General features: G+C 53.8%; 215 protein-coding genes, 1 tRNA gene and 1 riboswitch (2 of these 217 running past the window's edge). Of the genes, 122 read left to right on the top strand and 94 right to left on the bottom strand.

What is annotated here, in order from left to right:
* The 5 genes from IPM31_02190 to IPM31_02170 all read right to left on the bottom strand — a co-directional run.
* Positions 1 to 44: the 5' end (the start) of a hypothetical protein gene (locus tag IPM31_02190; GenBank protein MBK9005782.1), read on the bottom strand. The gene continues 685 nt to the left of window position 1, outside the view; the window shows 44 of its 729 coding nt (coding positions 1-44); it begins with the start codon at positions 42 to 44; its stop codon lies beyond the left edge, outside the window.
* Between the two features lie 69 nt (positions 45 to 113).
* Positions 114 to 1,268 (bottom strand): FIST C-terminal domain-containing protein, encoded by a 1,155-nt coding sequence (locus IPM31_02185; protein MBK9005781.1) that lies wholly within the window; start codon positions 1,266 to 1,268, stop codon positions 114 to 116.
* Positions 1,265 to 5,269, bottom strand: a complete 4,005-nt coding sequence (locus tag IPM31_02180; protein ID MBK9005780.1) for a GAF domain-containing protein — start codon at positions 5,267 to 5,269, stop codon at positions 1,265 to 1,267. Before IPM31_02180 ends, IPM31_02185 begins: the two co-directional genes overlap by 4 nt.
* 138 nt (positions 5,270 to 5,407) lie before the next feature.
* Positions 5,408 to 7,336: a DNA topoisomerase (ATP-hydrolyzing) subunit B gene (gene gyrB, locus IPM31_02175; GenBank protein ID MBK9005779.1), complete on the bottom strand. Its 1,929-nt coding sequence runs from the start codon at positions 7,334 to 7,336 to the stop codon at positions 5,408 to 5,410.
* Positions 7,337 to 7,615: 279 nt separating this feature from the next.
* Entirely contained in the window at positions 7,616 to 8,623 is a 1,008-nt protein-coding gene (locus tag IPM31_02170; GenBank protein ID MBK9005778.1) for a hypothetical protein, read from the bottom strand.
* 69 nt (positions 8,624 to 8,692) lie between these two features.
* Here IPM31_02170 and IPM31_02165 point away from each other — a divergent pair, with 69 nt between their 5' ends.
* Positions 8,693 to 9,505, top strand: coding sequence for a hypothetical protein (locus IPM31_02165; protein ID MBK9005777.1), 813 nt, complete (start codon positions 8,693 to 8,695; stop codon positions 9,503 to 9,505).
* On the opposite strand, the gene IPM31_02160 is transcribed toward IPM31_02165, so the two are convergent.
* Entirely contained in the window at positions 9,495 to 9,641 is a 147-nt protein-coding gene (locus IPM31_02160; protein MBK9005776.1) for a hypothetical protein, read from the bottom strand. The two genes, IPM31_02165 and IPM31_02160, sit on opposite strands and share 11 nt — an antisense overlap.
* Positions 9,642 to 9,687: 46 nt before the next feature.
* On the opposite strand from IPM31_02160, the gene IPM31_02155 reads away from it, so the two are divergent.
* Together IPM31_02155 and IPM31_02150 are read left to right on the top strand one after the other, a co-directional pair.
* On the top strand, positions 9,688 to 10,386 hold the full coding sequence (locus tag IPM31_02155) for a glycerol-3-phosphate acyltransferase (protein MBK9005775.1): 699 nt from the start codon (positions 9,688 to 9,690) through the stop codon (positions 10,384 to 10,386).
* 146 nt (positions 10,387 to 10,532) lie between these two features.
* The gene (locus IPM31_02150; protein MBK9005774.1) at positions 10,533 to 11,672 is read left to right on the top strand and encodes a CoA transferase; all 1,140 of its coding nucleotides are present in this window, start codon (positions 10,533 to 10,535) and stop codon (positions 11,670 to 11,672) included.
* Between the two features lie 479 nt (positions 11,673 to 12,151).
* Here IPM31_02150 and IPM31_02145 read toward each other — a convergent pair whose 3' ends face one another.
* Entirely contained in the window at positions 12,152 to 12,976 is an 825-nt protein-coding gene (locus IPM31_02145) for an MBL fold metallo-hydrolase (GenBank protein ID MBK9005773.1), read from the bottom strand.
* Positions 12,977 to 13,585: 609 nt separating this feature from the next.
* On the opposite strand from IPM31_02145, the gene IPM31_02140 reads away from it, so the two are divergent.
* Positions 13,586 to 18,715, top strand: coding sequence for a VCBS repeat-containing protein (locus tag IPM31_02140; GenBank protein ID MBK9005772.1), 5,130 nt, complete (start codon positions 13,586 to 13,588; stop codon positions 18,713 to 18,715).
* A gap of 138 nt (positions 18,716 to 18,853) precedes the next feature.
* Here the strand turns inward: IPM31_02140 and IPM31_02135 are convergent, their stop codons facing one another.
* The 5 genes from IPM31_02135 to surE all read right to left on the bottom strand — a co-directional run bounded on the left by IPM31_02135 (position 18,854) and on the right by surE (position 22,061).
* On the bottom strand, positions 18,854 to 19,285 hold the full coding sequence (locus IPM31_02135) for a SufE family protein (GenBank protein ID MBK9005771.1): 432 nt from the start codon (positions 19,283 to 19,285) through the stop codon (positions 18,854 to 18,856).
* Between the two features lie 70 nt (positions 19,286 to 19,355).
* Positions 19,356 to 20,195, bottom strand: a complete 840-nt coding sequence (locus IPM31_02130; GenBank protein MBK9005770.1) for a sulfurtransferase — start codon at positions 20,193 to 20,195, stop codon at positions 19,356 to 19,358.
* Positions 20,196 to 20,537: 342 nt separating this feature from the next.
* Positions 20,538 to 20,921 carry an MGMT family protein gene (locus IPM31_02125; protein ID MBK9005769.1) on the bottom strand — a complete coding sequence of 128 codons (384 nt, stop codon included), beginning with the start codon at positions 20,919 to 20,921 and terminating at the stop codon, positions 20,538 to 20,540.
* A gap of 49 nt (positions 20,922 to 20,970) precedes the next feature.
* Positions 20,971 to 21,252: a hypothetical protein gene (locus IPM31_02120; GenBank protein ID MBK9005768.1), complete on the bottom strand. Its 282-nt coding sequence runs from the start codon at positions 21,250 to 21,252 to the stop codon at positions 20,971 to 20,973.
* Positions 21,253 to 21,293: 41 nt separating this feature from the next.
* Positions 21,294 to 22,061 (bottom strand): 5'/3'-nucleotidase SurE, encoded by a 768-nt coding sequence (surE, locus tag IPM31_02115; protein MBK9005767.1) that lies wholly within the window; start codon positions 22,059 to 22,061, stop codon positions 21,294 to 21,296.
* A 201-nt stretch (positions 22,062 to 22,262) separates the two neighbouring features.
* Here surE and IPM31_02110 point away from each other — a divergent pair, with 201 nt between their 5' ends.
* Positions 22,263 to 22,832, top strand: coding sequence for a hypothetical protein (locus IPM31_02110; GenBank protein MBK9005766.1), 570 nt, complete (start codon positions 22,263 to 22,265; stop codon positions 22,830 to 22,832).
* A 77-nt stretch (positions 22,833 to 22,909) separates the two neighbouring features.
* Here the strand turns inward: IPM31_02110 and IPM31_02105 are convergent, their stop codons facing one another.
* Entirely contained in the window at positions 22,910 to 24,067 is a 1,158-nt protein-coding gene (locus tag IPM31_02105) for an exo-alpha-sialidase (protein ID MBK9005765.1), read from the bottom strand.
* A 122-nt stretch (positions 24,068 to 24,189) separates the two neighbouring features.
* On the opposite strand from IPM31_02105, the gene IPM31_02100 reads away from it, so the two are divergent.
* The 6 genes from IPM31_02100 (at position 24,190) to IPM31_02075 (ending at position 30,878) form a co-directional block, all read left to right on the top strand.
* Positions 24,190 to 24,942 (top strand): hypothetical protein, encoded by a 753-nt coding sequence (locus tag IPM31_02100; protein MBK9005764.1) that lies wholly within the window; start codon positions 24,190 to 24,192, stop codon positions 24,940 to 24,942.
* A 79-nt stretch (positions 24,943 to 25,021) separates the two neighbouring features.
* The gene (locus IPM31_02095; protein MBK9005763.1) at positions 25,022 to 25,327 is read left to right on the top strand and encodes a hypothetical protein; all 306 of its coding nucleotides are present in this window, start codon (positions 25,022 to 25,024) and stop codon (positions 25,325 to 25,327) included.
* Positions 25,272 to 28,424: a GAF domain-containing protein gene (locus IPM31_02090; protein ID MBK9005762.1), complete on the top strand. Its 3,153-nt coding sequence runs from the start codon at positions 25,272 to 25,274 to the stop codon at positions 28,422 to 28,424. Before IPM31_02095 ends, IPM31_02090 begins: the two co-directional genes overlap by 56 nt.
* A complete protein-coding gene (locus IPM31_02085; protein MBK9005761.1) occupies positions 28,421 to 29,320 on the top strand; it encodes a quinate 5-dehydrogenase in 900 nt (299 codons plus the stop codon). Before IPM31_02090 ends, IPM31_02085 begins: the two co-directional genes overlap by 4 nt.
* Before the next feature lie 107 nt (positions 29,321 to 29,427).
* Positions 29,428 to 30,321: a nucleotidyltransferase family protein gene (locus IPM31_02080; GenBank protein MBK9005760.1), complete on the top strand. Its 894-nt coding sequence runs from the start codon at positions 29,428 to 29,430 to the stop codon at positions 30,319 to 30,321.
* Positions 30,318 to 30,878: a phosphatase PAP2 family protein gene (locus tag IPM31_02075; GenBank protein ID MBK9005759.1), complete on the top strand. Its 561-nt coding sequence runs from the start codon at positions 30,318 to 30,320 to the stop codon at positions 30,876 to 30,878. Before IPM31_02080 ends, IPM31_02075 begins: the two co-directional genes overlap by 4 nt.
* Positions 30,879 to 30,881: 3 nt before the next feature.
* On the opposite strand, the gene IPM31_02070 is transcribed toward IPM31_02075, so the two are convergent.
* From IPM31_02070 to IPM31_02060, 3 genes are all read right to left on the bottom strand, one after another.
* Positions 30,882 to 31,349 (bottom strand): hypothetical protein, encoded by a 468-nt coding sequence (locus IPM31_02070; protein ID MBK9005758.1) that lies wholly within the window; start codon positions 31,347 to 31,349, stop codon positions 30,882 to 30,884.
* A 181-nt stretch (positions 31,350 to 31,530) separates the two neighbouring features.
* On the bottom strand, positions 31,531 to 32,232 hold the full coding sequence (locus IPM31_02065; protein MBK9005757.1) for a hypothetical protein: 702 nt from the start codon (positions 32,230 to 32,232) through the stop codon (positions 31,531 to 31,533).
* Positions 32,233 to 32,256: 24 nt separating this feature from the next.
* Entirely contained in the window at positions 32,257 to 33,003 is a 747-nt protein-coding gene (locus IPM31_02060) for a hypothetical protein (GenBank protein ID MBK9005756.1), read from the bottom strand.
* 410 nt (positions 33,004 to 33,413) lie between these two features.
* Positions 33,414 to 33,508, top strand: a riboswitch (cyclic di-GMP riboswitch).
* Between the two features lie 106 nt (positions 33,509 to 33,614).
* Here IPM31_02060 and IPM31_02055 point away from each other — a divergent pair.
* Positions 33,615 to 35,924 carry an immune inhibitor A gene (locus IPM31_02055; protein ID MBK9005755.1) on the top strand — a complete coding sequence of 770 codons (2,310 nt, stop codon included), beginning with the start codon at positions 33,615 to 33,617 and terminating at the stop codon, positions 35,922 to 35,924.
* A gap of 80 nt (positions 35,925 to 36,004) precedes the next feature.
* Here the strand turns inward: IPM31_02055 and IPM31_02050 are convergent, their stop codons facing one another.
* Positions 36,005 to 36,514, bottom strand: coding sequence for a hypothetical protein (locus tag IPM31_02050; protein MBK9005754.1), 510 nt, complete (start codon positions 36,512 to 36,514; stop codon positions 36,005 to 36,007).
* A gap of 213 nt (positions 36,515 to 36,727) precedes the next feature.
* Between IPM31_02050 and IPM31_02045 the strand changes: the two genes are divergently transcribed.
* Positions 36,728 to 37,765: a hypothetical protein gene (locus tag IPM31_02045; GenBank protein MBK9005753.1), complete on the top strand. Its 1,038-nt coding sequence runs from the start codon at positions 36,728 to 36,730 to the stop codon at positions 37,763 to 37,765.
* Positions 37,766 to 37,853: 88 nt separating this feature from the next.
* On the opposite strand, the gene IPM31_02040 is transcribed toward IPM31_02045, so the two are convergent.
* Positions 37,854 to 38,252 (bottom strand): response regulator, encoded by a 399-nt coding sequence (locus tag IPM31_02040; protein MBK9005752.1) that lies wholly within the window; start codon positions 38,250 to 38,252, stop codon positions 37,854 to 37,856.
* A gap of 264 nt (positions 38,253 to 38,516) precedes the next feature.
* Between IPM31_02040 and IPM31_02035 the strand changes: the two genes are divergently transcribed.
* The 9 genes from IPM31_02035 (at position 38,517) to IPM31_01995 (ending at position 44,832) form a co-directional block, all read left to right on the top strand.
* Positions 38,517 to 39,095 (top strand): GNAT family N-acetyltransferase, encoded by a 579-nt coding sequence (locus tag IPM31_02035; protein ID MBK9005751.1) that lies wholly within the window; start codon positions 38,517 to 38,519, stop codon positions 39,093 to 39,095.
* 21 nt (positions 39,096 to 39,116) lie between these two features.
* Positions 39,117 to 39,683: a GNAT family N-acetyltransferase gene (locus IPM31_02030; protein MBK9005750.1), complete on the top strand. Its 567-nt coding sequence runs from the start codon at positions 39,117 to 39,119 to the stop codon at positions 39,681 to 39,683.
* The gene (locus IPM31_02025; GenBank protein MBK9005749.1) at positions 39,680 to 40,234 is read left to right on the top strand and encodes a GNAT family N-acetyltransferase; all 555 of its coding nucleotides are present in this window, start codon (positions 39,680 to 39,682) and stop codon (positions 40,232 to 40,234) included. The genes IPM31_02030 and IPM31_02025 overlap by 4 nt, the downstream gene beginning before the upstream one ends.
* 99 nt (positions 40,235 to 40,333) lie before the next feature.
* Positions 40,334 to 41,371 (top strand): GNAT family N-acetyltransferase, encoded by a 1,038-nt coding sequence (locus IPM31_02020; protein MBK9005748.1) that lies wholly within the window; start codon positions 40,334 to 40,336, stop codon positions 41,369 to 41,371.
* 64 nt (positions 41,372 to 41,435) lie between these two features.
* Complete coding sequence (locus IPM31_02015; GenBank protein MBK9005747.1) at positions 41,436 to 42,437, top strand: GNAT family N-acetyltransferase; 1,002 nt, start codon at positions 41,436 to 41,438, stop codon at positions 42,435 to 42,437.
* 136 nt (positions 42,438 to 42,573) lie between these two features.
* Positions 42,574 to 42,933, top strand: coding sequence for a hypothetical protein (locus tag IPM31_02010; protein ID MBK9005746.1), 360 nt, complete (start codon positions 42,574 to 42,576; stop codon positions 42,931 to 42,933).
* A complete protein-coding gene (locus tag IPM31_02005; GenBank protein ID MBK9005745.1) occupies positions 42,930 to 43,535 on the top strand; it encodes an HAD family phosphatase in 606 nt (201 codons plus the stop codon). Before IPM31_02010 ends, IPM31_02005 begins: the two co-directional genes overlap by 4 nt.
* A gap of 39 nt (positions 43,536 to 43,574) precedes the next feature.
* Positions 43,575 to 43,937 carry a hypothetical protein gene (locus IPM31_02000; GenBank protein ID MBK9005744.1) on the top strand — a complete coding sequence of 121 codons (363 nt, stop codon included), beginning with the start codon at positions 43,575 to 43,577 and terminating at the stop codon, positions 43,935 to 43,937.
* Positions 43,891 to 44,832, top strand: coding sequence for an MFS transporter (locus IPM31_01995; protein MBK9005743.1), 942 nt, complete (start codon positions 43,891 to 43,893; stop codon positions 44,830 to 44,832). The genes IPM31_02000 and IPM31_01995 overlap by 47 nt, the downstream gene beginning before the upstream one ends.
* 20 nt (positions 44,833 to 44,852) lie before the next feature.
* Here the strand turns inward: IPM31_01995 and IPM31_01990 are convergent, their stop codons facing one another.
* The 10 genes from IPM31_01990 to IPM31_01945 all read right to left on the bottom strand — a co-directional run bounded on the left by IPM31_01990 (position 44,853) and on the right by IPM31_01945 (position 51,510).
* Positions 44,853 to 45,263 carry a hypothetical protein gene (locus IPM31_01990; protein ID MBK9005742.1) on the bottom strand — a complete coding sequence of 137 codons (411 nt, stop codon included), beginning with the start codon at positions 45,261 to 45,263 and terminating at the stop codon, positions 44,853 to 44,855.
* Positions 45,260 to 45,754 (bottom strand): RNA polymerase sigma factor, encoded by a 495-nt coding sequence (locus tag IPM31_01985; GenBank protein ID MBK9005741.1) that lies wholly within the window; start codon positions 45,752 to 45,754, stop codon positions 45,260 to 45,262. Before IPM31_01985 ends, IPM31_01990 begins: the two co-directional genes overlap by 4 nt.
* 116 nt (positions 45,755 to 45,870) lie before the next feature.
* Positions 45,871 to 46,542 carry a Type 1 glutamine amidotransferase-like domain-containing protein gene (locus IPM31_01980; protein MBK9005740.1) on the bottom strand — a complete coding sequence of 224 codons (672 nt, stop codon included), beginning with the start codon at positions 46,540 to 46,542 and terminating at the stop codon, positions 45,871 to 45,873.
* Positions 46,543 to 46,559: 17 nt separating this feature from the next.
* Positions 46,560 to 47,129 carry a DUF4287 domain-containing protein gene (locus tag IPM31_01975; protein MBK9005739.1) on the bottom strand — a complete coding sequence of 190 codons (570 nt, stop codon included), beginning with the start codon at positions 47,127 to 47,129 and terminating at the stop codon, positions 46,560 to 46,562.
* 179 nt (positions 47,130 to 47,308) lie between these two features.
* On the bottom strand, positions 47,309 to 47,977 hold the full coding sequence (locus IPM31_01970; GenBank protein ID MBK9005738.1) for a polysaccharide deacetylase family protein: 669 nt from the start codon (positions 47,975 to 47,977) through the stop codon (positions 47,309 to 47,311).
* A gap of 83 nt (positions 47,978 to 48,060) precedes the next feature.
* Positions 48,061 to 48,726 (bottom strand): HD domain-containing protein, encoded by a 666-nt coding sequence (locus IPM31_01965; GenBank protein MBK9005737.1) that lies wholly within the window; start codon positions 48,724 to 48,726, stop codon positions 48,061 to 48,063.
* Positions 48,723 to 49,061 (bottom strand): hypothetical protein, encoded by a 339-nt coding sequence (locus tag IPM31_01960; GenBank protein ID MBK9005736.1) that lies wholly within the window; start codon positions 49,059 to 49,061, stop codon positions 48,723 to 48,725. Before IPM31_01960 ends, IPM31_01965 begins: the two co-directional genes overlap by 4 nt.
* 374 nt (positions 49,062 to 49,435) lie before the next feature.
* Positions 49,436 to 49,588 (bottom strand): hypothetical protein, encoded by a 153-nt coding sequence (locus IPM31_01955; protein ID MBK9005735.1) that lies wholly within the window; start codon positions 49,586 to 49,588, stop codon positions 49,436 to 49,438.
* A 50-nt stretch (positions 49,589 to 49,638) separates the two neighbouring features.
* On the bottom strand, positions 49,639 to 50,586 hold the full coding sequence (locus IPM31_01950) for a hypothetical protein (protein ID MBK9005734.1): 948 nt from the start codon (positions 50,584 to 50,586) through the stop codon (positions 49,639 to 49,641).
* 240 nt (positions 50,587 to 50,826) lie between these two features.
* Positions 50,827 to 51,510, bottom strand: coding sequence for a DUF4145 domain-containing protein (locus IPM31_01945; GenBank protein ID MBK9005733.1), 684 nt, complete (start codon positions 51,508 to 51,510; stop codon positions 50,827 to 50,829).
* A gap of 194 nt (positions 51,511 to 51,704) precedes the next feature.
* Between IPM31_01945 and IPM31_01940 the strand changes: the two genes are divergently transcribed.
* Positions 51,705 to 52,418, top strand: coding sequence for a hypothetical protein (locus IPM31_01940; protein MBK9005732.1), 714 nt, complete (start codon positions 51,705 to 51,707; stop codon positions 52,416 to 52,418).
* 17 nt (positions 52,419 to 52,435) lie between these two features.
* Here IPM31_01940 and IPM31_01935 read toward each other — a convergent pair whose 3' ends face one another.
* A complete protein-coding gene (locus IPM31_01935) occupies positions 52,436 to 53,032 on the bottom strand; it encodes a hypothetical protein (protein MBK9005731.1) in 597 nt (198 codons plus the stop codon).
* A gap of 296 nt (positions 53,033 to 53,328) precedes the next feature.
* Between IPM31_01935 and IPM31_01930 the strand changes: the two genes are divergently transcribed.
* Positions 53,329 to 55,302 (top strand): ABC transporter ATP-binding protein, encoded by a 1,974-nt coding sequence (locus IPM31_01930; GenBank protein MBK9005730.1) that lies wholly within the window; start codon positions 53,329 to 53,331, stop codon positions 55,300 to 55,302.
* Positions 55,303 to 55,368: 66 nt separating this feature from the next.
* On the opposite strand, the gene IPM31_01925 is transcribed toward IPM31_01930, so the two are convergent.
* From IPM31_01925 to IPM31_01890, 8 genes are all read right to left on the bottom strand, one after another.
* A complete protein-coding gene (locus tag IPM31_01925; GenBank protein MBK9005729.1) occupies positions 55,369 to 55,740 on the bottom strand; it encodes a hypothetical protein in 372 nt (123 codons plus the stop codon).
* 184 nt (positions 55,741 to 55,924) lie between these two features.
* A complete protein-coding gene (locus IPM31_01920) occupies positions 55,925 to 56,479 on the bottom strand; it encodes a hypothetical protein (protein ID MBK9005728.1) in 555 nt (184 codons plus the stop codon).
* A gap of 45 nt (positions 56,480 to 56,524) precedes the next feature.
* Positions 56,525 to 57,634 (bottom strand): recombinase RecA, encoded by a 1,110-nt coding sequence (gene recA / locus IPM31_01915; GenBank protein ID MBK9005727.1) that lies wholly within the window; start codon positions 57,632 to 57,634, stop codon positions 56,525 to 56,527.
* Between the two features lie 73 nt (positions 57,635 to 57,707).
* Entirely contained in the window at positions 57,708 to 58,847 is a 1,140-nt protein-coding gene (locus IPM31_01910) for a M23 family metallopeptidase (GenBank protein MBK9005726.1), read from the bottom strand.
* The gene (locus IPM31_01905) at positions 58,844 to 60,694 is read right to left on the bottom strand and encodes a PD40 domain-containing protein (GenBank protein ID MBK9005725.1); all 1,851 of its coding nucleotides are present in this window, start codon (positions 60,692 to 60,694) and stop codon (positions 58,844 to 58,846) included. Before IPM31_01905 ends, IPM31_01910 begins: the two co-directional genes overlap by 4 nt.
* Before the next feature lie 12 nt (positions 60,695 to 60,706).
* Complete coding sequence (locus IPM31_01900) at positions 60,707 to 61,069, bottom strand: hypothetical protein (GenBank protein ID MBK9005724.1); 363 nt, start codon at positions 61,067 to 61,069, stop codon at positions 60,707 to 60,709.
* Between the two features lie 358 nt (positions 61,070 to 61,427).
* On the bottom strand, positions 61,428 to 62,282 hold the full coding sequence (locus tag IPM31_01895; protein ID MBK9005723.1) for a hypothetical protein: 855 nt from the start codon (positions 62,280 to 62,282) through the stop codon (positions 61,428 to 61,430).
* Positions 62,283 to 62,320: 38 nt separating this feature from the next.
* The gene (locus IPM31_01890) at positions 62,321 to 62,962 is read right to left on the bottom strand and encodes an RluA family pseudouridine synthase (protein ID MBK9005722.1); all 642 of its coding nucleotides are present in this window, start codon (positions 62,960 to 62,962) and stop codon (positions 62,321 to 62,323) included.
* An 87-nt stretch (positions 62,963 to 63,049) separates the two neighbouring features.
* On the opposite strand from IPM31_01890, the gene IPM31_01885 reads away from it, so the two are divergent.
* The 6 genes from IPM31_01885 to IPM31_01860 all read left to right on the top strand — a co-directional run bounded on the left by IPM31_01885 (position 63,050) and on the right by IPM31_01860 (position 66,585).
* Positions 63,050 to 64,213, top strand: a complete 1,164-nt coding sequence (locus IPM31_01885; GenBank protein ID MBK9005721.1) for a hypothetical protein — start codon at positions 63,050 to 63,052, stop codon at positions 64,211 to 64,213.
* A 59-nt stretch (positions 64,214 to 64,272) separates the two neighbouring features.
* Positions 64,273 to 64,512 carry a DUF433 domain-containing protein gene (locus tag IPM31_01880; protein ID MBK9005720.1) on the top strand — a complete coding sequence of 80 codons (240 nt, stop codon included), beginning with the start codon at positions 64,273 to 64,275 and terminating at the stop codon, positions 64,510 to 64,512.
* Between the two features lie 233 nt (positions 64,513 to 64,745).
* On the top strand, positions 64,746 to 64,919 hold the full coding sequence (locus IPM31_01875; protein MBK9005719.1) for an AAA family ATPase: 174 nt from the start codon (positions 64,746 to 64,748) through the stop codon (positions 64,917 to 64,919).
* Between the two features lie 48 nt (positions 64,920 to 64,967).
* The gene (locus IPM31_01870) at positions 64,968 to 65,204 is read left to right on the top strand and encodes an AAA family ATPase (GenBank protein MBK9005718.1); all 237 of its coding nucleotides are present in this window, start codon (positions 64,968 to 64,970) and stop codon (positions 65,202 to 65,204) included.
* 32 nt (positions 65,205 to 65,236) lie between these two features.
* Positions 65,237 to 66,058 carry a hypothetical protein gene (locus tag IPM31_01865; GenBank protein ID MBK9005717.1) on the top strand — a complete coding sequence of 274 codons (822 nt, stop codon included), beginning with the start codon at positions 65,237 to 65,239 and terminating at the stop codon, positions 66,056 to 66,058.
* Positions 66,059 to 66,174: 116 nt separating this feature from the next.
* Complete coding sequence (locus IPM31_01860; GenBank protein MBK9005716.1) at positions 66,175 to 66,585, top strand: META domain-containing protein; 411 nt, start codon at positions 66,175 to 66,177, stop codon at positions 66,583 to 66,585.
* A gap of 86 nt (positions 66,586 to 66,671) precedes the next feature.
* Here the strand turns inward: IPM31_01860 and IPM31_01855 are convergent, their stop codons facing one another.
* The 5 genes from IPM31_01855 to IPM31_01835 form a co-directional block, all read right to left on the bottom strand.
* Positions 66,672 to 67,457: an ABC-2 family transporter protein gene (locus IPM31_01855; GenBank protein ID MBK9005715.1), complete on the bottom strand. Its 786-nt coding sequence runs from the start codon at positions 67,455 to 67,457 to the stop codon at positions 66,672 to 66,674.
* Between the two features lies 1 nt (position 67,458).
* Positions 67,459 to 68,256 (bottom strand): ABC-2 family transporter protein, encoded by a 798-nt coding sequence (locus tag IPM31_01850; protein MBK9005714.1) that lies wholly within the window; start codon positions 68,254 to 68,256, stop codon positions 67,459 to 67,461.
* Between the two features lie 111 nt (positions 68,257 to 68,367).
* The gene (locus IPM31_01845) at positions 68,368 to 69,372 is read right to left on the bottom strand and encodes an ATP-binding cassette domain-containing protein (GenBank protein ID MBK9005713.1); all 1,005 of its coding nucleotides are present in this window, start codon (positions 69,370 to 69,372) and stop codon (positions 68,368 to 68,370) included.
* Positions 69,373 to 69,533: 161 nt separating this feature from the next.
* Positions 69,534 to 70,283 carry a transposase gene (locus IPM31_01840; protein MBK9005712.1) on the bottom strand — a complete coding sequence of 250 codons (750 nt, stop codon included), beginning with the start codon at positions 70,281 to 70,283 and terminating at the stop codon, positions 69,534 to 69,536.
* Between the two features lie 265 nt (positions 70,284 to 70,548).
* On the bottom strand, positions 70,549 to 71,097 hold the full coding sequence (locus IPM31_01835) for a transposase (GenBank protein ID MBK9005711.1): 549 nt from the start codon (positions 71,095 to 71,097) through the stop codon (positions 70,549 to 70,551).
* 322 nt (positions 71,098 to 71,419) lie between these two features.
* Here IPM31_01835 and IPM31_01830 point away from each other — a divergent pair, with 322 nt between their 5' ends.
* The gene (locus IPM31_01830) at positions 71,420 to 71,824 is read left to right on the top strand and encodes an META domain-containing protein (protein ID MBK9005710.1); all 405 of its coding nucleotides are present in this window, start codon (positions 71,420 to 71,422) and stop codon (positions 71,822 to 71,824) included.
* 139 nt (positions 71,825 to 71,963) lie between these two features.
* Here IPM31_01830 and IPM31_01825 read toward each other — a convergent pair whose 3' ends face one another.
* The 8 genes from IPM31_01825 to IPM31_01790 form a co-directional block, all read right to left on the bottom strand.
* Positions 71,964 to 72,611 carry an SIMPL domain-containing protein gene (locus IPM31_01825; GenBank protein ID MBK9005709.1) on the bottom strand — a complete coding sequence of 216 codons (648 nt, stop codon included), beginning with the start codon at positions 72,609 to 72,611 and terminating at the stop codon, positions 71,964 to 71,966.
* A gap of 7 nt (positions 72,612 to 72,618) precedes the next feature.
* Entirely contained in the window at positions 72,619 to 72,849 is a 231-nt protein-coding gene (locus IPM31_01820; protein ID MBK9005708.1) for a type II toxin-antitoxin system HicA family toxin, read from the bottom strand.
* A complete protein-coding gene (locus IPM31_01815) occupies positions 72,842 to 73,051 on the bottom strand; it encodes a type II toxin-antitoxin system HicB family antitoxin (GenBank protein ID MBK9005707.1) in 210 nt (69 codons plus the stop codon). Before IPM31_01815 ends, IPM31_01820 begins: the two co-directional genes overlap by 8 nt.
* Positions 73,052 to 73,132: 81 nt before the next feature.
* Entirely contained in the window at positions 73,133 to 74,104 is a 972-nt protein-coding gene (locus IPM31_01810) for a dual specificity protein phosphatase family protein (GenBank protein MBK9005706.1), read from the bottom strand.
* On the bottom strand, positions 74,104 to 75,411 hold the full coding sequence (kynU, locus tag IPM31_01805; GenBank protein ID MBK9005705.1) for a kynureninase: 1,308 nt from the start codon (positions 75,409 to 75,411) through the stop codon (positions 74,104 to 74,106). Before kynU ends, IPM31_01810 begins: the two co-directional genes overlap by 1 nt.
* Positions 75,412 to 75,486: 75 nt before the next feature.
* A complete protein-coding gene (locus tag IPM31_01800) occupies positions 75,487 to 77,109 on the bottom strand; it encodes a GMC family oxidoreductase (GenBank protein MBK9005704.1) in 1,623 nt (540 codons plus the stop codon).
* A gap of 144 nt (positions 77,110 to 77,253) precedes the next feature.
* A complete protein-coding gene (locus tag IPM31_01795) occupies positions 77,254 to 77,643 on the bottom strand; it encodes a type II toxin-antitoxin system VapC family toxin (protein MBK9005703.1) in 390 nt (129 codons plus the stop codon).
* Positions 77,633 to 77,860, bottom strand: a complete 228-nt coding sequence (locus IPM31_01790; protein ID MBK9005702.1) for a hypothetical protein — start codon at positions 77,858 to 77,860, stop codon at positions 77,633 to 77,635. Before IPM31_01790 ends, IPM31_01795 begins: the two co-directional genes overlap by 11 nt.
* A 614-nt stretch (positions 77,861 to 78,474) precedes the next feature.
* On the opposite strand from IPM31_01790, the gene tgt reads away from it, so the two are divergent.
* The 10 genes from tgt (at position 78,475) to IPM31_01740 (ending at position 89,549) form a co-directional block, all read left to right on the top strand.
* The gene (gene tgt / locus IPM31_01785; protein ID MBK9005701.1) at positions 78,475 to 79,599 is read left to right on the top strand and encodes a tRNA guanosine(34) transglycosylase Tgt; all 1,125 of its coding nucleotides are present in this window, start codon (positions 78,475 to 78,477) and stop codon (positions 79,597 to 79,599) included.
* Positions 79,592 to 79,816: a hypothetical protein gene (locus IPM31_01780; protein MBK9005700.1), complete on the top strand. Its 225-nt coding sequence runs from the start codon at positions 79,592 to 79,594 to the stop codon at positions 79,814 to 79,816. Before tgt ends, IPM31_01780 begins: the two co-directional genes overlap by 8 nt.
* 2 nt (positions 79,817 to 79,818) lie before the next feature.
* Positions 79,819 to 80,649 (top strand): undecaprenyl-diphosphatase UppP, encoded by an 831-nt coding sequence (gene uppP, locus IPM31_01775; protein ID MBK9005699.1) that lies wholly within the window; start codon positions 79,819 to 79,821, stop codon positions 80,647 to 80,649.
* A gap of 55 nt (positions 80,650 to 80,704) precedes the next feature.
* Positions 80,705 to 81,811, top strand: coding sequence for a M20 family metallopeptidase (locus IPM31_01770; protein MBK9005698.1), 1,107 nt, complete (start codon positions 80,705 to 80,707; stop codon positions 81,809 to 81,811).
* Between the two features lie 350 nt (positions 81,812 to 82,161).
* Positions 82,162 to 82,674: a hypothetical protein gene (locus IPM31_01765; GenBank protein MBK9005697.1), complete on the top strand. Its 513-nt coding sequence runs from the start codon at positions 82,162 to 82,164 to the stop codon at positions 82,672 to 82,674.
* Positions 82,675 to 82,701: 27 nt separating this feature from the next.
* A complete protein-coding gene (locus IPM31_01760; GenBank protein MBK9005696.1) occupies positions 82,702 to 84,654 on the top strand; it encodes an acetoacetate--CoA ligase in 1,953 nt (650 codons plus the stop codon).
* Positions 84,655 to 85,195: 541 nt separating this feature from the next.
* The gene (locus IPM31_01755) at positions 85,196 to 86,278 is read left to right on the top strand and encodes a sulfatase-like hydrolase/transferase (GenBank protein ID MBK9005695.1); all 1,083 of its coding nucleotides are present in this window, start codon (positions 85,196 to 85,198) and stop codon (positions 86,276 to 86,278) included.
* Between the two features lie 17 nt (positions 86,279 to 86,295).
* Positions 86,296 to 86,934 (top strand): methyltransferase domain-containing protein, encoded by a 639-nt coding sequence (locus IPM31_01750; protein ID MBK9005694.1) that lies wholly within the window; start codon positions 86,296 to 86,298, stop codon positions 86,932 to 86,934.
* 134 nt (positions 86,935 to 87,068) lie between these two features.
* Positions 87,069 to 88,676, top strand: coding sequence for an SUMF1/EgtB/PvdO family nonheme iron enzyme (locus IPM31_01745; protein MBK9005693.1), 1,608 nt, complete (start codon positions 87,069 to 87,071; stop codon positions 88,674 to 88,676).
* Positions 88,677 to 88,967: 291 nt separating this feature from the next.
* Complete coding sequence (locus IPM31_01740; protein MBK9005692.1) at positions 88,968 to 89,549, top strand: hypothetical protein; 582 nt, start codon at positions 88,968 to 88,970, stop codon at positions 89,547 to 89,549.
* A 65-nt stretch (positions 89,550 to 89,614) separates the two neighbouring features.
* Here IPM31_01740 and gatA read toward each other — a convergent pair whose 3' ends face one another.
* Complete coding sequence (gene gatA, locus IPM31_01735; GenBank protein MBK9005691.1) at positions 89,615 to 91,009, bottom strand: Asp-tRNA(Asn)/Glu-tRNA(Gln) amidotransferase subunit GatA; 1,395 nt, start codon at positions 91,007 to 91,009, stop codon at positions 89,615 to 89,617.
* 21 nt (positions 91,010 to 91,030) lie between these two features.
* Here gatA and IPM31_01730 point away from each other — a divergent pair, with 21 nt between their 5' ends.
* Positions 91,031 to 92,599 carry a hypothetical protein gene (locus IPM31_01730; GenBank protein MBK9005690.1) on the top strand — a complete coding sequence of 523 codons (1,569 nt, stop codon included), beginning with the start codon at positions 91,031 to 91,033 and terminating at the stop codon, positions 92,597 to 92,599.
* 65 nt (positions 92,600 to 92,664) lie between these two features.
* Here the strand turns inward: IPM31_01730 and IPM31_01725 are convergent, their stop codons facing one another.
* Positions 92,665 to 94,644 carry a formate--tetrahydrofolate ligase gene (locus IPM31_01725; GenBank protein ID MBK9005689.1) on the bottom strand — a complete coding sequence of 660 codons (1,980 nt, stop codon included), beginning with the start codon at positions 94,642 to 94,644 and terminating at the stop codon, positions 92,665 to 92,667.
* Between the two features lie 257 nt (positions 94,645 to 94,901).
* Positions 94,902 to 95,741, bottom strand: a complete 840-nt coding sequence (locus tag IPM31_01720; GenBank protein ID MBK9005688.1) for an isopentenyl phosphate kinase family protein — start codon at positions 95,739 to 95,741, stop codon at positions 94,902 to 94,904.
* A gap of 79 nt (positions 95,742 to 95,820) precedes the next feature.
* On the opposite strand from IPM31_01720, the gene IPM31_01715 reads away from it, so the two are divergent.
* Positions 95,821 to 96,897: a hypothetical protein gene (locus IPM31_01715; protein ID MBK9005687.1), complete on the top strand. Its 1,077-nt coding sequence runs from the start codon at positions 95,821 to 95,823 to the stop codon at positions 96,895 to 96,897.
* Between the two features lie 5 nt (positions 96,898 to 96,902).
* Positions 96,903 to 97,070 carry a hypothetical protein gene (locus IPM31_01710; protein MBK9005686.1) on the top strand — a complete coding sequence of 56 codons (168 nt, stop codon included), beginning with the start codon at positions 96,903 to 96,905 and terminating at the stop codon, positions 97,068 to 97,070.
* Between the two features lie 245 nt (positions 97,071 to 97,315).
* Here IPM31_01710 and IPM31_01705 read toward each other — a convergent pair whose 3' ends face one another.
* A complete protein-coding gene (locus IPM31_01705) occupies positions 97,316 to 97,618 on the bottom strand; it encodes a hypothetical protein (protein MBK9005685.1) in 303 nt (100 codons plus the stop codon).
* On the opposite strand from IPM31_01705, the gene IPM31_01700 reads away from it, so the two are divergent.
* The 3 genes from IPM31_01700 to IPM31_01690 all read left to right on the top strand — a co-directional run bounded on the left by IPM31_01700 (position 97,611) and on the right by IPM31_01690 (position 98,879).
* On the top strand, positions 97,611 to 98,066 hold the full coding sequence (locus IPM31_01700) for a hypothetical protein (GenBank protein MBK9005684.1): 456 nt from the start codon (positions 97,611 to 97,613) through the stop codon (positions 98,064 to 98,066). The genes IPM31_01705 and IPM31_01700 overlap by 8 nt on opposite strands.
* Positions 98,067 to 98,081: 15 nt before the next feature.
* Entirely contained in the window at positions 98,082 to 98,576 is a 495-nt protein-coding gene (locus IPM31_01695) for a PaaI family thioesterase (protein ID MBK9005683.1), read from the top strand.
* Positions 98,577 to 98,708: 132 nt separating this feature from the next.
* A complete protein-coding gene (locus tag IPM31_01690; protein MBK9005682.1) occupies positions 98,709 to 98,879 on the top strand; it encodes a hypothetical protein in 171 nt (56 codons plus the stop codon).
* Positions 98,880 to 98,969: 90 nt separating this feature from the next.
* Here the strand turns inward: IPM31_01690 and IPM31_01685 are convergent, their stop codons facing one another.
* Both IPM31_01685 and IPM31_01680 read right to left on the bottom strand, forming a co-directional pair.
* A complete protein-coding gene (locus IPM31_01685) occupies positions 98,970 to 99,878 on the bottom strand; it encodes a VWA domain-containing protein (protein ID MBK9005681.1) in 909 nt (302 codons plus the stop codon).
* Between the two features lie 50 nt (positions 99,879 to 99,928).
* Positions 99,929 to 101,029, bottom strand: a complete 1,101-nt coding sequence (locus IPM31_01680; protein ID MBK9005680.1) for an ATP-binding protein — start codon at positions 101,027 to 101,029, stop codon at positions 99,929 to 99,931.
* Positions 101,030 to 101,302: 273 nt separating this feature from the next.
* Between IPM31_01680 and IPM31_01675 the strand changes: the two genes are divergently transcribed.
* Genes IPM31_01675 through IPM31_01665 form a run of 3 tightly spaced genes read left to right on the top strand, consistent with a single transcriptional unit; the run spans position 101,303 to position 104,072 of the window.
* On the top strand, positions 101,303 to 102,493 hold the full coding sequence (locus IPM31_01675; protein ID MBK9005679.1) for a S1 RNA-binding domain-containing protein: 1,191 nt from the start codon (positions 101,303 to 101,305) through the stop codon (positions 102,491 to 102,493).
* A 41-nt stretch (positions 102,494 to 102,534) separates the two neighbouring features.
* Complete coding sequence (locus IPM31_01670) at positions 102,535 to 103,626, top strand: membrane dipeptidase (GenBank protein MBK9005678.1); 1,092 nt, start codon at positions 102,535 to 102,537, stop codon at positions 103,624 to 103,626.
* On the top strand, positions 103,623 to 104,072 hold the full coding sequence (locus tag IPM31_01665; GenBank protein MBK9005677.1) for a hypothetical protein: 450 nt from the start codon (positions 103,623 to 103,625) through the stop codon (positions 104,070 to 104,072). The genes IPM31_01670 and IPM31_01665 overlap by 4 nt, the downstream gene beginning before the upstream one ends.
* A 232-nt stretch (positions 104,073 to 104,304) precedes the next feature.
* Here IPM31_01665 and IPM31_01660 read toward each other — a convergent pair whose 3' ends face one another.
* On the bottom strand, positions 104,305 to 107,001 hold the full coding sequence (locus IPM31_01660) for a class F sortase (protein ID MBK9005676.1): 2,697 nt from the start codon (positions 106,999 to 107,001) through the stop codon (positions 104,305 to 104,307).
* A complete protein-coding gene (locus IPM31_01655; GenBank protein MBK9005675.1) occupies positions 106,938 to 109,484 on the bottom strand; it encodes a hypothetical protein in 2,547 nt (848 codons plus the stop codon). The genes IPM31_01660 and IPM31_01655 overlap by 64 nt, the downstream gene beginning before the upstream one ends.
* A 142-nt stretch (positions 109,485 to 109,626) precedes the next feature.
* Between IPM31_01655 and IPM31_01650 the strand changes: the two genes are divergently transcribed.
* The 5 genes from IPM31_01650 to IPM31_01630 all read left to right on the top strand — a co-directional run bounded on the left by IPM31_01650 (position 109,627) and on the right by IPM31_01630 (position 114,355).
* Positions 109,627 to 110,139 (top strand): hypothetical protein, encoded by a 513-nt coding sequence (locus IPM31_01650; protein MBK9005674.1) that lies wholly within the window; start codon positions 109,627 to 109,629, stop codon positions 110,137 to 110,139.
* A 177-nt stretch (positions 110,140 to 110,316) separates the two neighbouring features.
* Complete coding sequence (locus IPM31_01645; protein MBK9005673.1) at positions 110,317 to 111,831, top strand: sugar transferase; 1,515 nt, start codon at positions 110,317 to 110,319, stop codon at positions 111,829 to 111,831.
* A 21-nt stretch (positions 111,832 to 111,852) separates the two neighbouring features.
* On the top strand, positions 111,853 to 112,788 hold the full coding sequence (locus tag IPM31_01640) for an NAD-dependent epimerase/dehydratase family protein (protein ID MBK9005672.1): 936 nt from the start codon (positions 111,853 to 111,855) through the stop codon (positions 112,786 to 112,788).
* A complete protein-coding gene (locus tag IPM31_01635) occupies positions 112,785 to 113,762 on the top strand; it encodes a GHMP kinase (protein ID MBK9005671.1) in 978 nt (325 codons plus the stop codon). Before IPM31_01640 ends, IPM31_01635 begins: the two co-directional genes overlap by 4 nt.
* 14 nt (positions 113,763 to 113,776) lie before the next feature.
* A complete protein-coding gene (locus IPM31_01630; GenBank protein ID MBK9005670.1) occupies positions 113,777 to 114,355 on the top strand; it encodes an SIS domain-containing protein in 579 nt (192 codons plus the stop codon).
* Here the strand turns inward: IPM31_01630 and IPM31_01625 are convergent.
* Positions 114,352 to 114,915, bottom strand: a complete 564-nt coding sequence (locus IPM31_01625) for an HAD family hydrolase (GenBank protein MBK9005669.1) — start codon at positions 114,913 to 114,915, stop codon at positions 114,352 to 114,354. The genes IPM31_01630 and IPM31_01625 overlap by 4 nt on opposite strands.
* A 99-nt stretch (positions 114,916 to 115,014) precedes the next feature.
* Between IPM31_01625 and IPM31_01620 the strand changes: the two genes are divergently transcribed.
* From IPM31_01620 to IPM31_01400, 45 genes are all read left to right on the top strand, one after another.
* The gene (locus tag IPM31_01620; GenBank protein MBK9005668.1) at positions 115,015 to 115,743 is read left to right on the top strand and encodes an acyltransferase; all 729 of its coding nucleotides are present in this window, start codon (positions 115,015 to 115,017) and stop codon (positions 115,741 to 115,743) included.
* Between the two features lie 16 nt (positions 115,744 to 115,759).
* The gene (locus IPM31_01615; protein ID MBK9005667.1) at positions 115,760 to 116,953 is read left to right on the top strand and encodes a glycosyltransferase family 2 protein; all 1,194 of its coding nucleotides are present in this window, start codon (positions 115,760 to 115,762) and stop codon (positions 116,951 to 116,953) included.
* A 23-nt stretch (positions 116,954 to 116,976) separates the two neighbouring features.
* Positions 116,977 to 118,647 carry a radical SAM protein gene (locus tag IPM31_01610; GenBank protein MBK9005666.1) on the top strand — a complete coding sequence of 557 codons (1,671 nt, stop codon included), beginning with the start codon at positions 116,977 to 116,979 and terminating at the stop codon, positions 118,645 to 118,647.
* Positions 118,648 to 118,666: 19 nt separating this feature from the next.
* Positions 118,667 to 120,487 (top strand): O-antigen ligase family protein, encoded by a 1,821-nt coding sequence (locus tag IPM31_01605; GenBank protein MBK9005665.1) that lies wholly within the window; start codon positions 118,667 to 118,669, stop codon positions 120,485 to 120,487.
* 17 nt (positions 120,488 to 120,504) lie between these two features.
* Entirely contained in the window at positions 120,505 to 123,162 is a 2,658-nt protein-coding gene (locus IPM31_01600; GenBank protein MBK9005664.1) for an exo-alpha-sialidase, read from the top strand.
* Between the two features lie 5 nt (positions 123,163 to 123,167).
* The gene (locus IPM31_01595; GenBank protein MBK9005663.1) at positions 123,168 to 124,715 is read left to right on the top strand and encodes an exo-alpha-sialidase; all 1,548 of its coding nucleotides are present in this window, start codon (positions 123,168 to 123,170) and stop codon (positions 124,713 to 124,715) included.
* A gap of 55 nt (positions 124,716 to 124,770) precedes the next feature.
* A complete protein-coding gene (locus tag IPM31_01590; protein ID MBK9005662.1) occupies positions 124,771 to 126,036 on the top strand; it encodes an ABC transporter ATP-binding protein in 1,266 nt (421 codons plus the stop codon).
* A 37-nt stretch (positions 126,037 to 126,073) separates the two neighbouring features.
* Positions 126,074 to 126,826 carry an ABC transporter permease gene (locus tag IPM31_01585; GenBank protein ID MBK9005661.1) on the top strand — a complete coding sequence of 251 codons (753 nt, stop codon included), beginning with the start codon at positions 126,074 to 126,076 and terminating at the stop codon, positions 126,824 to 126,826.
* Positions 126,827 to 126,839: 13 nt separating this feature from the next.
* Positions 126,840 to 128,255 carry a glycosyltransferase family 2 protein gene (locus IPM31_01580; GenBank protein ID MBK9005660.1) on the top strand — a complete coding sequence of 472 codons (1,416 nt, stop codon included), beginning with the start codon at positions 126,840 to 126,842 and terminating at the stop codon, positions 128,253 to 128,255.
* A gap of 68 nt (positions 128,256 to 128,323) precedes the next feature.
* On the top strand, positions 128,324 to 130,099 hold the full coding sequence (locus tag IPM31_01575) for a hypothetical protein (protein MBK9005659.1): 1,776 nt from the start codon (positions 128,324 to 128,326) through the stop codon (positions 130,097 to 130,099).
* A gap of 267 nt (positions 130,100 to 130,366) precedes the next feature.
* On the top strand, positions 130,367 to 131,551 hold the full coding sequence (locus IPM31_01570) for an ATP-grasp domain-containing protein (protein MBK9005658.1): 1,185 nt from the start codon (positions 130,367 to 130,369) through the stop codon (positions 131,549 to 131,551).
* A gap of 274 nt (positions 131,552 to 131,825) precedes the next feature.
* Positions 131,826 to 133,112: a glycosyltransferase family 4 protein gene (locus tag IPM31_01565; GenBank protein MBK9005657.1), complete on the top strand. Its 1,287-nt coding sequence runs from the start codon at positions 131,826 to 131,828 to the stop codon at positions 133,110 to 133,112.
* 126 nt (positions 133,113 to 133,238) lie between these two features.
* Positions 133,239 to 133,775: a serine acetyltransferase gene (locus IPM31_01560; protein MBK9005656.1), complete on the top strand. Its 537-nt coding sequence runs from the start codon at positions 133,239 to 133,241 to the stop codon at positions 133,773 to 133,775.
* Between the two features lie 47 nt (positions 133,776 to 133,822).
* Positions 133,823 to 134,470, top strand: coding sequence for a serine acetyltransferase (locus tag IPM31_01555; protein MBK9005655.1), 648 nt, complete (start codon positions 133,823 to 133,825; stop codon positions 134,468 to 134,470).
* A gap of 48 nt (positions 134,471 to 134,518) precedes the next feature.
* Positions 134,519 to 135,817, top strand: a complete 1,299-nt coding sequence (locus IPM31_01550; GenBank protein ID MBK9005654.1) for a glycosyltransferase family 4 protein — start codon at positions 134,519 to 134,521, stop codon at positions 135,815 to 135,817.
* A 151-nt stretch (positions 135,818 to 135,968) separates the two neighbouring features.
* Entirely contained in the window at positions 135,969 to 137,183 is a 1,215-nt protein-coding gene (locus tag IPM31_01545; protein MBK9005653.1) for a glycosyltransferase, read from the top strand.
* The gene (locus IPM31_01540) at positions 137,183 to 138,439 is read left to right on the top strand and encodes a glycosyltransferase family 4 protein (GenBank protein MBK9005652.1); all 1,257 of its coding nucleotides are present in this window, start codon (positions 137,183 to 137,185) and stop codon (positions 138,437 to 138,439) included. Before IPM31_01545 ends, IPM31_01540 begins: the two co-directional genes overlap by 1 nt.
* Positions 138,439 to 139,674 (top strand): glycosyltransferase family 4 protein, encoded by a 1,236-nt coding sequence (locus IPM31_01535; GenBank protein ID MBK9005651.1) that lies wholly within the window; start codon positions 138,439 to 138,441, stop codon positions 139,672 to 139,674. The genes IPM31_01540 and IPM31_01535 overlap by 1 nt, the downstream gene beginning before the upstream one ends.
* On the top strand, positions 139,674 to 140,852 hold the full coding sequence (locus IPM31_01530) for a glycosyltransferase (protein MBK9005650.1): 1,179 nt from the start codon (positions 139,674 to 139,676) through the stop codon (positions 140,850 to 140,852). The genes IPM31_01535 and IPM31_01530 overlap by 1 nt, the downstream gene beginning before the upstream one ends.
* Positions 140,853 to 140,935: 83 nt before the next feature.
* Positions 140,936 to 143,830 (top strand): hypothetical protein, encoded by a 2,895-nt coding sequence (locus IPM31_01525; protein ID MBK9005649.1) that lies wholly within the window; start codon positions 140,936 to 140,938, stop codon positions 143,828 to 143,830.
* A 204-nt stretch (positions 143,831 to 144,034) separates the two neighbouring features.
* Positions 144,035 to 145,426 (top strand): O-antigen ligase family protein, encoded by a 1,392-nt coding sequence (locus tag IPM31_01520; protein ID MBK9005648.1) that lies wholly within the window; start codon positions 144,035 to 144,037, stop codon positions 145,424 to 145,426.
* A gap of 14 nt (positions 145,427 to 145,440) precedes the next feature.
* Entirely contained in the window at positions 145,441 to 146,193 is a 753-nt protein-coding gene (locus IPM31_01515; protein MBK9005647.1) for an NTP transferase domain-containing protein, read from the top strand.
* Positions 146,194 to 146,202: 9 nt separating this feature from the next.
* A complete protein-coding gene (locus tag IPM31_01510) occupies positions 146,203 to 147,150 on the top strand; it encodes a glycosyltransferase family 2 protein (protein ID MBK9005646.1) in 948 nt (315 codons plus the stop codon).
* Between the two features lie 103 nt (positions 147,151 to 147,253).
* Positions 147,254 to 148,483 carry a glycosyltransferase gene (locus tag IPM31_01505; GenBank protein ID MBK9005645.1) on the top strand — a complete coding sequence of 410 codons (1,230 nt, stop codon included), beginning with the start codon at positions 147,254 to 147,256 and terminating at the stop codon, positions 148,481 to 148,483.
* Positions 148,480 to 149,835 carry a glycosyltransferase family 39 protein gene (locus IPM31_01500; GenBank protein ID MBK9005644.1) on the top strand — a complete coding sequence of 452 codons (1,356 nt, stop codon included), beginning with the start codon at positions 148,480 to 148,482 and terminating at the stop codon, positions 149,833 to 149,835. The genes IPM31_01505 and IPM31_01500 overlap by 4 nt, the downstream gene beginning before the upstream one ends.
* A complete protein-coding gene (gene wecB / locus IPM31_01495; protein MBK9005643.1) occupies positions 149,832 to 150,920 on the top strand; it encodes a UDP-N-acetylglucosamine 2-epimerase (non-hydrolyzing) in 1,089 nt (362 codons plus the stop codon). The genes IPM31_01500 and wecB overlap by 4 nt, the downstream gene beginning before the upstream one ends.
* Before the next feature lie 156 nt (positions 150,921 to 151,076).
* Positions 151,077 to 152,405, top strand: coding sequence for an NAD(P)/FAD-dependent oxidoreductase (locus IPM31_01490; protein MBK9005642.1), 1,329 nt, complete (start codon positions 151,077 to 151,079; stop codon positions 152,403 to 152,405).
* Positions 152,402 to 152,986 (top strand): sulfotransferase domain-containing protein, encoded by a 585-nt coding sequence (locus IPM31_01485; protein MBK9005641.1) that lies wholly within the window; start codon positions 152,402 to 152,404, stop codon positions 152,984 to 152,986. Before IPM31_01490 ends, IPM31_01485 begins: the two co-directional genes overlap by 4 nt.
* Positions 152,987 to 153,004: 18 nt before the next feature.
* A complete protein-coding gene (locus IPM31_01480; GenBank protein MBK9005640.1) occupies positions 153,005 to 153,265 on the top strand; it encodes a hypothetical protein in 261 nt (86 codons plus the stop codon).
* 11 nt (positions 153,266 to 153,276) lie between these two features.
* On the top strand, positions 153,277 to 155,115 hold the full coding sequence (locus IPM31_01475) for an alkaline phosphatase family protein (protein MBK9005639.1): 1,839 nt from the start codon (positions 153,277 to 153,279) through the stop codon (positions 155,113 to 155,115).
* Positions 155,112 to 155,726 carry a hypothetical protein gene (locus IPM31_01470; protein MBK9005638.1) on the top strand — a complete coding sequence of 205 codons (615 nt, stop codon included), beginning with the start codon at positions 155,112 to 155,114 and terminating at the stop codon, positions 155,724 to 155,726. The genes IPM31_01475 and IPM31_01470 overlap by 4 nt, the downstream gene beginning before the upstream one ends.
* Positions 155,727 to 155,834: 108 nt before the next feature.
* Positions 155,835 to 157,685 (top strand): sulfatase-like hydrolase/transferase, encoded by a 1,851-nt coding sequence (locus IPM31_01465; GenBank protein ID MBK9005637.1) that lies wholly within the window; start codon positions 155,835 to 155,837, stop codon positions 157,683 to 157,685.
* 78 nt (positions 157,686 to 157,763) lie between these two features.
* Positions 157,764 to 159,575: a sulfatase gene (locus IPM31_01460; protein ID MBK9005636.1), complete on the top strand. Its 1,812-nt coding sequence runs from the start codon at positions 157,764 to 157,766 to the stop codon at positions 159,573 to 159,575.
* A 95-nt stretch (positions 159,576 to 159,670) separates the two neighbouring features.
* A complete protein-coding gene (locus IPM31_01455) occupies positions 159,671 to 161,683 on the top strand; it encodes a twin-arginine translocation signal domain-containing protein (GenBank protein MBK9005635.1) in 2,013 nt (670 codons plus the stop codon).
* 58 nt (positions 161,684 to 161,741) lie between these two features.
* Entirely contained in the window at positions 161,742 to 163,271 is a 1,530-nt protein-coding gene (locus tag IPM31_01450) for a glycosyltransferase family 39 protein (GenBank protein MBK9005634.1), read from the top strand.
* A 3-nt stretch (positions 163,272 to 163,274) separates the two neighbouring features.
* A complete protein-coding gene (locus tag IPM31_01445; protein ID MBK9005633.1) occupies positions 163,275 to 164,819 on the top strand; it encodes a hypothetical protein in 1,545 nt (514 codons plus the stop codon).
* A gap of 20 nt (positions 164,820 to 164,839) precedes the next feature.
* Positions 164,840 to 166,369, top strand: a complete 1,530-nt coding sequence (locus tag IPM31_01440) for a glycosyltransferase family 39 protein (protein MBK9005632.1) — start codon at positions 164,840 to 164,842, stop codon at positions 166,367 to 166,369.
* Between the two features lie 11 nt (positions 166,370 to 166,380).
* Positions 166,381 to 167,154, top strand: a complete 774-nt coding sequence (locus tag IPM31_01435) for a glycosyltransferase family 2 protein (protein MBK9005631.1) — start codon at positions 166,381 to 166,383, stop codon at positions 167,152 to 167,154.
* Entirely contained in the window at positions 167,151 to 168,368 is a 1,218-nt protein-coding gene (locus tag IPM31_01430; GenBank protein ID MBK9005630.1) for a glycosyltransferase, read from the top strand. The genes IPM31_01435 and IPM31_01430 overlap by 4 nt, the downstream gene beginning before the upstream one ends.
* 130 nt (positions 168,369 to 168,498) lie before the next feature.
* A complete protein-coding gene (locus tag IPM31_01425; GenBank protein ID MBK9005629.1) occupies positions 168,499 to 170,235 on the top strand; it encodes a polysaccharide biosynthesis tyrosine autokinase in 1,737 nt (578 codons plus the stop codon).
* Positions 170,236 to 170,378: 143 nt separating this feature from the next.
* Positions 170,379 to 170,984, top strand: a complete 606-nt coding sequence (locus IPM31_01420) for a sigma-70 family RNA polymerase sigma factor (GenBank protein MBK9005628.1) — start codon at positions 170,379 to 170,381, stop codon at positions 170,982 to 170,984.
* Positions 170,965 to 171,495, top strand: a complete 531-nt coding sequence (locus IPM31_01415) for a hypothetical protein (protein ID MBK9005627.1) — start codon at positions 170,965 to 170,967, stop codon at positions 171,493 to 171,495. Before IPM31_01420 ends, IPM31_01415 begins: the two co-directional genes overlap by 20 nt.
* A gap of 3 nt (positions 171,496 to 171,498) precedes the next feature.
* Complete coding sequence (locus tag IPM31_01410; protein ID MBK9005626.1) at positions 171,499 to 172,476, top strand: polymer-forming cytoskeletal protein; 978 nt, start codon at positions 171,499 to 171,501, stop codon at positions 172,474 to 172,476.
* Positions 172,477 to 172,635: 159 nt separating this feature from the next.
* A complete protein-coding gene (locus IPM31_01405; GenBank protein ID MBK9005625.1) occupies positions 172,636 to 173,751 on the top strand; it encodes a hypothetical protein in 1,116 nt (371 codons plus the stop codon).
* Between the two features lie 476 nt (positions 173,752 to 174,227).
* Positions 174,228 to 174,524: a hypothetical protein gene (locus IPM31_01400; protein MBK9005624.1), complete on the top strand. Its 297-nt coding sequence runs from the start codon at positions 174,228 to 174,230 to the stop codon at positions 174,522 to 174,524.
* 10 nt (positions 174,525 to 174,534) lie between these two features.
* Here IPM31_01400 and IPM31_01395 read toward each other — a convergent pair.
* The 7 genes from IPM31_01395 to IPM31_01365 form a co-directional block, all read right to left on the bottom strand.
* A tRNA-Glu gene (locus IPM31_01395) sits at positions 174,535 to 174,607 on the bottom strand.
* A gap of 361 nt (positions 174,608 to 174,968) precedes the next feature.
* The gene (locus IPM31_01390; protein MBK9005623.1) at positions 174,969 to 175,511 is read right to left on the bottom strand and encodes a hypothetical protein; all 543 of its coding nucleotides are present in this window, start codon (positions 175,509 to 175,511) and stop codon (positions 174,969 to 174,971) included.
* 10 nt (positions 175,512 to 175,521) lie between these two features.
* Positions 175,522 to 175,830, bottom strand: a complete 309-nt coding sequence (locus tag IPM31_01385; GenBank protein ID MBK9005622.1) for a YgiT-type zinc finger protein — start codon at positions 175,828 to 175,830, stop codon at positions 175,522 to 175,524.
* A 10-nt stretch (positions 175,831 to 175,840) separates the two neighbouring features.
* Positions 175,841 to 176,440, bottom strand: coding sequence for a signal peptidase I (gene lepB, locus IPM31_01380; protein MBK9005621.1), 600 nt, complete (start codon positions 176,438 to 176,440; stop codon positions 175,841 to 175,843).
* An 85-nt stretch (positions 176,441 to 176,525) separates the two neighbouring features.
* The gene (locus IPM31_01375; protein ID MBK9005620.1) at positions 176,526 to 177,602 is read right to left on the bottom strand and encodes a hypothetical protein; all 1,077 of its coding nucleotides are present in this window, start codon (positions 177,600 to 177,602) and stop codon (positions 176,526 to 176,528) included.
* A complete protein-coding gene (locus IPM31_01370) occupies positions 177,599 to 178,630 on the bottom strand; it encodes a hypothetical protein (protein MBK9005619.1) in 1,032 nt (343 codons plus the stop codon). The genes IPM31_01375 and IPM31_01370 overlap by 4 nt, the downstream gene beginning before the upstream one ends.
* Positions 178,631 to 178,633: 3 nt before the next feature.
* The gene (locus IPM31_01365; GenBank protein ID MBK9005618.1) at positions 178,634 to 179,650 is read right to left on the bottom strand and encodes a hypothetical protein; all 1,017 of its coding nucleotides are present in this window, start codon (positions 179,648 to 179,650) and stop codon (positions 178,634 to 178,636) included.
* Between the two features lie 329 nt (positions 179,651 to 179,979).
* Here IPM31_01365 and IPM31_01360 point away from each other — a divergent pair, with 329 nt between their 5' ends.
* Positions 179,980 to 180,744: a ceramidase domain-containing protein gene (locus IPM31_01360; GenBank protein MBK9005617.1), complete on the top strand. Its 765-nt coding sequence runs from the start codon at positions 179,980 to 179,982 to the stop codon at positions 180,742 to 180,744.
* Between the two features lie 121 nt (positions 180,745 to 180,865).
* Here IPM31_01360 and IPM31_01355 read toward each other — a convergent pair whose 3' ends face one another.
* The 5 genes from IPM31_01355 to IPM31_01335 form a co-directional block, all read right to left on the bottom strand.
* Positions 180,866 to 181,600, bottom strand: coding sequence for a class I SAM-dependent methyltransferase (locus IPM31_01355; GenBank protein MBK9005616.1), 735 nt, complete (start codon positions 181,598 to 181,600; stop codon positions 180,866 to 180,868).
* Positions 181,601 to 182,743, bottom strand: a complete 1,143-nt coding sequence (locus tag IPM31_01350) for a hypothetical protein (GenBank protein MBK9005615.1) — start codon at positions 182,741 to 182,743, stop codon at positions 181,601 to 181,603. It abuts the gene before it with no gap.
* Positions 182,744 to 182,975: 232 nt separating this feature from the next.
* Positions 182,976 to 184,361, bottom strand: a complete 1,386-nt coding sequence (locus tag IPM31_01345; protein ID MBK9005614.1) for a radical SAM protein — start codon at positions 184,359 to 184,361, stop codon at positions 182,976 to 182,978.
* 11 nt (positions 184,362 to 184,372) lie between these two features.
* Positions 184,373 to 186,055 (bottom strand): hypothetical protein, encoded by a 1,683-nt coding sequence (locus IPM31_01340; protein ID MBK9005613.1) that lies wholly within the window; start codon positions 186,053 to 186,055, stop codon positions 184,373 to 184,375.
* Positions 186,056 to 186,333: 278 nt separating this feature from the next.
* On the bottom strand, positions 186,334 to 186,735 hold the full coding sequence (locus IPM31_01335; protein MBK9005612.1) for a hypothetical protein: 402 nt from the start codon (positions 186,733 to 186,735) through the stop codon (positions 186,334 to 186,336).
* 164 nt (positions 186,736 to 186,899) lie between these two features.
* Between IPM31_01335 and IPM31_01330 the strand changes: the two genes are divergently transcribed.
* The 7 genes from IPM31_01330 to rimO all read left to right on the top strand — a co-directional run bounded on the left by IPM31_01330 (position 186,900) and on the right by rimO (position 193,917).
* Positions 186,900 to 188,552 (top strand): methylmalonyl-CoA mutase family protein, encoded by a 1,653-nt coding sequence (locus IPM31_01330; protein ID MBK9005611.1) that lies wholly within the window; start codon positions 186,900 to 186,902, stop codon positions 188,550 to 188,552.
* A 49-nt stretch (positions 188,553 to 188,601) separates the two neighbouring features.
* Positions 188,602 to 188,820 (top strand): type II toxin-antitoxin system Phd/YefM family antitoxin, encoded by a 219-nt coding sequence (locus IPM31_01325; GenBank protein MBK9005610.1) that lies wholly within the window; start codon positions 188,602 to 188,604, stop codon positions 188,818 to 188,820.
* On the top strand, positions 188,817 to 189,203 hold the full coding sequence (locus tag IPM31_01320; GenBank protein ID MBK9005609.1) for a type II toxin-antitoxin system VapC family toxin: 387 nt from the start codon (positions 188,817 to 188,819) through the stop codon (positions 189,201 to 189,203). Before IPM31_01325 ends, IPM31_01320 begins: the two co-directional genes overlap by 4 nt.
* Before the next feature lie 228 nt (positions 189,204 to 189,431).
* The gene (locus IPM31_01315; GenBank protein MBK9005608.1) at positions 189,432 to 189,923 is read left to right on the top strand and encodes a CoA-binding protein; all 492 of its coding nucleotides are present in this window, start codon (positions 189,432 to 189,434) and stop codon (positions 189,921 to 189,923) included.
* Between the two features lie 207 nt (positions 189,924 to 190,130).
* Positions 190,131 to 190,655, top strand: a complete 525-nt coding sequence (locus IPM31_01310) for a 50S ribosomal protein L9 (protein MBK9005607.1) — start codon at positions 190,131 to 190,133, stop codon at positions 190,653 to 190,655.
* Positions 190,656 to 190,817: 162 nt separating this feature from the next.
* Positions 190,818 to 192,533 (top strand): DUF4115 domain-containing protein, encoded by a 1,716-nt coding sequence (locus IPM31_01305; protein MBK9005606.1) that lies wholly within the window; start codon positions 190,818 to 190,820, stop codon positions 192,531 to 192,533.
* 37 nt (positions 192,534 to 192,570) lie between these two features.
* The gene (gene rimO / locus IPM31_01300; GenBank protein ID MBK9005605.1) at positions 192,571 to 193,917 is read left to right on the top strand and encodes a 30S ribosomal protein S12 methylthiotransferase RimO; all 1,347 of its coding nucleotides are present in this window, start codon (positions 192,571 to 192,573) and stop codon (positions 193,915 to 193,917) included.
* 589 nt (positions 193,918 to 194,506) lie between these two features.
* Here rimO and IPM31_01295 read toward each other — a convergent pair.
* The 9 genes from IPM31_01295 to IPM31_01255 form a co-directional block, all read right to left on the bottom strand.
* On the bottom strand, positions 194,507 to 195,016 hold the full coding sequence (locus IPM31_01295) for a CopD family protein (protein ID MBK9005604.1): 510 nt from the start codon (positions 195,014 to 195,016) through the stop codon (positions 194,507 to 194,509).
* Entirely contained in the window at positions 195,013 to 196,044 is a 1,032-nt protein-coding gene (locus IPM31_01290) for a hypothetical protein (protein ID MBK9005603.1), read from the bottom strand. The genes IPM31_01295 and IPM31_01290 overlap by 4 nt, the downstream gene beginning before the upstream one ends.
* A 136-nt stretch (positions 196,045 to 196,180) precedes the next feature.
* A complete protein-coding gene (locus IPM31_01285; GenBank protein MBK9005602.1) occupies positions 196,181 to 197,680 on the bottom strand; it encodes a murein biosynthesis integral membrane protein MurJ in 1,500 nt (499 codons plus the stop codon).
* Positions 197,673 to 198,050, bottom strand: a complete 378-nt coding sequence (locus IPM31_01280) for a hypothetical protein (protein ID MBK9005601.1) — start codon at positions 198,048 to 198,050, stop codon at positions 197,673 to 197,675. Before IPM31_01280 ends, IPM31_01285 begins: the two co-directional genes overlap by 8 nt.
* A 1-nt stretch (position 198,051) precedes the next feature.
* Positions 198,052 to 198,537, bottom strand: a complete 486-nt coding sequence (locus IPM31_01275; GenBank protein MBK9005600.1) for a hypothetical protein — start codon at positions 198,535 to 198,537, stop codon at positions 198,052 to 198,054.
* On the bottom strand, positions 198,537 to 199,328 hold the full coding sequence (locus IPM31_01270; protein ID MBK9005599.1) for an SDR family oxidoreductase: 792 nt from the start codon (positions 199,326 to 199,328) through the stop codon (positions 198,537 to 198,539). Before IPM31_01270 ends, IPM31_01275 begins: the two co-directional genes overlap by 1 nt.
* A 74-nt stretch (positions 199,329 to 199,402) precedes the next feature.
* Positions 199,403 to 199,684 carry a DUF503 domain-containing protein gene (locus IPM31_01265; protein ID MBK9005598.1) on the bottom strand — a complete coding sequence of 94 codons (282 nt, stop codon included), beginning with the start codon at positions 199,682 to 199,684 and terminating at the stop codon, positions 199,403 to 199,405.
* Positions 199,681 to 200,118 carry a putative toxin-antitoxin system toxin component, PIN family gene (locus IPM31_01260; GenBank protein ID MBK9005597.1) on the bottom strand — a complete coding sequence of 146 codons (438 nt, stop codon included), beginning with the start codon at positions 200,116 to 200,118 and terminating at the stop codon, positions 199,681 to 199,683. The genes IPM31_01265 and IPM31_01260 overlap by 4 nt, the downstream gene beginning before the upstream one ends.
* A 3-nt stretch (positions 200,119 to 200,121) precedes the next feature.
* Entirely contained in the window at positions 200,122 to 200,388 is a 267-nt protein-coding gene (locus IPM31_01255; GenBank protein ID MBK9005596.1) for a type II toxin-antitoxin system Phd/YefM family antitoxin, read from the bottom strand.
* A gap of 252 nt (positions 200,389 to 200,640) precedes the next feature.
* Here IPM31_01255 and IPM31_01250 point away from each other — a divergent pair, with 252 nt between their 5' ends.
* Positions 200,641 to 202,044, top strand: a complete 1,404-nt coding sequence (locus IPM31_01250; GenBank protein ID MBK9005595.1) for a bifunctional folylpolyglutamate synthase/dihydrofolate synthase — start codon at positions 200,641 to 200,643, stop codon at positions 202,042 to 202,044.
* A 225-nt stretch (positions 202,045 to 202,269) separates the two neighbouring features.
* Here the strand turns inward: IPM31_01250 and IPM31_01245 are convergent, their stop codons facing one another.
* From IPM31_01245 to IPM31_01230, 4 genes are all read right to left on the bottom strand, one after another.
* The gene (locus IPM31_01245) at positions 202,270 to 202,932 is read right to left on the bottom strand and encodes a hypothetical protein (GenBank protein MBK9005594.1); all 663 of its coding nucleotides are present in this window, start codon (positions 202,930 to 202,932) and stop codon (positions 202,270 to 202,272) included.
* Positions 202,933 to 203,027: 95 nt separating this feature from the next.
* Positions 203,028 to 203,711 carry a hypothetical protein gene (locus IPM31_01240; protein MBK9005593.1) on the bottom strand — a complete coding sequence of 228 codons (684 nt, stop codon included), beginning with the start codon at positions 203,709 to 203,711 and terminating at the stop codon, positions 203,028 to 203,030.
* Between the two features lie 10 nt (positions 203,712 to 203,721).
* On the bottom strand, positions 203,722 to 204,156 hold the full coding sequence (locus tag IPM31_01235) for a DUF2690 domain-containing protein (GenBank protein MBK9005592.1): 435 nt from the start codon (positions 204,154 to 204,156) through the stop codon (positions 203,722 to 203,724).
* Between the two features lie 137 nt (positions 204,157 to 204,293).
* On the bottom strand, positions 204,294 to 204,944 hold the full coding sequence (locus IPM31_01230; protein ID MBK9005591.1) for a response regulator transcription factor: 651 nt from the start codon (positions 204,942 to 204,944) through the stop codon (positions 204,294 to 204,296).
* A gap of 507 nt (positions 204,945 to 205,451) precedes the next feature.
* Between IPM31_01230 and lon the strand changes: the two genes are divergently transcribed.
* The 10 genes from lon (at position 205,452) to IPM31_01180 (ending at position 218,245) form a co-directional block, all read left to right on the top strand.
* Positions 205,452 to 207,821 (top strand): endopeptidase La, encoded by a 2,370-nt coding sequence (gene lon / locus IPM31_01225; GenBank protein MBK9005590.1) that lies wholly within the window; start codon positions 205,452 to 205,454, stop codon positions 207,819 to 207,821.
* A gap of 99 nt (positions 207,822 to 207,920) precedes the next feature.
* Positions 207,921 to 208,499, top strand: coding sequence for an SDR family oxidoreductase (locus tag IPM31_01220; protein MBK9005589.1), 579 nt, complete (start codon positions 207,921 to 207,923; stop codon positions 208,497 to 208,499).
* Positions 208,500 to 208,865: 366 nt separating this feature from the next.
* The gene (locus tag IPM31_01215) at positions 208,866 to 209,972 is read left to right on the top strand and encodes an aminopeptidase P family protein (GenBank protein ID MBK9005588.1); all 1,107 of its coding nucleotides are present in this window, start codon (positions 208,866 to 208,868) and stop codon (positions 209,970 to 209,972) included.
* 9 nt (positions 209,973 to 209,981) lie between these two features.
* Positions 209,982 to 210,368 (top strand): group II truncated hemoglobin, encoded by a 387-nt coding sequence (locus IPM31_01210; protein ID MBK9005587.1) that lies wholly within the window; start codon positions 209,982 to 209,984, stop codon positions 210,366 to 210,368.
* Positions 210,369 to 210,571: 203 nt separating this feature from the next.
* A complete protein-coding gene (locus IPM31_01205; protein ID MBK9005586.1) occupies positions 210,572 to 214,312 on the top strand; it encodes an Ig-like domain repeat protein in 3,741 nt (1,246 codons plus the stop codon).
* Between the two features lie 9 nt (positions 214,313 to 214,321).
* Positions 214,322 to 215,380: a hypothetical protein gene (locus IPM31_01200; GenBank protein ID MBK9005585.1), complete on the top strand. Its 1,059-nt coding sequence runs from the start codon at positions 214,322 to 214,324 to the stop codon at positions 215,378 to 215,380.
* Positions 215,381 to 215,508: 128 nt separating this feature from the next.
* A complete protein-coding gene (locus tag IPM31_01195) occupies positions 215,509 to 216,141 on the top strand; it encodes a hypothetical protein (GenBank protein ID MBK9005584.1) in 633 nt (210 codons plus the stop codon).
* Positions 216,142 to 216,523: 382 nt separating this feature from the next.
* A complete protein-coding gene (locus tag IPM31_01190) occupies positions 216,524 to 217,018 on the top strand; it encodes a hypothetical protein (GenBank protein ID MBK9005583.1) in 495 nt (164 codons plus the stop codon).
* Positions 217,019 to 217,090: 72 nt separating this feature from the next.
* Positions 217,091 to 217,825: a hypothetical protein gene (locus tag IPM31_01185; protein MBK9005582.1), complete on the top strand. Its 735-nt coding sequence runs from the start codon at positions 217,091 to 217,093 to the stop codon at positions 217,823 to 217,825.
* A 27-nt stretch (positions 217,826 to 217,852) separates the two neighbouring features.
* Positions 217,853 to 218,245, top strand: coding sequence for a hypothetical protein (locus IPM31_01180; GenBank protein ID MBK9005581.1), 393 nt, complete (start codon positions 217,853 to 217,855; stop codon positions 218,243 to 218,245).
* 37 nt (positions 218,246 to 218,282) lie between these two features.
* Here IPM31_01180 and IPM31_01175 read toward each other — a convergent pair whose 3' ends face one another.
* From IPM31_01175 to IPM31_01160, 4 genes are all read right to left on the bottom strand, one after another.
* A complete protein-coding gene (locus IPM31_01175; GenBank protein MBK9005580.1) occupies positions 218,283 to 218,948 on the bottom strand; it encodes a DNA alkylation repair protein in 666 nt (221 codons plus the stop codon).
* 102 nt (positions 218,949 to 219,050) lie between these two features.
* Positions 219,051 to 220,691 (bottom strand): DUF3048 C-terminal domain-containing protein, encoded by a 1,641-nt coding sequence (locus tag IPM31_01170; protein ID MBK9005579.1) that lies wholly within the window; start codon positions 220,689 to 220,691, stop codon positions 219,051 to 219,053.
* Between the two features lie 14 nt (positions 220,692 to 220,705).
* A complete protein-coding gene (locus tag IPM31_01165) occupies positions 220,706 to 221,605 on the bottom strand; it encodes a hypothetical protein (protein MBK9005578.1) in 900 nt (299 codons plus the stop codon).
* Positions 221,602 to 222,657, bottom strand: coding sequence for a histone deacetylase family protein (locus IPM31_01160; protein ID MBK9005577.1), 1,056 nt, complete (start codon positions 222,655 to 222,657; stop codon positions 221,602 to 221,604). Before IPM31_01160 ends, IPM31_01165 begins: the two co-directional genes overlap by 4 nt.
* 46 nt (positions 222,658 to 222,703) lie before the next feature.
* On the opposite strand from IPM31_01160, the gene IPM31_01155 reads away from it, so the two are divergent.
* Entirely contained in the window at positions 222,704 to 223,261 is a 558-nt protein-coding gene (locus IPM31_01155) for a nitroreductase (GenBank protein MBK9005576.1), read from the top strand.
* Between the two features lie 95 nt (positions 223,262 to 223,356).
* Here the strand turns inward: IPM31_01155 and IPM31_01150 are convergent, their stop codons facing one another.
* The 6 genes from IPM31_01150 to IPM31_01125 all read right to left on the bottom strand — a co-directional run bounded on the left by IPM31_01150 (position 223,357) and on the right by IPM31_01125 (position 228,799).
* Positions 223,357 to 225,444, bottom strand: a complete 2,088-nt coding sequence (locus tag IPM31_01150) for a hypothetical protein (protein MBK9005575.1) — start codon at positions 225,442 to 225,444, stop codon at positions 223,357 to 223,359.
* Positions 225,445 to 225,468: 24 nt separating this feature from the next.
* Complete coding sequence (locus IPM31_01145) at positions 225,469 to 226,353, bottom strand: glycerophosphodiester phosphodiesterase (GenBank protein ID MBK9005574.1); 885 nt, start codon at positions 226,351 to 226,353, stop codon at positions 225,469 to 225,471.
* Between the two features lie 6 nt (positions 226,354 to 226,359).
* Positions 226,360 to 226,869, bottom strand: a complete 510-nt coding sequence (locus IPM31_01140) for a hypothetical protein (protein MBK9005573.1) — start codon at positions 226,867 to 226,869, stop codon at positions 226,360 to 226,362.
* Between the two features lie 60 nt (positions 226,870 to 226,929).
* The gene (locus IPM31_01135; protein ID MBK9005572.1) at positions 226,930 to 227,811 is read right to left on the bottom strand and encodes a GNAT family N-acetyltransferase; all 882 of its coding nucleotides are present in this window, start codon (positions 227,809 to 227,811) and stop codon (positions 226,930 to 226,932) included.
* Between the two features lie 24 nt (positions 227,812 to 227,835).
* Complete coding sequence (locus IPM31_01130) at positions 227,836 to 228,528, bottom strand: hypothetical protein (GenBank protein ID MBK9005571.1); 693 nt, start codon at positions 228,526 to 228,528, stop codon at positions 227,836 to 227,838.
* A gap of 100 nt (positions 228,529 to 228,628) precedes the next feature.
* On the bottom strand, positions 228,629 to 228,799 hold the full coding sequence (locus IPM31_01125) for a hypothetical protein (protein ID MBK9005570.1): 171 nt from the start codon (positions 228,797 to 228,799) through the stop codon (positions 228,629 to 228,631).
* Positions 228,800 to 229,064: 265 nt separating this feature from the next.
* Between IPM31_01125 and pdhA the strand changes: the two genes are divergently transcribed.
* Positions 229,065 to 230,024, top strand: coding sequence for a pyruvate dehydrogenase (acetyl-transferring) E1 component subunit alpha (gene pdhA, locus IPM31_01120; protein ID MBK9005569.1), 960 nt, complete (start codon positions 229,065 to 229,067; stop codon positions 230,022 to 230,024).
* A gap of 108 nt (positions 230,025 to 230,132) precedes the next feature.
* A protein-coding gene (locus IPM31_01115) for an alpha-ketoacid dehydrogenase subunit beta (protein ID MBK9005568.1) crosses the window boundary here: on the top strand, positions 230,133 to 230,686 show its 5' portion. 421 nt of this gene lie beyond the right edge of the window; 554 of the gene's 975 nt are visible here — the first part of the coding sequence; its start codon is at positions 230,133 to 230,135; its stop codon lies off the right edge, out of view.

The raw sequence follows: 230,686 nt of genomic DNA, 5'->3' as shown, positions 1-230,686 counted from the left end.
CTCAACAATATGAAACATAAAAAGAAAACCGGTTTGAATTTCATTTTTACTCCTCATTCCACCCCTAATCATACCCCGTTGGGAGTCTGTGCCGCAAAGTTCACTTTGCGTATTTAACTATCTTCCCCAAAGGCAACGACAACGATATGTTGGTTCAATAACTGCGGCACAGGCATCTTCCCCGGCACGATCTGCCCAAGCGAATACCCGCCGGCCATCGGCAGGGCTGACCCGAAAATTTCACGCAAGGCGGCAACCTCGGCGCCCGGATGAGATTTCAACAACATCTCCCAGGCAAGGTCAACCATCACAAAAGCGAAGACCGGCTTTGCCCCATCCAGCGCTTTCAAGGCTTGTTGCGCGGCGGAGTGGGCGGCGTTCTCACACGAGACGCGACTACCGACCAGCAAATACGCGTCTGTGCCATCGCGGACGGGCGCGTTCATGCGGAAACTGCCATCCGCTTCCACACGGATGGGGGAGCGGATCGTCATTTGGTCGCCTTGTTCCACGCCCAGCGGATACAGCCTCGCCAGGTGGCTCAGCGGAGGGAATGCCCAATCACGCGCCGGGTAGCCGAACAAACGCGCATAGGTTTCGGAGGCGGGCTTGCCATCCAAGGTGCGCAACCAAAAGCCGCGCGAACGTGTCACGCGGAATTGCGCGCCGACCGGATTCCACCCGTGCGCCACGCCGATACCTACGCGGAAGTTGCCGCGCAGGAACGCCGCCGTGAGCGCGCCGCCTCCGGTTTGCGGACCAGCCAGCTGGTAGGAATGACCCGTATGCATATCCCCGGAGGAGAGCGCCCCCGTCAGCGGAAAGGTCACATTGGGGATCGCGTTGCACAACTGGTCGGCATCGCCGTTGAAGCCATCGGCAAAAAAGAACAGGGCGCGGTTATCTTTGTGATCGATGACGGTTTTCATCAGTTTCGCGCCCGCCTCGCGCGCCGACTGGGCAAAGCCGGGGATCCAGTGCGTTTCGGCTTGCACATCGCCCGCCATGAGCGCGATCACCACCGAGTTCGGATGCGCACCCTCATTGGTGATGCCAACGGGACTGCTCATGCCGATGATGGGCGTATCGCCCAGCAAACCCGAGATGCCGCTCACCACATCGCGCGCCTGATATTGGTGCGATGCAAAAACCATGCCAAACGTGGGCGTGACGGGACCGAGTCGGTTCAACGCCTGATGGGTTGCCTGCAAACTGGCTTCGCGACCATTCAACGCGTGCGCCTGCCCGACCGCAAAATGTAACGTCATGTCTGCGAGATTCCTTCCGCGATCGGAACCGTAAAGTGGAACGTGGTTCCCTTCCTGTATTCGCTTTCGAACCAGATGCGCCCGCCCTGCATTTCAACCAAACTTTTCGTAATGTTCAATCCCAGTCCGGTGCCCGGCGCTTCGCGCGCTTTCATATCATCCGAACGGAAGAATCGCTGGAAGATCTTGACCTGGTCTTCGGCGCTGATGCCGATGCCGTTATCGCGCACCCACAGGTGCGCCACACGCCTCGCGCCAGCCTCGTCCCATCGATTGGCGGTTTCTTCCGCGCCGATCATGATTGTTCCGCCGTCGGTGGTGTATTTGTTTGCATTGCTGACCAGGTTGGTCATCACCTGTCCCACGCGGATACGGTCTGCCCAAACTTGCGGCAATTGAGGCGGGATGCTGACTTCCACTTCCTGGTGTTTTTCCTCCACCTGGCGGCGGGTCGAACGCAACACATCTTCCACCACGGCGGCAAGGTTGACCGGTGTGAAATCGAGTTTCAATCGCCCGGCTTCGATCTTGGCATTATCGTTCAGGTCCGACACCAGCACCGACATCCGCTCAACATTTGAGCGGATCGTGCCGAGGAAGTTGGTTTGCATTTCGTTGATCTGCCCCACCGTGCCCGAGGCGAGAAGTTCGGAATAGCCTTTGATCGAGGTCATCGGGTTTTTGAGTTCGTGCGCCACGAGCGAAACAAATTCGCTTTTGGCTGTGTTCGCCTGTTGCACCTCGCCGTATAGTTGCGCGTTGTAGATGGCGATGGCGGCGTTGTCGCTCAGGCGGTTGAGAAAATCAAGGTTGCCCTGCGAGTCGCTGACGCTTTCGAGCAGGATCAAGCCGATGACACCGGCTTCGCGGCGAATGGGGACGATGATCTGGGTATGCGCGCCGGGGAAGACGCCGCGATGCCCGGTTCCCACCAGGGACACCTGATTCGGCTGACCTTTTTCGATCGCCTCCTTGACGGCGGGCAGTTCAAGTGTGGTGTAGGCAACACTGGCGTCGTTTAGCAAGTCATCGTACCCTTCCTGCGCGATGATACGCAGTTCCTGCCCTTCCAACATACCGATCAATCCCGCCTCGGCGTTCGAGCGTCGCATGCCCCAGTCGAGGGTAATGTTCATGGCGCGGTCCACATCGAGGCTGGCGTTTAACTCGCGCACGATGCGACCCATGATCGAGAGTTCTTCCACGCGGGCTGAAAGCTCCTGGTCTGTGAGGGCGAGCAGGCGGGCGTTTTCAATGGCAACCGCCGCCTGGCCCGCAAACGCCGTGAGCAGGTTCTGGTCGTCTGCCACGAACGGAAGCCCGTCGTTGCGGTTGATCACTTCGATCACGCCAAGCACGCGGTCTTTGATGAGCATGGGCACGGCAAGCAGGGAACGCGAGAGGTACCCGGTCTGTTTATCGGCGGCATCGAAACGCATGGCGGAGCGTTGCCCATCGTTCTCGATGACCGGCACGCGGGTTTGCACGGCGCGCCCGACGATCCCCGCCCCGGCGGGAATGCGTTGACCGAGCAGGTTCCCAGCCGCAGGTCCCACCGTGACGCGGAAGACGAGGTCGCCGGTCTGGTCATCCATGAGGAAAAGCGAGCCCGATTCGCAGTTTAAAATGCTGACGGCGTTATCGAGGATATATTGAAGCAACGGTTCCTGTTCGAGCGTGGAGGTGAGTTGCCGCGTGATTTCGTTTAAGGTGGAAAGTTGGCGGGCGCGTTCCTGTGTCTCTTCGAGCAGGCGCGCTTTGACGATGGCGCCTACGGTCTGGTCGGCGATGGCTTGCAGGAGTTCGAGCTGGGCGTGTGTGTAGGTGACGGTGGCGTCGCGGCTGGCGACGCTCAATGCGCCGATGGTCTCCGCGCCGGCGTTCAGCGGCACGCCCATCCATGCGTAGACGCCGGGCGAGGCGGCGGTGATGTTGCGCGCCTGGCATTCGCGCGAGTAATCTTGCGTGAGGATGGTTGCGCCGCGGCGGATGATCTCTTGTCCCAGACCAAAACTGGGCGGCAGGGGTCTGTTTTCACGGTGTGGCGCGCGCTCGCGGTCATCCACGCAGAAGCCGTAATAAAAATAATTGGCGGCTTTGTTGTGCAGGGTGATGTGAAAGTGTGTGGAGGGGATGATCTGTGTCGCTTGCGCAAAGATCAACTCGAGCACGTCGTCGAAGGTGAGGGTGATGTTCACGCCTTGCGAAACGCGAGTGAGGGCGTTCATCTCTTGCACGCGCCGTTCCAGGTCGAGAACGGTTTGCACGCGCGAAATGGCTAACGAAGCCTGGTCTGCAAGGTTTTCGAGAAAGTCGAGGTCGCGCGGCGTGTATGCGTTGCCGGAGAGCGTATTGCCAAGCGCCAACCAGCCGACAGGTTTCTCCTCGCCGGGTAGCGCCACAAAAAGCCGCGCGCCTAAGATGGCGAGGCGCGAATCTTCGCTTTTTAAATTGACCGGTTCGTGGATGGAATCCAAATAGAGCGGAATTTTTTCCGCTTGAAGATGACGCGCGAGCGGACTGACGGAGGTGAAGCGGATGTCGCTGGTGGGGCGGCTGTCGACACCGGGCAGGGCGGCATATTGATCGTTCAATGAATCGTAGATGTAGATGTGCAGGCGATCGGGGACGAGACTGCTGGCGATCTGTTCGCGCAGGACGCGACCGATGGAATACAAGTCCACCGCGCTGGTGAGTTCGTGGCTGAAGGTCCGCAATCGTTCTTCGTAGGCGCGTTGCCCGCGGAAGAAGGCGCTGTCTACCAGGGTTTGCAGGCGGGTACGCGCCGGGTCGAGGAAGACGGCTACCACAAAGACCAGCCCGCCGATCAGAAACGGATTGTCCGATGGCATTTGGTCGGTGAAGATCAACCCAATGCCGCTGACCAGCAAGCCGTATATGGCGATGACGAGTCCGGTCAGGATGCTGTATACGATCCCTTGGCGAATCCAATAATCGGTGCGTACGAGCCGGTAACGCAGGATCACGAATCCGTTCACGAGCGGGAACGCGACCATGAACAGGAACAAATAGGGGTTGAAGGGTGTATCGTTAAACGAAGAAAGTAGCAGCCAGGAAACAATGGGGACGAATGCGAACAAGGAACCGATCAGGATGGTACGCGCTTGACTCTTGACCACCGGTGAGATCGTCCAGAAGCCGCGATAGGTGAGGTTGCCGAAGTAAAACAATCCGGAGAAACCGGTGAAAGAGTAGATCTTTTGCCATGCGCCCACATACGCCAGGGCGTTTACCCTATCGAACAGCGTCGTGAATGCCAGCAGGGAAAGGACAATGGCGACGATATACCCAATGCTTCGCAAGTAGGCGCGCCCGATCACCAAACGCGCCTCTTGTGGGAAGACCAGGCTGAGGTCGATCAACGATGCGCCGGCGAGGGCAACGGAGAGAGTCCACAAGGGCGAAAATTCGTGCGTGGTGTAGAGGTTGAACAGGGTGCCGATGGCAATTCCGAGGGAGGAGGAAAAAATGGAGAAGGCGCGCCCGGCCGGTTCATTGCGGCGGAAGCCGAAGATCCACAAGCCGACGAAGAGAAATACGCCGCTGATCAACGCCGGTATAATGAAGTAGGCAAAACGGTCAGCGGAGGAAAATACCTGAAGGACGATATCGGCGGTCTTTGTTTCCCCGGTGGATGTTTTTATCAGGAGGGCGACCGAATCCCCCGTCTGAAATGAAGCGAGCGCGTCGCGGATGTCCGCGGAGGATCTGACCGGTTTGCCATCCACCGCCATCAGTTGGTCGCCGAAGCTGAATCCTTGTTTGTAGAGCGCCCAGGGCTGTTGTTCGGGATTGTTTTTTCCGGTTCCGTTGAGGATGAGCGTGCTTTCGAAGAATCCGCCGATGAAGGGTTGGTTCATCCAGCGTACAGCGAAAACGATGGTTAGAATGAACGCCACAACTGCCACGCCCTGGTAGAACAGGACGGTGGCTTGCAGGATACGATTGAATACTTGGTTAGGGCTTTGAGTTTGGTTCATGAACGGACCGTTTCTAAAATTTTACTCCACCTCCCCCGGCTATCACTATGGTACTTTCATAACAAAGAGGAAAGGTGGAGCCTTGACCGGAAAAGAAAACGTCCCGCAGGTTTGACCCTGCGGGACGTTAGACGCTGGCTAAATATCCAGGTTTCGCACTGCCTTGGCGTGCGTCTGGATGAATTTGCGGCGGGGGTCTACCGCGTCGCCCATCAGCATGTCGAAGGTGCGGTCGGCTTCGGCGGCATCGTCCACGGTCACTAGAAGCAACGTGCGGTTCTCGGGGTTCATGGTGGTTTCCCAAAGTTGAGACGGGTTCATTTCGCCGAGACCTTTGTAGCGTTGCAGGTTTGCCTTGTCGCCGATCTCTTTCAAGGCTTTGTCTTTTTCCTTGTCGCTGTATACGTATTTGACATTGTTCTTGTAGGCGATGCGATACAGTGGGGGCTGGGCAATGTAGAGATGCCCGTCATCGATCAGTTGCGGCATGTACCGGAAGAAGAACGTGAGCAAGAGCGTGCGGATGTGCGAACCGTCCACGTCGGCGTCGGTCATGATGATCACGCGCCCATAGCGCAGACCCTCGAGATCGAAGTTATCGCCGATGCCGGTGCCCAACGCGGAGATGAGCGCCTTGATCTCATTGCTTGATAGGATTTTGTCGAGGCGGGCGCGCTCGGTGTTCATGATCTTTCCGCGCAGTGGCAGGATGGCTTGGAAGTGGCGATCGCGCCCCTGTTTGGCTGATCCGCCTGCGGAATCGCCTTCCACGATGTAGAGTTCGGTCTTCGATGAATCGCGCTCCGAGCAGTCTGCCAGTTTACCGGGCAGGGTCAGCGACTCAAGCGCAGACTTGCGGATGACGAGATCGCGCGCTTTACGCGCCGCATCGCGCGCCCGCGCCGAGGTGAGACATTTCGCCACGATCGCTTTTGCGGCTTGCGGGTTTTCCTCGAGGAATGTGCCGAACGCGTCGCCCACCACCTGTGTGACGTACGTCTGCACTTCGGGGTTCATCAATTTCACTTTGGTCTGCGACTCGAACTGCGGCCCCGGGTGCTTGACCGAAACGATGGCGGTGAGTCCTTCGCGTGTGTCGTCGCCGGAGAAGTTCGGGTCGGCGTCTTTGAGCAAGCCGTTCTTGCGGGCATAATCGTTGATGACGCGCGTCAACGAGGAGCGCAAGCCGGTCAGGTGCGTGCCGCCGTCGATGGTGTTAATCGTGTTCGCAAACGAATAGACCGATTCGGTGTATGCGTCTGTGTATTGGATGGCGGCTTCAACGCCGATGTTCTCGATCTCTTTTTCCACGTACACAACGGAGTGCAGGTTCTCGCGGTTGCGGTTGAGGTAGCGTACGAACGAGGTGATGCCGCCCTCGAAGTAGAAGGTCATCTCGCGGTCGTTGCGTTCGTCCACGAATCGGATGGTTACGCCGCGCGTCACGAACGCCATTTCGCGGAAGCGCTGTACGAGCGTGTCGAAACGGTAATCGATATCCTCGGTGAAGATCTGTTTATCGAATTTATAGGTTTGCTTGGTGCCGCTTTCTTCCTTCGATACCTTGCCGATCTGTTTGATGGCGCCTTGCGGCACGCCGCGTTTGTATTGTTGTTGCCAGAGTTTGCCATCGCGCTTGATCTCGGTGGTCATCCACTCTGAAAGCGCGTTGACGGCGCTCACACCCACGCCGTGCAAACCGCCGGAGACTTTGTATCCGCCGCCGCCGAATTTGCCGCCCGCGCCGATCACGGTCATCACCACATCGACCGTTTCCATCGCCTTGCCTTTGGCGTCTTTTTTCGTCGGGTGCGGACCGACGGGGATACCGCGCCCGTTGTCTTCCACGGTCACACTGCTATCGGCATGGATGGTGATGTTGATCGCTGTGCAGAACCCTGCCAACGCTTCGTCGATGGCGTTATCCACCACTTCATACACGAGGTGGTGCAAGGCTTTGATGTCGGTGCCGCCCACGTACATGCCGGGGCGCTTGCGCACATGCTCGATTCCCTCGAGCGCCTGGATCGACCCTACATCGTAGCCGGTGTCTTGTTTCTTTGCCACAAATACCTCCGAAAAATTACCGTTCCCTGGGGAGCGGTGTCAGGATACTAGACTTTATCGGTAATAAGCCCAAGTTCTTTTGTAGGACGCGGATAAACGCCGATGAACGCTGATAAAGAAGAAAAAATCCGCGTTTTCCGCGTCAATCCGCGTCCGAAAAATTATTTCCGATAACGTCTACTATACAGGACTTGCGCAGTTGGCGGGCGGTTGTACTGCCGCCGCCGCAGCGCAACTACGGCGCAACAGGTTCAATTGCGTAGTCCTACTATAAAGAAGTCATGCCTGTTGCGTAGGCATGTTTTGTTTTTGCTGAAGTTGTTCGAGAACCACCCGCAACCACTCGTTGATATTGCGATAATACGCAAAACTGGCTGAGAGAAGCATGGTGCTAATGAACGCATGACCAAAGATGCCGACCAGTTTCATCCACGTGTCGCTGGGGGGCACTCTCCACAAGAAGTTCAACCCGCTTGCCACTACGAACACGGTCAACACAAACAAGGCGCTGGTAGGAAACGTGAAGCGCGAAACCCGCAGGCTGGAGTACATCGAATGGAACGCATTTTGCCGGCGGGTAAAGATCCCATGCGGGGTGAAGAACAACGGCACGATCACCCAGTAGGAAAGCAGCGCAAGGATAAACATGATGGCTGTGCTCAATACCGGGCTGAGCAACCCAACCGCTCCAACGATCATCGAAACGGGCAGGAAGACGATGAAAAAACCGATGTTCAACACGATCGACAGCAATACTGTTTGGATCAGCGCCCGCCCCACGCTTATGCCCGCTTCTTCCTTGCCAAGTGTGGTGATGGATACAAGGCGGAAGTATAAACCTCCACCCACCCAGCCGGCGAGGATGATGAGGCAAGTCCAGCCGAACAGGCTGAAGATCGATCCTAATTGGATGACCGATTGTGTCCCCAATGGGGTCGTCGCGGTTAGAGTCTCCGGGATGATGAATGAATCCAAACTGGAAATCCCGACCGGTAACGTTCGCAACCAGCTAAACCAGTTGATGCGATTGATCGCTTCCACAAAATCGTTCAGCGCCCTGGTCTCTGTTTCGGGCAGGGGACGGTCTTTGAACACCGCCAGCATGTTCGCCAACATCGACGAATACACCTGCCCGGCGCTCAAGCGCGGACCCAGCCAGAGAAATACGTCCAAGGCGATCGGCAGGAAGATCAACCATACGTGCGATGAGACCACATCAAAGCCGAGCCTTAAAGATTGAAACACGCCGGGCACCGGGGGAAGTTTTTCCGCATTTTCCACGTTCATAAGCAATTGATTCTACCATACCGATTCGCGCGCTGGCACGCTTCCGCGGCACGGGTTAAAATGAAGAACATGAACGAGCGCTCGTACTTTCCCGATTCGAACCGTATCGGCGTGCTAACCTCCACCGTGTTGCTCGCGTTGGCGTTGGCGCGTATCATTCAATCCCCTGAGTTCGACCTCAACTTGCAACTACCGGGCTTCTTCCTTTCCATCCCGCTGAATATTCCCATTATCATGAGCCTGCTCACCGCCGGGCTCACCGCCACAGGCATGGACTGGCTCCTGCGCGGGCATCCTGCCCTCAATGGCAGACCCACGTATCAGTGGTGGATTTTGCCCACGCTGACAACGCTCGCCATCAGCATTCCCCTGTCCCTGCTCCCCGATGGAACCCCCTGGTGGATCGGCTTTAGTGTGAGCGGAATTTTCCTCATCTTCGCTTTTATCGCCGAATACATTGTTGTCGATCTGGGCGCGCCATACTACACCACTGCCCTGGCAGGTTTAACCGCTATCTCCTACGCGTTATTTTTTATCCTCGCCGTCGCGTTGCGTTATGGCGACTTGCGGCTCTTCTTTACCCTGCCGGCGTTGTTTCTCTTTGCCGGGTTTGCCAGCCTGAGAATTCTTTACCTCCGCTTGGAGGGGCGATGGGAATTTGCCTGGTCGCTGGGTATTGCATTTGTATGCGTGCAACTCGCCGCGGGGTTTCATTATTGGCCCATCTCGCCGATCCAATTTGGGTTGATGATGATCGGTCCCATGTATGGGCTGACGAATTTAGCGATCAGCTTGCGCGAAGAACTTCCCTCGCGCCGCGCCGCGCTCGAACCTGCCCTTGCCATCATGATCTGTTGGGGCTTGGCGGTCTTCATTCGGTGAGATCATTCGCGCGCAGACTCTCCCACTCGCCTCTGACCGGACCTGCAACTGCCTCGCCCAGCGTAGGCGCGGCTTCAGGGTCGCGGGGGTAGGTGATCGGGTCCGCGCTGAGCTTGTGAAATAGAGAAACTCGCAAGATGATTACGTGTTTTTTGTTGTAGACTATGCTTGGAGGAAGTGAAATGCAAATTGCGCTCGATATTGTTGCGGTGCTCGTCGGATATCTGCTAGGCTCGATACCTGTGGGGTTGATTCTCGTCAAATTGAAAACCGGCAAAGATTTGCGAGAGGTTGAAAGCGGGCGCACCGGCGGGACGAACGCATTTCGCGCGGCGGGGTTCGGGATCGGGTTTGCCACCGCGATCCTCGACATTGTCAAAGCCGCTGTTGCCGTGTGGGTTGCGCGTTCGATCACTCCAGAGGCGAGCCTGGCGCATGTGCTGGCGGGGCTGGCGGCGATCCTTGGGCATAACTATTCGATCTTTCTCGCCGAGCGCGATGCCAACGGGCGTTTCCGATTGCGCGGCGGGGCGGGGGCAATGCCGGCGTTGGGTGGCGCAGTCGGCTTGTGGAGTTGGACGTTCCCCATCGTATTTGTGATCGGCGCGTTTGTGCTGTTCACGCTGGGCATGGCATCGGTGGCAACGCTGACGGTGGGCTTGGGCATTATCGTGGTGTTCGCTGTGCGCGCCTCGCTGGGCTTGATGCCGTGGACCAATGTGCTCTACGGGTTGATCGCCGAGATCTTGTTGATCTGGGCGTTGAGACCAAACATCCAAAAAATATTTGCCGGCAACGAACGCGTGATCAGCATCAGCCTCGCCGGTTGGTTGCGCGCGCGCAAAGAAAAAGCCGCCGGGGCATCGCGCGATTCAAAATAGCCCGCGCATGTTTTTGCGGGGGCTATTCATCATGCGGTTCGTACCGCAAAATTCATTTTGCGCCCGGACAAATAGACTACCTCTCGCGTCCCTGATGACCGCGGCAAACAAAGGCTCTTCTTGTACAAGATGAACCGGAGACATTTATGATTCAGCCCCTCAAGGGAATTCGCATCCTCGATCTCACGCGCCTGTTGCCGGGTCCGTTCCTGACGCAACTACTCGCCGACCTCGGCGCGGAGGTGATCAAAGTGGAAACGCCAACCGCGGGCGATTATGCGCGGCTGGCTCCCGCCGAAATGGGATTGGGCGGCTTGTTCGAAATGATCAATCAGGGAAAGAAAAGCGTCGCGGTCAACTATCGCAACCCGCGTGGGCGCGACGCGTTCATGAAACTTGTAGAAACTGCCGATGTGGTGATCGAAGGGTTTCGTCCCGGGGTTGTTGAGCGATATAAGATCGGGTACGAATCGCTCAAAGCGGTGAAACCAAACTTGGTCTATTGTTCCCTCTCGGGGTATGGGCAGGAGGGTCCGTTAAGCCGACGCGCGGGACACGACCTGAACTATGCGGCGATCAGCGGCGCGCTGGCATTGAACGCGAAAGAGGGGCAGGCGCCGATTCCCTTCGGCGTGACCATTGCTGATTTAAGCGGCGCGATGCTGGCGGGGCTTGCCATTTTAAGCGCGGTGATCGGAAAGCAAACCTCAGGGAATGGCGCATATCTCGATCTGGCGTTGTTCGATGGGATGCTCGCGTTGACGATTCCCCAGGCGGGTGCGGCTCACTTCAGCGGTGTTCCATTTGCCGGGGGCACGCTCCCTCTGCAGGGCGGGCTGGCTTGCTATAACATTTATGAAACTGCGGATGGGAAGTTCCTAACCCTCGCCGCGCTCGAACCCCCCTTCTGGAACGATTTCTGCCGGGTGACCGGCAGGGATGAACTGGTCAAACGTCAATTCGACCGGGCAATTAAAGATGAAGTGGCGGCGATCTTCAAGGCGAGGTCGCTGGCTGAATGGTTGGAAGCATTTTCAAACACGGATGGGTGCGTCGAGCCGGTCTTGTCGTTCGAAGAGATGCTGGCTCATCCGCAGGTGAGGGCTCGCGGGTTTGTCCGCGAAGTGGATGGCAGGGCGGTGGGGTTGAATTCTCCGTTTGTGTTCGCGCGAGGCGGGGAACGTCCAGTTCCGAAACTGGGTGAGCAGACGCGTGAAGTCCTTGGGGAGTTTTTCTCAGCGGAAGAACTTGACGAGTTGTCGGCAAGCGGGGTGATTGGAAAGTAGCGAGAGGGGAGACTCGGCGCGCATGTATGGCAAGATTCACATTGCCCTTAACTCAGAGCCCCCTCGCTTTCACTCAGACACTGTTTCTTCAGTACACGGATACTTCGACGCTTCTTTCAGTCGCAGTACAAGTTTGACGGATTACACGGCCAAACACGGATTTTTATATGGTTTTCTCCGTGAAATCCATGTTATCTGTGTCTTAAGAAACTGATGTTACGCAGTTGAGGTCAAGTCGGTTCTCGTAATGCGTCATTTATGTCGCTCTTGCGCAAGGGTAGCCTAACACGCGAGACGCTTCGCAGTCTCGCGTTACGCGGTTACGCTCTAAGGCGGTCTGTGACCGCCGCATTTCACAGGGTCACAGACCCTGTGAGAGCAAAAAGGCGCTAAGAAACACTCTCTCAGGGTAACATGATCGTGGATGGGTTCGATTTTAGACGCTCCCTCGCAAGATCAATCGCGCTTTATGGCGTCTGTTAACTCATGGATTGGAGCAGGGCTTGTAAATTTCTGCGGTGTAGTTGTTCGGCAAGCCCGCCGAGGTAAACGCGGCTCTTGCCGCATGACTCGATACTGATCTGTTCGATGAGTTCTTCGGCGTTCTTACGCTTCGATGCGGATTTCACCGATCTTTTGATGGTTGTCAGGTAATTGAGGTTTTCCTTGACCGCCGCGTCGATCTCGCCGCGCAGAATAACATCGCCGTGACCTTGGACGATGTTTTCCAGCCCCATGCGCCCGATGTGTTTGATGGAGGTCATAATGTCGTCCGCGTCGCCGTCGACGATGTAGGGGATGGGCATAAAGGCATCCCCTGCGAAGAGGATGCGGTCTTCCTCCACCAGCACCGAGATGCCATCACCGCTGTGACCGGGCGTCGTGGAGAGGATCAGGTTCTTCTTGCCGACGCGCAGGGTGAGTTCGCCGGCTTTGAAGGTCATGTGCGGCAGGGCGATCTTGACTTGTCGCATGGCGGGGTTTTGCCGTTTGGCGGCTTCGAGCGAGGGGATGCCGCGTTCTTCGAGCATGGCGCGGCAGTGTTCGTGCGCGACGATGGTGGCGCCGGGGAAGAAGCAGTTGCCCCAGGCGTGGTCGGCGTGGTAGTGGGTGTTGATCACATAGCGGACGGGGACGTTCAATTCGTGTTCGATGAATTCGCGGATGCTCAGGGTTTCGTCGGGCAGGGCGAGGGTGTCGATCACCACCGCCCACTGCGGCCCGGCGATGACGCCTGCCGTCACCTGCGCATACACTTCGCTTTGGAACCAATATACATTTTCAGATACGCGTTCTCGGTGCATTCAAGATCCTTGGGGAAAATTTTCCTATTGATAGCATAAATGGGGGGAAAATTCAAGTTGTATAGATAAATCTTTGTGTTAGGCGCTTTTCGTAGTACAGCGCAAAGTTTGTAACGGGGCGCGTATGCCGGGTAATCCATTCACGAATTCTTCCTCCATTCGTTGATGCGCGGCTTTTCATTCATGGACGGTTTTCATCGTCGGGCAACCTTGCGCCGTGATATTCATCTCATCGCCCGACAGTTTCTTTTTGGGGACGTGGAAAAATGATGTTGAACGTAGAGTTTTCAGAAAAGACGAAAAAAATTATCAGCATTTACCTCCCGCTTGCGTTCGGCGCGGGTACTTTTAAACCTGTAAGAGTTACGCAGTTGAACCTGTTTCGTCGAAGTTGCGCTATGACGACGGCAGTACAACTGCCCGCCAACTGCGAACGTTATAAACTCTCAGGTAAGTAGTATTTCATTTGATGTTTTGCTTCCCCTCTCCGTGTAACAAAACTGTGACATCCATCTCTTGACTATGATCAGCATTGCGCCATAAAATAAATTTCTGGCAATACGGTGGATCAGTTAAAGCAGGGAGGATTTCCCTCCAGAGGAGACAACCATGTTCAATCTATCTAGAATCGGATTTGTTGCGCGAGCTTTCTTGATCGTTGCATTCCTTGTGGGGTTGATGAGGGTGAACCCGAGTCAAGCGGCAGGCAATACAAACGCCTTTGCCGATGACAGCGCCACCTTCTCGAAAGTCAGTGTCGAGACTCCCCGTTACCCGGTGGGTATGGGAAGCGGGGAAAGCAGACTTGTTCCGTATCGCATTTCTGAATTGGGTCATCTATCAGGCAAAATCACAAGCCGAACGTATCAGTTTTTCACCCAGTATGATGTGCCGGTCAGCGAATCCTTTGGACCATTTAGAGCCAACATCCCGCTTAATTCAGCAGGAACAACCGATTGGAATGAACTAATCTATTTGCCTAAAGCGGTCGCGGAGAAGGCGCATGAAATCCGTGATTACGCGGTGGTGTTGAAGACCACGTTCAAGGGCGAATTGAACACCGGGCGCGAGTTTAGCGCAGAGGCTTCCCTGACGCTCCTCCTGCCGCCGGATACTTTCAGCAAAGCAAGCCCGGCAGATGCGGCTCTCATATCGCCTACCGGTCTTTTCTTACAGTGGAACTCCAGCCTCGGGGCAGTGGATTACGAGTATTGCTTTGATACGGTCGATAACAACTCTTGCGATACCAACTGGACCGGAAAGTATTGGCTGGGAACGTATGACACCAACGCCGCTTTGCAGGATTTACCATCGAATACAACTTTCTACTGGCAGGTGAGGGCGAATAATACAACGGGAACGACCTATGCAAACAACGGGGATTGGTGGGAGTTTACGACAGGGACTTCAGGAAATGGCAGTTTAGATTCGACCTTCGATGGCGATGGGTTGGTGACCACGGCGATTGGGAATTATCACGATGAAGCGCGCGCGGTTGCAATCCAGCCAGATGGTAATATCCTTGTCGTAGGCAGTTTCGGTACTTCCAACGGCGATGACTTTTTTGTGGCACGATATAACCCCGATGGCTCGCTGGACGCAAGTTTCGATTTTGATGGCATTGTCACAACAGATTTCGGAGCAAGCGAGGTTCCGATGGCAATGGCCATTCAGCCTGACTGGAAAATTGTGGTAGTCGGATATTCTGAAATCGGACCCTTCAATGGTGGAGCAAAAATCGCTGTGGCGCGCTATAACACCGATGGATCGCTGGACTCGAGTTTCAGCGCAGACGGAAAAGCTGTCACCGATCTTAACAGTAGTCACGAATTGGCGACCAGCGTCGCCGTTCAGACGGATGGAAAAATTGTCCTTACCGGCTATAAAAATGTAGGCATAAATGATAACGACATCGTATTACTGCGCTATACCTCGGATGGATCGCTTGATCCGACGTTCGACGGTGATGGCATGGTCTCTACTGAGGTAGGGACTGGGAGCGATGAGTTTGCCTCTTCGATCGCCATCCAACCTGATGGGAAAATCTTAATCGGCGGCAGAGCGTATAATGGGAGCGATACGGATCTTGCCCTCTTACGTTTTGACAGCGCCGGGAATCTGGACCCCGGCTTCGATGTAGATGGAAAAGTAATCACTGATTTTGGGGTAGGCTCTGAGCGAGGCGGTTTTGTTGCGCTTCAGCCCGATGGTAAGATCGTTTTGGGAGGCTATAGTGAAGATCGTTTCTTGGTGGCTCGATATTCCAATACCGGGGCGCTAGATCCATCTTTTGATTTGGATGGAAAGACTTCAACTGCTTATCCTGGAATGTTGAATTCTCCAACCGCCAGCGATCTTGTATTGCAGTCAAATGGAAAAATTGTTATTGCCGGCTATTCGAACCGTGATTATGATTTTGCGATAGCTCGTTTTCATCCTAATGGTCTGATCGATTCTACATTCGACTCGGATGGTCTCGTGATTACCGATTTCGATATGAATCGGGATGACATTGCAAACTCGGTCAGTATCCAGGCGGATGGCAAGATCGTGGTAGCTGGATATCGGTATAACGGCTCTAATTATGACATTGCCATTGCCCGCTACATCGGCGACCTGGTTTCACCCCCATCAACTCCAACACCGGCGCCAACCGATACGACTACACCCACTCTAGGCGTCACACCAACGATCCCTACCTCAACACCAATAATCACAAAAACTCCAACGCGCACTCCCACCGTGCCAACCCCCACGACAACAGAAGTCTCAGCTACCCCGAACTCCTCCCCAACCTCCACGCCCGTTCCCCCAATCACGATCGGCGAGACGAGCATTCTCACCAACTCCTATTCCGGCATCGGCAATCAACTTGTGGCGCAACAAGTAACCCTCTCGCAAAGCGCCACTATTCAAAGCCTGAGTTATTACGTCTCGACAGCGAGCGGACAACTGCGCCTTGGCATCTACAACAATAACGGCTCGAACCCCGGGACGCTGGTTGCGGAAACTTCCGCGTTTACCCCGGTGACAGGTTGGAACACACAACCCGTCATCACTCCCACACTCCTACCTGCCGGCACGTACTGGCTGGCTTTCTTGCCGCAGAGTAGTTCGTTCGCCGGGCGCATTTCCTATTCGGGTGTGGGACGTTACTATGGCTACGCCTTTGGAGCGTTGCCTCCCTCCTATTCAACCTCCGCATCCAGCGGCGCGTTCCACTTTTCGCTGTATGCCACGTTGACACTCGCCTCTGTTCCGACCAACACCTCCACGGTTACGCCAACTTTCACGCCCTCGCCAACAGTCACACGCACGCCAACGAACAGCAATACCCTTACACCAACACCGACGCGCACTGCAGCACGCACAGCCACAGCAACTCGAACACCAACAATAACGCCTACGGCGACGATCAGCACTCCGCTCCCGCTTTTCACGTCCACGCCTACGACCACATCGGCAATTACACCCACACCGACGGCAACTCGCACGACAACACGGACTCCAACGTCAACTTTCATCCCAACCACTGCATTGCCCACCATGACTTCCACCCCTGCAACCATTCAGGTGGGCGAGACGAGCGTACTCACCAGCGCCTATTCAGGCATCGGCAACCAACTGATAGCCCAGCAAGTGACCCTCTCGCAAAGCGCGACAATTCAAAGCCTGAGTTATTACGTCTCGACAGCGAGCGGACAACTGCGCCTCGGCATCTACAACAACAACGGCTCGAACCCCGGGACGCTGGTTGCGGAAACTTCCGCGTTTACCCCGGTGACCGGTTGGAACACACAACCCGTCATCACTCCCACACTCCTACCCGCCGGCACGTACTGGCTGGCGTTCCTGCCGCAGAGTAGTTCGTTCGCTGGGCGCATTTCCTATTCGGGTGTGGGACGTTACTATGGCTACACCTTTGGAGCATTGCCCGCTTCATACTCGACCGCTCCTTCCAGCGGCGCGTTCCACTTTTCGCTGTATGCCACGTTGACAATAGCATCGCCCACTGCCACACCGACTGCCACATCTACCTCGGGTATCAGTTGCGTTATTGGAAATGGTTCCGGCTCCGCCACCCTCTTTCTGCCATACAAACAGTATAACTGCGGGAAGAGTTCCTACGCGGTAGGCGTTGGAGACTTCAACCATGACGATAGGCAGGATGTTGCCCTTTCGGTGCGAATGAATGTTTCCGGCGTCCCCTCCAGTCTGTTGATCTTTACCCAGGATGTCAATGGCAATCTCTCTCAACCTCGCGCGTATCCGGGTGGCAACAGAGCGGAGCATATGGCTGTTGGAGATGTGAACAATGACGGCTGGGATGATGTTGTCACAGTAAATTTTTCAGATAATACGATCAGCCTTTTTGCCCAAAATAGCGCCGGCGAATTCGCCGATCGCATAACCTATGCCACGAATTCGGGACCTGACGCGGTCGCGATCGATGATGTGAATAATGATGGACTAAACGATATTGTAGTCGCTCATCACACCCATGCGACCATTGGCGTCTTTATCCAACAGCCGGATGGCGCGCTCAATGCCATGACAACCTATCCATCTGTAGCCGCCGGGTTTGACGATCTAGCCATCGGAGATGTCAATGGCGATGGCTTGAACGATGTCGTCAAGATGAACGGACAGGGGTATGTGAACAGCAACCTCATGGTGTATCTCCAAAATACGAATGGATCGCTGACTACAGCCTCGAATTACTCCATTGCGGCATGCGCATCACCCTGCCTCAGTAAGGGAATTGCGATTGGAGACGTAACCGGCGATGGACGGTTGGATATTACGCTCAGTTATGGAGGCAACAGCCCAAGTTCGAACATTGCGGTTTTTGCGCAAGATGCCAATGGGAACCTTCAGCCATCTGTTTCCTACCCGGCTTATGATATTCCCGAAGCAGTTGATATTGCTGATGTTAACTCTGACGGTTTGGAAGACGTAATTGTCGCGCACAATGGTTGGTTGCGGGCTGGCGTCTTTTTGCAAGAGATAAATGGCGTGATGGGCGTTGAGGCGTTATACCCCTTGCCGAATTTAAATACCGACGATCTGGCGATTGGCGATCTCAATGGAGACCAACTGCCCGATCTGGTATTTGCCGATAGTATGGGGTTGGTTATTCTTTATCGAAGCGTAGACCCTCCGACTACGCCGACACCAACATTCACGCCAGCCATCACAAGCACCTCAACGCGAACTCCCACAGCAACCTTGACCCCGCCTGTCACTTCAACGTTTACCCCTACGCCCACGAGTACCCCCACCTGGGGGGAAGACACAGTTATCATAGGTGAAACGAACGTGCTGAGCATCCCATATGGAGGGTTGGGGAATCAGTTGGTGGCACAGCAGGTTACGCTGACGCAGGGCGCGACCATCCAAAGCCTGAGTTATTATGTGTCTACCACAGGAGGGCAGTTGCGGCTTGGCATCTACAGTGATTCGGGGAATGCCCCGGGGGCTTTGCTGGCGGAAACAGCCGCCTTCACGCCGGTCGCGGGGTGGAATACCCGAACTGTGTTGACTCAACCATCCCTACCGGCGGGAACCTACTGGCTGGCATTCCTGCCGCAGAACAACACACTGGCAGGGAGGTTGACTGTGGCGGGTTCGGGTCGTTATTATGCCTACCCCTTCGGGTCCCTGCCTGCCGCGTTCTCCTCGTCGAACACGGCGGATACCTTCCGCTTTTCGATGTACGCCACATTGCTCATACCATGAGCCATCTCTAATTCAACAAACCGCCGCCGAATTATCAGTTCGACGGCGGTTTGTTCCTTTTGTAGGAATCGCAACTTTCACAAATACTTCATGCCTTTTCGGGTCAACGTACCCTGCGCTTACCTCGGCGATTTATCTTCACCCCGATTGCGGATGCACAGCCGCGTGCTTCATGTGAGCCAGCACTCCCACGAATCCGTTCAAGCGTTGTTGCGAAACCGCCTCTTGTAGATTCATCGGCAGGTAGAAATCGGCGGGGACGCTGAGAATCTCTCCCAGGGTGGAGCCGTTCAACCCGTCGCGAAGAATCGAAGCCAGTCCGCGCACGGTGGGCGATTGCGGCGGAATGTCGAAGTAAAAAAGGATCGTATCATCGGGCTGTTTCTCAGCGACCAGGAACACAGCGGTCATACATTCGGGCACGGTTTCCATGCGATCGCGTTGCGCTGTGTAACGGTCGGGCAGGGGCGGGAAGGCCTCGGCGTACCCGATCAGCGTTTCCAGTTTTTCTTCGCGCGTCATCGAAGCGAAATCGTCTACGATCTCTTGGAGGGTGAGGGGGATGGGCATATGTTCACCACGAAGGACACAAAGAACACGAAGGAAAAAAACCTTTGTGTCCTTTGTGTTTCATAGGATTTTATTTTTCGATCGGCGCGTCGACGAGGTTGCCCCACTCCGTCCATGAGCCGTCGTAGTTTTTTACAGCGGGATACCCGAGCAGGTATTTCAACACGAACCACGTCAGCGAAGAGCGTTCGCCGATGCGGCAATACGCGATCACCTCGCCGTCCGCTTTGATATTCTTCCCTTCATACAACGCGCGCAATTCTTCGGGGGTCTTAAACGTGCTGTCCGCTTCATTCACGGCGGTCGCCCACGGAATGCTCACCGCGCCGGGGATGTGTCCGCCGCGTGTGGCGCCCTCTTGCGGGTAATTCGGCATCGAGATCAACTCGCCCGAATATTCCTTCGGCGAACGCACGTCTACAAGCGGCTTCTTCTCGTTGGACTGTTTCAACACCTCATCGCGGAAGGCGCGGATGGACCGATCCGCTTCTTTCGCGCGGTAGGCTGTTTTCCCATAGGAGGCGATTTCCTTCACCAGCGGCCGGTTCTCCTTCTCCCACTTGAGGCGCCCGCCGTTCATGATCTTCACATTCTCGTGTCCGTAATATTGGAACAGCCACAGCGCGTAGCATGCGAACCAGTTGGATTTATCGCCATAAAAAACGACGGTGGTGTCGTTGGCAATGCCGAGGCTCGAGAGAGTCTCCTCGAACTTTTCTTTGGTGAGAAAATCGCGGCGCAACGGATGTTGGAGCGTGCTGAACCAATCTACTTGCGCGGCGCCGGGGATGTGCCCCACCGCGTACAATAACGGGTCTTCATCCGATTCGAGGATGCGGACGTTCGCATCGTTCACGTGTTCGGCGACCCAGTCGGTCTCCACAAGAAATTCAGGATAGGCGTACGACATGATGTTTTCCTCTTTTTGGTAGGGTCTCGTTAAAATTAAAAGCAGTCAACTTAAACAAAAGGACAGCGAACAATTCCTGCGCGGCATAATGGATGCGCGGGGGCGTTCACTGCCTGACGAGTTGACTGCTTGCGGAAACGTCTGAGGCAGTGGTTACGAACCCCGCCATAGACACAAGCAATGTTGAAAACTATTGATCGGTTTCATGCTGGCGGCTATTGTACGAATCTTGCCCTGCTTGTCAAGTTAAATATTGGAGCCCGTGCCGCAAAGTTCACTTTGCGATCAGTCGCATGGTTACAGCAAAGTCGCTGTCCTTGCAATGGAATATGTTTCCGCCTCCTAAAATAAATTCCCCTGCTTCGGCGCGTCTGTCTCGTCCAGCCCGCCCCAGCCGTACTTCTTCATATCCACCTTGTCTTTCACGAACATAATACCCTCCTCCTCCAAACGTTGACGTTGCCTCTCCGCGCCCGCGCGTTCGCTGATCTTTCCCTGCGAATTGATGACTCTCTGCCACGGCACATCGTCGGGACAGTTCGCCATCGCGCCGCCCACCCAACGCGGACCGAACGCCTTGTACGCCTCGAACTCCACCCCGTTCGGCGGAGGGAGCATCAGCGCGATCTGTCCGTATGAGGCAACCTTCCCACGCGGGATTTGCCGCACAAGAGTCCACACTTGTTCGTAATAGGCTTGTTGGTTGGGAGGGGAGGCAAAGCGCATGGTAAGTAGTAATTGGTAATTGAGGAAAAGAGGATTAGAGAATTGGAGACTAGAGATTGGTGAATTGACCGCCAGTGATGGTTTTCTCCAGTAATTGACGCGCCGAGTCGAAGGTTAATTCCACTTCGATCTGTTGAAAGCACAGATTGCTTCCCATCAATCCCTTGCGGGCAAAGTAGCCGTTGCCTTCATCGTTGAGGCTGAGGTCGTTGTCCAAGTCCACGCGGCATTCGAGAGTCTCGCCGCAACGATTGCATTTCACATGGAAGGTGAGATATTTTTTCTCAGGCTTGGCAGGTTCGCTGGAGAAGAGCTTTTTGAGGAAGGACATGGTTTACTGATCACTGCTCACTGTTCACTCGATCACTGCTCTCAAAACTCCCACTTCCTCAACACATCCATCGCCTTGTAATTCGTCAAGTCCAATTGCAACGGCGTGATGGAAACGTATCCGCTTGCCAACGCGCCGACATCCGTTCCCTCTTCATTGACACCTGTCGGCTCGTCGCCGCCGATCCAATAATAGGGACGCCCGCGCGGGTCAATGCGCTTATCGAGCGCGTCGCGGTACACGCGCATTCCCTGCCGCGTGATGGCATATCCGTTGATCGCATCAAAACTCAAATAGGGGATGTTGACATTCAACACCACGCCCTCCGCCAGTCCCTGCTCGATGACCTTTTGAGTCACTACTCGTGCCACTTGCGCGGCGTGGCTGTAGTCGGTGACGGTGTTCGCAGGTTTATCTTGCGAAGCCAGCGAGAACGCGATTCCCTTCACGCCAGTGATCACCGCTTCCATCGCGGCGGTCACAGTCCCAGAGTAAGTTACATCGTGACCGATGTTCGAGTAGGGATTGATCCCTGAAACGACCAGATCAACTTTTTCTTCGAGAAACCCAAGCAATGGCAACGCGACACAATCCGACGGCGCGCCGTCAGACATGAACGCGGATGTTCCATCTGCAAGAGTCGTTTCGCGCACGCGCAATGGACGATCCAGCGTTTTCACATGTCCCGATGCAGACCAATTTTTATCAGGCGCGAACACGGTCACTTTGCCAAGTTTGCGAACTTCCTGCGCGAGGGCGAGCAGTCCCGGCGCTTGGACGCCGTCGTCGTTGGTTACGAGGATATGCATGATTCTCCGATTTACGATTTCAGATTTTCGATTTACGATTGCTCGGCGATTATAACTCCGCTGGTTGCGAAAGAAAAAGAAGAGTATGATGCCGGCTCTAACAAAACCTTCACCACCGATTTTAATGTAGTGGTAAGCAAAAGGAATTATTATGTTAATTGTGAAGCGCGAAGGTATCAGTTCGGAATTGGCAGGTGAACGATGTTTGTTAATCGGTCCATAGCAGTCATATCTTTGGTTTGCGTGTTGATCATACCAAGTTGCGTCCGTGAGCCTGCGCCAACTGTTGTACTTGACCCTACCGCCACGCCGATTCAACCACAATCCACTTCTGAAGTATTCATCGGAATTCCCCCACTCCGGGACCCTCTCGTCCAATTTGAAAACGAAACTGTGGAAGAATTCGTCGCGCGCATTGCAGTTCGAGACATTAGTTATAGCCGCCCGGTCTTGATTGTCCTGTCGCAATTAGAGATTAGGGGCAATGTGCTCTATGGGGTTCCATCGGGCAGGCAAGATGTGCGCCAATGCTGGTTTTATGAGACCCGCTCAAAGCGAGAATGTACAAGCGAGGATCTGGAAAGATTCTTCCAAGAACGAGCGATTGCCGCGATATTCTTTGCATTTGTTTACTCTGATGGGGTCAAATCTTTATTCCTGGCCGAACATTATTATAGCGGGGATGAAACCAACTTTATCGAATATTATCGCGTGATTCTGGAAAACCGAGATTCAACATGGATTGAAAAAAACATACTCCCGCTCTATTAGTAGTGAAATCCTGTCCTCGGAAGTTTATTGCAACACAAACGTAGGACGAGACGCTTTGCGCATCTCGTCCTACGTTTTCATCCAACCACCGCCGCTTCCACCGATTGGATCGGCGGCAGGAAATCTGCCAGCAATTCCCAATTGTCGCCCGAATCGCGCGTGTAAAACAGTTGACCCGTGTTCGTGCCGACGTACACCCCGGCATCCTCGAACGAATCGAGTCCCATCGCTTCGCGCAGAACATCCACGTGAGCGCGTTCGGGTAATCCCTTTGTGAGTTTTTCCCACGAATTGCCCGCGTCGCGGCTACGCCAGACCGCAAACTGCCCATCCACGCTGATGTGATATTCCTGGCTTTCTTCCGGCACGGTGTAAATCGTGCGCGGATCCGTCGGATGCACGCCAATCGCAAAACCAAAAGGCGTCGGCAACTTGCCCTCGCCGATGTCAACCCAATCTTCGCCGAAGTTGTCACTGCGATACACGCCGCAGTGATTTTGCTGATACAACACATTCGGCGTTGCCGGGTGCATCGTCATTTTATGCACGCATTGACCGAACTCCGGATATTTATCGGGCATAAAATCGGCGCGCACATTTTTGTTATACGGTTTCCACGTCACGCCGCCATCGTCGGTGCGATAACATCCTGCGGCTGACACGGCAATGTACATGCGCTGATCGTTTGTTGGGTCGAGCAGAATCGTGTGCAGGGTCAACCCGCCCGCGCCCGGTCCCCATTCTCCGCGTTGAGGATGATCGTACAGACTTTCATTCAAAGTCCACGTATCGCCGCGATCTTTCGACACAAACAACGAAGCGGGTTGCGCCCCCGCATACAACACATTCGGCTCGCTCGCGCGCCCGGGCTTGATATTCCATACTTTGATCATCTTCTCAGGTTTTTCTTTGATGCTCTCGCCGCCTTCGGAAATGAACGCTTCATCCATCGTGCTGGCTGGTCTGCCCGACTTCGACCCTCGCGACAGGGCAGGCGACTCCTTCGCTTGCGTCCACGTGTTGCCGAGGTCGTCCGAGTGATGGATGGTTGGACCATATACAAAGTGACTCGTCGCCGCGTACAGCCGCTGGTCGCGCGGGTCCATTTGCATGTGCATCACATTCCAACCTTTGAACAGAATGTCGCTCATCTCCCATTTCTTGCGTTTCTCATCGCTCTCGAAAATAAACCCGCCCTTGGTCGTTCCAACCAATATCAGGACTCGTTTGCTCATGTGGGCTTCCTTTCAAAACAGAAAAAATGTTCTAAAACCATTGTATCACATTCCTGCCAGACCATAAGACCTATTGCGGTCGCATTTTTCTCGCGCTAAGATGATGACACAAAGGAGGATGAATGAGGAGAATAATAGGATACGCCGCCGTTCTCATGTTGATTTCCGCTTCGTGCAATTTACCATCGGGGACACAAACGCCTCTTCCTCCATTGAAACCGGATACGCCGCCTGCGGACAATTCCACGCCTTCGATCGTCCCGATCGAAACCTTCCTAACCTACGCATTGCCCACCCCCACGCCGACATTGTCCCTAAGGCTTGTGGTTGCCTATCCCAAGGAGCACATCGTGAATTGCCGCTTTGGTCCGGGCATTGCCTATTCGGTTGTGGGAGAACTGAACCCCGGGAAATTTGCCGAAGTGATCGGTAAAAGCCCCGACCTTGCATGGTGGCAGGTTCGGAACCCGAGCGATCCATCGACAATCTGCTGGCTGTCCTCCGACTTCACCGATACGGAGGGCAACACCGAGGCGGTGCCAGTGGCGACAGCGCCTCCGGTCACTGTATCAGCCGTACTCGTGAGCATCGACCCGGCGGCGATGAACGTGGCATGCGACTCGTTCCCCCGCCTGGTCACCATCACTGTGGAGATCGCGGCATACGGTCCGTCCAATGTGGTTTGGATGTGGAAGGAGGAAAGCACGGGCGATACATCGCAGGAGATGTCCATCCAGTTTGAGGAGGGAGGCGTAAAACGCGCGCAGGATTTTTATCAGGTGCGAAGCGCGAGAGATTACGCCATGATCGTCCAAACGCTGGAGCCGAATATTGTGACGACCCGGGAACCCTTCAAGGCTATTTGCGCTCCCTGATATTTCAACGAAATTGGGAAGCGATTCTGGCGGGATTCCACTATAATGCTGACTGCGCCTTTTTGCGCGCATCAAACTCATGAAATCAAAAAAGAAAACGGTTCAAGAGTCTCTGCTGGCGGAACACCATCGCGATCTGTTGCGCGTGTTGCCGGATACGCTCCTTGAAGTTTCCGCAGACGGCGAGGTGCTGGCATGCCTCCCCGCTCGAAATGCGCAACCGCCTTTTGATGAGGCGCAACGCGTGGGAGGAAACCTCCGTGATTTTTTGCCGCCCCAAGTTTGTTCAGCCGCCTTGTCTGCTGTTCGCCTTGTGTTGGATGACAAACTTGCCCGCCCATTGGACTTTCAATTACCCGGCCGCGCCGGAGCCTCGCGGATATGAAATGCGCATCGCGGCATATTCCGAGGCGTCGGCGCTCCTGATTTTCCGCGCTACAACCTTGCCCCAGCATCTTGAATATGATGATGAAAACTTGATCCACGAGTTGGAGGTTAAGAATCAAGAATCGGAAACCCTGCGTGAAAGTTTGGCGGGCATCGTCGGCTCGCTGGAGTTTTCGGAAATCATCGAGAAGATCCTCGATCAAATTAAACGGGTCGTGCCATACGATAGCGCGTCGATTTGGAGGATCGATGGGCGCGAGCAAAAATTTATCGCGGGGCGGAACCTGCCTGCCGAGTTGCTGGTTGGGAACTATAAGTTTGAGATCGACGATGATAATGCCGTCCTTCCGATTTTGAAGGGCGCTGTTCCTTATTTGTTGAAACTCGATGTGCAGAACCAAATGAAGGATTTTCAAATCCCGCCGCATAATTACATTCATTCATGGCTGGCGATACCGCTGAAGGCGCGCGGGGAAATTTTCGGAGTGATCGCCCTGGATGGATGCGAGACGAATCAATTTACGCGCCACCATGCCGAACTGGCGGTCATTTTTGCCGATCAAGTTGCCATTGCGCTTGAAAATTCCCGTTTGTTTTCCGACTTGCAATCCGAATTATTGGAGCGTCAGCGCGCCGAGCGGGCATTGATCGAGGAGGAACAGCGGTATCGTCTGCTTTATGAAACCGCTAAAAAACAGGCGCAGGAACTTGCCCTGATCGGCCGGGTGCGCAATGCCATGGCGCAATCGATCGATCGACGCGGGGTGATCTTCAATGTTGTCGAATCGATCGCCGAATCATTCGGGTACACACAGGTCAGCCTGTATTTACTACAAGATGGGGTATTGATCATGCAACATCAGGTGGGGTATGAGACTCCCTATACAACCATTACCCTCGAGGAAGGCGTGATCGGCAAGGTCGCGCGGACTGGCGTTCCCGAATTTATTGAGGATGTCTCCACAAATTCCTTGTACCGGCAGGCGGTGGAAGGCGTCATCTCTGAAATTTGCATACCGCTATTCGATCAGGGAACCTTTGTGGGGATACTCAACGTGGAAAGCACGCAAGGAGTGAAATTAACAGAAGCCGACTTCAAATTAATCTCGACCTTGGGCGAGCATATCGGTATTGCCCTCGAAAACTCCCGCTTGTTTTCCAATTTGCAAACTGAGTTATCTGAACGGACTCTGATCGAAGTGAACCTTCGCCAACGCGAATTTGTGCTCGAAGCGGTGATGTTTGCCGCCGAACAGTTCCTTACTTCTTCCAATTGGAAGGATGTGATCGAAGTTGTCTTGGAGCGGCTGGGCAGGGCAATGAATGCCACGCATGCCTACTTATTTGAAAACTTCACCGGTCCCGATGGCTTGGAGCGGGCAAAGTTGTTCCGCGAATGGACCGCCCCGGGATTCCCCACCGCAACCGATTACGGTTCATACACTGAGGCGCATATCATCCAGATTCTGCCGGGTAGCGCCAACGAACACCTGCAACGCGGTGAAGCCTACGCCGGTAATTTGAATACCTATTCGCCCGCAGATAAACCCCGTTTTGAAAATATCGGCATGAAAGCCCATGCAGAAGTGCCTCTCGTGGTGGAAGGGCGCTGGTGGGGCACAGTCGGTTTCGACGTCTACGACAACGCGCGCGAATGGACTCATTTTGAAGTGGATACGCTGCGCGTGGTGGCTAATTTGCTGAGTAACGCCATCCGCCGCCAAGCGGACGAGCGCGCCCTGCAAAAAGAGTTGGTGGAACGGAAACAAATCGAAGCCAGATTGCGTCACCGTGAATCGATCCTCGAAGCGGTCGCCGATGCGGCGAACCGGTTCCTGAAATCGTCCGACTGGCGGAACGAGATCGATGCCGTTCTCGAAAAATTGGGCGTCACGGTCAATGCCTCCCATGTCTTTGTGTTCGAAAACCATGAACTACCAGACGGCACCCTGGTCACTTCGATGCAATTTGAATGGGCCGCGCCTCCGCTATCGAGCGGCCTTCATATCCCGGCATACCAAAACATTCCCGTGCGCGAAATTGGTTTTGAAAATTGGTATGAAGCCATGATCGCGGGGCAACCCTATATTGGCGATGCCAAACGCCTCACTGCAACCCAAATGAACGCCTTGCTTGGGCGCGGGATGAAAGCGCTCCTGGACTTTCCGGTGTTTGTGGCTGGCACATGGTGGGGCGCCATCGGATTCGACGATGTGGACAACGAGCGAGAATGGACCAATACAGAGATCGACGCGTTGCTGGTCGCGGGGAATATTCTCGGCACAGCCATCAAACGGCAACTGGACGAAACCGCCCTCCAGCGCGAACTCCACCAGCGCAGAAAACTGATCAGCGAATTGGAATCGAAAAACGCCGAACTCGAACGGTTCACCTACACCGTATCGCACGATCTCAAATCTCCGCTCTTCACCATTCGAGGCTTTCTCGGCTACCTCAAGCAAGACGCCCTCACCGGGAACACCGAACGATTGGAAGCCGACATCCAGCGCATTGTGGATGCGACCGACAAAATGCAACAGTTACTCAACGACCTGCTCGAACTTTCGAGAGTGGGCAGGCTCATGAACGAACCGACGCTGGTCAATATGCAGCAACTGGTGGCTGATGTGTTGAACTTATCGCACGGGCAGATCCATCAACGCGGGGTGGAGGTGCGCGCGCAAAACAACCTGCCCAACGCGCAAGGCGATCGTCAGCGCATCTTCGAAGTCGTTCAAAACCTGGTCGGGAACGCCGCAAAATTCATGGGCGAACAACCGACGCCCATCATCGAGATCGGGGTGGCGGGTTGGCAACATGGCATGCCCATTTTTTTTGTGCGCGATAACGGCATGGGAATCGAGCCCGAGCATCACGAACGCATCTTCGGCTTATTCAACAAACTCGACCCCAAATCAGACGGCACTGGCATCGGCCTTGCCCTCGTCAAACGGATCGTCGAATTTCACGGCGGTGAGATCTGGGTGGAATCGCAACCGGGCAACGGCTCGACGTTTTACTTCACGCTTCCCGCGCAGGGGACAACTGATTCAGACTATAATCAGTCATCTCATCCTGAGGAGGACTCTCCATGAAGCGCGCCGTCAGTATCAGCCTGGGTTCAGCCACCCGTAACAAAACCGTCGAGATTAGCCTGCTGGGCGAAACCGTTCGTATCGAACGCATCGGCACAGATGGCAACGAAGACAAAGCGCGTCAAATGTTCCGCGACATGGACGGTACTGTGGACGCGTTCGGCGTGGGCGGCATCGACCTCGGCGTGCACACCCCCTGGAAGTTTTATCCCCTCCACGGCGCGCTCAAACTCGTGCGGGATGTGAAACGCACGCCCTACGTGGATGGAAGCGGGGTGAAAGACACTCTCGAAGCGCGCGTCATGCAATGGCTCGAAAAGAAGGTCGGCGACGAGATCCAACCCAAAACGGCTTTCCTCGTGGCTGGCATCACCCGCTATGGCATGACCGAATCATTCATCAACGCCGGCTACCAATGCGTTTTCGGCGACCTGATGTTCGGCCTGGATATTCCCCTCGCCATTCACACCATGAGCGCGCTCAAAACCACCGCAAAACTACTCATGCCGGTCGTCGGGCGCATGCCCCTCAGTATGCTCTACCCAACCGGCGAAAAACAGGAAAAGGTCACGCCCAAATACGAAACCTATTACCAGGGCAACACCGTCACCGGCGGCGATTTTCTATACGTCAAACAACACATGCCGGAAGACATGCGCGGGAAGATCATCGTCACCAATACCACCACGCCCGCCGATGTGGAATTCCTCAAAAAACGCGGCGTGAAATATCTCGTCACCACCACGCTCAATATCGAAGGGCGCTCCTTTGGCGCCAACATGCTCGAAGCGGCGCTCATTGCTGTGGCGGGCAAAGGGCGCGTCTTGACGAACGACGAATTGAACGCCCTCATCGACCAGCTAGGCTTGGAACCGCAGTTACAAAAATTGAACTAACTGATGTTACGCGCCGTTCCGAAGGTTTTGGTAAAAACCCAACCTGATTCACGAGAACCTTCGGGACGTTCTGCGTAAATTCAAAATCGCAAATCGGAGGAGAATTTATGGATGCAGTCGTGATCGCGGGCGGTATACCCAACCCGGAAGACCCGCTCTACACCTACCTGAAGGGCGATGCCAAAGCGCTTGTGGATATTGCCGGCAAACCCATGGTGCAATGGGTGCTCGACGCGCTCAGCGAATCGCAACGCGTCAAGAACGTCATCCTTGTGGGGCTTTCACCTAAAAACGAGCTGACATGCAAGAAACCGCTGCATTTCCTCACCAACCAGGGACGCATGCTCTCCAACATCGTGGCAGGCATCAACAAATCGGTTGAGTTGGATAAGAAAAGCAAATACGTGCTGATCGTGTCCTCCGACATCCCCGCGCTCAAAGCGCACATGGTGGACTGGCTCGTGGAGACCGCCATGGAAACGCAAGACGATCTGTATTATGGCATTTGCCTGAAAGATGTGATGGAAGCGCGCTTCCCCGGCTCGAACCGCACCTACACCAAACTCAAAAATATGGAAGTATGCGGCGCAGACGTCAACGTGACTCACGTCCGTATGGCGACCGAACATTTGGATACCTGGGAAGACCTGCTCGGCGCGCGGAAAAGCCCGCTCAAACAGGCGAGCAAACTGGGGCTGGGTTTGCTACTCTCCCTCTTCATGCGACAACTCACCATCGAAGACGCCGTTCGACGGATCAGCGAGCGCATCGGCATCAAAGGGCGAGCCATCATCTGGCCCTACGCCGAAGCCGCAATGGATGTGGACAAGCCGCATCAACTCGAACTCCTGCGCGCCGACCTGGCGAAGACCCAACGCAAAGCCGCCTCAAAGGCGCGGACCATGGCGAAGAGAACAACGAAAAAGAAACCCGCCGCGCCCAAGAAGAAGACGACTGTCTCAAAAACCGCGCGGCTCAAGCCCAAAGCCAAGCGCGCATGAGCCTCCGAACCATCCTTGAAAGGGATGCCCGTCTTTCCGATCAAATGCGCGTGGCTGAAAAGCCAGGCGCATTGCGCGCTGTAGCAGTCTTCTTCGCGCACTCCGGCGATTCATGGTTTTGGTGGATCGCCATGGCAATCTTATGGTCATTGGGCAATTCGTTTTGGAAAGAATGGGCGGTCATTCAGTTCGTCGGCATCGGGGGGCTGGCGGCGCTGGTGATGGGAATCAAATTCACTGTGCGCAGGAGCCGCCCTGAGGGCGAGTGGGGAAGCATCTATCGAAACACCGATCCGCATTCATTCCCATCCGGGCATGCGGCGCGTTCGTTCTTCATCGCGGTTGTCGCCGCGTGGTTTGGTCCCGCCTGGCTTGCCATACTCTTATGGCTGTGGGCGCCATTGGTCGCGTTGGCTCGCGTGGCAATGGGCGTGCATTATGTTTCGGATATCCTCGCCGGCGCGGTGTTGGGGGCGATCGTCGCCCTGGTCGGCTTGCAAATGTACGAACCGTTCTTCCTGTCCCTCTTCCGCTTCATCGGTTTCCCACTGTGGTAAAAGTCATTTCCCGTTCATCAGACTCGCCAAATGTTCCTCAATGTGCGCGAGATCGCGTTCCACCCAGGTCTGCAAAGTAAAACCATTCCCTAATTCTACGTGACGCGATTCGCGCGCCCATGCGGCAGATGGGAGTTGCCGCAAAAATTCAACCAGCGCTTCCACGCTCGCTACAAATCCATTCAACAAGCCTGCCAGTGATTCGTTCGCGTTGTAATGCTCCGCGGCATACGCGTCCCCGTCAAAATTTTGAAACTCGGGGTTATCCTCCAACGCCGCGCGGCGCGCTCGCAAGCCATACGCCTGCGCGTCCACATCGCGTATGTGCGCGGCAGTTTGATGCGCGTTCCAGCCGCCTTCCAGCAATGGGGCGAAGGGATCCTTCACCGCAAGACATTCACTGCGGAATTGCTTAGCCGCCTCGAGCAGGCGCGCAAGAAGTTTTTCCCGATAATCAAAAAGTTCCTTCATTATTCCTCATTCCTCCAACGACGCGAACATGGTTCCGACGATACCCTCGGCTGTTTTATATTGGACGCACAAACCGCTTCACTCCCCAGTTCAATCTGATTCGGCATGAGCAGGCTGATTCCACATCCTGAATATATTCGATGCGCCGCGTTCCGGCGAGCAACCGCACTGTGAAGAAAAATCACGAACCGCACACCGGCGCCTGATCGGGGTTTTCTTTGGCGTTCAACGGCAACCCCAAATAGGGCGACGGGTCCAGCGTGTTTTCGATCTCAATTTCATTTTTAAATTGCCCCGTCCCATCGTCTTCCACGATCGAAAAATGCAAGTGGATGCCAACGGGGTTGTTCGGGTCGCCGGAGTAATCACCCTGATAGCCGAGGAATGTCCCAGCCTCCACAGGGATTTCGGAAACGCCGGCGGGAAATTCTTCCGCAATGAAAGAATTGCCGAAACGATCAGCCATGTGGGTGTAGTAAAGCCAGATCTGCGCGCCGGGGTTCAGCGGGTCACTGGGCACGCGCACGATCACGGCAGATTTCCACTCCGGCAGGCGCGTGAGGTAGCCGGGGTATGCCGAAATCACGCGCGTAATGCCCACCTCGGTCCCGCCGAAGATATCGATGCCTTGGTGGGTGTGACGAATCCCAAAGGAATCGCCCCATAGGAAGCCGGCAAACCCGTCGGTGGGGAAGAGGAAAGGGGCGGGCCCGCATTGGGAACCGGCCGTCAGCTTCCACTTGGGATGCGAAGCGGGGTTGTCCATCCATGCGCGGAATTTGATCACTCGTTCGGCATTGGGTCGGTATATGAAGTAGGCGGTTGCGATCGCCGTGACCAATGCCGCGAGGAGGATGGAGATGATCAAGAAGCGTTTAGACATAAGGTCGAATTATACCTTTGGGCGTCAAGGCGAACCCAGTATGGTGATGTAATCGAGATAGATAATTTCACCGGAGGCGTGGGTGAGGGTAACGGAATGTTCGCCCGGTGATAATTTGGGGGATGACCATTCTGACCCAGTGGATTGGTTAAGGGTTTGAGTATTCCCATCGATGGCGATGGTCATGGTTCCCAACTGGGGGTCTGCCACATACCCAATGATGAATTGAGTTCCCGTGAAAGTAAAGGTTGCCGTGTCGTCGATGAGGATGGAGATGGAAAGGGTTTCTTCATATGCCGCGTCGACTGTTTCGCTGATCCACCCGCCGTCGTAAAGAATGAAATCGTCGAAATCGTCAATTTTGATCGCGGAGGATGTTGTCGCATTAGTTGTGGGCGTGCCAACCCCGCCCGGCGTGAAAGTAATAGGTGATGCGGATGTTGATGTAAGTGTTCCTGCTGAAACGGAGCGCGGTTGAGGCGAAGGCGTAATTGTCTGGTCTGAGGATTGCCTCGTTTCGATAGTAGGCAGTGTAGGGATTGTGGGGGTTTTATCCTTCTGGAGTTGGGTGGCTGAGGTAGGCTCTTTAGTCGAAGTGAGAGTTCCAAGGAACAGGAATTGAAAAGGCGTCGCCGTTGCTTCGGCTGAAATTTCCGCCTGCGGTTTTCCGAGGAAAAAAATTAATACGACAGAGAGCATCCCGACGATGGACAGTATGGCGATCCCAATCGGGATGATGATGTCAAGGTTGTCGATCAGTCGTTTGACCATATGCGGCATTATACCGAATGGATCCCCAGTCGACCACGCGGGGCAATCGCATTAGAAAATCTCCATGTTCGCAACATGACGCTTTGTCTGCGAATCCGCTACTCTTCGCCAACCTGCGCGAATTTTTCCGAGAAGGATTAGCGGACAAAAAATCCAAATGCGATCCCCCTCGTCGACCATGAAGCCGAATTCTGGCGTTGTGGCGCCGCGTCAATGCCGGTAACCCGGCAAATCGAACTGTTTCCTGAACTTTCATGAAGCGCTGAGAATGCAAAGAGAAGTATCTCAAAATCTCCGCGCATTTGGAGGCGCTCCAGAATAAAAGATTGCTATGACTTATGGGCATCATTTCATCCGAGCAAAAGGTTACACATTACTTGCTTTTTGCAATGAGTTAATTTATTATTAATCTGTCAAAAAGGCAAACCCACCGTGAGGTGGGGACGCAAAGTCATGGATCTTCCACCTTTCTGCGTAGGAGTTGGAAGACCGCCAGACCGCCATTGTATGTATGGCGGATATTTAATTAAGGAGGTGTCTCCTTTTCCATATCGAATAAGTCACAATTCAATCCACAGTCTGCAAGTCAAACTATAAGAGGAGTAATAGTTATGAAAGCAAAGTGGTTTCATGTAACAATGATTGCGGCGCTTTTAGTGATCGCAGTCGTCCCTATCGCAAGCGCGGCGCCTCCCGTTCCAGCCGACCCGATGCTCGGCTCGGATGTCGATAATGCGCCGCATCCGCTTGGTGAACGGCAATACGCCGCCACATTGAGGGGCTTGGAAGCGAAGTTCCATGGTAAGGCGGGGGATGGTAGTATTTATTTGGATGGGGGCGAACACGTCTACCCATTCTATAGAGACCGCTATGTCGAGTTGGAGCGTGAAGGTGAAGATACGATCTGGACCCTGCTGGGTCAGTTCGGCACTCAGATCCACTCCTCCTACGGCGATGTAGCCGGACCTCTTCACAATGAAATTCCCGAGCCCGATCGCGCGGTGGATAACACCACGATCTGGACAGCCGATTTCAGCCAAAGCATGTACAACAAAATGCTTTTTGATACCACCCCAGGCGCCAACTCGATGCGCAATTTCTACATCGAGCAGTCGTCCGGCCGGTATGCGGTTAACGGCACCGTGGAAGATTGGGTCACCGTGCCTTATAACGAGGCTCGCTACGGCGCAAATTATTGCGGAAGCATTGTCTGCGCGACAACCTGGCTTTTCATTCGCGATTCCGCCTCAACCTGGTATAACAACCAGATTGCCGCTGGCAAAACCCCCGCCGAGATCGATGCCTACCTGAGTCAATTCGATGTCTGGGATCGCTATGATTACGATGGCGATGCCAACTTCAACGAACCTGATGGTTATATCGACCACTTCCAGGCTGTTCACGCTGGCGAGGGCGAGGAGACCGGTGGCGGCGCGCAAGGCACCAATGCCATTTGGAGCCACCGCTGGTATGCCTACTATACCCTCCAGGGAAGCGCAGGACCTGCGTTTAATAAATTGGGTGGTCTTCAAGTTGGCGGATCTAGTTACTGGATTGGGGATTACACGGTTGAACCTGAGAACGGTGGCGTAGGCGTATTTGCTCACGAGTTTGCGCACGACCTTGGACTTCCCGATCTCTACGATACATCCGGTAACACCGGCGGCGCTGAGAACTCCACGGGCTTCTGGACTCTTATGTCCAGTGGTTCCTATGGCGCTTCTGGCAAGGCGGCTGACGGTATCGGCACCAAACCGATTCACATGAGCGCATACGAAAAGCTGTACTTGGGCTGGTCGAATGCCGCGGTTGTAAACTACGACGAGACAGCCTTCTTGAAGATGGGTCCCGCTGAGTTTAACTCTGCCGACCCGCAACAGCTTCTCGTGCTTTTGCCCGACAAGGAAGTGGAAAGCTTCATCGGCGATCCCTTTGCCGGAAGTTACTACTATTTCTCCGGCGCTGGGAATGATCTCGACAATAGCATGACCCGCGATGTGACCTTGCCCGCCGGCGCTGTGTCTCTTTCTGCCAAAGTGAATTATGACATCGAGACGGAATGGGACTACGCGTACCTCACTGTCAATGGCACAAACGTAGCCACCAACCTTTCCACAAATGACGATCCGAATGGTCAGAACTTTGGTGAAGGCATCACCGGCGCATCCGGCGGATGGGTGGATCTGACCGCCGATCTTTCAGCGTATGCCGGCCAGACCGTGACCCTTGGATTCCGCTATTGGACTGACAGCGCTGTCGCAACGACCGGCTTCTCGGTGGATGAAATCAGTGTGACCGGTCTTCCTGTCGATGGCGGCGAGACCGATCCGGGTTGGACGTACAGCGGTTTCTCGCTCACAAACGGCACCGTAACGCAGTCCTACGCCAACTACTACATCGCTGAATACCGCAAGTATATTGGGTACGACAAGTCTCTGAAGACGGGTCCCTACAACTTCGGCTTCCTCAATGATCCGAATAAGGGAAATTGGGTTGAGCACTATCCGTATCAAGACGGCTTGTTGATCTGGTATCTCGACTACTCCTTCGCGGATAACAACGTCGGCGACTATTGCTCTGCCGGCACATGCGGCGGCTTCTACCTGCCGGTCGACGCGCATTCCAATATGATGCTGCGCCCCGATGGAACGGCATGGCGCCCGCGCGTTCAGGCATTCGACTCGACATTCGGCGTCAACCGTGTCGACCGGATTTGTTTGAACGTCAACTCCGTCAAGAAGTGCTATGGCGGCTACCCGGGTAATTCCCGCTTCGACGATACGTTGGGGTATTGGGAAGCTCCCGATTCCTCCATCGGCAACAACGGCTGGTCGAGCGTTCCGTTGCCTGGCGTTGGCGTTACCATCACGGTCGTCAGTGAATGGAACGGCTGGGCATACGTGCTCGTCGCGCCAAAGTAAGATAACAGCAAGTTCAGAGTTAAAGATTGCGCCCCGAATGAATTCATTCGGGGCGCAATTTCTTAATCAGCCTGATGCGCTTATGGGATCGGTACGCCAATATTCGGTCCGGTGGTTGGTCCGATTGGCAAACCTTCTTCTTGATCTATGGCGGGGCAGAGCACAAAATTGCCGTTTAGATCGGTGTGATACGTATATTCCTGCCCATTGGCAGACAAATCGATTCGATAACCGGGCACCTGTCCTTGCGCATACATTTTACCGGGCGCGGGGCATCCCAACGCGGAATTGAGCCAGGTGACGGCTTGGGTGTTTACCAGCTCCACTTGCTCGACCGTGATTCCCAAAGAGCGGGCAAGATCGTTTTTCGCGATGCCGACAAATTTCTCTACCGGCGCGTTGGAAAAGTCGATTTTTTCTTGAGGGGTCGGTTGGGGAAGGACGCTGTCCGGAGTTGAAGCAACCTCTTGAGTGGGGACGGGTTGCGGCTCCTGCGGCGCGTCTAAGGCGGGTTCGCCAGCGCTCCCTCCTCCGCAACTCACCAGCAAGAATACGTTGACGATCAACAATGGAACCCAACGGTATTTCATGATACTGTCTCCTTTAAATGGGATTCGCTCAAAAGACAAGCAGTCGATCAATTAATCGACGTCTTGTCAGGCGAGAAGGTTCCTTGAATTGTAGTACGAAAATTCACCCCGATTTGGCAGAGTCCGACATTCTCGTATCCGGCGTTATTGCGCGACCATATTCCTTTTATTGCAACGTGTATAATCTGTTCATTCCAACACCGGAGAGACCTTGTGCGAAACATCTTCCAAAGAGCCGCTTTACTGCTGATCTTCCTTCTGAATGCCTGTGGAGCGAATGAGCCATCCGCTACATCCACACCACTGCCTTCAGAAACACCGGTCATCCCGCCGACTCTTACCGCAACACCGACCATTCCACTGGCGGTGCTCATCCTGCCGGCAAACCTTGACCCCGAAACATCGAACCTCTACCAAACTACGGTATACGATCTTACGCAAAGTTCAGGATATCGCTTCCAGGTGCGTGATTCCATCACAGAAGCAGACCTAACGGAACCAGGGCTAAAGATCGTGATTGCGCTTCCGCCCGATCCCGGTATTGCGGTTTTAGCCGCCGCCGCGCCACAAGTGCAATTCCTCTCGATCAACATCCCGGGCATTCTGCCCGGCGGCAACATCAGCGCGTTGGGGGGTGAAGGTCAGACCGGCCTCGCCGCCTTTCTGGCTGGTTATACTGCCGCGCTCCTCACCGAAGATTATCGCATCGGTATGATCATGCCCAAAGGGAACGCCGACGCGCAACAAGCCGCAGTTGCCTTTCGCAACGGCATGGCGTTTCATTGCGGATTATGCCGCCCGATCTTCTTCCCCTCCTTCTGCCTCGTGGAAAACCTGCAATCGTGCTACCCGCAGTTCGTGGAAATTCCGACGGATGAAGACCCCGCGCGCTATGGTCCATACGCCGATTACCTCATCCTCCAACGAGAGGTGGACACGCTTTTCGTTTACCCGGATGTGGCAGACCCAGACCTGCTGACATACATCGGCACGACCGGCGCGCTACTCATCGGCACAGCCACCCCAGACGAGCGCCCCGGCGGCTGGGTGATGACGATTCAGCCGGATGTGATCCAGGCAATTCAAAACGCCTGGTCCCAACTTGTAGCGGGGCAGGGAGGCGTCACGGTTCAATCTCCCTTGGGGCTGAGCGACGTGGACCCCAACCTGCTCAGCCCCGGAAAGCAAAAGGATGCGCAGGACATGCTCGATAAACTTCAACAGGGGTTGATCAACATCAACAACCCATGATCGAATCCAACACTCCCGTGAATGTTCACGGGAGTGTTGGACTTAGAAGGAGGAGGGAGAGAAACGCCAGGCGTAATACCTGTTTATGCTAACGGGCTTGAGCAAGCCATGCCATGGCTTTGACAACCAGCACGGCCGGGTTGACCGGTTTGAGCAGGTACTCATCTGCCGCCGACTCGTTGGCTTCGATCGCCAATTGGGCGGTGTTTGCCGAAACAAGCACGATAATAGGACCGCGGCTGGCTTTGCGCAACTCTCCAAGGAGTTCGACTCGCTCGTCCCGCGTAAGTTGGATATCCACCAACACAAGAGACGGGGCAACCAGACGGGCGGCTTGAATCGCATATCGCGGGCTTGATTCGCTGAGCACAATACAATTCCGCTGGCTGAAGAGGGCATCCCACGCCGCGACTGAATTCTGCTGATCGGAAACGATCAATACGGTGTGGAGAGGAATTGTATTTGTGTCGGTTTTCCAGGCTACCATTTAGATTTTGCCTTTCTAGTGTCTTGACGGGGAATCTGCCGGCATGTTACACTCGCGCCCGTACAAAATTTTCAAGGAAGGAGGCGCGACCCATGTTCTTCAGCAAGTTCACTGTTGGTCAACAAGAATTTACCCGACCCGGGATTGCGCCTGCTCATCGTTAGGATACTTTTTACGTATTCGACAGCCACGGCGTCCCCGTGGCTGTTTTTATTTCCCTCACCCTGGCTCTCTCCCTGTGGGAGAGGGGAAATGGAGAAAATCATGTCTGGCATTGCTACACAACTATTCGAAGGAAAAGATATTCGCTTCGGCCCCATTGACTTTGAGAAAGACCCCGAGGTCGAATCCAAGTGGACGCATGACGCTTCGTTCTTGCGCTTGTACGAGAGCGAGCCGGCGCGTCCCATGTCGGCGGCGATCGTGAAGAAGCGTTACGAAAAGCTCGAGAAGGATATGGAGGACGATAAGGACTTTTATCACTTCATGATCCGCGCGCGGGAGGATGACCGCTTGATCGGCAAAGCGATGATCCACCGTATCGAGTGGGCGAACGGGAACTGCACCATCCGCCTCGGCATTGGCGCGCCCGATGACCGCCGCAAAGGATTCGGCGCACAAGCGGCGCAAATGCTCCTCCGCTTTGCGTTTTCGGAGTTGAACATGTTCCGCGTCACTGCGTACATTCCGGAGTACAACGAGGGGGGACTGGCGCTGGCGAAAAAGTTCGGCTTTGTGGAAGAAGTGCGCCGGAGAAAATCTCTGGAGCGCGATGCCCGCCGTTGGGATTTGTTGGTGATGGGCTTGTTGAAGGATGAATGGGCGAAGCAGGCTTCCCCGTAGAAAGAAGCGAAGGAGAATAAGATGAACGATCTATTTCGCGGGCAACTTGTCCGCTTAACGTCGGAAGACCCCGAGTCGCGTTCGAAGATTCAGGCGAATTGGCAGCGCGATTCGGAATTCCACCGGTTGGCAGATGCCGACCCGGCTGAGATGTATTCGGCGCGCAAAGTAAAAGAGTGGGTCGAGAAAGCCGCTGAGAATGGCTTCAAACCTGAGCGGTACTATTTTTCGATCCGCGCATTGGAAGACGATAAGCTGATCGGGTTTTTCGTTTTATGGTGCGACCTGATCCACCGCGAAGTGTGGGTTGGTATCGGCATCGGCGAGCGCGAGTATTGGGGCAGGGGTTTCGGCACAGAGGCGATGAAACTGGCTGTGCGTTATGCGTTCATGGAATTGGGAGCGCAGCGCGTCTCGCTCGGCTTGATGGACTATAACCCGCGCGCGTTGAAGGCTTATGAGAAAGCCGGGTTCCGGCTCGAAGGGCGCACGCGCCGGGACGTTCAGCGCGAAGGGACGCGTCACGATTCGTTGTGGATGGGCATCCTGCGCGACGAATGGCTGGCGATGCAAAAGGCGGACGAATGAACGATCTTATCGTTGGCAAGTTGGTGCGTCTCGCGGCATACGACCCTGAAGAGATGGGCAAAGCCTTCTCACGATGGACGCGCGATTCGGAATATTGGCGGTTGATGGATACCGGTCCCGCGCGGATGCCCTCTGCAACCGGTGTGACAAAGCACATTGAGAAAGACATGGATGAACTCGACGCGAGCATCTATTTCTTCGGCGTGCGGCGTTTGCAAGACGATGCCCTGATCGGCGAGATGATCCTGCATGTGGTCAACTGGGCGGGCGGAGATGCGTTCGTCGGCTTGACCATCGGCGAGCGCGAGAACTGGGGCAAGGGCTATGGCACCGAGATGATGCGACTGCTTTTGCAATATGCATTTCTCGAAGTCAACCTGCGCCGAGTGACGCTGGCGGTGTTCGAGTACAACCCGCGCGCGATCCGCTCCTATGAAAAAGCGGGCTTCCGCCACGAAGGACGAATGCGGAAATTTCTGAACAAGGAAGGCAGGCGCTGGGACATGTTGTTCATGGGCGTCTTGCGCGAAGAATGGCTCGCGGAACAGTAGCGCAAGATTTATCTTGCGTTTCAAGGTTAGGAGAATATTGCATTGCGAGCAAGCGCGAAGGTTGAGTAGCGTAGATCGGTAAACAAAAGGAAAAAAACAATGAACGCAATTCTTGAAAAACAAAACATTCTGCCGCTCCCTGCGGGCTACACCGCGCGCGGCGGATATATTGACGATTACAAGATCGCTTTTGATCTGTTGAACCTTCATTCCATGCGCCTGAATGGGAGCGTGGACTTGAACGACCCTGAATTGCTCCGCCTCGATTGGCAAAACGAAGGATTCAATCCCGAGACCGATATGCGTATGATCTTTGCGGAAGATGGGACTCTCGCTGGGTTCATCGAATGTTGGATGACTCAACTTCCGCCCGTTCACCCCTGGATCTTTGGGATCGTGCACCCCGGTCACTGGGGAAAGGGAATCGGGAGTCATCTAAACTCATGGGCTGAGGATCATGCGCACATCGCATTAGAAAAATGCGCGACAGAGTTGCGCGTCGCGCCGCGCACAGGCACAGAGGCGCACAACGAAACCGGTGTTGCGCTCATGGAGGGACTCGGATGGAAACATATCCGCTCGTTCTATCGCATGGTCACAGATTTGGATTCACCGCCTGTTGTGCCGCCATTACCGGATGGGATCATCATCCGCCCGTTCGATCCTGAAACCGAAATGGAGGAAGTCTATCGAACGTTCGTAGATACCTTCAACGACCACTTTGGGTTTATCGAACAACCGTTTGAAAAAGGCTTTGCCGAATATAAACATAACATGGTCGAAGATCCCGGCTACAGCCCGGCGATGTGGTTCGTCGCTATGGACGGAGATCGAATGGCTGGCATCTGCATTTGCCGCCGCGAAGACGCGGAGGATGCCGAATCGGGTTGGGTGGGCGAACTCGGCGTGCGCCGCGCATGGCGCAAGCATGGACTTGGCTACGCCTTACTCAAACATGCCTTCGCCGCGTTCCATGCCGACGGCAAAAAACGCGCAGGTCTCGGCGTGGATGCGAGCAGTCTCACCGGCGCGTTGAAACTGTACGAACGCGCGGGCATGCGAGTCCAGCGTCAGTTCAATCAATACGAAAAAGAATTCCGCCCCGGTAAGGAATTGGCTGTGGTTGAAGTAACATGAAACTTGACAGGTCGCTGAAACCTACTGTTCATCAGCGGCTTACTCTATGAAGGCATGGTTAAACATGGAAACAAAACTGCAAACTGAATCAATATTGCTCGACCCCGCTCTCCGTCTGCGCCCGGCGCAATGGAGCGATGCCGTCGCGGTGACCGGTCTGATCCGCGATGTGCTGACCGCCGATGGCGACGAAGTTTCGATCATGACGCAAGAAGAACTGGAAACTGAATGGAAATCGGAAGGCTTCACCCTCGAAACCGATGCTTGGGTAGCGATAACCGCCGACGGGCGCGTGGTGGGATACGAAGAATTCGTCAGCCGCCACGCGCATGCCTACTTCAATGCCGATGGATATGTGCATCCCGATTTTCGCGGACGCGGGATCGGCGCGGCGATGTTGCGCGCGCTCGATGAACGCGCCCGCCGTGAAATGCAACTTGCCGACCCCGACGCGCGCGTGTACATCCGCGCGGGAACCAATGCCCATGATCAAAATGTGCGCGGAATGTTCGAAGGCGAGGGCTATCAAATTATCCGTTATCACTGGATGATGGAGATCGATCTCGCCGAAGCGCCGCAGGTCAAGACATTTCCCGATGGAATCGAATTGATGCCATTCGATGTGGACGCGCACGCTTATCTCCTTTTTCAAGCCCAGGAGGAAGCCTTTGAAGATCACTGGGGTCACACGCCGGGCAACTTCAATAACTGGCAGATGCGAAAAATAAGGCGTGAAGATTTTGATCCCTCGCTGTGGCATGTGGCGTGGGATGACGACCAGATCGCGGGCTTCTCGCAAACCCGCGTCCGCAACGGGATTGGCTGGGTGGGAGCGCTTGGCGTTCGGCGTCCATGGCGCAAGCGCGGATTGGCGGAGGCGCTTCTGCTTCACTCGTTCAATGAATTCTACACACGCGGCACGACGCGCGTCGGCTTGGCGGTCGATGCGTCGAATCCCACCGGCGCGACGCGGCTCTATCAAAAGGTCGGCATGAAAGTGGATGTCGAAGATATCATCGTTGAAAAAGAACTGCGCCCCGGACGCGAGTTTGAAATGCAAGAATAGGCTATACTTAATCAATATAAAACCTGACAGGTTTCCGCGAAGCCATGCTCGATCAAGTAATTCTGCTTCGCAGTCCACACTCCCGACTCGGTTCTTGAGAAAACCTGTCAGGTTTATTTCCCCACAAGGAGACACCATGAACATCAAATGTTCGTTTTGCCAAACACCCTACACCCTCAGCCGCGTGCAAATGCTCGACGCCCTGCAGGAAATGGACGCGCATAAACTGACTCACTACGACGCGCACTGTCCGCGCTGTCGGCGCGCCACACGTGTCGAGCGCAAACGCATGGAGATATTCTTCCCGAACTGGCGCGAGGCGTTGAAACAGTTCGAGGCGGAGATGCAGGCTCACCCGCAGAATGAGGCGCCTCTTCCCGCGCCTGAGCCTGCTCCTGTTTCCCCAGCCGAATCGAATCCTCAGCCGACTGTCGCAAAGAAACAAGTAGCCGAGAAAAAAAATCCTGCGAAGACATCGGCGGCAAAAAAGAAATGACCATCCGCGCTGTATTCTTTGACCTCGGCGGAGTGATCGTCCGCACTGAGCATCAGGCGCCGCGCCAAAGGCTCGCTGAGCAATTTGGCATGGATTACGAAGACATCGAGAAGCTCGTCTTCGGCGGAGGGTCGAACAGTTCGGCGGCGCGCGCCTCGGTGGGGGAGATCACCGAACAGGAACACTGGCTGAATGTGATGAAGGCTCTCAAACTGCCTGCCAACGAGGTTATGCGCGTGCGGGAGGAATTTTTCGGCGGCGACATCATCGACCGAAACTTGCTGGAGTTTATGCGGTCGCTCAAGCCGAAGCGCAAAGTGGGCGCCATCTCGAACGCGTGGGACGGTTTGCGCGCCTATATGGAACGCGAAAAATTCGCCGACGTGTTCGACTCCATCGTCATCTCGGCCGAAGTGAAAGTGGCAAAGCCAGACGAGAAGATCTACCGCATCGCATTGGATCAACTGCAAGTCAAGCCGAACGAAGCGGTGTTCGTGGACGACATGCCCGCAAACATCGAAGCCTGCGAAAGACTCGGCATGAAGGGCATCCAATTCACGGAAGTCGAATCCGTATTGAAGCAACTCAAATCCATTCTCTAGTCTCGAATCCCCAGTCTCTAATCTCCAATCTCTGTTTTTGTGAATCGCATCTCCCCATCCCGCGTCTACCTCTTTATCGAGTTCGCCGCCTCCGCGTGCTTCTCGATGATGTTCGTCGTCACATCATTGTATGAAGCGACCATTGCGGGGCTGACACCTGTTCAATTGATCCTCGTCGGCACGGCGCTGGAAATTTCAGCATTTGTGTTTGAAGTGCCGACAGGCATCGTGGCAGACGTGTATTCGCGCAGGCTTTCGATCATCATCGGCTATGTGTTGATGGGCATCGGCTTTCTCGTGGAGGGGACTCTTCCCCGCGTTCATCCCGATTCTACTCGCGCAGATCATTTGGGGGTTGGGCTACACCTTCACCAGCGGCGCAACACAAGCGTGGATCACTGATGAGATCGGCGAAGAGGATGCCAATAAATTATTTCTGCGCGGCATGCGCGTTGGTTTATACGCGTCGTTGATCGGCATGACGCTTGCCGCGCTGGTTGGCGTGAACAATGTTGCCATGCCCATCCTCGTCGGCGCGGGGGGCGTACTGTCGATCGGCGTGATCCTGATCTTCATCATGCCCGAGAAAAATTTTCATCCCACCCCGCGCGAAGACCGCAACACCTGGCAACACATGTGGCATACCTTCAAACAGGGCGCGGAGGCGGTCCGCTCCAAGCCGCGTTTGATGAGCATTGTCGGCGTTGGGTTATTCTACGGGATCTACAGCGAGGGCTTCGACCGTCTGTGGGTAAAACATTTGTTGGATCAATTCAGCCTGCCGATTTTGTTTGGAAACAATCAAGTGGCGTTCTTTGCCGTTCTTCGCGCGGCAGGCGCGCTTCTGACCATCTTCGCGGTTCACGTTGTCGAAAAACGAGTCGACTCAACCAACCCAATCGCGATCGGACGCGCGATGTTTGTTGTTACCGCGCTGATCTCCGTTGCCATGTTGGGGTTTGCCCTCTCTCCTCTGCTCTTCCTCAGTCTCGCGTTATACCTCGTCCTCGACGCGTTGCGCGACGTTCGCATTCCTCTGCAAACCGCGTGGGTGAACCAGAAACTGGATTCAAAAGTCCGCGCGACAGTTCACTCGATGTTCGGTCAGGTGGATGCGATTGGGCAGATGCTGGGCGGACCCATCGTCGCAGTGATCGCCGCGGCGAGTTCCGCTGTCGCGTCGCTTGCCGCGTCGGGACTGCTGTTGACGCCCGCGCTGTTCTTCGTCAGCCGCGCCAACTCGAAGTCTGAGGATGAAGCGGAGGCGGTGTCCCCTCTCCTTGAAGAAGAGGGGTAGGGAAAGGCGACCGCTCTTGCCTACAGGTCGGAGCCGTTCAATTTGTGGTTCGTTCTCGCGTAGGAAATCCACATGATGACGGCGACCACAATGCTTGCAATGGGGATCATAGGCGTGCCTGCCCACATCCAATATATGCCTTGTTCGTCTCCTCTGATAGACAAGGGCAATAAGGTGAAGAAGATCGCGAAGCCCATATACCATGATCGTTTGGTCAGGAGTTTTTTCGTTCTTTCAAGTGTTTTCATTTCGTTTTCCTTTGTTAGATTGATCGGCGGCTGTTCAAGCGGATGTTCCCGCTTGAGCGCCAGTTTCGCAAATTCAGGATCTTGCTTGAAAAAATCCTCGACGAGGGCGCGGGTGTCTGCGCTCGCTTCGTCCGCAAGATAGACGGGTAACAGGTCGGTGATGATGTCGCGTGTGATTTTCATGGTTGCGGTTCCTCTTGTTCTTGCACGTATTCAGTCAATTTGATTCTCGCGCGGTGTACTTTGACTTTTGCCGCGGTAAGCGAAATATTCAACATGGCGGCGATCTCCTCGTAGGGCAGGTTGTGTCCAATCCTTAATATCAATGCCATACGATCCGCATCTGGAAGCGTTTGGATAAAACGCATGGCGGTTCGCACGCTTGCCGAATCTTCCGCCTGTTGGGCTGGGCGCGAATCAGATTCGATGTTCTCTTCGTCTAATGAAATCAACCTTTTCTCGCGCCTCGATTTTTTGTATGCCAGATTTTTTGCGATGGTCAGCAGGTAGCCTTTGACGGTCTCGGATCGGATTTCTGCGGAGGAGGTCAACGCGCGGACAAAGGTTTCGGCGGTAATGTCCTCGGCGTCCTGCGAGTTGCCGCATACCCAATAGGCAAAGCGGTACACATCCTGTGAGTACTTCTGGTACAGTTCATGAAAATTAGTGACCATGCCGTTACATAGATATTATCCCCCGAACGCGAAAAAGTTACAAAAAGACAGCCGCTTTTTAAGCTGGCAGACGATTATTTGGGTGAAAGTTAGAGAATCGAACTTGAGAATCCCGATCAGCGCGCAAACAATTTCCAGTGTCCCTCAGAAACAACCTCGGCAGTTCCGTCCACCACCTTGATGGCGGTTTCATCGTCAATCGCGTAGCACGGCACAGACATGCCTGCCGCCCATTTTTCTGCATCTGCCATGGTGTTTTCAGGCAGGTCTGGATGATCCAGATGCGGAAAGATCGAGAAGTCCACAACTCCCAACGTTTCATCGCCGCCAGTGGGCGCTTTCCAATTGACGAAATCCGCTCCGATGCGCGGGGACATCACCATGCTTCCTCCGCTCAACCCAACCCAAACGGTCTCGCGCAGTGACGGAAGAAGTTCCGCCAGCCCAGACTGTTTCATCCAATGGCACAGATATAAAGGATCGCCTCCATTCACCAGCAGAACATCTGTCTCTTGCACCCACGAGACCCAGCGTTCTTTGTCAATGCTGGGCAACGCGGTGAGTTCAAGGACTCCCAATGACTTCCAGCCCAATTCGCACATGGGGGTTCTGGGCTCTTGTCCGCTGATGAAGCGCCATGCCATGCCAGGATTGACTTGAGGGTGACCATATCCCGCAGTGGGGATGCAGAGAGCATTGGAGTCGGCAATTGGTTTGCCCAGTAATTCAACGAGTGTGTTTTGAATGCTGGTATTCCTGATGCCCGCAGAAGTAAGCAATAATTTCATGACTCTTGTGCGATTATTTATCCCGCGCCTTCATAAGCAGATTTAATCCACGCGACCAATTCGGCGTCCACTTCTTTCGCGTCGGTAAGCGCGACGATGTAATTGCACATGCTCCCTGACGGTTGCGCTTGTAGGCGTTTGTTCTTTTTGAAGTCTTTGGCGTTGATACCCACTTCGAAACGCGTGTTGGTCTTCGGTCCGATCATCGCGAATTGTTTTTTGCGCCGCAGACTCACATAGCCCTTCTTCGGGGCGATTTCGAATTCTCCAAATTCTCCGATCGCCTTCATCAACTTTTCATGAATGGGGCGGAAGCTCGCCTTCGCACCCGTGTAAATTTCATCCAACACGGCATCGGCGCTTTTGCCCTCTGCCATGTGCGAGCCGTCCGATTTCAGAATTTCATGCACGAGCGTGTTCGCGTCGCCGTGACCAAGACCGAGCTTCTCCTTGAACATGTCGCGCAGTTCGCCGTGTTTGGTCAGCCCGCTCTTCTTGGCGAGCGCGGATAACTCTTTGAGAGTCATCCCCGTTTTCTTTTGGATGTTGGCTACTTGAGTCTGGACTGCTTTTTCGAGAGAGGTCATCATCGTGTCAACTCCTTGAGTGAAACTTTGCGTTGCGCTGATTATAGAACATAAATTCTAAACACGCAATGATTGATAAATCTTCGACGACCCCACGCCGCTTCATTTCCGACGGGTTGACCTGCCGCGCCAACCCCAGCCTTGATCTCCCTTTCGGCTTTGGCGCGGCGACGCATGTTTCACCTCCTTGTCTTATATTGCATGTGCTTGATCGTAACAAATTCGAACCCCTGCGATTTTATTGTCGGCACGATGGTTTCGACGATCTGCGCGGCTTTCGAGCCGTGTCCGTGCCCGTCGTGCAGGACGATGATCGAGCCTGAGATGGACGCGTTCAGGATTTGTTGAATTGTCCACGATAGCGGTTGGGTGAAATGCGGCGGGATGCAATTCCACATCACGAGGCGATAGCCCCACTCGGCGAGCAGGGATTTTGTTTTGGAGGTGAACGCTCCATACGGCGGGCGGACGTCGCGTATTTCTATCGGTGGGATTCCGCACGCTTGCGAGATCAGCGTTTTCGTTTTCTCCAATTGCTTGCGTAACACATCGGGCTTCTCAAACGGAAATGGAACATGACGATAGCAATGGATTCCAATCTCATGCCCGCCCGTGTGGATTTGCTTCGCGAGACTTTGATTCTTCTCAACGTCTTTCCCGATCAAAAAGAATGTCGCGCGGACTGCGTGCTTTGCCAGCACATCCAACACCTCAGGCGTATCGCGCGGATGCGGACCATCGTCGAAGGTGAGGGCGATCTCGCGGCGGGAGGCGTCTCCGCGCCATAAGATGTCAGGGTGGCGGGATTGCATCCATGCGTAGGCGCGGAGGAGGTGAGAGGTGAGCATGAAAATTTGTGCAAATTTCGGAGCGCAGACTTCAGTCTGCTTTTCTGGCTAACAAAAGTTTGTTATGTCAGCGGACTGAAATTTTATGGTAGCGGACTGAAGTCCGCATTCCGTATCTCGTCCATGAATTGATTCAAGAATTGCACCATCACTTCGTGACGTTGCTCTGCGATGCGTTTGGCGGTGGCGGTGTTCATTTTGTCTTTCAGCAACAATAATTTTTCATGGAAGTGGTTGATCGTGTCGCTGTTGCTGTTTTTGTATTGCTCGAAGGTCTGATGCAGTTGTGGGGAGGACGCGGGATCATACAACGGACGATTTTTGTATCCGCCGTACGCGAAGGCGCGGGCGATGCCGATCGCGCCGATGGCGTCGAGTCTGTCGGCGTCTTGGACGATGAAGCCTTCGAGCGAGTCCATTTTGTTTTCGACGTTTGCACCCTTGTAGGAGATGTGCTTGATGATGCGGCACACCGCGTCAGTGGTGGAGGGGTCGAGGGAAAGCGAATCCAGCCAACCCTGCGCGCGAAGCGGGGTTTCATCTTCCGAAGCGTTGAACTTCCAATCATCCAGATCGTGAAGCAGAGCCGCGAGTTGGACGATGAAGGCATCCGCTTGTTCGATCTCGCAAATGCGGAGGGCGGTTTGCCAGACGCGATAGATGTGCCACCAATCGTGCCCCGACGAGTCGTCCGAAAATTTCTGCTTGATGTAGTCGGCGGTCTTTTGGATGATCTCGCGCTGGTTCATCGGATTTGCTCGGCGAGGAAGATCGAGACGATGATCGCGATGAAGGCTAGACCTGCGCCCGTGAGTGTGCCAGCCAGCGCGGAGACGAGCGTTGCGGCGATGTTGCTCCAATTCGATTTTGTGATGAAGCGGATCGTCAGCCGCCACGCGACGATGATCGCGAGGATGTTGCCGATGCCCTGACAGATCAATGATGTGGCGAGTGAGATCGTGCCGACGCGTTCGCTGAACCCGTTGAGCGCGATGAGTTGACCGAATGAAAGCATCGCGCTGATGATGATCAACAGAATGAAAGTTATTACGGCAGAGATGATGGCGGGCGTTTTGTTGGGCATGGGGGTCTCCGTTGAATTGAGGTTGCCCGATTATATCTTTTAAAAGTTGGCTGTCATGTCGATAAAAAGGTGACTGTCACGTCCGACGTGACAGTCACCTGGATTTCAACATGCCCGCCCGACGATTAATCATCGGGCTATTTTTACGAAGTCCGCTCAAGCGGACTAGCCGACTTCAGTCGGCTTCGTATGTGTAGCACGGGATTTGAATCCCGTGCGGGTGCGAGAGGTTGGAGATGTTCCGCATGACCAATATCCCTGCGTGGGCGTTGGGGAAGGTTGATTTCCAGTTAGGGGTTATGTTGAACATTTGAGAGGTCTCTTTGTCATGCCCGCCCGACGATGAATCGTCGGGCTATTCATACAAAGTCCGCTCAAGCGGGCTTGCCGACTTCAGTCGGCTTCGTATGTGTAGCACGGGATTTGAATCCCGTGCGGGTGAGCGGGATGGAGATGTTCCGCGTGATCAAAATCCCTGCATGGGCGGTGGGGAAGGAGGACTTCCAGGAGGGGATTACTTCAAACATGTAGAGAAAGACAACATCTATCGAGGCGCTTTTATTGCGAATAAATAGTGCTAGATTACTTGAATTATGCCTGAGTACACAGTCTCATTACGTTGATCAACATCAAATCTGTCTTTATCGCTCGGATCATATTGCCATTGACCAGACAACATATCCTGTGCACATGCATTCACAAAATATCTTAGTAAACCACTTTTGTTTGAGTAAGCACGAACTTTCATAAAAAACTCTTCCCCATTAGCCCAACTATATGAGTCGTTTGAATATTTGTAGCCCTCAGCAATTGGATATTTTAATACTACTCTTCCTCCACTCCATCGACCACCTTTAGTTCCTGTTTGTGTTTGAATAGACTCACTGCTTTCTATTATCTCTACCTTATCAACCATGGATGGAAAAGAGGCAGAAAAATAACCTTGCTTTGCATGTGCCCCATAATTTTTAGCAATAATTGTTATCTCAAATGGCTGCCCTTGCGATACGGTTTCTGGTACCTCAAGCGATGTAATCTTTACGTAAGAGCCAGACTGGTTTGGGGGAAGGAAATTTTTATTCCAGTTTGCAGGGATAGTGGTTAATGCTTCCTTAATATAGCTAGGTAATTCACTGGCAATCTTGCCAAGATTTTGTAGGTCATAGGGTATATGGCGTATTTCTCTTACGTCGAAAGGCACTTCTAAGGATGGATTCTGTGTAATAAAAATAACAGGCTTGTTTCGCGCGTGCGCAATTCCAACTTCATAAAACACGTTTGGATTTCGATCTGTTAAGTCAGCAATAACAAATCTCGACTCGTTTACGAATTTCCATATATCGCTTGTAATGCGATTAGAGCCAGAAAGTTTATCAGGACGAACACATTTTAATCCACATTTGTCAACCACGATTCCTTCTATGGCATCGTAAACGTTACGAAGTTCAGGGTTAAACGGCATTATCAGAAAACATTGATTAGGATCAACCAAAAAATGGCTTTCTTCAAACAAGAATTTTGACATTGAAATTCTCCCAACGAATTAATCCGAAAATTAACTTATTCGGTAAATTATACTCCTCTTGTGTCCTACTTTCCTCGACCTCTCCACTTGTTCAGTTTCAGACATAGCCAAAAGATGGCTGTCATTTCAAAAGTCACAGTCACCTGAATTTGCAGTCTCATCCCTGCCCGTAGATACCCTGACAGGCATATGCAGAATCCACGGCTATTCCTACGAAGCCCGTTCAGATGATGGTATCTTCTAATCCCTGCGACGCCTCATTTTTTTCTTAGATGTTCTCTGAAACAAATACTTTGACTTGAAATTCAACTCGTAAACAACGTTCATAATATCTTCAATGACATCCAAAGCAATCCTTAAATCTGATTCGATTGGTATTTCTAATTCATGAAGCGCTTGATTGCCAAGAAAACGGAAACTATGCAAGTTCTTTACAATCTCTGGTGGAATAATTTTGGATAAACTATTAATTTTACCGTCCAACGTCTTTACGATTTGACCATGTTCATTTGGGCCCTCGGTTATTCTTTTATCTAAACAAACGCTTTCTAGCAAAGCCCTTAATCCAGCAGCGCAGAGTATGAAGTTCTGGCTATTGAAAGCATCCGATGTCTCATTGTATAAACGGCGCATTTTTCCAGATAATTTGACGTAAAATTTCACTTTATGATCAGTACGTTTAGGATAAAGCCTCTCGTAGTGAGTTTCATTATCGCCGAATTTGAGGTCAGCCATTTCTCTTGCTGTAACAGAACCACAGCCAAGACATTGGAGAATTTGCCAAGTTGATTTTTCGTCACCCAAATATGCTTCACCATCATAAACCATGAACTGAAACTCTTGACTAAAGATTATTTGGTTCCATGTCAAGCGCTCGCAAGTCTCGCAAACAATACGTTCTTTCGTCTCAGTTTGTGCGGTCATAAATTTTCCTCCAAGCAAGTAAGCAAGCAAATTCTTTCGCTGATTCATTTCACGCGCAATCTGCTTGTGAATATTATATCCCCACCTATGGCACTATCAGACTTTCATTAACCTCTCCTTTCATCCAGTTGACCCAACTTGCCACTTACTCTACGTTGTCCACATGCCAATTCTGCTTTACAATCCAGCAACCTATGCAAGCACTCAACTGCCCCAACTGCGGAGCGGCGCTCCCTCAAAAAGCCATCAAAGCATCGGACTTGGTCTCGTGTGAATTTTGCGGCACCAGTTTCCGCGTGCCGAAGACCCTCACGCCCGAACCCGACATGGGAGATTTGATCCTCGGCGCGGATTTCAGCAGTAAAACCATGCCAGGCTGGGAAGTGATCAACGAGGAACTGCTCACCTTCTACAAAGGCAGTCCCTCCGAGTTGCGCGGAAGTTACAAACCCAGTCCCAATTCCTATTATGTGTTGAAAAGTTCGGGGTTCTTGGATGACTTCGACGCCAGCATCAACATGAAATTCACTGGCGGCGACGAGAACATCATCCGCGCGGGGTTTTATGCGCGCTTCTCTGATAACGGTGGGTATGCAGTGTTGGTCTCCGTGTTGGGATCGTACACCATTGGCTATTATAAAAAAGATGAGAAGAACGAACTGAAATGGGAAGATTTACTGCCGTGGGCGAATCACACCGCCCTGCGAGCAGGGATGAACGAGACGAACCGTTTGCGCGTCCTCTGCGACGGAGGGCAGTTCCGCGTCTACTTGAACGGGGTGCTGGCAACTTCATTCAAAGACGATCAATTCAAGCGCGGCAAACTCTATCTGGCTGTCGTCCCGACCGAGAAATCAACTCTGGATGTCGCCTTCTCCGATCTGCAATTGAGGGAAGTGCTCAAGTAGTCCGACAGACTCGAATTTTACTTGCGCAACAACGCGCGTCCCAGCCTGATGCACCAGATAATATACATAATCCCTCCAAGCGCGTTCAAACCAGCAACGTAGAGATACCAGGGGACAGTCGTTTCCGAGTCGAAACCTGAAAATATCCCGGGAAGTACGGCTAATCCAGTAACCATCAGTACGCCCGCGACTAGCCCCCAAATATTCAGGTTGCGATTCAAGAAGTTATTTTTCAGCATCGAATAACTGAATACCAGTACCCACAGACCGATCAACGCGCTGCCTGCCGAGGAGTACAGCCCTGCAAGAACCCAGCCTGTGATCTGTGAGATCACAAGCACAGAGCCAATTACCACGGTGATAACACCTACCCACGCAAGGACGATTCCCACTCGAAACAGTGAAGGCGATGTTGCACGGTGTTCAACAAACAACATCCATGCCAAAATTCCGCTGAAAATTCCTGCCAAGCCGTTGAAGATATCGTTCAGCGTTCCGAACGGCTGCCCCACCGCGAAGAAGATGATCAGAAGAACAGCCGCGAGGATGTATATGATACCTGTTGTGATCGCCATCTTGCCAGTTGTCGCGGAAGATAAATTATTTGCGGTCATTGCGCCTCCAGGTTTTTCGAAGATCTTGATGCGATTATACATCCTCTGCATCGCATCAGACTTTCATTAACCTCCCCCTTCGTCCAGTTGCCAATTTAGTCCTCTCGTCTTATAGTCGAACAATTCTCTAATCCTCCAATTCTCAAAGGTTGGAAAAGTCTCCAGTCTCCAATCTCTAGTCTCGATACGCCCCTCTTAAAACCATTCGGGGCTACTCGACCACCAATTACCAATCACCAATCACCAATTACCACCTCCCAGGAGTTCCTATGCACGGCTACGGCTGGTTTTCCTACATGCGTTCGGGCGACGAAAAGCCCAAAGTAACCAAACAACTTTTACTGCGCGTTCTCTCGTATGCGCGCGGATACTGGTGGCACATCGCAGGGATGCTCGTCACGATCCTCCTCACCACAGGTCTGTCCCTGCTGACGCCGCTGATTTTCCGCAATATGATTGACGTAGTGATTCCCGCCAAGGATGTGAATCGACTCGTCTGGCTGGGCGTGGCGTTGCTGGCGATCCCCGCGCTGACGGGCGTCGTTAACGTCTTTCAGCGTCGTTTGAACTCAGCCGTCGGCGAAGGTGTGATCTACGATCTGCGTTCAACGTTATTCTCGCGCTTGCAACACATGTCACTGCGATTTTTCACCAACACAAAATCGGGCGAATTGATGTCCCGCCTCAACAACGACGTGGTCGGCGCGCAGAATGCCATCAGCAATACCATCGTCAACATCGTGACGAACTTAATTGAAGCGATTGCATTGCTCGCGGTTATGCTCACGATGGAGTGGCGATTAACTCTGATCAGCATCGTCATTCTTCCGTTGTTCATCATCACCGCGCAACGACTCGGTAACACCTTGCGCGATATTGCGCGTCAAGCCATGGATACCAACGCGCAGATGAACGCGCACATGAACGAGACCCTCAATATCGGCGGCGCGCTTCTCGTCAAACTCTTTGGGCGCACGCGCGAAGAGGAGAATCGTTTCCGTCAACGCGCCGCGAGCGTGCGCGACATCGGCATCCGCCGCGCCGTCGTCGGCTCGACGTTCTTCGTCATCTTCGGTCTCATCACTGCGGTTGGCACTGCGCTCGTTTATGGTCTCGGCGGCTGGTACGTCATCGCGGGCACGTTCACTGTCGGCACCATCGTTGCGTTCGGTTCGTATCTCGGTCAACTCTACGGCACGCTTCAAGGTCTCGCGGGCGCGCCCGTCGAATTTTCGACCAGCATGGTTTCGTTCGAGCGCGTGTTCGAAGTCATTGACCTGCCGCAGGACATCGTCGAAAAACAAAATGCGACGCCTCTGCGTGATGTGCGCGGCGAACTCGAATTCGACAACGTCTCGTTCGACTATCACATTGACCCCTCCAAATTGTTGAAGGATGTAAAACGTTACGGACGCCACGAAGATGTCGGCGCGGTCTTGTCGTTGGCGGATAAGAAGACTGCGGATGATGGACGACAAATGTCGAAGGGCGGAAATGGTCGAGGGTCTGCGACCAATCATCGGGAGGAGAGAAGCGGTTCTTTATCCGACGGGGAAACTGACTCGCCCTCTCAAGCCCGCGATGTAGCCCTCGAGCGAATCTCCTTCGTCGCCCATCCTGGACAGTTGATCGCCCTCGTCGGTCCCTCTGGCGCGGGCAAAACAACCACCACCTATCTCATCCCGCGCCTCTACGATCCAACCGACGGGGTCATCCGCATTGACGGGCGCGACCTCAAAGATGTGACGCTCGATTCGTTAGCGAACGCGATCGGCATGGTGACGCAGGAGACGTATCTCTTCCACGACACCATCCGCACGAACTTGACGTACGCAAAAATTGACGCGACTCAATCTGAAATTGAATCCGCCGCGCGCGCCGCCAACATCCATCAATTCATCATGGACCTGCCCGACGGCTACGACACCATTGTGGGTGAGCGCGGCTACCGTCTCAGCGGCGGCGAAAAACAACGCATCGCCCTCGCCCGCGTCATCCTCAAAGACCCGCGTATTCTGGTTTTGGATGAAGCGACAAGCCATCTCGATTCCGAATCCGAATCGCTCATTCAAGAAGCGTTGAAGCGCGTGATGGCGGGACGCACAAGCATTGTCATTGCCCATCGCCTCTCCACAATCTTGGCGGCTGATTTGATTTTAGTGATGGATCGAGGAAAGATCGTCGAGCGCGGCACACATGAGGAGTTGATTGCGTTGAATGGGCTGTATGCGCAGTTGTATGAAACGCAGTTCAATCGTGAGAAAGTTTGACCTTGCCCCGTTATACAGAACTCGGAGATTTCAAAAATCTCCGAGTTCTGTTCATGAGTTACCCATTCACGAGACCGATACGTCTTTCATGAATCGTTCGAAGCCCCTCTTTGTTAGCGCGGCGAGTTCTTTAAACAACTCAGGTTCGACCCGTTTGAAGTTGAAACAGGATTTCCCTTGCATTCGCTTTTTCAACGCGGGACTGATGTCTTTCAATAGATCGGGGTACATGTAAACAGGCATGAGATAGAAGGAAACATAATTTTTCTTGATGTGGGTGGACGCGAAGTACAGTTCCTTCTTCCATTTCTGGCTGTAGGGTCCATCGAGATAGAACACATTCTGGTTATCCATTTTTACGGTGAGTTTGGGCGCGTAGGGTTTGAGAATATTTTTCAATTGTTCGAATACGATGGGGAAGTCGGTTCGGGGGGGCATGCGTTCTCTCCTGTTCTTCCCGCAGTTGAACTGGAGAAGAACATAATGGCATTTTGATCAGGACTTACGCGGTTGGCGGGCAGTTGTACTGCCGTCGCCGCAGTGCAACTACGACGCAACAGATTCAACGGCGTAAGTCCTATTGATCATGCGTCGGCAGTTCAACGGCTGGCGCATCGCTTTCTCATGGCGCAACAACATTCACACGGATATAGATCGGGTCGCCAAAGGCGAGACCGCCAGGGTCGAATGCCTGCCACGCGGATTCATACTCTCCATCGGTGAATGGCGCGGTGAATATGATTTGAATGGTGGCGTTCATGCCGGCGCGGGCGGGGAACAGCGACGCTTCCGTTTGGGCGCCCAAGTCTGCGCCGCCGATGTGGATGAAGCGATACGTTGAGTCCCAGTCGCAGGTGCCGCTGTTTTGCACCAGCCATTGCTTGTCGATGACTGCGCCGTAGGTGACGAAGGTGTTGTCGGGTATGGTCAAGTCTTCGATATAGGTGAGATCGTTGACGCAGGTTTCCGCTTCTGATGTTGGGGCGATGGTTGGCAACGGCGTAGATTGTGCCGTCACGATATTTTGTGTGGGTTGGATGATGAACGTGGGTTCGATGAGCAGGGACTGGGATGTTGGCGGAATGAACGGGGTGGGCGTATCCGCAGGCGAGCAGGCTGAGGCGAGGAAAACGCCGGGGAGGAGAATCAGGATGAATTTCGAAATGAAGCGGAGCATGTCAAAAATAAAAAAGGCGGACACAACGGTCCGCCCATGAATTATTTATGCTTCTTCGTCGGATCCGCCGCCATCCTCGCCGCCGCCGATTTCGAGCGGCATGGCGATCTCGCCGCTTAAGGCTTTCTGGCGGATGACGCCGTCGATCTCAGCCATGAGCGCGGGGTTCGAGCGGAGGAAGTCTTTCGCGTTTTCGCGCCCCTGACCGAGGCGTTGATCGCCATAGGAGAAGAACGCGCCGCGTTTCTGGACGATCTCGAATTTGGTTGCCAGGTCGAGGATGTCGCCGGCGCGCGAGATGCCTTCGTTGAACATGATGTCGAATTCGGCGGTGCGGAACGGAGGCGCGACTTTGTTCTTGACCACTTTGACGCGGGTACGGTTACCGATGACTTCCTCGCCCACCTTGATGGCTTGGATGCGGCGGACATCGAGGCGCACGGAGGCGTAAAACTTGAGGGCGTTGCCGCCTGTGGTGGTTTCGGGGTTGCCGAACATCACGCCAATCTTCGAGCGGAGTTGGTTGGTGAAAACGACGGCGGTTTTGGTCTGGTTGATGGCACCGGAAAGTTTGCGGAGCGCCTGCGACATGAGCCTTGCTTGCACGCCCATGGTGGCGTCGCCCATGTCGCCTTCGATTTCGGAGCGGGGCACGAGCGCGGCAACCGAGTCTACAACGACAATATCCACGCCGCCCGAGCGGACGAGGGTTTCGGTGATTTCGAGGGCTTGTTCGCCGGTATCGGGTTGTGAAACGAGCAGGTTGTCGATATCCACTCCCACGCGCGCGGCGTAGACCGGGTCGAGGGCGTGTTCCATGTCGATGAAGGCGGCGGTGCCGCCCAGTTTTTGCACTTCGGCTATGATGTGCTGGCAGATGGTGGTCTTGCCGGAAGATTCGGGCCCATAGATTTCGATCACACGCCCACGCGGGATGCCGCCCACGCCGAGGGCAATGTCAAGCGAGAGCGAGCCGGTGGGGAAGGTCTCGGTTTGCATGTGTTGCGCTTCGCCGAGACGGATGATGGAACCATCGCCGTAGCGTTTGAGGATGTCTCCGAGCGCTTTATCGAGCACGGCGCGTTTGGCGCCATCCACATTGCGGGAGGGTTGTTCCTGTTCTTCAACAGCGGTTTTAGATTTTCGAGGGGACATGGTGTGTTTCTCCAATACAGTGTAAGAGTCTTAATGTTGTGTAGCCGAGAGTATAGCACAGATGTTCTGTGCGTCAAGGTACGGCGGTAGCCGTCCCCGGCAGAAAATCCAGCGTCGGCACGGGCGGCGGGGTTAGTTGAAACCCGTCCTTGTCTGTAAACGTGAAGTAAGTGACCTGCCCCGGGAAGATTTCCACAAAGAACTGCATATCCTTCTCTTTGTATTCCATCAGGATTTTGTACACCCCTGCGGGCAGGTCGCTTAATACCAAATTTTCTTGATAATACGGATCGGCGTTGACCGAACCTTCGGCGTAGGTGAGAACTTTTCGCAACGGCGTTTCAGAGGGCAATGGCCGCACCTCAACGGAATATTGATTCAACAACTTGCCTTTTTCGTCTGTGATACGACCCACCAACACGCCCCAACCCTGTGGCGGAGCCATCCACAACTCCGGGTTGAATGTGTTGTAGAAGGAGTTTTTCCCCAAGCGGATCTCAAAATGTAAATGCGGTCCCGTCGTCGCGCCGGTATCGCCGACCAAGCCGATCACATCGCCGGTGTCCACGTGTTGACCTTCAACAGCCGAGATCGCGCTCATGTGCGCGTAAATTGTGAACAACGATTGACCCTTGTAGCCAAAATCGTGACGAACTACCACCGCCAGCCCATACGGATCCGACTCGTTGCCGGGCACTTCGGTATACAAGCCCCAACCCGCCGAAACAACCGTCCCCGCCCCTGCCGCGAGAATGGGAGCGCCCTCCGCCGCATCGATATCCACGCCGGTGTGCACAATATTCGGCGCGAAGAACACGCCGCCATAGCGATATTCCGCCAGGGGCCAGTTGACGTTATCCGCCGCGATGGGGCGCGCGAAGTAAAAATGATCATACGGCGAAACAGACCAGGGTATCGGGTACAGAGGCGGACGCCACCCCGAAACCGGCTCTGCTCCGGGCGTTGGCAGGATGAATCGAAACGGTTCGATCGTGGGACGCGGCGTCGCTTCCGACTCGCTAGGTAGCTGATTCGCATCCCCGGCAATCACCCCCGTTGGGGTCTGGCTCGCGTTGCCCGGCGTTGCGGGAACGCAAGAGGCGAGCAAACTTAGAATCGCCAACCCGAAAATAAAACCTATCCTCTTGTTCTTGGAGGAACTGTAGCCAAACAGGCGAGACCACGCGAACCCTACATTCAATACCTTCCTCATGGAATGATCGTCGGCGGCGTGACCGTGGGCATTATTGTGTTGGTTGGAATCGGCGTGGTGGTTGGCGCGGTCGTTCGCGTGATGGTCGGCGTCAACGATGTGGTTTGCGTAATCCGCGGCGTGCGCGTCAACGTGATGGTCGGCGTGAAGGTGGAGGTGACGGTCGGCGTGAATGTGGGCGGGAGCAAACGCGTGGGCGTGAGCAACACATCGGGCGGATATAGTTGCAAAAGCGCCGAATAAAAATCAAGCCCGTCAGTAAGCGCGAATTCGGTGAAACGCGCGCCTCGATAAAACGTCCGCCAGTTGGGGAGCGCCGGGACGCGTTGCCAGCCGTACTGGAGGGCGAGCGCGGTCACATCCACCCAATACCCCGCAGGCACGGCGCTGTACTTGCCGCCTTGTTCGTACACTTTCGGGTCGAGGTTATATCGCGCCGAGAGGTCCCACGGGTTTGCGCGGAGCGGCTCGCCGAGCGAACCATCCTGCGCCTGCGCTCGGATGTACAATCGCCAATACGTTTGCGCGCCGTAATCTTCGCGCGCGGCAACCATCCAGCCGGCGTTGGTCATCAACGAATTGATGGCGAAAGCGCGCCCAGTATATAGCCACGATTCCTCGAAGCCCGGGTCGAGCGCTGTGGTGATCGGAACATACGCGTTCTCGAGGCTGGCGAGCGCATCCCAGCCCGATTCGAGAATGACGCGCTCGCGCAAAGCGTTGAATGCCTCGTCCACCCGGTCGCTCAATTGCGGGTACGGCGCTTGCACGTTGTTCAAACTCACGAGTGAATCGCGCCCCGCGCCTTCGGAGGACGCGGCAATGTTCGACACCCAAAGCGGGGCGGGGGTGATTCCCGCAGTTTGTTGAACGATCGCCGGCAAAGGCTCTGCCAGGATCAGGTTTGCCCAGTCGAAGCCTCGTAACGAACTGGGGAAGGTTGCCAGCGGTTCGAGCAGGTTTCCATCCAGCGAATAATTCGCCAGATAGGTTTCATTTGGCGTGTTAAACGTGGTGATGAAATTGTCTCCCGATGGATTCCATGCGGGATAATTCCCGTCAGCGACCCAGACGGCGGGCGCGTTGCGCGTTGAATCCCAGAGGTAAATCCCGCTTCTCCCCACATTCTGGCTGGATGCCGCCCACATCAACCGAGTCCCATCCTGCGACCAGACCGGATGCGATTCCGCCGCGTCTGCTGTGTTGCTTAAGTTGGCGTAACGCGTGTTGTCGGTTTTATCCAGGTCGGCAAGGATGATCTCGCCATCCGACACGAATACGATCTGCCGCCCGCCCGGCGACCACGCCGGCGAATGGTCTGCGGTTGCGGAGGAAGTCAACAAGATTGCGCCCTCTCGCGGATTCCCCGCCGGCCCAATCACGACCTCAAGACTATCCTCGAGGTAGGCTTCGAAAGCGAGGAATGAGCCGTCCGGCGACCAGGTTGGCGCGCCCTCATATTCCGGTGTGTCGGTGAGCCGGGTCACTTCCCCGTTGGAGGCGTCGAAGAGATAGAGGTCCCAGTATCCACTGCGGTTGGACGCGAACGCGATCCGCGTTCCATCCGGGCTGATGGCAGGCGTGATGTCGTCCCACTTATCGCCGGTCAAACGTGTGAGCGGCATCTGGTTCGGGATGAATGCAAAGAGGTGGGCGTAGCCGTCTTCCTCGATCGAAAAGATGAGCGTCTCGCGCGCGCCGCTAGAGATCGGCAGGGCGGAATCGGCTGTGGAAGGGGTTTGCGAAAACGCCTGCGGAGTGGACGGATCCTCGCCAGGTTGCAAGCACGATGAAAGAATCAGGAGCAGGGGGATAATGAGAGTTAGTCTGGTAAAAGGTTTGCGCATTGAAAATGTCGATTAACTAGAACCGGGCTGAGGCGGTTTTACGTCGAAGGAAAATTTGACCGGTTCTTGCGCAGGTCCGTCGGGATAATATAACTTTGCCTCCAGCGTGTATGGATTCTTCAACTCCTCAGCGCGGATGTGCATGGTGAGCTCGAGTTTCCATCCCATCGGCTCGACGATGCTTGCAGAGGCAACCTCGCCGCCGTTCGCGTCTTTCAACGCCACTTCGATGTGCGGTCTCTTTTGAAACGGCGTAACTTCGATGTTCACTCGCGCGCGATAGCCATCGGGGTACGGCTCCGCCGCGAGCGACGTGATCCGCGTCTCCGCAGGCGTCATGCGTTTCAAATTGTCTTCGGCAAAAAAGAAATCCATGGTAGTTAAGTAGTTGAATAGTCGAGTAGTTGAATAGTTCCGGGTCTCCCGTAATTAACGGGAAAGAGCTTCACCACGAAGGGCACAAAGTACACAAAGGCAAAAAAGAGCCTAGATTCCTTGGGTTTTCCTTTGTGACCGTCGTGTCCTTTGTGTTTGAAAAAAAGGTTTCCCGTTAAAAACGGTAGAGCCATAGTTCCTTAGTCAGGAAGAGTCGTCAAAGTGAATAAACCAAAAGCTCACATCTCTCTGTGTTCTCTCCCGAAGACCATCGGGACAATGTGTGGCGACGAATCCTCTAATCCTCTAATCCTCTAATTCTCTTATCCACTAATCTCCAGTCTCTAATCTCTAGTTGTTACTCATCGAACAAAAATGTCGCTTCGGCGTATAAACGCACGCCCTTCTTCATCACGCGCTCATCCACCCACTTCTTGAGGTATTCCCTTTTGTATTCGATCGGCTTTCCGCTCGACAACTCGTGCAGTGGATAATTCAAATGCAACGTGCGCGGCGAAACGGTGAAGCGTGTGATGCCGGTGGGCAGAACGATCTTCCTCCCCGCCAGTTTGAGCAGGGTGCGAATCTTGAAACGCGGAAAGATAATCAACGCGGTCAGGTCTTGGTGAACTTCGCGGAACGGTTCGATCAACGTCTGACTGGTGCGATCGAGCGACGCGGACGTTTTGTACGCGTTCACAATCGCATGAAGCGTGGCGATATGATTCGCAAGGTCGGTAGGCTCTTCCAGGAGTAAATACAACTTCCCATCGGGCAGGCGCGCGTTGACAGGCGCGTACTTCGGCGCGTCCACCGATTTATGCGTGTCGACTTTGACAACATCGACGCCTTTGAGTTTGCGAAGTTCGCTCATCAACGATTTCGCGCTCATCCCCCAGACAACATGATTCCATGTTTGTAAATTTACGTTTTGGTCGTCTGCTTGCACAACCTGCGCCACAAGATGCGGAAAGTCCAACTCATGCAACGATGTGACGCGGTTCGCGCCGTCCAGCACCATGTACCGTTCTGTGCCGTCCGTTAATGGCATCACGATGGGCGGGTTGCGCAGAACCCCCGCGCCGCGCAGTTTTTCGATCAGCGGGGCGCTCCTTTGCGCGTCGTGGTCTTCATGCAAGATCAAACTTTCGATGGGCAAAATATCGAGGCGAGGCAAACCTGTCCTGAGCGAAGTCGAAGGGTTTGGAATCATCGGGCGAAGGATACCACAGGAAGTTGAGCGCGTTCAACTTACAAAAGTTTCAACGCTGTGGCAAAGTCCTGCGGGTACTCCGCTTTGAAGGTGAGTCTTTCGTGAGTGTTTGGATGTGTGAGCGTCAACGACAGCGCATGCAACGCGGGACGCGCAATAATATTCGACTCCGCCGCGCCATACAGGACATCTCCCACCAGCGGATGCCCCACCGCCTTTGCATGGACTCGTACCTGATGCGTTCTCCCCGTCTTCGGCATCGCTTCAACCAACGCCGCGGCTTGATACAGTTCCCTCAGCCTGAATCGCGTCTCCGACGGCTTCCCGTTCCTGTCGTCCACGGCTGTCCGATGCTTATGCCCCACATTGACTCGCAACGGATGCTTCGCCGTTCTCTCCTCCCACGTTGGATTCCCCTCCACGATCGCATGATAGACCTTCTCTACCTCGTGATTCTCGAACTGCATATTCAACGCGCGGTGACTCTCCGCATCTCGCGCGAAGACCATCACCCCGCTGGTGATCTTGTCCAAGCGGTGAATGATCCACATTTTCCCGAACTCCTCCTCCAGCATCTTCACCAAATACGGCGAATCCTTCTCCCACCCATCAGGCAGAACGGGAATCCCTGCGGGTTTGTTGAGGACGAGGATGTGTTGGTCTTGATAAATCACTGTCATTATTGAATTGTAATCTACGTGAAAGGTCAAATTCATATCTTCTTGAGTATGATGGCGGCTGTTCGATTCAAATTACAAGGAAAAAGTATGAGAAAAATAATTCTGGTTTCGCTGATTAGTGTATTGTTTTTATCTGCATGTCTTAGAACGCCTTCGGAAAACCCTGCAACTTCCGAAATTACAAACGCGCCAACACAAACCACTGACCTGTCCCCGACGCCGACGCAACAACCTACATCTACGCCTGAACCTTCGCCGACCCCAACAGCAATCCCTGCGCCATCCATTAACCCTGACACTGCTGCAACTATTGTTGCGCTGGAAACCATCACTGACCACCAGACGCCAATCCGTAATATTTTTATCCCTAATACAAATTCATTTATAACAAGTAGCGACGGACAGGATTCATTGCTTTATCTTTGGGAGAAGAAAAATAAAGTGTCAAACAGCCCATTAGGTATCTCGGAATATCCTTTTCCACCTATAGCAATTTCTCCAGATGGGAAGTTGTTGGCAATGCGAATTCTGCCCTCCTCGGGCGTCGATACTGTGATGGCAATTTTCGATTTAAGCACGGGTGAAATTATTACTCAGTTTGAATTTCAAACTGATAGATTGAGCCATGTTATCAATGATGTTCAATGGTCGCCTGACGGGAACTTGCTGGCAATCGGAAATGCAGATGGGCATGTCCAAGCATACGAAACGGAGACATTTTCTCGTTTGCTCGATACAAAAATCCAACCCGACCAAAAAGATTCTGTCGCCCGTATTAATGTTGTGGCATTTTCTCCTGACGGCAAATTGTTGGCTGCCGCAGGACAAGATGAAGCGATACGGATTTGGGATACGGCAGACTGGAACGAACCGAAAGTAATTGATAATAGCATGTTCCCGATTTTAGATCTTGAATTTTCACCAGATGGGAAGTTCATCGTGGTAGGCGATGCAGGTGAGATATATGTTTGGGATTTGGAAAACGAAAAAGAGGTCGAAGGCTTTAATCCACAATTTAAAACTTTTACTGTTGCTTATTCGCCCGATGGAAGTCTATTGGCGGCAGGCGGAATAGACCGTCGAGTCAGAATTTGGCGAACAGATACTTGGGAAATGGTAGCCGAGTTAACTGGACACAAAACTAAAGTGATCAGCCTTGAATTTTCGTTCGATGGGCAATTTTTAGTGTCTGCCTCAGAGGGCGCTGGACCAGAATACCCATCTACGGTTATTTTATGGGGATTGCCTTAATTTCCCAAGTTTCATCCGTGCTAAAATCAGAGTTGTAGCCTTTAAAAAAGGAGCAAACTATGGACTGGAAGCAAAGAATCATCGTTGATCCAAAAATCCTTGTTGGCAAACCAGTCATCAAAGGAACCAGACTCGCGGTCGAGTTTATCGTCGAACTGCTTGGTCAAGGTTGGGATGAAAGCGAAATCCTGCGGAATTACCCAGGCATCACCCACGAAGATATCGCCGCTTGTCTGATGTACGCGTCCAATATTCTCAAAGCCGAGAAGGTCTATCCGCTTGAACTTTCACAGGCTTGATGAAGTATCCGTTTATTTTTATTGTCCTCGTTACTGATGTCACGCAAGAACACTTCTAATCGAGACATATTCTTTTGTGAGAGTGGCTACCGTCCACGAATACACACGAATAAACGAATTGACGCGTCGCCATTCGAGAATTCGTGGTTTCTATTCGTGGATGGTTCGCTACCGAAGCAAAACTGCGGAACATAGACTCATACGTGAATCTTGCACAAGTTACTTTGTGATGTATGGCAACTCTTCACCTGATTTGTGGATTACCAGGCTCGGGTAAAACAACGCTTGCAAAACAACTTGAAACATCGGAAGGCGCCGTGCGGTTCTGCCCCGATGAGTGGATTGCGGAAATTCTCCTTGACCCAGACGATAGAGAAGAAATGGACAGATTGCGGGATATTGTATAGTCCATTCAATGGAGTTTTGCAAAACGCATCCTTGCGCTTGGAGTTGACGTGATTTTGGAAAATGGGTTTTGGTCACGCGAAGAGCGATCCCGATTTCGAGCGGAAGCTGAGGCGTTCGGCGCAAAGGTGGAGTTGCATGTTTTAGATGTTGAACTTAACGAACTGTGGCGAAGGCTCTCCGAGCGAAATATGAACTTGCCGTCGGGAACGTTCTTTGTCCGCAGAGAGGATTTGGAATCGTGGGCAAAACTATTTGAACCGCCAACCGAAGATGAACTTTCTTGACCCCGACTCTCGACACGGTTATCATGCTTGATATGAACGAACCCTCCGCAAACAACCCATTCTTCGTTGATTCGCTCAACCATCCCCTCGCGGGACCCATCCGCAAACTGCTCACGCGCGAGGGACGGCGCGAACTCAACCAAATCATCATTGATGATGAGGAGAACATCTCCCAAGCCCTCGAAGCGGAGATCGAGATCGAGTCGGTTTATTTTTCGGGCGACGACAAAGTTTCCGACAACCTGAGAGAGAAACTCACCGCAGGCGCGACCATCCACGAAGTAGCAAAACGGACAACGAAGAAACTGTTCGAGAACGATAAACTATCGCGCATCTTTGCCATTGCTGAAACTCCCAAGCCAATCGGGTTGGAAAAATTGAAATCCATCACGAAAGATGTTGTTGTGCTGGAAGATGTGAGCATTTCGGGGAACATCGGCAACATCATCCGCACATCGTTGGCGTTGGGCGTCGGCGGGATGATCCTGCTGAATATGGATCCATTAGATATATACGACCGCAGGTTGATCCGCGCGAGCAGAGGCTACCTGTTCTCGTTGCCCGTGATGACCGCGACAACAAATCAGTTAATTGATTATTGCAAGCAAAACAATCAACCTTTGCTGGTCACGTCTGCGGATGCGGACAAAACAGTGGATGAGATCGCGTCTATCAATGAACGTCTGCTCATCGTCTTCGGCAGTGAAAAAGAGGGATGCTCGCCCGAGATCGAAAATGCCGCGAGTTTGAAGGCGCGGATCCCCATCAATAAAAAAGTGGAGTCGTTGAACGTCTCAGCGGCGGCGGGGATTACGTTGTTCGCGCGGAGAAATTTCAACCAAATTGGACAGTAGACCATTGACGATTGGACGCTATCATGGTCAATTGTCTGTCGTCCATCGTCTGCTATCATCGGGAACTTTTTGTGTGGAAATTCGTCCATTCAGTAACAACATATTTGGAGATGATAATGAAAAAGATTTTTATGTTACTTTCTGTGATGGCAATTGTTTTTGCCGCATGTTCCTCCGCTAAACCCGCTTCGATCGTTGGGGAGTGGACTCTTGAATCCTATGGCGACCCAGCCAACCCGACGCCCGCCGCGCCCGATGTGGAGACCTCCATCATCTTTGGCGACGATGGTCAAGTGAATGGAAATGTCGGTTGTAATGGCTTCGGCGGCGACTACAAAACTGGCGACGGCACGATCACATTCGGCGCTCTGTTTTCGACGTTGATGTTTTGCGAAGGCGCGGCAGGCGAACAGGAACAGGTTACCCTCGCTGTATTCGTTGGAACCACATCCTATACATTGAACGGCAATACGTTGACCGTCACCTCGGCGGATGGAAGTTCTGTGGCTGTGCTGGCGAAGAAATAGAACCATTTATATAAGCGCGCTAGAGCGCGCGCTCTACATAAACATCAATTGTAGAAGTAAGGCGAGATTAATCTCGCCTTACGTTTTTAACTGCTCGCTCCGCTATACTGTTTCAATCCCCGTTTCCAAACTTGTGATGCAACGATAAAACTGGCGATGCCGATGGCGAAGAACATCACGATGCGCCAGCCCTCGAGTTCGCCGCGCAAGGCTTGGAGGGGAATCGTCGTTGCCACCGCGATGGGGATCAGGAAAGTGACGATGATCTGCAACCAGACGGGATACACAGTGGATGGGTAGCGTCCCGCGTCGAGCAGGGCGTGGAGGATGGTCACGTTGTTGTCGAATTTGGTGAACCAAAAGGTGAGGGCGATAAGCACGATCCACAAACTGTAGATGATGATCACGCCTGAGACGGCGAGCAAGACGAAGTGCGCGAAACTGAGCGGGGTGACCAAATCTCCCGAGATGTTGATGCCGACGGCGATCAACACGATGGCAAGGAGTAAATCCCAGACGCGCCAGATGGTGATGCGCGAAAACGTGACGAGGAACATGCTGTTGACGGGTTGCAGGATGGTGTAATCCATCGAACCGTCGCGGATGGATGCGTTGAATTTTTCGGTGTTGGGCCAGATCAGCGCGACCATCATCGTGTTGACGAGGCGGAACACGCCGAGCAGGGCGATCAATTCGCCGAAGCCCCAGCCGCCGATGGTTTGTGTGTTGCTGAAGATAATGCTGAGGGTGAGCAGTTCCCAGCCGAGCCACATCAGGTTGAGCAAAATATTCACGACAGTATCGGCGCGATACGCCGCCGCCATTTGAACGTTGATCTTGATCAGGGTGAAAATAAGTTTGAAGGCGCGCATGTCAGGCTCCGACCGCCGAATAGCGTTTGACACCCTCGCGCCAGACGAATCGGAACCCGATCAGGGCGGCGGCGAGCCAGAGGATGCCTGTCGCGTATCCCTGCGTGATTTCGCTCGTCGAGAGATTTCCCTGAATGATCTGAATCGGCAGATACATGAATAATTGAAACGGTAGAACGCGGGCAATGTTTTGGACGACCTCGGGCATCAATTGCAGCGGCACAAAGGAGCCCGCAAATAACAAGGTCAGCGCGTAATAAAATTCGTGAATCGAATACACGCGCGTCGTCCAGAAGGCGAGGGAGGTGATGATGCCAGAAAGTAAAAAGTTGATGGAGTACCCAAGCACGATGGCGGGGATCGCAAGGGCGATTCCGCTCAAGGAAACTGAATCAAATTGAGGCTTGAAGAGAAGCGTGAGTCCGATCCAGATCGGAATCAACAGCATGAAGTTCAACGTCTTGAAAGCGATGTCGTTCACGAGCGTGTTCGTCAGCATCGGATGGATCGGTTTGATGAGTTCGCCCGAGAGCGAGCCGTCTTGCACTTTGTATCCGAAGATGTGAATGATGATGTTGCTGGTGAGTTGATCGACGATGAGCAGGATCATATAATAGGTGACAAAATCGTTGGCGGTCAGTCCGTTCACGTCGCCGTTGGCGGAGGCGATGCTCGTCCACACCGCGAGATAAATGATCGGCGACACGAGCCAGTACAAAATATACATGATGAGGTTGGCGCGGTATTGCCATTGCTCCGCCCAGTTCACTTGCCAGAGTCGTTTGAAGATGTTAAACATGATTCACCTCATGTCGTTGCGAGGAGGATGCTCTTTCCGACGAAGCAATCTCCAACACGTTGAGGAGATTGCTTCGGGCGAAGAGCAGAGCGCCCTCGCAACGACATAACTTTACTCGTTGAAAGCCCGTTCGATCACATCTTCGATCGGTGGATCGGCAATCGTGATGTCGTGGATGGGGAGGTCGGACAACATGCGCGATGTGACTTTGGTGACGTCCTCCGATTTGACTCGGATGTAAACCTTCTCCGCGTCTTCCTCATTTTGAACTGGTTCGCCATACTGCGACAGATCGCGTCCGTTCGACTTCTCCAACCCTTCGTCTTCGCTCAGGGCAAGTCGCACGCCGATCAATTTGAATGGCGCAATGCGACGCGAAAGGTTGGCGATGCCGCCGTCATATTTGAGTTGACCGTGATGGATGATGATGATCCGTTCGCACAACGCGGTCACATCTGCCATGTAATGACTCGTCAGCAGGATCGTCGCGCCTGTGCGTTTGTTGTACTCGCGCAAGAACTCGCGGATCTTCACCTGCCCTGAAATGTCGAGTCCGATCGTTGGCTCATCGAGAAATAACACTTTGGGACGATGTAACAATCCCGCCGCGATCTCCACCTTCATCCGCTCGCCCAGCGAAAGGTTGCGGACGGGTTTCTTCATCAACGGTTCGAGTTCGAGAAGTTCGTCGAGTTCTTTGTATGTCTTTTTATAATCGTCATCCGAGAGGCGATAGATGGCTTGCGCGAGCAAATACGAATCCGCCGCGGGGATGTCCCACGATAAACGGTTGCGTTGTCCCATCACGAGGGTCATCGAGCGCAGGTAATCGGGTTTGAGTTCCCACGGAGTGAATCCCAGCACGGCGGCTTTGCCTCCAGTGGGGTGGAGCAGACCCGATAACATTTTGAGTGTGGTCGTTTTCCCCGCGCCGTTCGGACCGAGGAAGCCGACGATCTCTCCCTGCTCGATCTTGAAGTTCACTTCCTGCACGGCTTTCACATCTTTGTATTTGCGTTTGAAGAAGCCGCGCACCGCCGCGCCGAATCCGCCTTCGCGTTCGGGGACTTGATACGTTTTGCTGAGTTGTTCAACGAGAATGGATTCCGAAGTCATGCCCTTGTTCCTTTGAGAGGAGCGATTTTATCATTTGTATAGGACTTACGCAGTTGAACCTGTTGCGCCGTAGTTGCACTGCGGCGGCGGGGTTGTCTAAAAAGGGGAAGAACAAGTTGAGAAAACGGCGTAAACGGAGCAAGAGACAAAAAAACTGGCGGTCATTGGATCGCCAGTTTTCGTAAATTGTGCGCCATGCACACCAGACCCCACTCCACATCCACTTTTTTCAACCCTCGGAGCATGAACCTTCGGAAGCCCATGTTCTGTTTCACGTCCCCGAAGACCGTTTCGGGTTCAATGCTTCGTAATTTACGCAAGGCCATACCCTGCTCGGAAAGCAGGTTGTCTTTGGCTTGCTGACGATAGCGGCGGAGTTCAAATCCGACTTGCATTTGGCGATTGCCTTTGGCTTTGGTGCATTTGGGTTTGAGAGGGCAGGCGGCACACTCCAAACATTCATAAACCCGCCGTTCAGATAAGAAGCCGTTTTTGGATTGGTAGGGTTTGGTTTCGATATAGACCATGCGATGGTGGGCGGGACACACGAACTGATCCTTGTCCTGATCGTAGGGAAAGCAGGTTGACTTGAAGCGCATCTTCTCAAGCAGTTCGGGTTTGCGCGGCGGGTGTTGCTCCTGGTGGAAGGTGTTGTATTTGAGGTAGTTCCCCATGCCGTGCTTTTCCAAATAGGCATAGTTTTCTTCGCTGCCGTAGCCTGCGTCGCCAGACACGTTTTTGAATTGTTTGCCCTGCGGAAACTGCTGTTGTTGCATATGGGGAATGAAGCAACTGGTATCGTCGGCTTGTTGGTGGAGGCTATAGCCCACCACAAACTGTCCTTCGGTTCCTATTTGCACGTTATAAGCCCGGCGCGCCAGCGGCTTGCGCGCCGCCCGGTCTTCCTTCATGCGCAGACTGCTGGCTGCGGGTCGGTTTTCGAATAGCTGTTGCGTCCCGCCAGAATGCGTTCTTGCTCTTCGTACTTCTCCAAACGCGGCACATCCTCCTGCTCCAATTTCTTCATTGCCTTTTTCTGTTCCGGCGTCAGCGGCTTTTCCCTTCAACTGGGCGTTGATCTCCGCCGCTTTCCGCTTCACCTTCTCGGCGTCAACTCGCTTTGCTCGCCCAGTTCTCCCAGGTTTTCCTCCCCGTATACTGCATTCTCGCGTTCGTTCACCTGCTCGATTTCATCCAGCAACGCCTGAATTTGCTGTTGTAGTTTCTCCTTGTATTTCTGCGTCTTCTTCGCCCACACCACTTTGTGCGGGTTGGAGTTGCGCCCAGCTTGCTCCCATCCACAAAGTAATTCTCCATCTTCACGTAGCCCTCTTCCACCAGAAGCTCCATCATCGAAGCGAACACTTTCCGCACCGCTTCCTTCAACGTGTCGCTCCGAAAGTTGTTGATCGTGTGAAAGTCCGGGTTGCCCCCGCTGATCCACATGAAGCCAATATTCTCCCACAGCGCTTTTTCGATCTTCCGCGACGAATAGATCTTCTGGGTGTAGGCATACACAATCACCTTCAACATCATGCGCGGATGATAACTGCTCGTCCCGCCCCCTTTGTATTTTGCTAAAAGCGGCTCGATGTCCAGCTCATCCACGACGCGATTGACCACCCGTACCAGATGTTTTTCAGGGATTAATTCTTCCAAACTCGGCGGCAGCAGACTCAACTGCTCCATTGCGTACGGCTTGAAGGTGAGGTTTCGGTTGTTCATCTCCCTATTGTATTAAACTTTTCCCCAACTGAGGAGGGGCTGTCCTCCCCTTTTTAGACAGCCCCTGCCAACTGCGTAAGTTCTGTTGTAGAAAAAAGCGCTAGAGGCTGATGCCGCGTTCATGGTTCTATCAAAGGGAGAAATTTTTTAACGCGAATGGCGCAATAACACTTTTAAAATTCGCGTTATTCGTTCATCAGCGGCATTCGCGTTCCAAGGCTTTTTCTCAACCAATCATTTGAGGAGATAGCCGCGTGCCGTTGGGGAACATTTGTGAGAAAATATCGTCAGATAAAATGAAAACAAATTTACGAGGAATATCATGAAAAAATTCTATCTGTTGATCGTTGCTGTGCTTATGCTTGCCGCGTGCGCCCCCGCCGCGACCCCATCCCTCGCGGGGGAATGGGGACTCGTTTCGTATGGCTCAGCCTCCAGCCCAACATCTGCCGACCCGAGCATTGACACATCCATTTTGTTTGACGCTGAAAAGATCAGCGGCAATGTGGGTTGCAATCAATTCAATGGCGGATACACGTTGGAGGGTAGCAACATCGTTTTTGCCCCATTCATCTCGACGAAGATGGCGTGCATTGGCAACGCGAGCGTGCAAGAGTCTGCCATCCTCAGCGTTTTCGCTGGCGCCGCAACCTTTTCGCTGGATGGCGATACGCTGACCATCACTTCTGCCGATGGCGCGTCTGTGATTGTGTTGGCGCGGAAATAAATTCTTTAGCCACAGATTCCACGAATTGTCACGGATTTTTTATTTCTTTACGTGATGAGAAAATCGAAAAGCCAACCCTCTATTCAGGGTTGGCTTAATTTGTGTAAATCCGTGTAATCTGTGGCTGAGTCTCTTGGGTTTACAACGCGCTCACGCGATACCAAATCTCTACGTTCACATTGATCGTCTTGCTGTGTTGAATGTCCATGCCGAGGCTGGGTTCGGGGGTGATGCCCACGGAACGTTTCATCGGCGCCGCCTGCATCGCCGCAAATTGCGGATACGGCATCTCTTCGTCGAAAGTATTTTCGATCAGGTCGTACACGCCAAGAATTTTCACGCCCATCGCCTTCGCCACTTTGTCCGCTTTGCTTTTGGCTTTTTCCAACGCCGCGAGCAAGCCGCGTTCGCGCGCTTCATCTTCGTTGTACTTCCACACGATGCGTTCCAACGTGGCGTTCTTTTGCTCTGAGATAACATCGAGTATCTCGGCGAGCGAATCCAATTTTTCACACTGGATTTTCAGCCGATACGTCGCGCTGGATGATTTGAGCAACGCGCCGCTCGACGTCTCGATGTGGACTCCCTGCAAGTGGATCGCTTCCGATTTGACCCCGAGGCTGGTCACTGCTTCGACGAGTTGATTCACCTCTTTGGCTTTTTTCATCGCCGCGTCCCCGCTGACGAGCGACGACCCTTTGACGGTCACGAACAAGTCCGCGCGGTTGGCGGATATCTCTTCTTTATGATTGGCAGATACTTTGATGGTGTCGGGTTTGGATTCCATAGCGTTTTTACTTCACAACCTTCAGAAAATCTTCCGCTGAAATTCTTGCTTGTTTGAGGATACTGTGTAATGTTCCAATTGCCACTTCATTGTGCATTGGCACGACACAACCAACAGTTCCCTCATTTGTAGATTTCTTCATTACAACATGGCTTCCACGCTGGCGCGCTTGAACAAAGCCAAGCCTTTCCAACGCGCGGACGATCTCCCGCCCTGATAGATGCGGCAAACTAGGCATACACTGCCACGTCGAACGTGGTCAATAATCGGCGATTAAATTCTTTCAGCGGGAATTCTTCTAAGTAGAGTTCTGTGGCTTCTTTGAGATTCGCAACAGCCTCTTCGATTGTTTCCCCTTGACTCACGGTTCCCACTTCGGGACAATCTGCCACATACCAATTGTCTTCCTTATGGATTACGGCTGTAAAAGTTTGAGTCATGGTCGTTCTCCTGTTTCTTTTGAAATTATAGCATCTTCCTCAATTGTCAAATGCAGACAACTCAAATGGCCGCGTTGGGGGCTATGAGATTTTCCCTTTTGATGTTGCCAGCCAGCGGAGCGCCAGCCAGTGATGCGAATCGGGTCGCGCCCACGGGTGATGTTGGCGGACACGGGCAAGCGCCTCTTCGGCGTTCAGCCTTTCCAAAAGGATCAATGTGGCACAGCAAATTGTAACGGAACGATTCATCCCTGCCACACAGTGGACAAGGACGCGTTGATCGTTTCTCAATCGCTCGATCACCCAGCCCACCTCCTCACGGATTTGTTCCACTGTCATCCCTTGCGAGCCCTCACCGTGTTCGATTGCCCTGTCGTTTGGATGTAAATCTTTTCCCGACCTTACCCAGCGGCTGGGTTTTTCTCCGAGGTTGAGCGCTGCGTCCACTTGCGGGCGCGACTTGGGTTGTACATGCACTCCACCGACGAACAGCCTGCGGCGTATTTCAATGCCGTTTCGTTTGATGTTGACGGGATCGCCACCGTATTTCTTGTTGATCGCCTTGAATTCGGGAACCAATCTGTTCGTCATGGGCGGAGCGGGCGACCAATCGCGTTCGATGGTGAAGGGTTTTTGGACAACGCGGCTAATCTTGCAAGTCACTTTTCGCGCCAGAAATGACATATCCGCCCCGACAGGGAGGCGCAAACCAAACATGTAGAATACATCTTTTTTATTGGGCTGACGCCATGAATACATGTAGGCGATGGTTCGCGATGAATCGTCCATGCTGTATTTGTCGAGGTTGGTGAAAAAATCGTCCCGTTTGAGTTTGGAGATTGTTGAGAAGGTCAATTCCAACGGAATGAACTTTGCCTTGACGCGCTCGATGATTTTCCCATCTTTGCGGATCAATTTGGAGGACAGCGGCTGGAATCCTTGAACGCGCAACACGATCGTGTTTTTGGTTTCCTCGTAGGAATCCAACCTGCCGCCTTGTAGAAGGGAGGCAAAGGGATGTTCGATGATTCGCGCGCGAGTCTTGGATGTCATCAGGTGACGGTCAACTTTTGCTTCGGATATTTCTCGTATCGCTTTTCATCCATCACGCGTTTGATGCGTTCAAAGCCTTCCCGAATTTCGGCGAAGGAGGTATAGAGTGATGAAAAGCCGAGGCGGATGTTGTCGGGTTCGCGGAAGTCGGGGATAACGTTCATCTCTTCGATGAGGGCGCGGTTGATGCGGTAGCCGTCGGCGTGGCGGATGGAGATGTGTGAGCCGCGCTTGGCAGAGTCACGTGGGGAGCCGAGGGAAAAGCCGAGAGGGGCGAGCCAGCTATCCGTCAGGAAAGAAGCGTAGTCTGTCATCAAAATGGATTTGGCGCGGATGGCGTCCATGCCCGCTTGCAGAGTCGGTTCGATGCCCGCTTCCATTGTGAGGAGGGAGATCATCGGTTGTGTGCCGACCAAGAATCTTTGCGCGCCGTCGGCGGGTTCGTAGTCGAGACCGAAGTCGAACGGATTTTTTTGTCCCCACCAACCCCAGATGGGCGAGGTGAGTTTGTCTTGAATTTTTTTGTTGACGTAGAGGAAGGCGGGCGCGCCTGGTCCGCCGTTGAGATATTTGTAGGTGCAGCCGATGGCGAAGTCGGCGTTGCAGTGGTCGAGTTCGATGGGGACGGAGCCGACGGAGTGACTCAGATCCCATAGCACGAGCGCGCCTCGTTCATGCGCGAGTTTGGTAACTGCTTGCATGTCGTAGATGTATCCGCTTTTGAATACGACATGCGAGAGTGTGACGAGGGCGGTGTTTTCGTTGATGGAGCCTTCGAGTTGGAGGAGGTTGGGGGTGATGTCGTTGTCGGCGGGGGTGATGCGAAGGATTTCGTATTCGCCCTCACCCCTAGCCCCTCTCCCGCGGGGAGAGGGGGATAATAGATTTTGTATTCCTTGAAGAATGTAAAGGTCAGATGGAAAGTTAAAAGTATCTGTGATGATTCGTTTTTTGTTGGGTTGATGTGTGAGCGCGGCGGTGGCGAGTTTGAAGAGGTTGCTGGATACGGTGTCGGTGACGATCACTTGACCCGCCTCCGCGCCGATGAGTTTGCCGATCTTGTCGCCGACGCGTTGCGGCGCGTCCCACCAGCCTTTGTTCCAGCCGCGGATGAGGTCGTTGCCCCATTGTTCTTCGACAACTTGTTTTGCTCGCTCTTGCGCGACTTTGGGCATCATGCCCAGCGAGTTGCCGTCGAGGTAGATGAGGTCGGGGTCGGTGATGACGAAGCGCTCGCGGTAGGAGGCGAGGGGGTCGAGGGAGTCGAGTTCTTGGGCGAAGGAGAGGGAGGGGGAAAAGGTGGGCATGGTGTGCATTGTAAAGGATGAAGGGTGAATTATGAAGGATGAAAGAGGAAAGATGCGGGTTACGTGTTTCCATGTCTACCTGTTTACTTGTTTACTCTGAATCCGACTCATCGCATATTCCGCCAGCGCGGTGATCGTCAGCGACGGGTTGACGCCAGGGTTGGCGGGCATGATCGAGCCGTCTATGATGTACATGCCTTCGTAGTTGTGGACTTGGAAGTTTTCGTTCACAACGCTTTCTTCGGCGTTTTGTCCCATCGGCGCGCCGCCGAGGATGTGCGCGGTGGTGGGGAGGTTGAACGCGTTCTCGGTGATGGAGCCGAGCGCTGCGCCGTTAATTCGCTTTGCAAATTCACGCGTCACATCGTGACCCGCGTCCACCCGCGCGTGGATTTGGTGATCGGCGTCGGGTTGGGCGACCAAGCCGCGGCGGAAGAGCGTGAGCGGACTGCGCCCGATGCGGAATTTCATGTGATTGTCCACGTGTTGCATGACGAGCAGGATGGTCACTTTGCTCGCCCAGTTGGGGAAGACCATCGCGCGGAGGTAGTCAATGGGGTGGCGGAGAATCCACGCGAGCGAACGGACGAGGCGGGCGGGGACATTCGTCACATCGGAGACGAGCGGCGCGCCGAGGAAACGCATCAGCGACGAGCCGTTTGGGTAGCGGACAGGTTCGACGCGAGTCACCTCGTCCGCGTTCATGATGGAGGAGATCGAAACGCCTTGCGAAAAATCCACGTCTGATGTGCGGGCAATCGAGCCGAGCAAGGCTTCGGAGTTTGTGCGCACCATGTCGCCGAGTCGCGGCGAAAGATTCGGCAGTGACTTTTTCACGTCTCGCAGGTTCAATAACAATTTCATCGTCCCCATCACGCCAGCGGAGAAGATGACATTCTTGGCAAAAACTGTTTGTTTGCGTTTGAATGGGGAGGTGGAGGGTTGATAGATGATTTCGTAACGAGCATCAGACCTTTGACTTGCGACCTGTGACTTGATGTTGTCAAAGGTCAAAGGTCGCACGTCAATGACTTCAACCTCCGCCCGCACCTCCGCGCCGTTCTTCTCTGCGAAGTACAAATAATTTTTCGGGAGCGTATTCTTCGCGTTGTGACGACATCCCACCATGCAACCGCCGCAATGGATACAGCCTGCGCGGGCGGGTCCGTCGCCGCCGAAAAAAGGATCGGGGACGGTGACCCCAGCCTCCCCGAAGAATGAACCGACATCCGTCGCGCGGAAGGTGTGTCCCATGCCGCGTTCATCCGCAATTTGTTTGAGGACTTCATCCGCTTTCCAGAGTTTGGGATTGCGCGCCACGCCGAGCATCTTCTTTGCCGTCTCGTAGTGCGGAAGGAGCATGTCGCCCCATTTCACATTTTGATTCCACGCGGCGGTTGCGAACGTCTCGTTGCTGGGAACTTCGAGCACGTTGGCGTATCCCAAACTTCCGCCGCCGACGCCCGCGCCGTGCAGGATCATCGCGCCTTTGAGAATGCTGACCTGCAAAATGCCATGCGCGCGGAGGGCGGGGAGCCAGAGATATTTCCAGAACTGCCAGTTGGTTTTGGCGAAATCTTTATCGTCGTAGCGTTTGCCTTTTTCGAGAACGAGAACGGAATATCCTTTTTCGGTGAGCCGCATGGCGGAAACGCTTCCCCCGAAGCCTGAGCCGATGATGATGAAATCGTAGATCATTTTGGAAGGATGAATTATGAAGGATGAATTATGAAGGATGAAGGGTGAAGGCAAATGTTGAGTGGTATTGAAATGAGGAAAGAAGAAAGAGGAAAGGCGAACTTCTGCTTAAATCAATGAACTAAAGCCCTTCTCGACGAAGGGTTACCACATTTCGGAAACTAAATTTTCAACAACCATGAAATGCTTGTCGCGCGTTGCCAATGTGAGCCCGTGTTGTAGTGCAATCGCCGCGATCCAAATATCGTTTTCGGGGATGGGTTGTCCTGTTTTTCTTAGTTCGTTTTTGACAATGCCGTACCAATACGATGTCTCGGCATCGCAGGGAAGAATCGCGGTTTGGGAGGCGAGTTTCTCGAGTTGCTCGAGGTTCTTTTCAACACGAGATGATTTTCTTGCCCCGTAATGCAATTCCCCCAAGGCAATGCTTGGAATAAACGTGCTATCTGCTTTTTCGAGTCGAGTTAATACATTCCCATCCTGCGCGAATAGTTCGATCAGTACACTGGGATCAAGCAGAAAACTACCACTCATCCCCGTCCACCCGCTCGCAATCTTCTTCGATTGCCTCGCGCATCGTGCGGACATCGTCCATGGAGATCCCGCCCGCAAATTGCATCAACAAAGAACCATGCGTGCCACGCCCCGCGACGGTTCGCAAAGAACGGACGAATGTCAGCACTTGGTGTTGTAAGTTGTCAGGAAGCGCTTTGACTTGCTCGACGATTTGATTGAGAACGGGCATAGCCATTTCTACCTGCCTTTTCCAATGAAGCGATTATAGCACTGCTTTCCAAGCCTGAATTGCCAGACCTGACATGTCTCCGCGAGGAGTTAATAAATCATGACCCATGTCCGCGCGAAAGTTATGGTTGACCATCGCGTAGACAAGACATGTCAGGTCTTTTGGATTCTATGGGTGTCCCGTAATCAACGGCAAAGAGCCTCACCACGAAGGACACAAAGTACACAAAGGGAGAAAAGAGCCTAGATGCCTTGTGTTTTTCCTTTGTGACCGTCGTGTCCTTTGTGTTTGAAAAATGGTTTCCCGTTAAAAACGGTAGAGCCGATTCTATTTTATCGAAACGGACAAACATCCGCTGGCACGTAGATATGACTCTGCGCCCCGTGATAATCGCTCCCAAACGGAATCAAAATCTCAGGATGTTCCACCGCGTATTGGATCGCCGCCGCACAGCCGTCGTACATTTCTCTAATCTCCAATTACCAATCGCCAATTACCCCTCAAAGTTGACGGGTCGCTTCTCGCTTACGCGCTATAGAACAAATTCGACTGGGCAGGAGTTGCTGTGTTTAGGATTTTATCACTCATCGTTATTCGGTCACCCGTTATAATCATGCCCGATGTTCTCCTTCCAAATCACCTCCAAAAACAATCGCGCGCGCGCGGGGATTTTCTCCACGCCGCACGGCGACCTCCTCACGCCTGTCTTCGCGCCCGTCGGCACGCAAGCCACTGTAAAAACCCTCACACCTGAGCATCTCAAGGACATCAACGCCTCGCTCGTGCTGAGCAACACCTATCATCTCTACCTGCGTCCCGGCGACGAACTCGTGCGCGACATGGGCGGCTTGCACAAGTTCATGCAGTGGGGACGTCCCATGCTCACCGACTCGGGCGGCTTTCAAGTGTTCTCGCTCGCGCAGACTCGCAAGATCGACGACGACGGCGTGACCTTCAAGAGTCACATTGACGGTTCGACGCATCGCTTCACGCCTGAAAAATCCGTTGCGATTCAAGAAAATCTCGGCGCGGACATCATCATGGCATTCGACGAATGTTCCGACCCCAATGACCACGCCTACTCCAAACTCGCCATGCACAGGACTCATCGCTGGGCGGAACGTTCTCTCAAAGCGCAGACGCGGCGCGACCAGGCATTATTCGGGATCGTGCAAGGCGGCGTTCAAGCTGACCTTCGGGCTGAGTCTGCCAACTTCATTGCTTCGCTCGGCACCCCCGGCATCGCCATCGGCGGACTCTCCGTCGGCGAGACCAAACAAGAGATGCACGACACGCTCGACGTGGTTGTTCCTCTTCTGCCCGAAAACAAGCCGCGCTACCTGATGGGAGTCGGCACGCCCGAAGATTTGATCAACGGCGTGGCTCGCGGCATTGACATCTTCGATTGCGTTCTGCCGACTCGCTTAGCCCGTCACCACTCCGCTTTTGCGCCTGAAGGTCGCCTCAACTTGATGAACGCGACGTTTGCGCGTGATGAAAAGCCAATTGACGAGACTTGCGATTGCTACGCCTGCAAAACTTTTACGCGGGCTTACATCCGCCACTTGATCGTGGCAAAAGAATTGCTTGCTGGAACATTGATCTCCATTCACAATTTGCGCGCATTGATTCGATTGATGGAGCAGATGCGGGTCTACATCGCGGATGGTTCGTTCGAGTCGCGGGTGCCTGAGTTGTTGAGTCAATGGCAGGGGAATGCAGAGCGTAAAAAAATCCATGAATAACGGATTATGGGATGATGCAATTTTCAAAATTGCTGACAAACTCATGAAAAAGCCCGCCGAATTTACCTCAGAACAGACTTATCCATGCCCTGTCTGTGGGAGAAAATTGATAATTCAGGTTGGTCACTATCAACGAGGCAAAATAAAAATGATCGGCATAACAATTGAATGCAAGGTCTGTAATCAAGCAATTGCAGTTGATGGTATTGAAGAATAAAAATGACCCTCCTCCATGCCTTCCTCCTCGGCATTATTCAGGGACTGACCGAATTCATTCCCGTTTCGTCCACTGCGCATTTATTGATCGGGCAAAAACTCTTGGGCATCCCCGCCGATGGCGCGATGTTCTCGTTCCTCGTAATCGTCCAACTCGGAACGCTCGTGTCCCTTTTTGCGTTTTACTGGAAGGATTTGCTCACTATCGTGAGTTCCACGTTCCAAGTTTCACGTTCCATGCTGACCAAGCCGCGTGAAACTTGGAACTTGAAACCTGAATCTTTACTTGGCTGGTACATACTTATCGCCACCATCCCTGCGTTACTCGCTGGCTACTTGCTCAAAGACGCAGTCGAAGCGTTGTTCCAACAACCTATGCTTCAAGCCTCCATTCGATTATTCTCTGCCGCGATTCTACTCACGCTGGCTGAATTGTTGACTAAGAAGAATCGAAATCTCGAATCAATGACGTGGCTCGATGCTCTGGTGATCGGCTTGTTCCAAATTATCGCCGTCTTCCCCGGCGCCTCGCGTAGTGGAACAACGATTTCAGGCGGCATGTTTCGCGGACTCGACCGCCCGTCTGCGGCGCGGTTTGCCTTTTTGATGTCAGTTCCCGTCATGCTCGCGGCGGGCGGATATGAAATGTTGGATGTGATGAACATGCCCTACCTCAGCGGATTCCTCCCCCTGCTCGCGGTTGGATTCGTCACTGCGGCAATTGTCGGCTGGTTCGCGATCAAATGGCTGATTGATTACTTGAGCAAACGGTCACTGTATGTGTTTGCCGTTTATTGCGCAGTTGTGGGTACCGTCGTTCTGATATTTTCCTGAAGCCAAACTGATCACTGTTCACTGATAACTTTATTGACTATGGAACTATGAAACCATGAAACTAACGCAACTCCTAAAGACCCTCGTCGAAACCGAATCTCCGTCGCACGATAAATCCGCCGTTGACCGCGTCGGAGTCATTGTCGCTGAAGAAGCGCGCAAATTGGGCGGGCAGGTTGAAGTCATCTCCAACAAGGAAACTGGCGATCATGTCTTAGCTCGGTTCTCGCCAGCCCGACCTTCGACCTTTGACCCTCAACCTTCAATTTTAATTCTCTGCCACATGGACACCGTCTTCCCCATCGGCACGATTCAAAAAACTCCCTACCGCGAAGAGGACGGGAAAATTTTCGGTCCTGGCACGCTGGATATGAAGGCTGGGATTGCCATCGCGCTTGCCGCAGTCGAGTCAGCTCAAAGGTCGGGGTTGAAGCGTTCGGTCACGTTGTTATGCACATCCGATGAAGAGATCGGCAGTCACACATCGCGCGAATTAATTGAGTCGCTGGCGAAAGAGTCCGCGCTGGTGTTGGTGATGGAAGGCGCGTTGCTCGACGGCTCGCTGAAAACATGGCGCAAAGGCACGGGCGGATTTTCGGTCACGGTTCACGGACGCGCGGCGCATGCGGGCGGCGATCATCAGGCGGGACGCAACGCCATCGAAGAGATGTCGCATCAAGTGATCGCGATTCAAAAACTGACCGATTATGAAAAACAAACAACGGTGAATGTCGGCGTGATGCGCGGAGGCACGGTGTCGAATGTTGTGCCAGAGGAAGCGCGCATCGAAGTGGATGTGCGCGTGATGCAGGCGGGCGAGTGGGAGCGACTCGAATCGGAAATGCAAAAACTCAAACCCGTTCTCGATGGAACATCTATTGAGGTCGTTGGCGATTTGAATCGTCCGCCGATGCCGTTCGATGAGCGGATGAAATCCACGTTTGAAAAAGCGAAAACTATCGCGGCGCGAATCGGCATGGAACTCATGGCGGGCGGCACAGGCGGCGCGTCGGATGGAAATTTTGTCGCGCCGCTCGGCATTCCCTTGCTCGACGGCATGGGCGCGGTGGGCGAGGGCTATCACTCGGAGCGCGAATTTATTTTTGCAGACAGCCTTGAACAAAAAACAAAGTTGATCGCGGAGTTGATCGAGAAGTGGTGAATCGCGGCGCGGGATGGTTGCATATTAAGAACTTAACCGAGCAATCGTTGCGCTCTGTTTTGAACCACGGAGACACTGAGTCACGGAGTTTTTTTAATTGGTTTTTCTCAGCGCTTCCGTGTCTCAGTGGTTCGATTTATTGTTCGACTAATTGTGAAAAGAACAAGTATCCTGCAGACCGAACGGGCAGATCGCTTCGCGCAATCCGCCCCACGTTTTTTTTCTTTCTTCCCTTCGACAAGCTCAGGGCGGCGCTTTTCTCTTTCCTTTTATTTTCCTGCTCGACGAACCCGCCTCAGACCCCGCCTCAAGTTGTCTCCGTCTATTCGACCTTCGCCGCCGAGCCGTGGTTGAGCGATCTCTATGCCTGCGCGGATTCGGTTGCCACCCTCGTCCGCGTGGACGATCCCAACTCCGCCGACATCGCGTTGCAAATTGGTGAGCCAGAATTTTTATCTTCGTTTGCGTATCAGATTGACGAAGAGGAAATATTGATCGTGACAGATCGTCAAAGCCCGCTCCAAAATTTGACTCTCGACGAGGCGCGCGCGTTGTTCATGGGACTTGGCGACCCATCCGCGCAGGTGTGGGTGTATGCGTCAGAGGCGGATGTGCAGAAGGTGTTCGACCAACTTGTAATGGAGGGAAGAAGCGTTTCGTCGTCCGCGTTTGTGGCAGTCAATCCGCAACAGATGTCTGATGTGCTGAATAGTGAATCAAATGCCGTTGGAATCCTGCCACGACAATGGGTGGCGGGTGATATGCGCGAAGTGTATTCAGTTGCGGAAGTCCCCGTGCTGGCGTTGACGAAATCCGAACCGCAGGGCGCTGTCAATCAACTCATCGGCTGTCTGCAAAAATAGTCATATAATGACGGGGAGGAGATGAACATGCGAACTCCATTATGGATTCCCACCGAACAACGTAAACGAGACACGAACATCACGCGCTTCATGGACGCGGTCAATGCGCGGCGGAGGTTGAATCTCGCTTCGTATTCGGATTTATATCAGTGGTCGGTGGAAAATCTCGCTGACTTTTGGGCGGAAGTATGGGACTTAGCCGAGATCAAAGCCTCAAAGCGATTCGACTCCGTAGTGACGGATTTATCCGTCTTCCCGGGCGCAAAGTGGTTCCCCGGCGCGAAGTTGAACTTCGCCGAAAACCTTCTGCGCTATCGTGACGATCATGCGGCATTCGTTTTCATCGGCGAGACGCAAACCTCGAAGCGGATGACGTATGCCGAGTTATATGACTCGGTGGCGCGGCTGGCGCATTCGTTGAAAGAGTCGGGCGTTGATGTGGGTGATCGGGTGGTGGGATACATGCCGAATCTGATCGAGACGGTCGTTTGCATGTTGGCGGCGGCAAGCCTCGGCGCCACGTGGGCTTCGTGCGCCACCGACATCGGTCCCGGCGCGGCGGTTGAACGGCTGGGACAAGTCGCGCCAAAGGTGATGATCACCGCGGATGGATATTTCTACAAAGGCAAGGCGTTCGATACGCTGGCTCACGCGGCGGAGGTGGCGCGGGGAATCTCATCGTTGAAAAAAGTGATCGTCGTTTCGTACACGCGCGAGAAGCCTGATATTTCTCAAATCCCCAATTCGGTTCATTATGAAGATTTTCTTGCGAAAGAGAAAAATCTTGAAATCCAGTTTGAGCAGTTGCCGTTCGATCATCCGCACTACATCATGTTCTCGTCGGGGACGACGGGCAAGCCGAAGTGCCTTGTGCAGTCGGCGGGCGGAGTGCTGATCAATCACCTCAAGGAATTGATCTTGCATACCGACCTCAAACGAAGCGACAAGATTTTCTACATCACATCGTGTAGTTGGATGATGTGGAATTGGCTGGTCAGTTCGCTGGCGGTCGGCGCGACGATTGTTCTTTATGACGGCAACCCGAACTTCCCCGACGCGGGCGCGATGTGGAAGTTGATTCAAGATGAGAAAATTTCCATCTTCGGGTGCAGCGCCAGTTATATCCACTTCTTGAAAAAAGAAGGCATCTCTCCGCGCGCGAGTTTTGATCTATCGTCCCTGCGCGAAATCTCGCAGACGGGTTCGCCGCTCTCCGCGGATGGGTTTGAATACGTGTACAAAGAGATCAAAGCAGACTTGCACTTCAATTCCATCGCGGGCGGCACGGACATCAACGGCTGTTTCGCGGCGGGGAGTCCCATTGTCCCTGTGTATGCGGGGGAGTTGCAGAGCGCGGCGTTGGGGATGAAGATAAAGTCCTATAATGAAAAGGGACAGCCGATTTTCGATGAGCAGGGCGAGTTGGTCTGTGAAGCGCCTGCGCCTTCGATGCCGTTGTATTTTTGGAATGACCCTGACGGCTCGAAATATCACAAGGCGTACTTCGATGTGTATCCCGGTGTGTGGCGTCACGGTGATTATGTGTTGATCCACAAAGACACCGGCGGCGTGACGTTCTACGGGCGCTCGGATGCGGTGTTGAAACCTTCAGGCGTGCGCATCGGCACAGCGGAGATTTATGCGCAGATGGAGAACCTGCCCGAAATTGCAGACAGCCTCGCGGTGGGACAGAACTATCAGGACGACCAGCGCGTGATCCTGTTCGTCAAACTCGCGGCGGGATTTTTGCTCACGGATGAGTTGAAAGACAAAATCAAAAGGACGTTGCGAGAGAATGCCTCACCGAGGCACGTCCCTGCGGTGATTCTCGAAACACCGGAGATTCCGTACACGTTGAACATGAAGAAAGTTGAAAGCGCGGTGACGAATATTTTGAACGGGCGGGCGGTGAGCAATCGGGATGCGTTGATCAATCCGGGGTCGTTGGAGTTTTACGAGAAGATAACGGAACAGTTGTAATACTATGGCGGGAAATTTTTCGCGTTTCAAGAGGGTGTTTTCCAACCGAGCGTTCACGGGCGCGCTTTTGTTTGTGACGTTCTTATATAGTTTCGAAGAAACCCTGTTTGACTTTCAGCAGTTCCGCTTTTTTCAACTTACCATGACCTTGCGTCCGTTCGACGAGAAGTTGGTCGCGGTTTTGTCTGGTATCGCATCGCTTGGGATCTTCTTTTGGTTCACTTGGGTATCGTTAAAACTTCCCCGCAACATTCAGATTATTCCAGTAATTTTACTTACTGTTTCGTCTCTCGTCGAATATGGATTCTGGAAGGCTGTAAAACGGTTCATGTCAGATGTAGACTTACATATCGCTTTCTCGACACCCTATAGCACATGGACGGGGGCAGGGGCATTGTATTTTGACTGGCGGTTCATTTTCCCTGTTGCAGGATTTGTTATTGTATTATTTGTTTTTTGGGAAAAAGAGAGGACAACCCACAACGGGCGTAGAGCTTGGAGCTTATTTCTATTTCTGGCGGCGCTTTGTTTTTCATATACATTGACAGGCAAGTCGCTCAGTTTAGGAACATCCGTCTCCTCGTTTTACCAGACGATACCGCGTTTTATTTTTAATGAGCTCCGACCGTCTGCGCGGGCAGATGTCGGCTTTCAACAATCCGTTGCGCCGCAAAACAACATTGTTTTGGTGATCGATGAAAGCATCCGCGGCGACCACCTCAGCGTTAATGGATACGCCCGCGCGACAACGCCCGTTCTGGATGAATTGCTTCGCCACAGCGATTCAATTCGGAATTGGGGACTGGCTGTGGCAGGCGCGACGTGCAGTTACCCTTCCAATGCCTTGATCTTGACCGGGGTTCGTCCTGGAGTGGATGAATTTGGGATGGTGGAAACGCATCCCACTGTATTCCAATACGCGAAGGCAATGGGATATGAAACGGTTTACATGGATGCCCAAACGAACACCTTTTGGAATGGGCTGACCCCGGACGATCTTGAATATATCGATGTATGGATCAAAGCGAAAGACCTGGGCGATGATATTCAAAGTGATTTTCGCGCGGCAGACTGGATCGTGGAGCGAACGATGAACGATACAGGGAATTTTATTGTGTTGAACAAACGCGGCGTCCATTTTTTATATGAAAACTCGTACCCTGCGGGTTTCGAACTCTGGGGTCCAGTCCCCGGCGAGTACACCAGCCAACCCGAGTTGGTGACCAACCCGTATGATAACGGCGTGATGTACAATGTGAACGCGTTCTTTGAGCGGCTGTTGGCAGATCCTCAAATCCTTACGGATACGACGATCCTGTATACATCCGATCACGGGCAGACGCTATTCGAAAACGGCGTAAGTTGGTTGCATTGCAATGACACGCCAATGGAGGCGACTATCCCGCTCCTCATGCTGGGGCGCAACCTGCCCGCATCCTCTGACGAGAATTTTCTGGCGAGTCACAGCAACATTATGCCGACATTGTTGGACCTAATGGATGTGCCAGACAAATTCAGAGTATATCCTTATGCGCCGTCGTTATTTTCGCCCGCTTTTGATGCGGCGGGTGGACGATGGTTTTTTGATGGAAGTTTACGGCTGATCGAGTTTCATTCTCCTTGATCTTGAGCGGAGGTCTTATGCCCTGTAATTGCTGTGAAATTGAAAACAACACCTTCACTGAGGCGTCAGCCAAAGCGAATCTCAGAGATTATCGCCGCCGTGGTCCCGCCAAACAAACCCGATTAATCCTCGAAGCGGTGCGTTCATTGGGGTTGAAGGATGCCGCGCTGTTGGATATCGGCGGGGGGATCGGGGCGATTCACCACGAGTTGCTCAACGATGTGGCGCGAGAGGCAACGCATGTGGACGCGTCGTCGGCGTATCTCATGGTGGCGACGGAGGAGGCAAAGCGGCTGGGGCATGAGGCGCAGGTGAAATTCATCCATGCCGATTTTACGGATGTGGCGGATGAACTTCCGCAGGTGGATGTGGTCACGCTGGATCGTGTGGTGTGTTGTTACCCGAACTTTCGTGAGTTGTTGAAAGCGGCTTCGTCGAAGAGTCGTCAAGCAATCGCTCTCACCTATCCGCGCGAGACGTGGTTGTCGAAAGTGGTGGTGAAAGCGGCAAATTTGATTCAGCGGATTCGCAGAGACCCATTTCGCGTATTTGTGCATCCCGTAGCGGAGATGGAGGCGTTGCTGAATAAAGAGGGGTTGAAAAGAATATCCACGCGCAGGTTGTTCGTGTGGGAGATGGCGTTGTACCGGCGGTGAGTTGTCGCCCTCAGGGTTGCGCGCTGATCGAATGTGGCGAAAACTTCATCACCCATTTGTAAGGGTTCAGGTTTCAGGGCGGCTTGTATAATTACATCATTGTGAACTTCAGACTCTCGCAAGGAATTTTCTCCATGAAGAAGTTGAATAGTATCGTCTCGATATTTTTTATCGGCGCGTTCCTCATGTCCGCATGCAATTTGGGGGCGATGCCTCAGGCGACGAGCGAGCCGGGGAGCGCGATCCAGCCTCCCGTCGGGACTGAACCGCCTGTCTTGACGGAAGTCCCGATCCAGCCGACACAGCCGCAGACGATCACGCAGGCGCCGGTCGACCTTTCCGGTCCTCCGATGGAAGTGGGATCGAAATTCCTGTATGTGGATGGGAGCACGCTCGTGGCGGTGCCGGGCGGTCCGTTCACCATGGGGCATGGCGGGGACGATAACCCTGAGCATGAAGTCAATGTCAGCGATTTTTGGTTATATCGTTCGAAGGTCACGAATTCGCAATATGCGCTGTGTGTTTTGTTGGGCAAATGCTCGCCGCCAAATGTCGATAAGAACGGCGGCTATGGCGACCCGGTGCGGGCGAATCATCCGGTGACGGGCGTGAATTATCAGCAAGCCTCGGAGTATTGTTCGTTCGTGAATGGGCGTTTGCCGACCGAAGCCGAATGGGAAAAAGCCGCGCGCGGACCGGATGGGAACATTTATCCGTGGGGCGACGCGACGCCGCAGTGCGATCTGGTGAACTATGGCACGTGTGAATACGAAACATCGAAAGTGATCGATCACCCTGCGGGGCAGAGTTATTACGAAGCCTTCGATATGGCGGGTAATGTGTATGAATGGGTGGCGGATTGGTACGATGCCAACTATTACAACAATTCGCCGCTGGACGACCCGCTGGGTCCCGATCTTGCCCTCCGTCGGTCTGTGCGCTCCAGCGGATTCAACTCCCCCGCGTACGAATCCGAATCGGCGCGGCGCCTCTCGCTTGCCCCGGTGGAGCAACGCAACGATCTCGGCTTCCGCTGTGTGGTGGAAGACCCGATGTATTTTGCGCCGATGTGCGCCGCCGCGTTGGTGTACGGACAGGACGCCGCGCCCGGCTCGCCTGGCGGCGGAGGCGCGCCTTCAGAGACCTGCCCCACGGTAGCGATTCAAGTTGTGCCGATCTGTGTGAATCAGGCTGGCTCGGCGAATGTGAGTTTTACCGGTCCCCCGGGAGCGGCGGTGGATGCGGGGACTTGTTCGCCCACCGGCAATCCCGGTCAATACAGTTGTCTTTCGCCGACGACCATTTCGATTAAAGCCGATTGCCAGCAATCTTTGCCGGGCAGTCCGGCGTGCCCGCTAGGGTTCCAGCAACAGGGAAATCAATGCGTTTCACAAGGCTGGCCAGGACAGTGTTTGCCGGGTTATAACTATGACCCGAACAGTCAATGTTGCTCGGCTCAACCGGGGCAGGATGGCAGTGTTCCGCTTCCGCAATGCCCGGTAGGTACGTATTATCTCCCCGGTCAAAATGTCTGCGTGCCATACCCCGCGCAGGGAGTTGTGTCGGTGGTGCAGAATGTGGGCATCCCGAATTGCATCATTCCGACGAGGAAGCCGGGTGGTGGGGGAGATATTCCTGATGTTCCCACCGTTTGCGCGCCGCCAACAGATAATTGTGGAAATTTTCTTTGGTGTGAGAAACTTTGCGCTTGTGTTCGCTCGTCAACGCAATGTCCCCCGTGATCTCTGCTGCGAATTGGGTCAGGGCTTATACAAGATCGGAGTACATGATGTTGATCGCGCGCGACGACCTGTAAACTGACGGGAAGTTGGCGCGATAAATCGCAACCTGTCCAATTCGGGGAGGTAGAAGCGGGGTTTCGTTTCGAGCGGCATGGGGAAATCATACCATTCTGAACCAGCCTTACAACTTGGCAAAGAGGTGGCTTTCTATGTATTCGATTGTTGAGTCGAGCGTCATGATTGCATATCACGCTCAACAAGGTTGAGCGATAAACCCAAAAGGAGTTAATTATGAAGAAGAAGTTGTTTGTTATTTGTCTCGCGCTTTCGATGTTGACAATGGTCACCGGCAATGTTTTGGCGGCGCCTTCGGCAGGCTCCGCTTTGACCCTGCTCAGCGCGACTGCGGGCATGAACGGGACCGTATTCCTCTTCAAGGTGTCCGGCGAGTTTTCCGGGGCGCACTTGAAAGGTTCCGCGCATGTGCAAGGCGGGGAAGATTACGGGCTGGATTGCCGGCAATTGGATGATGAAACCGTCCGCTGTACCGCTTCGAGAAACGCGCAAGGCAATGTGACTGTCATGTTTGGCGGTTCGACTTTCTGGACCTATGTCGCGCCGTTCACGAGACCCACTACATATTGTTATAACGTATTCGATTGGGCTTTAAATTTCACGTACTGGCAGCACATTGGAGACTACTGCCAGGATGTCCCGGCGCAATATGGCGATGTGATCGAAGATTACCATAACATGTATTGGAATGAGGACTACGATTTTGAGTTTTTGCCGAACAGCCCGGAAACGTGGGTGCATTGTGGCGTATCAATGCCTCCCCAATCGGGTGACGCCTATTATTATCCTGATTGCTAGAAAAGGTTTGCAGGATTTTATGACGTTGAGAACCGCCCCGGCAAAATTCGCCGGGGCGGTTTTTGTTAGACCATACTACGAGATTTTTCGCCCCATTCCGTCGCCTGCTCGAAGGCGTACCCGGCGTTCAAAACTTTCGCGTCGCCCCAGGCGCGCGAGACGATCTGCAAGCCGAGGGGTAGTCCGCTGGAAGTGAATCCGCATGGGATGGAGAGCGCAGGCAGACCCGTGAGGTTGAACGGCGCGGTGAAGCGCGTCAGCCGCGCGGCTTGCTCCACCGCGTCGTGACCTTCGATGGTCGGCGCGGGGATGGGCGTGGTCGGCAGGATCAGCAAATCGTGCGCTTCGAAGAACAACTCGAATCGTTTCTTCATTTCGGCTTGAGTCCGCCTCGCCAACGCGTATTCGGTGGAGGTGGTCTTCGCGCCCTCTTGCAACCGGCGGCGCACATCCTCGCCGAACCATTCGGGATGTTCCTTCAAGCGATCGCGGTGCGCCGCCGCGCCATCGGCTTGCGTCATGGTCTTATTGGCAGATGCGGCGTCGCGCAACCAATCCATGCCGATCTCTTCGACGATGCACCCCATGCCCTCAAATACGTTTGCCGCATCGCGCGCGGCTTGCAACACGTCCGCGTCCGCGCTTGCAAAATAGTCGCCCACAGCGAACGCGATGCGCCTGCCCGCCATATCATCTGTCAGATGACCGAGATAATCGCCGTTCAACATTTTGATCGAGGCGGGGTCGAACGCGTCATACGACGAGATAGCCTGCAACAACAGCGCCGCATCTTTCACGCTTCGAGTCAGCGGACCAACGTGGTCGAGATTCCACGAGAGGGGGAACACGCCGCGCAGGCTGACGCGCCCATACGTGGGTTTGAACCCGACCACGCCGCATAGCGAAGCCGGGATGCGGATCGAGCCGCCGGTGTCGGTGCCGAGCGCGCCGAGCGCCATGCCGGTCGCCACCGCGATGGCTGACCCGCTCGAGGAGCCGCCGGGGATGCGGGTGAGATCGCGCGGGTTGCGGGCTGTGCCGAAATGGGGATTGTTCCCGGTTACGCCGAGCGCGATCTCGTGCGTGTTGGTCTTGCCGATGATGAACGCGCCGGCAGAGTTGAGTTTCTCCACCACAAAGGCGTCCTCATCGGGGATGTGATCTGCGAAAAATTTCGAGCCGGCTGTGGTGCGTATCCCCGCCGTGTCGAATAGATCCTTGACGGCGATGGGGATGCCGCGCAGAACGTCCGCGTAGGTGGCGCGGGGAGTTGAGGCGGGGATCATCGTGCTTGCCACACTGCGCGCGAACGAATCCTGCACGGTGATGAACGCGTTCAGTTTGAGGTTGAGTCGCTTGATATTGCCGAGGCAGGCAGAAGCGAGGTCTGACGCGGTGAGTTTTTTATCCTGCATCAACTCAAGGGCTTCTTCGATGGTTTGCGCGGGGAGCGGGGTCATGCCCTCCATTATAATGAAAACATGCCGTATTCAATGGATAAAAAGTACTTGTGGCTTTTGCTCGCCATTTCGCTGACGGGCGCGTTGATCGCCGCGCTGGTTATGTCGAGGTACGGTCCTGGCGTGTCGGCAGACGCTACGAAATATTTATCGATCTCTCAAAACCTGTTGGACGGCAAAGGCTTCTTCGATCACACCGGGCGTCCGCTTTTGTGGTGGCCCCCGTTGTATCCGCTTGAAATTGCGGGCGTGAGTCGCCTCACGGGTCTCGATGTGCTTTTCGCAGCGAGCTGGCTCAACATCATCACGTTCGCCGCAAATATTTTTCTCAACGGCGCGTTGGTCTATTACGCCTTCCCCGATAAACCGCTCCGTCAATTTCTCGGTGCGCTCTTCATCCTCACTTCGGACATGGCGATTCGCATCCACGCGAACATTTCCTCCGAGCCGCTCTTCGTCACCTTTTCGATGATCTTCCTCTTCGCCAGCGCGGACTATTTGCAGACTCGTTCGCGCCGCGCGTTGTGGTGGATGATCGCCATGTCGGCTCTTGCCCCTCTTCAACGTTATCTTGGGGCGAGTCTCATCGCGGCGGGGGGCTGTTTCATCCTCTTCGCCCACCGCAGGGACATCTGGCGCGGCATCCGCGAATCGTTTCTGTTTGGCGTTCTATCCCTCATTCCCATCGCCGCGTGGATTGGATTTCACAACATCGGCAAATATAACTCCTTCTGGGGCGTGAGCGGCTCCATCGTGAATCCGCTCGAAAACCTGCGCCTGTCGCTGGCGAAGATTCTGCACTGGTTCATTCCGAATCATCCAGCGCTTCAACCGCTCTTCGACAATCCATGGATCGTGGTCGGCATAATCGCAGTAATTCTTTTGTTGCTCAACAAAAAAGAGAATTGGAAAACTTTTGCGTGGACGATGATGCAACCGATCCCGTTCGTCTCGTGGGCGTTCTTCGCTTGGACAATCCTCGGGCTGATGTACTCCGTCACCACCGAGGACCACGTTGATCTTTTCTCGGATCGCTATTATGTCGGCTTACTCTCGCTTGTGCTGGTGATGTTGTTCGTTACTTTTGATTCACTGATTCTCCCTCATCTGAAATGGAATCAACTCACGCTCCAAAAACTCGGCGCGGCGGTTTTCTTCCTCTGGCTGGCAGTTTACCCCGCCTGGAGTTTGGTGAAATATGTTTCCGCCTCAATGCAAAACGGCGAGGCGAGCGGATACAACGTTTACAACAACCGCGCCTTTCACGAGAATCCGATCATCAAAGCGATGCAAAGGATTGCAATAGAAAATCCCGATGCGACGTTGTACAGCAACTATACCGACGGCGTCTGGTTTTTCACGAGGCGCGAGTCGCCGATCATGCCGCGTTCGTTCACGATGGAATTGGATGAGATCAAGCAAAATTATTCAGGCTGGCCCCACGATAAGCCCGGCTACATCATCTGGATTCTGCCGAACAGCATTTATCGCAATGCCGTCCCCCCGAAACTGCTGGCAGAGATCGCAGACCTTGAGTTGGTTGTCAAGATCGAAGAAGGGGAGATCTATAAGGTGGCGCTAAAGAAATAGCCACAGAGAGCACAGAGTTCTTTGAGTTTTTTCTCAGAGTCTCTGCGCGCTCTGTGGCTGAGTTTTTAGAACAATCCCACTACTTTACCGGTCTTCAAATCCAAATCCACATCGAAGAAGGCGGGACGGGTGGGCAAGCCCGGCATCGTGCGCATATCGCCGAGGATGGGATAGAGGAATCCCGCGCCCACGCTTGCGCGGATCTCGCGCACTGTGATGCGGAATCCCGTCGGCGCGCCTTTCTTGCTGGCGTCCGTTGTGAACGAGAGATGCGTCTTCGCCATGCAGATGGGAAGTTGATCGAACCCGAGGCGGGTGTAACGCGCGATCTGTTCTTCGGCTTCGGGGGTGTAGTCCACGCCATCGGCGCGGTAGAGCTTGACGGCGATATCTTCGATTTTGCTCTTGATGTTGTTCTCCAGCGGATACAGGAAATGGAACTTGCTCGGCATCTCCGCCGCTTTCACCACCGCTTCCGCCAATTTCTTCGCGCCCGCGCCGCCGTCTGCCCAGTGAGTCGAAACGACCGCGTCGCTGGCGCCCATCTTCAGCGCGGCATCGCGGATGAGTTCCACTTCGTTTTTGGTGTCGGTGGCGAACGAGTTGACCGCCACGACCACATTCACGCCGAACTTGCGCGCGTTCTCGATGTGACGTTCCAGGTTAGGCAAGCCCGCGCGAAGCAGTTCGAGATTCTCGTCGGTGTATTCCGTTGGGAGAGGTTTACCCGCCACCACTTTCGGTCCGCCACCGTGCATTTTCAACGCGCGGACGGTGGTAACCATCACCACCACATGCGGGATCAAACCGGAGTAACGGCATTTGATGTTGAAGAATTTTTCCATGCCGATATCCGCGCCGAAGCCGGCTTCGGTGCAGACAAAACCGTCCTTGCCGACGAGTTTGAGCGCGATCTTATCGGCGAGGATGGAACTGTTGCCATGGGCGATGTTGGCAAACGGTCCGGCGTGAACCGTGGCGGGGTTGCCTTCGAGAGTCTGCATCAGGTTCGGCTTGATCGCGTCCTTCATCAACACGGTGACCGCGCCCGCCACGCCGAGGTCTTCCACCGTCACGGCTTCGCCGTTCTTGTTCGTGGCGACAACCATCTTGCCGAAGCGTTCGCGCATATCTTTGACGCTCGTCGTCAGCGCGAGGATCGCCATGATCTCTGAAGCAACCGTAATGTCGTAGCCGGAGCGGTGTTCGTATCCCGCTTCGTCTTTGCCAAGTCCCACTTGAATTTCGCGCAGGAAGCGGTCGTTGGTATCCAGCACGCGCCGCCAGGTGATGGTGGCTTCGTCGATGTCGAGCCGCGCGAAGCGACTCCGTTCTTCGGGCGTGAGGTCATTGGGATTGGTTTTGTTGATGCCGAGTTTTTTCACGCGGCGCAACATGGTGGGCGAGAATTTGCGGTTGCCTTTTTTGTCCATCGGGCAGAGCGCGTTGAACATCTTTTCGCCGTCTTGTTGTTTTTCGTGCATCACGCGCACATCCAGCGCGGCGGCGACCAGGTTGTGCGCGGCGGTGATGGCGTGGTTGTCGCCGGTGAGATGCAGGTTGAAATCTTCCATCGGGATAACCTGCGAATATCCGCCGCCAGCCGCGCCGCCTTTGATCCCGAAGATCGGTCCCTGTGAGGGCTGGCGGATGGCGGCAACCGATTTTCTGCCGAGGTGCGCGCCCAGCGCTTGCGACAAGCCTACGGTGGTGGTGCTTTTGCCTTCGCCAAGCGGGGTCGGCGTGATGGCGGTCACGACCACATATTTGCCGTTGGGTTTGTCCTTGAGGCGCTCGAGAATTTCGAGTTTGATCTTGGCTTTGTAGGGACCGTATAACTCCAGTTCGTTCTCGCGGATTCCCAACTCTTTCGCTATTTGTAGAATCGGCTTGACCGTTGCCGCCTGCGCGATCTCGATATTGGAAGGGACCGGTCGTAGCAATTTCAATTTGGTTGGCTTGAATGCTGGCGCTTTCTTCGCCGCTTTGACCTTCCGAACGAGTTTCTTCACAGATTTCTTCCCCTTGCTGGTTTTTGTTGCCATGGTGTCTCCTCTGAATTATTTGTAGTGGCGACTTGAGTCGCCTGACTTTGCGCTAAAAACGACTTTGCAGGACTTACAAGTGGCGGCAGTTGCTGCCACCGCCCTGCAACTGCGCACCTGCGTAAGTCCTTTTGGATATCAGATTAACCCCCCCGCTTTCCCCACCTGGCCGGTTTTTTATGGTTTTATTCGGCGCTCAATACAAGTTCTCGTCTGAGGTGTACGTAACGACTAAAGTCGTTACTACTTTCTACTTTCTACGAACTGATCACCGTCCCCAACGTTTCGCCTCCCAACACGCGGACAAGATTCCCCGGCTCATCGCTGGAGAAAATTTGTACGGTGAGGTTTTCATGCTTTTTGACCAACGCAAGCATCTGCTTCACTTTCGACTCCATGCCACCGGTCACATCTGCCGCCGCAGACTTGCCGACGCCCGATTGAATCTCGTTGAACGAAGCGGGTGTGATCTTTCCCACCTTCTTCGTGCGCGCGGGGAAGTCTTCCCAGACGGCGGCTTCCAACCCCGCGAGCAAGATTCGGTCGGGGTGAAGCGCGTTGGCGAGGTACATAAATAAATCCTCGGTAGAAAGGATCGTCCCGCCGCGCACTTCATCGAAGATGGTGTCGCCGAACACCACCGGCACGATATCCGCTGCGAGAGCCATGCGGATCGGCGTCGTATCCCAGACCGACACTTGCCCGTTACTTGAGATCACGCTGGACGAGGGCGGCAGAGAAATCGCGCGCACATCCGCTTTGTGGAATGCCTCCATCACGAATCGATTCAACGTGGACGCCTGATACCAGACCTCGGCAAAACCCTTCCAGTAACTGTCTTGCGTGTCGTCGCGCTGGCGATAGACCAACGGCGTGGCGCGCGGCGGGAGTCCATCGCGCGTTTTATATTCGCTCGCGGGCACGTGGCCAAAAGAGCCGGCGCCGTGTCCAACGAGCACGCGCAGGTCGGGGTGGGTTTGAAGCGCGGTTTTAATCTGCAAGGCGAGATCGTCCATCACATCCAGCAGGGGAGTGTAAGGCTTGGTTTTATCGGTGATCAGCGAGCCGCCCAGTTTGAGGAAAACGAGTTCTTTCATATATCCATTGTAAATGAGGTGATGGGCGCTCCGCAAGTGACTGCCACACGCCGCAACAAGGCATTATAATCTTCGCCTTATGAGTGCGGGCATTCTCGTCATCGGTCTCGTTGTGTTCTTTGCGATCGCGGCATTGCTCGCGGCGCGCGTGGGCATTCGTTCGATTCAAGCGGCTCGCGCCATGGTGTTCTATCGCAAGCGACAATCGTACATGCGCTTTGGTCGTCAATGGCTCATGGTCGCATTCTTCGCGTTGGTTGCCAGCGGCGCCTCCGCCTTGTTTGGCAGACCCCTTGCAAATCAAATCTTTCCCCCGTCTCCCACGCCCTCGGCAACAAACACGGCAACCGCGATACCGACGACCACCTCGCCCCCAACCCAGACCGCGACGGAGCGCCCAACCGCCACCGTGACCGCGACGCCGTCGCCGAGTCACACGCCCAGTGTAACTGCCTCAGCCACCGGAACGTTTACCCCATCCCCAACCTTCTCACCCGTAGCGACTGAAACCGCCGCGCCTTCATCCACCTCCACGCCTACAACCACGCGCACAGCGCGTCCCACATTGACACCCACGTTCACGCGCACGCCGCGTCCAACCATTGCGCCGACTCAAACGCGCACGCCTCGACCCACAGCCACATTCACCTCCACCTCCACGATCACCAACACGCCGATCCCATCGGCGACCTTCACTGCCTCACGCACGCCGATCCCCACCTCAACGGTCAAGCCGAGTTTGACGCCGCGCCCTACAGACACACGCCAGCCCACGAAAACTATCACATTCACGCCGACCATCACCTCCACGCCCACCTCGACCTTTACACCGACGCAGACCTTTACCGCAACAGCCACTCATACTTCAACATTAACGTTCACACCGAGCGTCACACCCTCACTCACCTCGACGCGCACGCCGCGCCCAACGCTAACCTCCACATTCACCCGCACCCCGCGACCGACTTCCACATACACAATGACTGCGACCGTCACGCCGAGCCAAACCGCGAGTTCAACGCCGACACAAACCTTCACGCCAAGCCTCACGCCAACATTGACTTCGACGCGCACGCCGCGCCCAACGCTAACCTCCACATTCACCCGCACGCGTACCCCAACACGCACCCCAACACGCACCCCAACACCGCCCTAACGTTCATGAGCAAACAAGCAAACAGGCAAACAAGCAAACAGGCAAACAAGCAAACAGGCAAACAGGCAAACAAGCAAACAGGCAAACAGGCAAACAAGCAAACAGGCAAACAAGCAAACAGGCAAACAGGCAAACAAGCAAACAGGCAAACAAGCAAAAAAGTAAACAAGTAAACAAGTAAACAAGTAATAAGTACGCGCGCTAGCGTTTTCATGACCACCCAACTACCCAACTACCCAACTACCCAACTACCCAACTACCCAATTCGATCTTCATCCTTTTCCATCCCCCCTGCTATAATCTTTTCCATGGATATCCGCGCGGGAATCATTGCCGCCGTTTTCTTCCTCTTCATCGGCGCGTTCGTTGTGATGCGTTCAGGCCTGCGCGCATTTATCTCCGCGCGAAAACTTTCGTTCTACCGCATCAAGATCAAACGACAACGCGGCGGATTAGTCACATTCGTTCTCGGCGTGTTGACGCTCGCGTTTGCCATTTGGCTATCCATTTTTGGCGAACCTGTGGCGTATCGGTATTTTCCTCCCTCGCCGACCATCACCCTGTCACCGACCATCACGCTTTCGCCCACCATCACGCTTTCACCCACCATCACGTTATCGCCGACGATCACCAACACCCCATCCGTCACCGACACGCCCACCATCACGCCAACCCCGTTCATTCCGCTTGCCATCGAAGCGTTATTCGAAAGCGTGGTCACGCCAAACCCGAACGCGGTCTTTAGCCCATTGCAGTTCACTGAAAATTGCTCCAACTTTGTCGAGTTCGAAGCGGCGGCTGTCTTTCAAACCCCGGTTCATTACATGTGCGCTGTATTCACCTATGCCGAAATGGTCCCCGGCTCCCAATGGACCGCGCTTTGGTTGCGCGACGGACAACTCGCACATTACGAAACCATCCCCTGGGACGGCGAGACCGGCGGGTACGGGTTCACCGAATGGGAGGCGCCGGCCGATCAGTTTCTACCCGGCGCGTACGAAGTGCAAATCTTTGTTGGACTCGACTACAAGGTGGTGGGGCAATTCGTCATACAAGGCGACGCGCCCAATGCGATTCCCACCCCGAGTGCAACTGTCTCGCCCTCCCCGGCGGAAACCTCATCCCCGGCCTCGCTCCCTGTGAGTACGGCGGTGACCGGAACTCCATGACAAAAAGGAAAACCAATGACCCAAAAAGCCTTCCAAGAGTATTACCCCGAATCCTACGCCCACTGCTATGGGTGCGGCACCCTCAACGAACACGGGCATCACATCCAAAGTTATTGGGACGGCGATGAGTCTGTTTGTCGTTTCATGCCCAAGCCGTACCACATCGCCATCCCCGGCTACGTCTACGGCGGACTGCTCGCCTCCCTCATTGACTGTCACGGCACCGGGACAGCCGCCGGAGTCGCCTATCGCGCCGCGAAAGAAACGGACCCCAATTCGGATCCCAACACGCGCTTTCTCACCGCGTCTCTGCATGTGGATTACCTCAAACCAACTCCGCTCGGCATCGAACTCGAAGTGCGCGGCAAAGTGAAAGAACACAAAGGGCGTAAAGTCGTCATCGAAGAATGGATCGTTGCCAATGGTGTTGTCACTGTGAAAGGAGAGGTAGTCGCCGTGCAGGTTCCCGCGGCGCTGGTGGATGAATTGTTGAAGGGAAAATCATCGTAACAAACAGGGTGGTCGAGTAATCAGTCCCGCGCGCAGTTCCGGATATACCGCCCACCAGCTACACCTCCCCCCCCCTTTTTTTTTTTTGAATCCCCCATCCACGCCAACCACTGGTTTAACGGAGCGAGTTCATTGGCTGAACTTTTCGAGTTCATTGCATCTTTACTCATTAGCCTAGGGCACGTAGGGCAATACCGCGACGATCTACGCGGCGCCACCCCGCAACGACTTGCAGTCATTGCCCTGCTCTTGCTCCTAACCATCTGCGCGGGGATCGCTTGCCTGATGCTTTATTTTGTTTAAAAAGAGACTGTCACCTGCAAGGTGACAGTCTCTTCGTTTTTCTCAACGCAGACCTCCGAGATTTTTAAAATCTCGGAGGTCTCTGTTTCGTCACTTCTTCATCGGCTTCGCCATCTCATCCTTCACCGCATGATACAAATTCTCCGCTTTTAACTCGCTGAGCGCGTAACACGGCGCTTTGAGGTGATTCGCCAATTGTTGCGCGAGTCCCTGATCGAAAGCGGCGTGTTCCATGTTGATGACCACACATTTGATCTTTTCGTTGGCGATGAGTTCGGCGAATTTGTACGATTCCTCTTGCGGGGGCATTGTGCCAATGGACACGTTCCCCGCGCCGTCGGTGAGAACGATCAACAATGGTTCCACATCGGGGTGATGGAGTTTCTCTTGCCGCAACACATCCGCCGCCATGAACAAGCCCGCCGAAAGCGGGGTCTTCCCGCCGACGGGGATGTCCATCAACGCGCGCTGGGCAAGTTGAACCGAATTTGTTGGGGGCAACACGAGCGTCGCCCGATCTTTTTGGAAGACGATCAGCCCAACTCGGTCGCGGCGTTGATACGCGTCCGTGAGCAATGACAAGATCGCGCCCTTCGTCGCGTTCATGCGCTCAGCGACCGCCATGGACCACGAAGCGTCCACCAAAAACAATACAAGATTTGCCACGCGCTTCACGCGGATCTTGCGTTGCAAGTCCGACGACTCGATGGCAAAAGCAAGCCGTTTTCTTTTTTCTGTCCGTTTTTTCTGGTGAGGCGCGGCGGCGCGAATGGTGGCATCGAAGGCGATATCGTCCTTCTTTTCACCGGCGGGACGCGCTTTGATATACCGTCCGTGTTTGCGCTCGGTTTTGGTAAGCGAACGCCGTCCCGCCTGTTTGCGGGTGAGTTTATCGAGAGGCGTGTTTAATTTGCGGGGTTGGAACTTCTCTCCCGCTTTTACTTTCTGTCCGCCTTCCCACCAATTCGCCGACGTGTTCGCAAACACATCCTGCGGCATTGGCTCAGGCTTGCCCTCCTGCGGACCTTCCTCGCGCTCATCTTCGAGCTTTAAGTTTTTTTTTCTTCGGTTTTATTCTGCTGAGACTCAGACTCGTCCGCTTCAGACTCATCCGGCATAGACTGCCCCGCCAATTGCTCGATGCGTTCCTGCAATTGCTCGGTCGTCATCTCGGCTTGCTGGAAAGGAGTCCGTTTGATGCGGTGGGGGAGCGCCAGTTCGGCGGCAAGCGCGATATCGTGGTCGTTGATCTTTGTGCGACCTTCAAATGCGGCTTGGGCGCGCGCGGCTTTCAAGATGACCAAGTCGGCGCGGTGACCGTCCACATTGAGAGATGCGGTCAACGCGGCGATGGACAGCAAATCGCGGCTGGTATGTTTAACTTCGCCGACGAGTTCGCGTCCTTTTTCGATTTGGCGCGATAGCTCATCCTCTTTCAGTTTCCACTGCTGACGGAACGACTCCGCGTCTTGTTCGAAACCCAGGTTGCGTTCCATGATCATCACGCGTTCGCGCGCGTCGCGGATGCCGACGATATCCACCGAGAGGGCGAAACGATCTAACAATTGCGGGCGAAGCTCGCCTTCCTCGGGATTCATCGTCCCCACGAGAATGAAGCGGGCGGGGTGTGAGAACGAAATCCCTTCGCGTTCGACCATGTTGGTTCCCATCGCGGCAGAGTCCAGGAGAACATCTACCACGTGATCGTCCAACAAATTGACTTCGTCAATGTAGAGCAAGCCGCGATTCGCGCCGGCGAGCACGCCCGGCTCAAAGTGTCGTTCGCCTTTTTGAATCGCCTGCTCGATATCAAGCGTGCCGACCACGCGGTCTTCGGTGGCGGAAACGGGCAGGTTTACGAACGAGGTTGTGCGCGTGTGCGATGGAATTTTTTTGTTGCCGGCGAACCGTTCCTTACATTCGGTGCACCAGGTGTTGGGCTTGTCGGGGTCGCACCCGAAGCGGCAATCGTCCACTACTTTAACGCTGGGAAGCAGCGCGGCAAGCGAGCGCGACGCGGTGGATTTGGCAGTGCCGCGTTCGCCGCGAATAAGCACGCCGCCGATACGCGTATCTACGGCGTTTAAGATCAGAGCGCGTTTCATGCGCTCCTGTCCTACAATAGCTGTGAAGGGAAAAATAGGTGGCATTAATGTGACTCCGAAGCGTGATTATAACGCGTGTTTGAAAAATTCCCAAACTAAAGCCGGTGAGGTGAATCCGGCGGGAGTTTCTCCGCCATCCCGAATATTTTTTTTCACATGGTTGTCTGGGCGGGTTGTCAACTTGTACATTCACCTGTATAATCCCGCTTACATTTTTATCAACCGGAGTATCAAGTGACAGACGAAAACCAAGCCCTGCCTACCCAAGGGAGCGATCGCAATCCGCAGGGAGAACAAAATCATGCGAACAATCAAACCATGGAATCACTGCTCAATGAGCAGGAATTAAACGTCGACCTGCCACAGGCTGGCGAGATTCGCAAAGGGACAATTGCCAGCATCAGCCCCAGCCAGATTCTCATCAGCATTGGCGCGAAATCTGAGGGTGTGGTCTCCGGTCGAGAATTGGATCAACTCACCCCGGCGGAGATCGAGGCGTTGTCGGTCGGGCAGGAAGTCCATGCGTTCGTGATCAATCCCGAAGACGCGAACGGGAACGTTGTCCTCTCCCTCAAACGCGCGCAGGAACAAATTTCATGGGACGACGTGGAAAAACTTATCACCGACGCGGTGGTGATCGAAACCAAGATCATCGGCTTCAATAAGGGCGGGCTGATCGCGGCTGTGGAAGGCTTGCGCGGATTTCTCCCATCGTCACAGATCGGGGCGTTGCGCCGAAGCCAGATCGCCGGCGAAACACCCGAGCAAAAATATCAGAAGATGGTAGGGCAACCCATCTCCATTCGTGTGATTGAAGTGGACCGAGAACGCCGCCGCCTGATCGTTTCGGAACGCGCGGCCAGCGCCGAATCGCGCCAGTCGTTGAAAGAGCGCGTCATCGACGAATTGCAGGAAGGCCAGGTCTATACCGGGCGCGTGACCAGCCTCGCCAGTTTCGGCGCCTTCATCAACGTCAACGGCGCGGACGGGTTGGTGCATCTTTCAGAACTTTCGTGGGATCATATCGATCACCCGCGCGAAGCGCTCGAAGTTGGGCAGGAAGTGAAAGTGAAGGTGATCAACATCGATCGTGAAAAGAAGCGCATCGGTTTGTCGGTGCGCGCTTTACAAGACGATCCGTGGCGCGCGCGCATCGAAAAGTACAGCGTCGGTCAACTTGTGGAAGGCAAGATCACGCGCCTGACGAAGTTTGGCGCGTTTGCCCGCCTCGACGAAGATGTGGAAGGTCTTATTCACATCTCCGAAATTTCAGAACAGCGCATCGAACACCCGAAGGAAGCGTTGCACGAGGGCGATGTGAAAACCCTGCGCGTCATCCGCATCGACGCCGACCAGCATCGCATTGGCTTGAGCCTTCGCAAAGTGGACTCGGCCGCCTTCGCCGACAAAGATTTCAAAATGCTCGCGGCGGAGTTCGACGCCGAAGATGATGATCCTGCGGGAGATTCACCGTTCGATCCGCCGACCGAATCGACCGAGGAAAAATAAAAGGCAAGCGTCCCGCCCTCGCGGGGCGCTTTTTTGAATGTATGACTCTCATCGTTGACTCTCACCAGGACCTTGCCTGGAACATGCTCACCTTCAAGCGCGATTACACGCGCCCGGTGGCTGAAACGCGCCGCCTCGAAGCGAGCACCCTCATCCCCGAACGCATGGGCGATTGCACGCTCGGATGGCGCGAATACCAACGCGGCAATGTGGCGGTCGTATTCTCGACATTGTTCGCCACCCCCGCGCGAAAAAAAGAAACGTGGGACAGCCTGTGGTATCCCGACTTCGACACCGCTCGCAAACTCTATCGCGACCAGGCGACTGCCTATCGCAAACTTGCGGATTCGCACCCGGACAAATTCCGCCTCATCGCCTCGACGGGCGAACTGGATTCCCATCTTCAACATTGGTCACAGCCCGCGCGTGAAGACGAAGGACCCCCGGTGGGATTGGTGATGCTCATGGAAGGCGCGGAGGGAATTCGCTCTATTAAGGAACTCTCCGAATGGTGGGAACTGGGCTTGCGCATGATCGGTCTTGCCTGGGTGGGAACGCGCTACTGCGGCGGCACCGGCGAACCCGGCGGGCTGACCGACGAAGGGCGCCAGTTGATTTCTGCCATGGCAGATTTTAATTTCATCCTCGACCTGAGTCACATGGACGAAGCCGCCGCGTTGGAGTCTCTCGATCGTTATGAAGGCGCGGTGATGGCAAGTCATTCGAATTGCGCCGCGCTGATGAAAGGGTCAGAGTCAAACCGCCATGTGTCTGATCGCGTCATTGCAGGGTTGATCGAACGCGGCGGCGTGCAGGGGCTCATCCCGTTCAACACCTTTCTCAAGGTAGGTTGGAACCGCAAAACTGCGAGCCGCGAGGAGGTACCGTTGGATGCGTACGTGGCTCACATCGACCATGTGTGCCAGATCGCGGGCAATTCCCTCCATGCGGCAATCGGCTCTGATTTCGACGGCGGCTTTGGCTTGCAGTCGATCCCTGCCGAGTTGGATACCATCGCCGACCTGCAGATGGTGCGCGGCAAGTTGCTTGAGCGCGGCTACACTGAAGCGGACGCGGAAAATATTTTGGGCGGCAATTGGCTGAGATTTTTACGAGAGCATTTGCCGAAATGAACGGCGAACCCGGTTTTCGAGTTTCGCGTTTGCGAATCCGACTCAGCCTAATTCTTATTGGGCTGGGCTTGTTTATTTTTACTGTGGGGGCAAAACCCGGCTGGTTTGGTTGGGATCGTAGTACGGTGGTTGGGTTTATTCAAATTTCCGTTTTTCTCATTGGGTTGGCGATGATCTGTGTGGGCGGGTCTATTGGGCTCATGGCGCTGTGGGGCAGGGAGCAACGGAGTATCGTTGCCGATTTTGGTTTGCGGTTGGTGAGCACGGGTTATGTGATCGCGGTGTTTACGGGCATGGCGGATATTTTCGGATTGGGCACTCAGCCGTTGCCGAACGTCCCGTATTTCGGTCCATGGCAATCGGCGGGAGTGCTCATTGGGCAGGTTATTATCGCGATCGGGTTTCTCATGACCATTCCATACAAGATACAGGATGAAAAAGGCTAGAACCTGCTCAAAAATACCATATACGCGGGGAAAAAAGCCGAGGCGCGGTTGTCAGGTTTCCCGTCGGAAATGAAGCGATTTGATTTTCATCCATTGGGCGCGGGGTATTCGCGTCCAGTGTTTGTCATCTCTGAAGCGTATTGAATCAAAAGAGTCCACCGGTTCAACGATGGACTCTTTTGATTTTATGGGTCTCCCGTCATTAACGGGGAAGAGCTTTTATTTACGGGCGTTATTTGTCTGCGATCACGCTGACCAGCACGGCGCGCGCCATGCGGCGGTAGAGGTAGTCGCCTGTCTTGGCGTTGAACCCTTCGCAGGTGATGAGGGTGAGCCAGGTTTTTTCCTCGTGCTTCATCATTGATGTTGTGTCGGTGGAGGAGATCAATGCCGATTCGCGGATCTCGTAAATGAATACTTGACCGAAGGCGTGGATCTTGACCTGGTCGCCATATTGCAGGTCTTTGAGTTTGTTGAAGGGGCCGGGTTTGTTGGTTTCTGTCCATACGTGACCGGTGAGGACTGAGTTGCCCTGCCAGGTGGGGAATGCCGAGCCGTTGAGCCAGCCGGCATCGCGCGCAAGCCAGGTCACATCCCAGCCGTCTTTTGTCTGTGGGATGCCGACAATGTTCATCTTTACGCCGAGGCGCGGAATTTCGATCCACAGGCTTGTGGCGGTGTAGGCTTTTTCCGCAGGTTGAAGCGGCAGGGTGGTGAGTATGCCTTGCGGGAAGCCCGTGGCTGGCACAGCGCTGCGTTGGTTTGCGGGCGCGCTTCCCCCGCCTCCGCCGCCTGCGCCTCCGCCGATCACTGTGAACCGGATGATCGTATCTACCAGCCCGTCGTTTAATTCAAGGTTGATCAGATTCTCGATGGATGTGGTTCCGCACACGTAGAGTTGATACGTTCCCACGGGAAGCGGGATGCCGCCGTTGATATCGAGCGTGGCAATAAATGGACCGCTTCCGCCGTTGTTTGTGTAGGCGGCGGTATTGATCGTTATGGCTGTATCGTCGGCAACCGCGCCGCCCAGGCATGAAAGCGTATCGAAGGCGGCGTTCACGCCGGCTTCGACCAGCAGGTAATTGACGATGTTGTTCGCCGCGCCTGCCGAGGCGTCATTTTTTACATCTTCGTTGTAGGTGACGGTTAACTGGGTTGGTCCGGTTACGGTGGCGGTGTTTGCCGGTACTGAGGCGGTGACGATGGGTCCCGAGTTGTCGACTGTGTAGGTTTCATCGGTGGCGGGTTCGCCGGCGGGGAGCGCGTTTCCAACAGAATCTGTGATGTTCTGAGCGCCGCTCAAATCGATGCCAACCACGCCGTTGAATCCTGCCAGGTCGCCGCCGGAGACGGTGATGTCATAGACGGAGCCGCTGATGGGTGTGACAAGTGTCACTGTTGCCGTGGTCGTTCCGTTGACCGTGAAATCTGCCGTATCGACATTGAGCATATCTTCGCTAAAGGTGGCCCGGAAGACCAGAACGTCTGCGTTGGTTGGGTTGGTCGCGGGTATTTGACGAGCGAATGAGATGAGCGATGTGCTGGTATTGTCGACTGTGTAGGTTTCATCGGTGGCGGGTTCCCCGGCGGGGAGCGCATTGCCAAGGGAATCGGTGATATCCTGCCCGCCAGCGAGATCAAGCCCGACAACTCCATTGAATCCCGCCAGGTCGCCGCCCGAGACGGTGATATCGTACACACTTCCGCTAATGGGTGTGACGAGCGTGACGGTTGCGGTGGTTGTCCCGTTCACGGCGAAATCGCCGACGCTCACGTTGACAACGGTTTCGTTGAAAGTGGCGCGGAACACGAGCGTATCGGCATTGGTCGGGCTGGTGGCAGGGGTTTGTCGTGTGAAAGATGTGATTGATGGAGCCCCATTGTCAAGCGTATAGGTTTCATCGGTGGCAGGTTCCCCGGCGGGGAGCGCATTGCCAAGGGAATCGGTGATGTTCTGTGCGCCGCTCAAATCGATGCCAACCACGCCGTTGAATCCTGCCAGGTCGCCGCCGGAGACGGTGATATCGTACACACTTCCGCTAATGGGTGTGACGAGCGTGACGGTCGCGGTGGTTGTCCCGTTCACGGCGAAATCGCCGATGCTCACGTTGACAACGGTTTCGCTGAAAGTCGCGCGGAACACGAGCGTATCGGCATTGGTCGGCGTGGTGGCAGGGGTTTGTCGTGTGAAAGATGTGATTGATGGAGCCCCATTGTCAAGCGTATAGGTTTCATCGGTGGCGGGTTCCCCGGCGGGGAGCGCATTGCCAAGGGAATCGGTGATGTTCTGTGCGCCGCTCAAATCGATGCCAACCACGCCGTTGAATCCTGCCAGGTCGCCGCCGGAGACGGTGATATCGTACACACTTCCACTAATGGGTGTGACGAGCGTGACGGTCGCGGTGGTTGTCCCGTTCACGGCGAAATCACCGACGCTCACGTTGATAACGGTTTCGCTGAAAGTCGCCCGGAACACGAGCGTATCGGCATTGGTCGGTGAGGTGGGAGGAGTTTGACGAGCAAAGGATGTCAGCGCAGGCGCAGAATTATCCAGTGTGTAGGTCTCATCGGTGGCGGGTTCCCCGGCGGGGAGCGCATTGCCAACAGAATCGGTAATGTCTTGCCCGCCAGCGAGATCAAGCCCGACAACTCCATTGAATCCCGCCAGGTCGCCGCCCGAGACGGTGATATCGTACACACTTCCGCTAATGGGTGTGACGAGCGTCACTGTTGCTGTGGTGGCGCCGTTCACGGCGAAATCGCCGACGCTCACATTGACAACGGTTTCGTTGAAAGTGGCGCGGAACACGAGCGTATCGGCATTGGTTGGGCTGGTGGCGGGTGTTTGACGGGTAAACGAGGTCAATGCCGGCGCAGAATTATCCAGTGTGTAGGTTTCATCGGTGGCAGGTTCGCCGGCCGGCAATGTGTTGCCGACACTATCTGCGATATCTTGCCCGCCAGCGAGATCAAGCCCGACAACTCCATTGAATCCTGCCAGGTCGCCGCCGAGACGGTGACATCGTACACACTTCCGCTAATGGGTGTGACGAGAGTGACGGTTGCGGTGGTTGTCCCGTTCACGGCGAAATCGCCGATGCTCACATTGACAACGGTTTCGTTGAAAGTAGCGCGGAACACGAGCGTATCGGCATTGGTTGGGCTGGTGGCGGGTGTTTGACGGGTAAACGAGGTCAATGCCGGTGCAGAATTATCCAGTGTGTAGGTCTCATCGGTGGCAGGTTCGCCGGCCGGCAATGTGTTGCCGACACTATCTGCGATATCCTGCCCGCCAGCGAGATCAAGCCCGACAACTCCATTGAATCCTGCCAGGTCGCCGCCGGAGACGGTGACATCGTACACACTTCCGCTAATGGGTGTGACGAGAGTGACGGTTGCGGTGGTTGTCCCGTTCACGGCGAAATCGCCGACGCTCACATTGACAACGGTTTCGTTGAAAGTAGCGCGGAACACGAGCGTATTGGCATTGGTTGGGCTGGTGGCGGGTGTTTGACGGGTAAACGCGGTCAATGCCGGCGCAGAATTATCCAGTGTGTAGGTTTCATCGGTGGCAGGTTCGCCGGCGGGGAGTGCATTGCCAACAGAATCGGTAATGTCTTGCCCGCCAGCAAGATCAAGCCCGACAACTCCATTGAATCCCGCCAGGTCGCCGCCCGAGACGGTGATTTCAAACACGGTTCCGCTAATGGGTGTGACGAGAGTGACGGTCGCGGTGGTTGTCCCGTTCACGGCGAAATCGCCGACGCTCACATTGATCACGGTCTCGCTAAAGGTTGCACTGAAAACCAAAGTATCCGCATTTGTGGGCGATGTCGCTGGATTAAATCGAGTGAAAGAGATCAACGTGGGCGTCCCAGTATCATCGATCTCATAGGCTCCGATATCGCATGCCACGCCTTGCGGACGCGCCGTCCCGCGTTGATCGGTAGCGGCGCAGTCTGCTGTAGTTGTATCTGCCGCATCGTCCGCGGCGCCGGTGACGCTGATCGCCATGGTCTGCGTATACCCGCCGTTGTTTGCCAACGCGCTCAACACCGGGTCTGAATTAATGACATTCGCGCATGTTGCCAATGCCGGGCAACCGCCTTGCACGATGCTGTCTTCGATCGTGGCGGAACTTGTGCCTTCACTGCGCACTTCATCGTTGATCCCGCCGTCACCCCATAAAATACTATTTTCAATCACCGGCGTGCTGGCATTACCGGTCAAGGTTACGTTTTTGATGGCATCGCCACCCGCCGTACCGGAGCCGTTGACGCTGTTATTCCCATTGAAAGTAACGTTGTTCAATACCGGGTCTGCGCCAATGTTCATCATGCCGCCTCCGCCCCAAGGGGTGGCGCCGGATGCTTCAGTCGATGTGTTCCCGCTGAAAGTCACGTTGGTTAACGTAGGGCTGGAAAACTCATTCAACATGCCACCGCCACGCCGTGTGGCGGTATTTCCGCTGAAGGTCACGCGGTTTAATGTGGACTGGCTGTTATTGTTGAACATGCCTCCGCCCCCGACCGAGGTGTTGTTCGCGAAGACCACATCCAACAATGTCGGGAGGTTTGGCTCGTCCACGCCGGGACCGCCCAGGGTCTGAACATTCAAACCGCCGCCCGCGCCGCCCGTCGAAGAATTCCCCGTAAAGGTCACTCGTGTGAAGGCAGGGCTTCCATTTTGCACATACATGCCGCCGCCAATACCGGCTGTGTTGTTGCTGACGGTCACATCTGTGAACGATGCATTGCTGTAATTGGCTTCCACGGCTGAAACAGAAATAAGAAATACGCCGCCGCCGCGTCCGTTCGCATTGTTGGCTGTGATGATCAGATTCGCAAGCGTGGGACTGGTATTTTGGATATACATGCCGCCGCCGACCCCGCTCCCTGAATTTTGGTTACCGCCGGTGATGGTGAACCCATCCAATACGTAGGTATCGGTGAGAAAACCATTGGTAGTGACCACCGTGTACGCATTGTTTGCATTACCAGCAACCTGATCGATATCGCCGCTGAGCACGGTGCCATTTGTTGCCGGATTCGAATCTCGATCAGCCAACAAGGTATCGCCAACAGTGAAACCGCCGTAAACCGAAACGCCGTCTTTCAGGGTAAATGTGCTGTTGCGATCATTATTGATCTGCCCCACTCCTTCATCCGGGTAGTACGTTCCGCTTGCCACCCAGATCTGGTCGCCGCTGGTTGCCAGCGTGATCGCATCTTGTAAGAATGGAAAGGCAGTCGCCCAGGTACATCCCCCCGCGCCTGAACCGCTGGAAGCCACATAGATAATATGGTTTGGGGCGCAAGACGCTCCCGCAGATTTTGGAGTTGAAAACAAGGACAAAAGCAAAATCGCTAGTGTTGTAAAAAATCCCGCTAATTTATTTGGTCGCTTCATTGAATTGATTCCTTGTATGGGATAAACAATTGAGATTGGAAAATTAACCCTATTATAATGGGCAAGGTTTCGCGAAAAGCACAAATATAAGACGCGAACATTGCGTATATGTAACAATTTTAACCAACCCTTTGAGGCGCACGTGACAGCATTCTGGTACGCGATTCGAAGCAAACCCAACAAAGAAGATTTCCTTGCCCGACAGTTCGAAGCGGCTGATGTGCCGGTCTTTTACCCGCGCCTGCGCGTTTCGCCTGTCAACCCGCGTTCGAGGAAATTCAAGCCGTATTTTCCCGGATACTTATTCATTCAGGTCGATTTGGACATTGTCAACGCTTCGACTCTTCAGTGGATGCCTGGCGCCGCCAACCTCGTCAGTTTCGGCGGGGAGCCTTCTCCCGTCCCCGAACCGTTGATTTCCACCCTGCAAAAGCGAGTAGCAGAGATTAACTCATCCAGTAACACGCGGCTAAGCGATCTAAAACCCGGCGACGCGATCCTTATCAAAGAAGGTTTGTTCGCGGGATACGAAGCCATTTTCGACGGAACAGTCTCCGGTCAGGAACGCGTTCGAGTGCTTTTGAATTTTTTGCAGAAGAGGCAAGTCTCTGTAGAGTTGGGGAGCAGTCAAATCAGTCGCGTGAAGCGGAGCTAGGCAGAATCCAACCATCACCGCTTTGGGGGAGTAGGACGAGTAAATCCAAAGTAACTTTTTGGAAAACGTATCGTCATGCAACAGCGAAACCACCAAACCTAAACATGGAAATAGCCCGAGCGGTATGGCTCATTTTGCAACAGTTCATCTGGCTAATGAATTCGAGGAGCAGACAGAATGGTAACCGCAGGACCGAATATGGAGAAAATGCACATCATGTCGCTGGGGAAGAAAATCGGGAAAGCAAACTCGGTCATACCCAGGCATACCCAGTGGGCGCTCTTTCGCGCCGCTCTGGTTCTGCTGGATTTGGCGATGATCCTGCTTGCCTTCCGGTTTTCGTATGTTCTCCGCTTTAACGTCCCCTTTGGAATTTTTGATGAAACCGCGTTCGTGTCATTGCCGCATTACAACCAATTAAGCATTCGCGCCGCCATATTATGGCTTGTGATTTTTGCGGCACACGGTCTATATGCCCGCGAGAACCTTCTCGGGGGCACGCGCGAATATTCAAAGGTGTTCCGCGCTTCATCGGAAGGGGTTTTATTTATTATCATTGCCGGCTTCACATTTTCCTGGGTGATCGTTTCACGCGGGTGGCTGGCGATGGCGTGGGTCCTTACGGTTATTTTTGTCATCATTGGGCGATTTACCCTGCGACGGGTGGTCTACTTCCTGCGCCGACACGGTTTCTTCCTGACACCCGCCGTGATCGTCGGCGCCAACCAGGAAGGGAGATGGCTCGCCGAGCAATTGCAAAAGTGGGAAACTTCCGGCTTGCATGTGGTCGGTTTTGTGGACAAAAAGTTTGCCGCCACTACGCCGCTCTTCAATAATCTTGTAAACCTCGGTTCTGTGGATCAGTTGGGTGAGATCATTGAACAATTTCAGATCGGCGAAGTGATTCTGGCATCCAGCGCGTTCTCTACGCGAGATTACCTGATGGAAATTTTCAAAAAGTATGGGATTTCCGATACGGTAAATCTTCGCATGTCGTCCGGGCTATATGAAGTCATTACGACCGGCATGACGGTCAACGAGTTTGCTTATGTTCCGCTTGTCAACGTGCATAAAGTGCGGTTGACCGGAACAGACATCATGCTAAAAACGATCCTCGACTATGTGCTGGCGATCATCAGCGTGATTCTCTTGACCCCTGTCTTTTTGTTGATTGCGCTCCTGGTAAAGATTACCTCGCCGAGAGGACCCGTCATTCACAAACGCCGGGTCATGGGGTTAAATGGTCGCAAATTCTACGCTTTGAAATTCCGCACCATGCATGTGAACGGCGATGAAATTCTGGATCGTCACCCGGAACTAAAAGAAGAACTGGCGCGCAATCATAAATTGAAGAATGACCCGCGCGTGACCTGGATCGGCGCTTACCTCCGCAAGATCAGTTTCGACGAATTGCCCCAGTTGTTCAATGTGTTGATGGGGAGCATGTCGCTGGTGGGACCGCGCATGATCTCGCCGGAAGAAGTGGCGATGTATAAGCAGTTCGATATGAACTTGTTGACGGTGAAGCCCGGCATCACCGGCTTATGGCAGGTGAGCGGGCGCTCAGATATTTCCTACGATGAGCGCGTTCGCTTGGATATGTATTACATCCGCAATTGGAGCATCTGGCTCGATCTGCAGTTGCTCTTCCAAACCATCCCCGCGGTTTTGAGAAGTCGCGGCGCATACTAAAACCACCAAAGGATTGATTGCATGGCAAAAATACTTGTTACGGGAGGGGCTGGCTTCATTGGGTCTCACGTCGTTGACGTGTTCCTTGAAAATGGATTCGAGGTTGTTATTCTTGACGATCTCTCCACGGGGCGTGAATCAAATTTGAACCCAGCCGCGAAATTCTACAAAATGGATATCCGCGACCCGAAGGTGCGCGACCTGTTCGCGGCGGAACGCCCCGATTTCATCAGCCATCATGCGGCGCAAATGGATGTGCGCCGTTCGGTGGCGCAACCGCTGTTCGATGCCGACGTCAACATCCTCGGCTCGATCAACCTGATTGAATGCGCGAAGGAATTTGGCGTCAAACGTTTCGTCTATATTTCCACGGGCGGCGCGGTCTACGGCGAGCCAGAGCGCGTTCCCTGTGAAGAGACCGACGCGATCAACCCGATTTGCCAGTATGGCGCCAGCAAACACACCGTGGAGCATTACCTCTTTATGTATCACGTTAACTACGGTTTGAACTATACGGTATTGCGCTACCCGAATGTGTTCGGTCCGCGGCAAGACCCGCATGGCGAAGCCGGGGTGGTTGCCATCTTCACCGGCAAGATGCTCGCCGGGGAACCGGTGACGATCAATGGCGATGGGGAACAGAGCCGCGATTTCGTCTACGTGACAGACTGCGCCCGCGCGAATCTCCTCGCCGTTACGGTTGATCACCAACCCGGCATCTATAACATCGGGTGGGGGATCCCCACCTCCGTCAACCAAATTTACGCGGCGGTGAAAGAAGCGACCGATTACACATTACCGGTGAAACACGGACCTGCCAAGCTGGGCGAGACGCGGCACATTTACCTGAACGCCTCAAAAGCCGGGCGCGATCTTGGCTGGAGCGCGACCATAGGACTCGACGAAGGCATGCGCAAAACGGTCGAATACTTTAAAGTTGCGGAGCAACCGGTTTGATCATTGTCCAAACGCCATTACGAATCAGTTTTTTCGGCGGAGGCACCGACTTCCCGTCTTTCTTCATGGAGGAGGGCGGGTGTGTTTTAAGTTCCGCGATCGATAAATATATTTTTGTCACGGTCAAAAAACGCTTCGACCGCAAACTTCGCATTGGTTATACCCAAACTGAAATGGTGGACGATGTCAGCCAGATCCATCACGAGATGATCCGCGAGGCGTTGCTCCTGACCGGCGTCTCGCAGGGCATCGAAGTGACCACCATGGGCGATATCCCTTCCGAGGGTTCCGGGCTTGGCTCCTCGAGCACGGTTACGGTTGGCGCCGTGCATGCGCTGCATACCTATTTAGGCAATATTGTCACCATGGAGCAACTGGCGCGCGAAGCCTGTGATATCGAGATTGGCAGGCTCGGCAAACCGATCGGAATCCAGGACCAATATATCGCGGCGTATGGCAACCTCCGTTTTTTTGAGTTTTGCCCGGATGGGCAGGTGAAGGTGCAGAAAGTCATCCTCGACGCAGACTTGCGGCGCGAACTGAACGACCGCTTTCTGCTTTTTTTCACGGGGATCAGCCGCAAAGCGGATTCGGTGCTCACCGAACAGAAGAGCAACATCAAAGACCGCATGAACGTTCTGCGAGAAATCAGGGATATGGCGTATCAGGCGAAATCCGATTTGCAGGCGGGGCAATTCGACGCGTTCGGTTCGCTGTTGCATCAGTCGTGGGAGTTGAAAAAGCGCATGGCGGGGCAGATCAGCAACGGCGCGATCGACGAAATGTACGACGCGGCGCGCCGGGCTGGGGCGATCGGAGGCAAAATCACTGGGGCGGGAGGCGGGGGGTTCATCCTGCTGTGCGCGCCGCATGAAAAACATCAAGCCATTCGCCAGGCATTGAACGGTTTGCAGGAACTTCCGTTTCAACTCGAACCAGACGGCACAAAGGTCATCTTTAATTATCGAAGATGAGGAAGGTATTTTCCATGGAACAGATCACTTCATATATTTCTGTGTTGCAAGACACGGTGGGGAAACTACCGGTAGAGTCGATCACTCGCGTGGTGGCGACGTTGCAAAACGCGCGGTTGGAGGGGAGAAAGGTCTTCATCATGGGTAATGGAGGCTCCGCCTCGACCGCCACTCATTTTGTCTGCGACCTGGCAAAGAATACGCGGCACGACAGCCTGCCGCACTTCCGCGTGATCGGCTTGACGGATAACATGGCAATTTTTTCCGCGTATGCCAACGATGAGGGCTACGATAATGTGTTCGCCGCCCAGCTTGCCAACCTGGTGGAAGCCGAAGATGTGGTGATCGCGATCTCTGCCAGCGGTAATTCTGCCAATGTGGTGAAGGCAATGGAAGCGGCAAAAGTATACAACGCTGTTACGGTCGGCTTTACGGGTTTTACCGGCGGAAAACTTGCCTCGCTTGTGGATATTCAAGTCCATGTGGATAGTTATGTGATCGAGCACGTTGAGGATATCCACCTGATGCTCGAGCATATGATCGTCAAGGCGATCAAAGATATCGCGGTCGCTGAATCGCTGGCGAAGGTCTAGTCGTTGCGACCTTGATCGATGAGTAGAGTATCTACCGCTTTTTCAAGATCATCGACGAGTGAATAACCTTGCAGGCTTTCAGGTTTCGAGGTGCGAGACTGATCGAAGCCGCGCCCGGTTTTTACCATGATCAAGCCTCGCGCGCCCGCCGATTGACCGGCGAGCAAGTCGCTCCAGGCGTCGCCGATCATCCACGAGCGACTCAAGTCCAGGTCCAGTTCGCGAACCGCGCGCAGAATCATCCCCGGTTTTGGCTTACGACAGTCGCATCCTTCGTCCGGTTGATGCGGACACATGTAGACACGGTCGACATGTGAGCCGTTCTCCCGGATGGTTTCGATGAGTTTGTCGTTAATGGCTTCCGCGGTTTGAATGGAGAGTAGACCCCGCCCGACTGCAGATTGGTTGGTCACGACCACGATTTTGTAACCGGCAGTCTGTATTCTTAACAGGGATAAATACGTCTTGGGGTAGACGAAAACCTGGGACCATTCGCGAACATAATCCTCGCGGTTTTCGATGAGCACGCCATCACGATCCAGAAACACTGCCGGGTACATGTATTTATTATATACTACCTGTGAGTCTGGAATCGGACATAGTCCCATGATGAACTCGATCCATGTCGAGATGGCGGAGCGCGCCAAGCGCCAACCCTTATGATAGCCAATATTCGTTTATATCTCAGCCGGCAGGCATCGTCGATCGTTCGTTATTTCTACGAGCAGTTCTTTATTGTTTTGCTCGGTTGGATTCCGACCATTGTTGGGATCGCCATACGAAGCGTTTTGTACAAGCTGATCGTGCGGATGGACGGTTTTGCCGCCATTGAGAACAATGTCCGTCTTCGGTTTGCGGATCATATCAAACTTGGGAATGGTTCCTACCTCGATCATGGCGTCTACCTCCATGCCTGCCCGAACGGGATCGAGATCGGCGAACGGAGCATTGTGATGCACGGCGCGATCCTACACGTCTATAACTTTCGCGGGATGCCGAATTCCGGGATCAGGATCGGGCGCGATAGTCTCGTGGGCGAATATTCCATCATTCGAGGGCAGGGCGGCGTGACGATCGGCGACCGGGTGTACACTTCACCGTTCACCCAGATCATCTCGGTCAACCACATCTTCGACGATCCGAACCGTCCATTTGTGGAGCAGGGCATCACGGCGGAGGGAATCGTGATCGAAGACGACGTTTGGCTGGGCGCTGGCTCCATCATCACGGATGGGGTGCGCGTGGGCAAGGGGGCGGTGGTCGCCGCCGGGGCGGTGGTCACGCAGGATGTTCCCCCGCACACAGTGGTTGGGGGCGTGCCGGCAAAAACACTGCGCGAGATCGACGGTAAAACGATCAAAGCAGATCGAACGATCTATCATTTATGAGTGAGAGGAAAAATACATGACGATATTATCGGTAGTCATCCCCGCCTATAACGAGGAGGATGGCATTACAGAAATTGCGACCCGCGTGCTGGCGGTGGCGCCCGACCTGAAAAAAGCGGGCGTGGAAGAAATGGAACTGTTGGTGGTGGATGACGGCTCACGGGACAAGACGGCAGAGGTCGCATCGAACATCAAGGGTGTTACGCTGGTTCGCCACCCCAAAAATAAAGGATACGGCGCGGCGTTGAAGACCGGCTTCGCCCAGGCAAAAGGGGAATTGATCGGCTTTCTCGATGCCGATGGCACCTACCCGCCGGAATACTTTCCCAAGCTTTGCCAATCGGCATTGCGCGGCGCCGAGTTGGTGATCGGCTCTCGTATGGCGGGAGAAAAAAGCGAAATGCCGCTCGTGAGGCGCATCGGTAATTTCTTCTTTGCCACCCTGTTGACCATTCTTGGTCGACAAAAGGTGACCGACAGCGCCAGCGGGATGCGCGTCTTCAGGCGCGAAATCCTCGAGCACATTTATCCGTTACCCGATGGATTGAACCTCACGCCCGTGATGAGCACGCGCGCCCTGCATGAAGGCATCAAGATCGAAGAAGTGCCCATTCCGTATAGCGAGCGCGTAGGGCGGTCGAAACTCAGCGCCATCCGCGACGGGCGCATCTTCTTGCAAAGCATGGTGTGGACTGCCATGTCTTACAACCCGGTTCGCATCCTTGGGTTGATCGGGCTGGGAAGTTTGGGCGTTGCCGGGCTCGTCTCGTTGTGGCTGGTTTACTTGCGCGCGCGCGGAGTCACTACCCTCGATTCTGCCAGCGTCGCCGCCTTGTTTTTGGGCATGATCTCGACGGTAGCCGGCATCAACGTTTTTGCCCTGGGCATCACGTTCAACTATCTCGTGGCGTTGTTCTACAAAAAACCGATTAAGCAAGGGTTATTTGGGAAACCCATTTTCAAAACGCCTCTCGACCAACAATTTGGATGGATGGGTTTATTGGGAATTCTGGCAGGGTTTGCCCTTGGGGCGATTAGTCTTGCGCTCGGTTTACAAGGGTGGGCGATCGAACGCTTGTGGTTTTATTTATTGGGAAGCGCAATGATCTTCCTCGTTGGAATCCAACTTGTGGTGTACTGGATGCTCTTGAGAATCCTCGAAGAACTCAGCCAGCGCGAATCACTCACAAAGCAGGATATGGGTATGTAGGTTTGGCAGAAGGAGTCAATAAAATGGAAAACAAAAACCTGGATATAAAAACAATCAACCTGGGGGCGCGTAACATTCCGAAGCTACGCAATGCGGATTTTCCGAACGCCGACGCGATCGTGCACGAGGGACTGCTTGCCGCTTCACGCTCCCCTGAGGCTGTGGATATCATGCTGGTGAATCCTCCCACCCCCGACGGAGGGTTGTGGATTCGCACCCAGCATCGCGTCGGTCGCCGCACGCGCGAGAACATGGTATGGCCCCAGGTCTCACTGGCGCAAATGGCGGCGTTGTTGCATCCCATATACACGGTCAAAGTGGTGGATTGCAACGCCGAGCGTATGGGCTGGCATGAATTTACCCAACTGCTCGACAAATACCAGCCAAAATATTATTTGACGCAAATGACTGCGCCGACCCTCGAAAATGACATTTACGGTTGTTTCCTCGCTCACGCGCGGGGGGCGAAGACCATCGCCTTCGGCACGCACATCACGCCCATCCCGGTGGAAACGATGCGCCCGTATCCCAGCCTTGATTTCGCCCTCGTGGGCGAACCAGACCTGACCATCCGCGACCTTCTCGACCACCTTGAAGGCAAGATCGGCGAGCGCTCCCCGCAGATCACGCAGATGTTCACCAAGCACGACGCAACGTACCGCCCATCCCTCAACGGAGACGGGACTGTAAACATGCACGGCATCAAGGGTATTGCCTGGCGTAAAGGCGAAGAGGTCATCCTCAACTTCCCGCGTCCGTTCGTGGCAGAGCTCGACGATATGCCCATTCCCATGCATGAACTTCTGCCATTGCAATCCTATCGCATGCCGCTTATCAAGGGTCCCTTCACGTTTATTGTCACCAGCCGCGGTTGTCCCGCGGGATGCACCTACTGCATCAAGCACGTCAGCTATCAATATGCCACGCGCCTGCGCTCGCCCAAATTGATCATGGAAGAGTTATGGTATCTCAAGAAACTCGGCATCAACAACATCCATATGTACGCCGACTTGTTCACGGTCAGCCGCGATCAAGTGGTGGAACTATGCCAGATGATGATCGACGAAAAGATCGGCATCAAATGGACGTGCAACAGCCGCGTCGATTACGTGGATGAGGAAATGCTCATGCTCATGGGCAAGGCGGGTTGCCGGCTGATCTCATGGGGCATCGAGAGCGGCAACGAACAGATCCTCAAGCATGCCCGCAAAGGCGCCTATCCTGACAAGGCAGAACGCGCCCTGCGTTGGGCGAAGAAAGCCGGCATCATGAACTGGGGCTACTTCATCATCGGCTTGCCCGGCGAAACCGAAGCGACCATCCGCGACACGATCAACTTCTCGAAGAAACTTCCGCTCGATATTGCCCTCTTCCACGTTGCCGCGCCCTATCCCGGCACGCCCTTCTTCTTTGAAGTGGTGAAAAATAAATGGTTCCGCCCCGGAACACGCTGGGAACAAGTGGATATGGACAAAGGCACTGTGCTCGATTACCCGAACATGCCGGCAGAAAAGTTGTTGTACTGGCAAAAACGCGCCTTCCGCGAATGGGCGTTCCGTCCGGGTCCGGCTCTCACATATTTAAAAATGTTGATGTACGATTGGTCAACGATGAAAACCGCCCTCAATGTCGGTTTGCAACACATCTTCTGGGCGTCTTCCGATGAGGGCGCGCCAGTGGGTGGCGCGGGCTAGGCGAAGATTCAATTCGTCAATGACCCGGGCATTAACGCGCGAATCGGTGGGAGGCCCCAGGTTTGCGTTGTTCGATTTGTGTCTTGTGCTTTTGAGTGGGGCGGCGGTTGGTATTCGCCCCGATCTGGGGATGTATGCCATCGCCGCCTCGCTAATTCCATGGGGCGCCCGTGTCTTTGCGGGCTTGGCTCCGTTTCGCAGAACCCGCTTTGATCTGTTCGTAGCGGTCTATGTGCTGACGGCAGTTGCCGGTTATTGGGCGGCGTACGACCCGTCCACTGGGTTGCAAAAACTTCAACTGATCGTTCTGTCGGCTCTGCTATATTATGCGTTGAGCGCTCAACCGGGCGAGAATCTCGTTTGGGTAGCCGCGCTATTTTTTTGCGTGGGCGTTGGCGTGGCGCTTTATTTTCTGCTCACGCAGGATTTTATTGCCGATCCGCGCAAATTACAAATCGCCAATGAGGTGGGAAAGGTATTCATGCAAGCGAGACCTTCCACCGGCTGGGCGCAGATACACCCCAATTACGCGGCAGGGCTCGTTGCGATCATGATGCCGTTTGGCATTTACCTGGCATGGCAAGGCTTGGGTCGAGGCGCGTTTGCCTGGGTGATTTTCGGATTGCTTCTTCAAGCCCTCGTGATTTTTTTAGCCACCTCGCGCGGGGTGTGGATGGCGGTGGCAAGCGCGGGCGGAATCTGGTTCGCGGGGCGAATCCTTCTCACGACGAGAATCAAATTGAAATGGAGAAGTGAAGCGGTCTTTCCCGTCTTCGTCTTGATCGTTCTGGCGGCGCTGATTCTCCTGCTCTATGTCGGACCAACATCCATTGGCGGAAGCGTCAGCGGCAACGACTCATACGGCACCGGGGCGCGCGCCGAATTGTTCTGGAGAAGCCTGCGCCTCGTTTCAGATTTCCCTTTTACCGGCGGGGGCTTGGGCGCATTCCCCGGTCTCTATTCGCAATATATTCTTGGAATCCCAAATTATTACCTGCCCAACGCGCACAACACTTTTCTTGATGTCTTTATCGAACAGGGAATGTTTGGCGGGGTCGCCTTCCTGATCCTTTTTTTGGCGAGTCTTTGGTTGATCGCCTCGAACTCTGTGGGGGAAGATAGTTCTCGCCATCCATTGTTCGATCGCCTGCTTCTCGCCGCGCTGGTCATCGCGTTCGCGCATGGCTTGGTGGATGATTATTTGTACAATACCATGGGCGCCATGCTGGGTTTGTTCTTGCCCGGGCTGGCAGTTCGCGGGCTCGAAGCGAAACCGCTCAATCTTCTTCCAAAACAATTTGACCGGGCAGATATAATTGTCCTCGGCTCCATAGCTGTTCTGCTCCTTGTTCTTGGGGCAGTGTACTGGAAGACCTTTCGCTCGCTTTGGTATGCGAACATCGGCGCGGCGCAAATGGCTCGCGTGGAACTCGCCGGTTTTCCCACGAACGAGTGGGCTGGACCCGCTCTTGCGGATACCTTACAGGATGCTGAAGCCTCGCTTCATGCCTCCCTTGCGGCTGACTCAGCCAATCGGACAGCCAATCACCGCCTCGGCTTGATCGCCCTCCTCCGCAGGGATATCCCCTCGGCTTGCGGATATCTTTCAAACGCTCATTTGCTTGATCCTGCCCATCGCGGCATCACGAAATCTCTTGGGTATTGCTATGCGTGGCTTGGGGATCTGGAAAGTTCAAAGACCTTGCTGCATTCGATGCCGGAGGCCGGGAAGGAACTTTCGGAGTACGTTCGGTGGTGGCAGGCGCAGGGCTATACGGAGTTTTCGAACAACGCATCGGCGCTTGCCGCCGACTTGGACCAGTCTCAAATTCAACCTTGATTTGGAAACGCATGATTATGAAAACCAGGAATTCCTTTTTTCTCACGTTCTTCATCTTTGCGCTCGTTGCGCAATTATTCGGCAGTGTGACGGTGGGCGAGGCGCAATCGTCGCGCGATTGGTCCGACCCGGTCAACATTTCGAATTCGGGCTCTACGGACAAGCCTGTGATCGTGATTGGCAATGATGGGATCGTTCACGCAATTTGGCGACCTATCGGCGGCGGGTTCCGTTATTCGCGCAGTAATGACGGCGGCGCAACTTGGTCGGCTCCGCGTACCTCCACGTTTCCGTTTTCGGAAAAAGACGACAAACCATTCAAGATCATCCCCAGCCCGGATGGGGCGCTCAATATTTTTTGGGTCAGCCCTGAAGGGAACTTGATGATGGGGCGGGCGAACTCGGATACATTACCTGTGCCCACCTCTTGGGCAAGCAAAGAACGCGTCGGTGACGATGTGTTGAACTATGATGTGGATATTACCGATGCGGGTGTTTTCCACCTTGCGTTCATTCGCAAAGATGAAAAGGCGGGCGTGTATTACCGTAGGTCGCAAAACGGCGGAGTGTGGGAGAAGACGATTACATTGTTTGTCTCCAAGTACTTCGAATCGGTCATAGTGGAAAATCAACCGTCGATCAAGATCGGCGATGCGCATGTTCGCGTGTCGGCTTCGGACGATGTGGATGAGCCTACGGTGCTCGTCGGCTGGGATGTGCGCACGTTGAAGCGCATCTTCACGTCTGTTTCGGAGGATGGCGGTTTTAAGTTTACAGAGGCGGCGCAACTCAAAGGGCCGGAAGACACGGGCGGGTATGGCATCCCCTTGAATGTCGAAATGGGCGTCAACAAAAAGAATGTGGTCTTGCTCTATCAGGTCGGTGAAGCGGGGGCAAGCCAGTGTGTGTACTATAGCCAGACTTCTTCAGACGCCGGCGGCACCTGGACCAACCCGCGGTTGATGTTGGATACGCTGTCGCAATGCCCCACCAGCGTCGAATTCATTATCAAGCGCGATAACTTCTACATGACGTTGATCCGCTATGATGGGAACGACCCCGCCATTATGGCTTGGAAGGATGGGCGTTGGGGCAGTCTGCAGTTCCAGCGAGAGATCGCGTTGTTTTCGAACCCATTGACCTACGATCCCATTGTGTTCCGTTGCGAAGACGACGCCTTGTATAAAGACAAACTGTATCTGATCGGTTGCGACCTCGGCAACGGCGGAGATAGCTGGGTCACCTCGCGTTCCCTCGAGCCGTTGGATCAATGGTTTGGTTCTACCGAATCGTGGAGTTTTCCTTTTCCATTGCTTGATGAAACCGAGGCGAAAGTAGGCTCTCTAGCGCAGGTTTCCGATGGGAAGCTGTTGCACACGATCTGGTCCGAAAGCACGCTCCCAGGACCCGGCGGGGTAAAACATTCTCTTTCCTATGCCCGTTGGGATGGTGTAAGTTGGGCGGCGACGCGCGGGTTGTTGTGGGGCTTGAATGGCAGACCGATCGATATCTCCATGGCGATCAGCCAGGAGGGAAATCTATTTGTGACCTGGGTCAATGAGGATACAGGCTCGGTAATTTATTCGGTGGTCGACGCGAGTCGCGCCGGATATACAACCGATTGGGTCGACCCCAAAAGCTTGCCCTCGCCGTCCACTATTAATAACTCACCCGATATTCTGGTAGACGGGACCGGCACGGTTCTTGTTGTATACGCGGTTCCCTTCAATGAAGAACGGGGCGTCTACCTCGTGAAATCAACGGATCGAGGGGATACGTGGTCTGCTCCGGTGAAGGTCGTGGATGGCGTGACGAGCGGCTGGGATATCACTCAAAAACCCCGGATCAGCCTGAGCAGTGACGGAACGTTGCATCTGATTTTCGTGAATTCAAACCAATCGAAAACCGAGAATCAATTGAAATATGTTCAATCCATGGATGGCGGCAGCACATGGAGCGAACCGGAATTGGTTAGCGAAAAGCCGATTATCTGGCTCGATACTATTTCGTATGGCGATCGGGTGGTTCACCGGCTCTGGCAGGAAGATAACGACGAGGTGGTCTCTAATTTTGATCAAATTTCAACGGATGGCGGCGCCACATGGTCTGCGCCAATGGAGATCACTGGCGTTGCCGGTAATATAACCCCGGTGGCTCTGGCGCAAAATAACGGGGATTTACACCTTCTGCGTATCGTTGAAGAAGACAGCCCCACTTTCCTCAAAGAATCAAACTTGGTTGTGGAAGATTGGGAGTGGGATGGGAGCGGCTGGAGTTCCACATTTACGCAACAGATCGCTATTCAAGGAGATGAACTCACTTACTCTCTCGCCGGCGGGTTGACCGGCGCCGGCGAACTAAGCGCGCTTGCGCAGGTGGAGTATACGAACCTGAAGAACGAACACAAGAATGAAGTGCTTGCCATCAATCGCGCGGTGACGAATCAATTTGAGGATCTTTCACAGGTTGCGGTCTTGGCGAACGGGAAAACGCCAAATCAAGGCGACGCAACCCCGGGCTCCGGAGTGGAGCCGGTCTCCACAACGATCCCGTTCGACTTTGGGGAGGAATCTTCCGTCTTTTCCGATAACTCCATGAGGAACATCATCGGCTCGGTACTTCTCGTGATTGTTGTCCTGTTAGGTTTTGTTTTTATCCGCCGAAAGCGGGGCTGATACATATGAAGGTCACAAAACAAGTTGTATCGCTACCCATCAGGCGGCTTGGCGGGCTGGTAGGGTTTTTGATTGTGCTATCGTTAGGCTTGCAAACTCCCGCTCAGGTGGAGGCGAAGACCGAATCCCCGTGGAAGCCGAATGAAAGGGTGCCCGGATACGCCGATGAGACTTATACACCCTTCATCGTTGCCGACCGGGATCATTATGTCCACGCGTTCGCAACTCAATGGACCGGGTCCGGGTTTCGGAACGGGGTCGTATATCGAAAATGGAGCCTGGAGGAAGGCTGGACCACCCCGGTCGATATTTTGCTCTCGCCCATGGACAGCGATGCGGTGATTCAGGGCGTGTATCTGGACTCAACAGGCATGTTCCATCTATTGTTTTACAGCGGTGAGAGAACCAGTAAGTATATTTTTTATTCTCAAGCAAGGGTTGAAAAAGCCGCTTCTGCCCGGGCGTGGTCTACGCCTACGATCATTGGCACGCAAGCCATTGAGCCAAGTTACGCCGCGATCTCGGGGGACGATGAAGGGAACCTGGCGGTGATCTATTCGGGAAACATTGCCGGTGGAGGCGTGTATTCTGTATACTCCACCGATTCAGGTTCAACCTGGTCCGACCCGGAAACGCTTTTCTTAACCCGCGACTCGCGCAATACCCCATTCAGTTTGCGGATATTTCCCGGGCAGAACAAAACGATCCATGCGGTTTGGAATGTGGTGACCAATTTAGGCGCGGATGTTTCTCTTCACTACGCGAGATATAACCTGAGCGAACATCGTTGGAGCCAACCGACCACCTTGAACCAAAGAGCAGATGCCGGCGTGGGTTCCTTTGGTCCTTCGTATCCTTCGTTGGTGGATACTGGCAAGCAGGTCGTTGTGTTGTACAACAGCGGCAACCCATTTCCGAACGGTCCTGTGGAGCAGGGGCGCCCCATGCAGGTGGTGAGCGTATCGAACGATAACGGCGATACCTGGACGCCCCCATTTATCCCCTTCAACCGGCATCAAGGCAGGAGCGGTGAAAATACAATGGCGCTGGACAGCGACAATATTCCTCACGCTTTATTCATTCAACGTATTCAAGTGATCGAGAATGGCGAGGAACGGGTGATTGGCGGTATCTGGCATAGTGAATTTAAAGACGGTCTCTGGTCGAGCCCCGAACGGTTTATCACAGATTACCCGGCGCACGATGTGCGCTCGGTTGTGGTTCAAGGGAATATTCTTTTCGCTGTATGGAGGGTCGATCCCGGCGGACCTCCGCATGGAATTTGGTACACCTACAAGACCTTGGATGAAGAAATGAGATTGCCCTCGGTCGCCTACCCGACTCCGGTCGAAACTGCGACAGCGATCGCTGATTCCTTTTTGGGTATCCCCACTCCGACGCGTACTCCAATTCCTAAAGGGGTGCTTGATGGTCCAATTTTGGGAACGAACAGCAGTCCCGCCGCGGCAATTGCGTCGGGGGTAATCCCCGTCATTGTCATATTGATCGTACTACTTGTGTTTTTCAACAAATATCAAAAAGGTCGTCCTTAATAATGGGTATGGTTTCCTCCACAACAATTGAAACAGTATTTTACGAGGCGCTTCGATGACACCCGTGATTCGATTTGCCAATGTGTCAAAGCGATACAACCTCGGTCTAACGCGCGCCAGCCTCCCGTCGATCCTTTCGCAGTGGGTCAAGTCTGCCATGGGGCGGCAGGGAGGCGCAACGGACAAGAAAATCCATTGGGCTTTACAAGATGTGAGTTTTGCCATGGAAAAGGGACAGTCGCTTGCCCTCGTCGGCCCGAACGGCGCCGGGAAATCGACCATCTTGAAATTGCTGGCAAAGATCACGAATCCAACCACCGGAACGGTGGAGGTGAACGGTCAACTCTCGGCATTGATCGAATTGGGCGCTGGGTTTCATCCTGACTTGACTGGGCGTGAAAACATCTACCTCAACGGCGCCATCCTGGGGCTGACGTATCAGGAGATCCACAAAAAATACGATGAGATCGTCGCCTTCTCGGAGATCGAAGAGTTCATCGACACGCCGGTAAAACGATATTCGTCCGGCATGGCAGTACGTCTCGGGTTTGCGGTCGCTTCGTGCATCGAACCCCAGATCCTCCTGGTGGATGAAGTGCTGGCAGTGGGCGATGCCTCCTTCCGCCAGAAATGCATCGAGCGCATCAAAGCGTTGCTGAATAATGGAACAAGCCTCATTTTTGTTTCGCATGACATGGGTTTGGTTAGGGCGCTTTGCGAGCGCGCGTTATATATCGAGCGCGGGCAATTGCAAGCCTCCGGCACAAGCGCCGAAATCATCGACATGTACAATCGCGTGCTTGAGAAAAGACGTATCGAAAAAATGAGCGGACTCGACAAAGGCATGGATGAAGCCAACGCGGGCATTGAAGTTACCCATGTGGACGTGCTCGATGTTGATGGAAACATCATTCGTGAAGCGCGCACCAATCAGCCCGTGGTGATCCGCGTACAATACACGGCGTACAAAGATTTTGGAAAAGCGAACGCCATTATATTGATCCACCGTTCCGATGGACTCTTGTGTTGCAACATCCGCACTCATCTCGATCAATTCCCTATGTCCATCGAAAAAGGCGAGGGGGAATACTTCCTTAAGCTAGACCCGTCGCAATTGTTCGGCAGTATGTATTATGCCGAAACGTGGATCATGAATTCAGACGATTCGGATGGCATCGCTTTTGGTGTTTCAGAATGGTTCGAGGTTCGTAATTCCATCCAGGGGCACGAGGCGCACGGGGCAGTCTTTGAACCCAACCGCACTTGGGGACAGAAGCGGGTTTCCCAAACCGATCGGGTCGCCGCCGGTTCAACCGTTTGAGGCATCGATGCTAAATCAGAGGAATAACCTGTATAAAATGCGCGACCTGGTCTGGGCGTGGACCGTCCGAACCTTACGCGGGCGATACCAACAATCTGCCCTCGGTTGGCTCTGGGCGATCGTGCAACCTGTGGCAACGGTTGCCATCTTTGCCGTTGTCTTCACGCGCATCGTCCCGGTCGATACAGGCGGGATACCCTATATTCTCTTTTCGTATTCAGCCGTGATCCCCTGGACGCTGCTTGCCTCCTCGTTGACCGATATGGCCGCCTCGCTCGTGCATAACATGAACCTGGTGGGGAAGATCTACTTTCCACGGGAGGCATTGCCGATCGCCGCGCTTCTTGCCCGCCTGGTGGATTTTTTGATTTCATTTATCCTGCTGGTTATCCTGATGCTGATCTATCGGATCCCGTTCTCTCCGCAGGGATTGCTTTTTCTGCCGCTCATCCTGCTGATTCAAATGGCGCTCATTCTCGGACTGGGAATTGGCTCCGCCGCCCTCAACGTGTTCTACCGCGACGTGGACCCCCTCCTCAAACTGGTGATTCAAGTCTGGTTCTATGCGTCTCCCATTTTATATCCGTTATCGCTTGTTCCCGAACAATGGAAATGGCTCTACTTCCTCAACCCCATGGCGGGAATCATCGCATCGTACCGCGACGTGCTGGTCTATAGCCGCATGCCCGGCGAATATTTGTGGTCGGCGGCGGGCATTTCCGCGTTGATCTTTATCGCTGGCGTGTGGTTTTTCAAACGTGTGGAATACCAATTTGCAGATATAGTCTAATGGATATAGTCTAATGGATGCCATGAAAAATCATCCGCTGGTCAGCGTGATCATCCCCGCCTATAACGGGGCAGACTCTATCGCGGCGGCAATTCAAAGCGTGGTGGACCAAACCTACACCAATTTTGAATTGATCGTCGTCGACGACAAATCTCCCGATACGACTGGCGAAGTCGTTCAACAATTTTCCGATACGCGGGTGAAATACATCCGCCATGAAGAGAACCAGGGCGCCTCCACGGCAAGATGGACCGGTATCACCCACTCAGCCGGAGAGATTGTCGCTTTTCTCGACCAGGATGACACCTTTCACCCCGAAAAACTGGAAGCGCACGTCAACTTCCTCGCAGAAAACCCCGAGGTGGGCTTTTCCTACAACCCATATTACGAACGCGTGCATTCATCCAATTCAATTCGCACGGTTGCCATACCTCCCCAAAATATATCGCTGGGAGAACTCGCTCTGGGCTTTTACCTTCCGCCCAGTTCATGGGTGGTTCGCAGGAAATGGGCGCTGATCGAGGAAATTTGGTATCCGCAAGTCGCCATGCGCGGCAGGGAAATCATTGTTTGCGGCAAGCTCTTTATGGCGGGGTGTAAATTCTCCCGTATCGACCGGGTCCTACACTCCCGAAATTATCAAGCGGGGCGGCGGTTCGGCGCAGTGGAGAAAAAGTGCGAAGATGAACTTGCCTGTCAGGAAGCCATCTTCTCAGACCCTCGCTGTCCGCCGGAGGTTTCGAACATGCGCCCCCTCGGAAATTCCGCCATACGCGCCATGTGGGCAAATGTCGCGTTTACCCAGGGTGAAACCGCAGTAGGGCGCAAATTCCTTTGGGATATTTCTCAAAGCGCTCCCGGTTTGTTTTATGGCGTTCCGTCGCTGTATACAACGTTTCTGATGGGATATTGCGTCGACGACGAAAGTCACGACTACGAAACGCTATTGGAATCCATCTTCAAACAATTACCCGCCGAAATGCCAGGCGCGCTTGGAAATTATCTGTGGGCGGTTGCCCGCGGCAATTACGTTCGAGGCATCCGCGCATTACTCTGGGACCGGGCTGGCGATGCTGAAAAATATTTTTCCCTCGGCGATGAAATAGGGTTTCAACCCGATAAAGCCTTTGTCTTGCAGGCAACACACGAACTGATGGGGTATGCCATGAGCGACAGCGGCGAAGCGGTCTTAACCCGGCTCGATTCTCTTTCCCCCCAACTTGAAAAACATCTGGGAAGCCGCGGAGCCCATTGGCTGGCCGCAAACTTCCTTGCGCAAAGCGCGGAACAGAAATATCGGAATGGCGAAACGAAACAAGTTCCCAGCCTGCTGTTGAGCGCTTTCCGCAAAAGACCGAAATACCTCGCCGATCGCGGCGCGCTTTCATTGTTCATTAAATCGATGTTCGGCATCGGAAATCGTTCCTGAACCACGTTCACCCCGGGCAGGAATCTCAACGCCATCCACAGCGCGGGACACTTTCCACGGAGAAACATATGAGCCAAATTCTAGGGTTTACTATCAGTCGAGGGCTGCCCCCCAATAACTTAACAAGAGCATTCGAAGCCGAAGACCGCGCCTTATCCTATTTCCCTCATCTTGAAAGAAGCTCGCTCGAGATCGGCGAAACAACATTACATATCTGGGGACGCGACACAATCTCCAACTGCGCGCACACCATGCCCGACGGATCGACACTCGCGCTGATCGGCTCCCCGCATCATTCGGTCTCCTGGGGCGCTGTGCAGGAAAAACTTCTGAAAGTGGAGCGCGATGAAGATTTTATCCCGCCATGGGAAGGGCGCGTACTCCTCCTGCGTGTCAACGCGGATGGCGATTCATGGACGATCTGGAACGACTGGCTGGGAAGCATGCCGGTCTACCACATGGAATCACCCCACAGCCGCATCGCTTCCACATTGGAGCCTGTTACAGTTGCCTCAGCCAACCTCACCCCCGACGACTTCTTCCTCCCGGGTCTGGCTTCGCTCCTGCTCAATGGTCATTTCATCTCTGACTGGACGCTGTACAAAAATGTGAAATCGATCCCGCCCGATAGTATGACAACCTGGAACGAACGCGGCTATCGCGCATCGCGGCTTTGGTCGGTGCAACCCAGCCAGGAACGTTGGAATTCGCTCTGGGATGATCTCGTCGATGAGATGCACGTCCTATCCCAGAAAGCGATCGCGGAAATATTGAAACAACACCCGCGCTGGGCGATGCCGTTGTCGGCCGGTCTGGATTCCCGCCTCATCGCCGGCGTAGCGGCTGATGTGGGTGTGGAGGTGCGGTCGTACGCCTGGGGATCATCAGACAACACCGATGTGATCTATTCCCGCGAAATTGCCAAAGCGCTTGGCTTCCCCTGGAAGCACATCGACCTGCCGAAAGATTATCTCATGAAGTACACACGGCGCTGGTTCGATATGTTTGGAACCGCCATGCACTTCCAGGGCATGTACTTGATGTCTTTTCTGGATGAAATTCAAGCAGAACCCCCAGCGCCCACGATCACCGGCTTCATCGGCGATGTTTTGTCGGGCGATGCCATCAACGATTCCGTTCGCTTTCAAACGACCAAACGGTATCAAGTAAACCACGAATGGTATTCCGATTGGGACCCGTCCCTGCTTCGCTCGACCATGAAGCGTCCCATGAACGACGCGCTCGAGGAAAATGCCGCAAACCTTCGCAAGGAGATCGATTCCTACCCCGGCGCTAATTACCAAAAATTAATGTACCTTGAGTTGTGGAGCAGGCAAAGGACGTTTATCAATTTTCTGTCCACCTTGAAGGATTATTGGAGAGGCGTGGCAACGCCGTTCCTGGATCGAACCTACGCGCGGTTTTGTTTTTCCCTGCCGATGGCTGTGCTGGATGATCGCAGGCTGTTGGGAGATGTCTTTCGCCGCTATTACGGAAAACTTGCCACCATTCCCGGCACGTACGGCTCCGAGCCGTATATCATGACCGGCAGGTATTTCCTCCGAAAGAAAATCGTCAACAAGATTCCTGCTCCATTGAGGAAGCCGTTCATGAAAGGGCTGGAAAAAACATCGCTGTGCGTCGACTTCGAGCCTTTGCAGGCTCATGGGAAAAAATCGGTGTGGCCCCTGTTCGAAGCCTGGGATCAACTCTCCGAATGGTTCGATATGAAACAAGTGGAATCGGATTTTCAAGCCGTGATGACCTCCACCCGTGATGTGCGTCCTTTGAGAAGATTGCAAGCGGTTCAAACGATCGCCTCGCGCCTCCTTCCACTCTCGTAGGGTAAGAGATTGTTTCTTTCAGACACGGACGCCACGGATTTCACGGATTTTCGCGGAAAAAATCTTTAGAAAGCCGCCTTTTTTCCGTGTGTTCCGTGAAATTCGTGTACAAAAAGAATAAGGTCTAAGGGTTGAGTTGGCGTTCCCAAACTCTTTTCCATACCACCAGGGCTTACACAGTTGGCGGGCAGTTGTACTGCCGCCGCCGCAGTGCAACTACGGCGCAACAGGTTCAACTGCGTAAGTCCTAACCACCAAAGGTGAATTATGAAAACAGCGCTCATACTTGGGGCTGGTATTTATCAGGTCCCGTTGATCCGTAAAGCCAAAGAAATGGGAATGCGCGCGCTGGTGGTCAGCGCGGCGGGCAATTATCCCGGCTTCAAACTGGCAGACAAAGCCTGTCATATCGATACGACCGATGTGCGGTCAATCGTTCAGTTGGCGCGCGATGAAAATGTGGATTGCATCTGCACCACAGGCACTGATGCGGCAGTCCGCGCATTAGGGGTGGTGTGCGACGCGCTGGAACTGCCCGGGATTTCAGAAAATGCCGGCGCGCTGGCAACAAACAAAAGGGAGATGAAGCGCCGGTTTGAATCCGCCGGGGTCTGCACGGCTCGCTTCCGCGAAGTGTCGAGTTTGGAAGAACTACGTCAGGCATTCGATCTGTTTGAAAAGCCGGTGATCTGCAAAGCGGTCGACACCTCCGGTAGCCGCGGCATTATCCGCGTGGACGCCGCCGACGATCTGCCGCATGCCTTCGAATACGTGATGCGCGCCACGCGCCAGAAATATTTTTTGGTGGAGGAATTCATCAGCGGGGTGGAGTTCGGCGCACAGGCGGCGGTGATCGATGGGGAGACGCAGTTCGTGATGCCGCACGGCGATATTTTGTATCACGGGAAAACGGATGTGCCGATCGGTCACTACGTCCCGTATTCTCTGCCGGATCAGGTGAAAGACCTGGTATGGACCCAACTCGATAAGTCGATCAGGGCGTTGGGGTTGACCACCTGCGCGATCAATGCGGACTTTATCCTGCGCGGCGATCATGTGTATGTGCTGGAGATCGGCGCGCGCGCGGGCGCAACCTGCCTGCCGGAACTGGTTTCCACGCATTATGAAATGGATTATTATGCCTATATCCTCGAACTGAGTTTGGGATCGAGACCTCAGGCGCAATTTGAATCCAGAAACCCCTGCGGGAATCTCCTCATTACGTCTAAATCGGGAGGGAGCTTGGACCGCGTCGATGTGGACGGCAATGGCTTGGAGATCATTGAAACCGTGATCGATTACGATCATGGCGAAACAGCGCCAGCCTTCCGGTTGGGACCCGACCGCCTGGGGCATGTGGTCTTGAAAGCCGCGACGGAAGAAAAGATCATGGAAGATTTGAAACTGTTGGAATCCCGCATCCATGTCAAATTGCTTAACGGCAGATCGTAGACTTTTCACTGATGTTCACGGAAAGTGCTTATTAACTCACCTTTCGCAGTAAAGGTCGTAACGCGAGATTTATCTCGCGTTTTAGACTGTCCTTGCACAAGAACGACATAAATGGCGCATTAGGAGACCCGACTTGATTTCAACTGCGTAACATCAGTGATTCATTTCCGTGTGTTCCGTGAAATCCGTGTCCAAAACGAATAGGGTTTCAGACTTAAGAAACACTCTCTTATTTCGTTAATTTACAGAAACAGGTGTCACATTGAAAATCGGGATGATCCTGTATGATATGCAGGAACTGGGCGGGCTGGAAGAATACACGATCACGCTCGCGATGGGGCTTCAACAAATGGGGCATGAGGTCAGCGTATTGTCCACGGCTTGGGTGCCCTCGGACAATCAATATCTTGTCCGCCTCCGTCAGTCCCCGGTGCGGTTTACTCAATTGCCAAAGTGGGTATCCTTGCCAGCCTCGGACTGGAAGACGAAGGAAAAGATCCTCAACGGGTTGACGTGGCTATTCATCCCCCTGATCCTTTTTCTTGGGCTGGCGATCATGGTCGCAAAATGGACGCCGCCCGGCGACGCGTTCCAAAGCGCGCGGAATTGGTTTCGCGGGCGCGCGATGAAATGGGTGGTGGGACCCGATTGGCGCAAACCTTTTACGCGCCTGATGCTGGCATATTGGAAGGCGACCTGGCAACCGGACATTTTGCACATCCAGGGTTACACAACCAGCTTGTTGTTCGTGATCGATTGGGCGCATGCAAAACAACTGCCCATTGTGTATGAAGAACACCAAACGCCCGACCCGCAATTCAATTGGTGGCAAGGGTTCGATCAGTGCATCAACAAAGCGGATGTGGTCATCGCCGTCTCAGAAAAAAGCGCCGAAGGGTTAAGAACGATCTGCGGCGTGACGCGCCCCATTGTTGTTCAGGGACCGCTCGTGCCCGACCCCGCCGACTTGGGCTTCCCGGTCGATCACCTTGCGGGCGAGAACGGTCAAGTTCAATTGACCGCCATTGCAAGGCTTTTTGTGACAAAAGGACTCGTCTACCTGTTGGACGCCTTCAAGGAGATCAGAGCAAACCACCCCGGCGCATCCCTGAAGATTTACGGAGAAGGTCCGCTTCGAGAAGAGTTGGCGGCTCATGCCCGCAACCTGGGGCTCGATAGCGCTGGGATATTCGCCGGCGCGTTTACCTCGCGCAATGAACTATCGCGCATCATGAAGCACACCGGGATCTTCGTGATGCCGTCCATTTTGGAAGGGCAACCCGTCTCTCTCGTGGAGGCGATGGCGTACGGGCGACCCATCGTGACAACAAACGTGGGCGGGATACCGGAAATCATTCAAGACGGCGAAAATGGGTTGCTGTGCGCTCCCGCCGATTCGACCTGTTTAATGAAACAAATTAATCGGTTGATCGAGAATCCCGCTCTGCGATCGCAATTCGCTGGAGCGTCGCGGCGCTCCTATGAACAGGGTCCGTTTCGCCCGCTTTCTGTGTGCCAGAACTTTCTCAATGTGTACAATTCGGTGTTGAATCGCAATTGACGTCTGTGTGTGAAACTTCAAACTTCAAACCCTATCTATGGTGACACAATGATTGCAAAACTAAAAGCCATCCCTCATCTCCTGCTATTCAAACGCTCGGCAAATCGCAATGCGATCGAGAAAGACATGCTGAGGTGGTTTCAGGTATATAAACCTCGCCTAAAGAAACAATCCCCTGCCGATATGCTCGTCTGGCTGTTGAACTCCTTCCCGGAATTTCGCAATCTGTTCTACGCGCGGATCGGACGTTTTACCGGACTTCGCGGCCGGGCGCTATTCGCGCTTGCCAGAATATTGTATCCCTATCCCAAAGTGGCGCTCAGGTTTGCGGAACCGATCAATATCGGACCCGGCTTTTTTGCCCGGGCCGGTTTTGGAACTGTCATCGCCGCGCAAAAGATCGGCGAGAATTGCTGGGTGAACCCGGGTGTGGCGATCGGGTTCAGGGATGATAAAAGCGCTCCCCCGATCATTGGCGATAACGTATATATTGGCGCCGGAGCCAAAATCCTCGGTCCGGTGACCGTGGGAGACAATGCTGTTATCGGCGCCAACGCGGTGGTCACCCGCGATGTCCCGCCGAATTGCACGGTGGCAGGCATGCCCGCGCGGATCATCCGGCGCGACGGCGTCCGCGTCAAAGAATCACATGCGGCGTCTTGATCGTTGCGCCCCCCGACCAAACCTGGAATTGTGAACACGTATCCATCATGCTGGAAAAACTACGCTCATTCTACCGGACGTTGAAACTGTATCCCGCCCTGACGCTGGTGAAACGCTCTCCCGCCAGAAAGGTGATCGAAGCGGATATCGACCGTTGGTTGTTGATGATTTATCAACAGAAATCCAGCGATACCCTGGCGCGCAAACTTCGCGCGCTCATGTATGGCAAAGATATCGAGGAGTTTCGCGCCTTGCTGTATTATCGGCTGGGCGAACCTTCCCGTCTGTGGGATCGTATCCTGCTGTGCTTCGCAACATGGTTCCTGCCTCCCCTTGAAACATTGTTGATTACCCCATCGTCATCAGTCGGCGCTGGTTTGATCATCATGCACGGACACGGCACGTATATCGACGCGCAAGCGATAGGCAGAAATTGCCTGATCTTTCAAGAAGTGGCGATCGGGGCGAAGCATGAAGAAGGGGAGCGCCCAACCATTGGCAACTACGTGCACGTCAGTTCCGGGGCAAAAGTCCTGGGCGGAATCACCATCGGCGATCACTGTGTCATCGCCGCCAATGCGGTCGTCGTCAAAGATATGCCGCCGAATAGTTTGGCGGTTGGCGTGCCTGCGCGCACCCTGCGCAACGCGGGAAGCAAAGCCGAATACATTGCCCGCGGCGAAGTATCGGAATAAAGCGCGAAGCCTCGAACATTTTCAAATCCCTCAACGAAATTATTGATCATGCCTTCCGGGTCGAACAGAAAACTCAAAATTGCCATTGGCGTGCCGGAATGGGCGCCGTTTCAAGACGCGATGAAAGATAAACCCGCGGATGCCACCTACATCATCCAGCGGAATTTGTCTCATGGCTTGATCAGCCGCGGACATTCGCTCACCTTTGCCGCCCCGCTGACTGTGGACGAATTCGCGGTCACTTCGGACGTGGAGGCTGTTTCGCCCGCCCGCCGCTCGTGGACGGCTTCTCCTCTGTTTTCGCTGGCAAGCAAACTCGTCTGGCGAATCCAAAAGCTGATTGGCGTCCCGTACCTGAATTACTTTTCGAACTATCGGTATTTCGACGCGGCAGCGCTCGGGTTGAACTCTGCGGATGTGATCTACGAACGAAACGGCATGTACAACTCGGGACTGGCGATGGCGGCAAAACGCCTGCGGCTTCCCTATGTGATCTTTTTTGAAGCCGACCAGATCATGGAATTGGATATCATGAACAAACCGATCACCGGTCTACTGCGCCGGCGAGCGGATGGGATTCTTCGCTACAACCTGTCTGCGGCAGATTGCATCATCTGTGTGACGAATGCCGGTCAGCGGCATCTGATGAAACATTGGAATGTTCCCGCGGAAAAAATTGTTGTTTTTCCAAATGCGGTGCATATCGACCGCTTCAAACCGGATCGACAGGCGCGGGAAGATATTCGCTCGAAACTCGGTTTGCAAAACGACCCCGTAATCTTGTTCGTGGGAAATTTTTTTCACTGGCACGACGTTCCCACCCTGTTGACGGCATTTGTCGAAGTCTTGAAATCTCAGCCCACGGCGCGGCTTGTTTTAGTGGGGGATGGCGAGCGTCGCGCCGCCATGAGCGCGCTTGCCGCCGAACTTGGCTTGGCACGTTCGGTTATTTTTACGGGCATCGTATCTCACTCCGATGTGCCGCGTTACATGGCGGCGGCAGACATTGCCGTTGTGCCATACCCTCCGATGGATCGGGAGATGTGGCTTTCGCCGTTGAAACTTTTTGAATATATGTCCGCGGGATTGGCGGTGGTCGCTTCATCCATCGGTCAGATCGTGGATGTGGTGGAGGATGGCGCGAACGGGAGCCTCGTCCCGCCGGGAGATGTGACCGCGATGACCGCCGCGCTATGCCGCTTGATTGCCGATTCCGATTTCCGTTTGAGTTTGGGAGCCAACGCGCGCGCCACAGCCGAAAAAAACTTCTCATGGGAAAGCTACCTCGCCCGCCTCGAACGCGTCTTCCAAGCCGTGATCGACCGTCAACCCGTCAAAGACATCTAAGGCACTGTTTCTTAAGTACACGGATTTGACGGATGACACGGTCAAACACGGATTTTTAAATGGTTTTCTCCGTGAAATCCGTGTGATCCGTGTCCAAAAAAGACTTAAGAAACACTCTTTAACGCCTCATTCCTAACGTTCACCTGCTTCCATGCCTGAAACCCTTCCCCTCGTCAGCATCATCATCCCTAATTACAACCATGCCCAGTACATCGAAGACGCGATCCACAGCGTTTTGAGGCAAACCTATCGTAACGTCGAAATTATCGTCGTGGACGACGGCTCGCGCGATAACAGCCGCGAAGTGATTGCCGCGTTCGGCGATACAGTCCGCGCGATCTTTCAACAGAACCAGGGGCTTTCCGCCGCGCGCAATACCGGGCTCACCGCCTCGCGCGGGAAATTCATCGGCGTGCTCGATGCGGACGATATGTACGAACCCGACTTTGTCGAAACCCTCGTTACCGCGTTGCGGGGTCAGCCGGAGGCTGACGGCATCTATTGCGGGTATCGGTTTGTGGACCATTTGAACCAACCGTTGCCGCAGATCGAGGCGCGCGAGATCGCGCCTGAAAAATTATACTGGGCGCTGGTGGATGGCAACTTCCTGGTGCCTGAATCGATGTTTGTGCGCAAACATTGTTACGACGCCGTTGGTTTTTTCGACACCTCCTTGCGCGCCCTCGAAGACCTGGATATGTGGCTGAGGATCACCAGCCGCTTCAAGGTGATTCATACAACGAAGATATTAACCCGTCACCGCATTTTGCCGGGCAGTATGTCCACCGACCCAACGCGGCAGTTCGAGAACCGCTTGCAAGTGGTGAAAAAGAATTTCGGAGCCGAACCAGCCCCCACTGGCGAATGGAACGAGGATCAGCGTCGCGCGTTCAGCCGCGCTTACCTCGTATCCGCTGTGGAATATCTTCAGGCAAAGAACGAAATCCGCGCGTTTGAGTGTCTGCGTTCGATGGCGATCGCGCGACCCGCATTGCTGGCGCGTGTGGAAACCTTCTACGAGTTGGCATGCGGTGATCAGCCCAAGGGCTATCGCGGCGAGTTCGCGTCGATCAACCTCGAGCAGAATACGCGCGTCACCCTGCGGTTGTTGGAGAAATTGTTTGCCGATCATGAATTGCGTCTGACAGAATTCAAGCGACCCGCCTACGCCAACGCGGAATATGCTTTTGGTTTGCTGGCTTACGGACAGGGCAACACTCGCGCGGCGCGGCGGCATTTCCTTGGCGCGTTGTCTTTCCAACCTTCGCTGATTCTGAATCGATCTTTTGTTGGCTCCTTGTTGCGTTCTTTCCTCGGCGCAACGTTGATCCAACCCCTGCGGCGCGCGATGGGGAGATCGAAGTAATGCGCATCTTGTTTGTCTCCAGTCAATACCCGCCGCACGAACTGGGCGGATACGAACAGCTCTGCCATGAAGTGACGCGCGAACTGCTCGCGCGCGGGCACGCCGTGAGCGTTCTCACCAGCCGCTATGGGGTGAGATCGGCGCAGGAAGCCCGCTCTGGGAATGTGACCCGCACGCTACACTTGATGACGGATATCCATTATTACAAACCGCTCGATTTTTTCTTCAAACTTCCCCGGCAAGAAAAAGAAAACCTGGCTGAATTAAAAATTGCCATGGAGGTGTTCAAGCCCGATGTGGTCATGTTCTGGGGGATGTTTGCCATGTCGCACAACCTGCCGTATTGGGCTGAACAATGGATGCCGGGTCGCGTGACGTATTACATGGCGTCGTATTGGCCCACCGATGAAGATTTGCATCTTGCCTACTGGAAGTCCCCGGCGAATCGACGGATCACCGAAGCATTCAAACGGGTTCTCCGGTCGTTTGCGCTTGCGCGACTCAAACGACAAGGGTATCCGCCGCGCCTCAAGTTCGATCATGTCATTTGTTGCAGTGAATATGTGCGCGATACGCTGGTGAACGCCGGTAAATTTCCGCCGCGCGCCTCGGTCGTCTATGCGGGAGCCGATCCCGCGCCGTTTCAACGTCTCGAGCAAAAAAAGAAATCCACAAAGACGGGTCGCGCGACCCGTTTACTTTATTTCGGCAGGCTGGTGCCTGATAAGGGCGTGCACACGGCAATCGAAGCGTTGGGCTTGCTGGCTCACAAAGGCTTCGCCGATCAAGTTGAATTGACCGTTCTAGGCGACGGGCATCCCGAATACAAAAAGTACCTGCAACAGCGGGTGACCGAGTTGGGAATCGAAAACATCGTTCACTTCTCCGGCAAAGTTGCCCGTGAAGACATCCCCGCCATGTTAAAGGACTTCGACGTTTTCCTGTTCACCTCCACGTGGCCCGAACCGTTTGGGCGCACGATCGTCGAAGCCATGATGGCTGGGTTGGTGGTCATCGGCTCTAATGTGGGAGGGAGCCGCGAGATCTTCCGTCATTACGACAAGAAGATGTTATTCGAGCCGGAAGACGCGCAAGGACTTTCCGACCGCATCGCCCGCCTCCTTTCGGACCCCGAACTGAGTCGCCGATTGGTAAACGTTGGCCGCAAACTTGCCTCAGAGCGATTCACCATCCAACAGATGACAAACGGCATCGAAGCGTTTCTGAAACAAGTCGGCCCTGCGGGAAGCCCCTGATGAGACTCTTGTTTCTCACCAACTTTTACCCGCCTGCCAGCCGCGGCGGATACGAGCAATGGTGCCAGGAAGTGGGCGATGGCTTGCGAGCGCGCGGACATGAGGTAACGATCCTGACCAGCGCCCACGAACGGGATCACCTGAAATCTCCCGACCCGCGCTGGGTGCGGCGCGAACTCCGCCTCGAAATGGAACTTGCCTCGCTGAAAAATGCGGCGTGGTTCTTTACGCGGCGAAAAAAGCGGGAGCGGGAAAATCTAGATTTGCTTCGTGAAACCGTGAAAGACTGGAACCCGGATGCCATCCTGATTTGGGGGATGTGGAATTTTCCCCGGTCACTGCCCGCCCTTGCCGAGTCTCTGATGCCCGAGCGAACGGTTTACTACCTGGGCGATTACTGGCCCACGCTTCCCAGCCAATACGAAAATTATTGGAACGCATCCCCGCGCTCATGGATGACGGGCTTGCCAAAATTATTGTTGAAGCCGATCGCCCGGAGCATTGTAGCGCGGGAGGAAAAGCCGCGCCTTAACCTGCGCCGCATCCTCTTCCCGTCCGATTTCATGCGTAAAGAATTTGCGCAACAGGGAATTGTCTCGACGGAGGGGCGCGTGGTCTTCGGGGCTGTCGATACCACTCCCTATCTGGAAGGCGGGCAAACGCCAAAGACGAACAAAATTATTTCCCTGTTATATATTGGACGGCTTACGCACGAGAAAGGCGTTCACACCGCCATTGAGGCTGTGACGCATCTCGTTGGCAAAAATAGAATCTCCAACGTGAAGTTGACCATTGTAGGCGACGGCGAACCGGACTATGTCGATTCGCTTCACAAGATGGTCGAACGCGCCTCCCTCGCTTCGTTCGTGACGTTTCTGCCTGCCCAGCCCAAGGAAACGTTACCGGCGCTTTACCGGCAAGCCGATATATTTTTGTTCACATCCATCTGGCAGGAACCGTTCGGGAGGGTGATCGTGGAAGCGATGGCGTCTGGGCTGGCTGTTGTTGGGACTGCGGTGGGCGGCGCGGCGGAGATGCTCGTCCACGACGAAAACTCACTCGTGTTCGAGGCTGGTGATTCAACTGGTTTGGCTCAAGCATTGCGACGGTTGATCGAATCGCCGGCGCTGAGGGAAAAACTGGGAAGCGCCGGGCGCGAAACCGCGCGAACCAAATTCGACCTGCGCCGCATGACCGACGAGATCGAACGTTACCTCGGATCATTGATCCACTGATGAAAATCCTTTTTCTCTCTCGTTGGTTTCCATACCCGGTGAACAACGGCTCCAAAGTGCGCATCTACAACCTTTTGCGCGGGTTGAGCCGTCATCACGATGTGACTCTGCTGAGTTTTGTAGACCAGACCGGGGGGCGTCCTGACGCGCCCGAAATCCGAAGCCTGTGTTCGGACATTGTCGTTGTCCCGTGGAAGGAGTTCGAGCCCGGCGCATGGCAGGCGCGCCTCGGGTTTTTGTCTATGAAACCGCGCTCGGTGATCGACACATTCTCGGCGGAGATGGCGCGCGCGATCACGACAGCCATCTCTGGGCAGAAGGTCGATCTCGTGATCGCGTCTCAACTGCAGATGGCGGCGTACTATCCATACTTTCAAGGGATTCCAGCGTTGTTCGAGGAACTCGAGATCGGCTTGTTCCATGACCGCGCATTTTCCCCGGACGGCAAAATTCGCCCCCGCCATGCCCTGACCTGGCTCAAATATCGTTTTTATCTTTCTCGGCTTTTCAATGGGTTTCGATCTTTCACGGTTGTTTCTGAAACCGAGCGCGGTTTGGTGGCGAGAAATTTCCCCCGACAAGAAGATCAGATCGAAGTCATTCCCAATTGTATCGATGTCGACGACTATGCAAATCGAGAGATAAAAAAGCAAGCCAATACCATCGTCTTTGCGGGTCCGTTCAAATACCGCGTAAATTATGAAGCCATGCTTTGGTTTGTCGGCGAGGTTTTTCCTTTGGTGTTGCAACAGATCCCCGATGCGAAACTGACGATCACCGGCGATCATGAAAACCTGCCTCTTCCGTCCAACCAAAATATTGTCCTCGCGGGGTATGTCGAGGACATCAAATCCTTAATCGCCTCGTCCATGGTCGCTATTGCGCCGCTCCAGAGTGGGGGAGGCACGCGGTTGAAAATTCTGGAGGCGATGGCGATCGGGACACCGGTGGTGGCAACCTCCAAAGGCGCGGAGGGGTTGGACGCCCAAAACGGGGCGCACCTTTTGGTTACAGATGAGCCGAAAATGTTTGCATCCTATGTTATAAATTTGCTTCAAGACCGGGCGCTTCACGAAAAGATTTCCATCAATGCAACCGCGCTGGTTGCCGACAAATTTAATTGGTCGAAGGTAATGCTCAAGTTTTTTGAGTTGATTCAAGAGATTGCCAACGGGTAATCCCTTTTGATTTTTTTATTTTTATTTTCCGCTCTGCCATGAACATCTGGCGCATGGAAGCGGACCACAGTTGAGGAGCTATGATGAAGATCGGTTTTCGTTCGATTCTTTCCCCGTTATTTATTCTTGCCATGGTCCTGTCGCAGTTTGCGATCTTGTCATCCGCCGGCGCGGCATGCGCGGGTGTGGTGTATGTAGATGCCAACTCTACCGCCCCAAGCCCGGACGGGTGCAGTTGGGCTACCGCCTACGCAAGCCTGCAAGACGCTTTGGCGGCTTCGTCGTATGGCGACCAGGTCTGGGTGGCGGGTGGGGTTTACTATCCCGATGAAGGCGCCAGTCAGTCCAACAATGACCGCAATAGTTCCTTCGCGTTGAAAAATGGCGTTTCGGTGTATGGCGGTTTTACTGTAGGCAATAGCCTTTTAAGCCAGCGGAATTCCAACCCGGCTACGAACGGCACAGTGTTGAGCGGCGATATCGATCAAACCGCAGGCAACGCCGGGAATGCCTACTCGGTGGTCACCGCAAACGGGGCGCTTACTGACGCATACGTGTTGGATGGGTTTACCATCACCGGCGGCAACCAGAATTCGGGGAGCGGCGTCGGCGGCGGCATGTACATCCAGAATACCAGCCCCACGCTTCGCAACCTGCTCATCACAGCGAACAATGCCAACGGGCGCGGCGGCGGAGTCTTCATTATTTCCACATCGGGTGTGGAAGCCAACTATAGCCGCGCCTCGTTCACGGATATCACAGTCAGCAATAACACGGCGGGCATCGGCGGCGGCGTGTATGTGCAAAATGGAAGTGTGTCCATCACGAGGGTGAACTTTATCGATAACGTCGCCACATTTGCCGCTGGCGGCGGCTTGAATCTTCAGACGCTGGGCGGTCCCGGCGTGGATGAACCCAACCTCCCAACATTGGTGGATGTGGTCTTCACGAACAATTCAGCCGTGGGCGGCGGAGGGCTGTTCAATAACAATAGCCAGACCACGCTTGATCGCGTGACGTTCAACGGCAATACCGCCACCCGGCGTGGCGGGGGAATTTTGAATGAATATGCCAATCCGATCTTCACGAATGTGACCTTTAGCGGGAATATCTCGTTTGAAAGTTCGGGCGTCGCGCCATGGGGCGGCGGCGGCATCCTGAATATCGATGGCAACCCAATTTTCAATAACGTCACCTTTACCGGCAATAACAGCGTCAACGCCTCCGGCACGGCGGGAGGCGACGCGATGCTCAACTTGACGGGAAGCGCTCCTCAGATTTCCAATAGCGTATTGTGGGCAGACGGCGGCACGAACGATGAGATCAAGAATGATGAAACCAGCTCATCTACTGTGACAGACAGCGTCGTGCAGGGTGGTTGCCCAGCCGGCGCGACTTGCACAAATCTAATCACGACCGATCCGCTCTTGAGCGCGTTGGAAAATAATGGCGGATTTACAAACACCCACGCCTTGATCGCGGGGAGTTCTGCCTTGGATTCTGCCGGCGTAAACAGCGTGTGCGCGAGCGATGATCAACGCGGCGTCGCCCGGCCGCAAGGCGCCGGGTGCGATATGGGCGCCTTCGAATACGGAACGCCTCCTACCCCGGGTCCATCTGCCACGCCCACCGCAACCTCTGTCAACACTCCGACCTTCACTCCCCAGCCGACATTCACCTCCACGTTCACCTCCACGCCCGCTCACACTGCAACGAACACGCCCACCATCACCGCGACAAGCACGCCATCGCCCTTCTTTAATGTCGGCGAAACAACAGTCCTTGGTATATCCTATTCGGGCGCTGGCAACCAACTCGTGGCACAGCAAGTCACTCTGTCGCAAACCGCAACCATTCAAAGCCTGAGCTATTATGTGTCTACAGCAGGCGGACAGTTACGGCTGGGCATCTATAACAATTCCGGTAGCGCGCCGGGCACGTTGATGGCGCAAACCGCCGCTTTCACTCCGGTAACCGGGTGGAATACACAGGCGGTCATCACGCCCACTTCGCTTCCCGCCGGAACCTATTGGCTGGCATTCCTGCCTCAAAGTAACACCCTGGCAGGTCGCATGACGTACGCAGGGGCTGGACGTTATTACGGCTACACCTTTGGGTCATTACCGGCAACATACTCGGCTTCCTCCGCTTCGGGCGCATTCCGCTTCTCGTTCTACGCCACCTTTGCGCTCGGCGCCGCGCCAACCAGCACACCCACAACTGTGCCGACAATAACGAATACCCCAACGCATACCTCGACACCCACCCGAACGTTCACGCCCACGATCACCAACACGCCAACATACACGCCCACGGCAACACTCACTCCCTTGTTTACTGCCACGCCAACCCATACAGCGACAAAAACCTCAACTCCTACGGCCACAAGTACCCCGACATCTACTGCAACATTTACCAATACTCCAACCGCAACCCCCACATCAATATTCACAGCAACCTCGACGAATACTCCCACGAGAACCCCAACCTCGACAAATTCGCCCACAGCCACATCGACATCTCCGGGCGGGACGCCCATCACCATCGGCGAAACGAGCGTTCTGACAACTCCGTATTCCGGCATGGGAAATCTCTTGATCGCCCAGCAGGTAACGTTGTCACAGAGCGCGACGATACAGAGCCTGAGTTACTATGTGTCCACGGCGGGAGGTCAATTACGATTGGGGATTTATGCGAATAACGGAAACGCCCCCGGCGCCCGCCTTGCGGAAACTGCCGCATTCACGCCGGTCGCCGGGTGGAATACCCAACCTGTGGTAACGCAAACCACAATGCCCGCTGGCACGTATTGGCTGGTATTCCTGCCGCAAAACAATACTCTCACGGGGAGGGTCGCATTATCAGGTTCAGGCCGATACTATTCTTACACCTTCAGCGCGCTCCCCGCTACGTATTCCGCGTTGTCAACATCGGATGGCTTCCATTTCTCCATGTATGCCACCTTGTTGGTTCCCTGAACGCCAATATGAAGCGCAAGATCAAGGATTGGCGTATCAACGAAATGTCCTGAGTCGAACGTAACCCCATTATGTGGATCTCCGTCCTGTGGACGGATCCATCCACCGGCTATCATACCCAGCCGCGGCTGAACGGATTGATTTGCGCATGTCCTTCCTGCTGTGGCTGGGTATTGAGTTAAAATAGCATCCTCGGCGCGACTCATGGACATCAATTTCAACCTGAAATTCCTCACCATCGACCGGCAGGTTACGATTTCCCGGCAAACGTTTCAATACAGCGTTGGCTTATTGACCATTCTGATCACTGTTGCCGCTTCATTTTGGGGAACTGTGAACGTGTTGGTTATCGCTCTGGCGGCGATTGGGGGACTGATAGCGCTGGGACTGTTATATCGTTACCCGTTATTGGCGTACATCTTTTTAATGCCTGCGGGAATGTTTGTCCCGTTTTCAGGACCCGGCGGCTTTAATGCCTCGGTCTTGTTGGTCGTTCTCATGTCGGTCCTTTGGATTGGAAACATGTTCGTCGTTCAACGGCGGTTCGAATTCGCGCGGTCTTCGGCTGTGCGCCCCGCCGTCTTTTTTATGGTCGTTTGCGTGGTCGCATTCGGCATGGGGCAGGTCTCGTGGTTTTCCCTTGCGCAACAGGCGCCGTTCGATACGCAGTTGGGCGGCTTTGCCATCTACTTCTTCTCGCTTGTCATGATGGTGATGACCGGGAACATCATCAAAGATATCCGCTGGCTGAAGGCGATCATCATCGCGTTCGTTGCGTTGAGCATGATATACGTTCTTGGCAGGGTGGTCGAATGGGCGGGCATCGATTCGATTTTTGAAAACGGATTTATCGCCAACAGCATGCTCTGGACGTGGCTGGTGATCCTGCCGCTTGCCCAGGCAATGTTCAACCAGGATCTTAAAAAGAATATCCGCATCTTCCTTTATATCATCGTCGCGTTGACGCTGTTCGTTGCAGTCATCCAAACAAGGGATTGGAAATCGGGCTGGGTGCCAGCCATGGTGGGTGTCGGCGTTTTGGTGGCGTTGAAATTCCCGAAACTCGCTTTTGCCTCCATCCCGTTTGCATTGATCGGTGTGGCGTATCTGGCGCAGGATCTAATATCCACCGACCAATATAGCTGGGGGACGCGCGTAGATGCCTGGGTTGTCGTCTTGGATATCAGCCGCGCCAACCCGCTATTGGGGCTTGGTTTCGCCAACTACAACTGGTACGCCCCTTTGTTTTCCCTGCGTGGATACCACATCCGCTTCAACTCCCACAGTCAATTTGTGGATATTATCGCCCAGACCGGACTGGCTGGCTTGGTCTGCTTTATCTGGATATTGTATGAAGTGGGAGTTCTCGGCTGGAGGTTGTCGCGGGAGTTGAAAGATGGTTTTGCGCGGGCTTACGCTTATGGCGTGCTGGCGGGCGTGGCGGCCTGTGTGATGGCGGCATATCTGGTGGATTGGCTGTTGCCGTTCGCCTACAATATCGGCTTGGATGGGTTCCGCGCCAGCATCTTGCCGTGGATCTTCTTTGGGGGGTTGGTTGCCATCGAACAAATGCGCAAGGAAAATAAACTTACCTAATACGGGAGGCTTGCATGGAAGATTTGATTGGATTGATCCCCGCCGCGGGGAAGGGAGTTCGGCTGGGTTTACCGTACCCAAAGGAGTTATACCCGGTCATCCGCAATAATCACTATAAGCCGATCTCGCAATTTGTGGTGGATAACCTCGTCAACGCCGGTCTCAAACACATTGTGTTTGTCGTAAACGAGACCAAGCATCAATTGATGGGATACTTCGGGAGCGGGATGCGCTTCGGATGCGATATCAGTTATGTGGTTCAGGAAGTGGTCGAGGGCAAGACCAAATCCACCTCGCCGGGGCTGGCGCACGCGTTGGATTCGGCGTACCACCTCATCAGAGGCAAAACCGTTTTCTTCGGCATGGCAGATACGCTCATGAAACCGAACGATATTTTCAAGCGAGTCTATGAAGCCGCCTCGCCGGAGGATGACGTGTTATTCGGCATGTTCACCACCGACCGCCCTGAAAAATTCGGCATGGTTCGCCATGGCGAGGATGGACGAGTCGCTGAGATCGTGGACAAGCCAAAACAGACCGATCTCACAGAGATGTGGGGATGCGTCATCTGGCGCCCGAAGTTCACCGAGTATCTGCATACATGTGTGTTCGAGGAAGGCATCTCGGATTTTGCAAAGATCATGAACGACGCCATATCTCTTGGAATGAAGTTCAAAGGCGTCCATCTCGAAGATGGGACGTACATCGACCTCGGGACGTACGATGAGATCGCCGAGATGGACAAGAAATACCGAGGGGAGGAATAAATGCCGGGTATGGAAAGCAAGCCACAGGTCGGGGAGGGAAGCGGCGAACAGGTCGTGGATATGTCCATTGTGTTGGTGTGCTGGAATAACAAGGCGTACCTCGATCCGTGTTTGAAATCGCTCTACGAAGGCGGGCTGAAGAGTTCGTTCGATGTGGTGGTGGTGGATAACGGCTCAACAGACGGAAGTCAGCAGATGCTGGCGGAAAAGTACCCGCAAGTGAAGGTGATCCAGAATGCGGGGAACGTCGGGTTGGGCAAAGCAAGCAACCAGGGGATCGAAGAGACGAACGGTCGTCATGTATTATTGCTCAACAACGATACGCTTGTGAACGCTCCCGCGCTCGATGTGCTGGTGGAGTATCTGGATGCCCACCCCAGGGCTGGCGCAACAGCGGGAAGGTTGTTGAACCCGGACGGTTCGTTCCAATCGGGGTTTGCGCCGTTTTCGACCCTGCTTGAAGAATTCCTGATCGTCACGCGCATCGGCGAGTTGTTGTGGACCGGGTATCCTTCGCATGGCGATGCGCAGGAGATCAAAGAGACCGGCTGGATGAGTTCGGCGTGTTTGTTGGTGCGGCGAGCGGCGCTGGATCAGATCGGACTGCTCGATGAAGGTTATTTCATTTATGGCGATGAAGCGGATCTGCAATACCGTTTGAACAAGGCGGGCTGGAAGGTTGTGTTCCTGCCGAATTCCTCCATCGTTCACTTCGGCGGCAGGAGCATGGATCGTTGGAAGCGGCGCAAGATGGTCTATCGCGGCAAGATGATGTTCTACAAGAAGAATTATGGTTTTGTCAGCGCTTTCTTCTTGCGCGTGTTGTTCTTCTTGATGAGCCTGGTGAAGCTGCTCGTGTGGGTGGTGGGCTTGGTCATCCCGTCGAAGAACGACCAGGCGAAGAAGGAATTACGCTCGAACATCGATGTGATGGCGTTGTGTCTTAATTTGAAGTGAGCAGTACCATTTTTTGAATTCAAGCCACAGGGATCGCAGAGCGCGCTGAGTGTGTAGGCTCAGAATCTCTGCGGACTCTGTGGCAAAATTTTAATCACACCTTATGAACATACTTTTCCTAACCCAAATTGTTCCGTTCCCCCCAGACGCGGGTCCCAAAGTGAAGACCTGGCACGTGTTGCGATTTTTAGCGGGGCAGGGTCATTCTGTAACTTTGGTTTCCTTCGTTCGTCCAGAAGAAGAGCCGCACCTGCCCGCGCTGGCTGAAGTTTGCGAGGCGGTCCACGCGGTGCCGATTCGACGGTCGCGCGCGGCAGACATCGGGTACATGATCCGCAGTTATCTCACCGGACGCCCGTTTCTCGTTGAACGCGACGATCTGCCAGCCATGCAGGAGAAAGTGACCAATCTGGCGCGACAGGGCGAATTCGATTTCATCCACGCCGACCAGTTGACGATGGTACAGTTCGGACTTCGCGCCGCGCAAACCGCGCCGAAGAAAAAACCGAAAGTGATTTTCGACGCTCACAATGCTGTTTGGTCCATCGTCGAGCGGATGCGCGAAAATGCGCGCTGGTTCTTGAAACCCCTCCTGGCAGTCGAAGCGCAGCGCGTCAAACGGTATGAAGGCGAATTCCTCAAAACGGTCGACCATGTGCTGGCGGTGACCGATGTCGACCGGGCTGGGCTCGAAGAAGCGTTGCGCTTCTCAAAAGTAAAACCCGGTGACAAACTTGCGCCGATCTCCACCATCCCGATCGCGGTGGATACGCAACAGTTGACGCCGGTCAAGCGCAAGCCTGCCTCGAACAATATCGTCACCCTGGGCACCCTGCATTACCCGCCCAATGCGGATGGCATCCGTTGGTTCTTCAACGAAGTGTTCCCGCTGGTTCAGAAACGAGTGCCAGAGGCAACGCTGACCATCATCGGCAAAAACCCGCCGCAAGATTTTCTCGAATTTCAGGCTCGCAATTCGGGGAGCGTGAACGTAACCGGCTATGTTCCCGAACTGGCTCCGTATCTGGCGGAGAGCGCATTGATGGTTGTCCCCGTTCGCGCGGGAGGCGGGATGCGCGTGAGAATCCTCGAAGCGTTTGCCTACGCCATGCCGGTGGTCACCACCACGATCGGGTTGGAAGGCATTCAAGCCGAGTTGGAAAGCGACGTGATCGTCGCCGACAAAGCGGACGATTTTGCGAACCGGGTCATCCAACTGTTGGAAGATCCGTCCTTACAGGAAAAACTATCCGTTCACGGACGGAAACTTGCGGAAACGAAATATGACTGGCAAGCGGCGCTCTCTGCCATGAAAAAGATTTACGAAGAATGACACCAACAGCAACCAAAAACATTCTGCAAAAGATTGCCGCGCAACCCTTGCCGTTCATCCTCACGGTGGCGGTCCTCTTGCGCGTGGCGATCGCGCTTGCCATGGGCGATACCGTCGTGGCTCTGCCCGGCATCTTCGACCAGGTCTCCTATCACAACCTTGCCTTGCGCGTTGTCGGCGGACACGGGTTTTCCTTCGGCGAATTGTGGTGGCCCATCACGCCCGCCGACGCGCCCACCGCGCATTGGAGTTTCCTCTACACACTCTACCTCTCGTTGGTCTATATCCTATTCGGTCCGCACCCGCTCGCCGCGCGCATCGCGCAAGCGGTCATCGTCGGCGTATTGCACCCGTACATCACCTTTCACATCGGTGAAAAACTATTTTCCAAAACCGTCGGCTTGGTTGCGGCGGGCATCACTGCCGTGTATGTCTATTTTTTCTACTACGGCGCGGCGCTCATGACCGAGCCGTTCTACATCACCGCCATTTTGTTCAGCCTGTATTTTGGAATTCGATTATCTGAAAACCTCGATCGAAAACTGGATACCAACCTCGGCGTCTCGTTGGGAATCTCGCTGGGCATCACCGTTCTACTGCGGCAGGTCTTTCTGCTTTTCATCCCCTTCCTGTTTCTTTGGATATGGATCGTCCGTATCCGCCGCCGGGTCGAGTTGCCTCTGCTCCCCAGCCTCGTCTCCATCCTGCTGACCATCGCCTTCATCCTGCCAGCCTCGTTGTACAATTACTCGCGCTTCGATAGGTTTGTCCTGCTCAACACGAATTCCGGGTACGCCTTCTTCTGGGGCAACCACCCCATCCATGGGACAAAATTCATCCCCATCCTGCCGACCGAAACCTATCAAGAAATGATCCCCGAGGAAGTCCGTTCTCTCGACGAAGCCGCGCTCGACCAGGAACTCCTCAAACGCGGCATCCAATTCGTCACCGACGACCCCGGACGATACCTGTTGCTGTCGTTGAGTCGCATTCCGCCATATTTCATGTTCTGGTATTCAGCCGATTCGTCCACGCTGAGCAACATTTCCCGCATCGGAAGTTTCGGGCTGTTCCTGCCGTTCATGCTATACGGTTTATGGTTGAGCGTCAAAGCCAATACCGGCGCGCAAGGGAATCGTTTCCTCAACCTGCTCTTCTCGCCGCAAGGACTGCTCATGCTCTTTGCCGTCGTCTACTCCGGCGTGCACATCCTCACGTGGACGTTGATCCGCTACCGCTTGCCGGTCGACGCCGTCTTGATCCCCTTTGCCGGGCTGGCGCTGGCAGAACTTGCCCAACGCATCTTGAAAACCCGGCCTCACCTACTCCGACAATTTCAGAGGACGCCATGAACATCATATCCGTCGTTGGGGCGCGCCCCGAGTTCATTCAAGCAACGCCTGTGAGCCGCGCGCTTCGCAAACACCACCGTGAAATCCTTGTCCACACCGGTCAACACTACGACTATAAAATGTCGCAGACCTTTTTCGACGAACTCGGTATCCCCGCGCCCGACCACAACCTCGAAGTGGGCTCCGGCTCGCACGCGGGGCAAACAGCCGAAATCCTGGTGAGATTCGAAGAGATCGTCCTCCACGAAAAGCCGGATGTGGTCATCGTCCGCGGCGACACGAACTCCACCCTGGCGGGCGCGCTCGTGGCGAGCAAACTACACATCCCGACTGTTCACATCGAAGCGGGCGAGCGCAGTTTCGACCGCCGCATGCCCGAAGAGATCAACCGTCTCGTTGCCGATCAATTATCCTCCGCGTATTTTTGCGTAAGCCAGACCGCCGTGCGGCAACTCGCCAACGAAGGCATCGCCAAGAACGTCTTTTGGGTGGGAGATGTGATGCTGGATGCGAACCTCGCCAACCGTCCGCTCGCGCGACAAAAATCGACGGTTCTTTCGGACCTCGGGCTGGCTCCCGCTTCGTACAGTTTGGTCACCGTCCATCGCGCCGCCAACACCGACGACCCCGCCCGCCTGACGAATATCGTCCGCGCCTTGAGCCGGGTCGGCGAGACGGTGATCTTCCCCGTCCACCCGCGCACACGCGGCGCGCTCGCAAAACTCGACGAGCAATTTGGCGGCAATGTCCGCTTGATCGAGCCGGTCGGGTATTATGACATGATGGTATTGGAAGAGAACGCGCGCCTGATCGCCACCGACTCCGGCGGCGTGCAACGCGAAGCCTATTTCATGCAAAAGCCGTGCCTCACCCTGCGCGACGAAACCGAATGGACGGAAACCGTCGGCGCCGGTTGGAACAAACTGGTCGGCGTGGATGTGGAGGCGATCGTCCACGAATGGAATTCGTTCGCGCCGCCGTCTGTCCAGCCGCCGATCTTTGGCGATGGCACAGCGGGCGAAAAAATCGCGGAGATCCTTGGGCAGGTCCAATTGTCGGTACATGAAGAACGCGTACTGGCTTAACCAACTGATGTTACGCAGTTGAAGCCAGTCTGGTCTCCGTAACGCGACATTCATGTCGCTTTTGCACAAGAATAACCTGAAAGGCGAGATAAATCTCGCATTACGAGCCCTACTGCGTAACATCACTTAACCAACTTTTACAGAAGATTTGAGACTATGAATCAAACATCACAGCAACACATCGGCATCATCGGCGGCGGCATTATGGGAATCAGCCTCGGCTACTTCCTCTCGCGCCGCGGACTCAAAGTGACCATCTACGAAGCCTCCCCGGTGTTGGGCGGCTTGGCGGGTCCCATTACGCTTGGCGATGGGACTCAGGTGGATCGCTTCTATCACGCCATCTTGTCCAGCGACCGCTTCCTCAGCGACCTGTGCAAAGAACTGGGCATCGACGACCAACTGCGTTACAAAGAGACCAAGACCAGTTTTTATTACAAGGGTAAACTTCACCCAATGAACAACATCATCGAATTCTTGAAGTTCCCGCCCCTCGGTTGGATCGACCGCTTCCGGCTGGGTCTCACCGTGCTTGCCGCGCAATTCGTCAAAGATTGGAAAACGCTCGAATCGGTCAGCGTTCAAAGTTGGTTGCTGAAGTGGAGCGGCGAAACCACTTTCCAAAACATCTGGCGTCCCATGTTGAAAGCCAAATTCGATGGCGGTTTCGATAATGTGCCAGCCACATGGATCTGGTCTCGGCTGGTGCGCATGAAATCGACCCGCGAGGGCGCGAATCAAAAAGAAATGGCAGGGCATCTGATCGGCGGGTACATCACCCTCATCAAAGCCCTGACAGACAAGATCGTGGAGGCGGGCGGGAACGTGCTTCTCAAAACGCCGGTCAAGGAAATTGTGATCGAAAACGGCAAGGCGGTGGGCATTCGCATGACGAACGACGAGGTGGTGAAGTATGACAAGGTGGTTTGCACCATGCAGACCCCCGTCTTTCAGCGCCTGATTCCCACAGCCGATCAGGCGTATCACGAATATCTCGGCAAGTCGGACTATCTTGGCATCATCGCCCCGTTGCTTGTGCTGGACCGCCCCTTAACCGGGAACTGGACGGTGAATATCACCGACGATCGCTACCCGTTCACCGGCGTGATCGAGACGACCGCTTACATCGATCCCAAATATGCCGGCGGCTATCACCTGGTCTATTTGCCAAAATACACCGCGCCCGGCAGTGAATGGCAGAAGAAGAGCGACGACGAGATCAAGCGCATCTGGCTTGAAAACTTAGAAGCGATGTTCCCAAGTTTTGACGCCGCCTCCGTTCGATATTTCTTGATCCATCGGGAGCGTTATGTCGAACCATTACATGGCTTGAATGAAACGGGCTTAATCCCGCCGGTCAAGACGCCGATCGAGAATCTCTTCCTTGCCACCACGTCGCAGATCTACCCCGCGCTGACCAATGGCGAATCCGTTTCCCGTCACGCGCGCGAGGCGTCTGATCTTATCGCAGGAGCGAATCGATGAACTCTAACACGGTCATAATTGTGTCCGGACTGCCGCGCTCGGGCACGTCCATGATGATGAAGATGCTCGAAGCGGGCGGGTTGCCGATCCTCACCGATAACCTGCGCGAAGCAGACGCGAACAACCCGAAAGGGTATTACGAATTCGAGCGCGTCAAAAACATGAAAGACGGCGACCTCGCCTGGATGCCGGAGGCGGTCGGCAAAGTCGTAAAGATCGTCACCGGGCTGATCACCTTCCTGCCGCCTGAATTCAATTACAAGATTGTCTTCATGCGCCGCGATCTCAAGGAAATCCTGTCCTCCCAGAAGAAAATGCTGGGGCGGCTCGGCAAAGGCGACGATAACATCCCCGACGACAAGATGGCAAAGACCTACGAAGAACACCTCAAACAGGTAAAAGGCTGGCTCGTGCGGCAGGCAAATATCGAAACGCTCTACGTCGATTACAACGTGATGGTCAACGACCCGACCGAATCGTTGCAAAAGGTCAGCGCGTTTCTTGGCGGCATGGATGTGCAAACGATGGCATCTGTCGTGGACCAGGAACTCTATCGCGAACGCAAAAAAGCGCTTGCATAAAAAGAAAGGAATACAACAATGAATCCAATTTTCCGATTGACCCGACTGCTCACCCTCATGGGGCTTTCCGACCCGGCGCAAGGGCGCGGCTACTTGGGACCTGAGACCCTCATGCCCATCGCCTCTGTTCTGGCGGCAATTGCGGGCTTCTTCCTTATGTTCTGGCGAATCATCGTCAAATTCGTGAAGAAAGCGTATCGCAAAGCGCGCGGCATCCCCGAAGAACTTCCCCCGGATGTCGAAATCGAAGAAGCCGTGGAAGAAAAACAAGAGCAATAATTCTTTCGCCGATGAAAAAGGTCATTGTCATCGGGCTGGATGGATTCGAGCCGAAGATCGTCGAATCCATGATGGCTCGTGGTGAACTCCCCAACTTGATGCGACTGCGCGAACAGGGCGGATATTCGCGACTCAAAACCACCGCCTCCGCCCAGACGCCTGTGGCTTGGTCCACCTTCTCAACCGGTACCAACCCCGGCGGGCACGGCATTTTCGATTTCCTCACCCGCGACGCGAAAACCTACCTGCCGCTGATGGCATTGAGTCGGTACGAGCAGAAGAACGCGTTCGTCCTGCCCAAGGTGGTGAACATGCGGCGCGGGACTCCATTCTGGGATTTGCTCTCGGCAAAGGATGTGGAATCGACCATCCTGCGCATCCCATGCGCCTACCCGCCGGATAAAGTGAAGGGACGCATGCTCTCGGGCGTCGGCGTCCCCGACCTGCGCGGCGGATTCGGCACGCCCACGTTCTACTCCACGCGCAAAGAGTTGCGCGCCGAGCAAAGTGAAAAGGTGGTCAACGTTGGCGTGACGAACGGTAAAGTGACGACGCACATCATTGGTCCGCGCGACCCGAAGACCAAGTCCGATCACAAGTTCGATATCCATATCGAAATACAGAAGTCCGAAAATAAGATCGTCATCGCCTCGCAGGGACAACCCGACAAGCTCGAAGTGACTTTGGGCAAATGGAGCAAGTGGCTGAAGGTCAAGTTCAAAGTTGGGATGATGCAAACCGTATCGGGCATTGTGCGCTTCAACCTGCGCCAACTCGAACCCGAGTTTGAGTTATACGCTTCCCCCGTCAATTTCGAAACCGAGGAACCGCTGTTCCCGATCAGCTCGCCGCAGGAATATGCCCACGACCTGGCAATGAAGATCGGGCGCTATTACACCGCCGGCATGGCGGAAGACCACGACGGCTTGAACAACGAACGATTCGACGAAGCCTCGTACCTCGACCAGTGTCGCACCGTGTTACGCGAACGCCGCAAGATGATGGAATTTGAATTAGGCAGATTCCAAAAAGGATTCTTCTTCTGCCTGTTCGACACTCCCGATCGGCTGGCGCACATGTTCTGGCGCTTTACCGAGCCGAACCATCCCGCCAATCAAGGCGAGGATGTTTCGCGCTACGCCAAAGTGATCGAAGAACATTACCGCGAATGCGACGAGATCGTCGGCGAGGCAATGAAGCGCGCCGACCCCGACACGCTCTTCATCGTGTTGAGCGACCATGGCATGAACTCGTTCCAACGCGGATTAAATCTCAACACATGGTTGCACGATAACGGTTTCCTCGCTCTCAAGCCCGGTTTCACGCCGGGCGAAAGCGGCGACTTTTTCCAAAACGTGGATTGGGATAAGACCAAAGCCTTTTCGCTGGGGTTGGGTTGCATCTTCCTCAACCGCAAAGGACGCGAAGCCAACGGCATCGTCACGGATGGGGATGCGGAGTCTGTGCGGGATGGCATCGTGAAGGGGCTGACCGGGCTGGCGGACCCCGACCGGGGAGCCGTGGCAGTTCGCGCGGTGGCGCGAAGCGAAGAAGTCTATCGCGGTCCGTATGCGAACGAAGCGCCCGACCTGATCGTCAATTTTTCCGAGGGCTATCGCGTCTCGTGGGATACGCCGCTGGGCGGAGTTCCGCGCGGGTTGTTCGCCGATAACACCAAAAAGTGGGGCGGCGATCATGTGATCGACCCCGCGCTGGCTTCGGGGGTTTTGTTCATGAATAAAAAATTCAGCGCAGAGTCGCCGAGCCTGATGGACCTTGCGCCGACCATTCTCAACGCGCTCGGCGTCGCGAAAGGCGATGCCATGGAAGGAAGCGATTTAATATCATGAAAATTTTAGCGTTCAACTTGCAGGGAGCAAAGCGCGCCATGTTGCTCGCCGATGAACGGCTCGAAAATCTGCGCCGCCTGATGGACATGGGTTGTTTTGGAGAACTCGAAGGCAACCCGCGCGAATGGAATGTGCTGGCGCGTCACGAAGCGCACACCTTGACGCTGGCTGAATTTCTCGCGCAAGCGGAGAAAGACGTTGCCGTGTTCGATGATGTTTCCGCGCTGGAAGCGAAACTTGCCTCCGGCGCATGGGATTGCTGTCAACTCAACGCCTCTTTCCCCAGTGACGGCGGGTCCGCCGACCTCTATCTGGACTTCGACCGCGGCTTGGGCAACGCGCTACAACATTTAAGCGATGACACCCTTATCCTGGTGGTGGGGGAGTTGTGTTTTGTGCTCGTCGCGTCGAGCAACCCGATTTCGGGTTATCAGGATGGCTCCTCGCTCGATCTCACTCCAACCGTGTTGGAATTGGCGGGCTACCCGTTGCCTGCGAGCATCGAAGGGAAATCGTGGGTGGCAGGCATGGAACTGAACCGCTCCTCCGGCTTGTCGGATGACGAACAGGCGATGCTCCGCGAACGGTTGAGCGGGTTGGGGTATATCTAATCGATTGTCATTCTGAAGCGAAGAATCTCTGAAACGATCGCGGAGACCCTTTGCGGAGTTTCTCCTGAGCCTGTCGAAGGGTTCAGGGTGACATGGCGAGAAAACTTCATGAAAAAATTCGACACACAATTTGCGATTGAAATCCTCAAATACGCGCTGTGGTTTGGCATGATCACCGGCTTGGTGGAAGGCATGTTGCTGTACGCATTGCAACGCTACGAACTCCTGCGCGGGCAGATCACCTATCTCGGCTCCGGACCGCAAGTGTTGTGGGTCGCGCCAGTCTTCGACGCGTTGTTCTTTCTGCTGGTTGGCGTTGGCGCGGCGGTCGTTGCCCAGTTTCTGCCGCGCAAGTTTGCCAGGCCAGCGGTCTTCTTTGTTTTTTGTTTTCTTGCCTCTTTCGGTTGGTTACTGGTCTACCTTTCCGGCAGGTTGAACCCCGCCGCCACTGCGATCCTTGGCGCCGGCATCGGGTATCAAGTGTCAACGGTCATTGTTGCGCGTGAAAATCGATTTGCCCGGTTCGCGCAACGAACGTTCAAAATTCTTGCCGGGGTTACGCTGGCATTGTTCGTCCTCGTTCAAGGCGGTTTGTGGGTTCGAGAGCGCGTTGCCGCAAGCAACCTGCCGCAGACGCAGGGGAGCGAACCAACCCCGAATATCTTGTTGATCGTGATGGACACCGTCCGCGCCGACCATTTGTCGCTTCAAGGATACGAGCGCGAAACCGACCCGACCCTCAAGCGCATCGCCTCTGAAGGCGTGATGTTCGAAAACGCCTACGCCGCCTCGTCATGGACTCTCACCTCGCACGCCTCGCTCTTCACCGGTCGCTGGCCCTACGAACATAAAGCGGACGGCGGGCGTTATCTCGATGAAACCTACCCCACCATTGCCGAAGCGCTGACCGAACGCGGTTACCGCACCGGCGCATTCAACGGCAATTTTGAAACTGTCACCAGCCATTGGGGGTTTGCGCGCGGCTTCCTCCATTTTGAAGATTACTACCAGACCCTGCCACAGTTGGCGGTCAGTTCTGTGTATGGGCGCTTCATGGAATATTACGTTTTCCATAAAGTGTTCAACATGGAATTTTCGATTGACCGCCGTTGGGGTCCGAGCGTCAACCAGTCCGCATTGGATTGGATCGACCAGGACGACGACACGCCGTTCTTTGCCTTTGTCAATTATTACGACGCTCACGCGCCGTACATTTCACCGGAGCGCGCGAAATTTTCGAACCTCCCCAACCCCGGCGGACTCGTCAACACCGATTGGACTACCGCCGATATTTACAACTCCAAAACGCCCGAGCAAGCGCAAGGCGAGATCGACGCGTACGACGGCGGCATTTACTATACCGACCAGCAGATCGACGTTCTGTTGAAAGAATTGGAGTCGCGCGGCAAACTCGATAACACCATCGTTGTCATCACTTCCGATCATGGCGAGTTGTTCGGCGAGCATGGGCTGTGGGAGCATCACAACTCGTTGTATAAGCCGGTCATCTATGTGCCGCTGATCGTATGGTATCCGAAATCGGCGCCGCAAAATATGCGGATCGATACGCCCGTGTCGAACACTTTTATCCCCGCCATGCTGTTGGATATGCTCGGCGAACCGGAGCAGACCGCCTTCCGCGGACCGCCTCTTTCTCAATTGTGGGCTGACCCGGCCGCGGCGGCGGATTTCCCCGACCCCATCGCGGAGATGGCAGAGTCGAGTTGGGTGAACCCGCATCACTTGTCGATTCGAGGCGACATGGTCACCGTGCTGTCTCCCGAATGGCAGTTCATCGCCCATGAGTTCAATGGCATCGAGTTGTACAATTTGAATGACGACCCAGATCAGGAAAATAATCTTGCCGGCGAGAATCCCGCCGAAGTGGATTCACTCACCAAGTACTACCTTGATCTCCTCGCCCAACTCGGTATGACGTGGCCCTACGATAATAAATAACCACCCATAACGCGAGAATGATCTTGCCGGTTGCAAGAGCGGCAACCCTGTCGCGTTCCCTTGCCCCTGAGATAAAACTTGAAAGATAACTTCAAAGATTTCGCGCAGAAAACGCTACTGCTGGCTGTCAACTTCGGTCTGATCACCGGGTTGGTGGAGGGCATCCTACTCTTCGGCTTGCATCAGCTCGAACTGCTGACGTGGCGACTGCAAAACCGCGCCTACTGGTATGAAACGCTGTGGATCGCGCCCTTGGTGGATGTGATCCTGTTTGCGCTGGCGGGATTCGCGCTGACCCTGATCGGCTTTCCGTTGCGGAAGAAAATCCCCGTCCATAAGATCAGCCTGTTTCTTTTTTCGTTTCTCGCCGTGTTCGATTGGGTTTTCATCGTCCTCTTCGGGCGCATTTCACTCGCGCCGATTTTGATTTTGTCGGCAGGAGCAAGCGTTCAGGTTTTCAATGTGTTGCTCAAACGGGAACAGGCTGGACAGAGTTCTCTACGCGGTTTGAAATGGCTGGCGGTCATGGCAATTGCGGTCTTTGTGATCGTCCAAGGCGGGGGGTGGGCGAACGAAAGATTAAAGACATCCCAGCTGAGGGATCATGCCGACGCGCCGAACGTCATTGTGATCGTGGTGGACACATTGCGCGCCGATCATCTTTCCTCGTACGGGTATGAGCGCGAGACGAGTCCGTTCATCGACGGTCTCGCCGCGGAGGGTGTCCGCTTTGAGAACGCCATCTCGCCTTCTTCATGGACGCAACCATCACACGCCTCCATGTTGACCGGCCGCTACACCTACGAACACCAAGCCGAAACGCAACCGCTCGACGACACCTACCCGACGATCGGCGAAGTGTTGCAAGCGCAGGGCTATCGCACCGGCGCGTTTTCGGCGAACACACTATTCTTCACCCGCCGCCAGGGTTTTGGTCGCGGCTTCCTGCATTTTGAAGACAATGATCAGTCTGCGCCTGACGCGTTTCTCAATTCATCGTTATACGGCTATCTCTTCGATTATTATGGTTTGCGCAAAGCCTTGAAGTATGAAGGCGTTCCCACGCGCCGGCTTGCGCCGGAGATCAATCAGTCGGCATTGCAGTGGATCGATCGCGGCGATCAGCCATTCTTTGTTTTCATCAATTACTTCGATGCGCACGACCCCTACACGCCGCCCGAACCTTATCTGAGTAAATACGGTCAGACGCGGGGCGGGTTGATCAACGGCTTCATCGAGCGCTACCACCCTGAATTGACGCCCGCACAACTGCAAAGCGAGATCGACGCATACGACGGCTCGATCAATTATGTGGACGATCAGATCAAAGCGTTGTTTGCCGAGCTTGAGTCGCGCGGCGAGTTGGAGAATACAATTGTTATCATCACCGCCGATCATGGCGAGTCGTTGGGCGAGCATGGATTGCTCCAGCACAGCGCGTCGCTGTACCGGCAGGAGATCCACGTGCCGCTCATCGTGTGGGGGGCGGGAGTTCCCTCGGGCATTGTCGTGGATACGCCTGTCTCGACGACCAGCCTGCCTGCGACCATCCTGCAATTGTTGAACGCCAACGACGGCGCATTCCCATCCCAACCGCTGACGAAATTATTCGGCGGGAGCGCGCCGCCGGGGTGGGCGAACCCCATTTCGGAGGTGGCGCAATTTGACGGCGCGGCGGAACAAAACCCCACCACCTACGGCGAGATGAAATCGGTGGTCGGCGATCGATTGCAGTATATCGTCCATGAAGAATTCGGCGAGGTGTTATATAACTGGAGAGACGATCCGCTAGAATTATCGGACCTTGCGAAGGAACCAGACTCGGCAACCGCGCTCGAGTCCTTGCGCTCCTACCTCGATGAGTTGATCGGCTCGCCGATTTTCAAGTAAGCCTCTATCTTGTCGCGCTGAATAAACGCGAAGCCTCTCTGTCCTTGTGGTAGAGACCCTTCGCCCCGTTCAGGGCGGCATCTCCTTCGAACACTATGAAACGAAAAATTACCCGCAGAGATTTTCTCAAATTGGCTGGCGCAGGCGCGGCGGTAACTGCCGCCTTGGGCTATGGCGTGTTGCGCGAATCGAACGGCGATCCCATCGTGGAGCGGAATCCGTATGTGAACCCGAATAGTTTGTTCACAGCAGAGTTGGACGGCTCGGTCCCCATCCTTGTTGTCGTGAACCCCGAAGCGGAAAATAAGTTCGGCATCTTCCTCACCGAGATTCTGCGGGCAGAGGGAGTCAATTGTTTTCACGTGGCGGCATTGTCGTCGCTTTCCGCAGATGTGATCGGCGCATACGATGTGATTCTGCTGGCTGAGACCCCGCTGACAACCTCGCAGATCGAACTGTTCGAAGGCTACGTGTTCAACGGCGGGGGACTCGTCAGTTTGAAACCGGCCGCGGGGTTTGAATCAATGTTCGGCTGGGAGAGAAGCGCAGGCTCGTTATCCGACGAATATCTTTTGTATGACTCCGCCCAGCCTGTCAATGGCGGCAGTAATCCCATGTCGCTTCAATATCATGGAACGGCAGATTTGTACGAACTCACCAGCGGCGAGGGGGTGGCGTGGCTGTTTACCAAGAATGCCCCGTATGGAAAACCCGCGATTGTGATGAATCGATTCGGCAAAGGCGAAGCGGCGGCGTTCGCGTTCGATCTCGCCAAGAGCATCGCGTATATGCGGCAGGGAAACCCCGAACTTGTGAACCAGGATTTGGACGGTTTGAACGGCGCGCGCACGGTGGATATGTTCGTGGGTTGGATCGACCTCGAGCGTATCCATATCCCGCAAGCCGACGAACAACAACGCCTGCTCGTGAATATGCTGGCGCGCTTGAGCAAACGACCTTTGCCGCGTTTGTGGTATTTCCCCGAAGATAAAAAATCGGTATTAATCGCCACCGGCGATTCGCACAGCAACCCCGTTCCGTTCATCGAAGAAGTGTTGAAGATCGTGGACGATCGCGGAGGGCACATGACCGTGTATTACGCCCCGCAGATCGTGGGCGATATCGGTCGCGCCGCCCGCTGGACTCGTTTCTGGCTGACCGATCACGTGCCCGTGATCTCCAACGCGCTCGGCGAAGAATTTGGGTCGCCCACGCCAGACCTGATTAAATCCTGGCGCGCGCGCGGGCATGAGATCGCTTTGCATCCGTATGTTGAAACCGGGCTCGACGAATGGCAGGTCTATTGGAAGGAATTTACCGGGCGAGGCTACGGGCCCGTATCGCAAACCGTGCGCACGCATCGCGTCTTATGGTCAGGTTGGATGGAAACCGCCCGCGCGCAAGCCATGCACGGGATGCGCATGAATTTTGATTATTATCATGTCGGTCCATCCCTGCAAATGCCGAACGGCGCGTGGGTGAATGGTCACCTCACCGGTAGCGGTCGCCCGATGAAATTCATCGACGAGCAGGGTCATATCATCGACCTGTATCAGCAACTCACGCAAGTCACCGATGAACACAACATCCCCATGAACGTGCCGGAGTGGGGCGGCTATGCCAGCTTGAGCGCGCAAGAGACGGTAGACATTTCAAAGTATCTGCTCGATCGCTCGGTCAAGTACGGCGATTACTGCGCCATCACCGGGCAATTCCATGTCGATCCCTTCCAACTCGGCGGCGACCCGGCGAAATCGGGGCGCATCTTTTTGGAGGGCACGCTGGATTACGCCAACGAACTCGGCGTGCCGATACTTTCGGCGCAAGAGTGGCTGTGGTTTTCGGATGCCCGGCACGACTCTAACTTTGAGAATGTGACCTGGGATGCCGCCGCTTCTTCCCTGACGTGCGAACTGCTCCCGCCCGCCCAGCCTTTATCCACGCTGACGGTTCTCCTCCCCGCGCTCCATGCCGGAAAGAAACTTTCCGCTGTCACCGTAGACGGTGTACCCACTCCCGCCAAAACCCGTCTAGTACTTGGCGGCGTGGAATACGCGCAGTTGATCCTCCCCGCCAGACGGCAATCGATACAATCCGCCTATTCATAACAACCCCAGGCGATGGGGAAATCTACCACAGTTGCTTGTTTCAGCCTTCGGAGAGACTATGTCGCAATTCCTATCTACGAATCGAAAGACGCTTCTTACGGCGCTTGGAATCCTGCTTATTTATTTCTTTGCGTTCCATAACCTGACGCGCTACCCCGCCCCGTGGTTCGATGAGGGCTCACATTTGCATGTGCCGAAGACGCTGGCGCGATACGGCGAGTATGCGGATATCAGCAGTGACGGGTTCCGTTATTACGGTCCCACCATTGGTGTTGGTCCCACGGTGATGCTTCCCATCGCGGCGGCGTTCAAACTCTTTGGCATCGGCTTAATCCAGGCGCGGTTCGTGATGGCGCTGTATCTGCTGGCGGCATGCTACATCTTTTTCAAACTGGCGGAGCATCTCTCCGGCAAGGCGGTTGCGTGGATCGCCCTGGCGTTAATCTTATCCTCGCGCAGTGTTTTGTTTTTGGAGTATGGGCGTCAACTGCTGGGGGAGGTGCCGGGCTTTTTCTTCCTGGCGCTCGCGCTCTATCTCTGGTTCTCCAAATGGAATGAAAACGATGTAAAACGGCTGGCGACCATCGGCTTATTCTTCGGGCTGGCGATGATCACCAAATACCAATACCTGCTCTTCCTCGCCCCGACCCTGATCCTTTCGTGGGGGCTGGATATTTTCTATTACAAGACCTCTTCTCACAAGAATTTTCTCATCCCCGGCATTGTTGCGGCGGGCAGTTTCGGCATCTGGCAAGTCTTCACATTGATGTATCTCGGTCCCGCTACAATGACCGAAAACCTGGCGCTCTTGCGAGCCTCTGCCGAAGGCGCGGCATTCAATTTCAACCTTGCGCAACTCGCCGCCAATGTGGGTGCGCTCAGTTCGCGGGCGGTCTACCTCGAAGCCTTGTTACCCGCTTTGATCTATGCTTTCTTCGTGTCGGCGCCTCGCGCGCGCGAGGGACAAAAATTCAGCGTGCTGTTCCTCATGATCGCGCTCAACCTTGTGTGGTTTATCGTCGCCTCCATCGGCTGGATCCGCTACGCCTTCCTCGGGCTTACCCTCTCCAGCATTTTCATCGCCCGCTTCTTCCACAGCCTGACGGAGGGTTTCAACTTCGACTGGAGAGGCGGATTTTTCCGTTCGCTGTTCGAGGTGAAGAACGCCGCCCGCCTCGCCCTGACCTTATGGCTGGTTGCCATCGTCGCAATTCCGCTGGCAAAGACGGTCTCAGAGATCGCGTTTCCCGGCCCGAACAATGCTCAACTGATGGCAGACTATCTCAACGCGAATGTTCCCGAGTCGGCGGTGATCGAAACCTGGGAGCCTGAAATCGGCTTCCTGACAAACCATAACTATCACTACCCGCAAAATGAGTTGCTCGCGGTGGCTGTGAACCAGGTGTACTATGGCGGCGAACCGGTCAGGGACCGCTACTCTTTCGTGGAAACTGAGAACCCCGAGTATCTCCTTGTCGGCGAGTTCTCCAAATGGACGTTGATCTACCCGGTGGAATATGTTTTCGAAAACTACCAATGGGTGCAGACCTTCGGCGATTACGATCTGTATCAACGGATCGAGAAATAAACCATGCTGGTTAAACTTTTCATTTTGCTTGTCTTCGCCGGCGGAATACTTCTCGGGTTTCGGCGCGAGTCGAATCTTTCGCGCGTTTTTCTGAACCTGGTCGCCCTCTACGCGGGGGCTTGGATTCTTTTCATGGCGTATCTGTGGGTCAACCACGTCAACTTCCCGTTGAACCTTGAAGCCATGGAGTTGACGGTCGTCCAGCATTTCCAGCGCGCGGTTGCCGGTCAGCCGATATACGTCGAGCCGTCGCCGGGCTTTGTGCCGCTGGCATATGCCCCGTTTTATTACTATTTCTCGATTCCGTTTGCGTGGTTATTCGGAGCGAACTTGTTCACCCTGAGGCTGGTAGCCATCCTCGGAATGCTCGGCGCGGAGATCGTCATCTTCCTCGCTGTCAAAAAAGAAACGCGCTCTGCGTGGTGGGGGATCGTTGCGGTGGGTTTGTTCACTGCCGCGTATCGCGTGATGGATACCTACCTTGATAACGCCCATTCTGACTCTTGGCTATTATTCTGCGCATTACTGGGATGTTACATGATCTCGTTGAACAAATCCCGTTCGGTCAATGTGCTGGGCGTGTTGGTGTTGGTCGCTTCGTTCTGGTTCAAGCAACACGGCGCTTTATTCGCCATGGGGGGCGTGCTGTATCTCACATGGCGCGAGGGCTGGAAGAATTCCCTGCCCTATTGGGTTGTTGCCGGGGCGCTCGGTCCCGTCCTGTACCTGCTTGCGCCAACGCTCTTCTTTGGTTCACTGTTTCACTACTACACGTTGACGGTGCCCGGCAGTTGGAGCCATCTCAATGTGGATGCCGTTGTACGCTATGTTGTGTTCATCGTAACAAATTACCCTGCCCTGGCCGGTGTCGGCGTAGTTGCCTCGTTGATGTATGGGCTCAAACAGAAAAGCAAGGCGAGTATTTGGTATTTCACCCTGCCCTTTGCTTTGCTGAGCGGTTTTATGGGCGCACTCGATCCCGGTTCGAATAACAATGTTTTTATCCCGATGGGCGCATGGTTCATCTTAACCGGTGTGATCGGCATGGCGGCATTCCTTGACGAATATCAAGTTGCGCGCAAATGGTCGCTCCATCTTGCGGCGTTGGGTTTATCTTTTGCCTTATTCTTTTATAACCCGGCAACTGTGATTGTTTCTTCGCATGCCGAGGAGACCTATCAGGATTTTATCGGATATTTAAATTCTCTCGATGGACCCGTCTATGCTCCGTGGGTTGGGCAGTTGGAGGATGGGTATGCGTTTGCTCCCGCTGTCCATTGGGTGCCGATGGAGGATCTGATTCGCGGTCCCGGCGCGGAGGATGAGGATGTGAGAATCGTTCAGGGATTACTGGACCCAGTCATACGTCCGGAGGGAACCGCCTACATCCTGACGAATTATCCGCTGGAGAACGATCCGCTTCTTTTCTTCCTTCTGGATGATTACCAACTTGCATCAGATTTGGGTGACAGGTTCGCCGCGCTCTCCACATTGCCCAAGCGATATAACCTTGAGTATCCGCGATATTTGTATCAGTACGCGCCGTAGTATTTGCCTCGGACCTCTTCATGGATTGGAAAGCGATTAATATGAGGCGGCTTCTTGTCGCCTTGGCGTTTGTTTCTCTGTTGGTGTTAGGTGTCTATCATCAACCCTATTACCCGGTTACCTGGTTTGACGAGGGGCTGGCGTTGCAGGGCGCGTTGAATTTGGTCAACCATGGGCAGTATGCCATGCGGTCTGTGGAAGGGTTTCGGATGCTTGATCAGCCGTTGATCGCGAATGGACCAGGCTTGATCGTTCCGATTGCAGTACTATTCAAGATCTTTGGCGTAGGGTTGTTGCAAGCGCGGATCCTTGCCGCCGTATTTTTTCTTGCGGCGGTTTGGTTGTTTTTTCGCATCTCATCCGTGTTGTATAGCGCGCCTTCCGCGTTGATCTCGGTATTCCTGTTGTTGTCGATCCCAGACGAAGGGTTCTTGTTTTATGGCAGGCAGGCTTTGGGCAACGTTCCCGCGCTGATGTATTTTTTTATCGGGTTTCTCTGCTTCTTTGCGCTTGGGAAAAAGAAACAGACGCGTTACGCAATTCTCTCAGGGTTGTTTTTCGGGCTGGCGCTGGTGACGAAGGGTCAGTATTGGATCTTTGTCCCCGCGTTGGGCTTGGCGGTCGTTGCAGATTATTTTTATTACAAGCAAATCCGACCTCTCAACAGCATGATCGTTTTGGTTGTGATGCTCACCTGTGCCGCCTTATGGTTCGGCGTTCAGTACAAATTGGTAGGCGCGGAAAATTTTGCCGCTCATCTTGCGGCGCTCGACTCGAGCGCAGAAGTGACCATCCTGGCGTTTCGGGCGAGTCGTATACCGGGAAATATATGGTACCTACTACGTTCCGGTTTTTTGCTTTTTGCGGGTCCTGGCTTGCTTCTGTCGTTTCTGGAAAGCCGTCAACGGACCTTATTTGGGTTAGGGAAATTCATGCTGGCTGTGTTCGTCACAGTCTGGGTCCTTTGGTTTTGCTTTATATCAGTCGGGTGGCCCCGTTATATGTTCGAGGCTTTCTCCATCGGGCTGGTTTTCTCTGGAGAGGTTTTTTATCGAATTTATTTATATATTCGCAAGACCTGGAACGAGTGGCAAAAAAGTTCGAGGTTGCGACAAAGCTCCTTGTATGCAGGGTCCGTTTTTCTGTTGGCGGGTTTGGTTTGGGCGGGAAACGGTTTGTTCCAGCAGATACGGGATATTGATGTCAGGCACGATGCAACGCCCGAGAAATTTGCCGATTATATTATTCAAAACCTTCCCGCGGACGCGGTGATCGAATCGTGGGAATGGGAGCTCGACCTGTTGACGCCGGATCACACGTACCATCATCCTGCCAATCGCTGGGTCGACCTCAAGACCGCGGAAACGCAGTTTGGCGAGATGACAGACGAGATCTATGATCCAACGGCGTATGATCCAGATTACCTGATCGAAGGTCCCTTTTCGAAGTGGACTGGCATGTATACCGAGTTTTTGGCGGGAGGCTGTTGCGTCCCTGTGGTTACTGTTGAGAATTACACATTGTATAAAATCAACCATCGCGAGGAGTGAAAAGATTGCATATGAAAATATCCATTGTTATTCCCTGTTTTAATGAAGAGGATAACATCGAAAAACTGGGAACAGACTTCTTCCCCGTTGCCGATAGCTTGATCGGAAGTAAATTGCCGGACGGCGGCGCTGTGACCTCTGTAGAAGTCGTTTTTGTCGACGATGGGAGCAAGGATGCTACGTATCACGCGCTCAAAACCGCTTTTGCTTCCCGTTCCAGCCAGACAATACCGATTAAGTTTGAGAAGCATGAAGTAAATCGCGGGCTTGGCGCGGCAATCCGCACAGGGTTACAGGCTTCGACCGGCGACATCATTCTCACAACCGACAGCGATGGAACCTATAAATTTGGGACCATCCCAGCCTTGTTGGCTTGCCTTCAGAAGAATGTGGATGTGGTGACCGCCTCGCCGTACCATCCGGACGGGGAAGTGGTTGGAGTGCCCGGGTATAGGATATTCCTTAGCAAAGGCTCGTCTCTTCTTTATCGAATTTTGTTGAACTGGAACATCTACACGTATACAGCGCTGTTTCGAGGCTATCGCCGCAGAGTGGTCGAACAAGTGCAATTCGAGGCGGATGATTACCTTGCCGGCACCGAGTTCATGGTCAAAGCCATGCTCAAGGGATTCAAGGTCGTCGAGTTTCCCGCCGCGTTGCATAGCCGTATGTTCGGGGTTTCCAAGGCGAAGTTGTGGCGCACGATCAAATCTCATTTGCGTTTTCAATACAGACTTCTGTTGCATCGGCTTCGCCTGCGTTCGATGTTTTCCAGCCCGGCATGAAAATCGCATATTTTGTTCCGTATGTGCCTAATCTGATTCGGGTCAGGCCCTATCAGTTGATCTCGCATCTTTCCGCCCTTGGCGCGGAGGTGACCGTCTTTACGGTGACGACAAACCAAGGAGATGTTGAGGATGCGCGCGCGTTGAAGAGCCTGTGCCATGATGTTGTATACGAACATCAACCCGCGTTGCGTTCGTATTGGCAGAGTCTGATTGCTTTGCCAACCCGGCAACCTTTGCAGTCTGTATATAGTTGGACCCCAGCGTTGGTTGAACGTTTTTTCCAATCCTACAGCGTTTCTTCAAGGTTTGACGTTGTGCATGTGGAGCATTTGCGCGGCTCAATGTTTGGAACAACGATCCGTTCACGCCTGCCCAGCCTGCCGGTCGTGTGGGACAGCGTGGACTGTATCAGCCACCTCTTTGAGTTGACCTCCGCGAAGAGCCGCAGCGCATTCGGCAGGCTGATCTCCACGCTAGACTTGCGTCGGACCCAGGCGTGGGAAGGTGAGCTGGTTTCCGCGTTTCATCATGTGACGATCACATCACAGGCTGATAGAGAGGCGCTCCTACGATTATCTTCAAAGACACCATCGCCCGTGACCGTGTTGCCCAATGGCGTGGATATGCAATATTTCCGCCCGGATGTTGCGATTCAACGCGATCCAGAAACGATCGTCTTTAGCGGTAAGATGAGTTATCACGCCAATATTTCGATGGCAGATTTTCTGGTTCGGGAAATCATGCCTACCATTTGGGAGAAACGCCCAGGCGTGAAATTGCTGATCGTCGGAAAGGATCCGCCGGCGCATATTACATCCTTGCAGGCAGACCCTCGTATTATCGTCACAGGCACTGTTGCGGATATGCGTCCATATCTTCAAAAAGCAACGGTTGCGGCGGTTCCGCTTGTGTATGGCGCGGGAATCCAAAATAAAGCGCTTGAGGCGATGGCGTGTAAAACACCTGTGGTAACAAACATGAAGGCGATGATAGCTTTACAAGCGAAGCCCGGAGAAGATGTTTTGGTGGCTGACACCGCTGAGGAGTTTTCACGGGAACTTCTACGCCTGATCGAAGACCCATCATTACAACAACAAGTGGGGCAGGCTGGATTGGACTATGTTCGGAAGCATCACGATTGGACCGTTTTGGCTGGGAAATTGATTCATATTTACGAGGAAGCCATTCACCATGCGAAAATACTTACCTGACCTTGCGTATAGCGACCACGTTGGCTGTTCCTATGGTAACTTTTCTAATGTTGCAACGTCATGAAGTTCGAGGAGAACGTTAGGTTATTTAATTTCTCCTGCTATAATTCTGTTTATAAAATTGGTTCCCATGGATATTAATCCCTATCTCAAACCTTTAATCAAATGGTGGCGGTTGATAGCAGTGACCACTGTGCTGGCTCTGATTTCCAGCTCGATCTCGACGCTGTTTCAGCCGGCGCAATACATTTCCCGCACCACTCTGGTGACGGGAAGCACCATTTCCAATCCCAACCCGGAACCGGGTCAGATCTCAATTTCGCAACAGTTGGCGACGATCTACTCAGATATGGCGCGGCGTGAACCGGTGCAGGAAGCCACGAAACAGGCGTTGGGCATTGACTGGCTTCCGCAATACAATTCGCGCATCATTCCGAACACCCAGTTGGTCGAGATCGCTGTCACCGACACAGACCCTCGTCGCGCGCAGATCATTGCCAATGAATTGGCGCAACAGTTGATCAAATTAAGCCCGGCGGTCAGCGGCACGGGCGGGGAACAGCAGGAATTCATCGACCAGCAACTTGCCAGCCTCCAGGAACAGATCGAACAGACCGACAAGGAAATTAAAGACCTTCAGGCAAGTTTGAAGGTTCAGACCAGCACGAGTCAGATCGCGGAGACCGAAAAAGAAATTCAGACTCTGACGCTTAAGTTGACCAGCCTGCGGGATAACTACGCAACGTTCCTTTCCAATTCTCAGCAGGGCGCATTGAACACCTTGACGGTTGTGGAGCCGGCGAACCTGCCCACAAAATCGGAGGGTACCAGCAAACTGCTGATCATTGGCTTGGCAGGGTTGGTTGGGCTGTTGCTTTCGGCAGGCGCCGCGTATGGGTTGGAATATCTCGACCGCACCATCAAGACAACTTCCGATGTGGAGCGTATCTTTAATCTGCCGGTCATCGGTTACCTTTCGCAGATCTCTGAAAATGGCAATAACGCCACGTATGTGTTGAGCCATCCGAACTCGATCGTTGCCGAGAACTTTCGCTTGTTGCAATCGAACCTTGAGTTTTTCCAAACCTATAATTCCGCCAAGACGATCCTGGTGACCAGCCCGGTGCAGGGAAACGGCAAGACGACGGTTGCGGCGAACCTCGCGCTTTCGTTCGCCATGAGCGACCAAAAGGTGATCCTGGTCGATTCCGATCTCCGGCGTCCTTCTGTTCACAAAGCCTTGAAGATCTCGCAGAACCCGGGGCTGGCAGATATCATCCATGCGCGGATTGCCGCAAAAGAAGTTGTGAGACCCGTGAAAGGGAAGCGCATCGACGTGATCACAGCGGGGCACATCCCGCCGAGTATCACCGAGGTGGTTAATTCAAAACGTGTCGGCGCGATTTTGAACGAATTGCGAGACGAATACGAGACGATTATCGTGGATGCGCCGCCGTTGATCATTGCCGATTCGTACAACCTCGCCTCGAAAGTGGATGGTGTGGTATTGGTGATCGAACCCGGCTTGACGAAGGACGATCAGGCAAAGGTCATTAAAGAGCAGTTGAATCGCGCCGGGGCGCGGGTGATCGGCATTGTGTTCAATAAGGTTTCGGAAACCAACGCGAAAACGTATGGCGATTATCAGTACATGTCCATGTACTCGCCCCAGCATTACAGCGATTATGTGTCCAGTAGCGCGCCCAAGGTGGATGAACCGGAATCGAACTCGAAGAAACTGCTGGCGTTCTTCGAGCGCGGCGAAGTTCCGCCCGATGTCAAATCATCGTTGGAGAGCGCGTTCGACCGCTTCCAGAACCAGCGGAAAACACTGTTCAGCCGGTTCAAAAATAAATCATCCAAGTAAACGATGGCAAGCCTCCGCAAGGGGGCTTGTTTTTTTGAGGGTTAGAATCAGCCGCACTGGTAGAATGAAGCGACGGTCGTCCTCCGTGAAATGTCGCGCAACTATTTTTCCCGCAAGGCGTATAAGGAGTACGAGGAGCGCAGGTGAACGATGAACTCGCCTGGGTAGCCCAGGCTCAACAAGGCAGTGACGAAGCATTTACCCGGCTCGTCGAATCGCATCAGACACATGTGTATAACTTGTGTTATCGAATGCTGGGCGAACCTGAAGCGGCGGAGGATGCCGCGCAGGAGACTTTCTTGCGCGCCTACCAAAACCTGCATCGTTACGACTCGAGTCGTTCGTTCGTCACCTGGCTGCTTTCGATCGCCGCGCATTATTGCATCGACCGCCTGCGCCGAAAGAGACTCTCGGTCTTTTCGATGGATGAGGAGCGCGAGGATGGGACGGTGTTTGAGATCGCCGACCCCGCTTCGCCCGACCCTGAGGTCGAATCGACCAAGCGGGAGGAGCGCGACCGCCTGCACCGGCTTTTGGGCGACCTCGATGAAACGGATCGCGCGGCGGTGATTATGAGGTATTGGTACGACTATTCTGAAATTGAGATCGCTGAGTCGTTGCAGTTGACGGTCAGCGCTGTGAAGAGCCGCCTGCATCGCTCGCGACGGGCGTTGGCAGGCATGTGGCAGGAGGAGGAAACTCTGCCTGCCCAAACGGAAAGGAGACGCCATGAATCACCAGCCTTTTGAAACCTGGCTTTTGCATGAGGTTGCGCTCGATGCGCAACAACAGCGCGAATTGGATTCGCACCTGCGTTCGTGCGCGTATTGCGCCGCGCTGGTAAAGACCGCCAGGGTTTTGCGCTCTGCGAAACTGGCTGTGCCCGCTCCGGGATTTGCAACCCGGTTTCAGGCGCGGCTGGCGGCTGAGAAAACCGCCGAGCGCCGCCGCCGAATCCTCGGTTCCGTCTTTTTTGCTTTTGGCGGGATGTTGTTGTTAGGATGGCTGGTGTCGCCTTATCTGGCTGGCTTTTTGCAATCGCCTGCCAGTTGGATCGCCGCATTGGTGGAGACGGCTGTGTTCATTCTGACCACGCTTCAGGCAAGCGCGGAGGCTGGCAAGGTCATCCTCGATGTGCTGGGCAGGTTGCTTCCGCCGTTTGGGTGGATGGTGATCGTTTCAGGCGTTGCCGGCGTCAGCTTGTTGTGGTCGGTATCCATTTGGCGGTTCGCGTTTCGAAGCGCGCCGCAAGGAGTGTAGTGTATGAAGACAAAATTTAGGATCGTTACTCTGATTTCCCTGATTATGCTTGCGCTTGTTCCGACCAGCGCAGCGCTTGCTCAGGGGCCGGGACCCAATGGCGGTCAGGTGATCTTTGGGAGTAACTTCACGCTGGAATCCGGCGATACGTTCGACGGCGACCTGGTGGTCTTTGGCGGAAACGTGTCTATTGAAGAAGATGCCGAGTTCAACGGAGACCTGATTGTGGTGGGCGGCACTGTGAAAAGCGACGGGGCGATCCATGGCGATGTTGTCGCTATTGGCGGGCAGATTTATTTGAACGAGACCGCGTCGACGCTGGGTGATGTGGTCACCATTGGCGGGCAGGCAGTGGTGGCGGAGGGAGCCGTGGTCGAAGGGGAGATCGTCAATAACGTTCAGCCGGAGATCAATCTTCCGGATGGGCAAGTTCCGCCTTTCCAAGACCCGTCCAGAATCGATGTGAAGTACGATTTTGGGTTCAGATTCTTTGGGCAAATATTCCAGTTGTTCTTTTGGGCAACGCTGGCGGCGGGATTCGCCATGTTACTGTCGTTGTTCTGGAAGCCGCAAATGGAGCGCGCAGGCAATGCCATTGCCGCGCAACCGCTGATGGTCGGCGCGATGGGTTTGCTGGCGGTGGTAGTGAGCGCGTTGTTGTTCCTTACGATCATCCCGCCCATTGTGCTGGGTTTTGCCTGGTTGTTTGGGATCGTTGCCTTTGGGGCGGAGGTGGGCGAGCGCTTCGCCAAGGCAATGAGCCAGACGTGGTCGCCGGTGGCGACGGTGGGCGTTGGCACCTTCTTGCTTGTGCTGGTCAGTGGCGCGCTTGGTTTTCTCCCTTGTATCGGCGGGCTGGCGCAATTCTTGCTTGGGTTGCTGGCGATCGGCTCGGTGGTGATCACCCGCTTCGGGTCGCGGACCATTCATACGTCTGGTGTGATCGTGGATCCGCCGCCTCCGCCTGTCGCGCAGGCGTAAAAGTCCGCATGATGTAATTCGCGCATGTAAAACGTCCCGCAGGTTCGGTTGAATCAACGGAGCGCTGCGAGAAAACCTGCGGGAGGGTGGGAGCATCGCTGTTATAATTTGTCTGCCCCGGGTATTCGCCCGGGGCAGATTGATTTTATTGGAGGTCTCATGGCATTACAACAAAACCCCATCCCGAACACGATACTTCATCAATCCGCGCCGCCGCTGGTGGAGGTTTCGGGCACACACCGCGACATGGGCAGGCAGATCGGCGAGGCGAGGCGCGAGCAGGTTCAACATAGCATCGAGAATGCCCGCGTGTTGATCGACCAATCGTACAATACTCTGGAACTCACGTGGGGAGGCGCGCAGATCCAGTCGCGTAAGTATTTGCCGTTCGCCGAGGAGCGTTATCCCCAATACGTGGATGAAATGCGCGGCATTGCCGAGGGGGCGAATGTGTCGTTCGATGATGTGGTGGCACTCAATACCATGGAAGCCATGACGATGGACGCCTTGCATCTTACGCGCTGCACCAGTTTTGCGGTGAACGAACAGCGCGCGGCGGATGGTCATGTGCTGGCGGCGCACAACGAGGATTGGGTGCCGGAAGACGAGAATGATGTGTATGTGGTTTTGGCGAAGCCGAAGGAGGAACCTCCGTTTCTTGCCATGACGTACGGCGGATTGCTCCCTAACGTGGGATTCAACGCCTACGGCATCGCCCAGTTGATCGATTCGGTCTACCCGAACGATTCCCGCATCGGCATTCCCCGCCTGGTTGTCGCGCGCGCCGTTCTTTCCTCGCGTCGTATTTCAGGCGCCATCGGGCGGATGCTCATCTCGCATCGCGCCGCGGGGTACAACCACCTGCTCGTTCATGAAAGCGGGGAGATGTATTCGGTGGAGGTCTCGGCGAAGCGTTTCGACATCTTGCACGGCACTGACGGATATATGGTTCACACGAACCATTATCTTTCGCCGACCATGAAGGAGATCGAGAAGGACCCCGAGGAGTTGATCTCTTCTCGCGTGCGCTACTTCCGCGCGAACCGCTTACTGCGCGAGAACTCGACCCATACGATCAAAACCCTGCAGACGATCCAGAAGGATCATGTGAACCTGCCGAACTCCATTTGCAATCACAACATCGCCGGTATCGACCCGATGGACCGCGAGAGCACCATTTCGGCGCTGGTCATCGACCTGACCGCCCGCGAAATGCACATCGCCTGGGGCAACCCGTGCCAGAACGCGTATCACACGTATCACTTGGATGCGTGATGAGAGACTGGAGAGTGGAGAGTAGAGAATAGAGAATAGAGAATAGAGAGTAGAGAGTAGAGAATAGAGAAATGAGAGTGGAGATTGTCTTTAGAGAGTGTTTCTGAAGTCTTTTTTGGACACGGATCACACGGATTTCACGGAGAAAACTATTTGATAACCCTTGTTTGACCGTGTAATCCGTCGAATCTGTGTACTTACGAAACAGTGTCTTCCATGAGAAGTCTGAGTACCTTACACAAAGGTTTTGGGGTCGCAGACCGCGAAGTGCGCTGATTTTCGCTGATTCAGAATGAAAAATCTGCGTTTTCAGCGTGTATCAGCATGCCGATTTTGAAAGTGTAAGGTAATCAAATGGGTAGTCTCTTCTTGTTGCTAATTTCGGTAATCGGCACAACAACCTACTATCCCGCTGGCGGAGCCATCCCAAAGAGCATCGGGACGATGTGCGAGTCAATGGTACACTCTACTTCACCTTGAAAGATCACCTTGGCTCGGCGTCCGTCGTGACCGATTCAGCAGGCAACATCGTGGGTGAAAACCGCTATTACTCCTTCGGCGAGACGCGCCTCGCCACAGGAAGCATGTATACGGACAAACTCTTCACAGGGCAACGGAATATCGCTGGTTTGGGAATCTACCATTACCAGTCGAGATTCTACTCCCCCAAGCTGGGACGCTTCCTCAGCGCGGACAGCCTTGTGCCGAATCCATTCAACCCGCAGGAGTACACTCAGTGTTCCAAAACAAAAACGCGCCTCACGGCGCGTTAGGTTTTGTTAGTGCCCCCACGGGGATTCGAACCCCGGTCGTAGCCTTGAAAGGGCTGCGTCCTAGTCCACTAGACGATGGGGGCAAACGTTCTTTCGTAAAGCGGGCGGATTTTATCATCCCGCCTTGCAATGGTCAAGCAATTGGCTACATGCTACATGAGAGCGGTTATTTGGGTCTGCGAAGCCACACCGTTCGTGTCGCGACACGGCAGAGTCCACAGAGAATTTGAGATTTTTTTCTCTACCGTACATGAAAGATATTTACCGCAAAGCGCGCCAAGGTCGCCAAGATAAAAAAGTTTTCTTTATGTTCTTTGCGGGTGTCGCATGGCGCCATGGCGACACTTAGCGGTGCAAATGTACCGGTAGAGAGAGATTTTTCTCTGCGGTCTCGGTGTTCCCTGTGGCAAAGAAGGTTATGACACGCCTGTTTCGCCACGCCCGCTACTTATCCTCTTTCGCCCGCTGGTTGAGGAGCGCCATCATATCGATGAACACGCGGTTGAACAACATCGCGGGACTTTCCACCCTGAGGTTGGGGATGAGGATGGCTCCCAGCACGGCGTCGAAGACCGGAATGAAATTGCGCGTGGTATCTGAAATCAGCACCGAAAAATCGAACCGACCCGAAATCTCCAATTTCCCTTCCACTTCGTACACCTGCGAAGTCACCCGGGCAAGCACAGGCGCGGCATTCGAATACCCGCCGCGCACCACCGCCGCAGGACCCAGGTCTTCGCGGCGCGCGGCGCACAACGCGAAAATATTTGTCTTCACCAGCCTCACTACCTCAAAATGATCCACTAACTTTGTGGGCATATGGATGCGCGCCAGCCGCGCATCATGCACTTCAAGATGCGACTTGGTGTGGTCGTTCATCGTCCCCATGATGCCGCTCGTGCCAGCCATCACCTTGCCGACGATACGATAGCCGGCGGTGTATAAATCTGCGGGAAGGAAACGATACGTTCGAGAGGAAGAGTCCATGGTGTGTGAGTCAGTCCAGCGGGGGGGTGGGATGATTCAACGCGGGCGGGGCAGGCTTGGGCGTCCGATGGACGCGGCGCGTGGGCTTTCCCGTTTCCGGGCTGAGGAGCATCGCCAGCCACGAGACGGCGCGCTCATCGTATTCGCGTCTGCCGCACAGGTCGCAGATCCAGGCGGGGAAGTTCGGCACAGTGACGAGTTCCTCGCTGAGCCAGGTGAAATAGGTGATGTGGCGCAAGTGCATAATGCCCGCCGAACATTCACTGCACGGAACGCGGTCTGCATGGGGTTGGAGGGGAGCGGCATGGGTATCGTTCATAAAGGTAACTTCATTGCGCGGCAAAAGCCACGTCGATGTGGTTGATGATCTCCCATTTGGGAGGGGGCCAATAAATGACCACGGCTTTACCGATCACATTGTCCATGGGGAGCAAACCCCACTCGTGCGAATCTTTCGACTCGTTGCGGTTATCGCCCAGCACGAACAGGCTTCCCTCGTCCACCTGCCATGTGCCGTTATAAAACGGCGCCGAAGCAATGTACGGCTCCTCCAACTGCAACCCGTTGACCAGCACCCGACCGTTTTCGACCACGACCGTATCGCCGGGCAAACCGATCACGCGCTTGATCAGGTCCTGGCTGGGGTCGCGCGGATAACTGAAAACAATGATATCGCCTCGCGAAGGCGCGCCGAGTTTATACGCCAGTTTATTCACCAGGATGTATTCGCCGTTCTCAAGCGACGGGTTCATGCTGTACCCATCCACGCGCACGCGGGCAGAGACGGCGTTGATCCCAAAATACAGGAAGACGGCAAGAAGAAGCGTTTCGAGGATATCGCGCAGCGGACGCTTCCATTCGACGGGTTGGTCTGCTTCGCCCGTAGGCGGGGAATTCTGTTCTGTGAGAGGGGGTTGAAGCGAATCCATGTGGCGGCATTATACTGCCATTTACTGGCGGGCGTTTCCCCTTAAGGTGGGGTTAACTTGTATTGTTAGGGTGTCCACCATGGTCTTACTTTTGCTCTAACGCCTGCTGACATACCGCTTGTAGGATCTCGGTTCGCGTTTGCACCAGTTCCGGGTATTCATAAAAGAAGAGCACCTTTTGCTCGGCAATCGAGTTACCCGCAGGTTTGAGACGCACGATGAATTCCGTCCATGATTCGGCGATATCTTCATCCGGGTTGGTGGCGGCATAGGCTCTTACAAACTGGTCCGGGTATTTCAAATAGAATTCGTTCAGGATGGGGCTATTCTCCTCCGTCTCGCTCGCTTGCAGGAAGGCGGTTACCCAATCCTCGAATAACTGACCATGCCAGAAACGCTTTCCGAATTCGTTGATGTAGGAATCGGCGCGCGCGCATTCCGCGCCCGTGAAGAATTGGTCGCCGCATAGTCGAGACTTTGCATCGAAGTCCTTCCTGTTGATCGTTTCATCATACCAGGGTCCAATTCCTGTGACCTGCGTATCATCCAACGTCAGGATGTGGCCATGCTCGTGAACTAAGATTTCCGTGGTGTCTCTGGCGCTATCGAATTCCGCCAGGTTTATTTCCAAGCTCCATTTCCCCTTGGAGGTCTTCCACACACTGGCCGCATAGCCGTCTACATTTGTGTCCACATAAAACGTGATATAGGAAATATACACTTGATCCGTGACGCCGAAGAGGCGTCTTGCATAATTCCAAATGCGAGCATGTAATTCGGTATCGTCCTGGTAGGGTTGTAGATAAGAAGGAACCTGCGGTTTGGACAACCGTTGCAGGGACCCGTCAGTTTGTTTGATCCAGTAGCCTACCAGTTTATATCCTCCTACTTTTTCATCCAATTCATTTCTATATTCAGAAAGATTCACGCCGGCGAAGTCGGGCAGAACCCGCAGGCAGGCATTGAGACAAGCCGTTTCTTTGCAATTGGGGTCGAGCGTGGGCGAAGGAATCAGGGAAACATCGTTCGCCACGATATAAAATAATAATCCAGAATACCCCAACACTCCGAAACAACACAGGAGGATGATTCCGCCAACCAGTACAGTGGCTTTGCGCCACGTTGAATCGGATCGTTTGAACGAAATTTTGTGATCGCTCATTGCGGGAATTCGGCGCACAGTTGATTCAGGATCTGCCCGCGCAATTGCATCAATTCAGGAAACCCGTGAAAGAACAGGATTTTTTCATTGGCGATCGAATCCGCTGGCGGCTTGGGCGAAAGGATGAAAAATGCGAACGCCTCCGCAATATCCTCCGCCGGGCTGGTGACGGAATAATCGCTGAGGAATTGGTCTTGATATGTGTTATAAAAATCATCGAGCTGGTCGTAGTATTCGTCTTCATCCTCGATCGTATCGATCTCCTGCCATTCCGCGTACAAGTTGAACCAGAACCGATCGAAGAACTGGTTGACGTACGAATCCGCGTTACTGCATCCCTCGCCCGGGAAGTAATTCGGGCAGGCGGCAAGCTCGCGCTGGTAGATTTCATCGTTAGACGGATTGTCAAATACCGATAGGTTGGGCGGCACCTGCGAGGAATTCAGAGTCATCAAATGGGCGAATTCGTGGAGCAAGGTAAAGACCAGGGCGCGCCGGTCATCCGCGTCGAGGATGTCTACCTCGAGCACCCACTCCTCGGCGTTATTTTGCGATTGCCCAACAGAGGCAAGCACATCACTGCCGCCATCGGTGACAATGGCAAAACTCACCACAAAGTCTCGTTCGTCGGGGGGGATGAGGTTGGCGAATAAATTCCAAATCTCTTCGTGCGTGGCGCGGTCATCCTGCTCGTCGCGGAATTTGCTCGGCACCGAGTCGAAATAGGGATTGCCGAGATCGTCTCCATCCACACGATAGGTGACGAGATAGATCTCCTCCTCCAGCGATTCCTCCGAACTGCTTTCAAAATTGAGAGAAGCCTCCAGAATATCCGCAACCTGGACCGGGCAACTGGCTTCGGGGATGGGCGTCGGCGTCGATGTGGGCGGGACCAGCGTTGGGGTTGGCGTGAGAGTCGGCGGGAGCGGAGTCGGCGTGTCGGGGATGATCAGCCTCGTGGCGGCGCGGCAGGCTAACGTCGAGGAAAGAAGCGCGAGGGTGATGAGGAGGAGTTTTCGTCTGAGCATGTTTTATCGAGGCGGGATGATGATCCAGCCGGCATCCAGAAAGTATAAATACAGGTAACCGACGAGCATGACGATCCACAAAGCGAGTTGGATACGGTCGAGCAGATTTTCCCACGAGACGGCAAGGTTGTCTTTGATGGTTTGAACGATGTTCTCGAGACTATCGAGTTTGCCGCGCACGGTTTGCTTCCAGTCGTTGAGGTAGAGCTCGTTGTGAATGATCTCGTAGAGTTTGGCGGTGTACCAATCGCCGATGAGCAACAGGCTTTGTTCGGCGCGTTCGAAATCGAGCATCACCTCGAGGCGGTGTTCCGTCAGTTGGCGGATCAGCCCGCGTGTGGCGCGGGGACGGCGCGGTTTCTCAAAGAACGATTCGTTGATCTTGTCGAGCAGGTCTTCGATGGATTGGTCCAACATGCGGTAACGCAATAATTGATAATTGCCGATCTTGAGCAGGGCGATATCGGAGCGGAAATCGGCTTTCGGCGCGATGATGATGGCGCCCTCCCAATCCACCAGCGTGAGTTCGTCGGCGGAGTAACGCGCGCGCGAGCCGAGGATCTCGCGCATCTCTTCGGCGTCGAACACATCGCGCTGTGAGCGGATAAAGTTTGAAAGCCCCAGCGCGTTCTTTTCGATCCATTGGTCGGGAGTGGGGGTCGCGTCTTTGACCAACAGGATCCAATACTCCTCGAACAATCCGCTGCGACGGTGCTTTTCAGGAATATAGCGCGATTGCAACACGTTTTGTAAATTCGTGCGCGTGAGCAACACCGGCGCGGCGAACGGGTCGCTGATCTGATACCGGCATTCGATCATCTGCGCGCAGTCGTCGTAGAGATGCCGCACGACATTGACGGCGTACCCCTCGAACAAAAATGTCTCTTCGCCCAGCGTCACGAGGTCGATGTCCACCGGTTGAAAATACGGCGCGTCTTTGATCAGCCCTTTGAATTGTTCGGTCGGTCGCGTTTTGCCGTCGTCTGAATCGGGGAAGGCGAGCAAATAACAGATTTCCATGGGTTAAGTTTAACACAGCAGGACTTACGCAGTTGAACCTGTTGCGCTAGGCAATCGCATTTGGATTTTTTGTCCGCTAATCCTCACGAATTCACGCTAATCTTTCTCGGAAAAATTCGCGCAGATTGGCGAAGACTTGTCCTGAGCCTGTCGAAGGATTAGCGGATTCGAAGGCAAAACACCGTGTTTTGAGCCTCGAGATTTTCTAATGCGAATACCCTACCTGTTGCGCCGTAGTTGCACTGCGGCGGCAATACAACTGCCCGCCAACTGCGTGACGCCTACACAGGAAGAAATTGAAGGCGTTTGCGCATGTATACTCAGGCGTAGTGAAACACGCGCTGCCTCTTCTGATCGCCCTGCTCATCTCCGCCATAACGCTTGGTGTGTTGATGAGCCTGCCCGCCTCCACGTGGGCAGATTGGCGCCCCGCCACCTGCCTGCAACATGGTTGCTTCTGCGAAAGACCGAATCAAAACAGCCCGATCCGCCAGACGGCGAACACGATCTCCTCATTGGGATATATCTTCAGCGGAGCGTTGGCGTTAACATCGTCGAAAAACGCGCGGCGCTTCTCGCGCGGTCATGCCGTTATCTTCGGCGCGTCGAGTCTCGTCATCGGCATTGGCAGCGCGTTCTATCACGCCTCGCTCACCTTCACCGGTCAATTCTTCGACGTGCTGGGAATGTTCATGCTCGCAACGCTCATGCTCGTCTACGCCTTCGAGCGGATTTGGGGTTTGCGCTTCGCCGCGACTGTTGGGCTGTATCTTACCATCGTCCTTTTTCTCAGCCTGTTACAAATTTCCCTGCCCGATACGAGACGGTTCGTCTTTGCCCTCGCGCTCATCATCGCCTTGTTCTTTGAAGCGCGGTACCTGAAACAACAAACGCCGATCATCGCTACAAAAAAATTACGCCTCGGAATCACCCTGCTCGCCGTTGCCTACGTGATTTGGATTCTCGATAACACCCGCATCGTTTGCTTCGAGACCAGCCTCATGCAAGGACACGCCCTTTGGCATTTGCTCGGCGCGGCGTCGGTATGGTTGCTCTATCAATATTATGCGAGCGAAGTTAAACAAAGATCATGATGCAGTTGTTGCAGGTTAACAATTAAACCTAGCAATTCCCCCACTTCATTTTTAACCACGGAGACACTGAGTCACGGAGTTTTTTAATTGCTCTTCTCTGCGTCTCCGTGTCTCAGCGGCATCAATGCGTAACCCGCCCCCACGCAAAATACGTAGGCACTCGCAAAACGCGCTCGCCGCTTTTCCGCGCCTGCGTATCCAACAATCTCATTTTTTGGATTTCCTCCTCCTCGACCATCCCCGCCAAATCGGATTCGATCACCGCCCATTCCATTTCCAACGCCTCAACATCCGCTTCTTTTTCGACGGGTTGAATGGGTCCCGTTTCTTCGAGTTTTATCCCCGCCTCGAAAAACGTCTCTGCCAGCCGCGCGCCGAAGCCGGGATCGGCTCCCTGCCGTTTCAGCGATTCGACCTGCCACGCGCCGAGAGGCTTCAACTCGTCCGGCGCATCCACCCGGGAAAAATAATCCGGTTCCGCCAGCGCAAGGACGTGTCCGCCGGGGCGCGTCACGCGCTTCATTTCGCGGACGGCTTGCAATGGATCATTCACCCACAATAAAAAATAATGGCAAAAGACAAGATCGAACGATCCGTTTGAATAGGGGAGGGCAAGCCCGTCGCCGCGCGTGAGAATCGCGTTCGCGGCATTCACCCGGCATTGCGCGAGCGCGTGAGGATCGATGTCTACGCCGTGAAGAGTCGCCGAAGAGGCAATCGTCGCGAGGAGCGCCCCGGTGCCGCATCCCACTTCCAAGATTCGACGCGCGGACTGTGCCTCCGCCTTTGCGAACAGATAGACGCGCAGGTCGCGCGTCCAGCCCGCTTGTTGCAGATAGCGTGTGTGCCAGTCCATTTACGCGCGGCGGATCGTTTCCCACTCATCGTTGAGGAAGTTGCCGAGGACGCGGTCTTTCATCCCTTGCGCCGGTAACACGTCGCCGTCAGGCTCCACGTACATCCATGCCCTGCCCGCGCCGTCGGGCGTTTCGTCTTCGGCGGTTTCGTATGCCACCGGGTTCTCCGCCGAATACGGCACCGGCAGATCGAACCTCATCGTCATCCCCAATTCGGCGGCGCGGTTATGGATCGCCGGCAGAGACGAGGTGAATGATTTGTCCGCGGTGGTGACGGAAAGGTTCTTAACGCCGAGGTTTGCGAGCCGTTCGAGGATGCCGTCGGCTTGACCGGCGTTCTCCGCGTTCACCGTGAGATGCGCCGTGACGAAGATATCTTCGCGCAGGAGCGAGCCTAACGCCTCCCATGATGTTGCGTTGCCGGGTTGCAAGAGGAATAGAATGTGATCGAGCCCGGTCTGCAACAGACTCGCGCGGTAGGTTTCATCGGCGAGTTTCAAGCCGTCGGTGAGCAAGCCGCAGATCTGACCGTTCGCTTCGGCGCGCGCGATCAATTGCGGAAGGTCGTCGCGCAGGGTCGCTTCGCCGCCGGTGAAGGTGACGTGCGGAATCCCCGCGCTCCAGGCTTTATCCAAAATAGTCTGCCATTCCTCGGTGGTCAGTTCGCGCCGGACGCGCTGGGCGGGCGCGGCGTCGCTGTGGTCGGAGAGTCTGTAGGTGAGGGCGCAGTCGAGGCGCAGTGGAGCAGGCAGACTGGCGGAGTGAGGCGCGACCCGCTCGAAGTCGAGGTATGAAACGGGGTCGAGGTCGGGAGTCTCGACGAGGGTTTGAATCCGATCGGCAAAGTCGGTGAAGTCTTTGAGCGCCGCATCCTTGCTCACGCGATACCGCGCCGCGATCTGCTTCGCCGCCTCGTCGGGCGATGAGCCTTTGATGAAGTGGTACGCGCATTCGGCCGCGTTCGGGTTGAGGTGCAACACCGTGGACGCATTGACGATGAGGATCCCCGTCCCATCTTTGAGCAGGCGCAAGTGCAGGCGATACGGCTTTTCGCGCTCTGGCGCGGCTTGCAGATGATGCGTGCCCTCGGGCAGGGGCTGGACTTTGGTGAAGAGTTCGGAAATGCGATTAAGAATGTTCATGGCTTTTCCTTTTGGCAATGTAATTGATGGCTTTCCCGTTATCAACGGTAAAGAGCCTTAACACGAAGGACACCAAGTCTTGCGCTGAGTTCGTCGAAGCGACACAAAGGGGAAAGAGCCAGTGATTTCATGGGTAATTCCTTTGTGACCGTTGTGTCATTTCGACAAGCTCAATGCAAGCTTTTGTGTTTGAAAAGAGTTGTCGCGTTAAAAACGGTAGAACCTCATTGACCTACGCCAACACGGGCAACGGGACGATCTCCTCGTTCACTTCATATTGTTTGCGATGACCTTCAAAGCGCAAGGGACAGCCGCCGCCGCATTCGGACACGATGGAACAATCGTTGCACATGTCGGGCAGTCCGCGCCGTTCGCGCAAACGGATGGATAACTCGTGGTTCCAGATCGAATCCCACGAGTCGGTGAGGATGTTTCCAAGCGGATGGTAATACGATTGACATGGCAGGACGTTGCCATTCGATTCGATGCACATGCTGTACAGCGAGGCGGTGCATCCCTTCACGCCGAGGTTGAGTTGCGTCGGGTCGAAGTGACAATACTGCGTGGGCGTGTACCAGATCAGGCGTTGTCCGCGCACCGAGGTTTTCTCGACCGCCATCTCAAGGATGGGTTGCAGTTCGCTTTCCCGCAGACCCGTGCCAACCGTGAGACCATGCCCGGAGTAGATGAGCGCGTTCATGCCGATGGTCGGCACGCCGAGTTCGCCGAGGAAGTCCAACGTCTCCGGCATGGTGTGGACGTTGGTTCTCAGCATGGTGGTGTTGGTCATCACGTAGAGGTTGGTGTTCAGCGCGTTCTTGAGTCCTTGAATGGTCTGTTTGAAGGCGCCTTTGGCGCGCATCATCACATCGTGGATGTGTTCGTCGCTCGACTCAACCGTAATTTGGATGTGATCGAGCCCGGCGTCCAGCAATTTTTGCAGAAAGCGCTCGTCAATGAGGCGGCGGGCGTTGGTGTTCAGCCCGGTGATCTGCCCTTTCGATTCGGCGTACGCGATCAGTTCCGGCAGGTCGTCGCGCAGGGTGGCTTCGCCGCCGGTGAAAACGATGTGCGGAACGCCAAGGTCGAAACACTTGTCAATGACGGCGAACCACTGTTCTGTGCCGATCTCAGGGAATGTGCGTTCGCGCGCGTTATAGCAGTGGGCGCAATCGTTGTTACAGCGATAGGTCAGCGCCATGTCCATGCGATAGGGCGCGGCGGGGCGCGCGCTGAACGGCATCATCGTTTCCAGGTCCATGTCGTGAACCGCGCATGCGCCGTCTGGGCGGAGCAGTTCCTTGATCTGCCATTGGAACTCCTCAAAATCCGTCCGCGCTTGTTCGGGGTGAACCTTGAACTGTTTCGTCATCATGCGGATGACCGCCTCGTTTGGGATTTGCTCCATGATGAAATACGCCATCAATGCGGCGGTGGGATTGAGATGCATTACGCGGTTGGCGTTGACGATCAGCGTGGCGTTCCCGTCGCCTTCGATCCGCAAATGCGCGCGGCTTTTCTCGTTCTCTTTTTCCAATTGATAATGGTACAAGCCGGGCTGTGGGTTCTTCACACCCGGTCCGACGATTCTCTCTTTGATCGATTCGAAAAGCGCCATGACGGTTCTCCTTATCGTCCGCCGCCGGCGCAGGCGCAGGCGCAACCCGCGCAGGCGCACGCGCAACCGCCGCTTCGTCCGCCCCCGCTGCGGGAACTGGAAGGCGGCGGAGGCGGGTTCGTGACGTTGGTGACTTTGCTGGTGAACTCTGTGACGTTTCCGATCACGTTGGAGGCAAACGATTGCGCGCCCGTGACGACCGACGCGGCGAAGTCGGCCCCCGGTAGGGCGGATGAACCGCTTCGTCCCCCGCTTGAAACTGGCGCGCCCGTCGAGATCGTTCTCCCTCCGCCCGCATAGACCGGGTCGTAGCGAGACCACCACGCAGGCATGATGATGGGTCGAGTGAACGTTCGCCGCGCCCGGTCATCGTAGTCTCTATCGAGCATCGTCCATTCGGCGTTCTCGTCGTAGAGTTGCCCCTGCACTTCGGGCGTTTGCGCTTGCTCCACCTGCCGCCAGGCTTTTTCGGTGATGTTTTTATAGTAAGCGATCGTCTCCTGGCGGCTGAAACCCTTGATCTTTTCGGAGACCGATTTAACGAGTTTCACCATCGTCCCTTGCAGGAGATTTTGGCGCGTGGTTTTATTTTGTTCTTTGAACGCGCCGAGGAAGCCCGTCTCGTACTCGTATAAGCCGTCGGGCATGGGCGAGGCGATATCGAGGTCGAGCGGAGTCCGCGATGTGACCGTTGCCGCGTTCTTCTTCACCAGCCCAAACAGGATCATCGTCATCACTTGATCGAGCGAGGTTTCCATGAGGATCGCCGCCTCGACCGCCGTCAGTCCGCGCTTGATGCCATGTCCCTCGATGGAAATCTTCGGCGACATGTATTGCAGTTTTCGCCGTCGGTTTTGTATGAAACCCAGAACGGGAGCGCCGATGAAAAACAGTGGGAAGAGCAAGCAAGGCAGAAAGCCTGCCACCATGCTCACCAAACCAATGAAGAGTGAGACGATGCCCGTGATGAAACTCTCAAGAGCGCTGGTGCGCACGATCGCCGACTCGGGAACATAACTGGCGGGGAACGACGCGCCAAATGTATATTGCGTGGACGCCGTTCCCGTTTCATTCCGCCATGTGTAGGTAACTCGCCCGCTTTCATCCGCGCCCACCTGCGGCTCGGAGGCGAACCCGCTCGGCGCGGAATGCCAGCGCGGCTCGCTGTTCGTCATGCCGGGCGGGAAGTGAAAGACCATGGTCACATCGGTATTGCCCGTCACGTATTGCGAGCCGAACCAGGTCGTGCCGAACACGCCGCTGGCGTACTTGTCGTCCTCGGTGTCGGGGTACAACGCCTCGGTGATTTCTCCCACAAACACATGCACGCGTCCGCGTCCGCCGGCAGGGATGGTCTGAGGTCCCATCACCACCGCGAATCCCGACCCGCTCCCTTGATATTCGCTCGTTGAAGTCGTCACGGGAGTCCCGTTCACATCCGCTTGCACGGTGGACATGTTGAAGTGATCGCTGGGCATGCCCACGTCCACAAAGTCGATGGGATGCGCGCCGGGCTGGTTGGCGAAGTCCCACACGTAATCGAGGCTCAGCGTGCCGTCCGCGTTCCAATACACGTTCACGGTTTCGCGCTCCACCCCAAAGTAATAATCCGACTGGGCGGAAACGACCAGCGAACTCGTCAGCAACAATACGAGCGCGAGGAAATAGGCGATCTTTAATTTCATGGATTTCATGGCACCTCTTTAATTTAATCTCTCGCTCAGCCACAGAGTCCACAGAGACCTTTGAGAAGTTTTTTCTCTGTGTTCTCAGTGGCGAAAATAACTTTGCAAGAAACAGATTAGAAGATTCGGGCTCTACCGTTATTAACGGGAAAGCCCAAGAACCTTAGCCACGGATTTCACAAATTCACACGGATTGTTTAAAACATTCGTGAAAATCCGTGTAAATTCGTGGCAAAGAATCTTCCTGCGAGTCGTACTCCCGTCAGAAACGGTAGAGCCAAGATTCGTTACCACTTCGGTTCTTCGGTCAATTGATACGTCGTCCCGCAAAACGGGCAGGAAACCGTCGGCGCGCCGGCGACCATCTTGACATTGTCCGCGCTCAGGCTTCCGCCGCATGAACGGCATTTCATCTGCTCGATCTTCGTTTCCCCCGGCAGGTCCACTTTCATCGTCACTTGTTGGATCACTTCGGTCTTCGCCCCCCGCTGGGCGGCATAGATCAACCCCGCGCCCGCCGCTAAAAAGAACACACCCACACAGCCGAACCCGATCCCGAACGACAACCAGTTCGAACTGCCCTGCGCAGACGTGGAACCGATCACGTTCAAGAGCCCGTAGCCGAATAGACACACGCCGATCAAAAATAAAATGCCCGCGCCGATATAGAGAAGCGTTTTGCTCGCCATACAGGAACTCCGTTTTCAATGATGATGGATGACGCTGTGTAAGTTTACGAGTAGTGTAGTCCAAAGGTTTCAGAAAATCAAATAATATAAATCAAAGTTCTGATATTAATTCAACCGCCTTTGTTTGCTGTATACTAGCCGTAGAATACTGTTACGGAGGCGCGATGACACTTCAGGATCAATACAAAAAATGGCAGGAAAACATCCTGAAAAAATCGTTGGATAAATTCAAGGAACGGCGCGAACGCTTCGAAACCTCCTCTGGGATTGAAGTGCCGCGCCTCTCTCTTCCGGGTGGGGCTGATTCAGTTTACCTCGACCGACTCGGCTTCCCCGGCGAATATCCCTTCACGCGCGGCGTCCAACCGACGATGTATCGCTCCCGCTTCTGGACGATGCGCCAGTATGCGGGCTTCTCCACTGCGGAAGAATCCAACAAGCGCTATCGCTATTTGCTCCAACAAGGACAAACAGGGTTATCCGTCGCCTTCGACCTTCCCACTCAAATCGGCTACGACGCGGACGACCCCATCGCGCAAGGCGAGGTCGGCAAAGTGGGAGTCTCGATCTCATCCATCCACGACATGCAACAGTTGTTCGACCAAATCCCGCTCGATCAAGTTTCCACGTCCATGACCATCAACGCGCCTGCGGGAGTTTTGCTGGCGATGTATATCGCCGTCGCCAAACGCCAAGGCGCAGACGTGAGCAAACTGCGCGGCACAATTCAAAACGACATCTTGAAAGAATACGTCGCGCGCGGCACCTACATCTTCCCGCCCGCGCCTTCCATGCGACTCATCACCGACATATTTTCATTCTGCGAGAGAGAAGTCCCGAATTGGAACACGATCTCGATCTCCGGCTATCACATCCGCGAGGCAGGCTCGACCGCTGTGCAAGAGGTCGCGTTCACGCTGGCGAACGGGATCGCCTACGTCGAATCCGCGCTGAAGGCTGGCTTGAACGTGGACGAGTTCGCCGGTCAACTCTCGTTCTTCTTCAACGCGCACAATAATTTTTTGGAAGAGGTCGCCAAGTTCCGCGCCGCGCGCAGGCTGTGGGCAAACATCATGCGCGAACGATTCAAAGCGCAGAAACCATCCTCGTGGCAGTTACGGTTCCACACCCAGACCGCAGGCTCGACCCTCACCGCCCAACAGCCTGAAAATAATGTCGTGCGTGTGACGGTGCAAGCGTTATCCGCTGTCCTCGGCGGGACACAATCCCTGCACACCAACTCCATGGACGAGGCATTGTGGCTTCCCACCGAAAAAGCCGTGCGCGTCGCGCTCCGCACGCAACAGATTCTTGCGTATGAATCAGGCGTTGCTGATTCGGTTGATCCGCTGGCGGGATCGTATCTCATCGAATATCTTACCGACGAGATCGAAAAAGGCGCGCAGGAATACATCTCCAAAATTGACGATATGGGCGGCGCGTTGCAAGCCATCGAAAAGGGATTCATGCAAAGCGAAATTCAAAATGCCGCCTACGCCGCGCAGCAAGCCATCGAAAGAGGGGAGCAGGTGGTGGTGGGAGTCAATCAATTTGCCGTTGACGAGGAAGTGACTTTGGAACGCTTGCGTGTTGATCCCGCCATTGAATTGGGTCAGCGCGAAAGGTTGAAGAAATTGCGAGAGGTTAGAGACCAGAGACTGGCGGATGAGTTGCTCGGCAAGTTGAAGTCTGCGGCGAGCGGAACGGAGAATCTGATGCCGCTTTTCATTGAATGTGTGGAAAATGACATCACCCTTGGCGAAATTTGCAATGCGTTGCGAGTTGTGTGGGGGGAATATGTGGCGGAGGGGTTTTAGAACTTGACTTAGTCCACTGCTTAGTCTACAATGCCTTTTGAGGTGTGCCATGACCATCTACAATATTCATGAGGCGAAGACCCACTTTTCCAAATTGCTGGAAAAGGTTTTGAAAGGCGAAGAAGTAGTAATTGCCAAAGCAGGCAAGCCTGTGGCGCGCATTTTGCCTGTGGTGAACGAATCGCCTCGACGCGTACCGGGCATCGACAAGGGCAAAGTAATCATCATGCCCGATTTCGATGACCCTTTACCTGAGTTCGATGAATGAAACTATTATTCGACACTCATACGTTCCTTTGGTGGAACACGGAAGATCCGCGGTTGTCGGCGCGCGCCGCGGATCTAATCGCCGACGGGAAGAATGAAATTTTTCTTTCCGTCGCAAGCGTTTGGGAAATATCCATAAAAGCCGCTAAGGGCAAATTGGTTTTGCCAGAACCGCCGGAACAATATATTTCAAACCGCATGAATTTGTATCAGATTCAGTCTCTGCCTGTGTTGATCCGTCATGCAGTGAAAGTGTACGAATTACCCGCCCACCACCGCGACCCGTTCGACCGATTGCTTATCGCGCAAAGTCAGGCGGAGTCCATGCCGTTGATTTCCGTTGACAGTGATATTCAGAAGTATGATGTTGAGGTGGTGTGGTAGCGGGGAAAATCTAATACGCCTCTTCATCAGTGTGTGGAAAATGACATCACGCTCGGTGAAATTTGTAATGCCTTGAGAGCGGTGTGGGGTGAATATGTGGCGGAAGGATTCTAGGGTTTGAAAAATAGCCGAAAATGATGACGAATGTACCGTAAACTTAATCCGAAAATACATGGATAGATTTTTCGCCTGCGAATAAAATCCTCCTCGCGCCAAAAGGAGTCTCCCATGTCGAAAATCGATTCCCTTGTACAGGACTTTCTCGCCCAGAAGAGCATTGCCATTGTCGGCGTTTCAGATCGGCGCGAAACGGGGTGCAACCTCGCGTATGAAAAATTCAAAACGAGCGGATATCGCGTCTACGCGGTCAACCCGCGCCTCGCATCTTTTCAAGGCGACGCCTGCTACCCCAACCTAAAATCCATCCCTGAAAAACCAGACGCCGTTTTCATCCTTGCCAGCCCCAAAGTGACCCATCAGATCGTCGATCAATGCGTGGACCTGGGGATCAAACACGTGTGGATGCACTGCATGATGGGGACCAAACCCGGTCTGGCGGCAGGCATCACCAGCGTCTCGCAAGAAGCGGTGAAGATGTGCAAAGCCAACGGCATCGCGGTCATACCGGGGACGTGCCCGAATCAGTTCTTGAAACCCGATTTTAGTCACAAAATGATGCGCGGTATGTGGCGCGCGCTGGGGTTCATGAATTCGGCGTAGCGACCGACAATCCTCCATCGTGTTGATACCATTCACTTAGCCGCAGAAATTGCTGAGAAAAAACTCTGCCGTCTCTGCGGTTACTCGTATTCGGAAATCAGCCTCATTTCAAATATCCCGCGAACCTATGATAAAATACCCCGCCGAGCGACGTACCCTTCGCTCGAAAATCCAATTTTGAAAGAAAGGGCTTAAACAATGAAAGTAATGCTGGTTAAAGACGTATACAAATTGGGGCGCGCGGGGGACGTGAAAAAAGTCGCCGACGGTTATGGACGTAACTTTCTATTGCCGCAGGGGCTGGCTGTCCTTGCCACGGCGGGAGCGCTCAAACAAGTCGAAAAGATTCGCTCGCAGGCTGAGATCCGACGAACCGAACTCAATAGCGAACTTAAAGACCTGGCAACCCAGATCGGCGCCGTTGTGCTGAGCTTCCCCGCCAAAGCGGGCGAGACCGGAAAACTCTACGGCTCGATCACCACGCAAGATGTGGCAACCGCCATCTCCGAACAGACCCGCTATGAAGTCAAGAAACAACAAGTCGACATGCAACCGATCCGCAACCTCGGCGAATTCAAAGCGCGTGTCCGCCTGACGATGGACCTCGTCCCCGAAGTGAAAGTCATCGTCTACCGCGAGGGCGAAGCGCATGAGGATGGCGCGGCAGAAGCAACAGAAGCGGAAGCGCCTGTTGAAACACCCGCCGAATCCGCTGAAACATCCGCATCGTAAGGAAAACCTCTCCATTCATACATCACCAGCAAGTTCCCGTTGGATGGGGCGCTGGTGATGTTTGCTTTATTCATGAGATGGCAGTATCTTAGCCGCAGAGTTCACTGAGACCATTGAGAGAACTCTTGTTTTCTCCGCGATCTCTGTGGCAGATGTATCCCAATGCAAACCATCGGTCAGAAACTCAAACAAGCCCGCGAAGCCAAACACCTCACGCTCGAAAAAGTTTTCGAAGCCACACGCATTCGCGTCCCCTATGTGCAAGCGCTCGAAGCGGACGATCTGTCCTCCATGCCCTCGCCTGTGCAGGCGCGCGGCTATCTCCGCAATTACGCGGAATTTCTTGGTTTGAATTTTGACCAACTGCTGGAGGAGATGCGCGTCGCGAGCAAGCCGTCGGATGAAATGATCACGCCGATGGATTCGACTCCTGTGATGGCGGATTCAACGCCTCAACTTGATTCGCCTCAGCAAACGACGCCTCTTTCCACGGGTCAGCCTGTTCGCCGCAAAAAAGCGGACTCGAAGCCTGCGACCGACTCTTCCCCCTCCAAGCCGACACGCCGCAAGAAAGCGGAGCCTAAACCTGCGACAAATTCCTCGCCTTCCAAACCCCGGCGCGAGCGTAAAAAAGCCGAACCCGAGGCAGAGCCTGCCATCGCGCCTCAGCCTGAAAGTGTCGAAGAACCGGTTACGTTAATCGAGCCTGAGCCTGTCATCGAACCAGTTGACGCGGCTCAAGCGGCAGAAGCTCCTGCTCCCGATGTGAGCGATAATATCTGGCAATCGTGGCTGGATCGACTAAATTCCGCTGTTTCAATGCGAGTGAAACGAAAAGAAGACGCGCAGCCTTCAACCGATCTTCCGCAAGTTGAATCTTCTCAAACTCTCGACACAACTCAGGATCAATCGTCAACGAGCCTGCCGGAAGACTCCCAGTCATCCTCTTTGATCTTCAAAGAGATCGGCAACGAACTACGCAATCGACGCGAGACCCTTAGCCTGCACCTCGGCGAAGTGGAAAGGAATACGCGCGTCAAAGCGCATTACCTTGAAGCGCTCGAACTGGGCGACATGGATAAACTTCCCTCCACTGTGCAGACGCGTGGCATGTTGTCCAACTATGCGTCCTTCCTCGACCTCGACGTGGATGCCATCCTCCTGCGGTTTGCCGATGCATTACAGACCCGGCATCGCGAACAAAACCCGCAACGGCCTGCGCGGAAACCGGGCGAACCGATTGTCTCTACTATTCCGCCGTTACGCACCTTCATCGCGGGCGATATGATCTTCGGCATTGGAAGCGCCATTCTTCTGGTCGGGTTTCTGATCTGGGGCATCACCTGGATCGTGAACCGGCAAAACGAGCAGGAGATTCAACCCACCGCGCCATCCATTTCCGATGTGTTGCTTGCCACCGTCGATCCATCCTTGTTCACGCCGACAGCCACGCTGGCGTTGATCGAGGAGAGCGAGCCTACGGTCACCATCGTGATCCCGACCCAGAACCTGAACGTGAATGTGCAGGTGAACTTGATCGCCGTCGAACGGACGTATATGCGCGTGATCGTGGATGGGGAGGAAGTGTTCAACGGGCGCGTGATCCCCGGCACGGCGTATCCGTTTGAGGCGGAGGAGCAAGTTGAAGTGTTGGCGGGAAGCGGCGCCGCGCTCCGCATTGTGTACAACGGGCGCGACCTTGGATTGCTGGGCGGGTTTGGTCAGGTCGTGAGCAACATCTACCGCGAGGAGGAGATCGTCACTCCCACGGCTTTACCCACGCAACCGCCGACGATCACACCTACGCCGACAGCCACTGTGCCGCCCTCAAGAACGCCGATCCCATCCGCCACGCCTGGAATAACAGCAACACCGTAGAGCGAGGTTTATCTCGTTTTGCATAAGGAAAATTGTCTTGTCTAAAAACACCTTTCACCTCGTTTCACTTGGTTGCGCCAAAAATACCGTCGACTCGGATTCGATGGCGCAACTTCTCGTCCGCGATGGCTATCATGCGGTGGACAATCCTTCTCACGCCCATGTGTTGATCGTGAATACATGCGGCTTCATCGGGCCCGCAAAGCAGGAGTCGCTGGATGTCTTGCGCGAACTTGCCGACGGCAAGAAAAAGAATCAAATCCTTATCGCGGCGGGATGTCTCACTCAACGGTACGGCTCTGAAGTTGCCGAAAAAGTCCCCGGCATTGATGGTGTTCTCGGCACGCGCCGTTGGATGGATATTGTTCAAGTGGTGCGCGAACTCCGCAAGACTCCTCACCCCGAACCGATCTATCATTTGCCCGAAGCCAAAACCGTTGGCACAGATGAACAGGATGCGTTACGCGCCTCGGTGGCAGGCGCGAGCGCGTACGTGAAAGTTGCGGATGGATGCCGCCGCCCGTGCGCGTTCTGCGCGATTCCGCTCATCAAAGGGACGGCTGTCTCGCGCCCTGTGAATTTGATCGTCGATGAAGCGAGGCGTCTGCGGGATGCCGGTGTGCGCGAGTTGATCCTGATCGCGCAAGATACTACAGATTACGGTCACGACTTGGGGATGAAAGATGGCTTGGCGGTTTTGCTGGAGGAACTCACAACGAAAGTTCCCGACATGGATTGGCTCCGCATCATGTATGCGTATCCCGGCTATGTAACGGATCGCTTGATCGACGTGATGGCTTCTAGCAAACAAGTCCTTCCGTACCTCGATATGCCGCTTCAACACGCGCATCCGAAGACGTTATACCGAATGCGAAGACCCTCGAACATTGACTGGGTGCATCGCACGCTTGACAAGATGCGTTCTCGCATTTCAAACCTCGCCATTCGCACGACGTTTATCGTTGGGTATCCCGGCGAAACCGACGAGGAATATCAGGCGTTGGTTGATTTCGTGAAAGAGATCCGCTTCGACCGCGTGGGAACGTTCCAATTCTCGTTCGAGCCCGGGACCACGAGTGAGCCGCTTGGCGACCCAATTCCCGCCGAAGTGAAGCAAGCGCGCTATGAACAGTTGATGGAACTGCAACAGGGCATTTCGATGCAGGTCAACCAATCGTATGTTGGCAAAACGTTGGATGTGTTGGTGGAGGGGCGCGATAAAGGAATTACCATTGGGCGCTCGTACCGCGACGCGCCGGAGATCGACGGGTTGGTGTTCATCGAAGGCGAGGCGAAGATCGGCGAGATCGTGCCGGTCAAGATTACCGGCGCGATGGCGTATGACTTGACCGGAGTCCCTGCGCAGGAGTTGATTCGGTTGTAAGCCGTACCGCAAGATTGATCTTGCCTGTTTGCTTTCTTTCGATGCGCGATCGCAAAGTGAACTTTGCGGCACGAAATGTCCACGAGTGGATTTGGTTGTAAACCGTACCGCAAGATTGATCTTGCGTGTTTGCTTTCTTTCGATGCGCGATCGCAAAGTGAACTTTGCGGCACGAAATGTCCCACGAGTGGATTTGGTTGTAAGCCGCACCGCAAGATTGATCTTGCCTGTTTGCTTTCTTTCGATGCGCGATCGCAAAGTGAACTTTGCGGCACGAAATGTCCACGAGTGGATTTGGTTGTAAACCGTACCGCAAGATTGATCTTGCGTGTTTGCTTTCTTTCGATGCGCGATCGCAAAGTGAACTTTGCGGTACGAAATGTCCACGAGTGGATTCGAGGGTAAGCCGTACCGCAAGATTGATCTTGCGTGTTTGCTTTCTTTCGATGCGCAATCGCAAAGTGAACTTTGCGGTACGAATTGCCCCACGAGTGAATCAAATTGCAGAATAACAGAAACAGCCCGCCCCTGAGAGAGGGGCGGGCTGTTTTGCGTGTTGAAAAAATGCTTTCTCAGGACATCCCAACCACTATGCAGCTCTTGCGACAGCCGTCGCGGCGAGGAGGAGTATCCCCAAAACGAGGTTGATTTGAATGAGCCTCGTCTCGCGGCGGCGCAGGGATTCCAGTTCTTGTGAATTGTCTGTTTTTTTCGATTTGACGAGGGCGCGGTGCAGGGCGGGGGTAACGTCCCAGGTTTGGATGGCGGTGGCGACGATCACGAACATGCCAAGAAGATGTTTGGCGAGGATTGCCAGCGACCATTGCGTGCTGGTGGATAGAAAGCCATCGTAGTGCGGGTTGACGCTCATTTGGAATAAGCCGGTGAGAACCAGCAAACTGAGGCTGAACCATGCGAGGGGTTCGAATCGTTTTTGAATGGCTTCGATCAACGCGAGTTGCGCGTTCGTTTCAAGCGCGCGCTTCATGGCGGGCAGGAGGAGGAACGCGATGGCTGAAAGGTTGCCCACCCACATGACCGTGGCAATAAAATGAAGCCAATAGGTGATTACGATCGCCCAGTTGGGGGGAGGCGTCATGGTGATGGGATTGGCGTTTCAGTCGGCGTTTCGGTTGGCGTATCGGCGGGCGGCGGTCCGCCGGTGGTTGGGGTTTCGGTGGGTATCAAAGGCTCGGGTGTGGCGGTGGCAGGGTAGCAGGCTTCTGTGGCTTCGTTAAGTCCTTTTTGAGCGGCGCTATCGAGCGCGCCGACTCCCTGCGCGTTGGTGTATTGGGTATACGCGCCGCAGTAATCGCCTTTGGCAAGCAGTTCGTCTCCGTAGCGCATGGAGGCAAATTGATAGCGGGTGGTGGCGTACATGGTGCCATCCCACAGACCCGCCCAGCCGCGATACACCTGGTCGAAGTAAAAGACGGCTTGTTGCCAATCCAATTCCCAGAACGACGCGCCGATGAGGTAGATGCGCGCGCCTTCGCGCAATCCGCTGGCGTCGCGGTCGATGGTTCCGAATCGTTCCGCCAGCGCGATCTGATAAATGCCGCCTTCGAGATTCCCCGAATTGATGAGGTTCACGCCGTAGTTGCGCAGGGCGAAGTAGTACATGCCGTCTACGAGGGAGGTTTGATAGGTTGGATCGAGTTTGCGCATTTCATCGAGCGCACCGATGGCGCTGGGCCAATCTTGCGCCGCGATGAGTTGTTGCGCGCGCGCGTAGGCTTCCTCCGCGCCGCTGAAATCTGGCGTGGGCGTGAGCGAGGGGGTCGGCGTGGGCGTTGGCTGGTTCATCAACACCAACACGTTGGTCAATTGCTGTTGCGCGTCGGGAAAGGATGGGTCGTGCTGGATGATCCACTCGAGGCGCTGTTTGGCGTTTTCGTATCGTCCGAATTGAATGTCCACCAGCGCAAAGGTGAATTGCTCGCTGAGTTGTTCGCTCATCACCGAGGCTTGATACCCCTGGCGTGTGCCGATGCCGGAACGAAACCCGCTAAATATGGCAATGGCAAGGAGAACGATCACGCCCAGCGCGTTGAACAGGAATCGTTTGCCGCGACCGGGTTTTGTAACTTTGATGTTTGGTTGTGTGCTTCCAAGATCTTCAGACATTTGAAATTTTTTCTCTTTTCATTTTTGGGGGTGTAGTTGGCGTTCTCTCACGCCAACGGGACGTTACACCTGCCCTGGCGGGCGGTGCCAGGGGAGAACGTCCCCTACACGACAGAAGATTATATCAGCCTTGATTTTAGAGTTTTAACAACAATTTAATTTCCGACCAGATGATGGGCAGGCAGACGAGTCCGCCGATGGTCATACCAAGCAGCGCGGTCAGTACCGCCGAGCCGGGGATGTAAACCGCCAGCAGGTAGGCTGTCGTCCCGCCGATGACCGCCGCGACCAAACCTTTGATGACCGCGCTCCACACCACGATGGGTTCATGCATCCGCTTGCTGAGCCAGATGAAGAGGAAGATGGATTCGATGAGCAGGGCGATCTCCGCAAAGGCAATGACCGGGGCTCCGATAGGTTTGAACATCGTGATGCCAAGAGAACCGATGCCGATGAATAGCCCGAGCCTCAAAACGACCGCGTATAGCGGGAAGATCGGCTCCTTGCGCGCATAGAACGAACGCGCCGCGATCTCGTGGATCGAATAGCCTGTCAACGTGATGAGGTAGGCGCGCGTCGTCCACGTGATCAGCGCGGACATTTCCGCTTCGAAGCCGAATGCGGCGCGGACAAGCGGATTGATCCCCGCCGCCATCACCGCCGCAATGGGGATGGTGAGGGCGATCAAAACTCGAAGGGCGCGTTCGATCGCCAGGCGGAACTCATGCCACTTGTCGCGTGAAGCGAATTCTGAAAGTGTGGGGAGCATGGCGGTGGCGATCGCCGTCCCCAGCAGAGTCTCCGGCACTTGCATGATCATCCAACCGAAGGCGAGCGAGGTGACCGCGCCCTCCTGCCCGGTCAACGAGGCGAGATAGTCTCGGGCGATGACGATGAGTTGAATGCCTCCCATGGTGAGCAAACGCGGACCGAGCAGTTTGAGCGCTTCGAGCAAGCCGGTGTGACGCAGGTCAAGCACAGGAGTCCATTTGAAACCAAATTTGTGCAACGCGGGGACTTGCACTGCGAGGTGCAACGCCGCGCCGAGGATGACTCCGTACACGAGACCTTGAATGCCGAAGCGCGGCACAAACATGATCGCCCCGAAAATTTGACCGATGTTGTACATGGTGGGCGCGAGCGCGGGCAGGAGGAAATGCTGGTTGGCTTGCAGGCTTGCCATCACCAACCCGCTGATCGAAAAGATGATCGTGCTGACGAGGTTCAAGCGCATGATGTCTGCCACGAGCAGGCGCTGCTCTGCGGTGAATCCCGGTACGATCACGTGATCCACAAGTTGTTGCGCGAAAATAAAGACCAACGCCGCCACCGCGCCTGTGACAAGAAACGCGAGATTGGCAACGCGCGAGAACAGGTCCCATGCGGCTTCGCGTCCTTTCGTGGTGAGATAGTCGCTCATCAAGGGGATGAACGCCATCGAAAGCGCGCCGCCCGAGATGAGCGCAAATAACACATCGGGCACGTTGTTGGCGGAGTTGAATACGTCCAGCATGCCGACTTCGTCTGTGTAAATGCGTGAGATGATGCCCACGCGCGCGAAGGCGAGGATTTTATCCACGCCGAAGAAGGTGGCGATCAAAATGGAGGTGCGCGCTAAAAAGGAAAATTTATTCATTCGGCTTCTCGGGTTTCCACACGTTCAACGCATACGGCAGGGTATGCAAAAAGAGAAATGTCCGCCACGCCAGCCCGGGGAGCAGGATGTTGAAATCAAGCGAGTCGCGATAGACCCACATCCCCAGGAATATCAACGGCACGATGTTGAGCGCGGCGAGATAGGCTGGTAGAAATCGAGGATTATCTTTGCCTTTCCAGAAGATCGTAAAACTGAGAAATAGGATGAGCAACACAACGCCTACGTCGAGATACCCAACCCACCGTGGAACGGGAACGTCGGATGCGCTGGCGTATAACACCAGGTAGGTCGAAACGAGATAGGCGACGCACGCCATGAAAAGCAGGAAGCGGTTGGGTAAACGGATCATGTTATGGAACGTAGGGAGGCAACTCCATCACGCGGAATTGCCCGTCGCTTCCGCGCGATACGCGATATTCGAATTGCGAAACGGGCGGCATCTCGGTTTCCTCCGCGCCGCAACACGGACCCAACACGAACAGCGTTCCGTCTGGGTTGTTGAATTCCACCAGAAAGGTGAAAGCGCCGCCATCAGAGTTCTGTAGCGTGGCTGTGCGAACGGTTAGGCATTGTAATCCCGCGTTCTCACAAGCCCAACTCCACAGCGCGGCATGATCTTCGGGGTCTGCCGACGCATTGAAAACCTGCAATTGCTCATACTCGCCGCCGAAGAAAAGATCGGCTTTGGCATATTGCTTTGCGTTCAACAGGTCGAAGAACTGGGTCAGCAATACCTGCGCATCGCTGGCTGTGAATGGCGGCGATGTCGGCGCGGGAGTCGCTTGAGGCGCGCAACTGGCAAGGAAGAGTACGATGATCAATAAATATCTTTTCATCAAAACGTGCCCTGGATGATGCCGCCGTCCACGTTCAGCAAAACACCCGTGATGTATGACGCGGCGGGCGAGACGAGGAAGACGGCGGCGTTGGCAAACTCTTCGGGACGCGCCATCCTGCCGAGCGCGGTGGATTCAACTTGCATACGCTTCTCATCCGACGGGGAGGTCTGGTTCTTCTCTCCTCGAGCCTTCATCAACTCTTCGACTCGTTCCGTCTCCGTCCAGCCTGGCAGAATGGAGTTTAAACGGATTCCCTCCTTGCCCAGTTCCAACGCCAGCGACTTGGTCAGTCCCGCCGTCGCCGCGCGGACGCTGTTCGAGATGAGCAAATTCGGGATCGGTTGTTTGACCGAATACGAAGTGACCGTCAACACGCTCGCCGAATCGGATTTTCGCAAATGCGGCAACGCGGCTTTGATCAATCTCACATGACTCATTAGGCACAGGTCAATCCCTTTTTGCCACGCGGCATCATCGAGCGAATCGATCGAACCCGATTTCGGTCCGCCCGCGTTGGTGATGAGGATGTCGAGTCCGCCAAAGGCATCCACGGTTTGCTGGATCAACTTCTCAGGCACAGCGGGCAGACTCACATCGCCAGTCAAACCGATCACTTGCGCGCCCGTTTCTTTGCTAATCGTTTCCGCCGCGCGTTTTGCATTTGCCTCCTCGCGGCTGTTTACCGCCACGCGGCAACCTTCTTTCGCGAGGAGTAACGCGGTGGCATACCCAAGTCCGCGTGAGGAACTTGCCACGAATGCGCGTTTGTTTTTCAAGCCTAAATCCATAAGACTCCTTTTCTAAACACAAAGGATACGACGGTCATAAAGGAAAACCTTAGTGTACTTTGTGTCCTTTGTGTTTAAAGCATTTCGATCTTCGCGTCCCACACATCCCCATCCGTCCAATTCGCTTCCACCCATTTTGCCACATTCCCCAACGCGGACTGTAAAAATGCAACATCATTCCCCACCATCGCGCAGACGATGACCGCCTCATCCCATTTATCCTGCAAGTCCATTTCCGCGACGGAAACATTGAACTCGCGGTGCAAGCGCGAGATGAGCGGCTTGATCCATCCGCGCTTTTGTTTGAGGGAGGCGCAGGCGGGGAGGTGGAGGTGAATCGTGAGGGTGGCGATCATGCCGAAGTTTCGGAGTGAAGCGAGTCAAGAAATTGACGAGCCGTTTGAATTGAAATATTTTCGTGCATGCCCAAATCCAATAAATGATGGTCGCCGCTGACGATGACAGTTGCTTCGCCTTCCAAGGCAATGGCGATAAATTTTTCATCGTCGGGGTCTTGGGGAACGGTGCCTTGCGCATCTGCTTGACCAGAAACCAAAAGCGCGTCTTCGCGAAGCAGATTCGACATGGATTGTATGTCTTCGTTTGAGATGGAATACTTATCTGAAGAGGCAAGCTCCGCCATCACTCGTTCCGCTTTATAAATTGCCGATTCGCTGGTGATAACGATGAATTTCCTCTCCCGCCAGGCATCCATGATCTTTGCTGGAGCGGCTTTCTTTGAAAGCAACGCGCTAATGAGGATGTTGGTATCTATAACCACCCGCAGCATAGGTTACTCCCTGGCGCGTTTGATTGCCGCGGCAACATCCTCTTCGATTTCGCTCACAGGGCGCTCTGCCTGTTGATTGCGAATCTTATCCACGATCTGGAAGCGCGCTTCGCGTTCTGCCACCAGTTTCTGGTACATCTCGATGGGGATGATCGCCGCCATAGGTTTGCCCGACTTTTCCACAACAGCCACATCGCCTCCAAAACCAACTTTGCCGAGAATTTCAGCAAACTTCTGCCGAAGGTCTCTTGCGCCGATAAAAATGGTCATTTCAGCCTCCAAATCGCATAATCTCATTGTGTACACAATGAGCATTATCGTCTTTTATGTCGTTGCTGTCAAGCGCGCTTTTGTTTGGGGGAGGCGCAGGCGGGGAGATGGAGGTGAATGGCGAGGGTGGCGAGCATGGGTAAAGTATACAGGTCCACACGTAAACAGGTAAACACGCCATCTTTTTTCTTGTGTATGTGTCTACCTGTGTACTTATTTACGATTTACTAATTACACCTTACAATCCCTCGCATGGACATCGAAGCCGAATACAACAAAGCCCTCGACTATCTCTACTCGTTCGTGGATTATAGCCTGAAACATTCCTCTGAACTTGCCAAGGCGGAGTTTAACCTTGACCGCATGTACGCGTTGATGGAAGAACTCGGCAACCCGCAGAACATGTATCCCATCATTCACGTGGCAGGGACGAAGGGGAAGGGATCGGTGTGCGCGTTGTGCGCGTCGGCGTTGAAGGCGGCGGGATATAAAGTTGGGTTGTACACATCTCCGCATTTGTTGGATTTCTGCGAGCGGATTCAAGCGGATGGCGAGCCAATCTCACGCGAGTTGTTGGTTGAGTTGGTGGAGGAGATCAAGCCAGCCGTTGCGAAAATTCCGAAGTTGACGACTTTTGAAATTACAACTGCGCTTGGTTTTCTCGCGTTCGCAAAGCAGGGATGCAACGCGGCGGTGATCGAGGTCGGCTTGGGCGGGCGGCTCGACGCGACGAATATCGTCATGCCGAAAGTTTCGGTCATCACGTCGCTGTCGTATGATCATATGGCTGTGCTTGGAGATACGCTGGCAAAAATCGCGGGGGAGAAGGCGGGCATCATCAAGCGCGGCGTGCCTGTGGTTTCCTCCTCTCAAAAGGATGAAGCCCTCGAGATTTTGGAGCGCGTAGCCAGACTGGAGGATTCGAGTTTCACTTTGGTTGGGAAAGATATAAAAGTCTATCCGAATATCGGAGCGCGGACTTTTAGTCCGCCTAATGAGCGGACTTTCAGTTCTTCTAATAAGCGGACTGAAGTCCGCGTTCCGGAGTTTGAATCCATTGCTTCCTCATTGGATGGACAATCACTACGCATCGTTGACGACCTTCGACTTTCAACCTTCGACCTTCAACTGCCTTTACTCGGAAGCCATCAACTCGAAAACGCCGCCACCGCGTACGCCGCGCTCAAGGTCAGCGGGCTGGATGTTTCAGACGAGGCGATTCAAAAAGGATTTGCGCAAGTTAAGTGGAGAGCGCGGTTTGAAATTGCAAGAAGAGAGCCGCCTGTGATCTTTGATTCGGCGCACAACGAAGATTCGTTTGTGAAATTGCGCGAGACGCTTGACACTTACTTTCCAGACAAGAAAGCCTATCTCATCTTCGGCGCGTCGGAGGATAAAAATATCCCTGGGATGTTCGCCGCGATGAAACCGAAGATTCAGCGACTCATCGTCACGCGCGCCGACCATCCGCGGGCGCTGGAGGAGGAGAGAATCGTCGAGTTGGCGAGGCAGGCTGAGGTCCCATATGAAGCGGTGAGTCCCGTTGAGTCTGCGTTGAGGCGGGCGTTGGAGTTATCCGCAAAAGATGGCAGCATTGTGTTGTCCGCTGGAAGCATGTTTGTTACGGCGGAAGTGATGAGAGCATGGAAGAAATAAAACACAAGATGGTATGATTTCTACGCTGGGATTGCATTTACTCCACCTGTGTATGAACGGCGTCAATAACCATATGAGGCGCTTCAGGATCGCTCATGTTGCAGTTGTTGTTTATGTCGCTAGTATTACAACGCAAAGCGGCTCCCTACGCCGTCCCCGGCGCAGGGAGCCGGCGCAAAACGCCGCTGGGGACGGCGGCTTTGAGCGTGACCTCGCGCTGTAATACTAGGGAGAGTCAATTAAAAACGTGAAACTCCAAGGCCCATTATGTTGCCTGGTCATCAAATCTCTGAAAGTATTTCTCAAGGTTCTATCGCCAAAGTATTCTATCGGCGTCCGAACCAGGGCTATATTTTTTATTCCTGTTACTTCCATGCACTCGAACCCAATAAATTGGTGTTTTTCAGCCATTTGGAGGCGCAATATTTCACAATCAGAATAATCTATTTCGTACAAGAATATACTGTTTATTACTAACGTGATCTCCCGAAATGTAGGATCGGGACGCACAAAAATTAGATACTGGCAACGACCGGTTACCTCACCTTCGCTGGAATATAACCATCTTATGGTTCCTTCTTCGATTGGGGAAATCTGATACTCGTCGAATTGTATATAGGTAGATTCGGGGTTATTAGGGCTGGTCAACATCCAATCGCTTGCATCTGGAAGATCATAACAAATTTCAAGGCGATAATTTATCCCCTCGGGTTGAGACCTCGTTAGTTCCATATTGAGCCCGTTAGCATGAATGCTTGGATATGCATTGGATGGAGTTTCTTGCAATGAGTAGGTACTCAACGTAGAGCCGATTAAGAGACCGATAAGAAAAGGCAGTAGAAGTCCGAATAAACGACTAATTCGAATCTTAGATAAGTTTTTTTGCATTGCTATTCCTAATGGCTACGGCACGCAAGGGAAGCGCACAATTTCCTTGCGTGCCGTATATTATTGATATCTGTAGTAGCAGTAGCCAGGCGACTCTATGGTGTGGAGCCTTTGATTTCAAATTCCCAAGGTCCAAGACGCGCATCTGCGATAACCTCGTACGCTATATTTCGCGCGGCCAGTTCCGTCATGCTAGAAGGTTTTGCAAGAATATCAATGCCTGACTGCCCATTGCCGACATTACACCTAATCTTTATACCGCTATTTGCTTCGTCCAGTTTGTTTTGAATTGCTGGACAATCCAGCATCTCGGGCGGGGATACTGAGATTTGCCGAAGGGTCAATTTAACATCTTGCGCATCTTTGTCAACGACAACGGGGAAAAGTAAGTATTCACAACGCTCTATCTTCCTGCCATCAGGTGATGGTATCCAATTAATCGTTCCCTCCTCAACAGGAAAGAAGATCTCGTCAGTTATGCTGAGTATTACTTCGTCGCCACGATTTGCAATGAGCCAGTCTCGGCTATCTGGCAAAGTAAAGCATAGATCCACTTGATAATTTTCGCCGCTCTGATGAGCCGCAATCAGTCGGAATGTTATGTCGCTTACCGTTACCTGATTCGCTTGGTTTGCAAGATTTAATGTCTCAAAGTCTGGCTGGGTGAAGTACCTCATATTCTCTCGCGCCGATGCTTCTGTGATTTGGAAAATCAGTCCAGCAATTGCAACCAATGCAATTAACCATATAGTTGTGGTAGTTTTTTGTTGCTTAAACATGCTAACTCCTTTAATAAGTAGATGTGCATTTCCAGCTAGGGCTGTTGACAGGCCAGGTTATGGGTGATGTAGAATAATCGCCGCACGCTTGAAAGCCGCTATTTCCAGATTGTTGATCTGAATACGTGGAGTCGTTGGGTGGAGACCATCTTTGCTCCCAATAGTAATTTTTCAAAGTCGCATTATTGTAGTAGTAAAAAGCTGAATAGTTCCACGTGCGTGCCCAGAAAGTAACACAAGTATCTGATCTTCTTAGTTCAACTTTGATAGGGCCTGGATTCCCATAGGGCCATTTTTGCCGAACCGTTACTCCATCAGCTGAACAACCTGTAGTTGCTGGGTCAGTACCGTTGCAACCGCTTCCGCTACAAAGGGCTAGCGCGTTCCGCGTGGGGTGCGCTAACAGTGCGAGAACGATCATCACAAAAAGAATCTTTCGATACATTATGATCTCCTTCAAGTTGGATACTGAGTTTTGGCGATTAGATCATGCTTCTGTCGGATGTTGATTATGCTACAAGACGATTTTATACCCCTCTTCTTATTTGTCACTGGGAATATTTCGAGGTCTGACCTTGGGAATTATTCGAGGTTGTCAGACAAATGTTGCAACGCCCAAACCGTGGCTTCTTGTCTCGATTTCACTTGTAATTTTGCTATGATACGAGTGATATGATACGCGACCGTTTTTGCGCTGATCTCAAGAGATTTCCCGATTTCTTTGTTATCCATGCCTTTTGCGAGAAATTGGAGAACTTCAAATTCGCGAGGAGTCAATTGATCAATTTTACTTCCTACATCATTGCGCCATCGTTTTGCCCTATCGCGTTGCGCCTTATCAAAAATTATTTCTCCGTTTACGGCGCGGCGGATTGCGCCAATTAATCGTTCTTCGGATTCTTCCTTGCTTAAGTACCCGGCGGCGCCTGCGTCCATCATCGCGGCTAGGTAGGAATCTCGGTCGTGTGCTGTTAAAACCAGGGTAATGATTTCGGGGTATTTTTCCCGCACCCACTTTTCAAGTTCTGAAGCGCGCAACCCGGGCATTTTCAAATCAAGGATTAAGACTTGCGGGCGGAGTTTTGTTACAAGTATCTGCGCTTCATATCCGTCCTGTGCTTCCCCAATGATTTCCATATCCTTTGCTTGTGAAAGCAAAGTTCGAATGCCGGCGCGCGCCAAGGGGTGATCATCCGCGATAAGTATGGTTATTTGTGTGTTATGGGATTTCACGCTGTTACTCCTCCATATGTATTTGTGCGACTGAATTGTATCCGATGTTTTTTTTTTTCGCCAAGACTGATATAAGATGTAAATTCAGGCTCTACCGTTTTAAACGGGAAACCATTTTTCAAACACAAAGGACACGACGGTCACAAAGGAAAAACACAAGGAATCTAGGCTCTTTTCCCCCCTTTGTGTCGCTTCGACGAACTCAACGCAAGACTTTGTGTCCTTCGTGGTGAGGCTCTTTCCCGTTGATTACGGGACACCCTAAATTCATAAACAGATTTTTGTGATACAGGATAAAATACCTTGTAATTACGAATTGTTCTTAAAGTTAGCCAACGAAACTCATTACCCCTTTGTTCCTCATTCGTCAGGGATTTAGGGATGTGATGAAGAGGACGAATGAGTCACCCAAAAGATTGGACCGAAGAAGAAAATTTTGATCTGACCCTCTCTCAACGCACGGAGGAGTTGTATCGCATTGCGAATCGCGAGGCGGATGCCGATGGCATGATCGAAGCCGCGGTGTTGCCGTTGCGCGATCTGGTCGTGTTCCCGCGCATGGTCTCGCCGATTTTTATCGGGCGCGAATCGTCGTTGCTCGCGGTGGAGGAGGCGCAGCGCAAAGGGCAGACCGTGATCGGGCTGACGCAACGCGACGCGGACATTGACAACCCCAGCGTCGAAGATTTTCTGCCCGTTGGCGTGGAGATGGCAGTGGGGCGTTTGCTCGCCATGCCAGACGGCTCGCACTCCGCGCTTGTGCAGGGACGCCGCCGCGTGGAAGTTGTGGAGTTCGTGCGCAGTGTGCCCTATTTGAAAGTGCGAGCCCGCGTCATTGCGGAACCTCAAACTGCCGACCGCCAAACGAGCGCGCTCATGCGTTCGGCTTTGGACCTCTTCGATCGTTGTGTGCAGTTGGATCGTTCGATTCCCGAAGAAGCGCATTTGTTCGCGATGAATATTTCCGAACCTGGCTGGCTTGCGGACATGCTCGCCACGTCGCTGTCGTTGAATTACGAAGCGAAGCAAAGCCTGTTGATGTTGCTCGATGTGCGTGGACGATTGCAAGCACTGAATAAAATTTTGGCGCAAGAAGTGGACGTGTTGGAGCTCGAAGACGAAATCCACTCGAAGGTGCAAAGCGAAGTGGATAAAAGTCAGCGCGAGTTTTATCTGCGCGAGCAGATGCGTCAGATTCAAAACGAGTTGGGCGAAGGCGACATCTTCACGCGCGACGCGAACGACTTGAAGAAGCGACTTGATGTGGCGAATCTTCCCGATGAGGCGAAGTTGGTCGCAATGAAGGAACTCGAACGCCTGAACCAAATGCCGCCGATGGCGCCCGAAGTGGGAATCATCCGCACGTACATTGATTGGATTCTCGAACTGCCGTGGTCGAATTTCTCGCCCGATAATCTCGACGTGAAGAACGCGGGCAAAACGTTGGAGCGCGATCACTACGGACTCAAGAAAGCCAAAGAACGGATTCTGGAATACATCGCCGTCCGTTCGTTGAAGCCGAAGAAAGAACGCCAGCCGATCCTGTGTTTCGTTGGTCCGCCTGGAGTTGGAAAAACATCACTCGGACGTTCGATTGCCGAAGCGCTTGGAAGAAAATTTGCGCGCGTATCGCTTGGCGGCGTGCGCGATGAAGCCGAGATTCGCGGACATCGCCGCACTTACATCGGCGCGTTGCCTGGGCGAATCATCCAAACCATGAAACGGGCGGGGACGTCGAATCCGCTGTTCATGCTGGATGAGATTGACAAGTTGTACTCCGATTTCCGCGGCGACCCCGCTTCGGCGATGCTCGAAGTGCTCGACCCCGAACAGAACAACACGTTCAGCGATCATTATTTGGAATTGCCGTTTGATCTTTCGAAGGTCATGTTTGTCACAACGGCGAATTCGCTGGGAAGTATTCCGTCTCCGTTGTTGGATCGCATGGAAGTGATCGAGTTCCCTGGCTACATCGAAGAAGAGAAACTTGAAATTGCGAACCGCTACTTGATCCCTCGTCAGGTGGAAGAGAATGGCGTGGAGGAACTCAGCCTCACGTTTGAAGCCGACGCAGTGCGGAAGATTATCCGCGAGTACACGTATGAAGCGGGCGTCCGCAATTTGGAACGCGAACTTGGCAAGATTTGTCGCAAGGTGGCGCGTATGAAAGCGGAGGGGAAGAAGTTCGAGTCAACCGTCAAAGCCGATTCGATAGAAAAGTATCTCGGTCCGCAACAAGTCTTCCAGCCCGAAGCCGAACGCACGGATGAAGTGGGCGTGGTCACATCCCTCGCGTGGACGGAAAACGGCGGCGAGATCATGCCCGTCGAGGTCGCGGTTCTCGAGGGCAAAGGCGGATTGCAAATGACGGGTCAGATGGGCGACGTGATGCAAGAGTCGGGTCAAGCCGCGCTGACGTACATCAAATCACGCGCCGCAGAATTGAAAATTGATCTCGAAGTCTTCGAGCGCATGGATATTCACGTCCACATGCCCGAAGGCGCAATTCCGAAAGACGGACCGTCTGCTGGAATTACGATGGCGACCGCGATCATCTCCGCGCTCACGGGTCGTCCCGTGTTCAAACACGTCGGCATGACGGGCGAGATCACTTTACGCGGACGAATCCTTCCCATCGGTGGCGTGCGCGAAAAAGTGCTTGCCGCGCATCGCGCGGGATTGAAGACCGTTATTCTACCTGAAAAGAATCTCAAAGACCTAACCGAACTTCCGAAGACCGCGAAATCAGAATTGAAGATCATCCCAGTCAAGCACATGGATGATGTCTTGCAGATCGCGCTCGGCAAAGATGCGGTCATCGAACCGCCGCGACCGAAGAAGCAGAATAAGGAAGAAACGCAAGAAGAGAGCGAGTAAATTTAACACAAAGGACACTAAGGTTGGACACGTGACGAGCGAATAGCCTTTCCGTAGTTTTTCTTCGTGTACTTTGTGTCCTTTGTGTTTAAAAAAATTATGTCAAATTCACTCAAAAACAAAGTCGTCCTCATCACGGGCGCATCCTCTGGATTCGGCGAAGACGCCGCGAAACTTTTTGCCGCAGAAGGATGCAAAGTCATCCTCACCGCGCGCAGGCTCGATAGATTGCAAACGCTCGCGGCTGAGATTCAAAGCAAAGGCGGCGAAGCGCTTGCCATTCCTGTAGATGTTTCAGAACGCGCCGAGATCGAAGTGATGGTGCAGACCGCGCTCGATCTCTATCGCAACATTGACATCCTTTTCAACAACGCGGGCTATGGCGCGGTCAACTGGTTCGAGAATCTCAAACCCGAACGCGACATCGAAACGCTGATCCGCGTCAACCTCATCGGCACGATGCTCGTCACGCGCGCCGTCCTTCCGCACATGCTCGAACGCGGCGAAGGTCACGTCATCAACATGGTGTCTGTCGCTGGTCTTATTGCCGCGCCCACGATCACATCGTATGCCGCCAGCAAATTCGGCGCGCGCGCGTTCACCGACGCGCTTCGCCGCGAAGTGAGTCACCTCGGCATCAAAGTTTCGGGCATTTATCCCGGTTCCCGCCGTCACTGAGTTCGGCGATAAACTCGAACGCACGCAAGCGCGCAAAACGATCAGGCACATCAAGTATCCGCATCTCACTTCTGAATATGTCGCTCGGCGCGTTGTCGAAGTTGCCAAACGTCCGCGCCGCACGCTGGTTATCCCGTGGTGGTTTCGCATCATCACCACGTTCGACACGCTCTTCCCCGTCGCAGTGGATTGGATCACGTATTTCTTCTCGAAGAAGAATCATAATTTGGATTAACTTTTCATCCTGAGCGGAGGGACTGAGTGTACGTCGAAGTCCCGCAGTCGAAGGACACACGTACACGCCATCCCTGCGTTTCGACTGCGCTACGCTCCGCTCAACGCGATAACATGCTTAAGGAGACTCACATGACTCAATCACGCTTGGACAAACTCAACGCTTCGCTTTCGACGGGTGGACTTGATTCAGTGATCCTGAATCCGGGTCCAACCCTCAAGTATCTCACCGGGCTGAACTTCCACTTGATGGAGCGTCCCGTCGTTTTGTTTTTTGCAAAAGACCAAATCCCCGCGCTTGTCCTCCCTGAATTGGAATTGCAAAAGGTGGCAAATCTTCCATACAAACTGCAAGTGTTTTCGTATCCCGAAAACCCAGCCGAATGGGATGTGGCGTTCCGCAAGGCGGCGCAGGCTCTCGATCTCGATGGGAAGCGGGTTGGCGTTGAGTCGCGGCAATTGCGTCTGCTGGAATTCAATTATGTGAAGAACGCCGCCCCCGAAGCGGACTTCCCCGACGCGGGCGATGCGCTATCCCAACTCCGCTTACGAAAAGATCGAACGGAAGTGGAAGCCATGCGCCGCGCGGTGCAGATCGCCCAGTCCGCGCTTGAGGCGACGATTCCGTTCATCAAAATTGGCATGAGCGAAAAAGAGGTGGCGGCAGAGTTGATGATGCAATTGTTCAAGCATGGTTCCGATCCTGAAATGCCATTCAGTCCCATCGTTTCAGCGGGACCGAACTCGGCAAATCCGCACGCCTCGCCGACGGAAAGAAAATTACAAGCGGGCGATTTGCTTGTGGTGGATTGGGGCGCGGCGCGCGATGGGTATATCTCCGACCTCACGCGCACGTTTGCAGTGGGTGAGGTGGATGCCGAGTACGAAAAAATCCACAAGATCGCTCAGGAGGCGAACGCGGCTGGTCGCGCCGCCTCGAAGCCGGGCGTCCCATGCGCAAATGTGGACAAAGCCGCGCGCGACGTGATCGAACAATCTGGCTACGGAAAATATTTCACGCATCGCACCGGTCACGGCATTGGCATGGAGGGACACGAAGACCCCTACATGCGCGGCGACAATATGCAATTGCTCGAACCCGGCATGGCGTTCACGGTTGAGCCTGGGATTTATCTGGCTGGACGAAACGGCGTACGCATCGAGGACAATGTTGTCATCACCGACTCGGGCGCGGACGTGTTGTCCGATATGCCGAGGGAGATGCGGGTGGTGGGGTAGTTCTTTCTAATGATCGACTCCGAACACTCCCTCTACGAACTCCTCGGCGGCGAGACGGGCGTCCGCAAACTCGTTGACCGCTTCTACGACTTGATGGATTCCGCGCCTGAAGCCGCGGACATCCGCGCCATTCATCCGAAGAGTTTGAAACAATCGCGCGAAAAACTTTTCATGTTCCTCACTGGCTGGTCGGGCGGACCGCAACTCTATATCGAATCGCGTGGTCATCCTGCTTTACGAATGCGTCACGCGCCATTCTCCATCGGCGAGACGGAAAGTAGTCAATGGGAATGGTGCATGCACAAAGCGTTGGATGAAATGGACATAGAACCCGCCGTGCGCGATTATCTCAAAGGTCACTTTTCAGACGCGACGAAGTTTTTGAGGAACCGCTGATGTCGTTGAGAGTCTTCGAGAAGCACTCTCTTCACCGTTGAGGGAGATTGCTTTTGGCGGCAGGTTTCGAGATAAAAATCTGTCAGACAGCCTTTCGCATTTGTAATCCATTCCAAACAAGCCTGTAAACTCCTACATCACTATTCGCCTGTATGCTCCTGCGGCTTCATTAGAAGTCATCATCATTGATTGGCAGGAAAACCATGCAAGGCAAATCTGATCTTATCCATATCAAACGCAAATCGCTCTTGTATTTTGTTATAACAGTTCTGATTTTAGGAATTGTCACACCTGTCTTGGCAGATTATCTTGGACCAGATCGCACAACTACCACGAGCGAAGTGGACACGTATGATTATGGTGTGTGGGCGCGGGACAATAATAAGGCTCCATATTGCCTTGATAAAAAAGGAAATAAGGCGGACGATTGTATCGTCTGCGAGTGGAAACGCAAGCCGGGTAGCGCTTGCGGCGATGCCACCTATTCGTACAAACTCGGCACCATATCAGAAGTCGTAGAAAAGACAATCAACTTACCTCCTGCGGCCATTAGCAGTTCCCTGCAAAATTGCAACTCGAACAATGGCTGGTGTAACACTTTGCCTACGCTTACCCTGAATGGAAGCGAGCCTTTAGCGGGTTACAACATTCTCGCGGTTGAAGGCTCGTTGAACGGACAAACATTTGCCTGTTCGGGTTCTTCGTGCGATGTGCCTTTGAGCGAAGGCAACAATGATCTCACCTTTTGGGCGTTATCATCGTATGGCGACAGTTCCGAGATGGGAAGTCTCTCCGCCAAAGTGGATGCAATGTCGCCGAATGTGGGTCTGGATGTCATCGGCTCAAACGGGACGAATACCTGGTATGTTTCTTCTACAACGGTTACTGCCATTGGTTCAGACTCCACATCAGGATTATCCAGTGTCTTGTTGTCGGTCAATGGCGGAGCATGGACAGCCTCGACCACCCTTAATGATGGAGTGTATGCCGTTGATGTGCACGCCGTAGACAATGCAGGGAATGTCTCCAACTCATCAACCACCATTTCGGTAGACACGGTCACACCTTCCATCAGCCTGAATGTAAACGGCGCGATGGGAGGCAACGGGTGGTATAGTTCCAACATGCAAGTCACAGCCAGCGCCAGCGATCTCACTTCGGGCATTGCTTCACTCGAAGTTTCCGCCGATAGCGGGCTTTATCAGGCGTACACCTCTCCTGTCTCTTTTACGGACGGCTATCACACGATCCAGTTCAAAGCGACCGATAATGCGGGGAATCAGACTGAAACTCCTATTCAGGAATTTTATGTAGACACTACAGCCCCCGCGATTGACCTTCTTTCTTCATGGGAAGTGAACAAGACTATTGGGTACAACATTCAGGATGATGGCAGCGGACTTGCGGCATTGCGTATCGTGATTGAAGATGAAGACGAGAAATACAAAAAAGTCACGTGGGATGAAGAAGTTTCAGGGGACAAGTTTAAAGGTGAGATCACATGGAATGGAAAGTTCAGGGATGGCACGGTTGCTCCGCCCGGCGAATATCTGGTGTGGATCAAAGCTAAAGACCAAGCAGGCAATGAGCGTTTCGGATTGGGCAGGGTGATTGTTCCCCAACCCGCAGTGTTCTCTTTGCTCCAGCCTACGATTACAAACAATCAGGAACCACTCCTTCCACCACAGGAATTGTTCGATGAGGATGAGTTGCCTATCGCAAACTCATCATTAACAACGCCGCCGCAAACAAGTTTTGGTGGATTAACCACAGACCCCAAAGAAGTTACTCAAAATTCCCTATTGCTGGCTACGGGTACAGCCTCTGCTTCCACCTCATCCAACTCAAACATCCTGTGGGGCGCAACCGCCGCCGCGCTCATTGGCTGGGCAACGGCTACCGCGTTGGAAGAAAAGAAGAAGCGCAAAGCGTTGCATCGAGCCAGTCGAGATGAAGCGGAGCAAGTCAAAGCCCGCGCCAGTCGAGATGAAGAGCCATCGTTGACCCGCCAAGAGAAGGAACTCGCTAAACAACGCAAAGAATTACAAAAGATATGGGACGCCAACGGCGCGGCGATCTATGAGGCGAATCGGGAATATAAAACGAAGCATGGCAAGGAAATGGATGCGGCGGCCAGAAGCAAGGCGATCAAGGATGCGACCAGAGATGGCGTCTTCAACGCCGGAGCGTATGCGTCCAATTTGGAAGCGGAGCAGATGAGGCGGGACGCGCAGAACGAACATATGGCGAACAAGATGACGCGCTTTGAGAAAGAAGAGGAAGCCCATTGGCAAGCGTCACAAAAAGCGGCAGAGGAGAAGCGGAAAGCCGAAGAGTTGCAGGCAGGCTATGCCGCCTATTATGCCGCGATGAGACAGGGTGAGCAGGAAGCACAAACCAACTGGTGGGACAAGGCAGTAGACTTCGCGCAGGAGAATATTGTTGAGCCAATTCAAAAAACATGGAACACTGTCACAACCTTTGTGCAGGACAAAATCGTTGAACCTGTCGTAATTGTTCTTGACGAAAGAGTCTATCAACCTTATATCAAACCAGCGGCGGAAAAGATCAAAGAGGTTGTCAAGGAATCGGCGAAGTGGATTAATGAACATATCTATCAACCATACATCAAGCCTGTAGTTGATACCGTAAAGAACAACGCTAACATGGCGATGGAGACAGTTCAAAATGGCTGGGCGAGTCTCTTTAGCCTGTTTCAAACTCATCCCACAGCGGCTTGGGCAACCGCAGGAACAGTGACCCTTGCCGCAATTGCAGGAACAACCTATTATCTCAATTGTTTGGGACAACCAATCTTCACTCCGCCCGCTGTCTCGCTTTTCAATCTGGCAGGTATTGGCGCCTTGCCGGTGGCAGGTGTTCTCACCACCGGAAAGAAAAAGCGATTTCACGGCATCGTGGTTGGGTTGTTGCTACTCGGCATGCTTCTCTCCGCATGTGGAACGGGAAATGTGCCGTCTGTACCAACGACCACGCCAACACTCTGCCCATCTACCGAGACACCCGTGCCTATCCCACCAACAGTTCCACCGACGGCAACAACTACACCCATACCGTTTACGTTACCACCAGCAGTATATGTTGTACAACCAAATGATGTGTGTATAAATATCGCTGTGCGATATGGAATAACTGTGGATGAGTTTGTTGAAGCCAATAATAGCGACGCTAATCCAAATAATCAAATTTATTATGTCCCCAACACAGATCCCAACAAGGTGATATGTATTATCAATGCCGGTATAGAATACATAATTCCCTCAATCTCTTACAGAACACCTGCAGAATATGTAAACTATTGGCAGGGTTATTGTATTGAGTCGGAGAAAGATGGAATAAAATCAGTATGCCTATCGCCAAATGATTCTCCATCAGTTATGCTGGCTCACACTCTATATGGCGAAGGTGGATCGAGTATTAATGCTCTTACCTCTGCAAACGTAATGCAGGTGGCGATAAACCGCATTAATTCCATTCTTCGGAACAGAGGAATAAGAGTAGAAAGTCTGTCGTTAGAACAATATCAGAGCCTGATTTTATACGTCATTTCTCAGCCTTACGACTATGAAACTGAAGACGGCCAAAGCGGGCAAGAACCAGCGTTTAATGCTTTTAATGCGCCCTACCCTCACCAAAACTCTGATGCGATAGAAACCAATTGGGATCAAACTTTACAGGTAGCCACTATGCTTATGGAATCTCCCGCTTACGATCCGTCAACAGGGCTTTTGGTTTGGCCCAACAATCTGCCAGTATTACCTTTCGAAGGTCATCCAGAGATAGCCTTTAGCGTTACATCATACTGTGCGACACCAACAGGTGTATCGCTTCCTATGGATGAGGGGACTCCAGTATATATAGAGTACGGACAATATAGTACTCAATATTACTTTAACGATGGAACTCATCATGATTGCAAATAAGGTATTACTATGAAAAACAAAAAGTTTTTATTTATCCTACTCTTGTTGGGCTCATTAATAATTGTTTTTGCGATGTTTTATAAACAATCTCCCGCGGACAGTCGCACATCACAAATTCTTATCAATGGATCGTCTAAAGCGTTTATCTATGATATAGATAGGAATAAGATTTCACTGATCCCAAAAGCGCAATTTGCCTATGGCTGGTCACCATCTGGTAAACAACTTCTATACAAGAATGAGGAAGGGCTTTGGGTTAGTAGGTATGATGGTGATAACCCAATAAAGATTCTTGATGCTGTTGAACATCCTCAATTGAATAATGGTTTCCCTGATGCTGTTTGGCTAACAGACAGAATTGTTTTAGTTGAATCTAGAATCAAATATGGGAATAGTTCACTTTATAGCATTGACCTTCAGTCTGGCGTGGTTACAGAAATCTCCCCTTCGGGAGGCGCATTATTAACATCACCTGAGGGTTCTTATTGGCTAACGCAAAATAAAAACGTTTATCTTGTCACTTTAGACGGCACACAAAAACTAATTCAAGAATTATCGAATTATAGCGGGCTCCCTATTTTCCTTAGTGGCTCCTCCTACCGATTCTCGCCTGATGGCACGAAACTTACATACCCCGTACAAGCAAATTATCCAGCAAACGCAGAATTATGGATTGGTAATATTTCAAAAGATGGACTAACGAACACTCGCTTGCTAATTGACCCGAAAGATTGTAATACGCAATTTGGTGGTGACGTGCGTTGGTCGCCTGATGGTAAATTCATTGGTTATTATGGCTACCGGGAGGAAAAATCTTTGTTTTGTGTTAGTAATACGGAGACCGGGAAAACAGATGTTATCTGGCCGGTTCAATACACATCTGGAACTTTTCTATGGTCTCCGATATCAAATGAAGTAGCAATTGACAATATAAACGCGCTTGGCGTCATAAATCTGCTCGACTTATCAACGGGCGAAAGCAAAATTCTCTTGAACAATCAAATGTTAGGTCTGCCAGAAAGAGTGACTCTTTACATGATGGATTGGCGTTTAATTTCTATACCCTAAATTCGACATATTTCTGTATGCAACAACATGGGTCAGTAAACTCCTGAGCGCGCATTAACAACTCCTATGCCGTCATCGCCAACCAACACACCCAGGGTATCCCTAATCAAACACCGGAGCCGTAACCTATGAATAAACAGAAGAAATCGGCAGAAGTAATAAAATATATATTTGTGGGAGTAATTGTGTTGGCAGTCACTGTATCACTGGCAGGAGTCACACCAACGGGAGATAGAAAAATAATCTTCAATTATTTTTCTATGTATATCGCGCTAGGATGTAGCGCTATTTTTTTTATGTCTGGCATCGCATATCGCATCTACGATGAAAACAAATTGATGTCTTGGATATCGAGGTACTTAATTTCAATAACTATAATGCCAGCGGTGATCGGTGTAGCTTGCCTCAATCTTGTATACGCAAGTTTTCCCTCATGGAAGGTTATTGCTCCATTGGGAGCAATGTACGTGCTTGCGGCAATGTTGCCACTTCTCAACGAGAAACTTTCCGAAACCCTTCATACAGAAATCTTCGCGCCTCGATCCTGTCTCGGCAGAGTTATTGCCATGTCTGTGCTATCGCTTGCGCCAATAGCAGGTATTTTTGGAGCCTTTCTATCCGGCGTTGCAGAAAGGCATGGCGGCACAATAGGGTATTCCCTCATGGGGTTGGTTTTTCATTTTTTCTTTGTTTGGGGAACTATTTCAATGGCGTATCAAGCCTGGGAACGCCGCCCTTGGAAATCGTCAAATCAGGAGTAACACTATGGAGCATTTACCAAATCTATGGATACTTTGGTTGGCTGGGATTGTAGGTTCTTGGATAGGGAAGCCTCTTTGGCGATGGTGGCGAAATCGAAAAAAGAATCATTGATTGGAATGGACTTTTGCTAGACCTGAAAACGGGAGGGTTAGTGAATTCTTTCAAGATGAACCGATTCCTTCCCATATTGATTATGCTCTTGAGGATGAGCTCGACTTGGAGCCGTCCAAGGATAGAAGCAGCGCATACAATGCTGTCACGAAAATATTGGGCTTTCTATATCACGATATCCTTGGGGGTAATAATGAAATGCAAGTACAAGCTCACTGGTCAAATGACAGATAAATCGTTTTATCATTCTATTTCAAGGAAAACAAGATCATGAAATACGCACCAATTTTTGCCCTGCTTATCCTGCTGATCTCTACACTGAGTTGCAGAGGTTTGTCTCAAAAAAAACATCGGCAGAGCGACCCGTTCTACGAGGATTCCGGAGAAGGAAAGTTTTTGGTCGTGCCGTTGATCAAGCCATACAGGGTAGTAACGGATGAAGGCACATCCGTAGGTTGGCAAATGGACCTACTTGAGAATCCTCCCGTAACTCGCATTCGAAGCATAGAAAAAATAGCCGTGCATCATGACGCGATCATGATCTTTGCTCCAACCAATCCACAAATATTCCCTACTGATCCGATGTGGCATTGGATAGTTATTGTACCCGATCAGAAGATCGAGGTAGGATTTGCCAGCGAGGAGGATTTCTTGAAATACATTCGGGAATTTGGCATCAATGAACCAAATTGGGTTAATCCTTTGGATGCGTTCAAGCAGTTTGAGAAAACTGGCTGTTTGGAGTGGATACCAGATTGTGAATAAGCAAAGAAACAACTTGATTCTTATCATAGATCATTTGCTGGGATTTTTTGACAGATAAGTAGGAGAACTAAAATGCGAATATATAAGCAAAAGTTGTTGATTCTTAGTTTTGGCTTGTTACTTTGCGGTGGATTATCTTGCGGAATTCTTTTCTGGTCTGAAGAAATTCCAGCTTCCCCTGCAGAATTTGACCAAACTGGGTGCGAGAATCCCTGCTGGAATGGACTGCAAACAGGTGTTTCCACAAGGCAGGAAATACGAAATGTGCTTGATACGTTCCCGGCAGATTCAAGCCAGATTCAAATTGAAGAAGGGGAATACTTATCAGGTTATCAGTTTATCAAGATTAGGTTCATTGATGAATCATATCGTTATCATCCTAATGGTTCTCCCCCAATAATATCGTTTATATTTGAAGAGGATGACGATGATGTGGTTGACCGCATTTACATAAACGACATGTTGATAATGGGTCAGGTTCTTGATGTTTTTGGAGAACCAGATGGAGTGATTTTAGTTTCAAGCCCAACAATTCATCCGGACTATTGGAAAAAATCTATTCACTTCTATTATCCCAATATCGGGATAACTGTAGGTTGCTATCAGGGAACAACACTGTCGAATGTCGACGGTTCGCCTTGCAAGTCTGAATTTTCCATAGTTTCATTGGCGTATTTCAAGCCTGAGGATTATAGAAATATACTAAAAGAAGAATATGGCGATGCAGATTTGGCCTTGAAATATTTGACGCCTTACAATGGTCTTTCGACTAACTATTCAATTTTTGTTGCGACACCTATACCATAATGTTAAAAATAAGCGAAAGGAGACGAGATGAAGCTTGTTGGTTTATTACTTTTGGTGATTTTGGTTATCTTGATGTGGTTCTTTCCATCCGCCATGCCAGTTCTTGGCATGTCTCTACTCCTGCTAAGTTTCGGCGTAGTCATTCTGCCTATTATCAAGAAGCAAAGGGAGTTGTACAAGCGAGGCAATCTCACGAGTGGCGAGTTGGTGCGCAAGATTGCTCTTGAAGTATTCGGTATTCTCCTTGCAATGGCGCTCGCGGGCTTGGCTGGCAGGTATCTTGGACAAATTGTAATCACACAAACCTCCAATGAACTCATCAAACTCATCGCCGGTATCTTGATTGGTCTGTTGGCTGGGATAGGTGTGGGCGTTCTCGTCCAAAGAACTTGGGGACAGATGATAAAAACAAGCCACTGATTGCAGAATTGACGACAAGCGAAGCCACCGGCTACTTTTACCTCAAATGCTTCATCGCCTCGCGCCGACTGATGGGATGCAGGTCGGTTTCCTTCACAAACCTTTTCACTGCCTTTGTATCCTCTCGCGCGTATTGGCGTAATGACCAGCCGATGGCTTTGTTGATGAAGAACTCATCCGAGCCGAGGTTCTCGCGGATGATCTTGCGCAGTAGATCAAAATCCGTTTCTTTCTTGTAGTCGAGTTGAAACAGAATCGCCGTGCGCCTGAGCCAGATATTTTTTGACTTACGCCATTTGGCGAGATATTTTTCCTTCACATCGGGGAAGCGGCGAAAATGCGCGCCGACGATGTGTGCGATGTTGTCCACTGTGTCCCACCATGATTTGTGCGTGATCATATATTCCAGCGTTTTGATAGACGACTCGGGCAGTTTCTTTTCCAGCCTCTCCATCAAACTCATCGCAACATATTGAAATTCGCGCTGAGGCAGGCTCCACAAGTCGAGAGCGATCTCGTCCATCTCCTCAAGCGTTGGCATGCCATGAAGTTTCACATGCTCCCGAAGCAACTCCTTCACCTGCGGAGATTTGATTCCCAAATATTCGAACTGATCGCGCATATACTTCTTCATCGGCGCGGCTTGGGATGGATTCGCGTTTTTCTCGAAAAGGAATTTTAGTTTTGCGGCATAGAAATTCATAAATCTCCAATCTCCAGTCTCCAATCTCCAATCTCCAATCTCCAATCTCCAGTCTCCAGTCTCTAATCTCAATCTTCTAATTCTCTAATCCTCCCTTGCCTTTCACGGCGTCGGCGTATCCAACGGATCGGCGGGTTGAACAAATTGCGCCAGCCACGCGCCGTTGCCTTGATCGCTCACAGATGAAAATGGAGTCATCAAATGAATCCACGTTCTGCCTGGGTGGAGAGGAATGGGGTTGTTGAACGAATCGACAAAATAGATCGGACGAAGCAAACCTGTCGCCTTCTCGTATTCACGATTCAATGTTGACCATTGGATTCTAAAAACTTGTCCATCACGAAATAAGTACGCGACTCCCTTTTGACCCGCGCCGAGCAAAATCTCAAGTTGATTATGACGATAGCGCGAATGTTCGGCGAACAATACGATCACATTTTCAAACGCCATTTGCCTGCCCGTCAGACGATCTGTTGCGGGAAAAAGATTTCCAGTTTGATCGGCTCGGTCTGTCCAACGCAAATACGTTTGCGAGATCGGGTCGTATTGCCAGCCCGATTGCGTGAACGAATTGTAGAAGACATCGATCTCATTCGCAATACGCCCGTCGTTCAGAATTGAATCGGAGAAAACATTTCCCGAATAATTCACAGGTTGCCGCGGGTTCAACGCATTCTTTGCGAGTTCGCGCAACCGCGCGCGCGTGAGCAACGCGCTGTTGGGCGTGGTTTTATCCACGCCATAAACGATCTCGCACGCATCAAGTTGCTCGCCGATGTCCTCCGCTGCGCTCGCATACACGAGACAACTATTCGGAAACATCCCGCCGATCTGGTTGTACGTGAGTCGCCCCGACCGCACAGGTCCGATATATGGCTCAAGCGGAAAAAACCAATTCGGAGGAGTCCCGGTCACAACAGGACTCGCCGTCATCGTTGGGATTTTTTGGAGGACGAGCCCCGCGTCAACATACGGGAGGGTTGATTCACCCGCGGGGACTTTTAGCTCCCCTTCGGCGTCCGCATCCGAATCAGAATCCTCATCGCCGACATTTTGCAGAGTGAATTGATACGCATCGGGTTTGACGACTTGGATGATCGCATCATCGCGCGGATGATCGAAGGCGAAATATCCATTTGAATCGGTTGTCGTTTCGTTTAAAACATTTCGGCTGTTCGCATCCAGCAAGCGGACGCAGACTCCCCCAACTCCCGCTTCCCAACTGTCTTGCACGCCGTCCGCGTTTTCATCGAGCCAGATGCGGTTGCCGATCCAATGCCCTGTTGGAAAGAAGACTTCCTCGCGCACCTTGCATCCGCCAGTGACGTTGGGAATCGCGCGCAAATTGTCGCCGTAGAACACGCCCATGAATCGCGTGGAGCCTTCGCCGATGTAAAACTCGAAGATCCACGGCGCGAACGCGGGTCCCGCTTGCGGACGGGCAGTCACGGGCATGTTACTGATGGAAACTAACACTGCGGGAAGGTCTAACAACGACGGGTCGTGCACCTCAAGCCCCGTGAGCGGATTGACGCCCGTCGGAAAATCCGTCTGGTTTGGACCAAGTTGAACCGGCGGACGATGCGGTTGCGGGGTGGCGGTCAGAGTCGGTGGGGCGGTGAAAGTCGCAGTGGGGGACGAGTCCGTCTGTGTCGCAGTCGGCAATGGAGGTTGCGGCGCGTTGGCATGGCACGCTGTGAACGCGAGAAGAATTAAAGGAGTGAAGATGGCATTTCGATTCATGCTTTGAAAAATATCTACGGCGGGGGCCAGTGGATAATCGCCGCTTCGGAGAATCCATGCTTTTCGACGGTGTATAGTTTTCCTGAAGAGGGGAAGTTGCAACCCGCTTCGTCGGTGACTGTGTAACTAGTTTTGAATTGATCGGGGTATGAATCGGTCCACCAAATATACGCGCCGTTTTGGCAGACGAACAGTTCGAGGAGGTAGCCGCGGTCGTCGTCGTTGGTCATCACGACCTTGTCCCAATGGATCGTAACTTTTTTCCCATCGCGGACCGCAAACACGTTCTGCGGCGGGCCGTACATGTTGCTCCCGATGGATTGCAGATGAAGTTCTTTGTACTCCAGCGTGGTCACATCGCCGACCACATCCACAACGGATGGCGCGACCCAGCAGAAATAATCCAGTTTGTCGAATTTCACGTACAGCCATTTGCTATATAGAAATCGCTGGCGCGCTGTGCCAACATCGCCGGGGTACAAGTCTGCGGCGTGGAGATAGGCTTGCGAGGGACCGTAGCGGCAATGCGCTTGTTTGTTGACCGTAACCACAGGGAATGAAAACGTCGGCGTGGATGTGATCGTGAACGTCGGGGTGATGCTTGGCGTGAAGGTAATTGTCGGGGTGAATGTTTCGGTCGGCGCGAAGGTGAGCGTGGGTTGAGGAGTGTCTGTCGGTGGGACAACGCTTGCGGTGGCTGTCGGTGTCGCTTGCGCAACGGGCGATACTCCGCAGGCTGTAAGTATGATTATCAGGACAAAGACAGCAGGAGACCTTTTTAACACGAAGGACACAAAGGTCACTAAGGTTGGACGAGCGATAATCGAATCGCCTTTCCGTAGAGTTTCACTTTGTGTGCTTGGTGTCACTTCGACTTCGCTCAATACAAGCCTTTGTGATAAAGGTTTTTTCATTTGAACTCTCCAAGAAAGGCTGTGATGTTCCTGCCCAGCGCCTCATTATTGTATCCGCCCTCCATCACGATCACAGAAGGAAGATTCAATAAGGCGATGCGTCTGCCGATCTCGCGGATGCCCTCGGTCGATACTTTGATCGTGCCAAGCGGGTCGTCGGCGTAAATGTCCATGCCGGCAGAAACGACGAGATGCGCAGGTTTGTATTCGCGGATCAACTCCAGCGCGCGATCCAACACGGCGAGATATGATCCATCGTCCGTGCCTTTGGGTAAGGGGAAGTTGTGATGAAAGCCCAAGCCTTGATCCTTGCCGCGTTCGTTGGCAAAACCGAAATAACTCGGGTACTCAAAGTCGGGGTCGGCATGGATGGAAATGGTCAACACATCGTTGCGTTCATAGAAAATATCTTGTGTGCCGTTGCCGCAGTGGTAATCAATGTCGATCACCGCGACGTTTCCTTTGGAAGACAACCAATGCGCGGCAACTGCCGCGTTGTTGATGAAGCAATATCCGCCCGCGTAATCTTTGCCGGCGTGATGACCGGGCGGGCGGCATAGGGCAAAGGATGAAGGCTGAATTCTGAAGGATGAAGAGGAGGGCGAAGCGGTGGATTGAATAATTGATTCGGCCGCGCTGAGCGCGCAATTCGCAGAAGCCAATGCGGCTTGGTATGTCCCTTCGACGATGCACGCGCTCAGATCCATGATGTAGTAGCCGCCGCGCCCGAGCAACGACTTCGGCTTTTGGGGGTGATGCCGAAGAGCGAACGTGGCAGGCAAAAAGAGGGAGGGATCTTTGGGCTTTGTCTCCAGCCATTCCGTCCAGCAAGAGGCGAGGAACGCAATGTAGTCTTTGTCGTGCGCGGCGAGAATCGGGTCGAGTCCAAAATCCGACGGTTCCCGTATCTCCGCCCAATCTGTTTCGCGCAGAGCGTTCAGGATGCGATCCATGCGGTCGGGGTTTTCGAGATACGGCGCGCGCAAGCCGCCGTCAAATAGTTCAAACGATGGGTCATGCTTGCGATGCGTTTCGGAATAAAAAATTTTCATGGGTAAGAACCTTTGCCACAATTGTATCAATAGGCTGGAGGATTTCATGGACGTCATTGAAGCAATTCATCACAGACAGAGTAATGCAAAAGTAAAGCAGGATGAAGTTCCGCGCGCGGTGATCGAAAAATTATTGAGCGCGGCCGCGCAGGCGCCGAATCATTATAAGGTAAGACCCTGGCGATTCGCGGTGTTGACGGGAAGCGGACTCAATAACTTGGGAGAGGTGTTCGCCGCTTCTTTCGCGGACCGTCATCCTGATCTGCCAGCGGAGGCGTTAGAGAAAACCCGCGCATTGCCTCGCCGCGCGCCGCTCATCATCGCCGTCGGTGTGGATAAGCCCGCCGAACCGAAAGTGTTGGAGATCGAAAACATCATGGCAGTGAGCGCGGCGTGCCAAAACATTTTGCTCGCCGCCGAAGCCGAAGGACTCGCCGCCAAGTGGCGCACAGGCGAATGGGCGCTGGATTCGAAAGTGAAAGAGTTTTTAGGCTTTGCCCCTGACCAACATCTGATCGCGTTTTTGTATATCGGCTATCCCGAAGGAATACCGGAATCGAAACCGCGTCCCTCGTTTGAAGATCGAACGGTGTGGGTGAGATAGAGACAAAGGCGAAGGATGAATTATGAAGTATGAAAAGAGCGCTGAGTCTCCTCAGCGCTCTTTGTTTACATCTCTATCTGTTTCCTTGCCTACTTTTACTCCGGCGCGCTGACCGTCAGCGTCTCGATATCCACAATGACCGGTAAGGTCTGCGGCGACCAGATCGAAAGCCCAATCTTGCCGTCTGTGAGACCTAAATAGGTATCTTCAAACTCGCCCACGAGTTCGCCGTTGACCGAAAGGCTGATCGTTTTGCCTTTGCACGTCAGGGTGTAGACATTGGTGGAAGGACCGGAACGGATGGCAGACGATTCGCCTGTGAGCACCTCGTTGTACCCCTGGCTGACAAGCCCCACGCTATCCACCACATAAATGGCGAACCTCTGCGAGTTGGAAATCTGGGCTTCATACCAACCGACATTGCTGTAGCGACAGATCAAACCCACCCCGTTGGAGTTGTTGCCTCGGTTTGTCGCCACCGCTTCCACTTTAACGTCTGAATACGAGAAGGCGTCGTTGATGAGATAGTATTGCCCGACCCGGTCGTCCACTTGCAACAGTTGAAGCGGAAGCACGCCGCGATCCACGACCGGTGGAATCACCATCCGTGAGTCTCCGCTGGTCATAAAGGTAGACCATTTGGTGAGATCGGTATTGAATTCATCCACATAAAACGGATTCAGCGTCGGTGTGGGGCTTTCCGCTGGTTCTGTCGTGGGAGTGTCTTGCGCTTCTGGTGTTGAGGTCGATGGGTTCGAGGGGACAGAGGGGATGGTGGACGGTTGTGTGGCTCCCGCCAGTTCGGTGGCGGTGGCTTGCGGCGGTTCAGTGGATGGGACCGCATTCGATTGTGTCTGTGTCCCAAAACGCGCCGAGACAAAACCCAATAACGCGATCAACACCACGGCGTTTACCGCGATCCCCACAAAGTGACTGGGTTTCATGAACTCGTTTCGGCTTCTGCGGCGGCGATACCAAGCCAGACCAAACCCGGCGATCATGGTCGCCGCCAGAATCGGGTAGCTACGGATGGCGAGTAAGCGGACATCATCCTGGAGTGTGGCAAATTGAAAGATGCCGCTTGCCGCGAACAACATGATGGCGATACAAATAAGGGTGACGGCGAGGGAGCGAATACCGTTGAGTCCGCGCGCGTCTTCGATGGTCTTCACCTCCGCGCGGACGAACCACAGCGCGGCGAGCAAGGTCGGCAACCAGATGATCTGCAAGGCAAGGTTGCCGGAGGCAAAAAAGTACGCGTCGGAGGTAAAGAAATATCTGGCGTAATAACTTGCCCAAATCGCCAAACTCAACGGTGAAAAGTAATAACACTGGGTATAAAAACTTTCCTTGAGCGTATCTTCGCCGATGGCGGTAATAAAGAGCCGCGTGGCAAGGGCAAAGAAAAGCGGGGGTAGCATGAGGGCAATCGCGAGGAAGAGCGTATTCTCTCGTTGCACCGAGGAGGTGAACGATTCGAGCCCCTCCGGGTTGGCGGCTTCTGTATCTTTGGTTCGCTCCTCATTAGAGATCACGATCGGGTCGTCCAGTTTGACTGGAACGATCACCCGCAACGTGGATGGGTGGATCTCGGTAACAATCCCTTGCTGGCTCGCCGCGTCGAACTTATCAGGATCAAACTTGCCAGCCGATACAGCGACCAGATACTCGCCGGGGTCCTGGAACGTAAACAGGAACTTATCTTTGACCGTGTTGTCATCGATCTCCTCGATAAAGTTGACAGGTCCCTGCGGATAATGGATTTCGGTTTTGATGACCTGGTTGCCACTCCCCGTTGAGGCAGAACCCACCCTCGATACCGTCCAGGTGTGAAAATAATCCATTTCCTTGGAGGAAGAGCGGAAATCCGTTCGCACTTCAAACGAAAGGACGCGGTCTGTGGTGGGTTGCGTTTCGGCGGGCGAACTGATCGACGCGCCGAACGTCGGTAGTAGGTTAAACGCCACCGCTGGAATCAGCGCGACCACCAGTAACAGGATGATGGGGGAAATATATTCGTCGAACGGCGTTTGATCTTTCTCCAACTCCTCCTTCACATAGTCCGGCGCCCAGGCGGGGTTGAGCGTGATCTTTACCAACGTCTTGGGGACGAGGATGAACCACATCAGGATCTTGTAAATCAATTTTTCAATATCGAGAAAGAAACTGAAAATACTTTTCATATGTGTCTCCAGTTAGGGCGGTTCTTATTTTCCCAGCGCTTCGACCAGCAGGTCGGGTCTGTCGGTAATGATACCATCCACGCCCCATTCGATGTACAGTTTCATCAGCTCGGGGTCGTCCACTGTCCATGGTTCGACGCGGATGTTCTTGGCGTGCGACTCGCGCACGAATCGTTCGGTCATGATCTGGATGCCCAGCGACTCTTCGGGGTCCCAGGGCGGTTGGATCGTTTGAAAGCGCGGCAAATAAAACCCCCAGAGAAAAACCTTTCCCAGCAAAACATAATTTCTCACCTCGGTGCGCGAAGCGGACGTCGCTACTTCGGGACATGTGGCGCGGAAGTTTTTCATTGCCTCATCGTGGAATGAACCGATCAGCGCTTTATCCTGCATGTTGTATTGGCGGATCAAATCGCACAACGGTTTGTCGATCGGGTTATTTGTCAACTTGATCTCGATCACATAACGCATCTGTGGAAACCGTTGGAAGACCTCTTCCAATGTCGGCGCTTGGATTCCCTGCCCGCGATACGGAAAAGTTTTCCCGTCATCTATTGACCAGCCATACGCTGCGTCGAGCCGTTTCAACTCTTCAAGAGTTTTGTCTTCGATCAGCCCTGCGCCATCGGTGGTGCGATCCACTTCTTCGTCGTGCATCAACACGATGTGACCGTCCTTCGTGATGTGCGCGTCCATCTCAAGGACGTCTGCTCCAATCTGGACGGCTTGTTCAAACGCGAACATGGTGTCGCCGGGCCACACGCCGTCTCCGCCCTGATGCGCGATGACCAGCGTGCGCGGGACGCCATCGTAATATCGCGTGGGCGGCGCCTTCGGGTTGACGATCACCGACGCGACGAGCGCGAGAAAAAGAACCGCGAGAAACGCTTTGAATTTTCTAGACTTCATCTGCGCCTAAAATACCAGAAACCGCGCCATCGCCATGAAAAGCACTGACAGGATCAGTGAAATCGATGCAATGCGCGAATACAATCCCTGACGTCTTTGCAGCATTTGAAGTTGAGTCATTTGCTCAGCCGAAGGTTTGCCCTGCATCTGCCCGCCAAGATTGACTAACGCATTCGTTGTGCGGCCGATCAGGATTCCGAAGACGAATCCAACCGCCCCGAAGAATGAACCGAGTCCGAATCCGGTGCCCACGCTCGACATCATCCACGCGGATTGGAATCCGCTTGAATCGATCCAGTACAGCCACGCCCCGGCCAGAGCCGTCAACCCCGCCGCGATGGACATGCGTGTGGTGAACTTCAAATTCTTCACGAGGTGCGCGACGAATTTCGGTCCGCCTTCGCCGATGGCTCCCAGCGTGGGCGCGATAAAGAACGTCATCATCAACACGCCACCTACCCAAAACACGCCCGCGCCGATGTGAATGATACGCAAGATGAGATGAAGATAGTCCATTTTGTCTCCTTTGTGTTTCACTGGTAGAACACCACAGCGAAAGGATACGATGCTGTGAGTTTATCCGTTCCGCCAGAGGTAACGGTTAATGCGGAGATTCGTCAGGCGAAAACCAATCCGTTCATAGACTTTGATGCCCATTTCAGTAGAAAACAATACGGCATATTTGTGCCCGTCTTTGTCGCGCGTTTCGAGCAATGGTTTGAGCGTGATCGCCGCGCCGATACCTTTCCCCTGCGCGGAGGGTATCGTCGCCACTGCATAGACGCTGGCAACACCCGCGCCGTTGAAAAGCATATTGGTCGCAACGGGGCTTCCGTTCAAATATCCAACGAACATCCTCCAGCGAGTTTTGCCGATGCCGATCTTCAGCGTTGCGTCCACCCATGCCTGCCCTGCCCATTCGGGAATCGCATAGGTTTCCACAAATACGTTCTTGAAATCGTATAGTTGCGTTTCGTTTTCGACCTCGTTGATCGCAAAGCCTGGCGGCGTTTTTGCGAGAATCGTTTCGTTCATCTTGCTCAGTTCGGCAACCATGCAGGGAGAACCTTGTTCTGTGGAAAGAATCCCTTTTGCGAGTTCCTGAGTTTGTTCTGCCATCGAGAGCAAACCGCGCTGGGCAAGTCGTTCTTCTAAATCTTTGGGTGTCGTGCCTCCGCCTGTCCACCAAAAGAAAAAGGGAGCGTTTTGCTCTTTGAACCACGCGATGGTCTCGTCGATGGCCGCGTCTACTTCCTTTTCTGACAATCTTGTTTTCCATACTCCTTTGAACATGGGATTGGACGGAAACGAAAGATGACGCGATAGTGTTTCGTTTTCGATCAATTTTCCGTCGGGCAGGTCGTTTGCCATGGCGCGAAACAAGTCGTACAGATTCTCGAACACTGCCAGACCGAGTTGCTCGTCCGTTGCGTTTTGGAGAATGTTCTCTGTTGTCATGTTGTTTTCCCTTTTGTAAATAAACTATCTGAACGCCTGCGCGATCAAACTGCCTATCAGTCCCAGCCAATACGCGGACGTGTAGTAGATGAACATAGGCTGTTTGCCTCTTCGCCAGAGCAAGAATGCCGCAACGATGGCGAGTAATGCGACGATATACAAATCCAAACCAATGGTTTCAAAACCGAGGTTTGCCATCACGCCCAAGCCTAAGAAGAGCGAGTTCAACAATAGCAGGGCGATGTCGCCGCCTTTGACCTCTCCTTGATGCGGAAAGATATTTTGCACAAACAGGATCGCCGCGTTGACCATGATGAACCCTGCGAAAAACAACCAGTGACTAAATTCGCCATCGTTGAAGATGACGATGCGGCACAGGTCGCTCGTCGTATCCTCTAAACAGAAGCGGAAGTGCAGGTAATTTCCCAATTCATGGAAGCCGTAACTCACAGCAGAGAGGAATACCCCGATGAAGAAAACTAAATTCCATGCCATGTGCGCGCGTCCCTCGCGGGCAGGGGAGTTGTATTCGAGCGTTTTCTTCAGCAAATATCCCGCCACCATGCTGGCCAACGCGACGATGACGTTGTTCAAGTCCACCCAGCGGAGGAATTCGTTCGGCAGAACATACCCGTTGAACCAGTCTGTGAGGCGGTTGAATGAGACAAAGATCGCAAGCAGAGATTGAACGCCGAGCAAAATATGGATGCGCTCCATTGTTTCTCCTTTGCTGTAAACATCCTGCTGTTCGATTGTATCCCAAAATAAAAACTCCCCGCATTATGCGAGGAGTCTGTGATCCGCCTGAGCCAATTAATTATATGCCGTCGACGAGCAAGCCGAGGGCGAGAACGGCAAAGCCGGCAAAGGCGAGCCAGAATGCATAACCAGCCAGGGCGCCAACGACGCCAATGCCGCCGAGCAGACCGAGCAAACCGAGAACAACGCCGATCCAGAAAGTGATCGTTTTAGGGGGTGAAAGTTTCATTCTCTTCTCCTTGAATTGAAAGTGATAAGTGATATGGCGGGTCACTGCTTTGTTTATAACAAAAAACGGAGAAGAATTCAATGGTCGCGCCGGAATTGCGTAAAGGATCTTCGCGCAAGCGCAATATACTCGGAGGGGAAAACATCGTAAGAAACCCTGATATAATGCCGTTCGGAATTACGAGAACCACAACGCCAGAGGCTCTCTGGTGTTGTTTTTGTGTAAGCCCCAAAACGCGAGATCTTAATCCAGTGGAGCACAATCAATGAAGAAAGAACAGCAATTAGATATGTATCACCAAATGGTGCTAATTCGCCGCGTGGAAGAACGCGGCGCGGAACTGTACCAGGCGGGCAAGATCGGCGGTTTCATGCACTTGTATATCGGGCAGGAAGCCGTGTCAACCGGTTTGATCGCGGCGCGCGAACCGCGCGACCGCGTCATCACCGCCTACCGCGATCACGGCGTCGCCATCAATTGCGGGCTTTCCGCCGATGAAGTGATGGCGGAATTACTCGGCAAAGCAACCGGGATGTCGAAGGGCAAGGGCGGCTCGATGCACATGGCAAGCGTGGAAAAAAACATGTGGGGCGGGCATGCCATCGTGGGTGGGCATTTACCCATCGCGGCGGGACTCGCCCTCGGCGACCAATATGCAAAAAACGACAACGTGACCATTTGTATGTTCGGCGATGGCGCGACCAACATCGGCTACTTCCACGAAGCGTTGAATTTAGCGAAGACCTGGGGCTTGCGCGTGTTGTGGGTGTGCGAGAACAATCAATACGGCATGGGCACATCGGTGGAACGCGCCTCGGCTGTTTCCGATATCCGCCAAAAAGCCGAAGGGTACGCCATGAAGAATGCGGAAGTCAACGGCATGGATGTGATGGCTGTCTATGAAGCGGCAAAAGAGGCGATACGGTACGTTCGCAAGGAAGGTCAGCCCTATTTTCTGGAGGTGGATACCTATCGTTTCCGCGGACATTCGATGGGCGACCCCGAACGTTATCGCAAAGCGGAAGAGGTCAAGCAATGGCAGGAAAACGACCCCATCGGTATTTTCAACAAATATCTATTGGACACGAAGGCATCCACCCGCAAGGGTTTGGATGAGATCGAAGCCCGCGTGGAAGAGGAAGTGAACAAGGCGGTTGAATTCGCCGAGACTTCCCCCGAACCCGCGTTGGAAGAATTGTTTACGAACGTTTATGTCGAAAATTAAACACAAAGGTCACAAAGTACTCAAAGGAAAACCCAAGGAAATGCAATTCGCTCGTCAGTTGTCCAACCTTGGTGTTCTTCGCGTCCTTTGTGGTTAAAGGATTTACACATGGCAAAAATTACAATGCGCGAGGCGATCTCGCAAGCCCTCATGGAAGAAATGGACCGCGATCCCGCCGTCTTCATTATGGGCGAGGAAGTGGGCGTGTGGGGCGGCACGTACGCGGTGACCAAAGGTTTTTACGATAAGTACGGCGCGGACAGAGTGAAAGATACGCCCATCGCGGAAAATGCGATTGTCGGCGCGGCGATCGGCGCGGCGATGGTGGGACAGCGTCCGATTGCGGAATTGATGACGATCAACTTCGCTTTTTCGGCGATGGATTACATCGTCAACCAAGCGCCCAAGTTGCATTACATGTTTGGCGGACAGTTCACCGTCCCGTTGGTGATTCGCGCCGTCGGCGGAGGCGGACGTCAACTCGGCGCGACGCACTCGCAAACGCCCGATGCGATCTTCGCGCATTTCCCCGGTCTTAAGGTCGTGTCGCCGGGGACGCCGGAAGATGCCAAAGGATTACTGAAATCAGCCATCAGGTCGAATGACCCGATTCTGTTTATCGAACACGCCACCATGTATCAAGTGCGCGGCGAGGTTCCCGA

Origin of the sequence: Candidatus Defluviilinea gracilis, assembly GCA_016716235.1 — a bacterium.
GTDB lineage: Bacteria > Chloroflexota > Anaerolineae > Anaerolineales > Villigracilaceae > Defluviilinea > Defluviilinea gracilis.
The sequence above is the reverse complement of the archived record's forward strand: the minus strand, read 5'-3'. Positions and strand labels throughout refer to the sequence as shown.

Coding starts and splice junctions, on each gene's coding strand:
- IPM31_01435 (MBK9005631.1), top strand. CDS start 166,381: ATGAAAATATCCATTGTTATTCCCTGTTTTAATGAAGAGGATAACATC.
- IPM31_01895 (MBK9005723.1), bottom strand. CDS start 62,282: ATGATTCCAAACCCTTCGACTTCGCTCAGGACAGGTTTGCCTCGCCTC.
- IPM31_02060 (MBK9005756.1), bottom strand. CDS start 33,003: ATGGTCAAACGACTGATCGACAACCTTGACATCATCATCCCGATTGGG.
- IPM31_01265 (MBK9005598.1), bottom strand. CDS start 199,684: ATGATCGCCACCCTCACGATTCACCTCCACCTCCCCGCCTGCGCCTCC.
- IPM31_01565 (MBK9005657.1), top strand. CDS start 131,826: ATGATCCTGTATGATATGCAGGAACTGGGCGGGCTGGAAGAATACACG.
- IPM31_01590 (MBK9005662.1), top strand. CDS start 124,771: ATGACACCCGTGATTCGATTTGCCAATGTGTCAAAGCGATACAACCTC.
- IPM31_01600 (MBK9005664.1), top strand. CDS start 120,505: ATGAAAACCAGGAATTCCTTTTTTCTCACGTTCTTCATCTTTGCGCTC.
- IPM31_01780 (MBK9005700.1), top strand. CDS start 79,592: ATGAATAACGGATTATGGGATGATGCAATTTTCAAAATTGCTGACAAA.
- IPM31_01310 (MBK9005607.1), top strand. CDS start 190,131: ATGCTGGTTAAAGACGTATACAAATTGGGGCGCGCGGGGGACGTGAAA.
- IPM31_01450 (MBK9005634.1), top strand. CDS start 161,742: ATGTCGCAATTCCTATCTACGAATCGAAAGACGCTTCTTACGGCGCTT.
- IPM31_01285 (MBK9005602.1), bottom strand. CDS start 197,680: ATGAATAAATTTTCCTTTTTAGCGCGCACCTCCATTTTGATCGCCACC.
- IPM31_01295 (MBK9005604.1), bottom strand. CDS start 195,016: ATGACGCCTCCCCCCAACTGGGCGATCGTAATCACCTATTGGCTTCAT.
- IPM31_01390 (MBK9005623.1), bottom strand. CDS start 175,511: ATGGACTCTTCCTCTCGAACGTATCGTTTCCTTCCCGCAGATTTATAC.
- IPM31_01875 (MBK9005719.1), top strand. CDS start 64,746: ATGGCAACTCTTCACCTGATTTGTGGATTACCAGGCTCGGGTAAAACA.
- IPM31_01925 (MBK9005729.1), bottom strand. CDS start 55,740: ATGCCCCCCCGAACCGACTTCCCCATCGTATTCGAACAATTGAAAAAT.
- IPM31_01470 (MBK9005638.1), top strand. CDS start 155,112: ATGAAAATTTTAGCGTTCAACTTGCAGGGAGCAAAGCGCGCCATGTTG.
- IPM31_01630 (MBK9005670.1), top strand. CDS start 113,777: ATGGAACAGATCACTTCATATATTTCTGTGTTGCAAGACACGGTGGGG.
- IPM31_01275 (MBK9005600.1), bottom strand. CDS start 198,537: ATGAAAAGATATTTATTGATCATCGTACTCTTCCTTGCCAGTTGCGCG.
- IPM31_01790 (MBK9005702.1), bottom strand. CDS start 77,860: ATGGCTATGCCCGTTCTCAATCAAATCGTCGAGCAAGTCAAAGCGCTT.
- IPM31_01235 (MBK9005592.1), bottom strand. CDS start 204,156: ATGTATCGAAAGATTCTTTTTGTGATGATCGTTCTCGCACTGTTAGCG.
- IPM31_02105 (MBK9005765.1), bottom strand. CDS start 24,067: ATGAGCAAACGAGTCCTGATATTGGTTGGAACGACCAAGGGCGGGTTT.
- IPM31_01255 (MBK9005596.1), bottom strand. CDS start 200,388: ATGACCATTTTTATCGGCGCAAGAGACCTTCGGCAGAAGTTTGCTGAA.
- IPM31_02030 (MBK9005750.1), top strand. CDS start 39,117: ATGAACGATCTATTTCGCGGGCAACTTGTCCGCTTAACGTCGGAAGAC.
- IPM31_01140 (MBK9005573.1), bottom strand. CDS start 226,869: ATGGACTATCTTCATCTCATCTTGCGTATCATTCACATCGGCGCGGGC.
- IPM31_01535 (MBK9005651.1), top strand. CDS start 138,439: ATGAGACTCTTGTTTCTCACCAACTTTTACCCGCCTGCCAGCCGCGGC.
- IPM31_01945 (MBK9005733.1), bottom strand. CDS start 51,510: ATGACCGCACAAACTGAGACGAAAGAACGTATTGTTTGCGAGACTTGC.
- IPM31_01760 (MBK9005696.1), top strand. CDS start 82,702: ATGCGAACTCCATTATGGATTCCCACCGAACAACGTAAACGAGACACG.
- IPM31_01340 (MBK9005613.1), bottom strand. CDS start 186,055: ATGAAATCCATGAAATTAAAGATCGCCTATTTCCTCGCGCTCGTATTG.
- IPM31_01680 (MBK9005680.1), bottom strand. CDS start 101,029: ATGCCACCTATTTTTCCCTTCACAGCTATTGTAGGACAGGAGCGCATG.
- IPM31_02050 (MBK9005754.1), bottom strand. CDS start 36,514: ATGAAATACCGTTGGGTTCCATTGTTGATCGTCAACGTATTCTTGCTG.
- IPM31_01950 (MBK9005734.1), bottom strand. CDS start 50,586: ATGTCAAAATTCTTGTTTGAAGAAAGCCATTTTTTGGTTGATCCTAAT.
- IPM31_01745 (MBK9005693.1), top strand. CDS start 87,069: ATGAAGAAGTTGAATAGTATCGTCTCGATATTTTTTATCGGCGCGTTC.
- IPM31_01580 (MBK9005660.1), top strand. CDS start 126,840: ATGGATGCCATGAAAAATCATCCGCTGGTCAGCGTGATCATCCCCGCC.
- IPM31_01715 (MBK9005687.1), top strand. CDS start 95,821: ATGAGTGCGGGCATTCTCGTCATCGGTCTCGTTGTGTTCTTTGCGATC.
- IPM31_01355 (MBK9005616.1), bottom strand. CDS start 181,600: ATGGACTGGCACACACGCTATCTGCAACAAGCGGGCTGGACGCGCGAC.
- IPM31_01795 (MBK9005703.1), bottom strand. CDS start 77,643: ATGAGTGGTAGTTTTCTGCTTGATCCCAGTGTACTGATCGAACTATTC.
- IPM31_01405 (MBK9005625.1), top strand. CDS start 172,636: ATGGCATTACAACAAAACCCCATCCCGAACACGATACTTCATCAATCC.
- recA (MBK9005727.1), bottom strand. CDS start 57,634: ATGTCCCCTCGAAAATCTAAAACCGCTGTTGAAGAACAGGAACAACCC.
- IPM31_01825 (MBK9005709.1), bottom strand. CDS start 72,611: ATGGAATCCAAACCCGACACCATCAAAGTATCTGCCAATCATAAAGAA.
- IPM31_01240 (MBK9005593.1), bottom strand. CDS start 203,711: ATGTTTAAGCAACAAAAAACTACCACAACTATATGGTTAATTGCATTG.
- IPM31_01880 (MBK9005720.1), top strand. CDS start 64,273: ATGGACTGGAAGCAAAGAATCATCGTTGATCCAAAAATCCTTGTTGGC.
- IPM31_01725 (MBK9005689.1), bottom strand. CDS start 94,644: ATGGCAACAAAAACCAGCAAGGGGAAGAAATCTGTGAAGAAACTCGTT.
- IPM31_01975 (MBK9005739.1), bottom strand. CDS start 47,129: ATGACCTCTCTCGAAAAAGCAGTCCAGACTCAAGTAGCCAACATCCAA.
- IPM31_01260 (MBK9005597.1), bottom strand. CDS start 200,118: ATGCTGCGGGTGGTTATAGATACCAACATCCTCATTAGCGCGTTGCTT.
- IPM31_01865 (MBK9005717.1), top strand. CDS start 65,237: ATGAACGAACCCTCCGCAAACAACCCATTCTTCGTTGATTCGCTCAAC.
- IPM31_01900 (MBK9005724.1), bottom strand. CDS start 61,069: ATGGATTTCTTTTTTGCCGAAGACAATTTGAAACGCATGACGCCTGCG.
- IPM31_01955 (MBK9005735.1), bottom strand. CDS start 49,588: ATGTTTGAAGTAATCCCCTCCTGGAAGTCCTCCTTCCCCACCGCCCAT.
- IPM31_02145 (MBK9005773.1), bottom strand. CDS start 12,976: ATGCACCGAGAACGCGTATCTGAAAATGTATATTGGTTCCAAAGCGAA.
- IPM31_01160 (MBK9005577.1), bottom strand. CDS start 222,657: ATGAAAATTTTTTATTCCGAAACGCATCGCAAGCATGACCCATCGTTT.
- IPM31_01930 (MBK9005730.1), top strand. CDS start 53,329: ATGCGTTCGGGCGACGAAAAGCCCAAAGTAACCAAACAACTTTTACTG.
- IPM31_01320 (MBK9005609.1), top strand. CDS start 188,817: ATGAAACTATTATTCGACACTCATACGTTCCTTTGGTGGAACACGGAA.
- IPM31_01905 (MBK9005725.1), bottom strand. CDS start 60,694: ATGCGCAAACCTTTTACCAGACTAACTCTCATTATCCCCCTGCTCCTG.
- IPM31_01820 (MBK9005708.1), bottom strand. CDS start 72,849: ATGCCTAGTTTGCCGCATCTATCAGGGCGGGAGATCGTCCGCGCGTTG.
- IPM31_01185 (MBK9005582.1), top strand. CDS start 217,091: ATGCGAATATATAAGCAAAAGTTGTTGATTCTTAGTTTTGGCTTGTTA.
- IPM31_01645 (MBK9005673.1), top strand. CDS start 110,317: ATGGTAACCGCAGGACCGAATATGGAGAAAATGCACATCATGTCGCTG.
- IPM31_01415 (MBK9005627.1), top strand. CDS start 170,965: ATGAATCACCAGCCTTTTGAAACCTGGCTTTTGCATGAGGTTGCGCTC.
- IPM31_01850 (MBK9005714.1), bottom strand. CDS start 68,256: ATGTTTAACATCTTCAAACGACTCTGGCAAGTGAACTGGGCGGAGCAA.
- IPM31_01505 (MBK9005645.1), top strand. CDS start 147,254: ATGAACATACTTTTCCTAACCCAAATTGTTCCGTTCCCCCCAGACGCG.
- IPM31_01220 (MBK9005589.1), top strand. CDS start 207,921: ATGTCAAATTCACTCAAAAACAAAGTCGTCCTCATCACGGGCGCATCC.
- IPM31_02080 (MBK9005760.1), top strand. CDS start 29,428: ATGGATGCAGTCGTGATCGCGGGCGGTATACCCAACCCGGAAGACCCG.
- pdhA (MBK9005569.1), top strand. CDS start 229,065: ATGAAGAAAGAACAGCAATTAGATATGTATCACCAAATGGTGCTAATT.
- IPM31_01550 (MBK9005654.1), top strand. CDS start 134,519: ATGCCTTCCGGGTCGAACAGAAAACTCAAAATTGCCATTGGCGTGCCG.
- IPM31_01465 (MBK9005637.1), top strand. CDS start 155,835: ATGAAAAAATTCGACACACAATTTGCGATTGAAATCCTCAAATACGCG.
- IPM31_01640 (MBK9005672.1), top strand. CDS start 111,853: ATGGCAAAAATACTTGTTACGGGAGGGGCTGGCTTCATTGGGTCTCAC.
- IPM31_02180 (MBK9005780.1), bottom strand. CDS start 5,269: ATGAACCAAACTCAAAGCCCTAACCAAGTATTCAATCGTATCCTGCAA.
- gatA (MBK9005691.1), bottom strand. CDS start 91,009: ATGACCCCGCTCCCCGCGCAAACCATCGAAGAAGCCCTTGAGTTGATG.
- IPM31_01250 (MBK9005595.1), top strand. CDS start 200,641: ATGGACATCGAAGCCGAATACAACAAAGCCCTCGACTATCTCTACTCG.
- IPM31_01605 (MBK9005665.1), top strand. CDS start 118,667: ATGACCCGGGCATTAACGCGCGAATCGGTGGGAGGCCCCAGGTTTGCG.
- IPM31_01835 (MBK9005711.1), bottom strand. CDS start 71,097: ATGAACAACCGAAACCTCACCTTCAAGCCGTACGCAATGGAGCAGTTG.
- IPM31_01305 (MBK9005606.1), top strand. CDS start 190,818: ATGCAAACCATCGGTCAGAAACTCAAACAAGCCCGCGAAGCCAAACAC.
- IPM31_02055 (MBK9005755.1), top strand. CDS start 33,615: ATGAAAGCAAAGTGGTTTCATGTAACAATGATTGCGGCGCTTTTAGTG.
- IPM31_01125 (MBK9005570.1), bottom strand. CDS start 228,799: ATGAAACTTTCACCCCCTAAAACGATCACTTTCTGGATCGGCGTTGTT.
- IPM31_01215 (MBK9005588.1), top strand. CDS start 208,866: ATGACTCAATCACGCTTGGACAAACTCAACGCTTCGCTTTCGACGGGT.
- IPM31_01830 (MBK9005710.1), top strand. CDS start 71,420: ATGAAAAAATTCTATCTGTTGATCGTTGCTGTGCTTATGCTTGCCGCG.
- IPM31_02095 (MBK9005763.1), top strand. CDS start 25,022: ATGAAATCAAAAAAGAAAACGGTTCAAGAGTCTCTGCTGGCGGAACAC.
- IPM31_01365 (MBK9005618.1), bottom strand. CDS start 179,650: ATGGAAATCTGTTATTTGCTCGCCTTCCCCGATTCAGACGACGGCAAA.
- IPM31_02170 (MBK9005778.1), bottom strand. CDS start 8,623: ATGAACGTGGAAAATGCGGAAAAACTTCCCCCGGTGCCCGGCGTGTTT.
- IPM31_01695 (MBK9005683.1), top strand. CDS start 98,082: ATGACCCAAAAAGCCTTCCAAGAGTATTACCCCGAATCCTACGCCCAC.
- IPM31_02020 (MBK9005748.1), top strand. CDS start 40,334: ATGAACGCAATTCTTGAAAAACAAAACATTCTGCCGCTCCCTGCGGGC.
- IPM31_01670 (MBK9005678.1), top strand. CDS start 102,535: ATGACTCTCATCGTTGACTCTCACCAGGACCTTGCCTGGAACATGCTC.
- IPM31_02185 (MBK9005781.1), bottom strand. CDS start 1,268: ATGACGTTACATTTTGCGGTCGGGCAGGCGCACGCGTTGAATGGTCGC.
- IPM31_01935 (MBK9005731.1), bottom strand. CDS start 53,032: ATGACCGCAAATAATTTATCTTCCGCGACAACTGGCAAGATGGCGATC.
- IPM31_01685 (MBK9005681.1), bottom strand. CDS start 99,878: ATGCCGCAGGATGTGTTTGCGAACACGTCGGCGAATTGGTGGGAAGGC.
- IPM31_01525 (MBK9005649.1), top strand. CDS start 140,936: ATGAAGATCGGTTTTCGTTCGATTCTTTCCCCGTTATTTATTCTTGCC.
- IPM31_02025 (MBK9005749.1), top strand. CDS start 39,680: ATGAACGATCTTATCGTTGGCAAGTTGGTGCGTCTCGCGGCATACGAC.
- IPM31_01440 (MBK9005632.1), top strand. CDS start 164,840: ATGGATTGGAAAGCGATTAATATGAGGCGGCTTCTTGTCGCCTTGGCG.
- IPM31_01290 (MBK9005603.1), bottom strand. CDS start 196,044: ATGTCTGAAGATCTTGGAAGCACACAACCAAACATCAAAGTTACAAAA.
- IPM31_01960 (MBK9005736.1), bottom strand. CDS start 49,061: ATGCCCAACAAAACGCCCGCCATCATCTCTGCCGTAATAACTTTCATT.
- IPM31_01860 (MBK9005716.1), top strand. CDS start 66,175: ATGAAAAAGATTTTTATGTTACTTTCTGTGATGGCAATTGTTTTTGCC.
- IPM31_02165 (MBK9005777.1), top strand. CDS start 8,693: ATGAACGAGCGCTCGTACTTTCCCGATTCGAACCGTATCGGCGTGCTA.
- IPM31_02120 (MBK9005768.1), bottom strand. CDS start 21,252: ATGTCCTTCCTCAAAAAGCTCTTCTCCAGCGAACCTGCCAAGCCTGAG.
- IPM31_01840 (MBK9005712.1), bottom strand. CDS start 70,283: ATGAAGGAAGACCGGGCGGCGCGCAAGCCGCTGGCGCGCCGGGCTTAT.
- IPM31_01195 (MBK9005584.1), top strand. CDS start 215,509: ATGAATAAACAGAAGAAATCGGCAGAAGTAATAAAATATATATTTGTG.
- IPM31_01655 (MBK9005675.1), bottom strand. CDS start 109,484: ATGAAGCGACCAAATAAATTAGCGGGATTTTTTACAACACTAGCGATT.
- IPM31_01740 (MBK9005692.1), top strand. CDS start 88,968: ATGAAGAAGAAGTTGTTTGTTATTTGTCTCGCGCTTTCGATGTTGACA.
- IPM31_01480 (MBK9005640.1), top strand. CDS start 153,005: ATGAATCCAATTTTCCGATTGACCCGACTGCTCACCCTCATGGGGCTT.
- IPM31_01885 (MBK9005721.1), top strand. CDS start 63,050: ATGAGAAAAATAATTCTGGTTTCGCTGATTAGTGTATTGTTTTTATCT.
- IPM31_01620 (MBK9005668.1), top strand. CDS start 115,015: ATGATAGCCAATATTCGTTTATATCTCAGCCGGCAGGCATCGTCGATC.
- IPM31_02155 (MBK9005775.1), top strand. CDS start 9,688: ATGCAAATTGCGCTCGATATTGTTGCGGTGCTCGTCGGATATCTGCTA.
- IPM31_02070 (MBK9005758.1), bottom strand. CDS start 31,349: ATGAAGGAACTTTTTGATTATCGGGAAAAACTTCTTGCGCGCCTGCTC.
- IPM31_02085 (MBK9005761.1), top strand. CDS start 28,421: ATGAAGCGCGCCGTCAGTATCAGCCTGGGTTCAGCCACCCGTAACAAA.
- IPM31_02140 (MBK9005772.1), top strand. CDS start 13,586: ATGTTCAATCTATCTAGAATCGGATTTGTTGCGCGAGCTTTCTTGATC.
- IPM31_01530 (MBK9005650.1), top strand. CDS start 139,674: ATGAAAATCCTTTTTCTCTCTCGTTGGTTTCCATACCCGGTGAACAAC.
- IPM31_01545 (MBK9005653.1), top strand. CDS start 135,969: ATGCCTGAAACCCTTCCCCTCGTCAGCATCATCATCCCTAATTACAAC.
- IPM31_01200 (MBK9005585.1), top strand. CDS start 214,322: ATGAAAAACAAAAAGTTTTTATTTATCCTACTCTTGTTGGGCTCATTA.
- IPM31_01370 (MBK9005619.1), bottom strand. CDS start 178,630: ATGCTCAGACGAAAACTCCTCCTCATCACCCTCGCGCTTCTTTCCTCG.
- IPM31_01155 (MBK9005576.1), top strand. CDS start 222,704: ATGGACGTCATTGAAGCAATTCATCACAGACAGAGTAATGCAAAAGTA.
- IPM31_01625 (MBK9005669.1), bottom strand. CDS start 114,915: ATGTACCCGGCAGTGTTTCTGGATCGTGATGGCGTGCTCATCGAAAAC.
- IPM31_01430 (MBK9005630.1), top strand. CDS start 167,151: ATGAAAATCGCATATTTTGTTCCGTATGTGCCTAATCTGATTCGGGTC.
- IPM31_01145 (MBK9005574.1), bottom strand. CDS start 226,353: ATGAAGTCTAGAAAATTCAAAGCGTTTCTCGCGGTTCTTTTTCTCGCG.
- lon (MBK9005590.1), top strand. CDS start 205,452: ATGATCGAAGCCGCGGTGTTGCCGTTGCGCGATCTGGTCGTGTTCCCG.
- IPM31_01610 (MBK9005666.1), top strand. CDS start 116,977: ATGGAAAACAAAAACCTGGATATAAAAACAATCAACCTGGGGGCGCGT.
- IPM31_02015 (MBK9005747.1), top strand. CDS start 41,436: ATGGAAACAAAACTGCAAACTGAATCAATATTGCTCGACCCCGCTCTC.
- IPM31_02135 (MBK9005771.1), bottom strand. CDS start 19,285: ATGCCCATCCCCCTCACCCTCCAAGAGATCGTAGACGATTTCGCTTCG.
- IPM31_02035 (MBK9005751.1), top strand. CDS start 38,517: ATGTCTGGCATTGCTACACAACTATTCGAAGGAAAAGATATTCGCTTC.
- IPM31_02100 (MBK9005764.1), top strand. CDS start 24,190: ATGAGGAGAATAATAGGATACGCCGCCGTTCTCATGTTGATTTCCGCT.
- IPM31_01845 (MBK9005713.1), bottom strand. CDS start 69,372: ATGACTTCGGAATCCATTCTCGTTGAACAACTCAGCAAAACGTATCAA.
- IPM31_01500 (MBK9005644.1), top strand. CDS start 148,480: ATGACACCAACAGCAACCAAAAACATTCTGCAAAAGATTGCCGCGCAA.
- IPM31_01595 (MBK9005663.1), top strand. CDS start 123,168: ATGAAGGTCACAAAACAAGTTGTATCGCTACCCATCAGGCGGCTTGGC.
- uppP (MBK9005699.1), top strand. CDS start 79,819: ATGACCCTCCTCCATGCCTTCCTCCTCGGCATTATTCAGGGACTGACC.
- IPM31_01335 (MBK9005612.1), bottom strand. CDS start 186,735: ATGGCGAGCAAAACGCTTCTCTATATCGGCGCGGGCATTTTATTTTTG.
- IPM31_02065 (MBK9005757.1), bottom strand. CDS start 32,232: ATGTCTAAACGCTTCTTGATCATCTCCATCCTCCTCGCGGCATTGGTC.
- IPM31_02125 (MBK9005769.1), bottom strand. CDS start 20,921: ATGCGCTTTGCCTCCCCTCCCAACCAACAAGCCTATTACGAACAAGTG.
- IPM31_01325 (MBK9005610.1), top strand. CDS start 188,602: ATGACCATCTACAATATTCATGAGGCGAAGACCCACTTTTCCAAATTG.
- IPM31_01540 (MBK9005652.1), top strand. CDS start 137,183: ATGCGCATCTTGTTTGTCTCCAGTCAATACCCGCCGCACGAACTGGGC.
- IPM31_01330 (MBK9005611.1), top strand. CDS start 186,900: ATGACACTTCAGGATCAATACAAAAAATGGCAGGAAAACATCCTGAAA.
- wecB (MBK9005643.1), top strand. CDS start 149,832: ATGAACATCATATCCGTCGTTGGGGCGCGCCCCGAGTTCATTCAAGCA.
- IPM31_02130 (MBK9005770.1), bottom strand. CDS start 20,195: ATGTCGTACGCCTATCCTGAATTTCTTGTGGAGACCGACTGGGTCGCC.
- IPM31_01345 (MBK9005614.1), bottom strand. CDS start 184,361: ATGGCGCTTTTCGAATCGATCAAAGAGAGAATCGTCGGACCGGGTGTG.
- IPM31_02005 (MBK9005745.1), top strand. CDS start 42,930: ATGACCATCCGCGCTGTATTCTTTGACCTCGGCGGAGTGATCGTCCGC.
- IPM31_01515 (MBK9005647.1), top strand. CDS start 145,441: ATGGAAGATTTGATTGGATTGATCCCCGCCGCGGGGAAGGGAGTTCGG.
- IPM31_02075 (MBK9005759.1), top strand. CDS start 30,318: ATGAGCCTCCGAACCATCCTTGAAAGGGATGCCCGTCTTTCCGATCAA.
- IPM31_02150 (MBK9005774.1), top strand. CDS start 10,533: ATGATTCAGCCCCTCAAGGGAATTCGCATCCTCGATCTCACGCGCCTG.
- IPM31_01560 (MBK9005656.1), top strand. CDS start 133,239: ATGCTGAGGTGGTTTCAGGTATATAAACCTCGCCTAAAGAAACAATCC.
- IPM31_01425 (MBK9005629.1), top strand. CDS start 168,499: ATGGATATTAATCCCTATCTCAAACCTTTAATCAAATGGTGGCGGTTG.
- IPM31_01375 (MBK9005620.1), bottom strand. CDS start 177,602: ATGAGCGATCACAAAATTTCGTTCAAACGATCCGATTCAACGTGGCGC.
- IPM31_01710 (MBK9005686.1), top strand. CDS start 96,903: ATGAGCAAACAAGCAAACAGGCAAACAAGCAAACAGGCAAACAAGCAA.
- IPM31_01475 (MBK9005639.1), top strand. CDS start 153,277: ATGAAAAAGGTCATTGTCATCGGGCTGGATGGATTCGAGCCGAAGATC.
- IPM31_01855 (MBK9005715.1), bottom strand. CDS start 67,457: ATGCGCGCCTTCAAACTTATTTTCACCCTGATCAAGATCAACGTTCAA.
- IPM31_01720 (MBK9005688.1), bottom strand. CDS start 95,741: ATGAAAGAACTCGTTTTCCTCAAACTGGGCGGCTCGCTGATCACCGAT.
- IPM31_01170 (MBK9005579.1), bottom strand. CDS start 220,691: ATGAATCGAAATGCCATCTTCACTCCTTTAATTCTTCTCGCGTTCACA.
- IPM31_01730 (MBK9005690.1), top strand. CDS start 91,031: ATGCCGTATTCAATGGATAAAAAGTACTTGTGGCTTTTGCTCGCCATT.
- IPM31_01490 (MBK9005642.1), top strand. CDS start 151,077: ATGAATCAAACATCACAGCAACACATCGGCATCATCGGCGGCGGCATT.
- IPM31_01555 (MBK9005655.1), top strand. CDS start 133,823: ATGCTGGAAAAACTACGCTCATTCTACCGGACGTTGAAACTGTATCCC.
- IPM31_01965 (MBK9005737.1), bottom strand. CDS start 48,726: ATGAACCAGCGCGAGATCATCCAAAAGACCGCCGACTACATCAAGCAG.
- kynU (MBK9005705.1), bottom strand. CDS start 75,411: ATGCCCACCTTTTCCCCCTCCCTCTCCTTCGCCCAAGAACTCGACTCC.
- IPM31_01165 (MBK9005578.1), bottom strand. CDS start 221,605: ATGAAAAAACCTTTATCACAAAGGCTTGTATTGAGCGAAGTCGAAGTG.
- IPM31_01815 (MBK9005707.1), bottom strand. CDS start 73,051: ATGACTCAAACTTTTACAGCCGTAATCCATAAGGAAGACAATTGGTAT.
- IPM31_01585 (MBK9005661.1), top strand. CDS start 126,074: ATGCGCGACCTGGTCTGGGCGTGGACCGTCCGAACCTTACGCGGGCGA.
- IPM31_01205 (MBK9005586.1), top strand. CDS start 210,572: ATGCAAGGCAAATCTGATCTTATCCATATCAAACGCAAATCGCTCTTG.
- IPM31_02110 (MBK9005766.1), top strand. CDS start 22,263: ATGTTTGTTAATCGGTCCATAGCAGTCATATCTTTGGTTTGCGTGTTG.
- IPM31_02010 (MBK9005746.1), top strand. CDS start 42,574: ATGAACATCAAATGTTCGTTTTGCCAAACACCCTACACCCTCAGCCGC.
- IPM31_01920 (MBK9005728.1), bottom strand. CDS start 56,479: ATGCTCCGCTTCATTTCGAAATTCATCCTGATTCTCCTCCCCGGCGTT.
- IPM31_01970 (MBK9005738.1), bottom strand. CDS start 47,977: ATGCTCACCTCTCACCTCCTCCGCGCCTACGCATGGATGCAATCCCGC.
- IPM31_01890 (MBK9005722.1), bottom strand. CDS start 62,962: ATGACAGTGATTTATCAAGACCAACACATCCTCGTCCTCAACAAACCC.
- IPM31_01810 (MBK9005706.1), bottom strand. CDS start 74,104: ATGACATCCAAGACTCGCGCGCGAATCATCGAACATCCCTTTGCCTCC.
- IPM31_01245 (MBK9005594.1), bottom strand. CDS start 202,932: ATGCAAAAAAACTTATCTAAGATTCGAATTAGTCGTTTATTCGGACTT.
- IPM31_01410 (MBK9005626.1), top strand. CDS start 171,499: ATGAAGACAAAATTTAGGATCGTTACTCTGATTTCCCTGATTATGCTT.
- IPM31_01135 (MBK9005572.1), bottom strand. CDS start 227,811: ATGACAACAGAGAACATTCTCCAAAACGCAACGGACGAGCAACTCGGT.
- IPM31_01130 (MBK9005571.1), bottom strand. CDS start 228,528: ATGGAGCGCATCCATATTTTGCTCGGCGTTCAATCTCTGCTTGCGATC.
- IPM31_01940 (MBK9005732.1), top strand. CDS start 51,705: ATGCAAGCACTCAACTGCCCCAACTGCGGAGCGGCGCTCCCTCAAAAA.
- IPM31_01770 (MBK9005698.1), top strand. CDS start 80,705: ATGAAACTAACGCAACTCCTAAAGACCCTCGTCGAAACCGAATCTCCG.
- IPM31_01675 (MBK9005679.1), top strand. CDS start 101,303: ATGGAATCACTGCTCAATGAGCAGGAATTAAACGTCGACCTGCCACAG.
- IPM31_01270 (MBK9005599.1), bottom strand. CDS start 199,328: ATGGATTTAGGCTTGAAAAACAAACGCGCATTCGTGGCAAGTTCCTCA.
- IPM31_01150 (MBK9005575.1), bottom strand. CDS start 225,444: ATGAAAAGTATTTTCAGTTTCTTTCTCGATATTGAAAAATTGATTTAC.
- IPM31_01210 (MBK9005587.1), top strand. CDS start 209,982: ATGATCGACTCCGAACACTCCCTCTACGAACTCCTCGGCGGCGAGACG.
- IPM31_01455 (MBK9005635.1), top strand. CDS start 159,671: ATGAAACGAAAAATTACCCGCAGAGATTTTCTCAAATTGGCTGGCGCA.
- IPM31_01280 (MBK9005601.1), bottom strand. CDS start 198,050: ATGATCCGTTTACCCAACCGCTTCCTGCTTTTCATGGCGTGCGTCGCC.
- IPM31_01385 (MBK9005622.1), bottom strand. CDS start 175,830: ATGAACGATACCCATGCCGCTCCCCTCCAACCCCATGCAGACCGCGTT.
- tgt (MBK9005701.1), top strand. CDS start 78,475: ATGTTCTCCTTCCAAATCACCTCCAAAAACAATCGCGCGCGCGCGGGG.
- IPM31_01985 (MBK9005741.1), bottom strand. CDS start 45,754: ATGGTCACTAATTTTCATGAACTGTACCAGAAGTACTCACAGGATGTG.
- lepB (MBK9005621.1), bottom strand. CDS start 176,440: ATGGATTCGCTTCAACCCCCTCTCACAGAACAGAATTCCCCGCCTACG.
- IPM31_01665 (MBK9005677.1), top strand. CDS start 103,623: ATGAACGGCGAACCCGGTTTTCGAGTTTCGCGTTTGCGAATCCGACTC.
- IPM31_01910 (MBK9005726.1), bottom strand. CDS start 58,847: ATGAGGAAGGTATTGAATGTAGGGTTCGCGTGGTCTCGCCTGTTTGGC.
- surE (MBK9005767.1), bottom strand. CDS start 22,061: ATGCATATCCTCGTAACCAACGACGACGGCGTCCAAGCGCCGGGACTG.
- IPM31_01180 (MBK9005581.1), top strand. CDS start 217,853: ATGAAGCTTGTTGGTTTATTACTTTTGGTGATTTTGGTTATCTTGATG.
- IPM31_01445 (MBK9005633.1), top strand. CDS start 163,275: ATGCTGGTTAAACTTTTCATTTTGCTTGTCTTCGCCGGCGGAATACTT.
- IPM31_01315 (MBK9005608.1), top strand. CDS start 189,432: ATGTCGAAAATCGATTCCCTTGTACAGGACTTTCTCGCCCAGAAGAGC.
- IPM31_01750 (MBK9005694.1), top strand. CDS start 86,296: ATGCCCTGTAATTGCTGTGAAATTGAAAACAACACCTTCACTGAGGCG.
- IPM31_01190 (MBK9005583.1), top strand. CDS start 216,524: ATGAAATACGCACCAATTTTTGCCCTGCTTATCCTGCTGATCTCTACA.
- IPM31_01800 (MBK9005704.1), bottom strand. CDS start 77,109: ATGATCTACGATTTCATCATCATCGGCTCAGGCTTCGGGGGAAGCGTT.
- IPM31_01510 (MBK9005646.1), top strand. CDS start 146,203: ATGGAAAGCAAGCCACAGGTCGGGGAGGGAAGCGGCGAACAGGTCGTG.
- IPM31_01575 (MBK9005659.1), top strand. CDS start 128,324: ATGAGCCAAATTCTAGGGTTTACTATCAGTCGAGGGCTGCCCCCCAAT.
- IPM31_01990 (MBK9005742.1), bottom strand. CDS start 45,263: ATGAAAATCACACGCGACATCATCACCGACCTGTTACCCGTCTATCTT.
- IPM31_01570 (MBK9005658.1), top strand. CDS start 130,367: ATGAAAACAGCGCTCATACTTGGGGCTGGTATTTATCAGGTCCCGTTG.
- IPM31_01980 (MBK9005740.1), bottom strand. CDS start 46,542: ATGAAATTATTGCTTACTTCTGCGGGCATCAGGAATACCAGCATTCAA.
- IPM31_01175 (MBK9005580.1), bottom strand. CDS start 218,948: ATGAATTTCTATGCCGCAAAACTAAAATTCCTTTTCGAGAAAAACGCG.
- IPM31_01520 (MBK9005648.1), top strand. CDS start 144,035: ATGGACATCAATTTCAACCTGAAATTCCTCACCATCGACCGGCAGGTT.
- IPM31_01615 (MBK9005667.1), top strand. CDS start 115,760: ATGACGATATTATCGGTAGTCATCCCCGCCTATAACGAGGAGGATGGC.
- IPM31_01350 (MBK9005615.1), bottom strand. CDS start 182,743: ATGAACATTCTTAATCGCATTTCCGAACTCTTCACCAAAGTCCAGCCC.
- IPM31_01485 (MBK9005641.1), top strand. CDS start 152,402: ATGAACTCTAACACGGTCATAATTGTGTCCGGACTGCCGCGCTCGGGC.
- IPM31_02040 (MBK9005752.1), bottom strand. CDS start 38,252: ATGGTAGCCTGGAAAACCGACACAAATACAATTCCTCTCCACACCGTA.